Annotated in this window: 199 protein-coding genes, 1 tRNA gene and 2 rRNA genes (2 of these 202 running past the window's edge); 95 read left to right on the top strand and 107 right to left on the bottom strand. The window is 45.4% G+C overall.

What is annotated here, in order from left to right; translation table 11 throughout:
• A protein-coding gene (locus tag NFI80_RS19800; protein ID WP_235161081.1) for a KdsC family phosphatase crosses the window boundary here: on the top strand, positions 1–186 show its final stretch. The gene continues 336 nt to the left of window position 1, outside the view; 186 of the gene's 522 nt are visible here — the last part of the coding sequence; its start codon lies beyond the left edge, outside the window; the stop codon is at positions 184–186.
• A 30-nt stretch (positions 187–216) separates the two neighbouring features.
• A complete protein-coding gene (locus tag NFI80_RS19795) occupies positions 217–1332 on the top strand; it encodes an acyltransferase family protein (RefSeq protein WP_235161080.1) in 1116 nt (371 codons plus the stop codon).
• Positions 1333–1334: 2 nt separating this feature from the next.
• On the opposite strand, the gene NFI80_RS19790 is transcribed toward NFI80_RS19795, so the two are convergent.
• Positions 1335–2087, bottom strand: coding sequence for a polysaccharide deacetylase family protein (locus NFI80_RS19790; RefSeq protein WP_235161079.1), 753 nt, complete (start codon positions 2085–2087; stop codon positions 1335–1337).
• Between the two features lie 117 nt (positions 2088–2204).
• Between NFI80_RS19790 and NFI80_RS19785 the strand changes: the two genes are divergently transcribed.
• A complete protein-coding gene (locus tag NFI80_RS19785; protein ID WP_235161078.1) occupies positions 2205–3428 on the top strand; it encodes a metallophosphoesterase family protein in 1224 nt (407 codons plus the stop codon).
• A 1-nt stretch (position 3429) separates the two neighbouring features.
• On the opposite strand, the gene NFI80_RS19780 is transcribed toward NFI80_RS19785, so the two are convergent.
• From NFI80_RS19780 to NFI80_RS19750, 7 genes are all read right to left on the bottom strand, one after another.
• Entirely contained in the window at positions 3430–4068 is a 639-nt protein-coding gene (locus NFI80_RS19780) for a nucleotidyl transferase AbiEii/AbiGii toxin family protein (RefSeq protein ID WP_235161077.1), read from the bottom strand.
• Positions 4058–4318, bottom strand: a complete 261-nt coding sequence (locus NFI80_RS19775; RefSeq protein ID WP_235161076.1) for a DUF6922 domain-containing protein — start codon at positions 4316–4318, stop codon at positions 4058–4060. Before NFI80_RS19775 ends, NFI80_RS19780 begins: the two co-directional genes overlap by 11 nt.
• A 128-nt stretch (positions 4319–4446) precedes the next feature.
• Positions 4447–4830 carry a TraR/DksA family transcriptional regulator gene (locus tag NFI80_RS19770; protein WP_026631728.1) on the bottom strand — a complete coding sequence of 128 codons (384 nt, stop codon included), beginning with the start codon at positions 4828–4830 and terminating at the stop codon, positions 4447–4449.
• A 34-nt stretch (positions 4831–4864) separates the two neighbouring features.
• On the bottom strand, positions 4865–5845 hold the full coding sequence (locus tag NFI80_RS19765; RefSeq protein WP_026631727.1) for a pyruvate dehydrogenase complex E1 component subunit beta: 981 nt from the start codon (positions 5843–5845) through the stop codon (positions 4865–4867).
• A gap of 172 nt (positions 5846–6017) precedes the next feature.
• Positions 6018–6893, bottom strand: coding sequence for a transglutaminase family protein (locus NFI80_RS19760; RefSeq protein ID WP_235161075.1), 876 nt, complete (start codon positions 6891–6893; stop codon positions 6018–6020).
• The gene (locus NFI80_RS19755; RefSeq protein ID WP_235165945.1) at positions 6883–9438 is read right to left on the bottom strand and encodes a circularly permuted type 2 ATP-grasp protein; all 2556 of its coding nucleotides are present in this window, start codon (positions 9436–9438) and stop codon (positions 6883–6885) included. The genes NFI80_RS19760 and NFI80_RS19755 overlap by 11 nt, the downstream gene beginning before the upstream one ends.
• A gap of 30 nt (positions 9439–9468) precedes the next feature.
• Positions 9469–12894 (bottom strand): transglutaminase family protein, encoded by a 3426-nt coding sequence (locus NFI80_RS19750; RefSeq protein WP_235165944.1) that lies wholly within the window; start codon positions 12892–12894, stop codon positions 9469–9471.
• Between the two features lie 313 nt (positions 12895–13207).
• Here NFI80_RS19750 and proC point away from each other — a divergent pair, with 313 nt between their 5' ends.
• Together proC and NFI80_RS19740 are read left to right on the top strand one after the other, a co-directional pair.
• Positions 13208–14011, top strand: coding sequence for a pyrroline-5-carboxylate reductase (gene proC, locus NFI80_RS19745; RefSeq protein ID WP_235165943.1), 804 nt, complete (start codon positions 13208–13210; stop codon positions 14009–14011).
• 69 nt (positions 14012–14080) lie between these two features.
• On the top strand, positions 14081–14989 hold the full coding sequence (locus NFI80_RS19740) for a DUF1338 domain-containing protein (RefSeq protein WP_235165942.1): 909 nt from the start codon (positions 14081–14083) through the stop codon (positions 14987–14989).
• A 1-nt stretch (position 14990) separates the two neighbouring features.
• On the opposite strand, the gene NFI80_RS19735 is transcribed toward NFI80_RS19740, so the two are convergent.
• The 3 genes from NFI80_RS19735 to NFI80_RS19725 are packed head-to-tail and all read right to left on the bottom strand — an operon-like array spanning position 14991 to position 17444.
• A complete protein-coding gene (locus NFI80_RS19735; RefSeq protein WP_235165941.1) occupies positions 14991–15275 on the bottom strand; it encodes a type II toxin-antitoxin system RelE/ParE family toxin in 285 nt (94 codons plus the stop codon).
• Positions 15259–15498, bottom strand: coding sequence for a hypothetical protein (locus tag NFI80_RS19730; protein ID WP_235165939.1), 240 nt, complete (start codon positions 15496–15498; stop codon positions 15259–15261). The genes NFI80_RS19735 and NFI80_RS19730 overlap by 17 nt, the downstream gene beginning before the upstream one ends.
• Before the next feature lie 50 nt (positions 15499–15548).
• Positions 15549–17444, bottom strand: coding sequence for an SGNH/GDSL hydrolase family protein (locus tag NFI80_RS19725; RefSeq protein WP_254414157.1), 1896 nt, complete (start codon positions 17442–17444; stop codon positions 15549–15551).
• Between the two features lie 138 nt (positions 17445–17582).
• Here NFI80_RS19725 and NFI80_RS19720 point away from each other — a divergent pair, with 138 nt between their 5' ends.
• Complete coding sequence (locus NFI80_RS19720; RefSeq protein WP_233799044.1) at positions 17583–17873, top strand: hypothetical protein; 291 nt, start codon at positions 17583–17585, stop codon at positions 17871–17873.
• 43 nt (positions 17874–17916) lie between these two features.
• Here the strand turns inward: NFI80_RS19720 and NFI80_RS19715 are convergent, their stop codons facing one another.
• The 4 genes from NFI80_RS19715 to NFI80_RS19700 all read right to left on the bottom strand — a co-directional run bounded on the left by NFI80_RS19715 (position 17917) and on the right by NFI80_RS19700 (position 22354).
• On the bottom strand, positions 17917–18795 hold the full coding sequence (locus tag NFI80_RS19715; RefSeq protein ID WP_026632832.1) for an NAD(P)-dependent oxidoreductase: 879 nt from the start codon (positions 18793–18795) through the stop codon (positions 17917–17919).
• A 21-nt stretch (positions 18796–18816) separates the two neighbouring features.
• On the bottom strand, positions 18817–20430 hold the full coding sequence (locus NFI80_RS19710; RefSeq protein WP_235166240.1) for an acyl-CoA carboxylase subunit beta: 1614 nt from the start codon (positions 20428–20430) through the stop codon (positions 18817–18819).
• Between the two features lie 122 nt (positions 20431–20552).
• Positions 20553–21518, bottom strand: coding sequence for an MlaD family protein (locus NFI80_RS19705; RefSeq protein ID WP_235165935.1), 966 nt, complete (start codon positions 21516–21518; stop codon positions 20553–20555).
• Positions 21519–21559: 41 nt separating this feature from the next.
• On the bottom strand, positions 21560–22354 hold the full coding sequence (locus NFI80_RS19700; RefSeq protein ID WP_026632835.1) for an N-acetylmuramoyl-L-alanine amidase family protein: 795 nt from the start codon (positions 22352–22354) through the stop codon (positions 21560–21562).
• 117 nt (positions 22355–22471) lie between these two features.
• On the opposite strand from NFI80_RS19700, the gene NFI80_RS19695 reads away from it, so the two are divergent.
• Positions 22472–25330, top strand: coding sequence for a putative LPS assembly protein LptD (locus NFI80_RS19695; protein ID WP_235165933.1), 2859 nt, complete (start codon positions 22472–22474; stop codon positions 25328–25330).
• Positions 25331–25438: 108 nt separating this feature from the next.
• Here the strand turns inward: NFI80_RS19695 and NFI80_RS19690 are convergent, their stop codons facing one another.
• A complete protein-coding gene (locus tag NFI80_RS19690; protein WP_026632059.1) occupies positions 25439–25834 on the bottom strand; it encodes a DUF1573 domain-containing protein in 396 nt (131 codons plus the stop codon).
• A gap of 209 nt (positions 25835–26043) precedes the next feature.
• Here NFI80_RS19690 and NFI80_RS19685 point away from each other — a divergent pair, with 209 nt between their 5' ends.
• The 4 genes from NFI80_RS19685 (at position 26044) to NFI80_RS19670 (ending at position 30877) form a co-directional block, all read left to right on the top strand.
• Complete coding sequence (locus NFI80_RS19685) at positions 26044–28452, top strand: alpha-ketoacid dehydrogenase subunit alpha/beta (protein WP_235165931.1); 2409 nt, start codon at positions 26044–26046, stop codon at positions 28450–28452.
• 25 nt (positions 28453–28477) lie between these two features.
• Positions 28478–29056, top strand: coding sequence for a sugar transferase (locus NFI80_RS19680; protein WP_235166239.1), 579 nt, complete (start codon positions 28478–28480; stop codon positions 29054–29056).
• A 98-nt stretch (positions 29057–29154) separates the two neighbouring features.
• A complete protein-coding gene (locus NFI80_RS19675; RefSeq protein ID WP_235165930.1) occupies positions 29155–29823 on the top strand; it encodes an acetyltransferase in 669 nt (222 codons plus the stop codon).
• A complete protein-coding gene (locus NFI80_RS19670) occupies positions 29750–30877 on the top strand; it encodes a DegT/DnrJ/EryC1/StrS family aminotransferase (protein WP_235165928.1) in 1128 nt (375 codons plus the stop codon). The genes NFI80_RS19675 and NFI80_RS19670 overlap by 74 nt, the downstream gene beginning before the upstream one ends.
• A gap of 65 nt (positions 30878–30942) precedes the next feature.
• Here NFI80_RS19670 and NFI80_RS19665 read toward each other — a convergent pair whose 3' ends face one another.
• The 4 genes from NFI80_RS19665 to NFI80_RS19650 all read right to left on the bottom strand — a co-directional run bounded on the left by NFI80_RS19665 (position 30943) and on the right by NFI80_RS19650 (position 33433).
• Entirely contained in the window at positions 30943–31809 is an 867-nt protein-coding gene (locus NFI80_RS19665) for an FKBP-type peptidyl-prolyl cis-trans isomerase (protein ID WP_235165925.1), read from the bottom strand.
• A 77-nt stretch (positions 31810–31886) separates the two neighbouring features.
• Positions 31887–32549, bottom strand: coding sequence for an endonuclease III (nth, locus tag NFI80_RS19660; RefSeq protein ID WP_233799052.1), 663 nt, complete (start codon positions 32547–32549; stop codon positions 31887–31889).
• A gap of 61 nt (positions 32550–32610) precedes the next feature.
• On the bottom strand, positions 32611–32859 hold the full coding sequence (locus NFI80_RS19655) for a hypothetical protein (RefSeq protein ID WP_233799053.1): 249 nt from the start codon (positions 32857–32859) through the stop codon (positions 32611–32613).
• Complete coding sequence (locus NFI80_RS19650; protein WP_026632052.1) at positions 32834–33433, bottom strand: RNA polymerase sigma factor; 600 nt, start codon at positions 33431–33433, stop codon at positions 32834–32836. Before NFI80_RS19650 ends, NFI80_RS19655 begins: the two co-directional genes overlap by 26 nt.
• A gap of 381 nt (positions 33434–33814) precedes the next feature.
• Here NFI80_RS19650 and NFI80_RS19645 point away from each other — a divergent pair, with 381 nt between their 5' ends.
• The gene (locus NFI80_RS19645) at positions 33815–34510 is read left to right on the top strand and encodes a YjjG family noncanonical pyrimidine nucleotidase (protein WP_235165923.1); all 696 of its coding nucleotides are present in this window, start codon (positions 33815–33817) and stop codon (positions 34508–34510) included.
• Here NFI80_RS19645 and NFI80_RS19640 read toward each other — a convergent pair.
• The 4 genes from NFI80_RS19640 to NFI80_RS19625 are packed head-to-tail and all read right to left on the bottom strand — an operon-like array spanning position 34507 to position 37688.
• Positions 34507–35397: a trypsin-like peptidase domain-containing protein gene (locus NFI80_RS19640; RefSeq protein ID WP_233799055.1), complete on the bottom strand. Its 891-nt coding sequence runs from the start codon at positions 35395–35397 to the stop codon at positions 34507–34509. The two genes, NFI80_RS19645 and NFI80_RS19640, sit on opposite strands and share 4 nt — an antisense overlap.
• Positions 35398–35419: 22 nt before the next feature.
• A complete protein-coding gene (locus tag NFI80_RS19635; protein ID WP_235165922.1) occupies positions 35420–35959 on the bottom strand; it encodes a DUF2911 domain-containing protein in 540 nt (179 codons plus the stop codon).
• A gap of 4 nt (positions 35960–35963) precedes the next feature.
• Positions 35964–36665: a type IX secretion system protein PorG gene (porG, locus tag NFI80_RS19630; protein WP_235165921.1), complete on the bottom strand. Its 702-nt coding sequence runs from the start codon at positions 36663–36665 to the stop codon at positions 35964–35966.
• Positions 36666–36677: 12 nt separating this feature from the next.
• Complete coding sequence (locus tag NFI80_RS19625; RefSeq protein WP_233799058.1) at positions 36678–37688, bottom strand: hypothetical protein; 1011 nt, start codon at positions 37686–37688, stop codon at positions 36678–36680.
• Positions 37689–37852: 164 nt separating this feature from the next.
• Here NFI80_RS19625 and NFI80_RS19620 point away from each other — a divergent pair, with 164 nt between their 5' ends.
• The 3 genes from NFI80_RS19620 to NFI80_RS19610 are packed head-to-tail and all read left to right on the top strand — an operon-like array spanning position 37853 to position 40234.
• On the top strand, positions 37853–38479 hold the full coding sequence (locus tag NFI80_RS19620) for an ABC transporter ATP-binding protein (RefSeq protein ID WP_235165920.1): 627 nt from the start codon (positions 37853–37855) through the stop codon (positions 38477–38479).
• Between the two features lie 27 nt (positions 38480–38506).
• Positions 38507–39724 (top strand): ABC transporter permease, encoded by a 1218-nt coding sequence (locus NFI80_RS19615; protein WP_235165918.1) that lies wholly within the window; start codon positions 38507–38509, stop codon positions 39722–39724.
• A 57-nt stretch (positions 39725–39781) separates the two neighbouring features.
• Positions 39782–40234: a DUF3299 domain-containing protein gene (locus NFI80_RS19610; RefSeq protein WP_235165916.1), complete on the top strand. Its 453-nt coding sequence runs from the start codon at positions 39782–39784 to the stop codon at positions 40232–40234.
• Here NFI80_RS19610 and NFI80_RS19605 read toward each other — a convergent pair whose 3' ends face one another.
• Positions 40235–41320, bottom strand: coding sequence for a complex I subunit 1/NuoH family protein (locus tag NFI80_RS19605; RefSeq protein WP_233799209.1), 1086 nt, complete (start codon positions 41318–41320; stop codon positions 40235–40237).
• Positions 41321–41367: 47 nt separating this feature from the next.
• A complete protein-coding gene (locus NFI80_RS19600) occupies positions 41368–42378 on the bottom strand; it encodes a gliding motility protein GldB-related protein (RefSeq protein ID WP_235165915.1) in 1011 nt (336 codons plus the stop codon).
• A gap of 155 nt (positions 42379–42533) precedes the next feature.
• Between NFI80_RS19600 and NFI80_RS19595 the strand changes: the two genes are divergently transcribed.
• Positions 42534–43271 (top strand): Rossmann-fold NAD(P)-binding domain-containing protein, encoded by a 738-nt coding sequence (locus tag NFI80_RS19595; RefSeq protein ID WP_235165914.1) that lies wholly within the window; start codon positions 42534–42536, stop codon positions 43269–43271.
• Between the two features lie 52 nt (positions 43272–43323).
• On the opposite strand, the gene NFI80_RS19590 is transcribed toward NFI80_RS19595, so the two are convergent.
• From NFI80_RS19590 to NFI80_RS19580, 3 genes are all read right to left on the bottom strand, one after another.
• A complete protein-coding gene (locus tag NFI80_RS19590) occupies positions 43324–44478 on the bottom strand; it encodes a peroxiredoxin family protein (RefSeq protein ID WP_235165913.1) in 1155 nt (384 codons plus the stop codon).
• A 33-nt stretch (positions 44479–44511) separates the two neighbouring features.
• Positions 44512–46005, bottom strand: a complete 1494-nt coding sequence (gene gatB / locus NFI80_RS19585) for an Asp-tRNA(Asn)/Glu-tRNA(Gln) amidotransferase subunit GatB (RefSeq protein ID WP_235165912.1) — start codon at positions 46003–46005, stop codon at positions 44512–44514.
• Between the two features lie 87 nt (positions 46006–46092).
• Positions 46093–46686, bottom strand: a complete 594-nt coding sequence (locus NFI80_RS19580; RefSeq protein WP_235165911.1) for a c-type cytochrome — start codon at positions 46684–46686, stop codon at positions 46093–46095.
• 274 nt (positions 46687–46960) lie between these two features.
• Between NFI80_RS19580 and rpmG the strand changes: the two genes are divergently transcribed.
• The 5 genes from rpmG (at position 46961) to NFI80_RS19555 (ending at position 50420) form a co-directional block, all read left to right on the top strand.
• On the top strand, positions 46961–47143 hold the full coding sequence (gene rpmG, locus NFI80_RS19575; protein WP_026632037.1) for a 50S ribosomal protein L33: 183 nt from the start codon (positions 46961–46963) through the stop codon (positions 47141–47143).
• A gap of 28 nt (positions 47144–47171) precedes the next feature.
• Positions 47172–47324 (top strand): DUF4295 domain-containing protein, encoded by a 153-nt coding sequence (locus NFI80_RS19570; RefSeq protein WP_015813059.1) that lies wholly within the window; start codon positions 47172–47174, stop codon positions 47322–47324.
• Between the two features lie 153 nt (positions 47325–47477).
• Positions 47478–48440 (top strand): signal recognition particle-docking protein FtsY, encoded by a 963-nt coding sequence (gene ftsY, locus NFI80_RS19565; RefSeq protein WP_235161038.1) that lies wholly within the window; start codon positions 47478–47480, stop codon positions 48438–48440.
• Positions 48441–48562: 122 nt separating this feature from the next.
• Positions 48563–49873: a 30S ribosomal protein S12 methylthiotransferase RimO gene (gene rimO, locus NFI80_RS19560; protein WP_235165910.1), complete on the top strand. Its 1311-nt coding sequence runs from the start codon at positions 48563–48565 to the stop codon at positions 49871–49873.
• A 70-nt stretch (positions 49874–49943) separates the two neighbouring features.
• On the top strand, positions 49944–50420 hold the full coding sequence (locus NFI80_RS19555) for a DUF4293 domain-containing protein (protein ID WP_235165908.1): 477 nt from the start codon (positions 49944–49946) through the stop codon (positions 50418–50420).
• A 186-nt stretch (positions 50421–50606) separates the two neighbouring features.
• Here NFI80_RS19555 and NFI80_RS19550 read toward each other — a convergent pair whose 3' ends face one another.
• Positions 50607–51581 (bottom strand): KpsF/GutQ family sugar-phosphate isomerase, encoded by a 975-nt coding sequence (locus tag NFI80_RS19550; RefSeq protein ID WP_235165907.1) that lies wholly within the window; start codon positions 51579–51581, stop codon positions 50607–50609.
• A gap of 92 nt (positions 51582–51673) precedes the next feature.
• On the opposite strand from NFI80_RS19550, the gene recQ reads away from it, so the two are divergent.
• The 5 genes from recQ to lhgD all read left to right on the top strand — a co-directional run bounded on the left by recQ (position 51674) and on the right by lhgD (position 58939).
• Complete coding sequence (recQ, locus tag NFI80_RS19545; protein WP_233799073.1) at positions 51674–53887, top strand: DNA helicase RecQ; 2214 nt, start codon at positions 51674–51676, stop codon at positions 53885–53887.
• Positions 53888–53937: 50 nt separating this feature from the next.
• Positions 53938–55227, top strand: a complete 1290-nt coding sequence (gene purD, locus NFI80_RS19540) for a phosphoribosylamine--glycine ligase (RefSeq protein WP_235161030.1) — start codon at positions 53938–53940, stop codon at positions 55225–55227.
• 116 nt (positions 55228–55343) lie between these two features.
• Positions 55344–56438: a PSP1 domain-containing protein gene (locus NFI80_RS19535; RefSeq protein WP_235161028.1), complete on the top strand. Its 1095-nt coding sequence runs from the start codon at positions 55344–55346 to the stop codon at positions 56436–56438.
• A 73-nt stretch (positions 56439–56511) separates the two neighbouring features.
• Positions 56512–57705, top strand: coding sequence for an anhydro-N-acetylmuramic acid kinase (locus NFI80_RS19530; RefSeq protein ID WP_235165906.1), 1194 nt, complete (start codon positions 56512–56514; stop codon positions 57703–57705).
• A 34-nt stretch (positions 57706–57739) separates the two neighbouring features.
• Positions 57740–58939, top strand: coding sequence for an L-2-hydroxyglutarate dehydrogenase (gene lhgD, locus NFI80_RS19525; RefSeq protein ID WP_235165905.1), 1200 nt, complete (start codon positions 57740–57742; stop codon positions 58937–58939).
• 80 nt (positions 58940–59019) lie between these two features.
• Here lhgD and NFI80_RS19520 read toward each other — a convergent pair whose 3' ends face one another.
• From NFI80_RS19520 to NFI80_RS19465, 12 genes are all read right to left on the bottom strand, one after another.
• Entirely contained in the window at positions 59020–60480 is a 1461-nt protein-coding gene (locus NFI80_RS19520) for an amino acid permease (RefSeq protein ID WP_235165903.1), read from the bottom strand.
• Between the two features lie 126 nt (positions 60481–60606).
• A complete protein-coding gene (secDF, locus tag NFI80_RS19515; protein WP_235165901.1) occupies positions 60607–63582 on the bottom strand; it encodes a protein translocase subunit SecDF in 2976 nt (991 codons plus the stop codon).
• Between the two features lie 178 nt (positions 63583–63760).
• Entirely contained in the window at positions 63761–64150 is a 390-nt protein-coding gene (locus tag NFI80_RS19510) for a hypothetical protein (protein ID WP_233799080.1), read from the bottom strand.
• A 101-nt stretch (positions 64151–64251) separates the two neighbouring features.
• On the bottom strand, positions 64252–65370 hold the full coding sequence (locus NFI80_RS19505; protein ID WP_235165899.1) for a DmpA family aminopeptidase: 1119 nt from the start codon (positions 65368–65370) through the stop codon (positions 64252–64254).
• A gap of 82 nt (positions 65371–65452) precedes the next feature.
• Positions 65453–66391 carry a DUF4249 domain-containing protein gene (locus tag NFI80_RS19500; protein ID WP_235165898.1) on the bottom strand — a complete coding sequence of 313 codons (939 nt, stop codon included), beginning with the start codon at positions 66389–66391 and terminating at the stop codon, positions 65453–65455.
• Between the two features lie 38 nt (positions 66392–66429).
• Positions 66430–68796: a TonB-dependent receptor gene (locus tag NFI80_RS19495; protein ID WP_235165896.1), complete on the bottom strand. Its 2367-nt coding sequence runs from the start codon at positions 68794–68796 to the stop codon at positions 66430–66432.
• A 221-nt stretch (positions 68797–69017) separates the two neighbouring features.
• Positions 69018–69509, bottom strand: coding sequence for a 2-amino-4-hydroxy-6-hydroxymethyldihydropteridine diphosphokinase (folK, locus tag NFI80_RS19490; protein ID WP_235165890.1), 492 nt, complete (start codon positions 69507–69509; stop codon positions 69018–69020).
• A gap of 88 nt (positions 69510–69597) precedes the next feature.
• Positions 69598–69837: a 50S ribosomal protein L28 gene (rpmB, locus tag NFI80_RS19485; RefSeq protein WP_026632020.1), complete on the bottom strand. Its 240-nt coding sequence runs from the start codon at positions 69835–69837 to the stop codon at positions 69598–69600.
• A 93-nt stretch (positions 69838–69930) separates the two neighbouring features.
• On the bottom strand, positions 69931–70617 hold the full coding sequence (locus NFI80_RS19480; RefSeq protein ID WP_233799085.1) for a response regulator transcription factor: 687 nt from the start codon (positions 70615–70617) through the stop codon (positions 69931–69933).
• Between the two features lie 6 nt (positions 70618–70623).
• Complete coding sequence (locus NFI80_RS19475; RefSeq protein WP_026632018.1) at positions 70624–71868, bottom strand: sensor histidine kinase; 1245 nt, start codon at positions 71866–71868, stop codon at positions 70624–70626.
• 41 nt (positions 71869–71909) lie between these two features.
• A complete protein-coding gene (locus tag NFI80_RS19470; protein ID WP_235165888.1) occupies positions 71910–72755 on the bottom strand; it encodes an N-acetylglucosamine kinase in 846 nt (281 codons plus the stop codon).
• A 54-nt stretch (positions 72756–72809) separates the two neighbouring features.
• Entirely contained in the window at positions 72810–73040 is a 231-nt protein-coding gene (locus tag NFI80_RS19465) for a cytochrome b5 domain-containing protein (RefSeq protein WP_233799087.1), read from the bottom strand.
• A gap of 212 nt (positions 73041–73252) precedes the next feature.
• On the opposite strand from NFI80_RS19465, the gene NFI80_RS19460 reads away from it, so the two are divergent.
• From NFI80_RS19460 to NFI80_RS19450, 3 genes are all read left to right on the top strand, one after another.
• Positions 73253–73633 (top strand): lipocalin family protein, encoded by a 381-nt coding sequence (locus NFI80_RS19460; RefSeq protein WP_254414156.1) that lies wholly within the window; start codon positions 73253–73255, stop codon positions 73631–73633.
• Positions 73634–73735: 102 nt separating this feature from the next.
• Entirely contained in the window at positions 73736–74755 is a 1020-nt protein-coding gene (gene thiL, locus NFI80_RS19455) for a thiamine-phosphate kinase (protein ID WP_235165886.1), read from the top strand.
• Between the two features lie 127 nt (positions 74756–74882).
• Positions 74883–75743 (top strand): hypothetical protein, encoded by an 861-nt coding sequence (locus NFI80_RS19450; protein WP_235165885.1) that lies wholly within the window; start codon positions 74883–74885, stop codon positions 75741–75743.
• 55 nt (positions 75744–75798) lie between these two features.
• Here NFI80_RS19450 and NFI80_RS19445 read toward each other — a convergent pair whose 3' ends face one another.
• Positions 75799–76629 carry an aminotransferase class IV gene (locus tag NFI80_RS19445; protein ID WP_235165884.1) on the bottom strand — a complete coding sequence of 277 codons (831 nt, stop codon included), beginning with the start codon at positions 76627–76629 and terminating at the stop codon, positions 75799–75801.
• Between the two features lie 139 nt (positions 76630–76768).
• Here NFI80_RS19445 and NFI80_RS19440 point away from each other — a divergent pair, with 139 nt between their 5' ends.
• Positions 76769–77740 (top strand): polyprenyl synthetase family protein, encoded by a 972-nt coding sequence (locus NFI80_RS19440; RefSeq protein WP_374759698.1) that lies wholly within the window; start codon positions 76769–76771, stop codon positions 77738–77740.
• Positions 77741–77767: 27 nt separating this feature from the next.
• A complete protein-coding gene (locus NFI80_RS19435; protein WP_026632010.1) occupies positions 77768–78388 on the top strand; it encodes a rhomboid family intramembrane serine protease in 621 nt (206 codons plus the stop codon).
• On the opposite strand, the gene NFI80_RS19430 is transcribed toward NFI80_RS19435, so the two are convergent.
• Positions 78380–79039, bottom strand: a complete 660-nt coding sequence (locus tag NFI80_RS19430; protein ID WP_026632009.1) for a phosphatidylserine decarboxylase family protein — start codon at positions 79037–79039, stop codon at positions 78380–78382. The two genes, NFI80_RS19435 and NFI80_RS19430, sit on opposite strands and share 9 nt — an antisense overlap.
• A 134-nt stretch (positions 79040–79173) precedes the next feature.
• Entirely contained in the window at positions 79174–82521 is a 3348-nt protein-coding gene (gene secA, locus NFI80_RS19425; protein WP_235165881.1) for a preprotein translocase subunit SecA, read from the bottom strand.
• 295 nt (positions 82522–82816) lie between these two features.
• On the opposite strand from secA, the gene NFI80_RS19420 reads away from it, so the two are divergent.
• From NFI80_RS19420 to bshC, 7 genes are all read left to right on the top strand, one after another.
• Positions 82817–83050: a PspC domain-containing protein gene (locus NFI80_RS19420; RefSeq protein WP_235165879.1), complete on the top strand. Its 234-nt coding sequence runs from the start codon at positions 82817–82819 to the stop codon at positions 83048–83050.
• Between the two features lie 161 nt (positions 83051–83211).
• Positions 83212–84390: an acetyl-CoA C-acyltransferase gene (locus tag NFI80_RS19415; protein ID WP_235165878.1), complete on the top strand. Its 1179-nt coding sequence runs from the start codon at positions 83212–83214 to the stop codon at positions 84388–84390.
• A gap of 102 nt (positions 84391–84492) precedes the next feature.
• A complete protein-coding gene (locus NFI80_RS19410; protein ID WP_235165876.1) occupies positions 84493–85509 on the top strand; it encodes a glycosyltransferase family 2 protein in 1017 nt (338 codons plus the stop codon).
• Entirely contained in the window at positions 85496–86611 is a 1116-nt protein-coding gene (locus NFI80_RS19405) for a glycosyltransferase (protein WP_235165875.1), read from the top strand. Before NFI80_RS19410 ends, NFI80_RS19405 begins: the two co-directional genes overlap by 14 nt.
• Before the next feature lies 1 nt (position 86612).
• On the top strand, positions 86613–89504 hold the full coding sequence (locus tag NFI80_RS19400; protein ID WP_235165874.1) for a putative Ig domain-containing protein: 2892 nt from the start codon (positions 86613–86615) through the stop codon (positions 89502–89504).
• 144 nt (positions 89505–89648) lie between these two features.
• Entirely contained in the window at positions 89649–91463 is a 1815-nt protein-coding gene (locus NFI80_RS19395; protein WP_235165872.1) for an acyl-CoA dehydrogenase FadE, read from the top strand.
• Positions 91464–91725: 262 nt separating this feature from the next.
• A complete protein-coding gene (gene bshC / locus NFI80_RS19390; protein WP_235165869.1) occupies positions 91726–93279 on the top strand; it encodes a bacillithiol biosynthesis cysteine-adding enzyme BshC in 1554 nt (517 codons plus the stop codon).
• A 14-nt stretch (positions 93280–93293) separates the two neighbouring features.
• Here bshC and NFI80_RS19385 read toward each other — a convergent pair whose 3' ends face one another.
• The 3 genes from NFI80_RS19385 to NFI80_RS19375 all read right to left on the bottom strand — a co-directional run bounded on the left by NFI80_RS19385 (position 93294) and on the right by NFI80_RS19375 (position 95577).
• Positions 93294–94352: a hypothetical protein gene (locus NFI80_RS19385; RefSeq protein ID WP_233799101.1), complete on the bottom strand. Its 1059-nt coding sequence runs from the start codon at positions 94350–94352 to the stop codon at positions 93294–93296.
• Positions 94312–94920, bottom strand: a complete 609-nt coding sequence (locus NFI80_RS19380) for a hypothetical protein (RefSeq protein WP_235160997.1) — start codon at positions 94918–94920, stop codon at positions 94312–94314. Before NFI80_RS19380 ends, NFI80_RS19385 begins: the two co-directional genes overlap by 41 nt.
• A gap of 93 nt (positions 94921–95013) precedes the next feature.
• The gene (locus NFI80_RS19375; protein WP_233799103.1) at positions 95014–95577 is read right to left on the bottom strand and encodes an RNA polymerase sigma factor; all 564 of its coding nucleotides are present in this window, start codon (positions 95575–95577) and stop codon (positions 95014–95016) included.
• Between the two features lie 204 nt (positions 95578–95781).
• On the opposite strand from NFI80_RS19375, the gene NFI80_RS19370 reads away from it, so the two are divergent.
• Together NFI80_RS19370 and NFI80_RS19365 are read left to right on the top strand one after the other, a co-directional pair.
• Complete coding sequence (locus NFI80_RS19370) at positions 95782–97005, top strand: 4-hydroxy-3-methylbut-2-enyl diphosphate reductase (protein ID WP_233799104.1); 1224 nt, start codon at positions 95782–95784, stop codon at positions 97003–97005.
• A 150-nt stretch (positions 97006–97155) separates the two neighbouring features.
• Positions 97156–102615, top strand: a complete 5460-nt coding sequence (locus NFI80_RS19365; protein ID WP_235165867.1) for an alpha-2-macroglobulin family protein — start codon at positions 97156–97158, stop codon at positions 102613–102615.
• Here NFI80_RS19365 and NFI80_RS19360 read toward each other — a convergent pair whose 3' ends face one another.
• Positions 102616–103356, bottom strand: a complete 741-nt coding sequence (locus NFI80_RS19360; protein ID WP_235160994.1) for an MIP/aquaporin family protein — start codon at positions 103354–103356, stop codon at positions 102616–102618. It abuts the gene before it with no gap.
• A gap of 151 nt (positions 103357–103507) precedes the next feature.
• Between NFI80_RS19360 and purB the strand changes: the two genes are divergently transcribed.
• Positions 103508–104863: an adenylosuccinate lyase gene (purB, locus tag NFI80_RS19355; RefSeq protein WP_026631994.1), complete on the top strand. Its 1356-nt coding sequence runs from the start codon at positions 103508–103510 to the stop codon at positions 104861–104863.
• A 158-nt stretch (positions 104864–105021) separates the two neighbouring features.
• Here purB and NFI80_RS19350 read toward each other — a convergent pair whose 3' ends face one another.
• On the bottom strand, positions 105022–107571 hold the full coding sequence (locus tag NFI80_RS19350; protein WP_235160993.1) for an adenosylcobalamin-dependent ribonucleoside-diphosphate reductase: 2550 nt from the start codon (positions 107569–107571) through the stop codon (positions 105022–105024).
• A gap of 528 nt (positions 107572–108099) precedes the next feature.
• Here NFI80_RS19350 and NFI80_RS19345 point away from each other — a divergent pair.
• The 8 genes from NFI80_RS19345 to NFI80_RS19310 all read left to right on the top strand — a co-directional run bounded on the left by NFI80_RS19345 (position 108100) and on the right by NFI80_RS19310 (position 116100).
• On the top strand, positions 108100–109368 hold the full coding sequence (locus NFI80_RS19345; protein WP_255703598.1) for a cation:dicarboxylate symporter family transporter: 1269 nt from the start codon (positions 108100–108102) through the stop codon (positions 109366–109368).
• A 37-nt stretch (positions 109369–109405) separates the two neighbouring features.
• Complete coding sequence (locus NFI80_RS19340; protein WP_235165865.1) at positions 109406–109669, top strand: KilA-N domain-containing protein; 264 nt, start codon at positions 109406–109408, stop codon at positions 109667–109669.
• Complete coding sequence (locus NFI80_RS19335; RefSeq protein ID WP_235165864.1) at positions 109666–110079, top strand: hypothetical protein; 414 nt, start codon at positions 109666–109668, stop codon at positions 110077–110079. The genes NFI80_RS19340 and NFI80_RS19335 overlap by 4 nt, the downstream gene beginning before the upstream one ends.
• Before the next feature lie 32 nt (positions 110080–110111).
• Positions 110112–111842, top strand: coding sequence for a M3 family oligoendopeptidase (locus NFI80_RS19330; protein WP_235165859.1), 1731 nt, complete (start codon positions 110112–110114; stop codon positions 111840–111842).
• Between the two features lie 76 nt (positions 111843–111918).
• On the top strand, positions 111919–112170 hold the full coding sequence (locus tag NFI80_RS19325; RefSeq protein ID WP_233799109.1) for a hypothetical protein: 252 nt from the start codon (positions 111919–111921) through the stop codon (positions 112168–112170).
• A 240-nt stretch (positions 112171–112410) separates the two neighbouring features.
• The gene (locus NFI80_RS19320; protein WP_026631988.1) at positions 112411–113484 is read left to right on the top strand and encodes an NAD-dependent epimerase/dehydratase family protein; all 1074 of its coding nucleotides are present in this window, start codon (positions 112411–112413) and stop codon (positions 113482–113484) included.
• A 55-nt stretch (positions 113485–113539) separates the two neighbouring features.
• Positions 113540–114487, top strand: coding sequence for a glycosyltransferase (locus tag NFI80_RS19315; RefSeq protein WP_235165857.1), 948 nt, complete (start codon positions 113540–113542; stop codon positions 114485–114487).
• A 5-nt stretch (positions 114488–114492) separates the two neighbouring features.
• Positions 114493–116100, top strand: coding sequence for a hypothetical protein (locus tag NFI80_RS19310; RefSeq protein WP_235165855.1), 1608 nt, complete (start codon positions 114493–114495; stop codon positions 116098–116100).
• Here NFI80_RS19310 and NFI80_RS19305 read toward each other — a convergent pair.
• From NFI80_RS19305 to NFI80_RS19290, 4 genes are all read right to left on the bottom strand, one after another.
• Positions 116095–116544, bottom strand: coding sequence for an RrF2 family transcriptional regulator (locus NFI80_RS19305; protein WP_233799112.1), 450 nt, complete (start codon positions 116542–116544; stop codon positions 116095–116097). The two genes, NFI80_RS19310 and NFI80_RS19305, sit on opposite strands and share 6 nt — an antisense overlap.
• A 181-nt stretch (positions 116545–116725) precedes the next feature.
• Positions 116726–119131, bottom strand: a complete 2406-nt coding sequence (locus NFI80_RS19300) for a 3-hydroxyacyl-CoA dehydrogenase/enoyl-CoA hydratase family protein (RefSeq protein ID WP_235165854.1) — start codon at positions 119129–119131, stop codon at positions 116726–116728.
• 16 nt (positions 119132–119147) lie between these two features.
• The gene (locus NFI80_RS19295; protein ID WP_026631983.1) at positions 119148–119612 is read right to left on the bottom strand and encodes a MarR family winged helix-turn-helix transcriptional regulator; all 465 of its coding nucleotides are present in this window, start codon (positions 119610–119612) and stop codon (positions 119148–119150) included.
• Positions 119613–119760: 148 nt separating this feature from the next.
• Positions 119761–121008, bottom strand: coding sequence for a peroxiredoxin family protein (locus NFI80_RS19290; protein ID WP_235165852.1), 1248 nt, complete (start codon positions 121006–121008; stop codon positions 119761–119763).
• A 139-nt stretch (positions 121009–121147) separates the two neighbouring features.
• Here NFI80_RS19290 and rsmH point away from each other — a divergent pair, with 139 nt between their 5' ends.
• The 5 genes from rsmH to mraY all read left to right on the top strand — a co-directional run bounded on the left by rsmH (position 121148) and on the right by mraY (position 127502).
• Entirely contained in the window at positions 121148–122065 is a 918-nt protein-coding gene (gene rsmH, locus NFI80_RS19285; RefSeq protein WP_235160982.1) for a 16S rRNA (cytosine(1402)-N(4))-methyltransferase RsmH, read from the top strand.
• 21 nt (positions 122066–122086) lie between these two features.
• Entirely contained in the window at positions 122087–122512 is a 426-nt protein-coding gene (locus NFI80_RS19280; RefSeq protein WP_026631980.1) for an FtsL-like putative cell division protein, read from the top strand.
• A gap of 60 nt (positions 122513–122572) precedes the next feature.
• Positions 122573–124717: a PASTA domain-containing penicillin-binding protein gene (locus NFI80_RS19275; protein WP_233799117.1), complete on the top strand. Its 2145-nt coding sequence runs from the start codon at positions 122573–122575 to the stop codon at positions 124715–124717.
• 7 nt (positions 124718–124724) lie between these two features.
• Complete coding sequence (locus NFI80_RS19270) at positions 124725–126203, top strand: UDP-N-acetylmuramoyl-L-alanyl-D-glutamate--2,6-diaminopimelate ligase (RefSeq protein WP_235165851.1); 1479 nt, start codon at positions 124725–124727, stop codon at positions 126201–126203.
• Between the two features lie 84 nt (positions 126204–126287).
• On the top strand, positions 126288–127502 hold the full coding sequence (mraY, locus tag NFI80_RS19265; RefSeq protein ID WP_026631977.1) for a phospho-N-acetylmuramoyl-pentapeptide-transferase: 1215 nt from the start codon (positions 126288–126290) through the stop codon (positions 127500–127502).
• A gap of 179 nt (positions 127503–127681) precedes the next feature.
• Here mraY and NFI80_RS19260 read toward each other — a convergent pair whose 3' ends face one another.
• Positions 127682–128257 carry a DUF4136 domain-containing protein gene (locus NFI80_RS19260; RefSeq protein WP_026631976.1) on the bottom strand — a complete coding sequence of 192 codons (576 nt, stop codon included), beginning with the start codon at positions 128255–128257 and terminating at the stop codon, positions 127682–127684.
• Between the two features lie 90 nt (positions 128258–128347).
• A complete protein-coding gene (aroB, locus tag NFI80_RS19255) occupies positions 128348–129382 on the bottom strand; it encodes a 3-dehydroquinate synthase (protein WP_235165850.1) in 1035 nt (344 codons plus the stop codon).
• Positions 129383–129677: 295 nt separating this feature from the next.
• Between aroB and NFI80_RS19250 the strand changes: the two genes are divergently transcribed.
• Entirely contained in the window at positions 129678–130733 is a 1056-nt protein-coding gene (locus tag NFI80_RS19250; protein WP_235165848.1) for a VOC family protein, read from the top strand.
• Between the two features lie 42 nt (positions 130734–130775).
• Here the strand turns inward: NFI80_RS19250 and NFI80_RS19245 are convergent, their stop codons facing one another.
• Positions 130776–131777 carry a 1-acyl-sn-glycerol-3-phosphate acyltransferase gene (locus NFI80_RS19245; protein ID WP_235165846.1) on the bottom strand — a complete coding sequence of 334 codons (1002 nt, stop codon included), beginning with the start codon at positions 131775–131777 and terminating at the stop codon, positions 130776–130778.
• A 122-nt stretch (positions 131778–131899) separates the two neighbouring features.
• Here NFI80_RS19245 and NFI80_RS19240 point away from each other — a divergent pair, with 122 nt between their 5' ends.
• The 4 genes from NFI80_RS19240 to NFI80_RS19225 all read left to right on the top strand — a co-directional run bounded on the left by NFI80_RS19240 (position 131900) and on the right by NFI80_RS19225 (position 136220).
• Positions 131900–132940 carry an aminoglycoside phosphotransferase/kinase family protein gene (locus NFI80_RS19240; RefSeq protein ID WP_233799122.1) on the top strand — a complete coding sequence of 347 codons (1041 nt, stop codon included), beginning with the start codon at positions 131900–131902 and terminating at the stop codon, positions 132938–132940.
• Positions 132941–132986: 46 nt separating this feature from the next.
• Entirely contained in the window at positions 132987–133835 is an 849-nt protein-coding gene (locus tag NFI80_RS19235; RefSeq protein WP_233799123.1) for a TIGR01459 family HAD-type hydrolase, read from the top strand.
• 93 nt (positions 133836–133928) lie between these two features.
• Positions 133929–135470: a YifB family Mg chelatase-like AAA ATPase gene (locus tag NFI80_RS19230; RefSeq protein WP_235165845.1), complete on the top strand. Its 1542-nt coding sequence runs from the start codon at positions 133929–133931 to the stop codon at positions 135468–135470.
• A gap of 60 nt (positions 135471–135530) precedes the next feature.
• Positions 135531–136220, top strand: coding sequence for a Uma2 family endonuclease (locus NFI80_RS19225; protein ID WP_233799125.1), 690 nt, complete (start codon positions 135531–135533; stop codon positions 136218–136220).
• On the opposite strand, the gene NFI80_RS19220 is transcribed toward NFI80_RS19225, so the two are convergent.
• The 3 genes from NFI80_RS19220 to NFI80_RS19210 form a co-directional block, all read right to left on the bottom strand.
• Complete coding sequence (locus NFI80_RS19220; protein WP_374759695.1) at positions 136184–136999, bottom strand: hypothetical protein; 816 nt, start codon at positions 136997–136999, stop codon at positions 136184–136186. The two genes, NFI80_RS19225 and NFI80_RS19220, sit on opposite strands and share 37 nt — an antisense overlap.
• 144 nt (positions 137000–137143) lie before the next feature.
• On the bottom strand, positions 137144–137965 hold the full coding sequence (locus tag NFI80_RS19215; protein WP_026631967.1) for an enoyl-ACP reductase FabI: 822 nt from the start codon (positions 137963–137965) through the stop codon (positions 137144–137146).
• Positions 137966–138079: 114 nt separating this feature from the next.
• Positions 138080–139099: an alpha/beta hydrolase gene (locus tag NFI80_RS19210; protein ID WP_233799126.1), complete on the bottom strand. Its 1020-nt coding sequence runs from the start codon at positions 139097–139099 to the stop codon at positions 138080–138082.
• A 63-nt stretch (positions 139100–139162) separates the two neighbouring features.
• Here NFI80_RS19210 and NFI80_RS19205 point away from each other — a divergent pair, with 63 nt between their 5' ends.
• The 5 genes from NFI80_RS19205 to NFI80_RS19185 all read left to right on the top strand — a co-directional run bounded on the left by NFI80_RS19205 (position 139163) and on the right by NFI80_RS19185 (position 143243).
• Positions 139163–139849: a response regulator transcription factor gene (locus NFI80_RS19205; RefSeq protein WP_233799127.1), complete on the top strand. Its 687-nt coding sequence runs from the start codon at positions 139163–139165 to the stop codon at positions 139847–139849.
• A gap of 138 nt (positions 139850–139987) precedes the next feature.
• On the top strand, positions 139988–140971 hold the full coding sequence (gene hemB / locus NFI80_RS19200) for a porphobilinogen synthase (RefSeq protein ID WP_235165844.1): 984 nt from the start codon (positions 139988–139990) through the stop codon (positions 140969–140971).
• Between the two features lie 57 nt (positions 140972–141028).
• Positions 141029–141265, top strand: a complete 237-nt coding sequence (locus tag NFI80_RS19195) for a hypothetical protein (RefSeq protein ID WP_235165842.1) — start codon at positions 141029–141031, stop codon at positions 141263–141265.
• Positions 141266–141268: 3 nt separating this feature from the next.
• The gene (locus tag NFI80_RS19190; protein WP_235165840.1) at positions 141269–141676 is read left to right on the top strand and encodes a type II toxin-antitoxin system VapC family toxin; all 408 of its coding nucleotides are present in this window, start codon (positions 141269–141271) and stop codon (positions 141674–141676) included.
• Positions 141677–141713: 37 nt separating this feature from the next.
• Positions 141714–143243 (top strand): M28 family peptidase, encoded by a 1530-nt coding sequence (locus tag NFI80_RS19185; RefSeq protein WP_235165839.1) that lies wholly within the window; start codon positions 141714–141716, stop codon positions 143241–143243.
• 107 nt (positions 143244–143350) lie between these two features.
• Here NFI80_RS19185 and NFI80_RS19180 read toward each other — a convergent pair whose 3' ends face one another.
• From NFI80_RS19180 to NFI80_RS19160, 5 genes are all read right to left on the bottom strand, one after another.
• On the bottom strand, positions 143351–144088 hold the full coding sequence (locus tag NFI80_RS19180; RefSeq protein WP_235165838.1) for a hypothetical protein: 738 nt from the start codon (positions 144086–144088) through the stop codon (positions 143351–143353).
• Positions 144089–144118: 30 nt separating this feature from the next.
• Positions 144119–146299, bottom strand: coding sequence for a S9 family peptidase (locus NFI80_RS19175; protein ID WP_235165837.1), 2181 nt, complete (start codon positions 146297–146299; stop codon positions 144119–144121).
• Positions 146300–146376: 77 nt separating this feature from the next.
• Positions 146377–146535: a type II toxin-antitoxin system antitoxin gene (locus NFI80_RS19170; RefSeq protein WP_157486768.1), complete on the bottom strand. Its 159-nt coding sequence runs from the start codon at positions 146533–146535 to the stop codon at positions 146377–146379.
• A gap of 1 nt (position 146536) precedes the next feature.
• Positions 146537–147400, bottom strand: a complete 864-nt coding sequence (locus NFI80_RS19165; protein WP_235165835.1) for an SPFH domain-containing protein — start codon at positions 147398–147400, stop codon at positions 146537–146539.
• A 132-nt stretch (positions 147401–147532) separates the two neighbouring features.
• Complete coding sequence (locus NFI80_RS19160) at positions 147533–148984, bottom strand: energy transducer TonB (RefSeq protein WP_235165833.1); 1452 nt, start codon at positions 148982–148984, stop codon at positions 147533–147535.
• A 177-nt stretch (positions 148985–149161) separates the two neighbouring features.
• Between NFI80_RS19160 and NFI80_RS19155 the strand changes: the two genes are divergently transcribed.
• Both NFI80_RS19155 and NFI80_RS19150 read left to right on the top strand, forming a co-directional pair.
• Positions 149162–150034: a UDP-2,3-diacylglucosamine diphosphatase gene (locus NFI80_RS19155; RefSeq protein ID WP_235165832.1), complete on the top strand. Its 873-nt coding sequence runs from the start codon at positions 149162–149164 to the stop codon at positions 150032–150034.
• Complete coding sequence (locus tag NFI80_RS19150; RefSeq protein ID WP_235165831.1) at positions 150031–151143, top strand: glycosyltransferase family protein; 1113 nt, start codon at positions 150031–150033, stop codon at positions 151141–151143. The genes NFI80_RS19155 and NFI80_RS19150 overlap by 4 nt, the downstream gene beginning before the upstream one ends.
• Here the strand turns inward: NFI80_RS19150 and NFI80_RS19145 are convergent.
• The 5 genes from NFI80_RS19145 to NFI80_RS19125 form a co-directional block, all read right to left on the bottom strand.
• On the bottom strand, positions 151140–151727 hold the full coding sequence (locus NFI80_RS19145) for a hypothetical protein (protein ID WP_235160958.1): 588 nt from the start codon (positions 151725–151727) through the stop codon (positions 151140–151142). The two genes, NFI80_RS19150 and NFI80_RS19145, sit on opposite strands and share 4 nt — an antisense overlap.
• Positions 151728–151751: 24 nt before the next feature.
• Positions 151752–152909, bottom strand: a complete 1158-nt coding sequence (locus tag NFI80_RS19140) for an LVIVD repeat-containing protein (RefSeq protein WP_235165830.1) — start codon at positions 152907–152909, stop codon at positions 151752–151754.
• 325 nt (positions 152910–153234) lie between these two features.
• A complete protein-coding gene (locus NFI80_RS19135; RefSeq protein ID WP_235165829.1) occupies positions 153235–154470 on the bottom strand; it encodes a serpin family protein in 1236 nt (411 codons plus the stop codon).
• 78 nt (positions 154471–154548) lie between these two features.
• On the bottom strand, positions 154549–156108 hold the full coding sequence (locus tag NFI80_RS19130) for a hypothetical protein (protein ID WP_235165828.1): 1560 nt from the start codon (positions 156106–156108) through the stop codon (positions 154549–154551).
• Positions 156077–156646, bottom strand: a complete 570-nt coding sequence (locus NFI80_RS19125; RefSeq protein ID WP_235160954.1) for an RNA polymerase sigma factor — start codon at positions 156644–156646, stop codon at positions 156077–156079. The genes NFI80_RS19130 and NFI80_RS19125 overlap by 32 nt, the downstream gene beginning before the upstream one ends.
• A gap of 283 nt (positions 156647–156929) precedes the next feature.
• Here NFI80_RS19125 and NFI80_RS19120 point away from each other — a divergent pair, with 283 nt between their 5' ends.
• Positions 156930–157226, top strand: a complete 297-nt coding sequence (locus tag NFI80_RS19120; RefSeq protein WP_026631951.1) for a muconolactone Delta-isomerase family protein — start codon at positions 156930–156932, stop codon at positions 157224–157226.
• A gap of 64 nt (positions 157227–157290) precedes the next feature.
• Here NFI80_RS19120 and msrC read toward each other — a convergent pair whose 3' ends face one another.
• Entirely contained in the window at positions 157291–157776 is a 486-nt protein-coding gene (gene msrC, locus NFI80_RS19115; RefSeq protein WP_235160953.1) for a free L-methionine (R)-S-oxide reductase MsrC, read from the bottom strand.
• 139 nt (positions 157777–157915) lie between these two features.
• On the opposite strand from msrC, the gene purU reads away from it, so the two are divergent.
• The gene (gene purU, locus NFI80_RS19110) at positions 157916–158725 is read left to right on the top strand and encodes a formyltetrahydrofolate deformylase (protein WP_233799212.1); all 810 of its coding nucleotides are present in this window, start codon (positions 157916–157918) and stop codon (positions 158723–158725) included.
• 138 nt (positions 158726–158863) lie between these two features.
• Here purU and NFI80_RS19105 read toward each other — a convergent pair whose 3' ends face one another.
• From NFI80_RS19105 to ilvD, 13 genes are all read right to left on the bottom strand, one after another.
• Positions 158864–160021 carry a 2-isopropylmalate synthase gene (locus NFI80_RS19105; RefSeq protein WP_235165827.1) on the bottom strand — a complete coding sequence of 386 codons (1158 nt, stop codon included), beginning with the start codon at positions 160019–160021 and terminating at the stop codon, positions 158864–158866.
• A 263-nt stretch (positions 160022–160284) separates the two neighbouring features.
• Positions 160285–161355 (bottom strand): 3-isopropylmalate dehydrogenase, encoded by a 1071-nt coding sequence (leuB, locus tag NFI80_RS19100; RefSeq protein ID WP_233799143.1) that lies wholly within the window; start codon positions 161353–161355, stop codon positions 160285–160287.
• A gap of 89 nt (positions 161356–161444) precedes the next feature.
• Positions 161445–163016 carry a hydroxymethylglutaryl-CoA lyase-like TIM-barrel protein gene (locus NFI80_RS19095; protein WP_235165826.1) on the bottom strand — a complete coding sequence of 524 codons (1572 nt, stop codon included), beginning with the start codon at positions 163014–163016 and terminating at the stop codon, positions 161445–161447.
• Positions 163017–163033: 17 nt separating this feature from the next.
• Positions 163034–163630 (bottom strand): 3-isopropylmalate dehydratase small subunit, encoded by a 597-nt coding sequence (leuD, locus tag NFI80_RS19090; protein ID WP_233799147.1) that lies wholly within the window; start codon positions 163628–163630, stop codon positions 163034–163036.
• 18 nt (positions 163631–163648) lie between these two features.
• The gene (leuC, locus tag NFI80_RS19085) at positions 163649–165052 is read right to left on the bottom strand and encodes a 3-isopropylmalate dehydratase large subunit (RefSeq protein ID WP_235160949.1); all 1404 of its coding nucleotides are present in this window, start codon (positions 165050–165052) and stop codon (positions 163649–163651) included.
• A 199-nt stretch (positions 165053–165251) separates the two neighbouring features.
• The gene (locus tag NFI80_RS19080) at positions 165252–165593 is read right to left on the bottom strand and encodes a HepT-like ribonuclease domain-containing protein (RefSeq protein WP_235165824.1); all 342 of its coding nucleotides are present in this window, start codon (positions 165591–165593) and stop codon (positions 165252–165254) included.
• On the bottom strand, positions 165586–165873 hold the full coding sequence (locus tag NFI80_RS19075) for a nucleotidyltransferase family protein (RefSeq protein ID WP_235160947.1): 288 nt from the start codon (positions 165871–165873) through the stop codon (positions 165586–165588). Before NFI80_RS19075 ends, NFI80_RS19080 begins: the two co-directional genes overlap by 8 nt.
• A gap of 51 nt (positions 165874–165924) precedes the next feature.
• On the bottom strand, positions 165925–166773 hold the full coding sequence (locus tag NFI80_RS19070; RefSeq protein ID WP_235165822.1) for an AraC family transcriptional regulator: 849 nt from the start codon (positions 166771–166773) through the stop codon (positions 165925–165927).
• Between the two features lie 2 nt (positions 166774–166775).
• On the bottom strand, positions 166776–168032 hold the full coding sequence (gene ilvA / locus NFI80_RS19065; RefSeq protein ID WP_235165820.1) for a threonine ammonia-lyase: 1257 nt from the start codon (positions 168030–168032) through the stop codon (positions 166776–166778).
• A 99-nt stretch (positions 168033–168131) separates the two neighbouring features.
• Complete coding sequence (gene ilvC, locus NFI80_RS19060; protein WP_026631941.1) at positions 168132–169178, bottom strand: ketol-acid reductoisomerase; 1047 nt, start codon at positions 169176–169178, stop codon at positions 168132–168134.
• Positions 169179–169239: 61 nt separating this feature from the next.
• Complete coding sequence (gene ilvN, locus NFI80_RS19055; RefSeq protein WP_026631940.1) at positions 169240–169773, bottom strand: acetolactate synthase small subunit; 534 nt, start codon at positions 169771–169773, stop codon at positions 169240–169242.
• 18 nt (positions 169774–169791) lie between these two features.
• Positions 169792–171552 carry a biosynthetic-type acetolactate synthase large subunit gene (ilvB, locus tag NFI80_RS19050; protein ID WP_235165819.1) on the bottom strand — a complete coding sequence of 587 codons (1761 nt, stop codon included), beginning with the start codon at positions 171550–171552 and terminating at the stop codon, positions 169792–169794.
• A gap of 39 nt (positions 171553–171591) precedes the next feature.
• Complete coding sequence (ilvD, locus tag NFI80_RS19045) at positions 171592–173277, bottom strand: dihydroxy-acid dehydratase (RefSeq protein ID WP_233799155.1); 1686 nt, start codon at positions 173275–173277, stop codon at positions 171592–171594.
• A gap of 321 nt (positions 173278–173598) precedes the next feature.
• Between ilvD and murQ the strand changes: the two genes are divergently transcribed.
• On the top strand, positions 173599–174402 hold the full coding sequence (gene murQ / locus NFI80_RS19040; RefSeq protein WP_235165818.1) for an N-acetylmuramic acid 6-phosphate etherase: 804 nt from the start codon (positions 173599–173601) through the stop codon (positions 174400–174402).
• A 3-nt stretch (positions 174403–174405) separates the two neighbouring features.
• Here the strand turns inward: murQ and NFI80_RS19035 are convergent, their stop codons facing one another.
• The 3 genes from NFI80_RS19035 to NFI80_RS19025 all read right to left on the bottom strand — a co-directional run bounded on the left by NFI80_RS19035 (position 174406) and on the right by NFI80_RS19025 (position 177351).
• A complete protein-coding gene (locus tag NFI80_RS19035) occupies positions 174406–175416 on the bottom strand; it encodes a zinc-binding dehydrogenase (protein WP_235165817.1) in 1011 nt (336 codons plus the stop codon).
• A gap of 12 nt (positions 175417–175428) precedes the next feature.
• Complete coding sequence (locus NFI80_RS19030) at positions 175429–176220, bottom strand: NIPSNAP family protein (protein WP_374759694.1); 792 nt, start codon at positions 176218–176220, stop codon at positions 175429–175431.
• Positions 176221–176319: 99 nt separating this feature from the next.
• A complete protein-coding gene (locus NFI80_RS19025; protein WP_026631933.1) occupies positions 176320–177351 on the bottom strand; it encodes a PorP/SprF family type IX secretion system membrane protein in 1032 nt (343 codons plus the stop codon).
• 335 nt (positions 177352–177686) lie between these two features.
• Between NFI80_RS19025 and NFI80_RS19020 the strand changes: the two genes are divergently transcribed.
• The 3 genes from NFI80_RS19020 (at position 177687) to NFI80_RS19010 (ending at position 182037) form a co-directional block, all read left to right on the top strand.
• Positions 177687–180449, top strand: a complete 2763-nt coding sequence (locus NFI80_RS19020) for a PKD domain-containing protein (protein ID WP_235165815.1) — start codon at positions 177687–177689, stop codon at positions 180447–180449.
• A gap of 53 nt (positions 180450–180502) precedes the next feature.
• The gene (gene ruvB / locus NFI80_RS19015; RefSeq protein WP_235165813.1) at positions 180503–181528 is read left to right on the top strand and encodes a Holliday junction branch migration DNA helicase RuvB; all 1026 of its coding nucleotides are present in this window, start codon (positions 180503–180505) and stop codon (positions 181526–181528) included.
• 83 nt (positions 181529–181611) lie between these two features.
• On the top strand, positions 181612–182037 hold the full coding sequence (locus NFI80_RS19010) for a (deoxy)nucleoside triphosphate pyrophosphohydrolase (protein WP_235165812.1): 426 nt from the start codon (positions 181612–181614) through the stop codon (positions 182035–182037).
• Here the strand turns inward: NFI80_RS19010 and NFI80_RS19005 are convergent.
• Positions 182020–183381 carry a dihydroorotase gene (locus tag NFI80_RS19005; protein WP_235165810.1) on the bottom strand — a complete coding sequence of 454 codons (1362 nt, stop codon included), beginning with the start codon at positions 183379–183381 and terminating at the stop codon, positions 182020–182022. The genes NFI80_RS19010 and NFI80_RS19005 overlap by 18 nt on opposite strands.
• Before the next feature lie 48 nt (positions 183382–183429).
• On the opposite strand from NFI80_RS19005, the gene NFI80_RS19000 reads away from it, so the two are divergent.
• Positions 183430–184122, top strand: a complete 693-nt coding sequence (locus NFI80_RS19000; RefSeq protein ID WP_235165807.1) for a ComF family protein — start codon at positions 183430–183432, stop codon at positions 184120–184122.
• Between the two features lie 53 nt (positions 184123–184175).
• Here NFI80_RS19000 and NFI80_RS18995 read toward each other — a convergent pair whose 3' ends face one another.
• Entirely contained in the window at positions 184176–185447 is a 1272-nt protein-coding gene (locus NFI80_RS18995; protein ID WP_026631927.1) for an SUMF1/EgtB/PvdO family nonheme iron enzyme, read from the bottom strand.
• Positions 185448–185552: 105 nt separating this feature from the next.
• Positions 185553–188906, bottom strand: a complete 3354-nt coding sequence (mfd, locus tag NFI80_RS18990; RefSeq protein WP_235165805.1) for a transcription-repair coupling factor — start codon at positions 188904–188906, stop codon at positions 185553–185555.
• Between the two features lie 282 nt (positions 188907–189188).
• Here mfd and pnuC point away from each other — a divergent pair, with 282 nt between their 5' ends.
• Positions 189189–189806, top strand: coding sequence for a nicotinamide riboside transporter PnuC (pnuC, locus tag NFI80_RS18985; protein WP_235165804.1), 618 nt, complete (start codon positions 189189–189191; stop codon positions 189804–189806).
• Between the two features lie 10 nt (positions 189807–189816).
• Here pnuC and NFI80_RS18980 read toward each other — a convergent pair whose 3' ends face one another.
• From NFI80_RS18980 to NFI80_RS18970, 3 genes are all read right to left on the bottom strand, one after another.
• Entirely contained in the window at positions 189817–190263 is a 447-nt protein-coding gene (locus tag NFI80_RS18980; protein ID WP_235165803.1) for a barstar family protein, read from the bottom strand.
• Between the two features lie 64 nt (positions 190264–190327).
• Positions 190328–190648, bottom strand: coding sequence for an L-rhamnose mutarotase (gene rhaM / locus NFI80_RS18975; protein ID WP_235165802.1), 321 nt, complete (start codon positions 190646–190648; stop codon positions 190328–190330).
• 78 nt (positions 190649–190726) lie between these two features.
• Positions 190727–191545 (bottom strand): phytanoyl-CoA dioxygenase family protein, encoded by an 819-nt coding sequence (locus NFI80_RS18970; RefSeq protein WP_235165799.1) that lies wholly within the window; start codon positions 191543–191545, stop codon positions 190727–190729.
• 136 nt (positions 191546–191681) lie between these two features.
• Between NFI80_RS18970 and NFI80_RS18965 the strand changes: the two genes are divergently transcribed.
• Entirely contained in the window at positions 191682–192551 is an 870-nt protein-coding gene (locus tag NFI80_RS18965) for an AraC family transcriptional regulator (RefSeq protein ID WP_051350289.1), read from the top strand.
• Between the two features lie 19 nt (positions 192552–192570).
• Here NFI80_RS18965 and NFI80_RS18960 read toward each other — a convergent pair whose 3' ends face one another.
• Genes NFI80_RS18960 through NFI80_RS18950 form a run of 3 tightly spaced genes read right to left on the bottom strand, consistent with a single transcriptional unit; the run spans position 192571 to position 193469 of the window.
• The gene (locus NFI80_RS18960; protein WP_235165798.1) at positions 192571–192930 is read right to left on the bottom strand and encodes a YraN family protein; all 360 of its coding nucleotides are present in this window, start codon (positions 192928–192930) and stop codon (positions 192571–192573) included.
• A gap of 16 nt (positions 192931–192946) precedes the next feature.
• Complete coding sequence (locus NFI80_RS18955; RefSeq protein WP_235165797.1) at positions 192947–193273, bottom strand: type II toxin-antitoxin system RelE/ParE family toxin; 327 nt, start codon at positions 193271–193273, stop codon at positions 192947–192949.
• The gene (locus NFI80_RS18950) at positions 193263–193469 is read right to left on the bottom strand and encodes a hypothetical protein (RefSeq protein WP_235165796.1); all 207 of its coding nucleotides are present in this window, start codon (positions 193467–193469) and stop codon (positions 193263–193265) included. Before NFI80_RS18950 ends, NFI80_RS18955 begins: the two co-directional genes overlap by 11 nt.
• 166 nt (positions 193470–193635) lie before the next feature.
• Here NFI80_RS18950 and lipB point away from each other — a divergent pair, with 166 nt between their 5' ends.
• The 10 genes from lipB to NFI80_RS18900 all read left to right on the top strand — a co-directional run bounded on the left by lipB (position 193636) and on the right by NFI80_RS18900 (position 205665).
• Positions 193636–194349, top strand: a complete 714-nt coding sequence (gene lipB, locus NFI80_RS18945; RefSeq protein ID WP_235165794.1) for a lipoyl(octanoyl) transferase LipB — start codon at positions 193636–193638, stop codon at positions 194347–194349.
• Positions 194350–194360: 11 nt separating this feature from the next.
• The gene (locus NFI80_RS18940; RefSeq protein WP_233799173.1) at positions 194361–194774 is read left to right on the top strand and encodes a hypothetical protein; all 414 of its coding nucleotides are present in this window, start codon (positions 194361–194363) and stop codon (positions 194772–194774) included.
• Positions 194775–194800: 26 nt separating this feature from the next.
• Positions 194801–195535 (top strand): 3'-5' exonuclease, encoded by a 735-nt coding sequence (locus tag NFI80_RS18935; protein ID WP_235165793.1) that lies wholly within the window; start codon positions 194801–194803, stop codon positions 195533–195535.
• 56 nt (positions 195536–195591) lie between these two features.
• Positions 195592–197973: a ribonuclease R gene (rnr, locus tag NFI80_RS18930; protein ID WP_235165792.1), complete on the top strand. Its 2382-nt coding sequence runs from the start codon at positions 195592–195594 to the stop codon at positions 197971–197973.
• 156 nt (positions 197974–198129) lie between these two features.
• A complete protein-coding gene (locus tag NFI80_RS18925) occupies positions 198130–199020 on the top strand; it encodes a 3-keto-disaccharide hydrolase (protein ID WP_235165791.1) in 891 nt (296 codons plus the stop codon).
• 84 nt (positions 199021–199104) lie between these two features.
• Positions 199105–200112 carry a phytanoyl-CoA dioxygenase family protein gene (locus tag NFI80_RS18920; RefSeq protein WP_235165790.1) on the top strand — a complete coding sequence of 336 codons (1008 nt, stop codon included), beginning with the start codon at positions 199105–199107 and terminating at the stop codon, positions 200110–200112.
• 109 nt (positions 200113–200221) lie between these two features.
• A complete protein-coding gene (gene gldG, locus NFI80_RS18915) occupies positions 200222–201874 on the top strand; it encodes a gliding motility-associated ABC transporter substrate-binding protein GldG (protein WP_235165789.1) in 1653 nt (550 codons plus the stop codon).
• A gap of 108 nt (positions 201875–201982) precedes the next feature.
• Positions 201983–203107 carry a DNA polymerase III subunit beta gene (gene dnaN, locus NFI80_RS18910; RefSeq protein WP_233799181.1) on the top strand — a complete coding sequence of 375 codons (1125 nt, stop codon included), beginning with the start codon at positions 201983–201985 and terminating at the stop codon, positions 203105–203107.
• Between the two features lie 252 nt (positions 203108–203359).
• A complete protein-coding gene (locus tag NFI80_RS18905; RefSeq protein WP_235165787.1) occupies positions 203360–203734 on the top strand; it encodes a BlaI/MecI/CopY family transcriptional regulator in 375 nt (124 codons plus the stop codon).
• A 2-nt stretch (positions 203735–203736) separates the two neighbouring features.
• Complete coding sequence (locus tag NFI80_RS18900) at positions 203737–205665, top strand: M56 family metallopeptidase (RefSeq protein WP_235165786.1); 1929 nt, start codon at positions 203737–203739, stop codon at positions 205663–205665.
• Between the two features lie 65 nt (positions 205666–205730).
• Here the strand turns inward: NFI80_RS18900 and NFI80_RS18895 are convergent, their stop codons facing one another.
• The 6 genes from NFI80_RS18895 to NFI80_RS18870 all read right to left on the bottom strand — a co-directional run bounded on the left by NFI80_RS18895 (position 205731) and on the right by NFI80_RS18870 (position 211366).
• Positions 205731–206798, bottom strand: coding sequence for a ferredoxin--NADP reductase (locus tag NFI80_RS18895; RefSeq protein ID WP_235165785.1), 1068 nt, complete (start codon positions 206796–206798; stop codon positions 205731–205733).
• A 96-nt stretch (positions 206799–206894) separates the two neighbouring features.
• Complete coding sequence (locus NFI80_RS18890; protein ID WP_235165783.1) at positions 206895–208124, bottom strand: pyridoxal phosphate-dependent aminotransferase; 1230 nt, start codon at positions 208122–208124, stop codon at positions 206895–206897.
• 132 nt (positions 208125–208256) lie between these two features.
• Positions 208257–208463, bottom strand: coding sequence for a type II toxin-antitoxin system Phd/YefM family antitoxin (locus NFI80_RS18885; protein ID WP_235165781.1), 207 nt, complete (start codon positions 208461–208463; stop codon positions 208257–208259).
• Positions 208460–208720: a type II toxin-antitoxin system RelE family toxin gene (locus tag NFI80_RS18880; RefSeq protein ID WP_235165779.1), complete on the bottom strand. Its 261-nt coding sequence runs from the start codon at positions 208718–208720 to the stop codon at positions 208460–208462. The genes NFI80_RS18885 and NFI80_RS18880 overlap by 4 nt, the downstream gene beginning before the upstream one ends.
• 78 nt (positions 208721–208798) lie before the next feature.
• Positions 208799–210040, bottom strand: coding sequence for a BamA/TamA family outer membrane protein (locus NFI80_RS18875; protein ID WP_235165778.1), 1242 nt, complete (start codon positions 210038–210040; stop codon positions 208799–208801).
• A 114-nt stretch (positions 210041–210154) separates the two neighbouring features.
• Positions 210155–211366, bottom strand: coding sequence for an NADP-dependent isocitrate dehydrogenase (locus NFI80_RS18870; RefSeq protein ID WP_026631906.1), 1212 nt, complete (start codon positions 211364–211366; stop codon positions 210155–210157).
• A 156-nt stretch (positions 211367–211522) separates the two neighbouring features.
• Here NFI80_RS18870 and NFI80_RS18865 point away from each other — a divergent pair, with 156 nt between their 5' ends.
• Together NFI80_RS18865 and NFI80_RS18860 are read left to right on the top strand one after the other, a co-directional pair.
• Positions 211523–212104, top strand: a complete 582-nt coding sequence (locus NFI80_RS18865) for a 5-formyltetrahydrofolate cyclo-ligase (RefSeq protein ID WP_235165776.1) — start codon at positions 211523–211525, stop codon at positions 212102–212104.
• A gap of 150 nt (positions 212105–212254) precedes the next feature.
• On the top strand, positions 212255–213265 hold the full coding sequence (locus tag NFI80_RS18860; RefSeq protein WP_233799189.1) for an aspartate-semialdehyde dehydrogenase: 1011 nt from the start codon (positions 212255–212257) through the stop codon (positions 213263–213265).
• 137 nt (positions 213266–213402) lie between these two features.
• On the opposite strand, the gene NFI80_RS18855 is transcribed toward NFI80_RS18860, so the two are convergent.
• Together NFI80_RS18855 and NFI80_RS18850 are read right to left on the bottom strand one after the other, a co-directional pair.
• Positions 213403–214620: an NADH-quinone oxidoreductase subunit D gene (locus NFI80_RS18855; protein WP_235165775.1), complete on the bottom strand. Its 1218-nt coding sequence runs from the start codon at positions 214618–214620 to the stop codon at positions 213403–213405.
• A gap of 3 nt (positions 214621–214623) precedes the next feature.
• Positions 214624–216141, bottom strand: coding sequence for a glycoside hydrolase family 10-like protein (locus NFI80_RS18850; protein WP_235165774.1), 1518 nt, complete (start codon positions 216139–216141; stop codon positions 214624–214626).
• A gap of 380 nt (positions 216142–216521) precedes the next feature.
• Here NFI80_RS18850 and NFI80_RS18845 point away from each other — a divergent pair, with 380 nt between their 5' ends.
• From NFI80_RS18845 to NFI80_RS18825, 5 genes are all read left to right on the top strand, one after another.
• Positions 216522–218336, top strand: a complete 1815-nt coding sequence (locus NFI80_RS18845) for a glycosyltransferase family protein (protein ID WP_235165773.1) — start codon at positions 216522–216524, stop codon at positions 218334–218336.
• A 99-nt stretch (positions 218337–218435) separates the two neighbouring features.
• On the top strand, positions 218436–219266 hold the full coding sequence (gene prmA / locus NFI80_RS18840; RefSeq protein WP_235165771.1) for a 50S ribosomal protein L11 methyltransferase: 831 nt from the start codon (positions 218436–218438) through the stop codon (positions 219264–219266).
• A 10-nt stretch (positions 219267–219276) separates the two neighbouring features.
• Positions 219277–223959: a hypothetical protein gene (locus NFI80_RS18835; RefSeq protein ID WP_235165769.1), complete on the top strand. Its 4683-nt coding sequence runs from the start codon at positions 219277–219279 to the stop codon at positions 223957–223959.
• Positions 223960–224112: 153 nt separating this feature from the next.
• Positions 224113–224769: a glycerol-3-phosphate 1-O-acyltransferase PlsY gene (gene plsY, locus NFI80_RS18830; RefSeq protein WP_026631898.1), complete on the top strand. Its 657-nt coding sequence runs from the start codon at positions 224113–224115 to the stop codon at positions 224767–224769.
• A 104-nt stretch (positions 224770–224873) separates the two neighbouring features.
• Complete coding sequence (locus tag NFI80_RS18825; protein WP_235165767.1) at positions 224874–226244, top strand: dipeptidase; 1371 nt, start codon at positions 224874–224876, stop codon at positions 226242–226244.
• 67 nt (positions 226245–226311) lie between these two features.
• Here NFI80_RS18825 and NFI80_RS18820 read toward each other — a convergent pair whose 3' ends face one another.
• Complete coding sequence (locus NFI80_RS18820; RefSeq protein ID WP_235165765.1) at positions 226312–227538, bottom strand: tetratricopeptide repeat protein; 1227 nt, start codon at positions 227536–227538, stop codon at positions 226312–226314.
• 174 nt (positions 227539–227712) lie between these two features.
• Here NFI80_RS18820 and hpt point away from each other — a divergent pair, with 174 nt between their 5' ends.
• The 3 genes from hpt (at position 227713) to NFI80_RS18805 (ending at position 229812) form a co-directional block, all read left to right on the top strand.
• Positions 227713–228240, top strand: a complete 528-nt coding sequence (hpt, locus tag NFI80_RS18815; RefSeq protein WP_235165763.1) for a hypoxanthine phosphoribosyltransferase — start codon at positions 227713–227715, stop codon at positions 228238–228240.
• Between the two features lie 14 nt (positions 228241–228254).
• Positions 228255–229655: an MBL fold metallo-hydrolase RNA specificity domain-containing protein gene (locus NFI80_RS18810; protein ID WP_235165761.1), complete on the top strand. Its 1401-nt coding sequence runs from the start codon at positions 228255–228257 to the stop codon at positions 229653–229655.
• 73 nt (positions 229656–229728) lie between these two features.
• Positions 229729–229812, top strand: a tRNA-Leu gene (locus NFI80_RS18805).
• A 210-nt stretch (positions 229813–230022) separates the two neighbouring features.
• Here NFI80_RS18805 and rrf read toward each other — a convergent pair.
• Both rrf and NFI80_RS18795 read right to left on the bottom strand, forming a co-directional pair.
• Positions 230023–230134 (bottom strand): 5S ribosomal RNA (gene rrf / locus NFI80_RS18800).
• Between the two features lie 177 nt (positions 230135–230311).
• Positions 230312–230686 (bottom strand): 23S ribosomal RNA (locus tag NFI80_RS18795) (it continues 2447 nt past the right edge of the window).

Here is a 230686-nt window from a genome sequence, read left to right as displayed (position 1 = left end):
GACGATCTGCCCGATTATGAAGTGATGCGGACCAATGTGCTGAGCGCCTGCCCGGCAGATTCGGTGGACGAAATCCTCGCATTATCCGACTATATATCTCCTAAAAACGGCGGTCACGGCGCAGTACGCGACCTGATCGAACAAGTAATGAAGGCTCAGGGCAAATGGATGGCTTGGTTTCAATAATCTTCAAAAGCAGAAATCAGGCTTAACTAAGTGGAAAAAAAGCGTTACTTCCCAAATCTCAACGGAATCCGGTGCATTGCGGCCCTTTTGGTTGTTTTTCACCATTTGGAGCAGGCCAAACATGCTTTGGGAATTGCCAATATTTACGAGCTTCCCATTATTCAGCACGCTGGCAGGCTTGGCGTTGGCCTTTTCTTCGTGCTTAGCGGCTTTTTGATCACTTATTTATTATTGGAAGAACGCGGGCGTTTTGGTGATGTGGATACTAAAAAGTTCTACTTGCGACGGGTCTTTCGGATCTGGCCCATTTACTTCCTCATTATAGGCCTCTCTTTTTTCGTTTTCCCGCACATTGAGTTGCTAAGCTTTCCCGGGACCGACGAGAAAATCACGATTCACGCCGCCGAGCGGTTAACATTGCTGCTTTTGGTTTTGCCCAATTTCGCTTTCGTGCTGTATGACTTGCCTTACTGGTGCGCTCAAACGTGGTCCATTGGTGTCGAGGAGCAGTTCTACTATCTGTGGCCCTGGCTGATCAAATATCCAAAAAAGCGCATTCCGATCATTCTCCTTTTCCTGGGCATTACGGCAGCAATCCTGTTCATTGGCTTGCATTATGTGAATGTTGATGAAGAAACGAAAAGCACAATGATCTCAACTTTTCTGGGCCAATTCCGGATCCAGACGATGGCTTTGGGTGGGTTATGCGCCTGGCTGGTTTACAAGCAAAAAACAAACGTCCTGCAAGTGGTTTTCAGAAAAGATCTTCAAATTGTCGTCTATACGCTGCTGATCGCCCTTTTCCTTTCCGGAATCCATTTTTACGGCTTTCTTGAAGTTTACGCCCTTTTCTTTGCCTTTTTTATTCTGAATGTTTCCTGTAATCCAAACACGATAGTCAGTCTGAACAATGGTGTGATGAATCATTTGGGTAAAATCTCTTATGGACTTTACTTATATCACGTAGCTGTGATTGTGTTCATTATCAATGTTTTGAACAAATATCTACCCGATTGGACCGGCACATCTTACCACATTGGCCTGTATGTGTTGACTTTCTTAGGATCGGTTGCAGTGGCGTCGCTTTCTTACTCTTACTTTGAAAAACCGTTGTTAGCCTACAAAGACAAGCGCTTCGGGAGATAATCTCAATTCCTATCAGGCAATTCCGACATGGTGTAGAATTTCAAATTTTGTCTGGCTGCTTCCTTTAATATTTTTTCGAGAAATGGCACATGAAAGCCGTATTCGCCATTTTGCGGCTTTCCATATAAAGGCTCGTGTCCGAATAACATTAAAGCCGTGTTATCATTTTTCGCTTTTTCCAGCGCTTCTTGCATTTCCGGGTCGGTTAATCCGGAGTCTTCGTCGATTAGCAGCGCATCCACAATGCGTTCATTATCAAAATTATAGTAAATCCAGGGCATCAGTCGTGGCGCCAGGGCATACATTTGAAAACCCATAATTTTTCTTCTGGATATGGCCACGTCGCGCAAGATCTTAAAGCCGCTGGCTAGCAACACAGAGTCAACCCGGGCGTTATGGTTCCCTCCGGGATGCGCATAGGAAGTGGGCTTAAAGCCTGCTTCGGCCATATGTGCAAGGCCGGGTGCCAGTTCAATATTTTTATAACTATCCGGCCCTGTGGCAATCAATTCTGTTGATTTACCATGAATTGTGCCGTGAAAACCGATCTCATGACCGTCGGCCTGCAATATTTTTAGTTTAGAAATTTCGTCGGCTGTCAGGCTGTCGGGACAGGTTATGAAAAAGGTGACTTTCGCATTGTATTTCCGGAACATCGGCCGCAATGCAAACCACTCGTTGATAAAATGATCGTCGAAAGAGATTGCTATCCCCGCCTTTTCATGCGTTTCAGCATCCCGCCGACAATGCGTCATGCTGATTCCGACACAGAGAAAAATGCATTTTAGGAAGCAATGACGCAGGAATGTTGCAGTTGAATATTTCAATTCTTACCGGATGAAATGTTATTTTCGCTAAATTAATCACACAAAATGAAAATCCTCCACACCGCCGACTGGCACATTGGTAAAAAGCTCGACAATTATTCCAGGCTCGAAGAACAACGGCTCGTGCTGGCAGAAATTTGTGAGATCGCCGAAGCCGAGCAGGTCGATGCAGTTGTCGTAGCAGGAGATTTGTTTGATAATTTCAATCCTTCTTCGGAAGCCACAGAGCTATTATACAGCACATTACACCGCCTCTCCGCCAACGGGAGCCGCGCTGTGATCGCCATTGCAGGCAACCACGATTCCCCGGAACGCATTCAGGTTCCGGACGCATTGGCGAAAGTTTGCGGGATCATTTTTGTTGGTTTTCCAAACACCGAAATCTCGCAATTCTGCACGCAGGCGAAGGTTGACATTCTTCGGACTGCGAAAGGATTTGTTGAAATTGAGCTTCCTAATGCCAGTTTCCCGTTAAGAATTCTGCACACACCTTATGCGAACGAGCAGCGTTTGAAGACTTTTTTGGGTGTAGAAGATTCAGAAGAAGCGCTTCGCGTCCATTTGCAACAGCATTGGCAGGAACTAGCAGACAAGTATCTGGATGATGCGGGCTTCAATTTACTGATTACCCATTTGTTCGTCATGAAAAAAGGCGAGCCGGTGCCCGAAGAGCCTGAGGAAGAGCGCCCTATCCTGCACATTGGTGGCGCACAAGCCATTTATACCGAAAATTTCCCGGACAAAATACATTACATTGCCCTCGGACATTTGCACCGTTACCAGGTTATTGATAAAACACCAGCGCCAGCCATTTATTCCAGCAGCCCGCTCGCTTACAGCTTTTCGGAAGCGAACCAAACCAAATATGTGGTCCTGATAGAAGCAGAAGCCGGAAAGCTCGTTTCCTACCGCGCGATCGAGCTCACCAAAGGCAAAAAACTACGCAGAAGAAGCTTTAACGACATTGACAAAGCCATCGAATGGCTCGGCGAGCACAGTGAAGACCTCATTGAACTTACCATCGTTTCCAACAATTACCTGGAAGCCACCGACAAAAAACGCCTGAACGAAGCCCATCCCGGCATCATCCAGATCATCCCCCAAATCAAAAAGAGCGAACTCGCAACCACCACTTCCGAAATCGACCTTTCCCTAAGCATGGAAAAGCTCTTCCAGGAATACTTCAAAACCAAAAACAAAGGCCAGGAACCCTCCGATGGATTAATGGCGGTTTTTAGGGAGGTTTTAGGGACTGAGGAGGAAAACTGATTTATTGGAAAAGCTTGTTTCCTGAGATAATAGCCTGCTCTATGCGTTGCTGAATCTTCGAAATTGGCAGCTTAACCTTCATTTTAGGTGGATCCATTTCGGGATCTATATCATAGAAATAGGATAACGATTTCAATGCAATTAACGGGTTCATGTGTGGATACTTTGTTTCAAAAAATGAAATAATTTCATTCAGCGAAAAGTGTTCGAGCAGAAAGTAAATGTCCACAAAGTCTTTCAGTCGCTTGCCGGAATTTATAATGGCATTCACTTTCATAGCTGCGATATCTTCCAAACCTAACAAAGTAATTCCTTCTTCTATTTGGGGCTGTTTTATCAATGTATAATCATGGCGAATGAAATCTGTCTTGATGTTATCGATAAAGGTGAAAAGATTATTTGTACTCTTTTGATAGGCAACTTCTACTTTGAAGGATTCGCGTAGCAACTCGATTAACTCACTTGTTTCAAATGTTACATTCGTAAACAGGTCGATATCGATGGAATTTCGGTGTCCGATTTGTAATGCGAGGGAAGTGCCTCCAACCAGATAAAAGTTTTTCAACTCAGGAATAGCCTGGATTCGCTGAATCAGCTTAAACGTATCCGGATGAATTACGAAAGGGTCTTTATACAACATTCACAAAGTCAGAGTTAATGAATAATCTGGAAAAGCGCTTGTCCTTTTCATCTATTTGAGATGACCATTCAATCGTCTCCAAAATTTGACTTTTGGAATAGAACCTGATCATTTCCCGCCAGTTGTCCAGATTCCCCCGTTCTAAAACCCGCTCAATTACAATTTTATACGATTTTTTAAAATCGAAACTATCGTAATCAAATTCCCAAAGGAGCCTTGATGGAATATTTGGTTTGTTAGTGTTCTGCATATTGTTTGAAGGCAATAAGTAAATTTACATTAATTCAAATAACTGGCAATTCTCCCGCTTCATAAACAAAAAAGCGACAAGCCATCCGCAGATCACTTGTCGCTCACGATAAATTTCAGAAGCCTGAATTAGCTCGCTCTTCTCAGCTTTGCTTCGATGGTTTGCTGGGTATGAGGAACGATTCTTAATCTTTCCTTAGGAATCAGCTTGCCGGTGTCAATGCAGATGCCGTAGGTGCCGTTTTTGATGCGGACCAGGGCGTTTTCAAGCTGGATCGAGTATTTCTGTAATCTGGCAGCCAACTGGCTCAGGTTCTCACGTTCGCTGGCGTCGGCGCCGTCTTCTACAAGCTTGGCCGAACCAGCAGTGATTTCCGTACCACTGTCGTTCTTCTTACTTAAACCTCCCTTGATATAATTAAGCTCACTCATTGTCGCTTCGAGTTTTCCGCGAATGAGTTCTTCAAATTCCCTCAACTCTTCCTCCGAATATCTTGTGCGTTCTTCTTGCATAACGAGAAATGGCTTTGTCTTTTTCTTTAACTTCTTATTTGTAAAGCACCGACTTTACTGCTTCCACCACACGCTTAACGCTAGGCAGGATTTCTTCGATCAATGTTGGTGCGTATGGAAGCGGCACATCGCGGTTGGTTACGCGGATCACCGGTGCATCCATATAATCAAATGCATGACGCTGAATGTGATAAGTAATTTCTGTTGAGATAGATGCAAGCGGCCAGGCCTCTTCCACAACCACACAGCGGTTTGTTTTCTTAACAGATTCAATAACCGCAGGATAATCGATAGGACGAACAGTTCTCAAATCAACCACTTCTACGTCAATGCCTTCTTTTTCCAATTGCAAAACGGCTGGCATCACAACGCGGGGGATCATTTTACCAAAAGAAACAATGGTAACATCCTTGCCCTGACGTTTCACATCTGCTTTACCCAGCGGGATCAGGTATTCTTCCTCCGGAACCTGCATTTTATCACCGTACATTACTTCCGATTCCATGAAGATTACCGGGTTGTTGTCGCGGATAGACGATTTCAAAAGTCCTTTCGCATCATATGGGTTCGAAGGAACTACTACTTTCAGACCGGGCGTGTTAGCAAACCAGTTTTCAAAGTTCTGCGAGTGCTGCGCTCCCAATTGTCCTGCGTTACCGGTTGGTCCGCGGAAAACGATCGGGCAGCCATACTGGCCGGCAGACATGGAAAGAATTTTCGCTGCGCTGTTGATGATCTGGTCGATCGCAACAAGAGAGAAGTTGAAAGTCATAAATTCAACGATCGGGCGAAGTCCGTTTCCGGCAGCTCCTACTGCGATCCCGGCAAAGCCAAGCTCAGCAATAGGCGTATCGATCACGCGCTCGGGACCGAATTCGTCCAACATTCCCTGACTTGCTTTATAGGCGCCGTTGTATTCTGCAACTTCCTCTCCCATTAAAAAAATACTCTTGTCAAGGCGCATCTCTTCCGACATGGCGTCGCGAATGGCATCTCTGAATGCTAATTCTTTCATTCGTAATTTTATAATTATTTAATTCTTAGAAGAAACCATTGCCAATCCATGCGAAGTGCAGGATTTTAAACTGCTTGGTTACATTAAAAGACGTTTTGTATACTTATTTCAAAATGATGTGTAAAATTAGAGAAATGAGGCCAATTCTCAAATTCTTTATATTAACTATTCTTCACACGGGAATTACATCCACTTCCACTTTCAGCGTGTGTTTTCCATAACTGAAAATGATGCCCTTCAATGGTGGCACGTCGCTGTAATCGCGGCCCCAGGCAGTGACAATGTGCCGTTCACCGGGAACAATGTTATTGGTCGGGTCAAAATCGCACCAGCCGAAGTCGGGAATGTACACCGAGATCCAGGCATGCGACGCATCCGAGCCTTGTAATTTCTGCTTTCCGGGCGGCGGCAGCGTTTCCAGATAGCCGCTCACATAGCGTGCAGCAAAGCCGAAACTCCGGATGCAGGCAATGGCCAGATGCGAAAAATCCTGGCAAACACCCTTTTTAGCTGCAATAACATCCTTAATAGGCGTATGCACGGTTGTAAAATCCGGAACAAAATCGAATTCATGGAAAATCTTGGCGCAAAGCGCTTCCACACAAGCATATAGCGGCATTCCTTCCTGAAAACAATCTTTTGCAAAATTCCGCACCTCCTGATCCCATTTGATCATAGGGCTCGGCAGCATGTATTCCAGCAGCGAAATTTTCAGCGCCCGGTCGCCCAGAAGTTGCTGACGGGCTGCTTCGCAGGAGATTTCGGAGGGCAAAAACAAAGACCCGGTTTCCTCGGTAAGCCGCTCCACCATGGCTGTTGTGAGTACGGTAAGCGTTTTGTGCGGGGAATGCAGGGAGAAATAATGGGTTGTATTTCCGTAAAAATCCTTCCGGTCGATGATCTGCGAAGGTTCGGGGGAAATTTGAATGTCGAAATTCTGGCACAGCTGATTCGGCAGCGAGCGCGGCGCGAGGCACACCAGACTATGATAATTATTGACCGCCTCCGCGTATTTATATTCCGTTTTGTGAATCAGCTTATATTTCATCCGTATCGTAATCCATCGGATCGTAAAATGAATGATGCATAAAAGTGTGGCTGAAATACATGTTGGTCAGGTTCACCGAAACGGAGCTGATGAGCTTGGATACTTCCGAAAGGAGGTTGAACAATTCCCGTCTTTCCAATCCCACATTGCATTTGCTCAAATCGCTCACATCCGCCAGCTTGACCAATGTGGCCGCCTTCAAAACGAATTTCTGCGCCTCATTAAGCCTTTCGCTCCGGGTTGTTACGGGCAGCTTGCTAATGTTGTTTTTCAGCTCATCGAGCATATAAACCAGCGAGTAAGGCAATGTTTTTTCCAACAAAACCATATCCAGCATCGCTTCCACGCTCAAATGCGACTTATAGATCTGCCGGTAATTTACCAGCAAATGATGGTTGATCAATGTCGCCTCGATCAGCTCATTTTCAACGCCAGGCGTGTTTTTTACACCAAAATTAGATTGGATAACACTGATCCGCGACAGGATGCGCTCGATCAGCTTGCCCGTTTCGAGGAGCAAAAAGCTGTTGTCGCGCGGCATACTTTCTGCTATCACGCCCAAAAACGTGAACATATTATTGAACAATCCATCAAGAGTCTTCTGAATGTTATTGTTATGCATCGACGACGCATTGCGGATCTCATGATAACCATTATCGATCAAATCCACGATCCGCCAGATCTCCTGGTCCCACTGGTCCCGCACCGCTGCAACAGCATTCAGAAATGCACCGATATTGGCCGCAATGGTGCCTGGACGGCTGGTGTTGGAAATCAGGTCAATGATCTCAGTGTAAGGATCTGACATTAAATCCTCCTCTTCCAGAAAACCCGGATAAGTGGAAGACAAATGTGTGAGTGATTGCAACAGGATCTTAATGTGCTCCTGCTTCGCTGAGCCGCCGAAATTCCTGTCCAGGTTAAGCACATTGATCGTAATGTTCATAAACTTGATAACGGCCATCGTCCGCTCGCAATAACGCCCTATCCAGAACAGATTTTCCGCGCTGCGGCTGGGGAGCGAGACGTGCTTGTTAACCGAGATCGGTGAAGTCAAAACGATCTTTTCCTGAATGTCTTCCGTTTTGTCCGACACAATCCAGGTGTCCTTCGACAACCCGCCATATTGATTTGAAATCACAAAACGGTCCTTAACCGGTGAGCTCCGCGTCAGTCCGCCTTGCATGACGTGATAACCACTTTCATCGGCTACCATAAATGCCCTTAATGCAGCATAACGCGGCTCAATGTTGCCATTGATGAGGGACGGCGTTGTGGACAAGCTCACTTCCTGTTGTGCAATGAACTCGTGCGGCCGCTGAATGATCATTTTTTTCAGCTCTTCCTTTTCAGCAAAAGTCATCAGCCTCCCGTAAATTGACCTGAATTTCGTTTTGCGATTTGCTTTCTTAATGATCAGCTCATCCATGTGTTCCAGCACGTAATTGAGCTCTTTCACATGCCCGCACCACCAGGTGGCCACGGAGGGCATAATCAGTTTTTCACCTAAAAAATAATTGGAAATATTGCCCATAAAGGCATGAAATGCATGATTTTCCAAAACACTCGTCCCCGGCGGGTTCAAAACCTGCACATTACCAAGCCTGATGGCCTGCAATAATCCGGGAACGCCCAAACGGGAATCTTCGCGCAGTTCAAGCGGATCACACCAGTCGTCGTCGATACGGCGGATGATCACGTCCACTTTTTGCAAACCATCAATGGATTTCAACCAAACGCAGCCATTACGAACCAGCAGATCGTCGCCCTGCGCGAGTGTATAGCCCAGGTAGGAAGCCAGATAAGCGTGCTCGAAATAGGCTTCGTTATTTGGTCCCGGCGTGAGATAAACAATGTTCGGCGCGTCTTTTCTTTTATCCGATAATTTTAAAACTGTGTTTTGCAGACTGTTAAAAAAAGGCGACAGCTTGCTAACATACATTCCCTCAGCCAATTCGGGAAGCAGCTTGCTCATTACCACACGGTTTTCCAATGTATAACCCGACCCGGACGGAGCCTGCGTGCGGTTGTCCACAATCCACATCTGCCCATCGGGCCCGCGCGACATATCGGCCGCGTACATGGTCAGCTGATTATTGCCCGGCACTTTTATGTCAATGCACGGGCGGAAAAAGCCGGTGTTGTCAAAAACGAGTTCTGCCGGGATAATGCCGTCTTTCACCAGGTTTCTGGGTCCGTAAAGGTCTTTCAGGATCAGATCCATCAGGATTGCGCGCTGCTGCAAGCCTTTTGCAATGCCGTTCCATTCTTTTTGTTCAATTAAAAAAGGGATAGGGTCCAGCTGCCAGGGACGGTTAAGGCCGTCGGGCGTGCCGTATACATTATAAGTCACCCCGTTTTCCCGGAGCTTGCTGATGATTTCTTGGTTCCGGATTTTCAGTTCATCCATGCCCAGCCTTTCCAGCTGAGAAAATAGCGCTTTCCAGTACGGCTTTACCTTCCCGTTCAAATCCAGCACTTCGTCATAAGATGTGAGTCCGTTTTGATAGGATTGTAAAAGATCCACAGGAGCCTCGGTAAGCATAATGTAGTAAGTAGGGTTTGTACTAAAAATCTATTTTGATTTCCAGTATTTACGTAAATCCAGCGTATTCGGATACTCCGGATTAATTAATTCGATCGGCGTGTCGCTCTTCATCTCTTTCTTCGTCTCAGCAATAAAACGTGACACCGCACCCGTCGATTTTTCCAGAATAGGCACTTCCTGCTTGGCAGATGGCGTATGCCCAAAACCCTGAAACAAGCTTATTTTACGTGATTCTGCTTCAAAACTGTTCACCGGATAAGTATCAAAAGCACGGCCTCCCGGATGTGAAACAAAGTAAGTACAACCGCCCAATATACGGTTATTCCAGGTATCCACAATGTCAAAAACGAGCGGCGCATCGGCCCCGATCGTCGGGTGCAATGCCGATGGCGGGTTCCAGGCTTTGTATCGAATTCCCGAAACAAACTCACCCTTAATCCCCGAACTGCGCAGCGGAACGCGGCAGCCATTGCAAACCAGAATGTGCCTTCCTTCTACAAATCCGCTCACTTTCACCTGCAAGCGTTCCAGCGAAGAGTCCACAAAACGGGCAGTGCCGCTGTTGGACAATTCTTCTCCCAAAACATGCCAGGGCTCGATGCCCAGTCGCAGATCGAGCTGAATGTTGTCCACTGTAATGCCGCCATAATGCGGAAAACGGAACTCAAAGAATGGGTCAAACCAGGAAATATCGAAGTTATAGCCCGCATCTTTCAAATCCTTTACCACATCCACCATATCCAGGTAAGCAAAATGCGGCAGCAGGAAACGGTCGTGAAGTTCCGTTCCCCAACGGATGAGCTTGTGCTTATAAGGGTTTTTCCAAAACTTCGCAATCAACGCCCTTACAAGCAATGTTTGGACGAGATTCATATGCTTGTGCGGCGGCATATCGAACGCGCGGAATTCCAGAATCCCGAGTTGTCCCGTTGCGGAATCAGGTGAATAAAGCTTATCCATGCAGAATTCCGAACGGTGCGTATTGCCCGTAATGTCCACCAGCAAGTTCCTGAAAACGCGGTCAACCATCCAGAATGGCACTTCTTCTCCTTCGGGAATTTGTTCAAATGCAATTTCAACTTCATAAAGCTTCTCGTCCCGGCCTTCGTCAATGCGCGGCGCCTGGCTTGTAGGGCCAATGAATGGTCCTGCAAAAAGGTAACTTAATGCAGGGTGATGCTGCCAGTAAGTCAGCAAGCTCCTCAGCAGATCGGGCCGGCGCAGAATGGGGCTGTCGGCAGGTTTTGCACCGCCAATGGTCACGTGGTTACCGCCGCCGGTTCCGGTGTGGCGTCCGTCAACCATAAATTTATCTGTGCCTAATCTTGAAAAGAAGGCCTCTTCATACAGCGCACTCACATTATCAACGAGTTCCTGCCAGTTTTTGGCCGGGTGAATGTTCACTTCTATCACCCCGGGGTCAGGCGTAACAATTAGTTTTTGAACCCGTGCATCGGTTGGCGCAGCATAACCTTCGATCCGGACGGGCATTTTCAGCTTTTCCGCCGTGGCTTCTATGGACGCCATCAAGTCCAGATAATGTTCGAGATAATCCGTCGGAGGCAGATATACATAAATGATTCCCTCCCGTTCCTCAACGCAAAGCGCCGTTTTGATAATCGGAAGCTCAAAAAGAAGCTTATCTTCCGCCTCTTTTTCGGTTAATGGTTTCTTATCATCCCCCTCCTCTTCAAAAATCGCATTCACAGGCAGCTCATAAGGAGGCGCCACCGACCCATAACGCGACTCTACAACCGGCTTGAAATCGATCAGCGGCGGCAAATCTTCAAACGGACTGCGTTCCACCGGCTGCTCGCGATGCGCTTTGGCAACTTCGGGCAAGGATTTCAGCGGCAAACGGAAACCGATCGCCGAATTTCCGGGCACAAGGAAACAATGGTTGCGCTTAAATTGCCAGGCTGAGCTCGACCAATGCTGTCCTTTTTCATTCCATTTAATAGGTAAAACAAAGCCAGCTGGGTTATTAAGGCCCTTTTCGAGCAATTTTGCCAGTGTTCTTCTTTCAATAGAGTCTTTGAGGTTTACTTTCAAAGGATCCACATTCACCGGCAATTTCCCCTCTTCCATCGCCCAGTAAATCGGGTCCTCGTAAGCTGGCGTAATGTTGTTGGTGTCTAAACCAAGATATTTTGTAAGTTCGGTTGTGAAGATTTCAGCTTCGCGGAATGTGTATTTGGTCTGGCCCTCTTTGGTGACAAGATCATCATTGCGCCACATCGGAACGCCGTCATTGCGCCAGTAAAGCGCATATTGCCATCTTGGAAAAGGCTCGCCGGGATACCATTTGCCCTGACCAAAATGCAGCAATCCGCCATGCGCGAAGCGTTTTTTAAGCCTTAATGAAAGGTCATAGGCCAGTTGTCTTTTCAATGGTCCGTCCGCAGCCGTGTTCCATTCCGGCGATTCGAAATCGTCGATCGAAATGAATGTTGGCTCGCCGCCCATCGTCAGGCGCACGTCACCTTCCTGCAAATCCTTTTCTACATCGTGACCCACCTGCATCACCGCTGCCCATTGTTCCTCTGTATAAGGCTTGGTAACTCGCGGATCTTCGTGGATCCGGAAAACTTTATTATCAAATTCAAAAGTCACTTCACAAATGTCCGTCGCACCCGAAACCGGCGCAGCACTCGCATAATCGGGCGTGCAGCAAAGCGGAATGTGGCCTTCGCTGGCGAACAGTCCGGAAGTAGGGTCGAGGCCAATCCAGCCAGCACCCGGCACATAAGCCTCCGTCCACGCGTGCAGATCCGTAAAATCCTCTTCCGGGCCACTCGGACCGTCCAATGACTTAATGTCCGAAGTCAGCTGCACCAGATAACCCGAAACAAAACGAGACGCAATGCCCAAATGTCTCAGAATCTGGACCAGTAACCACGCCGAATCCCGGCAGGAACCGCTTTTAATGTTCAATGTTTCTTCGCAAGTCTGGACGCCCACTTCCATGCGAATGTTATAATGTATCGCATTGTAAATCTGCTGATTAAGGTGCACCAGAAAATCCACGATCTTGATATCACGGTTCACTTTCGCCTTCTCAACCCATTCCATCAGCGCCGGACTCGCCTCTCTCGGTTCGAGATAAGGGCCAAGTTCCTTTTTTAATGTCGGTTCATAGGCAAAAGGATACATTTCCGCGTATTCTTCCACAAAAAAATCGAACGGATTGATCACCTGCATTTTAGCGATCACTTCCACTTCCACGCTTAATTCAGTCGTTTTTTCAGGAAAAACAACCCGCGCCTGATAATTGCCGAAGGGATCCTGCTGCCAGTTGATAAAATGATTTTCGGGGGTAATTTTTAATGAATAACCTTCAATGGCTGTCCGGGAATGCGGTGCGGGGCGAAGTCGGAAAATGTGCGGTGAAAGGGAAACGCTCCGGTCAAACTGGTATTTGGTTTTATGAGAAATAGCAACTTTTATAGCCATAATTGAAGTATTGCAATAGTGTTAGGTTAATTCGGCTCGCGAGAATGTATGTGCTTGTAAAAAAATGTATTATATCAATTTTTCAAAATATTAAGCAGGATAAAAATACATATGCAGAATATTATATTTCCTCCACTCTGTATTTCAAAATTCCTGATTTAAGCGCTGCAATAACGGCATATGTTTTCTAACATGCCTCACGCGGGATTCATTCCGCCGGAAATTTTCGCTATTTGTTTTTCCAAAGCCGATAATTGTATAAAAGTTACGTAATTCGCTCAAAACCTTTTAATACAAATACATTATCCTTCAAATGAAAATTGCAATCATCGGCTGCGGCAATATGGGAATGGCCTTCGCCCGCGCGTTCCTGAAATTTGATCTGGTAAAAAAGGAAGATTTTCTCCTGGTAGAGAAAAGTGAAGACCGCATGGAAAGCCTCAACAGCTTCCAGCCAGGCGTCATTACCGGCATTATTGGTCCGCAGATCGGTGAATATGATCTTATTATTTTATCTGTTAAACCGCAGGATTTCACTTCCGTTTCCGCGTCCCTGCGCGATGTGGTGAAGCCCAATCAGGTTGTGCTTTCTATTATGGCCGGTGTAACCATTGAAATTATACAAAATGCGCTCGACCATAAAGCAGTAATCCGCGCTATGCCCAACACGCCTGCCATGCTTGGAATGGGCATTACAGCCTATTCTGCGTCGCCGGAAGTAGACATTAATCAACTAAGGAAAATCGAAAACCTGATCAATGCGACGGGGCGTTCGGTGTTTTTGGAAGATGAAGACCAATTGAATGCGGTTACGGCATTAAGCGGCAGCGGACCAGCTTATTTCTTCTACGTGGTTAAAGCCATGATTGAAGCAGGCAAGCAAATGGGCTTTGAGGAGTCTGTGGCTGCATTATTGGTAAAACAAACCATGCTGGGATCGTTTCACCTGATCAACACCGCAGATAAATCGCTGGACGAGCTGATCAAAGCCGTCGCCTCCAAAGGCGGCACCACAGAAGCAGCATTGAGGCAATTCGAAGCCGGAAAACTGGACGAGACCTTGAAGAATGGCATCATAGCAGCACAATTAAGGTCAACCGAACTATCGAAAGGCTGATTACAAAGCGCATCTTCTTGATAATTACTTCATAGTCTGCACGTTAACATAACATTAAGACATAACACTATGAGCGCAACACACAGACTTGAAACATTGGACATCGTACTAAACGGCCTGATGCGCCGCTACAAAGAGCGCGTTCCTGACGTGGGTGTAATCCTGAATGCAATGGTGGCCGATGGCGTTGTCCTCAGCGCAGACAACATTGAAAATGACCACATTGCATTCCGCACGATGGGCGTCGCCAACCTCGGGGTGCAATCATTTGAAAAGATTTTCCTGCATTATGGTTACGAAAAGCGCGATCATTATTTTTTCGAAGGGAAAAAGCTCGATGCATGGTGGTACAGCCCGCCCAGAGAAACTGATCCACGTATTTTTGTGAGTGAACTGCGGGTGAATGACCTGTCCGACGAAAGCCAGCGCATTATAAGAAGTTACACCGATGAAGTTACCGCTGATCCTGTTGACGCATTGGATCTGGACAATGGCGCAGAAGTCGACGCGTTTCTGCATCAGCCTTTGTGGCGCACGCCGACGGTGGCAGATTACAATTCCCTTTTGCGGGAAAGCGAATATGCTGCGTGGGTGATCTACAACCGATATTATCTCAACCACTTCACGATCAGCGTGCATAACCTGCCGGAAGGTTACAACACCGTGGCAGCATTCAATGAGTTTCTGGAAAAGAATGGCATTCGCTTAAACACTTCGGGAGGAAAAATAAAGATCAGCCCAGACGGCGGCCTGCTACAAAGTGCCACCATTGCGGAAATGATCAACGCGAAATTCGCCAACAACGAACACCTGGAAATTTCCGGCTCCTACGTAGAATTCGCTGAAAGAAAAATCCTCCCTCAATTCCAAAACATCCCCCCAGCCGAAATCACCAGAAGACACCGCCGAGACGGCTTCGAAGCCGCCAACGCCGACAAAATTTTCGAAAGCACGTACACAACGCAGACTGGTAAGTGAGCTAAGCGTTGTCTCTCTTTGTATTACGGATGGTTAGCACCTTAACAAGTTCATCCGTAGCCTGATAGTAAATGATTGTATGTTTGTTCAAAACGCATTCCCGTACACCAGCTTTTGTGATGGAAGCTCTAAACATGAGTGGCATTTCACTGATCAATTTAAGCTGATCGGTCAGCCTGATCAGGAAATCAATTTTTGCCTTTTCAGAGAAGTTTTCGGCTAGATAAGTTGAAATATCTTCTATATCCGCCCTCGCCCGATCAGATAACCTAACGTTCAATGCCATGCGAAGACTTCATATACTCAAAGAAATCAGCATCGCGACCAGCAGAAAAGTCGGCTATTCCCTCATTGATTGCAGATTTAGTCTGATCATCAACATTATGCCAAAAATCCTCCTGTGATTGCGCCTCCCGGGAAAGCAAAATCAGATAAGCCTGCAAAACAGTAGAATCCTCAATGCTATCAATCAGCGCATGGAGGCTGGTTTTAAGATCATTCTTGCTCATAGTTTGTGTTTTATCTTACCAATTTACGGAATATCCTCTATTTAAAACCATCATTCATTCACTAAAAAATAAACAATCCGGCAAGCATTTCCTGTGTTTTTTTCATTCTTATCCCCAGCGATGGTGAGGTGGACGTTGTGTTTGCCGCTTTTTAGTTCGTCGTTTAGCATGAGATACCAGGGCAGGTGGAGTTGGTAGCTCCATGGGGTGAAGGTTTCGAGGGTTTTGGGCGGGTTGTTGTCGATGGTGTAGGTGATTTTTCCGGCGTCGGGGCCGGAGATGATGGCTATCCCAATGCCGCGGCCTTTAAATTCAAAGTCGAGGGAGGCGTTGGGTTGTTCGCCTACGAGCATCGGGACATTCACGAAGCCGGGGCGGGTGGGCGTTTTGTCTGCGGGTTTCCAGTCGGGGACGAGCGTGAATCCTTTCAGGTTTTTGGCTTCTGCGACTTCGTGGTAACTTCCTTTTTCGTAGGAAAATTTGTCGAGAGGCGCGGGCAGTTTGATGGCGTTTGTCGCGGCGCTGCTGTCGGTCTTGATTAGTTGTTTGATGGTTTGGAAATACACTTCCTGGCCATAAGGCGAAGGATGGAGGTCTTTGAAATCGTATTTCCACGAAAATTCCCCTGCGGTGATCCGGTCGTAGACTTCCCTGGCGAGATTAATGTAAGCTGTGCCGTAATGTTTAGCAATGCGCTCATGAACAGCCACTTCTATGGGCTCCTTCCCTTTTTCATATTCCGCATTCTTTGTAGGCTCAGCGAAGGCCATTAATACAACATTAGCATTCGGATTTACAGCATATAAATGCCTTAAAATCCCTTCCAAGCCTCTTACCTGCGCTTTTTCGCTGAAACCATTGCCCCGGTCATTCACGGCCGATTCCAGGAAAAGCAAATCGGGCGTGCCTTTTGCCAGCACGTCGCGCTCGAAGCGGAACGCGTGCGGCGTGCTCCCGAGTGACGGAATACCTGCCGCTATGAAAGTAAAGTCGGTGTCCGGAAAATGTTCTTGAAGATATTGAGCCGTTTTATCGCGCCAGCCAGGGTTATGCGTGATGGAACCGCCCAGAAATGCAACCGTGCCCTTTTTCTCTTTTCTGAATTTTTCAAACGCATTTCCCAAACCCCTATTCACCTGAATATAAGGCTTATGTGACAATGGCTTTTGCACGGGAAGGCTGTGCTGCTCAATAAAATTGGCAAAAAACTCGGGATGCTCGATGGGAAAATGATGCCCTTCCATTTCCTGCTCGCCGCGTGTCATCGGATAAACGCTGATCGGGCCACCGAGCTGCATGTAGCTTTTGACCAATAAATCACTGTTTTCCTCCGCCGGCACATGCTTGTCCTTTAATCCGATAACATGAATTATAGGCACTTTGAAAGCCGCCAAACCTGCCAGATCATTCAAAGGAATGTCCGTAAACTTCGTAGCTTCCTCTTCCGAAAGGTTGAACAGTTTCAGCCATGCAGCCCAATCCTTTTCCGATCCCGGCCCTTTCCCCTTTCCTCCCGGCCAGCTTTTAGGATCGCAAACGGGCGCTTCGGCATAAATGCAGCTTACTTTGTCAGGATTTCGCTTGGCCCAGCCGTACACATACAAGCCTCCCCGGCTTACGCCTTCGAGTGCGACTTTGGGTGCAAACTGGTTTTGGTTTACCAAATAATCATAAAAAGCATCCCAAACCTGCATGGCTTTGGGATGGGCAAACATGTCGTTGGTGTTGATATAAGCAATGTGAAAGCCACGAGAAAGCAGTATACTATCCATCTCCGTGTGCCAGGTGGGGAAATGTGCGCGCCACACCCAGGGGTTGCCGGCCGCGGCCTTCTGCGGTTTCACATACCAGGCATTCCTGTTTTCAAAAGTGAATTCCACCTTCACAAATCCCTTCCAGGATGATGTCTTTTCATTGGACTGAGCCTGAATAACCGGCCCAGACATCACAAAAAGCACGAGAGTTATAAACGCTAATTTTCTCCTAATCATGGCAAACAAAGGAAAATGAAGACCGGATTTACCGGTGAATTTTCCGTATTGGTATGATATTTTAAGTGTTACAGCAAACTATAAACAAGACTTATGGATAAGATCGAGAAATATAAGACTATGGAGAAAGTCCTTCGTGAAATCGAGGATTTGAAAAACAGTGAGACTGCAGTGATCAAAAAAATAGGTCAGATAGAGACGGAGAACATGAATTTAAATGTTCAGGGTTTGGATAAAACACTAAATGAAATCTACGACGGTATTTATAAAAACCTTGAACTTGTAGAAGGTCTTCATACTTCTTTCACAGAAACGGTTTCTGACTTCAAAGAGAAGAATAATATAAGTGATGAGATGTTACTTGAATTTAGCGAGAATAATTAATTCGTTGCTAATCAATAAAAAAGGCTGCACATGCAGCCTTTTTTTATGCCCCGGCGTCATCGGACGCACCTTGCGCCAGCGCGCTCCAATCCAGATTATCCCGCTTTTTGGCTAATGCAGAAATAAAACGGTTACGGATCAGATCCGCCATCGGCATAGGCACATGCACGTCCGAGGCGGTTTGTAATGTCAGGTTAATGTCTTTCAGGCCCAAAGCCAGCTTGAATGCAACCGGTTCGTAAACATTGTTGGCCACGAATTTCCCGTAATTCTGAAAAATCGGCGCAGCAAACAATGTTTGGGTTAGCATTTCGTAGATGCTTTGACGGGAAATCCCGTTTTTCTCAGCCATCGTAAATGCTTCGCCCATCATTTCCAAACTCGCCGCGATCATGAAATTTCCGGCCAGTTTTACCACATTCGCAGCGCCGGGATCTTCTCCAAAATCATAAATGCCTTTTACGAATCCCTGCAAAATAGGCTTCGCAATTTCCTTCGCTGCGGCTTTGCCGGAAATGGCAATGTTGCCTACTCCTGCTACTACTGCTTCCGGCCTGGCAAAAATGGGCGCGGCAATGTAAGTGGCTTCGTACCAGTCGTGTATCTGGCTCATTTGGCGAGAAGTTTCGGGCGATATGGTGCTCATGGAAATGTGAATACCGCCTTTTCCCAACTTTTCGACCAGTTCCATGTTGAAAATTTCCTCGACGACTGAATCATCTGCAAGCACCGAAATCACGATCCCGCCCGTTTCAACGGCGTCGATCGCATTTTCGGCGACTTTCGCCCCTAATGTGACCAATGGATCCGCTTTTGAAGCAGTTCTGTTCCAAACGGTTAGCTCGTAGCCGGCCTTAATGAGACTTTCTGCAATGGGTGTTCCCAGGTTACCCAAACCTATAAATGCTATTTTCTGAGACATAATAATGGACGTTTTTTAAAATTAAACCTGCATCACACCCACATTAAAAGGTTTCTCGATGGGAGCCTGATCTGCGGCTGCAATGCCTATGGAGATAATTTTCCGGGTTTCCACCGGATCAATGATGCCGTCGACCCATAACCGTGCCGCGGCGTAATAAGGAGATAATTCCTGGTTGTAGCGATCTGTGATTTCGTCGAGCAATGCTTTTTCGGCTTCGGGCGTAATGGTTTCGCCTTTTGCTTTTAATGTTGCTGTTTGCACTTGCAGCAGCGTTTTGGCTGCGGTTGCGCCGCTCATCACCGCCATTTGAGCCGTGGGCCATGCGAAGATCAGCCGCGGATCATAGGCCTTTCCGCACATGGCATAATTGCCTGCGCCATAAGAATTCCCTACGATGAATGTGAATTTCGGAACCACAGAATTGGCGACGGCATTTACCATTTTAGCGCCGTCCTTAATGATCCCACCCTGCTCGGCACGGCTTCCAACCATGAAGCCGGTTACGTCGTGGAAGAAGATGAGCGGGATTTTTTTCTGGTTACAATTCATGATAAACCGCGCTGCCTTATCAGCCGATTCACCATAAATCACGCCGCCCATCTGCATTTCGCCTTTACCTGATTTCACCATTTTGCGCTGATTCGCCACGATTCCCACAGCCCAGCCATCCACGCGGGTATAAGCACAGATCAATGTTTTGCCGTAATCGGGCTTGTATTCGGCGAGTTCCGAGTCGTCCACAATGCATTCCAAAATATGGCGCATGTCGTAGGGTTTGAGCCGGTCGGTGGGAAGCAATGTGTAAATTTCTTCTGGATTGCGTTTGGGTTGCATCGTTGGTTTTTTGTCAAAACCTGCGGAAGCGGGCCTTCCTATTTTGTCAATGTGGCGCTTAATAGCGTCCAGACAGGATTTATCATCGGGAAACTTGTTGTCGGTGACGCCGGAAATTTCGCAATGCATGGATGCGCCGCCCAATGATTCGGAATCCACATCTTCGCCTATGGAGGATTTGACCAGATAAGGACCCGCCAGATAAACGGAACCTGTGCCTTCGACAATGAATGCTTCGTCGGACATGATCGGTAGATAAGCCCCGCCGGCCACGCAACTGCCCATAATAGCCGAAATCTGGACAATTCCCATCGCTGACATTTGCGCATTATTCCTGAAAATCCTTCCAAAGTGCTCCTTATCGGCAAAAACCTCGGCTTGCATAGGCAGATAAACGCCCGCGCTATCCACAAGATAAATGACCGGCAGGCGGTTTTCCATCGCAATTTCCTGCGCACGAAGATTCTTTTTGGCTGCAATAGGAAACCATGCGCCTGCTTTTACCGTGGCATCATTGGCCACGATCATACATTGTTTTCCCGAAACATAACCAATTCCAGCAACCACGCCACCGGATGGGCAACCGCCTTCATCGGCATACATGCCATCCGCAGTGAATGCACCGATTTCCAGAAAATAAGAATCCGTATCTACCAGGTAAGCAATGCGTTCGCGCGCTGTGAGCTTGCCTTTTTTATGCTGGGCCTCGATTTTCTTCTGACCGCCGCCGAGTTTTACCTGCTCGAATTTTTCTTGAAGAACCTGGATCAAATGGGGAAGACTTTCTTGACTGGTCATATTGATGAAGTAATGTAATGCGCCGCTGGCCGGAAGGTCAGGTTTATTTTCAAAAATAAAAAGTCGTTTACCCGTAAGCAAACGACTTTAATTTTATTTGAAAATGCCTGAAACTGAAATGTCTATTTGATGACCGTGGTTGTATCGAGCGGGGATTCGGACGGGCCTTTGTCTTTTTTACCAAAAACGGAAATGTTAATGTAACGCTTCGGATGTTCGCGGAGGTTGGTCAACAGTTTGTTGAGGCTTACCATCGTGCGGTCAATGTTATTGTAAAGCGTTTCGTCCTTAATGAGCTTTCCGGCAGTGCCTTTGCCCGATTCCACGCTTGCCAGCAAGGTATGCAGTTCACCAATGGTCTTATTTGCATTCTGCACCGTTTCGCCCAGCCGCAAAGCATTAAGCGAGTCTGCTAATGTGCCTGTTTTGGCCAAAAGCGGCTTCAATTCCTTTTCTGTTTCGACGAGGGAAGTGGAAAGTTTGTTCAGATTGGAGGTCAGGGCGACCAGATTAGCGCGGTTTTCATTCAGTAACCCCTGCAAGTTCGTCCCGGTCTGGTTGTAGTTCTTCAAAACCTGGTTCAAGATCAAACCGGTTTCTTTAAATCCCATTACCACTACATCCAGGTTCTTAATGAGCGAATCGGCGTGGTTTACGAGCGGTAATGCCTGCTGCTGCAAAACGGCAGAAATGCCCGCTTCCTTTCGCGAAACTAATGTATCACCATCCTGCAAAGCCGGGCCGGTTCCCATGGCGAGATTAACGACTTTTCCACCCAGTAACCCGCCATCCGCGAGGATTGCGGCCGTTCCCGCAGGAATAACAATACTTTTCTGCACATCGATGCTTACCAGCAACCGGTTCTTTTGATTTTGCAATAACCTGATTTCCTGCACACGGCCCACATTCAAACCATTCAGCAGCACCGGATTGGAGGCTGTCAGACCGTCAATGTTGTCGTAAACCACGTAGTACTGATGTGTTCTGGAAAAAACGTCGGAGCCTTTTAGGATGTGAAAGCCGAAATATAACATGACAATGGCGAAAACGGCCATTATCCCAACTTTTGCTTCTCTTGATATTTTCATGGGCTAATGTATTGAACTCGAAATATAAGATATCGCCGTATTTACCGGTCCATATCTTTCTTGTATGCCATAAACGCCTGATGAATGGATTCCGCCACTTCTTTCTGGCCTTCTTCTGAACCCAGATATTCCTCTTCATCCGGCGTGGATAAAAAGCCTGTTTCGATTAAAACACTGGGCATAGCGCATCTCCATAACACCAAAAACCCGGCTTGTTTTACACCGCGGCTGTCGCGATCGGACACAGATTGAAATTTCTTTTCAATCAGATCTGCCAGGCGAAGGCTGCTGGAAATAAATGCACTCTGGTAGTTGGCGAGCATGATGTGCGCCAATGGTGAGTTTGGATCGAAGCCCTTGTATTTTTGCTTATAGTTCGTTTCCTGCAAGATAACCGAGTTTTCGCGCTTCGCAACGTCCAGGTTTCCTTGTGTTTTGTGTAAACCCATCACGAATGTTTCCGTTCCTCTCACGGACCGGGAGCTCGGTGTTGCATTGCAATGGACCGAGATAAAAAGGTCGGCATTGTTGCGGTTTGCAAAAGCAGAGCGCTCCCCTAATTCAATAAAAACGTCAGTTGATCTGGTATATAGTACTTTTACTTCCGGAGTTTCTTCTTTGATCTTTCGCCCGAGTTCAAGTGCAACTGCCAGTGCTACGTCTTTTTCTTTGGTAACACGTCCGCGCGTCCCGGGATCTTTACCGCCATGGCCTGCGTCGATGACCACCGTTTTTACTTTGCTGGATCTGGCAGGTGCGGCATCATCTTGAATTACAAAAGCGAGGCTTACAAAAAGGACACTTACTACAATTACTAATTTAAGAACTTTTAACATTATTTTTTAATTAGGGCGTTACTCGTTAGAGGTTTCTCTGCTAATTTTGAAATTCGTTATGCAAAAATACGCTATTTGTTAGAACTGAAAAGAAAGGCGATTATTATATCGTCAGTAGTGGCAGCGTTTCTTATATTCAGCACAGTCGCCTGTGTACAGCAACGCACTAAGAGAACCGGGAAAAATCAGGGTAAGCCGAACGTCACAACTTCTGCCAAACAGACAGCGGACTCTCTCCTTGCTGTAAAAAAACAAGCTGGCATCGACACAACCGGTGCCGGGAAGAATGCTGCGTCCGTCAATGGTGCAATTGCAGGGGGCGATACTTCCCTCACTAACAAAGGATTAGCAGATTCCACCGCGGTAGATTCTTTATCAAATCAGGACGATCTCCAAAACACGGTTAAATATACGTCAGAGGATTCGACGATCACGGATGCGGTTTTAAAGCAGGTCCATTTGTATGGAAATGCAGAAGTGACTTACGGGACCATTAACCTGAAAGCCAGTTATATACGGCTTAACTGGATCACCAATGAAGTTTACGCCGTTGGAACCCCCGATCCTGCCGACTCTACCTCAAAGAAAACGATCGGCGATCCCATATTTCAGGATGGGCCTGAGACTTACAATACCAAAGAGATCCGGTATAATTTCAAAACAAAAAAGGCCTTGATTCAGGGCATTGTAACGCAGGAAGGGGATGGGAACATTCGTGGTGAAAAGGTAAAAAAGGATGCGGAAGGCAATTTTTACATTCGCCATTCCATGTATACGACCTGTAATCTGACACATCCGCATTACTACATCAATGCGCCGAAGATAAAAATGGTGAATAAAAAACAGGTTATTTCCGGGCCATTCAACCTGGTAATCAGCGATGTTCCGTTGCCTATTGCGCTTCCTTTCGGGTTTTTCCCTTTTCCAAAAAAGAAAGAAAACGGAACTTCCGGGATCCTTTTCCCTACGTATGGTGAGGAGCCTAATGGACGTGGGTTCTACCTGCGGGAAGGTGGCTACTACTTTGCAATCAGTGAATACATCAATGCATCCGTAACCGGGCAGATTTACTCAACCGGAAGCTGGGGTTTGGGCGTGGCTTCTACGTATTCAAGGCGGTACCAGTACAATGGTAATTTCGCATTGCGGTTCAATAAAAATAAGTCCAGTGACGAGGTGGACAGGGATCTTGGCCGCGGACAAACCAATGATTTCAGCATTATCTGGTCGCATGCGCCGAGGCCGCGCGGGAATTCGCAGTTTTCTGCAAATGTGAATGTGAGCAGCAACAGTTACAACCAGTTACAGGAATTTGAAACCAATAAATACATTTCCAATGTCGCGAGTTCGTCCGTTCAGTATAACCGTACGTTCGGGCAGTTCATGCGCGCTGCGGCGAGTTTGCGGGTAAACCAGAATTTCGGGCAAATTGATCCGGCTGACGGAAGAAAGAAAAATGGTAAGACCAACGTTTCGACCGATTTCAGCTTTGGCGTAAACCAGATTGCGCCTTTCGCATTAAAAGGCGGGCGGGGACGCTGGTATGAAAGCTTCCGTCTTGGACTCGATTTCAGTGGTAACTACGCATTGACCAACTCGCTGACTGCGATAGATACTTCTTCATCAAGCCTGGGCTTCTCGATCATTAACAACGTTGATCCGACACGCGCTAACAAAACCAAAGTAGTTGAATTTAATCTTAATAATCTTCCCCAAATGTTGAAGGATGCGCAGTTCACGGGCCGTTACAGCCTGCCGATTTCGCTTCCTAACTTCAAAGTTTTGCGATTCGTGAATGTTACGCCGAGCCTTTCCCTGCAAGGTGAAGTTTTTACCAAACAATACGCTTATTCAGTTGAGAAAAACCAGGTCCGCATTGATACATTAAGGCAGGCCGGAACGGAATATTCTTACAACTTCGGTGCGGGTGTCAATACGCGTTTTTACGGAACATTCTTCGTTAAAGGCAAGCGTCTGGAAGCAATCCGCCACACTGTTATCCCTTCATTATCATTCACTTACACGCCGGATTTCACGGGTGATGCTTTTGGTTTTTATCAAAAAGTAAACATTAAAAACCGCGGCCTGGACCGGGAATACTCATTATCCAGGTTCAGGGGTGTGGGAACGGGTGTGAGCAACGGGCAGGCTTCGAGTGTCGTTTCTTTTAGTTTGAACAACTCATTTGAAATGAAACTCAAAACAAAAAGCGACACGGCTGCGCAACAGTTTGAAAAAGTGTCGTTGCTGGACAACCTGAGTTTGGGGGGAAATTATAACCTGCTGGCCGATTCGCTGAACCTGTCCAACATTACGGTGAACGCCAATGCAAGAATTGGTAAGAACCTGAACTTGAACTTTAATATGAACCTGGATCCTTACGCATATGAGGCGAATCCACGGGTGTTGAGCAATCAGGTGGGAACGAGGGTGAATAAATATGCTGTTACGCAAGGTCAGGGATTGGCGAACCTGCAAAACCTGGGCTTTACGTTGGGAACCAGTTTTGCACCGAAAAGCTCTGACAAGACAAAACCTGTGGTGCCACCAGCGAACGGAAACCCGACCGTTACTGAGGAGCAGCGTGAGTTTATCGCCCAAAACCCGGAACTCTATGTAGATTTCAATATTCCCTGGAATGTGTCGCTGAACTATAACTTCGGCCTCACCAAACCCGGACTTTCCAGAGCACAACTCATTCAGGCTGTTCAGGTTACGGGGGACCTCAGTTTGTCCAAAAACTTCAAGGTCAGTGTTAATACGGGCTTCGACTTCACTGCATTTGAGCCTACTATTACGTCCTTAACCCTTTACCGCGACCTGCATTGCTGGGATATGAGTTTCAGCTGGACGCCGTTTGCGGGAAGTGCTTCGCGTGTAAGCAATTACAACTTCACATTGAAAGTAAAATCCAGCATTCTGCAGGATTTGAAAGTGACCCGCCGCCGTTCGTTCTACGACAGGTCTGCTTACTAGCATGAGGGGTTAACATTCAGCTCAGGCCACTAACACAACATTCATTTAAAGCACAAAAAAATGGCAGCCCTCCCCGGACTGCCATTTTAATTAAATAACCGTTAAGGGTTATTTTGAAGATTTTGCTGCTGCTTTCGGAACAACTTCACCATTCAGGTATAATGTAATCGAACCTCCTTCGGTGTTGCTGAAAACAGTTACAGGCTTATTAAACGGACCTGCTGCGGCTGCGTTGAATGTAGCTTTTACAGAACCTGTTTTACCTGGAAGCACGGGGTCTTTTGACCAAACCGGCGTTGTACATCCGCAAGATACGGTTACGTTAGAAAGTACAACCGGATCGGAACCTGTGTTAGTAAATACAAACTCGTGTGTTACAGGCGTTCCTTGTGGCACTTTACCAAATTTGTGCGTTTCTTCCTTGAATTTCAACACACCTTTTTGCGCAAAACTAACGGTGGACAAGCCTACCAATAAAACCAGCGCGGAAAAAAATACTTTCATGATACTAACTATACATTTAGTGGTGAAAAAAGTAACTAGCAAACAAGATTAAGTTATAAAACTTAAATTTAATAATCATTAACCAATATTAACAATGCGGCCGAAAGTTATACGCGCTGCTGCGGTCTTTATTATTTTCCTGCATAATTTTGGCTTGCATTCAAAAAAACGTAATTTAACTACGGATTAATTCCAAGTAAATTTTGCTTATGCTTCAAAATGATAGTTTGACCGGTTCCAGTGTGTTGAGTAAGGAAAGTATCACCAAAGACTATCGCCTTGCGTGCGAAAGTCGTCAGGTGAGTTTGCTGGGAAGGAAGGACACAATGGGTGGACGTTCGAAATTTGGCATTTTTGGAGATGGTAAGGAAGTAGCTCAGATCGCATTATCGAGGGCATTTCAGCTGGGTGATTTTCGCTCGGGATACTACCGCGACCAGACCATTGAGGCGGCGCTTGGCAACATTACATGGCAACAGTTTTTCGCACAAATGTACGCCCACGCCGATCTCGAACATGAGCCTAGCACAGGCGGGAGGTCCATGAACGGCCATTTTTCTACGCGGTGGCTGGACGAAGAAGGCCAGTGGCTGGACCAGACAAAACTCTATAATTCAGTTTGCGATATTTCTTCTACGGCAGGCCAGATTCCACGCGCCGTGGGGCTTGCATACGCTTCAAAATTATTCAGGAACAATAAAGACCTGCACGATCTGACCAACTTTACACGTCAGGGAAATGAAATTGTTTTCGCAACGATCGGTGACGCTTCCACTTCTCAGGGCATGTTCCTGGAAGCAATGAATGCGGCTGGTGTTTTGCAAATTCCATTGCTGACTTCGGTTTGGGATGATGGTTATGGCATCTCAGTTCCTGTTGAATATCAAACTACAAAGTCCAGCATTTCCAAAGCGCTGGCAGGTTTGCAGCGGAATGAGGAAGAGCCGGGATTAGAAATATTTACAGTAAAAGGCTGGGATTATCCGGCCATTATCGAGACATACCAGCGGGCCGCAGCGCTCTGCAGGGCAGAGCAGGTTCCTGTTTTAGTCCATGTTACCGAGCTCACCCAACCACAGGGACATTCCACTTCGGGCTCTCACGAGAGATACAAATCCAAGCAGCGCCTGAAATGGGAAAATGACCAGGACTGCAATGTGATATTCAGGAACTGGATCCTCCAAAATGGTTATGCAACGGACGAGGAACTGGAACAGATAGAAATTGAGGCCAAGGAAACTGCTCATAGCGCCCGTAACCAGGCCTGGCAGGCTTACCGCAAGGAACTGGATAAAGAATATCTCGAAACGATCCAGCTCCTGCAGGATGCCATGCGTTCAAGCGCACATGCCAATGAGCTGAGTAATATAGTCCTGGAACTCTCCAAAACGTATTTGCCGGTAAGAAGGGATATGGTTTCCAGCATTCGAAAAGCATTGCGGTTGCTCGGCAGAGAAGATAATCCGTCGAAAGATGCGCTCAAAGCCTCCCTTCAAAATAGCCTGAAAGACAATGCACAGCGTTTCAGCACCCATCTTTACAGCGATTCTGCCGACTCGCCGTTAAATGTCCCCCCGGTAAAACCCGAATTTTCAGAAGAAAGCCCGACCGTTGATGGCCGTGAGGTCATTCGTTCTTATTTCAATGCGCTTTTCGAAAGAGATCCGCGCGTGGTAACATTGGGTGAAGACGTTGGTTTTATTGGAGATGTAAACCAGGGGTTAGCCGGCTTGCAGGAAAAATTCGGTGAATTAAGGATTACTGACACGGGAATCCGGGAAACAACGATCGTGGGCCAGGGAATTGGCATGGCCATGCGCGGATTGAGGCCGATTGTCGAAATTCAATACTTTGACTACATCTATTACGCGCTAGCAACGCTCACAGACGATCTGGCAACGTTGCGTTACCGAACAGCTGGCGGTCAAAAAGCACCGTTGATCGTTCGTACGCGCGGGCACAGGCTCGAAGGGATCTGGCACTCGGGCTCGCCGATGGGCACCATGCTGAGCAGCCTCCGCGGAATTCATGTTATTGTGCCAAGAAATTTTGTGCAGGCGGCTGGATTTTATAATACATTAATCAAAGGCGACGATCCGGCGCTGATCGTTGAACCGCTGAATTCTTACCGCCAAAAAGAAATTCTTCCAGATAATATAGGCGAAATCTGCGTCCCATTGGGCGAACCTGAAATAATTCGTGAAGGAAATGACATTACCATTGTGACCTATGGCTCAATGTGCCGTATAGTAATGGAAGCCGCTGCTCAATTGCAAAAATCAGGCATTGAAGCAGAGGTTATTGATGTGCAGACTTTGTTGCCTTTTGACATTCACAGCAGCATTGCGGAATCGGTCAAAAAAACCAACAGGGTTATTTTCGCTGACGAAGATTTGCCGGGAAGCGCTTCTGCTTATATGATGCAGCAAGTAGTTGAGAAGCAAAATGTTTATCGCTGGCTGGATTCTGCACCCATAACCGTTTCGGCGAAAGATCACCGTCCTCCATATGGATCGGATGGGGATTATTTCTCTAAACCAAATGCAGATGACATCTTTGAAGCAGCTTATCGGATCATGCAGGAAGCCAACCCGGAACATTACCCGGAGCTTTTCTAACGCGTTTAATGCTGCCTACCTCAAAATAGGAAAAAGACTCTTAGATATATTTTTAGCGGCGACCGGACTAATCATCCTGTCGCCGCTTTTTTTTATAATATCCTTTGTCCTTTGGTTTGAAACCAAAGGCAATGTGTTTTTTTGTCAGTTGAGGCCTGGCTTGTATGGGAAGATTTTCACTATATACAAATTCCGGACATTAACCGACGTTCAAAGCACTTTATATCAGCCAAATGCTCCGCCGTCTATCTCACGATTCGGCAAATTTCTTCGCAGATCTTCATTAGACGAAATCCCCCAACTCTGGAATGTTTTAAAAGGGGATATGAGCCTGGTAGGCCCGAGACCATTACTCCCGGAATATCTTGAAATCTACAACGCTGAGCAATGCAGGCGTCACGACGTTTTGCCCGGCTTAACCGGCTGGGCGCAGGTGAACGGGCGCACTGCGATCAGTTGGGAAAAGAAATTTGAACTCGATGTCTGGTATGTTGAGAACCGTTCCTTCTTGCTGGATATGAAGATTTTGTATTTGACCTGCTCAACAATTTTCAAAAATCAAACAGAACACTCATCAGCACCATTTAAAACATTCAAAGGCTAAAATTTCAACATTCAAACATTCACTCATTCACTCATTCACCCATTCACTCATTCACTCATTCACCCATTCACTCATTTACTCATTCACTTCTAACAACTATGCTCATCTACGGCGCCGGCGGCCACGCCAAAATTATCATCAGCCTGTTGCGGGATGCAGGATTTGAGATCCATGCGATCTTCGACGATGATCCGGTCGGGAAAACTTGTGCAGGATTTTCTGTTTCAAATTATGATCCTGGGTTGCAATCTGCTCAGCCTTTAATTCTTGCGATTGGCAATAATATGATCCGAAAGAAACTGGCCGCTGAGGTAAGTCACGGTTTTGCCAATGCATTTCATCCTTCATCCCTCATTGCGCCTGATGTTCAGTTTGGTTACGGCAATGCAGTACTGCATCGCACTGTAATTCAAACAGATACAATTATCAGGAATCATTGCATTGTCAACACCGGCGCATTGATCGAACATGAATGCCGGATTTCGGACTTCGTTCACATTGGGCCCGGGGCGGTGCTTTGTGGTAATGTTACGATTGGTGAATGCACCTCGATTGGCGCCGGAAGCGTGGTGGTTCCCAATGTTATTATTGGTAAAAATTGCCTGATCGGCGCAGGAAGCGTTGTTACGAGAAACATTCCCGATGGAGCCATTGCCCGCGGAAATCCTGCCCGAATCATTAAACAAACACACTATGGAAAAGAGAATATGGCTGTCTCCGCCACATATGGGCGGGACGGAAATGAGTTACATTCAACAGGCATTTGACACAAACTGGATCGCACCGGTCGGAGCGAATGTGGATGCTTTTGAGAAGCAGATTGAGGAGTTTATGGGTTGCGGACATGTGGCAGCACTGTCATCGGGGACCGCGGCGTTACATCTTGCATTGGTTTTGCTTGGCGTCACGAGAGGGGATTTCGTCATATGTCAGTCCCTTACATTCGCAGCCAGTGCTAACCCGATATTCTACCAGGGCGCAACGCCTGTTTTTGTTGACAGTGAACCACTTACCTGGAATATTTGTCCGGATGCTTTGGAAAGTGCTATCAAGCATTGTGTCAGAAAAGGCAAAAAACCCAAAGCCATCATTATTGTGCATTTATATGGCATGCCTGCGCGTATGGATGAGATTATAACATTATGCCATCACCACGACATTCCATTGATCGAAGACGCCGCGGAAGCACTTGGCTCTGCATACAAAGGGCAAAAGGCTGGCTCATTATGCAAATTTGGCATTTTCTCTTTCAACGGAAACAAGATCCTTACGACATCGGGTGGCGGGGCACTGTGGTCGGCCGATCAGACGGCTATTCAAAAAGCTAAGTTTTTGGCAACGCAAGCCAGAGATCCTGCACCGCATTATGCGCATTCGGTAACCGGTTACAATTACAGTTTGAGCAACATTTGCGCAGGAATAGGGAGAGGACAAATGCAGGTTCTGGAAGATCGAATTGCCCAAAGACGCGCGAATTACACATTTTATCAACAAACATTCAGCACATTAGCCAGATTACAATTTCAGAATGAACCTCCTGAATGCTTTTCCAATCGCTGGTTAACCGCATTGACATTGGATTTCCAACAAACAGGAATCTCTCCGCAAACAATAATAGCAGCACTGGAATGCAAGAACATTGAATCCCGGCATCTATGGAAACCGATGCATATGCAGCCTTTGTTTAAGGACGCGCCTTATTTTGGGGGCACCATTGCCGGTGACTTATTCCGATCCGGCATTTGCCTACCCTCCGGTTCCAGCCTGGCGGAGGATGATTTGCAGCGCGTTACCCAAGTTATTACCAACCTTTTTGCATAAAAAAATGTCCGCGAACGATGCCGCGGACATTACCTTTTACACTGATATTGAGATGCTTACGAATTCTAATCTGCTAAAACTTCTATTTCGAATTGCAACGGTGCGTAAGGCAAAATTTTGTCGCCCCTACCGGTTTTCCCATATCCTAGTGCCGATGGGAAAATAATGATTGCTTTTTCTTTTTTGCGTAGTTTACGCAACGCACGGTCGAACCCTGCAATAGTGCCGCCTGATGAAGTTATAAATGAGCTGGTGCCTTCATCAAACTTGACGTCGTCCAGAAGCTTACCTACATATTTAACTTTGACCGCTTCTCCGGCTTTAATCGTATCGCCGGTTACTTGGTTTGATCTGATAATAACCAGGTTATCAGATGTCCGCTCAAAATTTTTGTAATTCTTTTTGGCAATGAATTCATCAATCTGCTGCACTTCAGAGCGTGTCTGAATAAATTCAACTTCCAGACGGATCGGCGAATAAGCCGGAATGTTCACTTTATCCACATTTCCGGAAGCCAGATAAAAAGGCAAGAAGAATGTTGCTTTTTCGCCCGTCTTCATCAAAAATATCCCTCTCTCAATGCCACCCCAGAAAAGGTAACCTTCAACCGGGAAGGTAAAAGTTGTCTTGCTGTCCACAGTTGACGACACCACTTTGGTCCCGTCGAGCAGATAACCTGTGTATTTGATGGTTGCAGCATCTCCTCTGTTCGCAAGCTGGCCGTTCGGGTTCGCAACGCGGGTGATGTAATAAAGGCCGGAGCTGTCTCTGATTGCTTTTGATCCCAGACTGTCTGTTTTGAGATAGTTCTCGATCGCGGTCTCGTTTTCCTTCACTTTTGCCGTGTCATCCGGACCATCCGAATCCATACAACCCGACAAACCGATAAGCAGCGCAAATACGATGACCAATGATAAATTAATTCGCTTCATTTCTTTTCCTTCTTCTTTAAAATTAATGGGGACTGATACTATTAACACAGATGCTAGTAACCTTGAAATGGTTGTAATCAGGATTGAAAAAGGGAAACTTTTACATTCTTTTCGTAAAATTTACAACACGGCCTCAAGGGGCACTCCATGCATTTTGGGGTTCTGGCGAGGCAAATGTAGCGCCCGTGCAGAATGAGCCAGTGATGCGCCTTATGAACGAGATCTTTGGGAATATATTTTAAAAGTTCTTTTTCAACCGCAAGTGGCGTGGTAGCCGTAAGCGGCACCAGTCCAATGCGTCGTGAAACGCGAAAAACATGGGTGTCGACAGCCATAGCAGGCTGATTGAAGATAACGGATGCGATCACATTTGCAGTTTTCCGTCCGACGCCGGGCAGCTTCTGCAAGTCATCTATGGAAGCGGGCACCTCGGAATTGAATTGCTCGACGAGCATTCTTCCCATGCCCACTAAATGTTTGGCTTTGTTGTTGGGATAAGAAATGGAGCGGATGTAAGTAAAAACCTCCTCCACATTAGAGGCCGCCAGTGCAACCGGATCGGGGAACCGCTCGAAAAGCGCAGGCGTAACCATGTTCACACGCTTATCCGTGCATTGCGCGGAAAGGGCTACGGCAACAAGCAACTCATAAGGACTTCCGTAATGCAGCTCTGTCTCAGGTTCTGGGAAGTTATTGGTAAAATAATCAAGGAAGAACTTGAATCGGTCTTTTCTAAGCATAGGAAAATCCTGCCTGCAAATTAATACAGGCGGTTACAAATTAAATAAAAAGACCCACCTCTTAAAAAGAAAGAGCGGTGGGTCTTTTCGGTAAAAATTGTTGGGAGTATTTGAAAACTTTCGCAACCGACGAATCCGAAGGGGTCCGAACGATTTTATCCATCTGGCTCTGAATGTCGAGCGAGTCCAGATAAAAGCTCATCAAATCATTGTCAAGCGCTAGGGCCTCAACAATCAGGTCGTTTTCAGTCTCTGTTGTTTCGGCATATAAATACCTTACAACGTCATCGTAGGTAAAAGTTTTTGTCATACTGTGGGGCACGTTGGTTGAATTGCTTACGCAAGTTTATCAACGCGTAACGCATCCTGCCCAATGCCGTATTAATACTCACTCCTGTTGCATCGGCAATTTCCTGAAAACTCATGTCCTCATAGTGGCGCATGATCAAGACTTGCTTCTGAACATCAGGTAACCGCTGGATCATCTCCCGCAGTTGCTCATGTGTTTCCTGACGAATCTGGATTGACTCTACGGAATCCTCCGAAAAATCCAGCGTATTGAAAACACTGCTTCCATCTTCAAATACTACATTGGGGTAGCGTTTATCGCGTCTGAAATAATCAATGGCGAGGTTGTGTGCGATACGTATAATCCATGGCAGGAACTTGCCTTCATCATTATATCTACCACCTTTTATCGTGTCAACGGCCTTGATAAATGTATCCTGTAATAAATCCTCGGCTACATACTGGTCCTTGACAATCAGATAAATAGTGGTGTATATTCTTGATTTATGGCGCTGAACAAGCTTTTCAAATGCCTTTTCATTACCGCGGATATACAATGTTACCAACTCACTGTCGCTAACTTGGACTTTCTCCATTTTTACTATTCGATTTAGTTAACGTAGAGCGGTTCGTCGATATTGTTTCTCCTTTCTGTTTAGTGAAATATTGAACTGTCTTTTCTGTATTTTGAATTATACATATCAAAGAAATGGATTTGAAAAAGAATTTGCAAATCTTTAGGTTTCTTTTTTTTGTAAAATAAATTTCATTAACAACTGTTAACAACAAACCCCTCTTTTGAAGAATATACGTGTACTGGCTGTACGCTGTGTTCCTATTGCAATAATTAATAGAACTTATCAAATGACATACGACCCGGTTATGCCGTTTGGATCACTTCTTATTTTTTATTTATGAATTTTGGTGAATAAAAATTAAATTTCACTTTTCTAATAAAATTTGAATTTTTACCAGATATGAAATACCGGCATCTTTTCTTCGATCTGGACCATACACTTTGGGATTTTGACAGAAATTCTTCCGAATCGCTGGAAGAAATTTTTCACACATTGACCCTGATTCAGTACGGAGTATCGTCTTTGGACTCGTTTATCCAGTCTTTTTTGAAAATAAATACCGCATTGTGGGATGCATTTGATCGCGGAACGGTGCACCATACCTATATACGTGAAAACAGGTTCAAGATGGTGTTTGAAGAACTCGGCGCCAACTTGCCTCCTAATCACACAGAAATCGGCGAGGCCTATCTTCGAACATTGCCGGATAAGAAGCATTTGCTGGAAGGCGCGCTCGATCTGCTCAACTATGCGAACTCGGCTGGCTATTCCATGCACATCATTACGAATGGTTTTAACGAAATCCAGGCGAGGAAGATCGCCAGCTCGGAAATAGGCCACTTTTTTGAGAACATCATTACGTTTGACACGGCAAACGCCAAAAAGCCGGATCCTAAAATTTTCGCTTACGCATTGGAAACGGCCAGGGCGGTGCCCTCGGAGAGCATTATGATCGGGGATAACTGGGTGGCCGACATTATGGGTGCGAAGCAATTTGGAATGGACACGGTTTATTACAATCCCGCCGGACTCCAGTTTGATGAGAGCCCTACATACGATATCAGGCGCCTGGAAGAATTAATGCTGATCCTTTAAACTTCCTCTTCATAGAATGTGACGTTTTTCTCGCGCAGGAATTGCTTGATCACGTCCACATGCACGCATTGGCCCACATTCAGGAAAGGATAATTAGAAACCCTTTTCCTTTGTCCTTCCGTTGTCACTTCCCTATTCACCTGGTCAAATCCCAAATGCAGGTGGCGCGTGGAGCTTTGCATGCCGTAAATGATCCCATTTGTGTCAAAAAGCGGCCCGCCACTCTGTCCTCTTAATCCTGGTGTGCTCATTTCAATGCCCACAACACCATTGCTTTCACCAATATGGCGCGTAATAATGCCGTCGATCGGGAAACTCGGCGTGTTGATGCGGCCTGCTTTGAGCCACTCAATGTCACCTGTGTTTTTGTTGTATTGATAATTGGTAAATTCGGGAAACGGATAGCCTAAGCGGCAGAGATATCGTCCTTGCTTTACAAGTCTGGAATCTTTTAAAAAGCGCGCATAACCCTGATATTGCTTGCTGTCATAATCCCGGAACTGAATGATCGCCAGATCCTGAGTCGGGTGCAGGTGAATGGCCAGGCCTTTGTAAGCCGTAACGCAGTTGATAAAATTAAAAAGTATCCGGATCGGATTATCGTTGCTGATCCTGTATTTGGTTTCCAGAAAAGCGCGCTGTGTTTCCAGCCCGGGATCTTTCTCAAATTTTCTGAGCTCACCCTTAAATTTGAGGTAATTCTCATAAATGGAGCTGGCATACAAGATCTGCTGCGCTACGTGCCTACAGGTAATCGCAAAGCCATTTTCATTCACAAAAAACAATGTAGCAGTGCCCGGCACAATGTCACTGCCGGTGTAATAACGCAATATAAAATGAATGGGACGGGTGTACTGATCTACTTTTTCAATAGCTTCAACAAACATAAGGAGCGTGCAGACGAGCGGTTTACTTGGTGATAGGAACCAATGCTTCTGTCTGGTCCCAGCTTAAAATCATGTTGACGCCGCCCGGTATATCTTCGAAGTAAATATTAAACAATTCCTGAACTGTCGGCCTGATCCTGATAGGCACTTCCACGCGCATCACATCTTTGCCATCATTATATTCCGTGCCCCACTGGCCGGTCTCCGAGTTAAGGATAATTTTCCAGGTGCTCTGCCCAGGGACCGAGTAAAGCGAATAAGTGCCCGCTTTCACCGGCTTGCCGCCGATAGACAGGCCCTCGCCGAGTTCAATGAGTGTGGCTTCATTAGCGCCGGTGCGCCAGACTTTCCCGTAGGGCGCAAGTGCCTTATCTTGTTCCCTGCCAAAAAGCAGTCTTCCTTTCTTGCCTGGCTTACTATAAGTGACTTTTACACTTACACCATTGTTCGTCGTTTCTGCAACTGCTTCCGGGCTGAAAGATTTGGTATACTTTCTCATTCCAAAAAATCCAGCTAAAACAACAACAAGCACGCCGGCAACGATAAGGAGAATTTTTTTCATAGGATCAAGGGCAAACGATTTTATAAAAAGTGTACGTAACTGCAAGTCGTAAATAGTAGTAATTATCCTTCAAAGACGGATCGCCTTGCTGAAATTTATCAGTCCCTATCGGATCCCCTCCTAAGTTATCAAGATAATCCGAATAAGTTTTTCTGGCTCCGTATTCGATGCCAATGTTCCAGGGACGCCGGATCTGATATTTGATCCCAACCCCATAAGGAAGCACAAACGAGCTGGTTTTGTAACCCACGCCTTGCGGATCAGGATTGAATTTGGTATACCCGATTCCTCCAAAAACATATGGACTCCAGTTCACAGCAAAACGCCGCTCCTGAAAATTGAGAAAGTTATATTCCGCAACGGCGCTTCCTTCAAAAATGCGCGATGTGAATGAAAAATTACGCGCTTGCTGAAAAGGATCCTTGCTATGCTTGTCCTCCGCGCCGATAATGCCGCCCATCAGTTCCGCCCGCAGAGACAATGCCTGGGAAGGATTATACCGAAAAAAAACGCTTCCGGCGGGTTTAAAAAAACGAAGCCTAACCGAAGGTGCAATGTCTCCCTTGTAATTCAATGCGCCTAACCCCGCTCCTATCTCGATTTTTTGCGCCATAACCGCATTCCCGGAGGCCACAAAAAAATAAATACCTGCCGCCAGATTAAGCAGCAAGTATTTTGCATTTATAAATTTTAAAGAAGACTTCAATGGATGCCTTAGTTATTTTAATGGAGGACATTTGATCTGCGATGGCAACATATAGTTGATATGGATCATACCAAAAAGATAGTTGTCCGTGTAAGTTGGGCTGTTTCCCCGGTCTGTGCCCGGCGCTCCAAAGCCCGTGGTCGGCAATGCTGCCAAGGGATCATTGGTATCCAGCATGTAGTTAACAACAAGGAATTTTTTCAAAGCCTCCGTGCGGTCAGCTCCTTTTCTTGCAGCATAACGCTCTGTTGTCCTGTTACTTAGTGCAAGTGCAGTCGGATTGTCCGCAAACAATGCCGGATCCGCATATTTTCCGTGCGCATCATCTAAGTAATCTGTAAATGTCTTACGGAAACCCAGTTCTGCTGAAATATCAAACTTAGAGTTGATCTTATAGCGAACTCCAATTCCTAAAGGAATTGCAAATTGAACCAGCGAGTAAGGTTTATCATAACCTTCATTTCCCTGACCCTCAGTTCCCAATGGCTGTAATTTAACCCAATCGCCATCCAGCGAATCAAGTGCTTTCGGGTTGTGAGCCGTAAGCGCTATCCCGGCAAACAGATACGCGCCAAACTGCGGTCTTCTGTCGTAGCTTCTGTTATCAGGTGTCAGTTTGAAAATACCCTGCACAGAGAATTCTTTCAGATCATTTCTGAAATGCAGGTTTCGGGCGTAAAAAATGTTGGATTCCTGCTTCTCGCTACGATTCATAATGTAATCGTCACCCGCGATACGCGCATAAATAAAGCTTGCTCTTGCACCCAAACGGGGCGTAAAATGGCGTGTGTAATTCCCGCCAATGCTCCAACGCATCATTTTAAATGTGGAAGCAAGTGGCCTTCTGTAAGGTGCGAAATCTCCAAAATAGCTAGAAGTCCCGAGCCCAAATCCGGCTGTTGAATACGGAACAAAAATGCCCCTGCTCTGCGCCTGGACATCCTGATTCATAAACAAAAGCCCACAAGTCAAGATAAACACCAATGCCCCGGACACTTTCTTTAATTCAGATTTTCTACGCATTTGTGAGATCAATTTTTTGCAAAAATAGAACAGTTGTTGGTTTTATTCAGGGTATATCACCATTTCAACGTATTTCCGAATGATTTATTTGTAACACGAAAATTTTTTAATGTTGCCAAAAATAAAACTTCATTATCATTGCAAATGGAAAAACAGCCTTTGCAATGATTTCAAGCACCAATCTTCACTTTTCTTACTCAGCCCAAAAGCAGTTCAGCTTCCCGGACATTCACTGCAAAGACAAGGAAACACTGCTGATATTGGGCCAGTCGGGCAAGGGAAAAACGACATTGCTGCACTTGCTGGCGTTGCTGCTGAAACCTGAATCGGGACAAATCCTGATCGCAGAAAAGCCGGTAACAGCCCTTTCCCCGGAAGAAGTAACGAAGGTAAGGGCGAAAAATATCGGGATCATTTATCAGAAACCCCATTTTGTCAGCTCGCTTTCGGTTCTGGAAAATATACTGCTTTCCAACTATCTGGCAGATCAGAAAGAAAACACACAAAAAGCCCGTATGCTGGCGGAAAAACTGGGGTTTGCGGAACATTTGAACAAAAAAACCAATCAACTCAGCCAGGGCGAGCAGCAGCGTGTAAGCATTGCCCGCGCACTCATGAACGAGCCAAATGTCATTCTCGCCGACGAACCTACGTCCAGCCTGGACGATAACAATACCCAAAAAGTAATCACATTATTAAAGGAACAATCCGCCTCCATAGGCGCAAGCCTGGTTGTGGTCACGCACGACCAGCGGTTGAAAGATGCGTTTTCCAACCAGGTCCACCTTTAATAGTGCCATTATCCTAATCCTGAACAGATGAATGTTGTCAAAATAAGTCTGGCCAACCTGAAAGAGAAAAAGCTGAACAGTTTTTTAAGTGCGCTTTTGCTTACGCTGGGAATTGGTATGATATCACTGCTTTTGCTGCTCAACAAACAACTGGACGAGCAGTTTCGCCGGAACATTCGCGGCATTGATATGGTGGTGGGAGCCAAAGGCAGCCCGTTGCAACTGATCCTGTCCAGCATTTACCAGATCGACGCGCCTACGGGCAATGTGCCGCTGGCCGAAGTGGATGCATTGCGTAAAAACCCTTTTGTTAAAACCGTAATTCCGCTTTCCATGGGCGACAGTTATCAGGGGTTCAGGATCGTGGGCACGACGCCAAAGTATATCGAGCATTTTCAGGCAAAACTGGCCAAGGGGCAGATTTATAATGCTTCGATGGAGGTTGCAATCGGCAGTAAGGTGGCGGCAATGTCACAGTTGAAAATCGGTGATACATTCGCCAGCTCGCATGGGCTCGATGGTGCGGGCGAGGCGCATAATGACAAGAAATACAAGGTTACAGGTATTTTCGAAACCACTGGCTCCGTTGTCGACCAGCTTATACTGACCAGATTATCAAGCGTTTGGGACGTTCATGCGCATGGAGAAGAAGGCGCTGCCAAACATGAGGAGCATGAAGAGCACGACGAAGCCGAAGCAGGCAGGCAAGTTACCAGCGCACTGATCCAATTCCGGAATCCAATGGGATTAATGACCCTTCCGCGGCAGATCAACGAAAACACATCCATGCAGGCCGCATTACCCAGCATTGAAATAAACCGGCTTTTCTCGCTGCTGGGCGTGGGCATTGAAACACTCCGCGCATTGGCACTTATCATTATCAGCATTGCGGGGATCAGCGTTTTTATTTCGCTTTACAATTCACTGAAAGAACGAAAATACGAGATGGCGCTCATGCTTTCTATGGGCGCAACGCGTACAAGGCTATTCCTGATGCTATTGCTGGAAGGCTTAATGCTGGCCGTAATCGGCTATTTTTCAGGGATTATTCTGAGCCGCGTTGGGCTTTGGCTGTTTTCGAGAGCCGCAGAGCAGGATTTTCATTATTCGTTGCGGAAATTCACGATTCTGCCCGAAGAAATTTACCTGTTTTTTGCAGCCTTGCTGATCGGCTTCCTGGCCTCAGCACTTCCCTCGCTGGGCATTTACCGGTTGAATATCTCCCGCACACTGGCAGAGGAATGATATTCTGCGTAAATTTGTTTACTTAGCTAAATCCTAACCAAGACAAAATAAGGCGCAATGAAATCTGTAAGAATCATCATATTACTTTTTTGCTTTACCTCTTTATTCGCATTTACGCCGGCTGTTAACCCGGTTAAGGTGACGTGGGAAACGTTGCGTGATGTGACTTTCAAAAAGAAGTGGTACGCCGAAGAATCCATTTATATGCTTCATCCTACGTTCGGGCCGAGTGTTCAGAAGTTGAAAAATCAGCAGGTTACCATTACGGGATACATCCTGCCTGTGGATCTGGATGCTAATTTATATGTGCTTTCCGCATTTCCTTTCAGTGCTTGCTTCTTCTGCGGAGGCGCGGGCCCTGAGACGGTTATGACTTTGAATTTCAAGAAAAAAGATGGCCGCAAGTTCAAAACGGATGAACGTCTGACCTTCGTAGGAACATTAAAGCTGAATGCAGACGATATTTATCAGATGAATTACATCCTGGACGGCGCTGAAATCACTGAGTAATCAGATCCCGATCAGCCGCCAGACGCCGGAAATGAAGAAAAGCACGAGTCCAACCGGCGTTAAGACTTTCCATCCCAGATACATAAGCTGATCTACACGCAGTCGCGGAAGCGTCCAGCGTGCCCACATTTGAATTAAAATTCCGAAAATCGCTTTCCCCAGCAGCCAGAATATACCCGTAATGTAACCAAACCAGGTTCCGGGTTCTCCACTGGTCCAGTCGGCCAGCTTCAACGGGCCAATGTTGGGGAAAGGCGTATTCCAGCTTCCCAAGAACAAAATAGCGCCTAACAGGCAAACCAGCAGCATCATTCCATACTCCGAAAGCATGAAAAGTGCCCAGCGCATGCCTGAGTATTCGGTGTGAAATCCGGCAACCAGCTCCGATTCACCTTCCGGCAAGTCAAAAGGTGCGCGGTTACATTCTGCCAATGAGGCTATAAAGAAGACAATGTATGCCAATAGTAAAAAGGGGTTCCGGACAATGTTCCAGGACAAAAAGCCACCTACATTCGTCACATCAATGCCCAGGTCTTTTATGCCAAATAAATAAACAGGCTCATTGGAATAAATGCCTTGCTGAAAACTGATAATCTGTAAATCCAAAGTCTGCGAAAGCATTACCACGCACAAAATGGATAATCCCAGTGGGATTTCATAGGAAATGATCTGCGCCACAGCACGCATGGCACCGAACAGCGCAAACTTGTTATTAGAACCCCATCCGGCCATTAAAAGCCCTATAACGTCCACGGAAACAATGGTCAGCAAGAAAAACACGCCGACCGATGCCCCTGAGCCGGCCAGGTCAGGCGCCAGCGGAACGACTGCAAAACCAGCAAAAACGGAAACAAAAATGACAAATGGGGCGAGAAGAAAAAGACGCCTGTCCGCGGCTTTTGGAACGATATCCTCCTTTTGAAGGAGTTTGAGCAAATCGGCGAAAAGTTGAAGCAAGCCCCATTTACCTACCTCCATCGGACCCATCCTATCCTGAATAAATGCAGAAACCTTGCGCTCCAGATAGACGCCGATAACCACAAAACCAGGCACAAGAAGAAGAAAAATGATGAGTGTAAACGGTATCAACGGCGTTTCGGGATCTTAGTGACTGCCAAAAGTAAACAAAAAACTTACTCTACTTCGTCTGGTTCGCCGTTATATCCCGATTCCTGCAAAATCTGTGCAGCGTTTTCCATTCCCATCAATTCGGAAAGGGTTATGCTCGGATTTTCGGCCCGGAAACGGTTTACGATCCGCCAGCCCACCCAACGCGCAATGGCGCCCGGCACCTTTTGCCCGATTTCGGTTGTGAATGGACGTTCTTCAATGAACTTCTTTTTTTTCATCTCCGCAGACTCATACAGCAATTTTCCAGCAATAAAATAAGCCCATATCTGCTGCTGGCTCGCATCCGTTCTGCGCAAATTGTCGGCCGAATATCCGATGACCAGGCTATCCGCGGCAGCCGGCATGATCTGTTTTACAAATGCATAACCCTTGCCATAACCGATCATATCCGCGAGCAATGTCTTGTCGGTAGGATCAATTTTGTTGAAACGGTTGGATTCGAAAAAGACGATAGAAGGAACAATGTATTCTTTCTGGTATCTGCGCAGCTGATAATCAAATACATCCGGACGATACATGGCGTTTGGCCCGCCGAAATAATCCAACCCGATAATAATCAGGGAATCGGTTATATATAGGTCTGTTCCTGTGAAGCCTGTTACCAAAAACTGCACTTTGGGTGCTTGGAAGGCAGGATAATGATATTTTATTTGCTTAAATGCTTCCGCCAGCGGGTCAAGAATGTTGTGTTTACGGTCGCCTATGAGGCTATCGAGCTGGCTGCGAAATGCTTGAAAATCAGGGTTTTGTGAAATATTGAATAAATGCGTTGCCAGCTGTCGGGGATCCATTTGTGAACTCGCAAAATATTCCTTTGCCAGATATGGACGCGCGTCGAGAAAATTTTCCACATCTTTAACCGATTTGCAGGCAAAAAGTGCCTGATCCAGATTTTCGGACTGAACATTGACAACGGCCTCACTCGTGTCGGATTCGAGGCGCTTATCTTTATTACAGGAAATAAAAGAAACAGAAATCAGGAAGCAAAAGAGAGCAAATCTCGATAGGAACATAGCCTTAATATCAAATGACGGATAACGATTCAAAATTAGAAAAAAAACAAATAAGCATTCTGGGATGCGGGTGGTTAGGTTTTCCATTAGCTCAACGCTTACTAAGCCTGCATAGTACGTGGGAAATCAGTGGCAGCACCACTACAATGCCAAAAATGAACGCATTCGTGCAAAAAGGAATCTCGGCCCATTTGATTCCGATGAATCCTGACTTCATATCCAAAGAGGGTCTGGATACATTTTTCGACGTTGATACGCTTCTGATCTCGTTACCGCCGCGCCTGACGAAGAATGAACCAGGATTTTATGTAAAACAGATCGAAGCAGTCATTCAGGAGATTAATCAGTCGAGAATCCGCGACATTATTTTCATTAGCTCAACGGGCATTTATCCCGAGCTGAACCGGATTGTAGTTGAAAATGATGTAAAAACACCTGAGGAATCGGAATCTCCGGAAATGGTTGCGGCGGAAAATCTGTTAACTGCCTTACGTCCCGACCGTAATGTTACCATTCTCAGGCTAGGCGGCTTACTAGGCTATAACCGCATTCCAGGGAAATATGTGCAGGGTAAAAAAGATATGACAACCGGCTCAATTCCTGTCAATTACATACATAGGGATGATGCTGTGGGAATTATAACGACCATTCTTGAATCCGGCATCGTGAATGAAACATTCAACATTGTATCGCCGATCCACACAACGCGCCGTGAAGTTTATGAAACGTCCTGCGCACAATTCGACTGGGAAGCACCCACATTTATCGAGCCAATCGAAAAGCCCGATTTCAAGGTTATATCAGGTGAAAAATTGAATCAGCATTATAAATACGACTTCAAATTTCCCGATCCGTTACAGTTTTATTATAGTCTGGAAGATGTTGGCGCATAAAAAAAATCCGCAAGACAGATCTTGCGGATTTTTAACTACATCTAATCTATTATTATTGAGCGCCCAGCAATTCAGTAAGCTTGCTTTCCAATGCTGGCCCGCGTAAGTTCTTGGCAATGATTTTCCCGTCTCTATCAATCAGGAATGTGGCTGGAATGGCATTCACGCCATAAGTTTGCGCAACGCCGGAATTCCATTTTTTTAATTCCGATCCATGCAGCCATTTCAGCTTATCGCGCTCAATGGCCGTTTTCCAGGCTTTTTCGTTATCATCCAGTGAAACGCCGTAAATGTCGAATCCTTTGTCCTTGAACTTGTCATACATGCGCACAACATTCGGATTTTCCATCCGGCAAGGTCCGCACCAGGATGCCCAGAAGTCGATTAAGACAAACTTTCCGCGCAGTGAGGACAATGCAACCGGCTTTCCGTCAGGGCTATTCAATGTAAAATCAGGCGCTTGCTGTCCGACTGAAACGCCCGCAATTCTTTTTATCTGACCAATAAAACCTTTCGCTAATGTCGGTGTCGGCGTTACTTTTTCGTAGTCGTCGGCCAGCTTTTTAAGCATTTCAAGATCATTATCCGGACTTAAAAAATTGTTCGCCGTAAAAAGGGCGACTAATGATGTGCCCATTTCAGGAAGCAATTTCTTAATTACATCCAGCCTTTCTTTGTCCGCGCCAGCAAATGCCTGTTGCACTTCCTGGATTTTCTTAGCGTCTTTTTTCTCCTCAGCCTTCGCATATTCTTCGTTCCAGCCCGTCACTTTGGCCGCGAAAGACCGCATAAGCTTGTCTATCTGACCATAATATTCCATGTTTTTGGATCCGGAAATATCTGCGTTGCCACCATTTCCCTTTTCGTCCCTTGCAGTTCCGTCGGCAACAACATTGAATGTCTCACCACCTTCCACCAGCAAAATCACCTTCTGACGATCCGCAATGTTCAATGAAAAGAAACTTCCGCGATCATTCTCAACTCCTTTAATAGCAAATGTCCCGTCGGCCGCAAGCTGTGTAGAATCCAGCTTGATTGATGATCCGCCCGCAGTGGTTCGCAGCAATTTTACTTTCTCTCCTTTCGCACCATTCTTCACTTTACCGTTAACCGAGAAATCCTTGGGTGCAAGTTGCTGTGCCTGAGATTGAAGGCTCAAAAAAGCTAGACTAAATATGAAAATACTTTGCTTGACTATTCCTTTCATAACCTTCTGTATTGTTTTTGTTAGGCTTGGCTATCAGAGTTTTGCGTTGAGCAACTGGCTTACCAGCTTAGGATCAGCGGTGTTATTTGATTTTTTCATGACTTCTCCCACAAAAAGACCCAGTAACCCCTTTTTTCCTTTTCGATAAGCTGCAACCTTATCCGGCATTGCGTCAATAACCTCATTTACCAACGTTTCAAGCTCGTTTGTATTGCTGTTCTGAATCCAGTTATTTGACGACGCGATCTCTTTCGGATCACGCTGCGGCTCAGCCAGAAGCACCGGAAATATCTTTTGCGTCGCCACCGAATTACTCACCACATCCGCCTCACTCAGGTCGATTAATGCAGCCAGACTTTCGGGACTGATCGGGAAACGGTCGATGTTGCCTTCGTGATCATTCAAATACGATTTCACAGGTCCCATCAACCAGTTCGAAGCAGCTTTATAGGCGTTTGTTTTTGCACAAACTGCTACGAAGTAAGCAGCAATTTCGCGCGTATCCGTGAGCACAGCCGCATCGTAAGCCGGAATTCCATATTGATGCGTAAATTTCTCACGCAGCTCGTGCGGCAATGCGGGCATATCGGCTTTAATGCTTTCAAGCCATTCATCAGAAACAACAACCGGACTGAGGTCAGGATCAGGGAAATAGCGATAATCGTTCATCGTTTCCTTCACGCGCATGCCGTAAGTCTGCCCGCTTTCCACGTCGAACATCCGCGTTTCCTGCTGGATCGCCTGCTCATTTTCGAGCATAGCAACTTGTCTCTTTTCTTCAAAACTAATGGCCCGCATCATGTTACGGATCGAGTTCATGTTCTTGATCTCCACTTTCGTGCCGAGTTTTTCAGCTCCCTTTTTCCTGAGGGAAACATTGACATCGCAGCGCAGCGAGCCTTCTTCCATATTGCCATCGCTAATGTGCAGATAGCGCACAAGCCGGCGTATTTCGGTAACAAATGCTCCTGTTTCTTCCGCAGACCGCAAATCGGGCTCGGAAACCATTTCAACCAAAGGCGTCCCGGCGCGGTTGTAATCCAGCAATGTTTCGGTAACACTGCCATCATGCACCGATTTTCCGGCGTCCTCTTCCAAATGTATGTGATGGAAGCGGATCACTTTTTCGGTCATTTTTCCTTCCGCGTTTTTTGTGGAAATCGTCACACCGCCATTTTCGCAGATCGGTTTCTTGTCCTGAGAGATCTGGTAACCTTTCGGCAGATCAGGATAAAAGTAATTTTTGCGGTCAAAAATCGTCCTTTTACTGATAGAACAGCCACAAGCCAGTCCTAAACGGACCGCATATTCAACTGCTTTCTTATTGATTTTGGGCAATGTCCCTGGTAATGCAATCGTAAGCGGGCCAATGTTTGTATTAGGATCAGCCCCAAAAAGGTTTCTGTCCTGCGCAAAAAGTTTGGATTCCGTCAGGAGCTGACAATGCACTTCGAGTCCGATTACAGTTTCATACCGGGCCAGAAGTTCATCCGTGATGTCAGCCGGTTGCAGTGCGTTTTGAGTCATATTATAATAAAATGCGTTCGCAAAGATACGAATACGGGCCGTCCATAGCATGAACGGCCCGTATTTTCTAATATTGATAACCCTATTTTACAAAGAGTTGATCCAGTTGGCAATCACAACGATATCACCTTTTGGAACGTGTGCCATAGGCGCCATCGGCGGGTAACCAGGCCAGTGTTCCGGTTTTGGACTGTGAACCAGTTCTACAATTTGATCAGATGTATATTTTTTCTTGGCAACATCCGCATAAGCCGGCCCGATCACTTTGTCATAAGGCTGGTGGCAGGCAAGACAAGCATGTTTGTTAAGCAATGCCGAAACGTCTGCCGGAACAGGCTTGCGTTTCGCAGGTGCCGCAGTTGGAGCTGCCGCTGCATCCGGATTAGTAGCAGCCGCTGCTACACCTCCCTGACCAATTGCCGCGTCGCCAGAACCAGCATTTGCTGAATCCCCGGCTGCCGGTGCCGCTGCTCCTTGTCCGGAAGCTGCCGCCGCAGGCGCTGGGGCAGGCTGATTTCTTCTTTCATTCTGCAAAGCTACAAGCGCCGTCTCCTCTCTGGATTTGCTGCCAGATCCGTAATAATGATCATATTTATCTTTGTCTTCCTGTGAAGAGCAACCAATGAAGAATGAAACCGCCAGAGCTATAAGCGCTAATGGGGTACTTTTTTTAAGAGTCATTGTTTTTAAATTAAGAATTTCCGCCAGATTAAGGATTTGCAAACTAACTGCACACGAAGAAAGTAAGTTTGCATTAGATTTCCTTCAAATTTAATGCAGAAATTGAAACGAGGCAGATTATAAGCACAACTTATTTATTTGTACACCAAGACCTTAATGAAGACCGAGCGGAATAAAATTTTTCAAAAAATATACTAAATTTATTAGAGAGCATTGTGAATAAAAGTAAATGTTCTTACTTTTGCAGTCCTATTTGTAAAAACGATGTAAAGCAATGGCTAAGAAAGGTAATAGAGTACAGGTTATATTGGAATGCACAGAACAAAAAGATAGTGGTGTTCCTGGAATGTCACGTTATGTGACTACAAAGAATCGGAAAAATACGCCTGGCCGTATGGAATTGAAAAAATTCAATTCATTCCTGAGACGCTATACAGTCCACAAGGAAATTAAATAAGTTTTTTAACTTTAAAAGATATACAGACATGGCAAAGAAAGTAGTTGCTACCCTGAAAAAAGAAGGCGGTAAAGCATTCGCCAAGGTTATTAAGGCTGTAAAATCTCCAAAAACAGGAGCTTATACCTTTAAAGAAGAAATCGTTCCTTTGGACGGTGTTCAAGGCGCCCTAAAGAACTAGACTGACATTGATTGCAATCGTCCCACTTAGCGAACCGAGCCGCCGGGCGGTCGATGTGCGATATCAAGTTTACAAAAAGTCCCTTTTGGGACTTTTTTTGTTTTATTTTTGAGCACACTTACACAAATACAGAACTTACCCCAATCACACCATATGAGCTTATTTGGTTTTTTTTCAAAAGAGAAAAAAGAAACATTGGACAAAGGCCTGGAAAAAACCAAAGACAGTTTCTTTGGTAAACTATCCCGCGCCATTGTTGGTAAAACCACAATTGACGAAGATGTTCTGGACGAGCTGGAAGACATCCTGGTAAGTTCGGATGTAGGCGTTGAGACCACTGTAAAAGTCATTAAGCGGATTGAGGAGCGGGTTGCAAGAGACAAATATGCCACCACGGCCGAACTGGACGGCATTCTGCGTGAAGAAATTGCAGCATTATTGACAGAAAATAAATCCGTAGACTTTCACGACAGCTTCGAAACAAAGCATCTGCCCAAGCCTTATGTCATTATGGTTGTTGGTGTGAATGGTGTGGGAAAAACGACAACAATCGGAAAGCTTGCGCATCAGTTTCACCAACATGGTCATAAAGTGGTACTTGGCGCCGCCGATACATTTCGCGCTGCGGCAGTAGAACAGCTCAAACTCTGGGGAAAACGTGTTGACGTTCCGGTTATTGACCACGGCATGAACACCGATCCTTCCGCAGTGGCATATGACGCATTGAAAAAAGGAATGGAAACAGGCGCCGACGTAATCATTATCGACACGGCCGGACGTTTACATACAAAAGTGAACCTCATGAACGAGCTTTCAAAGATCAAGCGCGTCATGCAAAAGATCATCCCCGATTCACCTCACGAAGTTCTGCTCGTTCTTGACGGCAGCACAGGCCAGAATGCTGTAATCCAAGCCAGGGAATTCACCAAAGTCACAGAAATCACCGCCTTAGCCATCACAAAACTGGACGGAACAGCCAAAGGCGGCGTCGTAATCGGCATTTCCGACGAGTTCAAAATCCCCGTCAAATACATAGGAGTAGGAGAAAAAATGGACGACCTGCAAGTTTTCGACCGGGCAGAGTTTGTGGATTCTTTGTTTAAGAAGATTGGCTAAGCGATCTAATTTTTACCGAACTTTGCACCCCGTTTCGCCGTTCATTATCAGTCACTTTCAAGTGACGTCTGCATTTTTATTATCACTTAAAGCTAAAAGCCTGGCGCTGATAGCTAACTCTAATGAAAACCAAAGGAATAGTTAAGAATAAAGTCAATATTATAACGCTGGGTTGTTCTAAAAACCTGGTGGATTCAGAGGTGCTTTATACGCAGCTCAAAGGAAACGGATTCGCCGTTGATCATGAGTCGAAAAAGGATGATTCCCAGATTGTTGTGATTAACACCTGTGGATTTATCGATAATGCTAAGGAGGAATCCATCAACACAATCCTGCGCTATGCCGATGCAAAAGCTGCTGGAATGGTGGATAAAGTTTATGTTACGGGCTGTTTATCACACAGATACAAAGATGAGCTTTCTGTGGAAATCCCAACAGTAGACGCCTGGTTCGGGACCAATGAGCTGCCACGTTTGCTCAAAACGCTGAAAGCTGATTACAAGCATGAACTGGTCGGTGAGCGTTTGCTAACCACGCCTACACATTACGCCTACCTGAAAATCGCCGAGGGTTGCGATCGCCCTTGCAGCTTCTGTGCAATTCCCATTATGCGTGGCGGTCACGTTTCCCGCTCAATTGAAGAGCTTGTTAAGGAAGCAAAATCACTGGCTAAACGTGGCACGAAAGAACTGATCCTCATTGCCCAGGACCTGACTTACTACGGTCTTGATATTTATAAAAAAAGAAACCTTTCCGACCTGCTGGCTCAACTTTCCGATGTGGAAGGCATTGAGTGGATCAGGTTGCAATATGCTTATCCGGCCGGATTTCCGATGGACATTCTGGATATCATGAATGAGCGCAGCAACATTTGTAAATATCTTGATATGCCGCTCCAAACAGGCTCGACAGAGATTTTGAAATCCATGCGTCGCGGGATAACCAGAGAAAAAACGGAAGCGTTGATCGAAACGATCCGTACCAAAGTGCCTGACATCACATTAAGGACCACATTGATCGTAGGCCATCCGGGGGAAACAGAAGCGCTATTTGACGAAACCTACGATTTTGTTGAAAAAATGCGTTTCGACCGTTTGGGAGCATTTCAATATTCCCACGAAGACAATACACATTCCTACACGCTGCCCGACGACATTCCTGCCGAAATCAAACAGGAACGTGCGGATGCCATTATGGAGCTGCAACAAGGCATTTCGTACGAACTGAACCAGAAAAAAATCGGCAATACTTACAAAGTGCTTTTCGATCGCAAAGAAGGCGGGCATTTTATTGGCCGCACGGAATTCGACTCGCCTGAGGTTGATAATGAAGTACTTGTGCCAGCCAGTCAGTATGTTCGGTTAGGGGATTTTGCCAATGTTAACATTACATCCGCGGAGGAATTTGATCTTTACGGGACGGTTATTTCCTGATAACGCTTTCCCACTCATTTGTCTTTATTACATTTGCGGCTTATTCGAGAAAAGCTCAATTTAAAAAAATATGTTACAAAGAATTCAGACCGTTTTTTTAGCCCTTACCGTAATCGGAATGGGTATATTTCTTGCGTTTCCAATCTGGTCAAAAGTTTCGATAGCTGGTGAGGAAAGAGCAGATTTAACTGCAATCAAACTGACACACCAGATCAGCGCCGTGCAGTCTAACATTACACCCGTTTATTACCTCATCATTCTGGCTATTCTGGTTGCCGGAGTCGCAGCTTATGCCATATTGCAATATAAAAACAGGGTTCTACAATCCGCCCTTTGCGCAGTAAACTCCATTTTGATGACCGTCATCATGGGGTTGATAATCTATTTCACCTTTTACAAAACCGCAAAGCTCTTCGATCCAAACCTTCCTGGAAACTACGAAATCGGGTTTTATGGGCTGGTAGGATCCATGCTGGCCAATGTTTTCGCGAATCGTTTCATTAGAAAGGACGAGCGGGAAGTGCAGCAGTCGAAGCGGTTTAGGTAGTGTACATCTGCCTTGTCAGCCCGGGAGCATCACGCTTGTCAGCCTGAGCGGACCGGGCCGCCGGGCGGTCGAAGGCGCGTTACCAACGAGTAGCGCGCCCTGTCAGCCTGAGCGGAGACGAAGGCACGCCACCAAGCCAGTAGCGCGCCTTCGTCTCCGCTCAGGCTGACAGGGCATTTAGCGAGCCTACACCAACCCCTCCCGCAACAAATCATGCAGATGCACGAAGCCTAGAATTGCGTCGTCTTCCACAACCACGACTTGCGTGATGCTGCGGGTTTGCATTAACTCCAGCGCCTTTACTGCGTATTCGTCAGGGGAAACTGAAATGGGCGATTTGCTCATGATATCCCGCGCTTTCAGATGCAGAATGTTGCCACCGTCGTGCTGCTCCAACATTCGCCGCAAATCTCCGTCCGTGATAATCCCGGCCATTTTGCCGTTGGCGTTGTTGACTGCCGTTGCGCCAAGCCTTTTAGAAGTCATTTCCAGTATAATTTCCTGCAAGCCAGCATTTTCCGAAACCATTGGCAGTGCATTATGCGGATAGATGTCGCAGATTTTCAGGTAAAGCCTTTTACCCAATGCACCGCCCGGATGAAATTTGGCAAAATCATCATGTGTAAAACCTCTGGCTTCCAGTAAACAAATCGCCAGCGCGTCTCCCAAAGCCATTGTCACCGAAGTGCTGGTTGTAGGCGCAAGATTCAGGGGATCAGCCTCTTCGGGGGCGTAGGCGTGCAGGATGTGATCCGCGTTTTTGGCCAGGTAGGATTCTTTGTTGCTTACCATTGCGATCATGGTTACGCCGGTGCGTTTCAAAAGGGGGATAAGCACCTTGATTTCGGCGGTGTCGCCACTCCGGGAGATGACGATGACCACATCATTGTCCTGGATCATTCCCAGGTCACCATGAATAGCGTCCGCCGCGTGCATGAAGAGCGCGGGCGTTCCGGTGGAGTTTAAAGTAGCAACTATTTTTTGCCCCACAATAGCGCTTTTGCCTACTCCTGACACAACCACGCGACCTCCGCAGTTGATAATGGCATATACGCAGTTTTCAAATTTTTCATCAATCAATCCGATCAGATTATGCAATGCTTCCGCCTCTTGCCGTAATACTTCTTTTGCTATTGACTGAATATTTTTTATTAATTTCAAATCTGAAACACAGTTTTATTGGGAACCAATGGGATTTTTAATTTCAAAAGCAAAGATATAGAAGTTTGGGATAACCATTTTGTTAACAGAGTATGGTAAATAATGTTGATGCCGTCGTTTTAGACACGTTAAAAGAAAGACTAAAAGAAATTTTTGGGTACAGTCAATTCCGGGGTGAGCAAGAAGTTATCATTCAAAACATCCTGCTTGGTAAGAATACTTTTGTAATCATGCCAACCGGAGCTGGAAAATCGCTTTGCTATCAATTGCCTGCTCTTGTCAGCGATGGTCTCACCATCGTTATATCGCCGCTTATTGCACTAATGAAGAATCAGGTCGACCAGTTGACTGCTTTTGGCGTTAATGCACAGTTTCTCAACTCTACGCTTACCAAATCTGAAATTACGCGGGTAAAAAGTGATGCACTGGATGGAAGCCTTAAACTGCTATACATTGCTCCTGAGTCACTTACGAAAGAAGATAACCTGGATTTCCTTAAAAAAGTAAAGATATCGTTTGTTGCCATTGATGAGGCACATTGTATTTCCGAATGGGGACACGATTTCCGGCCGGAATACCGCCGTATTTACGGGATTATTGAAAACATTGGCAACCTTCCCATTATTGCGCTTACGGCCACTGCAACTCCAAAAGTGCAGCAGGACATTCGTAAAAATCTCCAAATGGAGGAGGCGGAAACATTCAAATCTTCATTTAACCGGAAAAATCTTTACTACGAAATCCGTCCGAAAAAGGATGTTAAAAAACAGCTGATCCGCTACGTCCGCAACAATAAAGGCAAATCAGGAATCGTGTATTGCCTGAGCAGAAAGACGGTGGAGGAAGTGGCTGAACTGCTTCGCGTTAACGACGTTCGTGCATTACCGTATCATGCCGGATTGGACAGCAACACGCGCATGGCCAACCAGGATGCGTTTCTGAATGAAGAGGCGGACGTGATCGTGGCAACCATCGCATTCGGAATGGGAATTGACAAGCCGGATGTTCGTTTTGTGATACATTATGACGTTCCCAAGTCACTGGAAGGTTATTACCAGGAAACCGGCCGCGCAGGACGCGATGGCCTGGAAGGAAATTGCCTGATGTTTTACAGCTATGAAGACATTCAAAAGCTTGAAAAATTCAATAAGGATAAAACCGTCACAGAAAGGGATAATGCACGCCATTTGCTGAACGAAATGGTGGCATATTCCACCTTGGGCGTTTGCCGCAGAAGGCAGCTTCTGAGCTATTTTGGTGAATATCTTGAAAAAGATTGCGGATTCTGTGATAACTGCATCAAGTCAACGGAGAAGACAAAGGTTCAGGACGGTGTAATTCTCGTTCTGAGAGCCGTTCAGCTGACTGAGCAGCGATTCGACTGTGAGCACATTGCGGACGTCCTGACGGCTACTGAAAACCAATATGTTAAAAGCTACGAGCACGATCAGCTTGATGTGTATGGCAAGGGGCTAGAAATCAGCGAATCGAGAGAATACTGGATCTCGACCATTCGTCAGCTTGTAATTTTTAATTATCTCGAAAAAGACGTTGAAAATTATGGGGTGATCAAACTGGGTGAAAAAGGTGCAAATTACCTGAACGATCCCTATCCGGTTACGCTTCATAAAGACCATAATTTTGATGAGGAGGAAATAAAACCGGAGGATGATGACAAGGATGCGGCTGCCGGAGGCGGAAGTGCGCATGCTTATGATGAAGCACTTCTGGGAATGCTGAAAGCGCTCCGGAAAAAGGTTGCTAAGGAGAAAAATCTGCCTCCTTACGTTATTTTCCAGGATCCGTCGCTGGAAGAAATGGCAACGACTTATCCGACTACCCAGCAGGAAATGGCGCAGATCAATGGCGTCGGGATGGGTAAGGTGCAAAAATTCGGCCGTCAGTTCCTGGACCTGATCACCCGGTATGTTGAAGAAAATGAGATTGAGACTGCGAAAGATGTCGTTATTAAGTCGACTGTCAATAAATCTAAAATCAAAATATTCATAATCCAGCAAGTCGACCGCAAGGTAAGCCTGGATGAAATCGCAGAAGTTAAAGACCTGGCCCTCGCAGATGTTATCGAAGAAGTTGAACATATCTGCTACTCCGGAACAAAGCTGAATCTTGATTACTATATCAATCAGGTGATTGACCGGGAAAGACAGCAGGATATATATGACTATTTCATGACTGCTGAAACGGACAATATAGCCGCAGCATTGGGAGAATTTGCCAATGACGAGATCAGCGAAGAGGAATTACGGCTTATGCGAATCAAGTTTTTGTCGGAGCTGGCGAATTAACGGGCTGGAAGAACTTGTTGTCAGTGTTTTAGTGAAACAATTAACCATTTATGAATATACTAATATTGGGATCAGGCGGAAGAGAACATGCCTTTGCCTGGAAAATAGCCCAAAGCCCTCTTTGTGACAGTTTATATGTAGCGCCCGGCAACGCGGGAACTGCGGGTGTTGCAACCAACCTCTCTATATCTTACAATGATTTTGATGCCATCGCCAATGCGGTGTTGGAAAACAATGTTGAACTGGTGATCGTAGGTCCGGAAGAACCACTGGTCAACGGCATTGTCGATTATTTTGAATCCAGGGCAGATCTTTCAAAAATAAAAATCATAGGCCCGAATAAAGCGGGTGCGCAATTGGAGGGAAGCAAGGATTTCTCCAAACAATTCATGCAGAAATACGGCATTCCAACGGCTTCTTCCGCAACATTCACCGTTGATACATTGGAACAAGGCCTGGAATATCTCGAAGCCCATCCACTTCCGATTGTTTTAAAAGCCGACGGACTCGCTGCCGGCAAAGGCGTTATCATCGCAGAAAAGCATTCAGAAGCGGAAACGGCATTCAGGGAAATGCTTCTGGACCGTAAATTCGGCGATGCGGGTAACAAGGTTGTGATAGAACAATTTTTGAAAGGGATAGAATTATCCGTATTTGTCCTTTCAGATGGAGAGCATTATAAAATATTGCCGGAAGCGAAGGATTACAAACGCATCGGCGAAAACGATACAGGTCTTAATACAGGCGGAATGGGCGCTGTATCGCCAGTTGCTTTTGCAGATGCGAATTTTTTGAAAAAAGTAGATGAAAAAGTCGTTAAACCTACATTGCATGGTTTGAAAAGTGAAGGCATTAAATACGTTGGCTTCATTTTTATCGGCTTAATGAACATAAAAGGGGAGCCTTTTGTGATCGAATACAATGTGAGAATGGGTGATCCGGAAACGGAGGTTGTGATCCCACGGATCCAGTCGGATTTTGCTATGCTCATGGCCTCAACGGCGAAAGGGACTTTGAACGATTTTGAATTACAAATCTCCCCGCAGGTGGCCGTGACGACCGTGGTTGTGTCAGGAGGTTATCCAGGAGATTATGAAAAAGGAAAGGTAATTTCCGGCAGCCAAAAAGTAGAAGATGTGTTTTTATACCACGCGGGCACTACTTTCAATGGAAACACCGAAGTTGTGACAAATGGAGGAAGGGTGATGGCGCTTACAGGCCTTGCCAATTCCCTTGAAAATGCGGTTCACAAATCGCAGCGCGCGGCCCAGGCTGTGCAGTTTGAGGGCAAATATTTCCGTCATGACATCGGTGTGGATTTAATACGTTATAACGATTGATGATATGAGTAACTATGGGATGTGGATCATGTTCATCCGGCGGATGCGGTTCTAATGGATCGGCAGTCTCAGGATGTGGAAGTAATGGAACCTGTGGAACAGGTGGTTGCAATAAAATGAACGTTTTTGACTGGCTTAGTCACATGGATGTGCCTGTCAGCCAGCGTTTTGATGTTGTAGAAGTTAAATTCAAAGGAGGAAGGAAAGAGTATTTCAGAAATATAAATCAGCTGGAATTCATCACGGGCGACTATGTGGTCTGTGAAATGGCTTCCGGACAGCATATCGGTACGGTTTCTTTGCAGGGCGAGCTGGTAAGGCTTCAAATGAAGCGCAAAAACGTGGTCATCAATGATGATATGCACGTTATTTACCGCGTTGCCACTGAAAAAGACCTCGATAAGCATACACAGGCCATGGCTCGTGAAATGCCGACGTTGTATCGGACGCGTGAAATCATCCGCGAGATGAAGCTCAATATGAAGCTTTCGGATGTAGAATTTCAATCGGATAACACCAAGACGACATTCTATTATTCCTCCGAAGAACGTGTCGATTTCCGTGAGCTGATCAAATCTTTGGCTTCGGAATTCAAGGTAAGAATTGAAATGCGGCAGATCAGCCTGCGCCAGGAAGCGAGCCGTTTGGGCGGTTTGGGCTCTTGCGGGCGCGAATTGTGCTGCTCGACCTGGCTTACGGATTTTAAAAATATATCAACAGCCGCAGCGCGTTATCAAAATCTGTCATTGAATCCTGCAAAATTATCAGGACAATGCGGCCGCTTGAAATGCTGCCTGAATTACGAGCTGGAAACCTACATTGATGCTTTGCGGGACATTCCGACAGTGGATGTGCCTTTGAAGACCAAAAAAGGAGTTGCTGTCTTGCAAAAGACCGACATTTTCAAGAAGATCATGTGGTTTGGCTTCGATAAAGACACGAACTGGTATCCGGTGGCGATCAGTAAGGTGCTGGAAATCATGGAGCTGAACAAAAAGGATATCATTCCGGAATCACTGGAAATCCTGACGCCACAGGTTGAAAGAACTGCGGTGGACCGGGCGCCCGGAAAGATCAACAGCGATCTTGAAAACCTGGATAAAAAGTACAGCGAGGAGCAAAAGAAGAAGAAAAAGAAAAAAAGTCGGTCGGGCAAGAATAAGAACAATGCCAACAAACCGCAGGCTTCTTCTCCACAGAAAACCGATTAAATCCGGCAGATTAATAACTGAAAGGAAGTCAGGACTTGCAAGAGTTTGACTTCCTTTTTTTACAAAACGGCCTATGAGAGCACATATTGAGAAACTCTACGAGATCTCGGGCAAAAAGTCCCGCAGGATCATTGGGTTAATGTCCGGAACTTCACTGGATGGGCTGGATGTGGCTGTTTGTAACATTAAAGGAAGCGGGACAAAAACGGAACTGGAACTGGAATTTTTCACAACCGTACCTTACACCGAGGAATTTCGCAATGAAATCCTGCAAATTTTTGCAAAAAGACAGATCGATTTTCAGCAGCTCTGTCTCCTGAACCCGTTCATAGGCACGACGCACGCCAAGATGATCCTGGATTGCCTTAATAGCTGGGACCTTGACATTGAGCACATTGACCTGATCGCCAGTCACGGCCAAACGGTTTTTCACGCTCCCAAAAAACAGCATAAGCTTCCCGGTTTCCCGAATGCCACATTGCAGATCGGCGACGGTGACCACATTGCAGCGAAGACGGGCGTGATTACATTAAGTGATTTTCGCCAAAAACACATTGCCGCAGGCGGCGAAGGAGCGCCTCTGGCTGTATATGGGGATCATTTTCTTTTTTCCAAAGAAGGTGAAAACCGCATTCTGCTAAATATGGGCGGCATTGCCAACTTTACATTCCTGCCGGGTTCATTAGACACAACCAAAATATTCACGACCGATACGGGTCCCGGAAACACACTTCTGGACGCCTATACCAAGCGATTTTACCACAAACCATACGATGAAAACGGCACCATTGCAGCGAGCGGCAAAGTAAATGAAACATTGCTGGCAGCATTAAAGTCCTATCCATTTTTCAAAGCGCCTTTCCCCAAAACAACCGGCCCCGAAGTTTTCAATTTCGATTACGTAGAATCCGCCATTCAGCAATCTAAACTGATCTCTGTGTCCCGACAGGACATTATCGCAACATTGACGCAGCTTAGCGCAGAAACTATTTCTGACGCAATCCGAAGCGTAATGGAGGAGGATGAGACTTACACCATTTACGCAAGTGGCGGCGGCGCGCATAACCCGGTTTTAATGTCGGGGATTTCACACGCATTGAACCGTCCTGTGTTGAAAATTGATAAGCTGGGCATTTCTGGCGATGCTAAGGAGGCGGTTTTGTTCGCTGTTTTGGCAAATGAAGCGGTAGCCGGCCAACAAATGCATCTTGGGGAAAAAGAAGGGGTGCCTGGCGTGTCCATGGGGAAAATTTCGTTTCCAGGCTGATCAGCCGCTTTTTATTTTAGTAATTAAACAACCCATGTACGACATTACCATCATAGGCGGAGGCATTGTAGGGCTCGCCACAGCATTACGACTGAAAGAGCAGTGGCCGTCGCTTAAAATTCTTCTTCTCGAAAAAGAAAACGAAGTTGCCAAGCACCAAACCGGGCACAACAGCGGCGTAATCCACTCCGGGTTATATTACAAACCAGGCAGCCTCAAAGCCACCAACTGCATCCGGGGTTATCAAATGCTGATTGATTTTTGCGACCGGGAAGGCGTACATTATGACTTATGCGGCAAAATTGTGGTTGCAACGAGCGAAGACCAAAGGCCGTTGCTAAGGAATTTGTTTGAAAGGGGAAATCAGAATGGCTTGACAGAAAACAGGATGATCTCACAAGGAGAAATCCGGGAAATCGAGCCGCATGTGGTTGGACTGGAAGGCATTTGGGTTCCATATACTGGCATTATCGATTACAAAGCAGTTTCGGAAAAGTATGCCGAATGTTTCCAAAAAATAGGCGGAGAGATCCGTTTTGGGGAAAAAGCTATTGATATTAAAGACCGGACCACCCATTCTGAGGTTGTTTCTGCAACGGGCAAAGTTTTTCAAACAAAACTGATCGTCAACTGCGCCGGGCTTTATTCTGATAAAGTTGCTCAATTAACACAACCTGAGGACATTAAGGTGCGGATCATCCCTTTCCGGGGTGAATATTATAAAATAAAACCAGAGAAGCAGCATTTGGTCAAAAACCTGATCTATCCTGTCCCAGATCCTAACTTCCCATTTCTGGGCGTCCATTTCACGCGCATGATCGAAGGCGGCGTGGAAGCGGGGCCTAATGCGGTTTTCGCGTTTCGTCGTGAAGGTTATAATAAGCTCGATGTCAATGTTCCGGAATTAATGGAAAGTCTGGCTTGGCCGGGTTTCAGGAAAGTGGCGATGAAATATTGGAAAACAGGCATGGGTGAGTATTACCGTTCTTTTTCCAAAGCTGCATTTACCAAAGCATTACAAGGGCTTATTCCAGAGATCCAAAGCAATGACCTTATTCCAGGCGGTGCGGGCGTTCGTGCGCAGGCTTGTGACTATGATGGCGGGCTGCTGGATGATTTCTCCATCATTGAAAACAAGAACGCGATTAATGTCTGCAATGCACCTTCTCCGGCTGCAACATCCTCCCTATCCATCGGGCAAACAGTTTCTGAACGCGTACTGGCGAGAATTTAACGTCTTTAAACTATATAAAAAAGACCCTGCCTCCAATGTGAAAGCAGGGTCTTTTTGTATAAAAACAAATCAGATTACACTTAAATGTTACCTTCTCTGCCTATTTTACTGTTTTTCTTTCCGTAACCGAAATATACCGCAAGACCCAGTGCCAGCCAGACCGCAAGACGATACCAGCTTTCAACAGGAAGCGAATACATCAGGTAAAGGCATACGACAATACCCATAATCGGCACAAAAGGGACCAATGGAGTCTTGAATGAACGTTTCAGATCAGGTCTCTTCACACGTAGCATCCACACGCCCACACATACGAGGCAGAATGCAAACAATGTTCCGATACTCACCATGTGGCCTAAGTCACTTACCGGCACCAGACCCGCGAAAATGCTTACAAAGCCCATAAAGAAAAGGTTTGTTTTCCAGGGCGTAGCGAATTTTGAATGTACGTCACTGAAAAATCTTGGCAAAAGTCCGTCTTTACTCATTGAATAGAACACGCGGCTTTGCCCCAATAACATAACCAGCATTACAGATGTGTAACCAGCCAGAATAGCAATGATCAAAGCCGTTTGTAGCGAATCGTAACCTGTTTTGGCAAAGGCTGTGGCGGCTGGTTTTGCATCATTTGCGAACTCCGTATACTTTACCAAACCCGTCATAACGTGCGCAAACAGCACATAAAGGATCGTACAAACAACAAGCGATCCAAGAATCCCGATCGGCATTCCTTTTTGCGGATTCTTTGCTTCCTGCGCTGCCGTTGAAACGGCGTCAAAACCAATAAATGCGAAGAAAACGACCGCAGCACCGGTGGCAATCCCCGTCCAGCCGAAGTTCTCATAGTTTCCTGTATTCTCAGGAATGTAAGGCACATAATTTTGTGGGTCAATGTGGCTCCATCCCAATGCGATGAAAACAAGCACTACTGCCACTTTCAATACAACAAGCATATTGTTCAAAAACGCAGAACCTTCTGTTCCTCTTATTAAAAGCAATGAAAGCATGCAGACAATGAATATGGCCGGCAAATTTACGATTCCGTTGTCTATGATGGTGCCGTCGCTCAGTTTAACGACTTCAAAAGGAGAGCAAACGAGCTGTGTAGGAAGGTGAATGTCAAATTTGCTTAGAAATTCGAGCAGGTAACGTGACCAGCTTACCGAAACGGTTGCCGCTCCCAATGCATATTCCAAAACAAGGTCCCAGCCGATAATCCAGGCAACAAATTCGCCCATAGTAGCATAGGAATAGGTATAAGCACTTCCCGCAATGGGTATCATCGATGCAAACTCTGCGTAGCAAAGTCCGGCAAATCCGCAACCCACGGCTGCAAGTATGAATGAAATGGTAACTGCCGGTCCTGAATGTTCGGCAGCGGCAATTCCTGTTAATGAAAAGAGCCCGGCACCGATAATGGCACCAATGCCAAGGGCTACCAAACTGGTTGAACTAAGTGATCGCTTTAACTGGTTCGCTTCTCCGGTTGATTCTTGTAACAATTTTTCAATAGGCTTTTTTGCCCAGAGCTGATTTGCCATATAATGCGTTTGTTGTAGTTATATTAACATCTGTTAAAACTAAAAAGAAAATTTTCCATATGAGTATATAGACAAAATAAAAAGGGGAAAGTAATGAACCTAACCCCTTTTTATTCTATAAAATCCTTATGCTTTAATCTTTTTGCTTCCCGCAGGCGCAACCGGCTCTGCAACCGTTAACGCTGGCTCTTTTCTTTTTTCGCGTTGCAGCAAGTCAACTACGATAGGCGCCGCTACGAACAGAGAAGAATATGTTCCGACGATTACACCAAGAAGCATACAGAATGTAAATCCACGAATTACTGCTCCTCCGAAGATCATTAGCACGATCAAAACAAGGATTACCGAGATACCCGTTACGGCCGTACGGCTCAATGTACTGTTCAATGCATTGTTGATAACCGTAGGCAGGCTTTGGTTATGTGCTTTGTCGTCTTTCAGGTAATCACGGATACGGTCATAAATTACAACCGTGTCATTCATAGAATAACCAATCATGGTCAGGATCGCACCGATGAACGCTTGGTCAATGTCAAGCGACCATGGCAACCAACCGTTAAACAGCGAGAAGATCGCCAGGATAATGATCACGTCATGCGCAAGAGACACAACAGCACCATAACTGAACGCAACCCTTTTGAAACGGATTAATATGTATACAAAGTTGGCAGCAAGCGCAAGCAAAATAGCGTACATAGCAGACCACAATGTATCATTCGCCATTGTAGGCCCTACCTTGTTAGAACTTACGATCTTAGCAGGATTGTTCGGAATTTTCTTGACACCGGCCAGAATTTTTGCCTCTGCCTTTTGATCTGCGTCGGTTGACGTTTCCTCGATCAGATAAGCTGTTGTGATTTTCACCTGATCCTGTCCACCGAATGTTTTCACTTCCGTAGTCGAGCCCAGGTCTTCATCCATAATGCTTCTCAGCTTGTCCGCATCAACGGATTCCTGGAAACGAACAACATAAGAACGTCCGCCTTTGAAATCAATACCCAGTCCAAATCCCTTGAAAATGAATGAACCAACCCCGATCGCAATGATAATTCCGGAGATAATGTAGAAACGACGGCGTTGTGAAACGAAATCGAAATCGTTGTCTTTGAACCAGTTTTTTGTCAAACCGGAATAGAAGTGGAAAGTTTTACCGTTTTTGATCTGCTGTTCCAGGAACAAACGTGTAATGAATATCGCGCAGAACAATGAGGTTAACAAACCAAGCACAAGCGTTGTAGCAAATCCAAGTACAAGTCCCGTTCCGAATGTGTACAGGATAATACCCGTCAGCAAGGTTGTAACGTTGGAGTCAATAATAGCACTTAGTGAATTTTTGAAACCATCGCGAACGGCTTGTGCAAAAGGTTTTCCTTCTTCCAGCTCAACCTTAATACCCTCATAAATAAGCACGTTTGCATCCACGGCCATACCAATGGAAAGTACGATACCCGCGATACCTGAAAGCGTCAAAACCGCTCCCAAAGAAGCCATAACGCCCAACAGGAAGAACAAGTTGATCAGCAATGCAATATCAGCGATCCAGCCGGCGCGGCTGTAATAAGCCACCATGAACACCAAAACGATAAGCAAACCAACCGCAGAAGAAATAAGTCCGTCATTGATCGCCTCAGCTCCCAGTGAAGATCCTACAACCGCTTCCTCTACAATGTGCGTCGGAGCTGGTAATTTACCCGCTTTCAATACGTTAGACATATCTTTTGTCTCTTCCACTGTAAAGCTTCCCGTAATGCTTGAGTTACCATTAGGAATCTCGCCTTGAACAGTCGGAGCTGTGTAAACCAGGTTATCAATGATGATAGCAACCGGGCGGCCTACGCTGCGCGCGGTTAATGTTCTCCATTTACGTGCGCCTTCGCCATTCATACGCATGGTTACTTCCGGGCGGCCACGCTCATCGTAGTCGTGCGTTGCATCTACGATCACGTCACCTTCCATAGCAGCCTGGCCATTTGCTTTTTTGATAAAATACAATGGCAGGATCAGCTGGTTGTTAACGCCTTCGGTTCCTTTACGATCCCACATAAATACGAGGTCGGCCGGGAACAATGATTTCACTTCCGGACGGTTCAAAATCTCATTTGCACGGGCTGTGTCTTTCAGGAAAACACCTAGTCCTTGCGGCATTGGAACGAACAAGTTAGTCAATGCAGCACTTTGTGCAGCCATTGCAGAGGAATCGGTTGCAGTAGAATCAGCTGATTTCTGAGCCAATTGTGCAGCAAGACCGCCGTCTGTTTTCTTAGTAGTGTCTGTTGCAGCAGATGCAGCAGCGGCAGGTTTGCCTGATGCTTTTTTAATTTCTTCCTGCTTAGCCAGATATTTTCCCAAACCGTCCAATCCGGAAGCCAGTTCGTTGGTCAGGTAAACCTCAGAGAATTCAAGTTTTGCAGCGCCAGAAAGTAAGCGACGCACACGCTCAGGGTTATCAACGCCTGGAAGCTCAACCAAAATACGGTTCTGGCCTGGCAAACGCTGAATGTTCGGGTTTGTTACCCCGAACTTGTCAATACGGGCCTGTGTGATCTGGAAGGCACGGTCAATAGAATTATTGACCTCAGTATTCAGCATTTTGATCACATCGCCATCCGATGAGCTACTGCTGATCTTGCCTCTGTTTGAGCTGGTTGAGAAAAGGGCAGCCAGACTTGAATTCGGCGCTGCTTCTTTGTATGCGGCTGCAAAACGGTTAATGAATTGGCTATTGCTGGCTGATTTGTCTTCGGCTGCTTTTTTCAAAGCTGTCTGAAATGCAGCGCCGCGAGCGTTTCCACCAGCCATTCCTTTCAAAATGTCGGCAGGAGCCACTTCCATCACCACGTGCATACCACCTTGAAGGTCAAGCCCAAGGTTCAGTTCACGCTCCATTACTTCCTGCAAAGTATGTCCGATATACACATCCTCGCGCCATAGCGAATCAATGTAGCGTTGTTTTTTTGACAGGTCCACCTCACCTTTCGCATCAGTCGCGTAAGCCACAGATTTGGCCTTAATGTTGCGTGACACGAATGTAAATGAGAGATAATAGACGCTAATCAGGGCGATCACGATGGTGAGCCCGATAATTCCGTTCTTATTAGTCATTATTATGTATTGGAAAAAATTGAAATGATATTCCTGAAATGTGAAGAAGATAGAACTGTAATGTTCATCTCAGTGAGCTGATAAAACACATTTAAACGACCGTTAAGCCCGTAAAGTGTTTTAAATCAATGTAAAAAAACAGATAAGCTAGCCACGAATGTCTGCCCTGAATGCAGCGTCAGGGAGCGTTGGTGACTATAAACCGACCGAAGATCCGGTGGAAATAGGAAAATAGAAATACGGATTCCTTAAGAACAACGGGAACAACCGATTCGCTGGCTACAAAATGCCAGATAGGTTGCGGTAAAAAGTAGAAGTAATGGGAAAAATCAAATGATAATGCAGGCGTAATAACCGCATCCAGGGATAATGCACTAATTTTTGCCTGGTTTTGCTCCGGCGATTGGGAAGATTGTTTTGCAAGATCCTTACCAATCTCTTTGGCGTGCGCAACATGCTTCTGAACCGAATCCGATTGATCGGACCATGAACGCATTCCTGCAACCATCAAAAGCATGATGGCCAGCATGAAGCTCATTGTCTGATTAATAACTCTTTGCGCTTTCACTTAGAATCCGGTTCTCTTATTAAACCGCAAATTTTAATCTAAAAAATTACAAACGCAAACTATTTTTTCAAACAACCCGCTCCCGACCGACCGGCGCCTCATTATTTCAATCTGCCGTACTTCTTCATGATTTCGAGAAGCTGCTCTTTGGGAAGTTCCTCAACCTTGTGTCCCTGGGTTCCTTCCATGGTTTGCGCCATCACGAGAGAATTGATAATGGCTTCTTCAGTTGACTCAATAACAGCCAGGAAGAGCGGGCTGACGGCATCGTTATGAAGATAAGTTGTGCCATAAGTACGTTCGGGCATTTCATGGAGCATGCGATTGGCGGTTGAAAATGCGATCACATAATCACCGCTGCCATTGGAAGCGATCCCGCCCGTTTGTGCCAGGCCCATAATTGCTCTTTTGGCGAGCCTTTTCAAATTCCTAGCGTCCAGCGGCGCGTCCGTGGCCACCACGATCATACAAGAGCCGTCGGAGGTTTTATCGAGCGATTCTTTGAAGGCAAATTTCCCAAGCTCCTCTCCCACCGGGACGCCATTGACTTTCAGGACACCGCCGAAATTCGTTTGCACCAAAACACCAACCGTGTAGCCACCAAGGTTGACAGGAAGCTTCCGGGATGCGGTTCCGATTCCACCTTTGAAATTAAAACAAACCGTCCCTGTCCCGGCGCCCACATTTCCTTCTGCAACCGGGCCATTCTGCGCTTGCGCCAATGCATTGAGTACATGCTCCTTGCGCACGTGACGCCCCCGAATGTCGTTCAGAAAACCATCATTGGTTTCTCCGACAACCGGATTCAAGGACCTGACATTCTCATTTCCAGGCTGTCCCAACGTCCAGTCAATGATGGCGTCGGAGACTGTGGGAACACTTAATGTATTAGTAAGTAAAATAGGCGTTTCAATGGTGCCCAGTTCCTCTACTTGTGAATAACCTGTCAGTTTGCCGAAGCCGTTGCCGATATAGATTGCTGCCGGCACTTTTGCCTGAAAGATATTCCCATCATGCGGGATGATCGCCGTTACACCCGTACGCACATCTGCGCCCTCCCGCAATGTCACCTGCCCCACTTTTACACCCGCAACATCTGTAATTGCATTGAGCGCACCGGTTGGCAATACGCCGATCCGGATGCCCAGTTCCCTGGCTCTTTTTTGGGCAAGGATTGGCATTGAAAAAAGGAGGAGGAGGATCAGGATATTCCGTTTCATACTATTGTTTATAAAAATGAAATATAACAAAAATCCACTGGCAAAACGTGTTTACCAGTGGATCAGCAGTGTTTTAAAGAAATTAATCCTCGTCAGGACGCGCCTTTTCGGGATCAATAATCGTTTCTTTCCGGCTTACTGCGGAAGCGCCGAACAAACCAAGCGCCCTGGGGCCTTTTGGATCGGAATTCACAACATTGGATTTTATGTTCGAGATTGGGACAGCGAAAAGTCCTCCGTTTGCAGCCTGCTCGCGGATTTGTTTTAGGTATTCAAAGGTTTCGTTTGTGATGCTGTGCAATTCGACACCAACGGATGCCCCGGCCGAGTAAAGAGAGTCTGTTGTAATGGATTCGCGGATGGGAAGGATGAAAATCAGCCCGTCAGAAGGAGCACCCGATCCGAACGCAGCATCATAGGCAATGGAAATGGTCACTGCTTTCTCAACTTTCGGTTTTCCGTTGATGAGCGGCTTTATCCAATAAGTGTCTCCTTCGCCTACGAAGTCACGTGCGTAAAACTGAGCAACATATCCTTCTTTTGGCCCCTTATCAGGCTCGAATGGTAATTTTTCTTTACGATAAACGATGGAATCGACTTGTGGAACGCGTTTCAGTTCGCTGGATGCCGTGTAAGTGGCAGCCTCATTGACGATCTTCAAATTGTAAGTTCTTCCTACATGCCCAAGTGTGTCTGCATTGGTCTTTCCCCAAACATACTGACCATTTCCAGCCACATCTTCAAACTGATAGATCTTTCCCTTATCATCGGTAACCGTCACTGTTGCACCTAAAACTGGCTTTGCCGGACCATTATTGAAATAGCTGGCCGACCAGGAAAGTTTGATCGTCTGCGGGCCGGCCTCATTGGTGATCCAGCCGTCCACAACGAGCTGTTCCGGTCCCGTCTTTGTGTCAAGGTCTATTACATCCTCGCAGCCCGTGAGCACCACGAACATGGCAAAAAACAATGACAGCAGCCCGTAGTGCCTGATATTTGAAATTTTATTGAATTGTCTCATGGCTATGATTTTCATCAATGTGATGGATTTGATCTCTTTTAAAACTTGAAATTATAAGTAATAGCAGGAATGAAATTGCCAATAACCGAATAGCGGACCGCTTCCGTTTTAAGCGGCGTATCTTCATTGGCACGGGTATAAACTGAGAACGGATTCCGACGGTTGTATACGTTATATACTGAGAATACGAACTCGCCCTGCCCTGTTTTGAACAGTTTCTTTTTTGTTTTTAACGTAGCTGCCAGATCCAGGCGGTGGTAGGCCGGGATTCGGTTGTTGTTTCTCGCACCGTCATAATTATTCCCGATCGGCCAGCCGCCCCACTCGTAACGGTTCGTAGGGAATGTTGCCGGTGTGCCTGATGTAATGGTAAAGTTGGCCGAAAGCGACAGCCTTTTGCTCATTTCATAGATCGCAACGGAAGTGAAGTTATGCGGTTTGTCAAATCGTGCAGGGAACCAGTCGTTGTTGTTGATCGTCTCCACCATTCTTTCTGTCCTTGATAAGGTGTAGCTGATCCAGCCTGTAAGCTTTCCTTTGTTCTTTTTTAAGTAAAATTCGGCACCATATGCACGGCCTTTTCCGAAAAGCAGGTCGCCTGCTACGAACTCATTCAGCAGCAACTCTGAGCCAGGAACGTAATCGATCTGGTTATAAAGTTTTTTGTAATACACCTCAACCGATGCTTCATACATATTGTTATTGAAATTCTGGAACCAGCCTAATGCAACCTGATCCGCTTTTTCCGGCGCAATGTTGACGGAGCTCAGCGTCCAGACATCCAGCGGGGAACTTGCGGCTGTGTTCGACAGCAAATGCAGATATTGCGCAGTGCGGTTATAGCTGGCTTTGAGGGAAGCATTGGACGTCAACCCAATGTTCAGAGATGCCCGTGGCTCCCAGTTTCCGTAACTTTTGATCACGTCTCCCTTTTTATAGGTTTTGCCGGGAAACATGGGAAACTTGCGCTGTCCTTTATCCACTTCCAGATAATCATACTCCGTGCCCGGTCCTAAGCTTCTGAAATAAGAATAACGCACGCCATATTGAAGTGAAATCTTATCCCCTAACTTCTGCTCGTTACCTATATATAATGCAGATTCGTCGGCATAACGCGGATCTAAGCTAATGTCTGTGTTTTCACCTTCCGAAACGGCAATGGCTTTCCCCGGGCGTGTATCATAGTAAATATACTGTCCGCCGAATGTCAGCTGGTTGTTGGGCGTGATATAGAATGTAAAATCCGGCTTAATGCTTGTGCTGATGATCTTTGATTTCCAGTCAAACTTGTCTTTCGCGTCCGGCTTGTTCTGGTTCTGGCCCAGGTTGTAATCGTAGTTGCTGTAATAACCGGTCAGGTTCATGAACAATTTGTTGGAAAAAATGTGGTTCCAGCGAGCCGTAGCCGTTGCATTGCCCCATCCGAAACCAAAATCACCTCCACCGAAAACATCTTTCCCGAAATAACCCGACGCAAAGAATGTGTCCTTATCACCTATTTGATAATTCACTTTGGCCGTCAGATCGTAGAAGTAGAACTTGGAATCTTTTAGGTCTGAATTCAAAAATGGTTTTGCCAAAACATCAATGTAAGAACGGCGACCGGCTACAATGAATGAGCCTTTCCCTTTTGCAAAAGGCTGTTCATAAGTCAATCTGGAAAAAATAGTCCCGATCCCGCCATTGATTTCCCGTTTTTTGGCATTACCCTCCTTCATTCTAACATCCAGAATGGAAGAAATACGGCCGCCATAAAGCGAAGGAATTCCCCCTTTGATCAACTTTACGTCCTTAACCGCATCGGGATTGAAAACCGAAAAGAAGCCGAACAAATGGGATGAGTTATAAACCGGCGCCTCGTCCAGCAGCACGAGGTTCTGGGAAATATCGCCGCCCCGGACATTAAACCCGGAAGCGCCTTCGCCTACGGAAGTAACCCCAGGCAATAACTGAATGCTGCGGATCAGATCCACCTCGCCTAATAATGCGGGCATTTTGCGGATCGTTTTCATTTCCACCTTGTTCACAGACATTTCAATGCTCTTCACATTCTCGTCTTCCTTTTGTGTCGAGATTGTGACTTCTTGCAAATCGGTGCTTTCGTCGGACATTTCAATGCTGACCGTCTTGTCTGCATCCAAAGTGACCTGCTTTTCCGATTTCTGGTAACCGATATAGGTGAACACAAGCGTGTAATTTCCCTCGGGCAATGTCAGCGAATAAAACCCGTATGGATTGGTCACCACACCAGTTTCGGCTTCCCGAACGTAGACAGAAACCCCGATAAGGCCTTCACCATTTGACTGGTCTTTAACATAACCGCTAACCGTGTGCCGGTTCTGCGCAAACGCGCTGACACAAAAAAAGAGCGAGAAAATGAATGGAACGAGTAATTTGTTTTTCATGGGCTTTAATTTCATTATTGAACTTTTCCTATTCTGATGACAACCTTAAAGACGTATACCCTCTTTAAATTCTTTAAAAGTTTTTCTGAACCTAATTCCAGGAGCCTACAAAGCACGTGTTAATCAACTTAATATGATAGAAAAAAGTGATGAACTCGTCTAAAAAGGGAATAAATGGCCAAAACCTAAAAATCAGAGACCTAACAAGAAATAGTATTTTTTCACGAAATTTTTGATACAACCCCGTTGTCTGTACACATTTGCAATAATTCGAGTGACGTTTTTTTCAGAAGCGGGTTTATATAGTCAGGCGCAATTTCGACCAGTGGGATCAGGTTGAAGAGGCGGTCTTGAAGGCGGGGATGAGGTAATGTGAGGCGGGCGCTGTTGAGCAGCAATGCTTTGTAATACAGCAGGTCAATGTCAATCACACGGGCTCCCCAGCGCTCGTAACGAACGCGGCCAAGCTCGTGCTCAATGTCGAGGATGATCCTCAAAACTTCCTCCGGAGCCAAGGCGGTTTCCACGCGGATCACCTGGTTCAGGAACGCGGGCTGATCGGCCAGGCCCCAGGGCTCTGTTTCATAAACCGAAGACTCGCTGGATAATGTGCCGACCCTGTTTGCGATTTGTTCCCTCGCCAATGCAAGCACTGCCTGCCTGTCGCCCAGATTTGAGCCTAGCGAAAGAAAAATGCTGTTAGCGGAAGCCATGCCTGCGATCGTTATCAGGGGTGTGCACGATGCATGAAAAAAGGACTTCCCGGATAGGAGAAGTCCTTTTTAAAACTCGTAAATATTTTTAGAACGTAAGCGTTCCTTTGTCGTATGCTTTTTGAATCGTTGCTTCGATACCATTCTTGTTGATAGTACGAAGTGCAGATGTTGCTACTTTCAACGTAACCCATTCTCCTGTCGAAGGAAGGAAGAAACGTTTCTTTTGCAAATTCGGGAAGAATTTACGCTTTGTTTTATTGTTAGCGTGAGAAACGTTATTTCCAACGCGAGTTCTTTTACCTGTAATTTGACAAACCTTAGCCATAACCTTACTTTTTTTCCAAATGAGGGTGCAAAGATGCGCAATTAATTTTTCGTGACCAAACTCTGATAAAAGAAATTTTCAAAAAATACCGCATTACCACCTCATCCTGAACCCTACGCCATGAATATTATCGATTTTAATGTCGGGATCGGCCGATAAATATTTCCTTAGCCTTGAAATAAACACATCCAGGCTCCGGCCCATAAAATAATCGTCATCACCCCAAATTGCTTTCAGCAGCTCATCCCTGCGAATGACCTGATCGGGTCTTTCGGCGAGATATTTCAGCACTTCTGCTTCCCGGAATGTCAGGTTCTGGCTGCTTCCGTTGATAGCCAATGTCAGTTTTTGAAAGTCAAATGTGTATTTGCCGACCTTGCTGGAATCTGCTTTGGTTGCCAGGGGCTGCTCCGATTTGCTGCGTCTGAGGAAAACGTCAATACGCAATTTGAGCTCTTCAATGCTGAATGGCTTGGTGATATAGTCATCCGCGCCGAGTTTGAGGCCTTTGATCTTGTCTTCCTGCAAAGCCCGTGCTGTCAGGAACAGAATGGGCACCTGGCTGTCCGAATTCCGGATCTTTTCGGCCAATGTGAAGCCGTCCATTTTCGGCAACATAATGTCCAGCACGCAGATATCAAAATGGTCTTTACCGAAATATTCCAATGCTTTCACACCGTCCGGCGCATGAACGACCTCATAATCATACTCTTCCAGATTATCCTTCGTCGCAAATGCCAGGTTTGGATCGTCTTCTACGTATAAAATTCGCTTTTTCATTTAGGCTTATTTCTGAGGAATTGATATTTTAAATGTGCTTCCCTTTCCCAGTTCACTTTCCAGGTCCAGTTTCCAGTTATGCGACCGGACGATCTGTTTTACGTAACTGAGGCCGATGCCAAACCCTTTCGCATTATGCACATCGCCATAAGGAACGCGGAAAAACTGGTTGAAAATTTTCTTGCGATATTCCGGTGCAATCCCGATGCCATGGTCCTGAACAGCTATAAACAGACATTTGCCCTTATTATAGGTTTCAATCCTTACGTCCGGAGTGTCATTGGAATATTTTAATGCATTGTCAATCAGGTTGTTGATCATACATCTGAAATGGAATGGGTCCGCTTCGATCAATGTGTTCTCAGCTTTGTTCAGAAAGGTTATTTTGTTTTCAAAAGGCAGCAAAACTGATTCGATAATGTCTTCCGCGCGCATCACTTCCTTTTGTAATGTCAAAGCATTACGCTCGGCTTTGGCCATTGAAAGCACCATTTCAACCTGTCCCTGCAATCGCAAAATCTCGTCCTGCACGATCTGAACATATCTCTGATGTCGTTTTGGCTGGTTTACAATGTTATCCGAGTTTAGAACATCTGCCGCAATGCGAATCGTTGAAATGGGCGTTTGCAGCTCATGCGTCATATTATTGACAAAATCCCGCTGCACTTCCGACAATTGTTTTTGTCTTAAAATCACAAAAAGCGCATAAGCAAAAAACGAGACCGCCACCAAAACCAGCACAGAAGACCAGATTGCGCCATTAATGGTGCCGGCAAAATAACTGTCCTGCTCAGGAAAACGAACACCGAAATAATAGGGATATTTATCTGTTTTGATCCAATTCGAAGTCGGCGTGGGGATTTTATCATTGTTTTTGGTGCTCAGTGACATGCCATAGCGCATCCGGTTGGTCGTACAATCATAAATCCCGACTTCAAAATCGGTGATCAGGTTATTTTTTTGAAAACTGTCTTTGATAAAATTTTCGAGGAGTTCCGGCTGCGTGGTCGCGTTGGTATTTACGAGAAAATATTGCGGCGACAGCTGCTCCACGGGGTTGACGCTTTGCATAACGCCATTCACCTTCGCAAGCTTGGTCGCCACGTCCTGCAATGCGACGTGCGCATTTTGGTTAAATTCCCTGTGCCTGAGATCCAGCGCCTGCTTCACCCAATAGATCTGCGTAATCACCACACCAATGATGAGCAAGGCAGAAAAAACGGTGAGTGACTGAATGGTTCGTCGTGACATGGCGCAGGATTAACGTTCGATGCTTTTTTTATTGTAGCAGATCAGGAATAATACTGCAAAAGTCCTTCCAGCGGCGAGCGCAGAATGCGTCCGGGTTTTAGTCCTTTTTTTTCCAAAACATTTTTTAAAATATCCTGATAATAAAAGGCAATAGAACCGGTGAAATGGACCGGGACCATTGTTGCTTCGCTATGCTTGCAAATGTATTTTTCAGCAAAAAGCGTGAAAGCGTTTTCGATCATATTCTGCAAGAATAAATGCTCCCTATGCGCTGCAATGAATGTTGAAAACGATGCAAAATAGCGGTTAGGATAGGGTTTTTTGTAAGCATTATCCAAAACCGAAAGTCGGTTCAGGTCCGGAAATTGAGTTGTAAAATGCGCATGCAAATCGGTAGGCAGCTCATTTTGCAGGAAATGAACAACCAATGTTTTTCCCAGATAGGAACCACTTCCCTCATCGCCGAGCCAGAAACCCAGCGAGCCAATGGAACGAACAATGTTGGTGCCATCATAATATGCATTGTTTGCACCCGTCCCTAAAATACACGCCAAACCCGGCTCATGCCCACACAAGCCACGCGCCGCGCCCAGCATATCGGACGCAACTTCAATGATGTCAGCAGAAGAAACACATTTGCTTAATGCATCAAAAACGGGCTTACTTGTCTTTTGATCGGCACAGCCAGCTCCGAAAAAGTATATTTTATCGATCGTCCCGATCAGATTAGGAACGACTTCCCTTTCAAGAACCGGAATAATTTCCTCCGCAGTCTGATAAAATGGATTGATGCCGGCGGACTGAAACGAATGTTCCCCTTCCGGACCTTTTATGACCCAGTCGGTTTTCGTAGATCCGCTATCCGCTATTAAATAGGTTTGCTGCATAAATGTGTCTGGCGTTCAGCTGTAATGATAATGTCGTCTGGATGGGCTGGCTTTTCAGGACTGTAATTTTCCGATGGCATTGAAGCGCTTAAAAACCTTTTCCGAATGTGGCGCGTCGCCCAGTTCCTTGGTAAGATCCTGGCCTGCCCAATGCTCATAATGATGCCCGTTTCGCCAGAGTCGCGATGCGGTTACATCATAGATTATGCCTTTGTATGCGCACCAGATTTCCTCCTTATCCTGCCCGTTTCTGAGCGCAAGCTGCGCTTTTGTATATTCTTTCATTACTGCCGTTTAGCCTGCAATTTAGTGATTACGGATTTTCGGTTAGAAATTAAAAATGATCTTGGATGAATATTTTGATAATAAGACTAAAATGTAAGAACTTGGCGTTCTGTTTAGGAAATTCAAGAAAACGAAATATGAAAAAAAGTTACTCTTTAATTTGGTGTACAATACTGGCACTGACCCTGATTGCAACCGGATGTAAGAAAAAAGTGAAACCCGTATCAGAGCGTATTGCCAAAGCCTGGACGGCTGAATCTGTGAAGCACGGGCCGACGGTTGTCTACACCAGAGGAGGCTCAACCAATGCGGTCCCGGCTTATTCGGCTTTCAGACTGACATTAAATGACGCATCAGGCACGAAAACGGTTTCCTATACGGAGTTCGACGGCAGCACATTCAGCGGAACCTGGGAATTGGACGGCGATTCTAAGCTGATCCTTAGAGAGTTAACGCCTCAGCCAACCGGAAGCGGCGGAACCGTTGAATTCACAATTACATCCCTGGACGACGCCAGATTGATTCTGACCAGATTGAAATCCAGCCCTAAAACCGGCGGAACGATCAACGAATACACATTAAGCAATCCATAATCCTCTCCATTAGCATATTACAATGCTTTTGAGATAGTCTATAATATCACGAAGCCATTTCCCACAGGAAGTGGCTTCGCTTTTTTTAGCTAATTTTGCACCATGGAAACAAGAACGGAAATAAGCAGCCTGGGGGAATTCGGGCTTATAAAAAGAATAAACAGCGGAATAAAAACAACATTACCGGATACGATAAGGGGAATTGGCGACGATGCAGCGGTGATTGATACGGGTGAGGAATTTGGCTTGCTATCAACGGATATGCTGCTGGAAGGCGTGCATTTCGACCTTACCTTTTTCCCTTTGAAACATTTGGGTTACAAAGCCATCTCGGTGAATGTGTCGGACATTGCGGCGATGAACGGCATTCCGAGGCAAGTCACTGTGAATCTGGCATTAAGCAACCGGTTTTCATTGGAAGCGATTGATGAATTATATGCCGGCATGAAAGCGGCTTGTGTGGATTTTAATGTAGACCTGGTTGGCGGCGACACTTCGTCTTCAAGATCGGGGCTTTTGATTTCCGTAAGTGTTTTTGGGAAGGTTAAAAAGGATAAAATTACTTACAGAAACACGGCAAAAGCCAATGATCTGCTGTGTGTTACGGGCGATCTGGGCGGCGCTTACCTGGGTTTGCAATTGCTGGAAAGGGAAAAACAGGTTTTCCTTGCCAATCCTGATATGCAGCCGGAACTGGAAGGAAAAGATTATGTAATCCAGCGCCAGCTTCGGCCGGAAGCACGTATGGACGTCATATACGAGCTTGCAGAAGCAGGTGTGCTGCCCACTTCCATGATCGATGTGTCGGATGGATTGGCTTCTGATTTGCTGCATTTGTGTGCCCAATCGGGCGTAGGTGCGGTGGTTTTTGAAGAAAGAATTCCAATTGACGAGCAAACTTACCTGGCTGCCTCAGAACTGAACATTGGCCCGATCACGGCGGCCATGAACGGTGGTGAGGACTATGAACTGCTTTTTACGGTTTCACAGGCATCTTATGATTTGATTAAAAACAATCCTAAAATCAGCTTTATAGGCTACATGACGGGAGATAAGGAAGAAATAGTGCTCCATACCAAAGGAGACGGCCGGGTGCCGATCACGGCGCAGGGTTGGAGCTGAAAAACGATTCGCATTCACTTAGAAAAGCATAGCCATTGGTTATGCTTTTTTTGTTGCGCAACCTTCGGATGGCTTTGCTCGTATTCACGACAATCCAATTCATCTCTAACAATAAAAAATTGAACCCATGAAATTATTTCAATTCACCCGCATGCTTTTTCTCCTGGGCCTGATCATGTCCATTGCCATATCCTGCTCGGATGACGACCCGGAAACAGATCCTACGCCTGTCGCCAATGACATTCAGCTCAAAGACAATGCCACATTAGGAAGGATTTTGACCGATAAGGACGGCAAAACGCTCTATTTCTTTTCCAAAGACGCTAACGGAAATTCCAATTGCTCAGGCAACTGCGAGTCGAACTGGCCTGTTTTCGCTGTAAGCGATCTCTCTAAGCTTAAAATTGATGGCGACCTTACGGCCGGTGATTTTGCCAACATTACCCGTGCTGACGGCAAACCTCAAACCACTTATAAAGGATGGCCGCTGTATTATTTCGCAAATGATGCAGCTGCCGGTGAAACGAAAGGTGAGAATGTAGGTGGAATCTGGTTTGTCGCCAAGACGGATTACACGATTATGCTGGCCAATGCGCAGCTTGTGGGGAACGATGGAAAATCCTACAAACCTGATTTGACGGAAGGAACTGGAGAAACGCAGTTTTTTGTAGACGGCATGGGCAGAACATTGTATGCATTCGCCCGCGATTCGTCTGGCATTAACAACTGGACAACCAATGATCCGCAGAAAGATGGAACATGGCCGATTTACGAAGTGAGCGAAGTAAAAGGACTTCCTTCCAATCTCGACAAAACAACGTTCGCGACCATTGATGTTTTTGGCAAAAAACAACTTACCTATAAAGGCTGGCCGCTATACTATTTTGGGCCGGATGAGATGAAAAGAGGCATGACCAAGGGCGTAAGCGTTCCAAGACCTGGCGTATGGCCGATCGTAAACAAGGATTCACCAAATGCACCTAAATAAATTTTAGCTTATTACGAGAATCGGAAAGTGGCAGCCAACCGGCTCGCCACTTTTTTTATTTGCCCCAACTGGCGACCAGCTTTTCAAACAACTGCTGCAAGAAAAGCGTCCGTTTTCCGGCCTCACCATTGCCCACCGGCAAGTCGCCGATCTGCACCACGGGCATCACCCACTTGGTAGTGCTGGTCGTAAACACCTCGTCAGCCATAATGACCTCTTTATACATTACCGGCCGCACCTCCACTTTAAAATGAGGCTTGGCAAGCTCCATAACCACTTTTCGGGTAATGCCTTTGAGAATGTTGCGGTCCGAAGTAATAAGCTTATCTCCCTGAAAAATGAAGATGTTGCTTCGCGTCAGCTCGCTAATCTCCCCTTCTTTGTGGAAAAGCAAATCGGCTGCTTGCTGGCGTCGCAGTTCGTCGGCCATCAGCACCATATGCACGTAATTCGTCGTTTTCACTTCCGGCAGATCACGTACATAGTCATAAGGCAAGACTTTAATCCCTTTCAAACGGCCTGCTGGATTGTCCTGGGGCAAAGCCTCAGTCCGGATCAGAAAATTAGGCTCAACAACATTAACGCTGTCCGGTGCATAGCCGCCGGTTAATACAAAACGGAAAGCAACTTCTTGTTCACCTGACATAGCATGCAGATCGGCCAGCACTTTTGCGGTTTCCTGCTGCGTTACGGGCAATGTCAGTTTCAGCAAACGCGCCGAATTTTCAAACCGCTGCCAGTAATCATCCCAGCGGAACGGCACGCCATTATAAGTCCTGAAATAGTCAAAAAGGCCAAAACCGCGGAGTAAGCCAAGGTCATGGGTCTTGAAAACCGGGCTGTCAATAGGAAGGATTTCTCCGTTGAAATATTGGTGAAAAGGCATGCGGGGTGAATTAATATATGATGGGCGGAATCTCAAAGTTATTAATTTTCCCTACTTTGCATACATATCTGATCAAATCACGACGTTACTATTTTACCCGTCAGGTTTATCTGAACGGACTTTTTTTACCCTGCGAATGATTAAACCCGAACAATTACTGCAGACGCTGCAAATTGAGTTTGAAAAACAATCCTACGGCGCTCATCCCGCTGAGCTTTATGAGCCGATCCGCTACATTATGTCGCTCGGCGGCAAGCGTTTCCGCCCTTTGCTGACATTACTTGCCGCTTCAATATATTCTGATCAATGGGATAATGCTGTGAAACCGGCTATGGCCGTGGAGGTTTTTCACAATTTCACATTGATGCACGATGACATTATGGACCAGGCGCCGCTACGAAGGGGAAAGCCGACGGTTCACGAAAAATGGAATGCGAACACGGCGATTTTGTCCGGGGATGTGATGTTAATAAAGGCCTATGATCTGCTGCTGGACATTCCTGCCGAAAAGCTGCGCCGTGTTTTGGAAAGATTCAATAAAACGGCTGCCGAAGTTTGTGAAGGGCAACAGCTGGATATGAATTTTGAAACCCGCTGGGACGTTACCGAAGAAGAATATCTGGGCATGATCCGCCTGAAAACTTCGGTTTTGCTCGGTTTTGCATTGGAACTTGGCGGGATTATCGGCGGTGCTGATGAAGAATCCATTCAGTTGCTTTATTCAGCAGGGGAAAATATGGGGATTGGTTTTCAATTAAAAGACGATCTCCTGGATGTTTATGGCGATCCCGATAAATTTGGAAAGCAGGTAGGCGGTGATATTATTTCAAACAAAAAGACATTCCTGCTGATTGAAGCATTGTCCAAAGCGGATCAGGAATCAAAAGCCGAACTGGATAAATGGATCGGTCTGGCCGATTTCGATAAGCAGGAAAAAGTGGCGGGCGTTACAGCCATTTACGAAAAGCTGGGCATCCGTGCATTCACGGAACAAAAAATCCAGGAGTATTTTTCCAAAGGGCTTTCCAGCCTGCACGCACTTAAAATTGATGAAGCAAGAAAGCAACCATTGCTGCAATTTGCCGAGCAACTGGTTGAGCGCGAAAAGTAACAGTTATTCAAACATTCAACACCGAACATGTCCATAACCCTCATACTCGTCATTATTACATCCGGAATCAGCTATTATGCATTAAACAATTACAGTTTAATGGACAAACTGATCCTTAATCCTTATAAAGTCACGCAGCGCAACGAATATTACCGTTTCGTAACATCCGGTTTTGTTCATGCGGATTTTGGGCATTTGATCTTTAATATGCTCAGTTTGTGGTTTGTAGGAGAAGGAATTGAAAGGCTTTTTGCTATGCTCTTTGGGCCGAGCGGCACCATTTATTTCCTGTTCCTTTACATTGTCGGCATCATTGTTTCAGACATTCCGACATTCCTGAAACACCGGAATAATTCCAAATACAATTCGCTGGGTGCGTCCGGCGGTGTTTCAGCCGTGCTTTTTGCCGCAATCCTTTATTCGCCTTTGATGCAGGTTTGTTTGTATTTCTTTATCTGTATGCCCGGATTTATCTTTGGATTGCTCTTTTTGGGATATTCATTTTACGAATCCAAGCGCGGAACGAGTTATGTGAACCACAGCGCGCACATGGTCGGCGCGATCTTCGGATTTGTGTTTATGGCCGTAGTTTATCCCAGCGCGGTTCCCGGATTTTTACAGCAGATTTTGAGCTGGCGTTTATTTTAATTCCGCCAGCACGGTTACGCTTCCCACAGTTTTATCTTGCAGATTAACCTTTACTTCCGCATCCAGCGGCAGGTAAATGTCCACGCGTGAGCCAAATTTGATAAAGCCCATTTCCGTGCTCTGCTCCACCTGGTCGCCTTCCTTCACATACCAGCGTATACGACGCGCTGCCGCACCTGCAATCTGGCGGAAAAGGATTTCGATGCCTTCAATGGTCTTGATAACAACGGTTGTGCGCTCGTTATCTGTGCTGGATTTTGGGTGCCACGCAACAAGATATAATCCGGGATGATATTTAAAATACTGGATGACCCCGCTGATCGGGTTCCAGTTGATATGCACATTAAGTGGAGACATGAAAATGCTGATTTGTCTCCTTGGACCTTTAAAATACTCACTCTCAACCACTTCTTCAATTACCACAACTTTTCCATCGCAGGGCGCGACGATTTGTCTGTCACTTTTATACACCACACGCTTTGGAACGCGGAAAAACTGAACTACGAGAAAGAATACGATCACACTGCCAATCAACACCAATCTTGGAATCCAATAACCGTCAGGCAGCAGATAATATATGCCTAAGTTTATCAGTATCAATATAATGGCTGTAATGGCCATGATGGTGTAACCTTCTTTGTGCAGTCTCATGCAGGGTTATGTTTCGTTAATGACTTGCTGTAAAATACAAATATCGTATAAATACTGATTTCCTTTCCATCAAAAGCCCTGCCAATCCATTCAGAAGGGCAGGGCTTTACAATTTATTAATGCTTTATGAATGATTATTCGATCACAACGCAATCTCCGTTCTTCACTTCCTGCTCCACTTTTTTGAATTTCACATCACGCAAAATCCGGCCATCGCGATACTGGACAGATACTTTCTGGTTCCGGTCAGCGATTTTAATGGTGCGAACAGGCTGTGCCTTTGTGGTTGACTCCATATTACGGGCGTACTCGTTCGGGCCGCCGTCCATGTCCAGGTCAAAATCCTCCTCACGGTTGGTATGCAACTCAGGCGCTGGCGCAGGGCGACGCACGGTTTGCTGCACCGCAGTAGCCGGAACCGCCTCTTCCTGAGGAATATCCGCCTTCATCAGGAAGGAGATCATATCAAAGTTAACCTTGCTCAGGAAGCGTTTGAAAAGCTCAACCGACTCAAATTTGTAAATCAACAAAGGATCCTTTTGCTCAAACACCGCATTCTGAACGGATTGTTTCAAATCATCCATCTCACGCAAATGCTCTTTCCACTCCTGGTCGATCAGTGATAGCACAATGGCTTTCTCCATTTCAGTCGTGATTTCCCTTCCCTCGTTTTCGATAGCCTTTTTCAAGCCCACTACAACGCCCGTCTGACGGATTCCGTCGCTGAACGGGATCATAATTTCAGAGATCGTCGCACCGCGTTCTGCGTAAATAGAGCTCAAAACTGGTAATGCTTTCGTTGCTATCGAGGCATTCTTTTCTTGATATTGCTTCTCAGCTGCTTCATAAAGCTTTTGTGAACGGTCCGCAGGCCTCATTGAACCATATTCCGACTCGCCGTAAGGAAGTTCCATTCCTAATGTTGTGATCACAGCCAGTTCAAGTTCTGCATAAGAAGTTGCAGAGCCCACCAACTCGTCACATACATCATATAATGTATTCGCAATGTCAACGGCCAGACGTTCTCCAAACAATGCATTGCGGCGACGTGTATAAATGGCGTCACGCTGATAGTTCATCACGTCATCATATTCCAAAAGACGCTTCCGCATACCAAAGTTGTTTTCCTCAACCTTTTTCTGCGCGCGTTCGATGGATTTGGTAATCATTCCGCTCTGGATCACTTCGCCTTCTTCCAACCCCATCCGGTCCATCACCTTCGCCATCCGGTCGGAACCGAAGAGACGCATGAGGTTATCTTCCAGCGAGACAAAGAATTGAGAAGAACCCGGGTCACCCTGGCGACCGGAACGACCACGCAACTGCCTGTCTACACGACGGCTTTCGTGACGTTCTGTACCAATGATCGCAAGTCCGCCCGCTTTTTTCGATTCCGGTGTAAGCTTAATGTCCGTTCCACGACCAGCCATGTTGGTTGCAATCGTTACAGTTCCCGGCTTACCGGCTTCTGTCACCACTTCCGCTTCACGCTGATGTTGCTTGGCATTCAAAACCTGGTGCTGGATTTTTCTTAATGTAAGCATCCGGCTGATGATCTCAGAGTTTTCAACCGAAGTTGTACCTACTAAGACTGGCCGCCCGGCTTCCACAAGCTCTACAATTTCATCCGTTACCGCATTGTATTTTTCACGAACCGAACGATACACTTTATCTTCATGGTCTTTCCGAACCGCATTAACATTGGTAGGAATCGAAACCACATCCAGTTTGTAGATTTCCCAGAATTCACCTGCTTCCGTTTCCGCCGTTCCGGTCATACCGGCCAGCTTGTGATACATCCGGAAGTAATTTTGAAGGGTAACTGTCGCGTAAGTCTGAGTCGCATCTTCAACGCGCACATTCTCTTTTGCTTCAATCGCCTGGTGCAAACCGTCGGAATAACGACGGCCATCCATGATACGGCCAGTCTGCTCATCGACGATCTTAACCTTTCCGTCCATGATCACGTATTCCACGTCTTTTTCGAAAAGCGTAAATGCTTTCAAAAGCTGGTTAACTGTGTGGATACGTGCTGTTTTTACAGAATAATCGCGGATTAATGCTTCTTTCCTGATAATGCGTTCCTGCTCATTCAATGATGCGTCTTTTTCAATTGCATCCAGATCAACCGCAATGTCGGGCAGAATAAAGAAGTTGGTCTCTTCCGACTCACCTGTCAGGAAGTCAATTCCTTTTTCTGTTAGTTCAATGCTGTTATGACGCTCGTCAATTGTGAAATAAAGCGGTTCATCCGCTTGTGGCATCAGCTTTTGGTTTTCAGCAAGATAAATCGATTCCGATTCCTGCATGAGCGCCTTAATGCCTGATTCACTCAGATATTTAATCAACGGCTTGTATTTCGGCATTCCGCGATGTGCACGGAACAAGGATAATGCTCCTTCTTTTTTATCGCCGGCTGCAATTTTCTTTCTGGCGTCGGTAAGGAAATCCATCGCCAGCTTTTTCTGTGCTTCAACGATCCGCGAAACGCGTGGTTTCAATTCCAGATATTCCTGTTCATCACCTCTTGGCACTGGGCCGCTGATGATCAATGGCGTACGCGCATCATCGATCAAAACGGAGTCAACCTCATCGACCATCGCGAAATGGTGCTTGCGCTGAACGAGTTCTTCGGGCGTACGTGACATGTTGTCACGCAGATAGTCAAAACCGAACTCGTTATTCGTTCCGTAAGTCAATGAGGCTTTATATGCATTTCTGCGGGCAATGGTGTTGGGCTGGTGGCGGTCAATGCAATCGACGCTCATGCCGTGAAATTCAAAAAGAGGTGCATTCCATTCCGCATCACGTTTTGCCAGGTAATCGTTAACGGTTACAATGTGAACGCCGTTTCCTGCCAATGCATTAAGGAATGCGGGAAGCGTTGCAACAAGCGTTTTCCCTTCCCCTGTCGCCATTTCAGAGATTTTCCCCTGGTGCAAAACCACACCACCGATCAGCTGCACATCATAATGCAGCATGTTCCATTTAATAGGCTGTCCAATTACATCCCAGGTTGTATTCCAGTAAGCTTTGTCACCTTCAATGGTAACGTGTGACTTTTTGGTTGCCACTTCCCTGTCGAAGAAAGAAGCCGTCACTTCCAGCTTTTCATTTTCCTTGAAGCGGCGCGCCGTTTCTTTTACAATGGCAAAGGCCTTTGGCAAAATATCCAGAAGGATCTTTTCAAGTTCTTTATTCCGATCCAGATCAAGCGCATCAATTTTCTTGAAAATCGCTTCTTTGCTATCGACATTAGGCTCATCAGCAGCTTGTTGTCTTAAAGCAGCAATCTGATCATCAATGGATTTCAGGTTGTCGGCAATATGTTGTTTCAGACCTTCGGATTTTGCCCGCAGGTCATCATTGGTTAAAGAAGCCAGGAGTGCGTATTCGGCATTGACTTTATCAACGTAGGGAGTCAATTCTTTTAAATCCCGTTCTGATTTTGTGCCGAACAGCTTTGAAAATATTTTAAACATGATTTTAGTATATGTTTTTAACCGATCATTTACAGAAAAATAATTGAGCCTGCCCGTTAATCGTGCCAGATTGTCAGCAAAGCTATCATTTTCAAACTCAAAGGTAATTCATTGCAAATAGTATTGTATATGAATCAGAAGAATCCTAATGTAACTCTAATGTTTTTTTACCGTTTGCTCAAACCAATAAGGCACCCATACTCAGGCAAGAGAACCGTTTGTACCAATTATTTTCAACTACTATGTAATACACAGTACCTTTGAATCATCAAAGAAAAAATAAACAACCACAGCCATGAACAACAACAGATTATTTCGCAATACAAGCAGCAAAATCATAGGTGGTGTAGCATCCGGAATCGCGGACTATTTGGATATAGATGTAACGATCGTCCGTGTACTTTTCGTTTTGGGCGTTTTCATTCCGGTAACATTTCCTATCATCCTGTTTTACATTATCCTTTGGATCGTGATGCCGGACGGCGCTAAAAGGCCCAAAACGCACGAAGAACATCGGATTTATTTTTAAAATATCAAAGGTTCCATCAGTAAGACTTGGTAATTGCAAACCACCGGAAAACAAATTCCGGTGGTTTGTTGTTTTATGATTAATTGCTATTTTTACCAATGGTATGCAGGCATACTATTCTCCAATGCCTGTGTTACGCTCCAAACTAAAATCAGACATATATGAATGCATACATAGTTGCCGGTTACCGTAGCGCCGTCGGAAAAGCTTCCCGGGGAGGCTTCCGTTTTACCCGTCCCGACGACCTGGGAGCAACTGTCATTAAATATCTGCTTGGAAAAATCCCTAACCTCGATCCTGCCCGCGTAGACGATGTGATTGTTGGCAATGCGGTGCCAGAAGCGGAGCAGGGCATGCAAATGGGTCGTTATGTGGCTTTGCTCGCATTACCAAAAAACGTTTCTGGCATTACGATCAACCGTTATTGCGGCAGCGGCGTGGAAGCCATTGCCATGGCGTCAGCGAAAATTCATGCCGGAATGGCCGATTGTATCATTGCGGGCGGAACAGAATCCATGTCACTCGTTCCTACAATGGGATGGAAAACAGCATTGAACTATGAAATTGCGCATACCAACCCGGATTATTATTTAAGCATGGGCCTGACCGCCGAGCAGGTTGCAAAAGATTACAACATTAGCCGCGAGAAGCAGGATGAATTCGCTTTCAGCTCACACCAGAAAGCATTGAGAGCGCAGAAAGAGGGCTGGTTTGCGGATGGAATTGTGCCTGTAACTGTTACAGAAACTTATTTTGACGCGGCTTCGGGCAAAAAGAAAACGAAAGAAATTGTTGTAAAACAGGATGAAGGGCCACGAGCGGATACAACATTAGAAGCACTCAATAAACTCAAACCCGTTTTTGCAGCAGGAGGAACCGTAACCGCAGGAAATTCATCCCAAACTTCCGACGGAGCAGCATTTGTAATGGTCATGTCAGAGAAAATGGTGGAGGAGCTGAATTTGAAGCCCATTGCTAAAATGCTTTCCTATGCAACTGCCGGCGTGGACCCGCGCGTAATGGGCATCGGACCGGTGGCTGCTATCCCTATTGCATTGAAACAGGCGGGATTGAAACTGAACGACATTGAACAAATAGAACTGAATGAGGCATTTGCAGCACAATCGCTGGCAGTGATCCAGGAACTGGACATTAATCCGGAAATTGTGAATCCCAATGGTGGTGCCATCGCTTTGGGACATGCGTTGGGATCGACAGGCGCGCGGCTTTCTGTGCAGTTATTTAATGAAATGGAACGCAGAAATCAAAAATACGGCATGGTAACAGCCTGTGTTGGCGGCGGGCAGGGCGTCGCGGGAATTTTTGAAAGGTTAAATTAAACCGTTCGGTAATTGCATAACTTATTTTACGGTCTCCGTTGAAGAATGAACCATCTTCGGCGGAGATTCTTTATTTTTGCCCCAAAACATACACACCTCTGCATGGATGTATCCATTATCATTATCAATTATCGGACGCCTCAGCTCATAATCAATTGTTTAGACTCTATTCATAAGTTTACTTCAGGCATTTCTTTTGAGATTATTGTTGTTGATAATGATCCGGAAAACGGTGGTGGCGAATTAGTAAGAAGGGCATATCCGGAGATTACATGGATTAACGCGCCTTCTAACGACGGTTTTGGGATTGCTAATAACAGGGGAATGGCCGTAGCAAGAGGAAAATATTTCCTGCTGCTGAATGCGGATACATTAATTACCGATAATGTCATTCACCGCTGCTACGAACGCCTGAATGTGCGAACCGACATTATCGCATGCGGCGCACTACAATATTACGCCGACGGCACGCCAATGCCTTTTTACCAAAGTTTTAACGACTTCCGCCGCACATTTTTCATCCTTCCGATCAGTAATACCGTAGATAGGGTTGTGAAAAAGCTTTATCCCGATCCCCAACATGCCGATCCTGACCAGTATGACTGGCTTGTGGGCGCTTTCATTTTTCTTCGCAGGGAAGGATTTGAGAAAACAGGCGGGTTCAGTGATGATTTCTTTATGTATGGCGAAGATGTGGAATGGTCGGGGCGGCTTGGGAAGCTGGGGAAGCTTTGCTATTTCAAAGACTGCAAGTTCATTCACCTGGAAAACAACAATCCTTTCCGGCGGACAAATATTTCCTGGATCAACCGTTTCAGCACGCAAATGCAGATTTCCAACTTCCTTTGGGTGAGAAAACAATACGGAATGTTCCAGTATTTGCTGCTCATTGCGCATTACATTTTCATGATCCCCGTTATTTACGGCTGGAAAATGGCTTTTAATCTAAAAAAAGACGGAAACCCATTCACAGAACTACGCACGCAGCATATATATGTGCGCAAGACACGGGTAATCCTGAAATATTTCTGGCGAACACTCCTATTGAAAAAAGGGCTCTATAAGATAAAGCCCGAAGAAAATATTGATCTGCTAACAGCTGTACATGAACAACGTTAAGAAAAAGATCCTCTTCTTTACTCCTTATGCAACGCGGACAGGGTCGGAAATGATGCTGCTTTATATCGTGAACAAAATTGACCGAAGCCGCTTTGATATCGGCATTGTCAGTTTTGCAAATGGTGAATTATTGAAAGAGTTCCCCTCGGACATTCCCGTTTTTATAGCGCCTAAAACTTTCAATATGGTGGAAAAGATCTCTTTTCACCTCGGGATTCATCCTACATTAAAATATCTCAGAAAACTGGCAAAGGATTTCAAGGCTGATTTTTGGTATGTAAATACAACGATGATGCCCGAAACGATTGTGGTTGCCAAGGAATTTTCCATTCCGGTGATCACACATTTTCATGAAATGCCGTTGACATACACCTATTTAAGTTCACCGGATTTCAAAAGCATTATCGATTATTCAAGCCTGCTTATCGGCTGCTCGCAAACAACCTGTGAGCCGATCAGAGATGCCGGCGGAAAAAATGTGGAGCTGCTTTATTCCTTTATCGATCACACGCTCGTAAAAAAAGACGAAAAGCGCACCGCCGAGTTGAAACGTGCATTAGGCATTCCGGCCGATGATTTTGTATGGATCCTGTCAGGAATGACCTCGGAAAGAAAAGGTTTTGATATGTTACCCGATCTTGCACAAGAACTTAACGATCCGCGCGTTCACCTGATATGGGTGGGAGCAAGCATTGATGACGGGCTCGTTTACTACACAGAACAACGTTGCAGGAATTCGAAATCGGCGACGAAAATTCACCTTGTCGGAAAGCAGAAAGAAGATTATTATAATTACCTTAACATGGGAAATGGGTTTTTACTCACGTCCCGGCAGGACCCGTTTCCTTTGGTGATGATTGAAGCTGCGCTGCTCGGTAAGCCTATTGTTTCATTCCCTTCTGGTGGTGTTTCGGAATTTGTAAAAGAGGGCATGGGCATTGTTACTCAGGATATTAGTATCAAACAAATGGTAAAAGGAATCCGCTCGGTAATGAGTGGGGAAACGGCAACCAGCAGTGAAAAAAGCATTGAAGTAGCCAGTCAGTTCAACGTGGACAATGGTTATAGAAACTGGATCGAATTAATAGATAAAAATTATTAGCATGCACCATTCTACGTACGGGTCTAAATTGCTCACGAAGCTATTCTTTGTGGTTTTGGCTTGGACTATCTCTTTTCAAACGCTCTATGCCCAGACCAGTCCCGGAACGACCGAGGCGGACAACCAGCGCTATCTGGCACTGATGCTACTTAATGTGTTGGATAAAGACGAAAAGGGCCCTGAGCTGGATCTGATCAGATCGGCACATGCGTACGGATTGAATGCGGTTTATCTTACCATTCCCTGGGATAAGATCTATTATACCTCACCGACAGACAAGCCGCTTTGGGACAAATTCGACCAGCAAATCAAAACAGCCACGGATTTGGGAATGAAAGTGGCGCTGCGCATTCACCTGGGCAGGCATAGCACGCGGATCAAGGGCTTTTGGGAACCTTCAGACAGCCATATGAGCTCCACGGGCAAGCCGGTGATCAGTGGATATCAGGATACTTCATTTGGATTTGATAATGATGCGATCTCGGCAAAAGCACAAGCATTTGTCAAGGAAACGGTTACGCGATATAAATATCTTCAGACCAACAAACAGCTGTTATTCGTTTCCATAACCACCACCGGAACGCAGGAAGGCGAATATCCGGGCAGTCTGATCGAAAATGGCAAGGAAAGCCCTGCGGTGTACGATTATTCCAGGTCCATGATAACCGGGTTCAGGGAGTTTTTGATATCACATTATAAAAAACTCCAGCGCCTCAATTATTTATGGGGGATCAATCACAAGAATTTCGAGGAGGTGTTACCGCCTGCAACGCCCTGGGAACCGTCGGAATCCTTCCGTCAGCGTGCTGGTAAGGACTGGTACATTTACCGTCACCTTGTCCTGAAGCGTTTTACAGAGCAAATGATTACGGCTGTTAAGTCGGTTGATCCGAACGTCAAATTTGTATCTGACTATGGCTCTGTTTTTGACAGAATTTCCAGTGTACGGGGAACGTTGGGTTTCAGGAGTTTAAATGAAAAATCTAATGGTATCAAAATCAATGATGACCTTGCCACGCACGATCACAGATGGTCCGTTGATATTATTAAAAGCACAGCTCCTGCCAACTTTATAATTGCTAATGAGCTGTTTATCAACACTGTATTTGATAACAATGCTCATTTAAGACAGATCAACGAGAATTTCGCTCACGGCGCAAATGTGGTTGCCGTTGTCGCATCCGTACAGAGCACCATGTCAAGGGCCGAGCCTTTCCTGCGGCAGGCTGCTCAGACCTGGCTTAGCCAGCCAATGAAACCCATTGTTTATACCGATTCCGTGAGTTACAGGCTTTCGGCAGCTGTGGAAAAAAGCGGGCCGATGAACGTTGTTTACGACGAATGGAGAAAACGTGCTTACGCCGATCCGAATAACCCAAAACCGGTTTATATTGGTCTGAATGAAGACATTCTTGCTCCTGAATATTGGGACGATGCATCTAATTACCCACCGTATGTGTTCAAGCCGGTGCCGATGCAGATCATTGCGGTTAACAAAGATTTCGCTTACAAGCTGCCTATTGATACTTTTTCTGATGTCGACGGAACGGTTGTGAGAATGGAGGTCGGCACTTTGCCATCCTGGCTGAAATTTGAAAACGGTCAGCTGAGAGGACGGCCAGCAACGCTTGGGGATTACCGCATTCAGGTAAAAGGAATTGATGATGAAGGCGGTGTCACGGAAGCATTTCTGACTGTTCGTGTGGACACGCGTGAAAATGCCAATAAGCCACCAACGGTAGATGCCAGTTTTTCAAATCAGACTATTGCTGTAAACGAGCCATTTTCACTGCCCATCAACGATGGCGCATTTGAGGATGCAGATGGTGAAGTGACCAAAATAGAAGCAAGCGAGCTTCCAGGCTGGCTTAAATTTTCAAATGGTGTCCTGACCGGAACGCCGCCTAGCTTGGGTGAATTTCGCATTAGTTTGAAAGCATATGACGATCTGAATGCGTTTGTGGAAACCTATTTCACGATTAAAGTCGTCGAAAAACAGTTCCTTAATGCGCCGCCTTATGCAGCTGGTTCATTACCGGTCAAGTATGGCCAGTTAAACATGCCGTTTAACTACATTTTACCCACAGAAATCTTTGGTGATCCCGACGGGTATATTTCTTCCATAACATTACAAAACCGCCCATCCTGGCTCAACTTCGCACTCAATACATTTTCCGGAACGCCAACAGTTGAGGGAGAATACAGGCTCATTATCAGGGCTTACGATAATGCAGGAGCATATGTGGAAGTGCCGTTTATACTGATCGTTGAAATCCCCAAGTTCCGTTTCGAACTGGTGCAAGGCGGAAGCAAAGTGGATCAGCGTGTCATCAGGAAACTCACGGGCGATGACGTCCTCGCGCACAGCGATTTGCCATCCTCCCTGAATATCTATGCACACGGAAATTTTGACTACGACAAAGTTGATTTCAGTTTAACAGGTCCGTATAACAGGAAATCACAAACGAAAAATTTTCCGTTTGCACTTTATGAAAATGCCAGCGGATTTGCACCTTATATCGGCCGGTACACCCTCACGGTCACTGCAACGAAAGAGGATTCGGCGATTGTCACAAACTCGATCCAGTTCAGCATTTCCTACGGCGATTCTATCAACATTACAAAAGACCTGGAAGACTGGCGTTTTTTCCCGAATCCGGTGGAAAGCGTTTTTAATGTGAAGCTCCCGGCCGGTTTGGACGCTAATGACATTTCCTACGAGCTGATTACAGTTTCAGGGAAAAAGATTGATTTTCCAAAGGAATTTGTCACTGTTTCCGATGACCTGGCCAACATTGATCTTTCCAGATTATACATTTCTTCGGGCATTTATGTCGTCCGTCTGCACAGCAACGGCACGGTCTTAAAACAGTTTAAAATCTTCAAAAAGTAAGGCTTTAAATCACCATTTTTCTCCTTTGGTTTTTGCGAAAGGTATGCTTGCATAATACTGCGAATGATTTATATTTGCAATACAAGAAGTAGTATGCAAGCATACCTTAATTCAAGCCTTAACCATCAATAAAAGTTAAAAAATATGGCCGTTGCAGAAGCGAATAAGACGTCTATTAAGGGAGGTGAATTTTTGATTAAAGAAACCTTATCGTCCCAAATTTTTATTCCTGAGGAGTTTACGGAAGAGCAGCGTATGATTGCAGACACTTGCAGGGAGTTTCTTGGCAAGGAAATATGGCCCATCCTGGACGAAATTGATCATGCAAAAAGTCCCGAGCTGATTTCAGGATTGATGGACAAAGCCGGTGAGCTGGGCTTGCTGGGAACGGCCGTTCCGGAGGAATATGGCGGTTTTGGCATGAACTTCAACACTTCCATGCTCGTTGCGGAGGCCACCGGCGCAGGGAATTCATTCTCCGTCGCACTTTCGGCGCACACGGGCATCGGCACATTGCCGATCCTTTACTACGGAAATGAAGCACAAAAAAGCAAATATCTTCCCAAGCTCGCGACGGGTGAATGGAAAGCAGCATATTGTTTAACAGAGCCGGATTCGGGCTCGGATGCCAACTCTGGTAAAACCAAAGCGATACTCACTTCCGACGGTCAACATTATGCCATTACCGGCCAGAAAATGTGGATTACCAATGGCGGTTTTGCAGATGTGTTTATTGTGTTTGCCAAAATTGAAGAAAACGGACAAACTGATAAGAACCTGAGCGCCTTCATCATTGAAAAGTCATCCGGCGGCATTACAATGAATGCACCGGAACATAAAATGGGGATTAAGGGCTCGGATACGCGGCAGATCTTCTTCAATGATTGCCTGGTTCCCGTCGAAAACATGCTTTCAGAACGCGGAAACGGCTTTAAGATCGCAGTTAACATTCTTAATATCGGGCGGATCAAATTGGCTGCGGCAGCATTAGGCGGTGCCAAAAGAGTAACGCAACAGGCCATTGCATATGCCAATGAAAGGAAACAATTTGGCACGGCTATCTCCCAATTTGGTGCGATAAAGCATAAGCTGGCGGAAATGGCTACGCAAATGTTTGCCTCCGAATCAGCTTCTTACCGCGTTGGGCAAAACATTGATGACCTGATTTCCACCTTTCAGGAAAAAGGGATGTCAGACGCGGAATCTAAACTGAAAGCACTGGAAGAATTAGCCATTGAATGTGCCATTATGAAAGTACATGGCTCAGAAGTGCTTGATTTTGTGGTGGATGAAGGCGTTCAAATCTACGGCGGCATGGGCTTTTCCGCAGATGCGCCTATGGACCGGGCTTACCGCGACAGCCGTATTAACCGGATTTTTGAGGGAACCAATGAGATCAACAGGCTCCTCGTCGTGGATATGCTCCTGAAACGCGCCATGAAAGGCCAGATCGATCTGATGGGGCCCGCGATGGCGGTTGGAAAAGAAATTATGTCCATTCCTGATTTCAGCATGAGCGAAGACGAAACGCTCTTTGCAACTGAGAAAAAAGTCATTCAAAATCTTAAAAAAGCAGCCTTAATGGTGGCGGGTGCGGCCGTTCAGAAATTCATGATGAAACTTTCCGAAGAGCAGGAAATTATCATGAACCTGGCCGACATGGTGATTGAAATTTATGCTGCTGAATCGGTGCTGTTACGGGTTGAAAAACGGATTGAGTTGCTTGGAGTTGATGCCAATAAGCTGCACCAGGATATGGCTATCATTTACTTGCACCGCGCTGTTGAGAAGGTAAACAATGCCGGAAGAGCTGCCATCACAAGCTTTGCAGAAAGCGATGAGCTGCGGGTGATGCTGATGGGATTGAAACGGTTTACGAAAATTGAACCGGTTAACCTCAAAGATGCGCGCCGCAGCGTTGCTGATGAACTGATTGCCAAGAATGATTATGTTTTTTGAAACAATATTTTGGGCGGAGAGCCGGGTTTAAAGCTCGATTACAATGCCTGCACAACTAAAAACCAAATGAATCATGGAAAGCCGGACCTTTGTAAGGTCTGGCTTTTTTGTTGTGATGAAAGGTTTTTTATTCTACCCCAAAATGCGCAAATTTGGGAAACCAATATCCTTTGTTTTCACGTTAGGTTAATGGTTGTTTGAATAAAATATCGCTAAATAATTTACGTTGGATTCTCTATTAGTTACTGAAAAACCACCTTTCATGACCCTGCATTCCCTGGATCTTCGTACAACGGGCCAATTTCCTGCATTACTCCTTGATTATCTCGATCAAAAACCTGCATTGGAATCGTTTTACAGTATTTATCCGACTTTGGAGAATGCAAAAGAGGCCATCATTAGCAAGCAGAATTTTGATATTGAAAAGCGTAAAACGCTGGTTGATGTTTTAGAAAAACAATACACAGGACTTCCTTATCTGCCCGATTTTTCGATCCTTTTAAAGGAAAATACATTCACTGTCACAACAGGTCACCAGCTCAATATTTTCACCGGCCCGCTTTACATTATTTATAAAATCGTAACGACGGTAAAGCTTGCGAGAGCACTAAAGGAGGCTTATCCCGAATACAATTTCGTGCCCATTTACTGGATGGCCACGGAAGATCATGATTTTGAAGAAATTGCGACTTTTCATCTGTTTGGACAAACGCATAAGTGGACCGGCGAGCACAAGGGAGCTGTGGGCCGCCTGAATCCGAAGGAGCTGGAAAGCATTTTAAAGCAATTGCCGGATAAGCCCATGTTGTTTGCAAAAGCTTATCTCGAAAACACCACACTGGCCGATGCAGTGCGATGTTATATGCACGAATTGTTTGGAAAACAGGGCCTGATCACGCTTGACGCAGATCACGCAGATTTAAAACGGCACTTCCTGCCCATTATTAAGGAAGAACTCACCGACTCAGTTTCCGAAAAACTGGTCACAGAAACCACCGGCAAACTCAATGCACTGGGTTATCACACGCCGCTTCACGCACGAGAAATCAATCTTTTTTACCTGGCCGACGGACTTCGCGAGCGCATTACGCGTGACGGCGACAATTTCCAGGTTTTGAATACAGACATTACATTCACCAAGTCGGAAATCCTCGATCTGGCTTCTAAAAATCCCGAATTTTTCAGTCCGAATGTGGTTCTGAGACCATTATACGAAGAGGTAATCTTACCAAATCTTGCGTATATCGGCGGGCCGTCAGAAGTGCCTTACTGGATGCAGTTAAAAGGAGTTTTTGAGCATTTCAATGTACCCTTTCCCATGTTAATGCCGCGTAACTTTGCATTGTATATCAATCATTTGCAAGGGAAAAAGGTCGAGAAATTGAAGATCAATTACAAGGATCTTTTTCTGGATGAAGTTGCGTTAAGGAAGACATTTGTTGAGCGGAATACACAGCATATTTTAAGTCTGGAAGATCAGAAAAATGCGTTTAATGAGATTTTTGAGGCGATTTTAAATAAAGCAACCGCAGTGGACCAAACCATGCACGGAGCTGTCAAAGCCGAGCAAACGCGGTTACTGAATTCGCTGAAACATCTGGAAAAGCGCATTATTAAAGCCGAAGAGCGCAACCACGAGTCTGAGATTACGCAATTGATCAGCCTAAAAAACAAGCTGTTCCCGAACGGAATCGCCCAGGAACGCTATGATAATCTGCTGAATTTCTACATCAATGATCCGCAATTTATCGAAAAGCTGTTCGATCTTTTCGATCCGCTGGATTTCAGATACAATGTGTTAGTTGAAGATAAATGACTGGCTTACACACATTAATCTTTCAATTTCACATCACCAAATCGTGATACGACGGTTATCCGCGTTCCTGATCCGGTTCCTACTTTTCCTTGATATTGCTTTTGTTTATAAGCTTTATCATCCTTCGCCGGCTGCATGGAAAAATTCACATTGGAGGACGGATAACTGAAATTCCCATAAGTAACCGTCACATTGAACTGGTTTGCATCTGCCGGCAAGATAATCGACGAGTAAGATGCCTGAATGTCAATGTTTTCCGCTGAATTGGTAAGCTGATCAATCTTGAAATTACCTGAGTAGTTCAGCTTAATTTTTCCTGAGCCGCGCATGGTTCCGATTTTCGCGCCTGAATAATCAATGTCGGCATCCAGATTTGTCACATCACCAATGTTCAGCTCGCCGAACTTGTTGGTAATGAACACTTTTTTAGCCATATCCAGTTTCAGGTTTGAGTATTGGAATTCCAGCTTTCCGCCGTCCATTTTCCCAATTTTAGCGCTGCCATAACGCACATCGATCACGTTTTCAGCATTATCCAGAATGTTGGCTACGAAATGCCCATAGCGTGAATCCACCGTCAGCGGCGCGTGAAAGGAAGGAATGTCTGTGTCGCCAAACTTGTTGCGCACAATCAGCGCATTTTCTTTTGGCATATATACCGTGTAATCGATCTGAATGAAGTTCTTGTCACCTTTTTTGTTGTTCCAGCCATTATTTCCAAACTGGCTCCTGTCAATATGTGTCGTCAGGTTGATCTGGTTCTTGATCCGTTTTTCGTCGATTCTAACAGCCCCGAGATATTCCGAAGCGCGGCCGTCCGTAGGCGCATTCGCCGTTACAATGATCTCAACCTTAATCTCTTCCTTATTCCAAAGATTGATTTTGACCTGCCCAAACTGATTATCAACGACAAGCTGGTCATTATTTTTAACATCAAAAACCTTTACAATATTCCTTCGTTTTTCAATGAGCCCGTTCTGTTCCGGATCCGGGCTTACTGCCAGCAACAGCTGCGGCAGCATGAAAAACATGCTAAATAACAGGCGCGCTGTCGACTTCTTTATCGTCTCCATTTTTTACTTTATTAATGCGTTGCAAAATTTCTAATTGTTGGTTGAGCAGGTCAACCTGCCATTGTAAGTTCTGGACCATCGCTTCCAGTAATGCTTCCTGGTTGGGAGCATTCGATAAGTTGGAGCGCAGATTTTTATAACTCACTTCCAGACTTTCCAGATCCGCAGAGAAATCTTTATACACCTCCGGATTATTCCGCGCGAGTTTGATGATCTCCTCTCTTTTCTGGTCTATTGCAACATTGTAAGCATTGAATTCCTTGGCATAGGTAGGGACTTTGAGCGCCACTTTCGGGTCGCGGGTTATGCCGTATTCATTATTGAGGTAAACTAAAAAACCAATTCCAAGCGCCAGGAACACACCGGCCGCTATGCGCCAGTCAAAATAAGGGCTGCTCAGTCGCCTAATTTTTTTTTTGGATTGCTCCGGCACAATCGGAATCTCGTTATGTAATTTGCTATCGATCTGGCTCCATAAAGAATCTTGCGGTAAGAAAGTATCAAATCCATCCCTGTTATCTCGCACAAACCGCTCCAATCGATCTTTTTTATCAGAAGAATTTTTCATAGGTTAATCAACTTGTCATGTGTAAATAATGTTCTCAAATCCTTATTAGTTTAGATGGAACTCAAACGATTAAGTTTAAAATTATTGCTGCAACTATTTCGAAAGCATTTCTGTGAGTTTTCTTTTAGCTCTCATATATTGCGTCCTTGACGTCGTTTCGCTGATCCCCAGCACCTCTCCTATTTCCTCGTGATCGTATCCTTCAAATAAGTAAAGGCTCAAGACCACTCTGTAACCATCCGGCAGCTTCTGCACCGTGTTGCGCACGCGCTCCACTTCCAGGTTCGTCTCATGCTCATCCATCCCGAAATAACTTTCATTCCGGTCGATGTTCTCCGCCGTTTCCTGCCATTCTTCAATTTCCACCCATTTCACTTTCCGGCTCCGCATGTGGTTAATCGCCTTATTGACAACGATCTGCTTCAACCAGGCGCCGAATGTCGACTGCTGCCGAAACTGGTGCAGGTTGGTAAATGCATCCACGAATGCTTCCTGTAAAGCGTCCTCTGCCTCCCCCAAATGATTCAATATCCGCATGCAGATGTTGAACATGGCTTTCGAATACAACTTATAAAGCTCGTATTGCGCTTTGCGCTCACCGAGTTTACAACGTTCCACCAGTTCGACGTGCCGGTCAGGGTAAAAATGTGTTTTCAAGCAGAATGGCTAATATATATTTGAACGTTCTGTATCAAGGACAGCAGATGCGCCTGCATGTTGCATCAACGGGAAAAAAATTTTCCGTAAACGTCGTTCGAACAATGTTTGATGAACCGTTGTTCTTAAAAAAGGATCGTATATGTTTGATTTTTGGTCATAATATACCCTAATTTGTTTACTGCAATCTACCAAATTTAGTCAATGAAAACGTTCAACATTCCTGATTTTTACCGGAGCAGGATCATTACGCCGATTAAGGAATTCCGCCGTAAAAATGACAAGCTGAAACGTGACTATGCACCTACATTGCTGGATTTCGGCCCGGTCCAATTTCTGATTGCGCGGCATTTTGGATTTTGCTACGGGGTTGAAAACGCCATTGACATTGCTTATAAGGCCATTGCTGAAAACCCGGATAAACGCATTTTCCTGCTCAGTGAAATGATCCATAACCCGGACGTAAACCGCGATCTGGTGGACCGGGGCGTGCGTTTTATCATGGATACCAAAGGAAATCCGCTCATTCCCTGGGAGGAACTGAATGCAGATGACATTGTGATCGTCCCCGCTTTCGGCACAACCGTCGAAAACCAGCAAAAACTGACCGAACTGGGCATTAACGCCTACGTTTATGATACAACCTGCCCGTTTGTAGAAAAAGTCTGGAACCGCGCTGCGCAGATCGGAGAGAAAAATTACACGATCATTGTCCACGGCAAGCCAAATCACGAAGAAACCCGCGCCACATTCTCGCATAGCAAGGAAAACGCGCCGACCGTTGTGGTTGAAAACATGGCGCAGGCCGAACGTCTTGCCGAATACATGAAAGGCACATTGCCAGCAGAGCAGTTTTTTCAGGATTTTAAAGGTCAGTATTCCAATGGCTTTGATCCGGAAAAAGATTTGCAGCGCATCGGCGTCGTGAACCAGACTACAATGCTGGCATCTGATACACAAGGCATTGCTGACTTTTTGAAAAATGTAATGATCAAACATTACAGCCTCCGTCCCGAACAAGTGGAAGATCGTTTTGCCAACACGCGCGACACATTATGCTATGCTACGAATGACAACCAGGACGCGACTTACGCCTTGCTCACGCATGAGGCTGATCTGGTGATCGTTGCCGGTGGTTATAACAGCTCCAACACGACACATTTGGTCGAGCTTTGCGAGCAGAAATTCCCGACTTATTTTATTGAGTCAGTTAATAAAATTTTGGATAAACAGCTGATCCGCCATTTCAACCTGCATTCCAAAGAGGAAATGGTGACAGAAAACTATCTCCCGCAACATACGCCTGCCCGCATTATGCTTACGTGCGGTGCTTCCTGCCCGGATGCAGTCGTAGAAGGTATTTTGATGCGCTTACTTTCATTTTTCGAGGGCTCGAAAGACATTAATGAAGTGATGCAGCAATTTTAAATCGAACCGGAAAAACATTTAACTCACCGTTCGCTCAATTAAGTAGGCTAACCGGTTTTGCTGAAATTATATTCGTAGGATGGCTCAAAACGGCCGTCCTTTTTTCGTTTCTTACGTGTGTTCTCACTTACGTTTACTCCCTTCGTGATTATGAAAAAGACTTCTGCTTTTGCGATCTTTTTATCCCTTTTTATTCCAATCCTTTTTAACAGTTGCTCTTCTCTTAATGAAATTCGCGTCGCCGGGACCAACTTTACCGATGAGATCAGCCAGTCCCAAAATCTGATTTTTACATTCAACAAAGACATTGTCGCCGAAAGCGAGCTCAATGATTGGGATTCCACACAATATGTACAATTCGAACCGGCGGTGCGCGGCAAATTCAAATGGTCTGCGCCTAATGAGCTAGTTTTCTCGCCTGTCGCGGGATTTGGAGCCGCTACAAAATATACGGCCAAACTCACCGATCAGCTGACGGAGAAGATTGATAAAGACAAAAAATTATCCGTTTCAAAAGAGCCGTTCGACTTCCATACGCCTTATCTTCAATTGGTTGAAACAGAAAGCTGGTGGGCCCTTTCGCAGGAAAGCGGCAAGCAGGAAGCCAGATTAAGGTTGATTTTCAATTATCCGGTAAGCAGCCAGAATGTCGCTGAAAAACTGAAAGTATCGCTCGCGGATAAGTCTTTGGATTATAAAATATTGCCAGTTACGAACGAACATTCTGTCACGCTCGCCATCAGCAACGCTGGTAAGACAGACAACAACCCCATTCCTGTTAACATCGCCATTGAAAAAGGCCTGAAAGTCCAGAACACTTCTTATATAAGCCAGGAAGCCATCAGCAAAAGCGCCAGCTTGCCTTCACCGCTTCATCTTGAAATTGTGAACATTAAAACCGGTTTTGAAAACAATTCCGGATACGCCCGCATTATTACGACCCAGGAACTGGACAAAGAAAGCATTGCAAATGGCTTCAAGCTAAGCCCGGAAATTCAGGTGCAAACGGAACCGACAGAAAACGGCTTCATCATACGCGGTGAATTTAACGAGACAGAAACTTATAATTTACTGATTAATAAGACACTGAAAGGTGTTTTGGGCGCATTTCTGGAAGACGAAACATCCAAGGATCTGTTTTTCGGGAAAATGCCTGCATCTATTGCTTTTGCCAACAAAAAAGCACTTTATATGACGCCTAAGGGCTCCAAAAACCTGGGCGTTCAGATCGTGAACATTCCCAAAGTGCAGGTGAAAGTTTCCAAATTATACGCCAATAACATCCTGAGTTACGTCCGTAACAACCGCTGGAACGAATACGGCTATTCGGGCGACGAATGGGTGGAAACCGGCGCCTTTAATTACAGCGACGACCGGGATAATGAGCTGAGTGACATCATTGTTGACAAAACCGTTGAAACGGAAAACCTGCCGAAAAGCAAAGGAATTTCAGCATTGAATGTGGCCCTGCCCGAAGATAATCAGCGCAAAGGCGTCTATCTGGTTTCGGTCAATTCAAAAGATGAAGCCTATCTGGGTGCAACAAAGCTTGTTTCCATTTCCGACATTGGCTTGATCGCGAAACAAGGCAAAGACGAAATGTGGATTTTTGCCAATTCCATTAAAACAAATGAGCCGCTCGGCGATATAGAAATCACGCTCATCAGTTCAAATAATCAGACTGTGCATACCGCAAACACCAACGGCGACGGCATTTTGCACATTGAAAAACTCAGCGAAAAAGCGCCGGGATTCAAAATTGCCATGTTAACAGCGACTTTCAAGGAAGATTTTAACTATCTGATCTTAAAGGATACGCAAGTGGAAACCTCGCGATTTGAAGTGGAAGGTTTGCGGGATAATGCCTCTGGTTTACAAGCCTTTATTTACGGACAAAGAGACATTTACCGCCCGGGTGAAACCATGCATTTCAACACGGTTATCCGCACAAAAAAATGGGATAGCGCCAAAGAAATTCCCCTCAAACTACGCATGCTGACGCCTAATGGGCGTGAATATCGCACCTGGCGTAAAAATACAAATGCTCAGGGCGCCGTAGCAATTGAAGTGCCTGTTGATGCGGCCGGGCTTACCGGAACATATGTGCTGGAAGTTTACAATGGTAACGACATTCTGCTTGCCTCGCATGCTGTTAGCGTGGAAGAGTTCATGCCGGACCGGATCAAAGTGGATTTGAGCGGCGCAGCAAAGGAATATGTATCCGGAAACAATGTATCATTGACCGCAACTGCAACCAACTTATTTGGGCCACCAGCCAGCAACCGCACGTATCAGATGGACGCGCAGTTTAAAAGAAAAGGCTTTTCCTCGGCTGCTTTCCCCGAATTTGTATTCGACATTCCAGGCGAAACAGCGTTTGAAAAACAGAGCCGCCAGGGTGTTACCAATGAGCAGGGACAAGCCACCGAAAGTTTCCCGATAGCCGCCGGCCTGAAAGATATTGGCGTGCTGGAAGGAAAAATATTCGTGACCGTTTTTGACGAAAATGGTCGCCCGGTCAATCGTTTACAGCGGTTTGATGTTTTCACGCAGCCAACATTCTATGGAATCCGCCTTCCGGACGCCTATGTAGGAACCAATGCCCCGGTTCCTGTTGAAATAGTCGGTGTAAATAATAAAGGTGTTTTGAAAAAAAGCGCTGCCAGGATCGAGATCGTTCGCCTTGAATATCAAACCGTTGTAGAAAAAAGATATGATGTGCTGCAATACACTTCCCGGAAAAGTGAAAAGACGGTCTATGCTACAACATTAGACCTCAAAAACGGAAAAGGAAGCATTCAATATGTTCCCACGATCTCGGGAGAATATGAGGTTCGGGTGCGTCGCCCAGGCGCAGAACATTATACACTCGCTCATTTCTATGCATACGGCTACGGTTACACGCAATATTCTTCATTTGAAGTAAGTAATGAAGGCCGCGTGCTGATGGAAACAGATAAGCACAATTATAAGGTTGGAGAGTCGGCTAAAGTTTTGTTCAAAACACCTTTTGACGGAACGCTGCTGGTTACAGTCGAACGCAATAATGTACTCGAACAGCATATTTTAAAAACGGAGAAAAAGGCTGCGGAATTGACATTCAAGCTGAAAGAAGAGCATTTACCCAATGTTTTTATCACCGCCACATTAATCCGCCCGTTCGACACCACGGACATGCCCCTCACCGTAGCGCACGGATTCACTCCTATCTTGGTCGAAGACCCGGACCGAAAACTGCCTGTTGCTATAACGGCCATTGAAAAATCGAGATCCAAGACAAAACAACAAATCACGATCAAAACCGCACCGAATGCGCAGGTAACGCTGTCCGTTGTAGATGAAGGCATTTTGCAGATCAAAAACTCCAAAACGCCCGACATTCACGGCCATTTTTACCAGAAATGTGCTCTGGAAGTGACCACGCACGATTTATATGCGCAGCTATTTCCTGAACTGACTATAAGCGGCTCTTCGAGCTTTGGTGGTGATGGTTATGATCTGGAAAGAAGGATCAATCCTTTGAGCAATGGCCGGACAGAACTGGTTTCATTTTGGAGCGGCATACTAACCGCAAATAGCAGCGGTGAAGTCAATTTCGACGTCGATCTGCCACAATTCAGCGGCGATCTTAGGATTATGGCCGTGGCTTATAAAGACAACGCCTTTGGTTCGGCAACGAAAAACATGAAAGTCGCCGATCCTGTGGTGATCAGCGCAGGTTTACCCAGATTTTTAAGTCCCGGCGATGAATTAACCTTGCCTGTCAACATTAGTAACACAGAAAGCAAAGCGGCAAATGCCACCGTTTCTGTTCAACTAAATGGCCCACTGACATCAGGAGCGATTCCTTTGACTCAAAAAATGACCATCCTGCCCGGAAAAGAAGCACGTGCTATCTTCTCGGTGAAAGCGCTGCAATCGATCGGGCTGGCGAACATTACGGTAAAGGTTGCCGCATTTGGCGAGACTTTTACCAATCAAACCAACATTACGGTCCGGCCCGCGTCGCCGCTTCTGAAATCGAGTAATTCAGGGCAGATTGCAGCCGGGAAATCAGGATTGATCAATCTTGCCTCCACCTTCATTCCTTCTACCAGCAGAAGTCAGATCGTTTTGAGCCGGTCGCCATTGGTGCAGGGTGGCGGAAAAGCGCTTTCAACATTGCTCGGTTATCCTTATGGCTGCCTGGAACAGACCGTTTCCAAAGCATTTCCTCAGATTTATTTTGCTGATCTCACCAAAGCAATGGCCGCGCCGGTCTACACAGTGAAAAGTGGCGCGAGCGATTTCAATCCCATGACCAATGTGCAACAGGCGATCCGCAAAGTGGAGTCGCTGCAACTATTTAATGGCGGAATGACGATGTGGCCGGGTTCGACGCAGGAAGACTGGTGGGCAACCGCATATGCAGCCCATTTCCTCGAAGAAGCTCGGCGCGCAGGCTTTGAAATCAATACGAAAACACTCAGCCGTGCATTAGATTACCTTAAAACGCAAACAGGAAACACGGCAAACAAAGAAGTCATAACCGCAAGCACCGGAAATAGCTTGAATTATGGAAGCGAGCCATCGTCCGGATCCCAATCCAGGAAAACGGTGGCGCGTAGAGAAGCCGTTTATTCGCTTTATGTCCTGGCGCTGAACAGTCAGCCTAACCGGGCTTCCATGAATTATTACAAGCAAAACCCACATTTGCTGACATTGGATTCCAAATATTTGCTTGCAGCCGCATTTCAGCTGGCAGGTGATACCAGAAGTTTTAATGCGCTATTGCCCAAAAAGTATGTCCCTGAAAACGGCACACAAGGCTTTGACAACAGCTATTCTTCGCCATTGCGGAACATGTCATTGGTTTTGAACACACTTATAGAGTCTGATCCAGATAATATGCAAATCCCTGTTTTGGCCCGCCAGCTATCCAAAACAGTTCAATCGGCCGCATATCTGAATACACAGGAAGCAGCATTCTCTGTTCTGGCATTAGGAAAACTGGCTAAAAAGACCGCAGGATCAACGGTTACTGCGACCGTTTCAGCCAATGGAAAGAATGTGGGAACACTTACGGGCAAAGAGCTTAAAATCGCAAAAGGAATTGACAACCAGAAGGTTTCGATCCAAACGCAGGGCTCAGGCGATTTGTATTGGTTTTCACAATCTGAGGGCATGTCCGCAACAGGCACATACGCGGAGGAAGATCAGGGGTTAAGCATTCGCAGGCAGTTCCTTACCCGTGACGGCGCACCTGCTAATACATTCAAACAGAATGATCTGGTCATCGTAAAGCTAACATTAACCAGCACAAACGGCCTGCCGATTGATAACATTGTAATAACTGATATGTTACCATCCGGCTTTGAAATCGAAAACCCAAGGATTACGGAGCCGCGGGACATGCCATGGATCAAAAATGCTTCAAGCCCTGAATATCTGGACATTCGCGACGACCGCATTCACTTTTTCACCACTGCCAATAATACGGCCAAGACATTCTATTACCAGGTTCGCATTGTTTCCAAAGGCACATTTACCGTAGGACCAGCTGCCGCTGACGCGATGTATCAGGGCGAATATCGCAGCTATTCGGGTGGTGGAAAAATTAAGGTTGAGTAATTAAAAATAAAAGAAACGAAGAATCAAACCACCGGCGATGGCTCCAAAAACGGGGCCGGCGACCGGAACCCAGCCATAAGACCAATCGGAACTGCCTTTATTAGGAATGGGCAGAATGGCATGCGCAATCCTTGGTCCCAGATCCCTTACCGGATTAATGGCATAACCTGTGGTGCCGCCTAGCGACAAACCAATGCTCCAAACCAGCATTCCCACTAAATAAGGCGCAAAACCCGAAGGGATTCCACCTTTTTCAGGATCCGAAGTGCCGGCATAACCAATGGCCACAATGCCCACGATTAGAATGACAGTCGCAATAAATTCACTTAGAAAGTTAGCACCAGACGACCGGATAGCCGGACCCGTGGCAAAACAGGCAAGTTTAGAACCCTGATCCTCAGTGGCTTTCCAGTGTGGCAAATATTGAAGCCAAACCAGCACCGCACCCAAAAACGCGCCGATCAATTGCGCCGGTATGTAACTTGCAAGCAAGCTGTAATCCTGACGCAAGAACGCAAATCCAATGGTAACGGCGGGATTCAAATGGGCCGCCGCGCTGCCAAAAGCATTGGCCGTAAAAACCCCAATCATTACTGCAAATCCCCAGCCTGCGGTAATCACAATCCAACCCGCATTTTCTCCCTTGGTTTGTTTGAGAACGACATTGGCGACGACCCCGTTACCTAATAAAATAAGGACCATTGTTCCGATTAATTCTCCAAGAAAGGGTGAAGGCTGCATGAGTTACAAATAAGGTTGGATCGGCGAATATGCGAATTGTTTCATAATTTCTGACATCAATACCAAAAAGAATATTTCCTGCATTTTTTACCAATTTTCGACGCCGTTTTCTACTAACTTTGCCTGATAATCAATTTTTGTATTGAAAATCATGTCATTAAACCAACTTACGGCTATCTCTCCTGTCGACGGCCGTTATTACAAGCAAGTATCCGAGCTTTCTGCTTATTTCTCCGAATATGCCCTAATTTATTACAGAGTTTATGTGGAGATCGAATACTTTATCGCTCTTTGTGAAATTCCATTGCCACAGTTAGCGGAGTTTGACAAGAAACATTATGCTTCCCTGCGCAAGATTTATGAGGATTTTAGTGAGGATGATGCGCTGCATATCAAAGACATAGAAAAAGTTACCAACCACGACGTTAAGGCCGTTGAATATTTTATAAAGGAACAATTCGAGAAACTCGGCATCGAGTCATGCCAGGAATTTATCCACTTCGGGCTTACATCGCAGGATATCAACAACACAGCCATACCGCTTTCCCTTAAAGACGCGCTCGAACGTCAGATCAAGCCATTGTTCCGTCAGGTCCTTTTTGTATTGAAAAGAATGTCGATCGAGTGGAAGAATGTGCCTATGCTGGCATTCACGCACGGGCAACCGGCCTCCCCTACACGCGTAGGAAAGGAGTTTCTGGTTTTTGTGGAAAGGCTGGAACGTCAGCTGGAAATGCTGGACAAAATTCCGCATTCGGCCAAATTCGGCGGAGCCACTGGAAACTTCAACGCACATCACGTGGCTTATCCGAAACAGGATTGGATGGCTTTTGCCAACCACTTTGTAGAAGGTTTGGGATTAAAAAGAAGCCGCCACACCACCCAAATCGAACATTACGATAACCTCGCCGCCACATTCGACTGCCTGAAGAGACTGAACACAATCCTGACCGACTTGAACCGGGATATGTGGACGTACATTTCAATGGGTTATTTCAAACAAAAAATCAAAGCAGGCGAAGTAGGATCCTCTGCCATGCCACATAAGGTTAACCCGATCGATTTCGAAAATTCAGAAGGAAACCTGGGATTAGCAACCGCATTATTTGAGCATTTCGCTGCAAAATTGCCCGTTTCCCGCCTGCAACGCGATCTTACGGATTCAACTGTCTTGAGAAATATTGGCGTGCCGTTGGCGCATTTGGCCATCGCATTGAACTCGTTGATGAAAGGCTTAGGCAAAGTTGAGCTGAACGGAGAAATCCTGAAAGCCGAACTGGAAGACAACTGGGCAGTAGTTTCGGAAGCGATCCAAACCATCCTGCGCCGCGAAAGCTATCCAAAACCTTACGAGGCATTGAAAGAGCTAACCAGAACAAATGAAAAAATCACCCACGATTCTATTTCCCGCTTTATTGAAACATTGGATGTTTCTGAGAAGATCAGGGAAGAGTTAAGGGCATTATCGCCGTTTAATTATCTGGGTGTTGTAGAGGACACGCATTAAAGTTCAATTACCTGTCAGCCTGAGCGGAGACGAAGGCGCGTTACCCAGGAGTAGCGCGCCTTCGTCTCCGCTCAGGCTGACAAAGCGTTAACCCGCTCAGGCTGACAAAGCGTTAACCCGCTCTGGCTGACGGGACGTTTAACTTAATCATTAACCCATCACCCACACTTCGAAGACCCGCAATCCTTGCAAGTCAAGCAGCCTTCCTGATACAGCAAATTCGTAGAATTACAATTCTGGCATTTCTGCTTTTTTGCTTCCGTTCCGTCCGGAATGTATTGTTTCAATGCACGTGCAACGCCGTTTTTCCAGGTGTTGATGGATTCGTCCAATTGCAGGCTGCTGATCAGGTCTACGACTTTTTCGATCTGCATTCCATGACGTAATGTGCTGGAAATCAATTTCGCATAATTCCAGTATTCGGGATTGAATTTATACGAGAGCCCTTCAATCGTAGTTTTATACCCACGCGTATTTTTATATTGAAAATCGTAACGCGAACTGCCGTCTGCTTCGCGATTCTTAATAATTACGCCTTCATTAACCCATCTTGGCAAAAGGATCCCATCTTCATCATCGGCAAGACCGGTGAAAATTTCATAAGGCTGGTTATCGATCAAACCTACAAATGCAATCCATTTGTCTTTTTTGTTTTGGAAGCGGACAACATCAGCTTCCAGAATTTGTGGCCTGGTCGTTGGGAAAGGCACATTACCGGCAACAGTTTCCTCCTTTTTCTCCGTATTGGCAATCAAAACGCCGGATCTTGAACCGTCGCGATAAACTGTAACTCCTTTGCAGCCAGCCTTCCAGGCTTCCATATAACATTCGCCTACCAGCTCTTCGGTCACGTCATTAGGCATGTTAATGGTTACACTGATAGAATGGTCCACCCATTTCTGGATAGCGCCCTGCATTTTTACCTTTTTCAAATAATCCACATCATTGGACGTGGCTTTGTAGTAAGGCGATTTTTTAACAAGATCATCCAGCTCTTTCTGCGCGTAATTTTTGCTGATATCATGGCCATTGATCTCCATCCATTCCTTGAAACGATGGTGGAAAACGACATATTCTTCCCAGGAATCGCCTACCTCATCCACAAAGTCCACACGAACGTCCTTATCGCCCGGATTCACTTTTCTTCTTCTCTTATAAACGGGCAGGAAAACCGGCTCGATGCCCGACGTCGTCTGAGACATTAAACTCGTTGTTCCCGTTGGCGCAATGGTAAGCATAGCGATGTTACGACGGCCATATTCCAGCATTTCGTAATAAAGCTGCGCATCAGCTTCTTTCAGCCTTAGGATGAATGGATTATTTTTTTCTCTTTCTGAATCAAAAATAGAAAAGGCGCCTCTTTCTTTGGCTGTCTTTACAGACCCACGGTAGGCTTCAAGTGCAACGGTTTTATGTATTTCGACTGCAAATTCGGTTCCTTCGTCACTTCCGTAACGCAGGCCCAGCGCGGCAAGCATATCGCCCTCTGCGGTGATGCCGATTCCTGTTCTTCTGCCTTCTCTTGCTTTGGTTTGAATGTTCAGCCAAAGGTTGCGCTCCACTCTTTTAACCTCTTCGTCTTCCGGATCCTCATCGATCTTGTGAAGAATTGCATCCACCTTTTCCAGTTCGAGGTCGATAATGTCGTCCATCATGCGCTGCGCGGCTGCAACATGTTTTTTGAACAAATCCCAATTGAATGATGCCTCGCTCGTAAAAGGTTTGTCCACATAAGAGAACAAATTAATCGCCAGCAGGCGGCAGGAATCGTAAGGACATAATGGAATTTCGCCGCAAGGATTGGTAGAAACCGTTTCATAACCCAAATCAGCATAGCAATCGGGCACAGATTCGCGAATGATCGTATCCCAGAACAAAATCCCGGGCTCGGCCGATTGCCAGGCATTATGCACAATTTTTTTCCACAAAGCCGTCGCATCAATGTCCTTAATGTGCGTTGGCGTTGTGCTTTTGATCGGATATTGTTGCTTGTAAGTTTCGCCGGATTCGACAGCGCGCATAAATTCATCGTCAATGCGGACCGAAACATTGGCGCCGGTTACTTTGCCCTGCTCCAATTTTGCATTAATGAAATCCTCAGAATCCGGATGCCTGATTGCCACCGACAGCATTAATGCCCCTCTGCGACCGTCCTGAGCCACTTCTCTCGTCGAATTCGAGAAGCGTTCCATAAAGGGCACAATGCCCGTGGAGGTAAGCGCAGAATTTTTAACAGGCGATCCTTTCGGACGAATGTGCGACAAGTCATGGCCAACACCGCCGCGCCTTTTCATCAACTGAACCTGCTCCTGATCAATCTTCATAATGCCGCCGTAAGAATCCGACGCACCATTGTTACCAATCACAAAACAGTTTGACAAGGATGCAATCTGATAAGGATTGCCAATGCCCGTCATCGGACTTCCCTGCGGAATAATGTATTTGAAATCTTTGATCAGATCAAAAACCTCGTCTTCACTTAATGGATTCGGGTAAATGGCCTCTATCCTTGCAATTTCCTTCGCAATGCGTCGGTGCATGTCGTCGGGCGTGGCTTCGTATATGGCGCCGTATGAATCTTTGAGCGCATACTTATTAACCCAAACGCGCGCCGCCAGATCGTCTCCTTTAAAGTATTGAAGCGAAGCCTGGTACGCCTCTTCTGTCGTATAGGTCTGTTGTGTTTGTGTGGTTTTGGTAGATTCCATATCGCTTATATATCAAGAACATTGAAGAAAAATCAAGTATTAAAAGTAACTCTTTTCTCGCTTGCATCTTCAAAATTTGTTCACTTTATTAACTTAATGTTAAACAAATGTTTACAAACTTTTTTCGTAACATTTTGAAAATGAGTAATCTGGTCTAGCTTCGTTAAGAAAAAGTTCGCAAATTTTATTTTCACATCTTTTTTTACAAGAAAATATTTACAAAAAAAACCGGCTTCAATGGAAGCCGGAAATTTAGAATTACCATGGCGAAATTTTGTCTTAACTCCTAACTACTGCTTAAAGCCGGCTAACAGATCTTTCAACTTAGTTTTTTCTGGTGATTTCAAAGCGGAGGCGTTTCCGTCTTTTAGTACTCAATTATATAAAGCAAATATAGAATTATAATTTAGACCAAATATAAATAATTAAGAAAAAATTACTTTTCCATTCTTGAAACAATTCCTCGGACTTTTATTATTGTATCTTGAAAACTTGCACAAACCGCCCCGATCCTAGACCCCTATCCTATTGAAAAAGTTAGTCACTAATCTTACCTTCTGGGTTCTCACCGCCATAACGGCCGGTGCCTTAATGGGACATTATTTTCCGGAGCAGGCCGTGCAAATGGAGATTCTCGGAAAGGGATTTATTTCCATTGTCAAAGTATTTATCAACCCCATCATTTTCCTGACCATTACATTGGGGATCATTGGAATGGGTGATTTGAAAAAAGTTGGGAAAGTAGGTGCTAAGGCGCTGATTTACTTCGAAGTGGTAACAACGCTGGCGCTGATCGTGGGTGTTGTGGTGGCCAATGTGATCCGGCCCGGAGATGGCGTCGTAACCAGCAGTTTGCAGAAAGGCGACGCGTCTGCTTATACCAGTAAAGTGCAGGATTTCAGTTGGTTGCAATTTTTTCTGGATAATGTTACGCTTCAAGTCCTGTTGTTCTCATTGGTTTTGGGAACTGTTTTAAGTAAATATTCGGGTAAAGAAAAAGTCACAGAATGGCTTACTTTTTTGTCCAAATACGTTTTCCGCGCCCTGCACCTGGTGATGATTTTCGCCCCCATCGGCGCTTTCGGCGGAATGGCTTATACTATCGGAAAATATGGCATTGATACATTATTGCCGCTTGCCAAGCTCATGGGAACCGTTTACGCCACGATGGCCGTCTTTATCTTTGGCGTTCTGGGGCTGGTGATGCGAACTTACAAGATCAGTCTCTGGTCTTATTTGAAATACATTCGGGAAGAATTGCTGATTGTGCTCGGCACGTCTTCCTCGGAAGCCGGTTTGCCTTCATTAATGGTCAAATTAGAAAGAATGGGCTGTTCCAAACCAGTTGTAGGGCTGGTCGTTCCGGCAGGTTATTCCTTCAATCTCGACGGAACAACGATTTATCTTTCCATGGCGACGATCTTCCTCGCCCAGGTTTTCGATGTGCATCTCACATTTGGGCAAATCTTGTCATTGATCGGCATCCTGATGGTCACCTCCAAAGGCGCTGCGGGCGTCACGGGAAGCGGCTTCGTGGTGCTAGCGTCCACATTAACCGCCATTAAAGTGATTCCTGTCGAAGGCCTGGCGCTGCTCCTGGGTGTCGACCGCTTCATGTCCGAAGCCCGCGCCATCACGAATTTCATCGGAAACGGCGTCGCCACAATCTGGCTCGCCAACAACGAAAAAGAATTCGACCGCAGCAAAATGGAATACGCCTTCGCGAATGTTAACGAAACAGAAAACGTTATTACCGATAATTTGACCGATACAACGCAGCGGAAGGATTCGGTTTAAGGCAAAAAATTCACAAACACTTTAAACACACTTATACATGTCAAAAAGCACCAAACTGGTTGTCCAAAACATTGAAATCGGACTAGTAAGTATTAATTCTGAGGACTATATATGTTTAACAGATATGGTAAAAGCTAAGGACGGAGACTTCTTTGTCAGCGACTGGCTCAGAAACGTTAATACACTTGAATATCTTCATGCCTGGGAAGGAATGTACAATCCAAATTTTAATTCTGGCGAATTCGCTTCAATTAGAAGCCAGTCAGGCATTAACTCCTTTAAAATTAGTGTCAAAGAATGAGAGTCCTTTGTAAGGCAAATTATAAAATCCATACGGATGCGATCAAAAACTACATTATCCCGCAGGCAGGTTACACAAAAGCGAAGGAATGGCTGCTTTATGCCGATGAAGCTGATTTGTTGAACATTGCTATGTGGGGATGTACTGCACGTGACTGGAAACAAGCCAATCCTCAGCGAGTCTTACAAGGCGAAAATATCAGGAATATGGCCAGCATAAATGACTTGACCATCTTGTCGAATATAGAAAGTTTAAATTCGATTTTGATCGTCCAACGGCTTTCAAAGGTAGAGAGACTCCGATTTCTTGCCAATACAGTTGAACAGCAACGGAAATCGCTGGAAGGAATTGATCTCATTAAGGGCATCAAAAAACTAAATGATAGCACATCCTTAAATGCCAAAAATTAACTTTGAAAATTCAGTAACAAGCTTTTTACAAAATGACAACGGATAATATTGAGATACTAACCCGGGGACAAAGGGGTTTTATAGGAGAAGAATTTGATTTGAAAAAATGGGAGGATGTCGAGCCTTTTTTCGAGAATCTGAAAAACAGGGAAATCAATTCTGCGGAGGATTTGCAGCAATGGTTTCTGGACCGCAGTGAAATAGAGTCCTATTTATCGGAAAACTTTGCATGGCGTTACATCAGGCAGACCTGCGACACGGCTAACACAAGCCTGATTAATGCATTGCAGTTTTTCATCACCGAAATTCAACCCAAACTGGCAGAGTATGGAAATGCTTTGGACAAAAAAGTGGTCGACAGCCCTTATCTGGGAGAATTAACAGAGCCTGGATTTGAAATTACAGTTCGTGGCATGAAAAAGGCCATCGAAATTTTCCGCGATGAGAACATTCCGCTGATCACCGAGATGCAGACCGAAGAGCGCCGTTACGGAGCTATTGCCGGCGCTATGACGGTGACCTTGGACGGTGAAGAAATGACTTTGCAAAAGGCAGCCGACCGTCTTCAATCCACAGACCGGAACATTCGCGAAGAAGCCTGGCGCGCCATCAACGGCAGACGCTATGACGACCACGAACAGCTGGACGAGCTGCTGGGTAAGCTGGTAACATTGCGTGATCAGGTTGGTAAAAATGCGGGTTTTGCTAATTATCGCGATTATATGTTCGCTGCCATGGGCCGGTTTGATTATACGCCGGAGGATTGCTTCAATTTCCACGGGTCGGTGAAAAAAGCTGTCGTTCCTATGCTCGATGAAATGGCGGCCAATAGAAAAGAAGCCCTGAAAGTAGATGCGCTTCGTCCGTGGGATACAAAAGTGGATCCGCAGGGACTGGCACCATTGAAACCGTTCGCAACAGGTGAGGAATTGCTGAATAAAACGATCCGCTGCTTTTCCAGGCTGGACCCGTTTCTGGGCAATTGCCTGACCACGATGAAGAACATGAAACATCTTGATCTGGAATCCAGGAAAGGAAAAGCGCCGGGTGGCTACAATTATCCGCTGGACGAGATTGGCGTTCCGTTTATTTTCATGAATGCGACTTCCAATTTGCGCGATATGGTAACATTGCTGCACGAAGGCGGCCATGCGGTGCATTCGCTGGTGACGCGGAATTTAAAGCTCAATTCATTCAAACATACGCCTTCCGAAGTGGCTGAGCTGGCTTCTATGTCGATGGAGCTGATCACGATGGATTACTGGGATGAGTTTTTCGAAAATGAAAACGATTTGAAACGAGCGAAAATCCAGCATTTGGAGTCCATCCTGGAAACCCTCCCGTGGGTGGCGACGGTGGATAAATTCCAGCATTGGATGTACGAAAATCCGCAACATTCGGCTGCTGAACGTACAGATGCCTGGGTTCGCATTTATGAAGAATTTACGGATCACGTGATGGATTGGAGCGGTCTTGAGATTTATAAAAAATACCTTTGGCAGCGTCAGCTACACATTTATGAGGTGCCTTTCTATTATATCGAATACGGCATTGCTCAGTTGGGAGCGATCGGCGTTTGGAAAAATTACCGGCAGGATGCTGCAAAAGGCCTCAAAGGTTATCTGGATGCGTTGAAGCTGGGTTATACGGCAACAATCGGTGAGATATATGAAGCTGCCGGCATTCCATTCGACTTCTCGGAGCAGCATATCACTGATCTGATGCAATTTGTCCGCAACGAACTGGCCGAACTAAAAAAGTAACATTTCGTCCGGGCTGATTTGGTGGTTATGAAAATGACGGTTATTTTTGCCCATATTACTATGAACGATCAAAGAAATGAAATTCTATAAAATTGTTGCATTTGTTGCTTGTCTTGCGTTGCTTTCATCATGTGACTATCAGAAATACAATCACATTGAGCAAAAAGACCTGAATACTGGTAACGAATTGGTTTACGGCGTAAGCCCGGACTCATTGCCACGTCAGATGTCGTTGAAATATGAGGCTAAGCCAGAACTGGAAACGCGTGTAAACGATATCCGTGCTAAATTGTACAGCGGCACAACGAGTGCATTGGTTAAACAATAGTATATTTCTACCTATATAAGAAGATATCCTCATACAACTGGGGATATCTTTTTTTTGAAATCCTGTTTATAACATATTGAACAATTTCAATATAGGTTGCCGCATATAATCCTCCTGAAACCGTTCCATTGAATAACTGAGTTGTGACAATTGAACATTTTTAATTTACTTTACGTATTCGTGGCAGAAAAATACTTGTATTAATTACAAAAGGACAGGCAATTAAAAATACAAAAAAACATGAATATAGCATTGGTAACCGGCTCAGCCGGTCTGATTGGAAGTGAATCGGTTGCGTTTTTAGCGGATAAATTTGATCTGGTAATCGGTGTTGATAATAATTTAAGAGAATACTTTTTCGGCGCAGACGGAAATACAGAATGGAACCGCAACAGGATCCAGGACCAGTTTAATAACTACAAGCATTACGCTGCTGATATTCGTGAAGTTAGCCAGCTGGAACCCATATTTAAGGAATACGGAAACGACATTAAGCTGATCATTCACGCGGCCGCACAGCCAAGTCACGACTGGGCAGCGAAAGAACCGTTTACAGATTTCGGCGTAAATGCGGTCGGAACGCTTAATATGCTGGAAATGACACGCTTGCATACACCAGAAGCTGTGTTTATTTTTACTTCTACTAATAAAGTTTATGGCGATAACCCCAATTATCTGCCATTGATCGAGCTGGAAACACGTTGGGAAATCGATCAAAACCATCCTTATTTCGAGAACGGGATTGACGAACAACACAGCATCGACCATACAAAACATTCAGTCTTTGGTGCGTCGAAAGTAGCTGCCGACATTATGGTTCAGGAATATGGCCGTTATTTTGGTATGAAAACGGCGGTTTTCCGCGGCGGTTGTCTTACCGGCCCAAACCACTCCGGCGCTCAGTTGCACGGGTTCCTCGCTTACCTGATGAAATGTGCTATTACCGGCAACCACTACACGATCTTTGGTTATAAAGGAAAGCAGGTTCGCGACAACATTCACAGCCATGACCTTGTGAACATGTTCTGGCATTTTTATCAGAACCCACGTCCGGGCGAAGTGTATAATGCAGGTGGCGGTCGTTTTGCAAACTGCTCTATGCTGGAAGCCATTGCATTGTGCGAGCAAATTACCGGAAACAAGCTATCCTATTCATACTCAGACACAAACAGGATCGGTGACCATATCTGGTATGTAAGTGATCTTTCTAAATTCAAGTCGCATTATCCAGGCTGGAACTGGGAGTATGGCCTGACTGAGACACTTACCCAAATTCACGACGGTATTTCTTCAAGACTAGCAAAAACCGTTTAAAACTCTTCCGAAGCCTCCGAACTTAACCTTTCGGAGGCTTTCAAATTCCTCCCCCATGCCAGAAAATTTTGTCATTATCATTCCTCAATTCAACGACTGGGAGGCGCTGAACCTGCTTATACAAAAGATTAACGCGGATTTGAACGCGTCGATCCTAAGAAACACCACGCTATTTATCGTTGACGACTGCTCCTCTAAAGAAAGAACACAGCCATTTGTGCATTTCGGAGGTAAAGAGATCAAAGTCCTGCGCTTATACCGCAATCTTGGACACCAGAAAGCAATTGCCATTGGCCTTTCTTACGTAGCCGAGCACATTGCTGCGGATAAGGTTATCGTGATGGACGCGGATGGCGAAGATGCCCCAAGCGACATCAACTTGCTGGCTGAGAGGTCATTACAAGAGCCGGGCAAGATCATTTTTGCGGAACGTAACAAGCGCACAGAGAATTTTCTATTCAGATCCTTCTATGTGATCTATAAAATGCTTTTCAAGTTACTGACCGGAAAAGTAATCACATTTGGTAATTTCAGCCTTGTGCCGCAAAACCGGTTGCAAAATCTCGTTCGGGTTTCGGAGATCTGGAACAATTATCCGGGCGGCATTATCCGGTCAAGAATCCCTTACGATTCCGTGTTGACCAACCGTGCTAAAAGGCTGGCAGGAGAAAGTAAAATGAACTTCGTTTCGCTGGTTTTACATGGTTTAAGCGCCATTTCTGTGCTGGTGGACACCACAGCAGTCCGCATTCTGATATTCTCGATTTTCATGTCGGGCATCGCGATTGCTTTTATCATCTTCATCATTTTTCTGAAACTCATTGGCAATGCAACGCCTGGCTGGGCATCCACATTAGGGAGCACGCTTATGATCCTGATGTTGCAATCCTTCCTAATTTCGCTATTTTTGGTGTTTATGGTATTGCAATACCGTTCTCAACAGCATTTTATTCCAGCGGTTCATTACCGCGATTTCGTTGAGAAAGTGGACACTTTCAGCTAGACCGCATGCTCACTTTTGACAATTCCCCGCCTGTATATTGGTTCATCGGATACGTGCTGGCGGCGTTTGTGGTCTTTTTGGGTTTTTATAAATCCATTTCAACCAAAATTTACCTCATATCAGCTATTATTCTGCTGATTTTCATGCGTTTACCAGTTATCGTTTTCAACCGGGAGCTCAATCCTGATGAAAGCCAGATGCTGAGCCACGCGATTACTTTATTCAAAGACCCCATTTACTGGCGCTCGGTGGACGGCACCACAATCGGTCCGCTTGACAATTATTTGCTGGTTATCCCAAGGTTACTGGGCTTCGAGATCAACTACACATCCGGCCGGATAATGGGCCTCATTTGTGCGGCGGGTGCGCTGGTAATGCTGTTCTATGCTCTTAAAAACTGGTTTGGAGCGTCTGTTGCCCGTAAAATCTCCCTGGTTCCGCTGCTGTTTCTGGCTTTTACACAGGAGATTGACTTCGTCCATTATTCCAGCGAACAGCTTCCCGTTCTCTTGCTTTCTGTTTGTGTCTGGTTACTTTCAAGAGCGACGCAAGGCCTTGGAAATGAAAAGATTAACTTATATTTCCTTGGACTAGCCGCAGGTGCCGTCCCTTTTGCCAAGCTGCAAGCCGTTCCACAGGCACTGGTTCTTGCTGCGGCTGGTTTATGGGTTGGTTACCAATGTTTTAAAACAAAAAAGGAGTTTAAGCCGGTTCTGTTTCTCTTGCTAGGAGGTCTTACATTTCCTATCCTGACACTCATTTGTACATTGATTTTCAATGTCTTTTCTGACCTGATCTTCTTCTATATTTTAGGAAATGTGATTTACGCGGGCGGAAAAGGATTTCTCGACATCCCAAGCCAGTTCATTACAATTTTCAGATTAAGCGCTGATTTCCAAATATTTACATTAGCATTGATCTTGCCGATATGCATTGCATTTTACCAGATATTTCGTAGACCGAGTATTGGCAAGATGAAGCCCATTATTCCTGTGTCCATTCTATTGCTCCTGTTTTCAAGCATTTACGCGGTTACCAAGTCAGGTAATGATTTTATACATTATCTCAATTTCTGCATTATCCCCTGCACATTGCTGGCGGGTTATGGTTTATCTAAAATTGAAAAATGGTCGGTTGCCTTCCCTGTTATCGTTTTGCTCTGGTTTGCTTCCAATGACGCGTATCACTATGTTAAGGAGCGCCGGCTGAACGCTTTTAACTCTGTCAATGCAAGAACACTGGCGCAAAGTCCTGTTGTAATTGCTTTAAAAAAATATAGCAAACCCGACGATTACATGGCCGTATGGGGTTGGCAATGTGCTTATTATGTAGAAGCCCAATTGTTACAGGCCACCGCAGAAAACCATTCCGAGCGGTCTATTTTCCTTCATCCGATGCAGGATAAATACAAGAGCCGCTATATGGCTGACATGGAACGAACAAGGCCTGCTATTGTCCTGGATGCGGTGGGGAAAAACAGCATGTGGGTGCAAAACAAAAAAGCACAAGGAATTGAGAGTTACCCTGCGCTTTTGGAATATGTTAAAGCTAATTACAAACTGATCGGTGACTTTGACGACACGCGCTTATATGTGCGCAACGACCGCCTATAATTGTGTCAAAACGTCTGTTGGCTGTGCGTTTTCAGCTTGAAGCAAGTCGTTTAATGTAGTTTGGTCCAATACGGCGAGGTTAGCGTCGCGCCATCTTTCCAGCACGGAGCGCAGGCTGCATGTTTCTTCATCCTTACAATCGTCGCAACGCCCGTAAAAGAACATCGAAACACAAAGTGCCGGCGCGATCGGACCGTCGATGATCCGCAATACTTTTGAAAAATTGACCTCACCTGGTGGAATGCGCAGCAAATAGCCACCTCCTTTTCCCTTTTGACTTTGTAAAACTCCGTTGTTACGCAAGTCAAGTAGTATCGCCTCCAAAAATTTCTTTGGAATCTTCTCTTTTTCAGCAATGTAGGAAATCAAGACCGGCCCTTTCCCGTATTGTTCTGCTAAAACTTTTAAGGCTTTAAGCGCGTATTTTGCTTTTTTAGAAATCATTTTTGCTCAAATGTACTTTTAGTCAATTTAGCATACAGGGCGAATCTTTTTCATCCCGGATTAACAGATGATCAGTTCTAAATATCGAACATTTCACCAAATATCCTGCTAAATGCAGAACATTAATTGGTTAAACAATAATTCCCTTGAAAATTTACGAAGAAATTGCAGTGTCTAAGTGCTAGTTTCTAGGCGGTTTCCCGCCGTTCAGCAAGCCTTGCATTCTTTCAAGCGTCTTCTTTTCTCCGCAAAGAGAAAGGAATGCTTCTCTTTCCAAATCGAGTAAATATTGTTCGGTAACGTTCTGCGCATAACTCAAATCTCCACCGTTGATCACATAAGCCAGTTTGTTGGCAATTTTAGCGTCGTGATCTGAAATATAATTGGCCAGTCGCATCTGCGCAATGCCCGCCATAAAGAGCGCAATCCCGGTTTTACCCTGGACTTTAATGTCATTTCGCTGCTTCGGCTGCGTATAACCGTTATCCGCCAGATCCATGGCTGCTTGCTTCGCCTCCACAATAAGTCTTGAACGATTCAATACGATCTGATCTTTATCCTGTAAATAATTCATCTCACGCGCTTCCTGTGCCGAGGTCGACACTTTCGCTTGCGCAATGTTCATGAATGCAGTTTGAAGAATGTTCAATTCCGTATCGCCTGCGTGATACATATCCGAGCATCGAAGCGCCATTTCCTTCGTTCCGCCACCTGCGGGAATGATCCCGACGCCAAACTCCACTAGTCCGATGTAAGTTTCAGCATGCGCCACAACTTTGTCGGCATGTAAATTCAGCTCACAGCCACCGCCTAATGCCAGCGAATGTGGTGCGGTTACGACTGGAATCGAAGAATAACGCGCGCGCATCATGGTCTGCTGGAACTGTGCAATCACCATATTGATCTCATCGAATTCCTGCTCGATGGCAAACATAAACAGCATAGCCAGGTTCGCACCAGCAGAGAACGCCTCCGAAGATTCATTTCCAATCACTAATCCACGAAAGTCCTTTTCTGCCAAACTAATGCCTTTATTAATTCCTTCGATCACCTCAGAACCCATCGTGTTCATTTTTGACTTGAATTCCAGATTCAGGATTCCGTCGCCAATGTCATACAGATTCGCCCCGGCGTTTTTCCAGACAATGTTGTTTGAAAGATTGCTCAGAAGAATAAAGCTCTCCTGTCCAGGGATTTTCTTATAGGTTTTTGAAACAATATCATAGTAAGAACGCTTACCATTTTCAACCTTATAAAAAGATTCGTTTCCGGCTGCGATCATTTCGTAAACCCATTCCGCAGGTTTCATATCCAGGCTTTCCATGATCGAAAGCATGTTTTTCACACCAATGGCATCCCAGGTTTCAAATGGCCCATATTGCCAGCCAAATCCTGCGGCAATGGCCTGATCGATCCGGAAAATTTCATCCGAGATCTCTGGAATCCGCAAGGATGCGTATCGGAAAATGTCAGCGAAGGTCTTTCTGTAAAATTCACCAGCCTTGTCCCTGCCGCCAACCAGCACGCCAAAACGTTTGGAAACGTCGCTAATGGCCTTGGTTCCTTCCAATGTTTCAAACTTAACTTTTTCAGAAGGCTTATATTCTAATGTATTGAAATCCAGTGCAAGAATGACAGATTTGCCTTTTTCATCCTTTATTTTTTTATAAAAACCCTGTCCCGTTTTATCGCCTAACCATTTATTATCATACAATTTCTGCATGACCTCAGGCACCACAAATGCGTCCCTCGATTCATCTTTCCCCTCTCCGGAAGCATACAAATTGTTCGCGACATGAACGGTTGTATCCAATCCTACAACGTCCGAAAGACGATATGTCCCTGACTTGGGCCGTCCTACAACAGGCCCGGTAAGCTTGTCGACTTCATCCACGCTCAAACCGATTTCGGCAGCGACCCGGATGGTTTGGATTAATGCATAAATTCCCAGCCTGTTAGCAATGAAACCAGGCGTATCTTTTGCTAAAACAGTGGTTTTGCCCAGAAAAAGATCTCCGTAATGCATCAGAAAATCAACAATTTCCTGATCGGTTTCTGAGGTTGGGATTATTTCCAGTAATCGTAAATATCTGGGTGGATTAAAAAAGTGCGTTCCGCAGAAATGCTTGCGGAAGTCTTCGCTGCGGCCTTCCGCCATCAAATGGATCGGGATTCCGGACGTGTTGGAAGTTACGAGCGTCCCCGGCTTGCGCAGGGCATCCACTTTTTCGAAAATGCTTTTCTTAATATCGAGCCGTTCCACAACGACTTCCATCACCCAATCGTAATTTTTTATATCGGCCAGGTTATCCTCAAAGTTTCCTGTTTTAATGCGTGAAGCAAAAGCCGGGCTGTAAAGTGGCGCCGGGGACGATTTTATAGCCTGCTGCAAGGCATCATTCACGATCCGGTTACGGAATGCCGGGTGTTCGCTGGTCATTCCTCTGGCCTTTTCAGCGTCATTAAGCTCCTTAGGGACGATGTCAAGCAACAACACTTCCACACCAATATTGGCAAAGTGGCAAGCAATGCGCGATCCCATAATGCCCGAGCCCAAAACGGCTACTTTACGAATTGAACGATTCATTATTTAAAGGTTTGGTTTAAAGCTCTTCTTCTATTTCGCCGGCTTTGAGTTTTTGATTCTCCTCTTCTACCAGTTTGTTGATATCTTTAATTACATCGAAAAAAACGACCAGCTTATCCAGCGGAATCTTGTCCCTGATCATTGTATTGAATGAAATAACGCCTTCCCGCGCCAGTTCCCGTTTTTCTTTTCCTAAATCAGTCAGCACAATCCGCACAAACCGCTTGTCCTGCTCGCTGACCTCGCGCTTGATGAGTCCGCGTTCTTCCAGGTTTTTGAGCATCCGCACGAGGCTTCGGGGTTCCATGCCGAGCAACGGGGCTATTTTGGTTGCCGGCGTTCCGTTTTCAATGTCAATGTTGAGCAAAACATAGCCTACGGCCATAGTTGTATCAAAACGTGCGGCGTAGGCATTGTACATTCTGGAAATCGAATGCCATGCCCATTTTATCTGGAAATCAATTGTTTTTTCCTTACGCATCCTTAAAAATTCTGAGTAGTGTCAGGAGTGCCCCTTCTCACAAATGTAAGAAATCAGCCCACTATTATGCAAGCATACTAATTTTAGTTTAAATAAAAAACGCATCGCCCGGAGCCGGACAATGCGTTCTTCAAAACCCTGTTAAAATCTATTTTTCAGCAATCAGCTTATCCATTAGGCCATTGAAATCGGTTACAAATTCATCGAAATAAGCGCCTGTTCCCTGGCCTGAAAAACCTGTATGGATCTCCCGGACTTTTCCTTTTCTGTCTATAAAAATGGTGGTGGGGTAAGACATTACCTTATTCAACATGGGCAACGCTTTTGCAGTCGCTTCGTCGGTGTTGGTTCCGGCCAAGAGGATCGGGTAATCGATTCCCATGCGCTCGATCATGCGTTTGATCTTTGGGTTCGAAACTTTCGGATCGTCCGATCTTTCGAATGACAAGCCGATAACTTCCACACCGCGCTCTTTATTCTTTTTGTACCAGGGCGCTATGAAATTGGTTTCATCCATACAATTCGGGCACCATGAGCCCATGATCTGAATGATCACAACCTTGTCTTTAAATCTTGGATCTTTTAGAGAAACCGGCTTACCGTCTGAATCAGGGAATGTAAAATCAACCGTTTCGAAACCCGGCTTTAAGTAGGTAAGACTTGCCGCATCGGGCAATTTCGCTTTATCATTAGGCTTGGCAGTAAAGCTCCGCAAGCTCTTCACGCCCGACCACATCGAACCTTTCAGCGAGCCGTCGCTTTGAATAGCCGCTTTGAAAAGCTTGGCATTGGAACCATCAAATGTGGATAAAAACAAACTATCGCCGTGCACATTGCCCGTGAGAAAGCGGTAATCGCCCGTTGTGGTCAATATAGAGCCTTTTACGTCCGTTCCATTTTGTGAAAAAGTCCCTACCGACTGCGTTGTGTCACCCGTGGCTTCCGTAATGAATGTTGCGTCCCACTTCCCGGCAACGGTTTTGGTGCTTTTTGCTTCGCCGGGTTTGAAAAACTTATAATCCTTACCAAACTCTGCCTCAAATGGGATTGAGCCGGCCACTTTGCCTTTTGCATACCGGTAGTAAGTGCCTTTCAGCTTTTCTCCTTCTGCCTTGGCGATGATTTTCATGTCAAAAAGCTCCATCGGGATCACCAGCGAATCGTTCTGGAAGAACGCGGTGTCCATTTTGAGTCTTTCTGTGTCATTGATTACAACAACGGAATAAGTTTTCCCATCCGGGTTTTTGGATACATCCATAATAAACGGGATCCGGTTTGCCTCCCGGCTCAGCGTTGCGCGCCAGGTGCCGGTTTTCAGGTCGGTTTGCGCAGAAGAATTGCAACTTATCAATGCAAATAAAATCAGGACAGTAGCAATCTGATCGAATAGTCTCATATACAGGGAATTGTTATTAAATTAACCAAATGCTGCCGAAATTAAATCCTTTGCCGACAGCGATTCGTACGCTTGAAAATTGCTAAGTTTGTAACTGCCTCCTGGCAAGAATAAGTTCCTATTACGTTGCTTTTAACAAATGGATTTACAAAGTACATATCACGAGCCTGTCATGTTGTCCGAATGCCTGGAAGGGCTTAACATTCAACCGGAAGGTGTTTACGTGGATGTGACTTTTGGCGGCGGCGGCCATTCCCGAGCCATTCTGGAAAAATTAACAACGGGCAGGCTGCTCGTTTTCGATCAGGATCCTGATGCTGCTGCCAATGCTGCCGAATTTAAGGACGACAAGCGATTTACATTCATAGCGGCGAATTTCAGGCATTTGAAGCGTTACCTGAAACTGCATAAGGCCGAAAAAGTGGACGGAATCCTGGCCGATCTGGGCGTTTCTTCACACCAGATCAATACGCCTGAACGCGGTTTTTCCACGAGGTTTGATGCCGACCTGGATATGCGTATGAACCCTAACATTGAAAAAACAGCGCGGGAAGTGATCAATTCCAGGTCCAGCGCGGAATTGCAGCGGATTCTGGGCATGTATGGAGAGGTTACCAATGCCCGTACAGCCGCCGAAGCGATATTTACATCAAGACACAGCACGCCAATTGACACGATTGCGGAATTGAAAGGGATTTTACTCAAATATGCCCCTAAGCATCGTGAAAACAAGTATTTCGCTCAGGTGTTCCAGGCATTAAGGATCGAAGTCAACGATGAGCTGGCGGTTTTGGAAGAGTTTCTGACGCAGGTTCCGGAAGTGCTTAACCCTGGCGGACGACTGGTCGTCATGTCTTACCATTCGCTGGAAGATCGTTTGGTCAAAAATTTCATTTTAAAAGGAAAATTTGACGGAGAATTAGAAAAGGACTTCTACGGAAATGCGATTAGGCCCCTCAGCAGCGTTACCAGAAAGCCGGTGGAAGCAACTCCCGAGGAAGTTGCGCGAAATCCGCGGGCAAGGAGCGCAAAGCTCAGGATCGCAGAAAAAATATAATTTTTAATCCCCACTTGAGAGATGTCGGAAAATAAGAGAAGACCTAAGCCCATTCCGCCTAAGCCTCCAAAACCAGCGAAGCGCAAGCGGGAATATCATTTATTCAACTGGCTGAACAAGTTTTTACCGCTGGACAAAGTTTTCGGTGAAAAAGCGCCAGGTAAGGAAGAGCGGCTTCCGGTTAAATACTTCTACTATTTCGGCTGGATCGTCATCCTGCTCGTGGCTTACGAACGCATTGGTTTTCAATCGGAACAATATGTGCGGAATAGCATTAAGCTTAAAAAAGAAGTGGATGATCTCCGCGCTGAGTACACGTCCATTCATGCCGAATACATGAAAAGCGGATTGCAGTCTGTGATCATTGAAAAAGTAAAATCCGAAGGTCTCGAAGAAAACCTTACCCCTCCCAAAAAGATCATTATCAAGTCGGAAGAAGACGATTAGTCGATGCTGACAAATAAAAAATACTCAATCTTTATAAGCTTAATTTTCTTCTGAAAAGTAATGAAGAACGACGTTGAAAGCGGTCAGAATAATAAGAAAGCGCTGATTGCCCGTGCCAGAACTGTGGGATGGCTTTTGTTTTTACTGGCCATAGCGGTTTTTGGTAAACTGATCCGCGTGCAGTATTATGACGAATTCAAAGGCAAGACCTGGGCAGAATATTCGGCAAAAAACGACCTGAAGATCGACACCATTCCGGCCATGCGCGGAAACATTTATTCTGTGGACGACCGCCTGCTGGCCACATCGCTGCCTTACTACTATGTGGGTTTGGATACGAAAGTGGCTGATTCGGCATATTTCAGAAATAACATTGATGAGCTGTCGTCTCTACTCGCCAAAAGTTTCGGAGAACATACTGCGGCTGGTTATAAAAACAAGATCATGCGTTACCGCGTGAGTAAAAGCAAACGCTATTTAAGGCTTAAATCTCGTCAGATCAGCCATTTGGATCGGGAGAAAATCAAGAAATGGCCATTTTTTGTAAAAAACAGAAAAGGCGGCGGAGGCAAGTTTGAAACGATTTACAGACGCTATAAGCCTTTCAGCCCCATGGCTGACCGGACCATCGGCGGGATCGATCCCAAAAGCGGACGTGGATACATTGGCCTCGAAGCCAGTTTTGACAAAAACCTGGAAGGAAAAGCGGGTATAGGATGGGTTGAAATGGTGGAAGGCGGCATGAAAATTCCTGTAGGCGATGCATTAAATGTGCAGCCGGAAGCTGGAAGGGACATTTATACCACGCTGGATATGAATTTTCAGGACCGGGCGGAAATTGCTTTGCGCAGAAAACTCATTGAAAGTAAAGCCAATTACGGCTGCGTGATCATTATGGAGGTGGCAACAGGCGAGATCCGGGCAATGGCCAATCTTACCAAACGCGGCGAAGGCAAATACGAAGAGGTTTTCAATTACGCGGTTGCGGGTGGCGCCGATCCTGGCTCAACATTCAAGTTGCCGACGATGATGGCGCTTTTGGAAGAAACAAAAATGAACCCCGACCAAATTACGGTGAATACAGGCGCAGGCTCGGTTCGCTTCCGCGGGACTTCTATCAATGATTCCAAAAGGGGCGGTCACGGTGTTTTAACGGCAACGCAGGTTTTCGAAAAGTCGTCAAACATTGGCGTGCATATGCTCATGCAGCGCTATTTTTTCTCAAAACCGGATACTTACCTGTCCTATTTGAAGAAATTCCACCTGACAACGCCTACGGGAATACATATGAAGGGTGAGAAGCCGCCTTACATCAAAGACCGCACATCCAAGCAGTGGAGCGCTTATTCCCTGACATTCATGTCTTACGGCTACGAAATGTCCATGACTCCTTTGCAAACGCTGGCGCTTTATAATGCTGTTGCGAACGATGGTTACTGGGTCAGGCCAATGATCGTGCGTGAGATCAGGAATGCCGAAGGTGTGGAAGATAAAATTCCACCGTATGTTGAAGATAAGCCGATCGCTTCGCCTGAAACGATCAAAAAAGTAAAGACAATGCTGGAAGGCGTTGTAAAAGCAGGCTCTGCCAAAAATATCAGTTCGGAACTTTACCAGATCGCCGGAAAAACGGGAACGGCACAGAAGCTGATCAATGGCATTTATACTCCCGGAAAATATTACACGTCATTTGCAGGCTATTTCCCTGCTGATAAGCCCAAATACAGCGCTATTGTGATCATTGATACGCCTCAGGGCTCGGGAGCCAACTATACATTATACGCAGGAAGTGTTGCTGCGCCGGTTTTCAAAGAAGTTGCCGACCGGATTTACGCCTACGATGTTAGCATTCAAAAACCGATCAAAGACACATTGCCTGAAACGTCGAAAGACGTGAAATGGGCGGGAAGATCAGCAGATCTGAACATTATCAGCAAAGAACTCAAACTGACACCCGTTCCGGAAGGCAGCGAATATGCCGCTGCATCGCTTCTGAAAAAGGGAAAAACCAATTGGCAGTCACGCAATATGAGTTCAAGGGATGTGCCTGATTTACAGGGTATGGCCATGCGTGATGCGTTGTATATTTTGGAAAATAAAGGATTCAATGTCACATTTAAAGGTTCGGGCAAAGTGGTGGAGCAATCCCTGCCACCCGGAACCAGCGCTGCCGGCAACAAAACGATCCTATTAACATTACAGTAATTCCTTCATGGAGAGCACCCCAGAAAAAATTTTAAGCGATATCCTGATCGGCGTGGCCGGCGCAAATGTTACCGGCTCTGATATAGTAATAATTAAAAGCATCATTCTGGATTCCCGAAGGGTTATGCCCGGAAGCCTGTTCGTAGCGCTCAGGGGAACGCAAACGGATGGCCATCAGTACATTGGGACTGCAACGGAGCTTGGAGCGACTGCTATTCTTTGTGAAGAACTTCCTGAAAAAATAAGTGACAATGTTACTTACATTCAGGTTCCGGATTCGGCGGAAGCGATGGGGCTTATTGCCGCTGCATTTTATAACCATCCTTCTCAAAAGATCACATTAGTAGGCGTAACCGGCACAAATGGTAAAACATCTGTCGCTACATTTCTCTTCCAGCTTTTCCGTGCACTCGGCTATCGCTGCGGCCTGATTTCGACGGTCCAGAACCAGATAGAGGATGAAGTTATCCCATCTACACACACGACCCCCGATGCTGTTGCGCTGAACCATTTGCTTGCTCAAATGCAGAAAAACAAATGCAGCCACGTTTTTATGGAGGTAAGCTCTCATGCTGTTGCACAACACAGAATTACCGGTTTGCACTTCGCAGGAGGTATTTTCACCAACATCACCCACGATCACCTCGATTTCCACAAGACATTCGATAATTATATCAAAGCAAAAAAAGGGTTCTTCGACCAACTTCCTAAAACTGCCTTTGCGCTCGTGAATGTCGACGATCGCCGCGGCGCGGTTATGGTCCAGAACACAAAAGCCAAAGTCGAAACATATTCTTTACAGACGCTTGCCAGTTTTAAAGGAAAAATTATTTCTGATACGCTGGCGGGCATGCATATGGAGGTTAATAATCAGGAAGTTTGGTTCCGGGTTATTGGCCGGTTTAATGCTTATAACTTGCTTTCCGTTTATGGAGCAGCGGTTCTTTTGGGTGAAAAACCAGAGTCGGTGCTGACCGAACTTTCGAACCTGAAAAGCCCTCCCGGACGTTTTGAGCAATTCCATTCTGCGGATAACATTGTGGGGATCGTCGATTATGCGCATACGCCGGATGCTTTGGAAAATGTGCTGGAAACCATCAATCATTTGCGGAGCGGCAATGAGAAAGTGATCACGGTTGTAGGCTGTGGCGGGAACCGGGATGCAGAAAAAAGGCCTAAAATGGCTGCTATTGCTTGTAAACTGAGCAACCGGGTCATCTTGACATCGGATAATCCACGCTACGAAGAGCCTATGGATATTCTGGAACAGATGAGAAAGGGAGTTCCGCCACTGGACTACAAAAAAACATCGGTTATTGAGGATCGTTACGAGGCAATTAACAGGGCTTTTGAAGAGGCGAATCCGGAAGACATTATTTTAATTGCCGGGAAAGGCCATGAAAATTATCAGGAAATCAAGGGTGTTAAGCATCATTTTGATGATAAGGAAGTTTTGCTGGAAGCTTTTGCCAAACGTTATTCCTGATATTGGCACCAAAAATCACAATTGCCTTTTTGCGTAGTCTTTGAAAAGAACCAACTTTGCAAAGTCATCCCCAATACATTATTCATGCTCTATTACTTATTCGATTATCTCGACAAGCACTTCAATATCCCCGGAGCGGGTGTTTTCCAATATATTTCATTCAGGGCGCTGGGAGCCACGGTTCTATCCCTTTTCATCGCCGCCACTTACGGAAAAACCATTATTAACTTCCTGAGAAAGAAGCAAATGGGCGAGACGATCCGGGATTTGGGATTAGCCGGGCAGATGGAAAAAGCAGGAACGCCGACCATGGGCGGGTTCATTATTTTGGCTTCACTGCTCATTCCCGTGCTGCTGTTCGCAAAACTGACTAACGTCTACATTGTCCTCCTCATTATTACTGCGCTGTGGACAGGAATGATCGGGTTTGTGGACGATTATTTGAAAAAATTCAAAAACAACAAAGACGGCTTGCATGGGCGGTTCAAGATTGTAGGGCAGGTTGGTTTGGGCGTCATTGTAGGCCTTACGCTTTCTTTTAATGACAATGTGAGGATCAGAATTTACGAACAACCATTGCTGAGCTCTAATTTGGGCGAAATCCAGCGTTACCGCGACATTATTCACCCGACAGTAACGACAATCCCATTTATCAAGAACAACGAATTTGACTATAAAGCCCTACTATTCGGCTGGTTACCAGAAGAATACACCTGGGTTATTTACACAATCATCGCTATTTTCATCATCACCGCCGTTTCCAACGGAGCCAACATTACCGACGGAATCGATGGTCTAGCCGCAGGTGTTTCAGGGATCATTGCGCTTACGCTCGGCGTTCTGGCCTATTTGTCCGGAAATACGAAATTTTCGCAATATCTGAACATCATGTATATCCCGAATTCGGGAGAGCTGGTGATCTTTTGCGCCGCATTTATAGGCGCCTGCGTCGGGTTTCTCTGGTATAATGCTTATCCTGCCCAGGTTTTCATGGGCGACACCGGAAGCTTGATGTTGGGGGGAGTAATTGCTGTCATAGCATTAGCCATCCGCAAAGAATGGCTTATCCCATTCATGTGCGGAATTTTCATTGCCGAAAACCTGTCCGTAATCGTCCAAGTCAGCTATTTCAAATGGACCAAACGTAAATACGGCGAAGGCCGAAGGGTGCTATTAATGTCTCCCTTGCACCACCATTACCAGAAAAAAGGCATCCACGAATCGAAAATTGTAACCCGGTTCTGGATTGTCGGGATTATTCTGGCGATTTTGACGCTGGCGACTTTGAAGTTAAGGTAAGCTATTGATGCCCTGTCAGCCTGAGCGGACCGGGCCGCCGGGCGGTCGAAGGCGCGTTACCCAGGATTAGCGCGCCTTCTCTGTCACACTGAGCGGAGTCGAAGTGCAGGTACATCGTGCAAGCACTTCGACTCCGCTCAGTGTGACAGGGTATGTAACGCTCAGTGTGACAATGTAGGTTACCGCCCTACTGCCTCGCTATATCTCCTCGGATCATATCCCTTTGCAAAGAGCGGGTATTGGTCGAAGATCCTTCTTACCACGCTTCTGTAATGGTTATTGGAAGTTTCTACGCCTTTGAAAATTCCGGACGCGTAGCCTCTCCATACAACCTGGTCACTCTCGGCGTCGATCAGGGAAACGATCAATGTTCCTTTATCCAATGCGTATTTAATCGGCTCATAACGGAAGCCGTCATTTTCTGTGTCGACCCAGTTTTTGATTACCGGTTGCATATAGCCCTGGTAACGCAGGTTGTCGTAGAAAATCCCGTAGTTAACAAGTAATGTTGGTTTTTCAGCCGTTAGCTTGTAGCCGCGCACCTGCATCTGGCGGCGGATGGCTTCGTAGATCTCTGTGCAGAGATTGTTGGTGTCGCGTTCACATTCCAGGAAAGTATAGGAAGAATAATCCTTGAAGTTGGTCTCGTAGCTGTAATCATGCTCCACAAAAACTTTCCGACCACTGGAACAGCCCGCTATAATGATGACTAGGAGTAAAGCGGCATAAGTAAAAATTGACCTTAGCATAAGCATTTAATTTGTCAGGTTTATGAAAATATGTATCAAGCATGTATTTATACAAATCCATCAAAACCAACAGCTTATGCCAGATATTTTTAAAAACTATCCCAAATAATAAGCTATTGATTTACGCATTTCAGAAGCAGACACCACTATATCAAATGCACATTGCCCTGCTCCTTTTAGCAATGAAAACCGCACTTCTTTTCCTTTATTTTTCTTGTCCTGACGGGTCAGGTTTATGATCTCTTCGATATCCTCCTGCTTTATGTCCACTTTGCCATAAGTAGCAAAAAGAAACTCTTCAATATTTGTAAGCGTCTGCTGGTCAATCATTTTTCGGGAGAAGGAAAGATAACTTTCCATGATCATCCCCACTGCAATCGCTTCCCCGTGATACAACCTCTGGTTCGCAGGTTTATTTAGAAAATAAGTCTCTACGGCATGCCCGAGCGTGTGTCCGAAATTCAATATTTTGCGCAAACCTTTCTCCGTAGGATCCTGATCTACAACCGATTGCTTGATCTTTACAGAATGTGCGATCAGATCTGTCCAGTTTTGTTCTTCAAAATCCTTTGACCTGATCTCTTCCCATTTCGCTGCATCTGCAATCAGGCAATGCTTGATAATTTCTGCAAACCCGGACCTGATTTCCCTTTCCGGTAAGGTTTTTAAAAAAACAGGGTCTATCAACACTTTTCGAGGCAGCGTAAAAACACCTAAGTGATTTTTAAAACCTTGAAAATCAACACCTAATTTACCTCCAACACTTGCATCAACCTGCGAAAGCAAAGTCGTCGGCACCTGTATAAAATCTATTCCACGCTTATAAACTGCCGCACAAAAACCGCCCATATCACCAATCACTCCGCCGCCCACATTGATCACCAGAGCATGCCTGTCCAAAGATTCTTTTGTCATCGCATCCCATATTCTCTCACAGGTCGACAACAATTTATTCGATTCTCCGCTGGGCACACTTACAATGCTATGCGCTGGTAAAATCGCCTTAAAATATGGGTAACAATGCTTTTTTGTATTGTTATCCGCAATTACAAAAACCTTGGAATACTCAGACGAACTCAAAAATTCACTTAAACTTTCACTAATTGGGGCAATGACTACGGAATCGTTCATTCTACTATTTTGTGAGACAGCGCTCGTAACACATACGACGAATGCACCATAATGGATGCGTTGATATCCAGGTTTTTAGAAATAATATTCTGGAAATCTCATTTAAAGATATGAATTATTATGTTTATCAAATATGCAATGAGGTTCTGTATCCCAAGAAAATTTTTCCACACTCCACATTTTCACCTCAATTGCGCTTACAGCTGCCTGGTTTGCGTTTTATTTTGTAAAATTGTCGTCCGCTTAACCCCGGAATTGAAATATTAAGCCTTTAACTAATCATAATTTTTAACGAATGAGTACTCCGCTGATTTCAGGGATTCAACAGGTAGGAATTGGTGTTCAGAATGTGCCAGACGCATGGAAATGGTATCGTAAGATGCTTGGTTTTGATGTGCCCGTGTTTGATGAAAAGGCCGAGGCGCCGCTGATGACACCTTATACGCGTGGAGAAGTGCATCAAAGACATGCCGTTTTGGCTATTAACCTGGCTGGTGGAGGCGGACTGGAAATCTGGTCATTTACGAGCAGAAAGTCGCAGCCCGCGAATTTCAAGATTGAAATCGGAGATCTCGGCATCAATGCCATTCGTTTTAAGGCGCCCGATGTTAAAAAAGCACACGAATGGTTAAAAAGCCAATCCAAAGAGACTGTAGGCCCATTGGTTTCGCTGCCGGAAGGACAGGGATTCTGGGCCAATGATCCTTATGGAAATACATTTCAAATTACAAGCGACGAAACGTGGTTTCAAAAAACCGAAAAACCGGTTGGCGGCGTTTCAGGCGTTGTTGTGGGCGTTTCTGACATGGATCAATCGCTCGTTTTTTATAAAAATTTACTTCAACCGCTGGAAGTCGTTTATGATGAAACGGGTGTTTTTGAAGACATTCCAGCATCGGTTAAAGGACAGCGTTTCAGAAGGGTGTTATTAAGAAAAAAGTTTACGCCGCATGGTGCATTCAGCCGTTTGCTGGGTAACGTTCAGATTGAACTTGTGCAGGCGCTGGACCGTACGCCTAATAAAATCTTCGAAAACCGGTTCTGGGGAGACTGCGGATTTATCCATTTGTGCTTTGATACAATTGACATGGATACATTAAAATCCAAACTGCAGTCACAAGGATATCCATTCACCATCGACAGCGAAAGATCATTCGGTATGGAATCGGCTGCGGGTCGCTTCGCCTACCTGGAAGATCCGGACGGCACATTGATCGAGCTGGTGGAAACGCATAAATTGCCCATTTTGAAGAAAATAGGCTGGTTCCTGGACATTCAGAAGAGAAAGCATCAAAAACCTTTACCCGATTGGATGCTGAAATTGATGGGTTTGAGCCGGGTGAAGGATTGACCGACAAGCCATAGACTTTCCAGGTTTATAAACTTGGAAAGTCTAGTATCTTGCTGCAAACCAGGCTAGTATAGGCAGTATGAAGAACAATGCCAGCCCCATAGCCCAGCCAAAAATCAACCCGGCGATCAGCGACAGTAAAACAACGATCGTGGGATATAAATACATTAGCAAGCCAAACAGGACCGAGTCATAAAACACAGACCTGGCGGTTAGCTTGGCAGTTTTTCTTTCAAAAAAATGATATAAAGGGCGATGAATTGCGCGCCCGAACCAGCCGATGGCTTTCTGAATCGCATTACCACCAGGTGGAAGCGGACAATCGCCAAATAGTGCATTTAATCGCTGTGTACGTTCCGCTTTTGAAATGTCAGCAGGGATACTCCATACTTCGGCACTCATTTTCCGTTCTAGAATCTCATTGAATTCGCGTAACCATCTTTCGTATTCTTGCGGGTCCGTTTTGATGTCATGAATCAAAATAGCCTCTCCGAAGCGAAGAGAGACTCTTTTTCCTGGACCACGAAAGTGTTCGTAGTTGACGCCTGTTGGCACAACACCCATATTTTTAAGCGGATCATCGCCATACCAGGTTTGATAAGCCATTCTCGCTGTGCCTTTTCCCAACGGACGCAAATTCCATTCGTTCACACAAACGCCCTCCGAAAAAATAATCACTGCTCCGCCGCCTTTCATGGCATCATAACCTTCCTTGACGGTAATATCATGATTCTTGACATATTGACGACCTTCCGACCCTCTGAAAACCGGGATAAGCTTGATTTGCCGGAGCCAGAACGCTGCCGCTTTTTTCTTGAAAACATCGCCACGGGTAAGCGTGAAAATAGGCTGTGTCATGATTGAGCCAATTACGACAGCGTCAAAAAACGAGCCTGAATGATTGGAAGCTAGCAGCACTGGTCCTTTGTGCAGCTTCTCGAAGCCTTTTACACAAAGCTTTTTTAAATAAATCGGCAATGCTAGTCGAACCAGGAAACGGGAGAAGTAGAAGAACAAAATGTATATGGTAAAATTGACCTGCAAAATTATTCAAAGTTTCGATATATGCCTCGTGTCCGCTCCCCCGAAGTTGCTAACTTTGAAATTGAATTGAGCTCTTAAAGAGCATAGCATCAACATTTTGCAATGCCCAAATAATAGAATAAATGCGTTTAAAAGATTATCCTGAAATTATCCGGAAGGCCTGGGCAGGGTTTGATAATTCGATTGGAGTTAAGTTTGTTGAAGATATAAGTGCCAAAGTGTCAACGAATCACGTCTTTCGTGTGACGCTTGATAACGACGATATTGTTGTTGCCAAACTGTCCTATTTTGGCAAATATGAGCATTTCAAAGAAGACCACAGGATCATTCAGGCGCTTGCCAATAATTTGCTCTACCCTTTTGAGAATGTGCTTGCCAGGTCGCTGGTAAAAAACAACCAGGTTTATACTTATCGCTATCAGGAAGATTTTGTAGATACATGGGTCGTTTTTTATAATCCGATCCGGGCGATGAACCGGCTGCCGAAACGACTTAATGATGAACAAATCAAGAAGTTAGGAAACGAGACAGCAAAATTTCATCTTGCTTGCCTGCGGGCGGGAAAATCCATTCCAAAGTCTTCCAAGAACCTGCGCACGGACATTCAGCATTTGCTGGAAATTCTGGACACAGACACCGGGCAGTATGAGCATCGCGGCTACATCCAGCTGTTACGAAAGCAATGCGATATTTTCATGAAAAATATCCAGCGCCTGAATGTCAGCTCATTTGATAAAATGCCCGTTTTTGTCGACTGGAATATTGGCAATTTTTCAGTTACCGATGATTTGAAACTATATTCCCGGTGGGATTACGACTGGTTCCGCGTTTCGTCCAGGATCATGGACTTTTACTTTTTCGCGAGGGTCTGTTCCAATGTAGGCGACCGGACGGTTTTTAGCTATCTGCTGGGGCCATTGATGGAGGACCGTTTTATGATTTTTTTGAAAGAATACCATCAGGTTTACCCACTGACGGTGAATGAAGTACGGTTTATGAAAGAAGCCTACCGGTTTTTCATTCTGAATTATGTGATTAAATATGGTAAATATTTCTTCCACAGGTCCTATTGCACGAAATTACAAAAGGAAGCATACGAACTTTATTTCCCTTCCATCGAAGGTTTTGACGAAGACAAGATCCTGAGAGCGCTTAATTTATAACCCGATTTCCGCTCGCATTTTATTCACTCCTAAGACACCACCCATAATGATCCTTGACAATTTTAAGTCTGTAATCTCAAAATATGAAGTAATTTTCTTTGATGCTTTTGGTGTTCTTAAAACCTATAATGGCCTTATCCCGGGCATTGAGAACACATTTGCCTATCTTCGCGAAACGGGTAAGGACTTTTATGTAGTTACCAACGATGCATCGCGGAGCCCTGAACAGCTGGCAGAATCCTATGTTAAGCTGGGCATCGACGACGTTACGCCCGACCGTATCATTTCTTCGGGAATGTTGGCGAGAGAATATCTTGAATTAAAGGTGAGAAAAGGCGTGGTTGCCTATCTGGGAACGGATAACTCTGCACACTACATTGGCTCCACTGATCTTAAAACGCTGTCAATCAGAGAGCTGGATCTTAATGCAGTTCATGATGTTAATGCATTGGTTTTTCTGGACGATGAAGGTTTCGACTGGAATACGGATTTGACCAAAACATTAAATTTGCTTCGAAAACGCAACATTCCTGTGATTGTAGCCAACACGGACAAGACTTACCCTGCTTCAAAAAGCCGCTTATCTATTGCTGTTGGGGCGTTGGCGAAAATGATTGAAGACACCATTGGCCGGCAATTCATCCGCTTCGGAAAGCCTGATCCTCAGATGTTTATTTTTGCTTACCAGCACATTAAGAACTATCCTAATGTCAATAAGCAGAACATTCTGATGGTGGGCGATACATTGCACACAGATATTTTGGGTGGTAATAAATTTGGTTTAGACACTGCCCTGGTGCTCACTGGCAATACGCAAGCGGAAGACGCAGAGGTCCGTATAAGGGCCACCGGAATTATCCCAACATACATTTGCGTTTCGGCTGTCGTTGAGTAACAAGTGGTTAGCAGTTTTTGGCAAGCATTATTGGATTAATGATTTCTTTTTCCGATTTCCTGCTATTTTTGCCAAAAACTAAACTACACACACATGCTTGCCAAAACTTACGGAAGTGCCGTTTACGGCGTGGATGCGACGATCACTACGATCGAAGTAAATGTGGCCCAGGGGATGGGCTTTTATATGGTCGGGCTGGCCGATAGTTCTGTAAAAGAAAGCCAGCAGCGCGTTGAAGCCTCGCTCAAATATTATGGCTACAAAATGCCGCGGCAAAAATTGGTGGTTAATCTCGCCCCGGCCGACATCCGCAAAGAAGGCTCTGCCTATGACCTGCCCATTGCGCTCTGCATTCTCCAATCCTCGGAACAGCTAAATTGCCGGCACAATCTCGAAGACTACATTATTCTTGGAGAACTTTCACTGGATGGCATTTTAAGACCCATCAAAGGTGTCTTGCCGATTGCCATAGAAGCACGCAAGCAAGGCTATAAAGGGTTTATCCTACCGGCCGAAAATGCGCATGAAGCTGCAATTGTAAACAATGTTGACGTCATTCCTGTGGAAACCCTCGCGGACGCCATTGCTTTTTTTGAAGGCAAATCCGATGTTCAGCCCATCGTTGTGGACACGCGTGATTTATTTTTCACATCGCAGAATGAGTACGATGCTGATTTTGAGCACGTTCAAGGACAAGAGAACATTAAGCGGGCGCTTGAAATTACCGCCGCTGGCGGCCACAATGCAATTATGATCGGCCCGCCGGGAGCCGGGAAGACAATGTTAGCGAAGCGTATCCCGAGCATTCTGCCGCCACTGAGCTTGCCCGAAGCTTTGGAAACAACAAAAATCCACTCCGTTGCCGGTAAGCTTGGAAAAAGCGCTACACTCGTTTCCAGGCGGCCTTTCCGGGCACCACACCATTCTATCAGCGATGTGGCGCTGGTTGGCGGCGGGAGCTTTCCGCAGCCAGGAGAAATATCACTGTCTCATAATGGCGTACTATTCCTGGATGAGCTGCCCGAATTCAAACGTTCGGTGCTGGAAGTGATGCGGCAACCATTGGAAGAACGGAAAGTAACGATTTCGAGAGCCAAAATGACGGTTGAGTTTCCAGCCAATTTCATGCTTATCGCCAGCATGAACCCTTGCCCCTGCGGCTACTACAATCACCCTGAAAAGCAATGTGTTTGCGGAACGGGCGTTGTTCAGAAATATCTCAACAAAATCAGCGGCCCGCTCCTGGACCGCATTGATCTACACGTAGAGGTTACCCCCGTTTCCTTTGATCAGATTGCCTCCACGCGCAAATCCGAGAGCAGCGAGCAGATCCGCGCCCGCGTGATCAAAGCCCGCGAAATGCAGACGGAACGGTTCAGGAATAATAAGGAAATTTATTCCAATGCCATGATGTCGCCTGAAATGGTCAAGGAAATATGCATTATCTCCGACCCCGGAAAAGCCCTCCTTCGCACCGCCATGGAACGCCTAGGCCTCTCCGCCCGCGCCTACGACCGCATCCTAAAAGTCTCCCGCACCATTGCCGACCTCGCCGGCAGCGCTGACATTCAAGTGCAGCATCTTGCTGAGGCGATTCAGTATAGGAGTCTGGATCGGGAGAATTGGGCTGGGTAAGAGCTAAAAACTACTTTTATATACATTTTTGAATTTGAAAACACACTAATAAGAAAGGATATGAGAAGCACTATTATTTCTGAAATCTTAGACCGGCCTGATGCTTACCTTATTATCGAAGAAATAAAATCTGCATTAGACCGAGAGAAAGAAAACCGGCTAAAATTTTATGACGCCATCGCCGAAAACGACAACGTTGAATTTATCAATGGCGAAATTGTTGTTCAGTCAAATGTAACAATGCGACACAATCAAGTGACGGGATTGCTACTCTGTCTTCTCAATATATATGTAGATAAGTCGGAACTCGGTTTTGTCGGATCTCAAAGGTTAATGATCTCGTTAACCCGCAATGACTATCTGCCGGGCATTTGCTTTTTTCGCCAAAAAAAGTCGGCTCAATTCACCGATGATCAACTGTATTTCCCAGAGCCTGACCTTGTCATAAAAGTACTTTCCGACTCCACAGAAGCCATTGATCGCGGCTTGAAGTTTCAGGACTATCAAGCGCACGGAATTGGGGAATACTGGATAATTGATCCAGAACATGAAACATTAGAGCAGTATCAGTTATTAGGAAAGGAATATCAGCTAATTCTAAAATCTGCACAAGGTGATGTGAGAAGCTTCGCAATTGAAGGCTTTCAAATTCCTATCAGAGCCATTTTTGACAATAAAGAATATTTGACAGTACTTCAAAACATATTAGGTTCTCAAAGTTCCTCTACACTTACCCCGCCCAGTTCCTGAAATAACGTTTGCCAGTAATGTGTGACGTGGGGGTTGTTTTCTTTGCTTGATGCGGTGGCTTCGAAAGGTGAGACTATTGTTACCTGCGGTGAGCCGATGGTGTATTTTTCCAATTGTTTCACGTCCTCTTTCGCATCCTGCTCGGCTTCGGAGTCGGATTTTGGGGGTTTGATGTGGAAATCGCGGCGGTCGGCGCCTTTTACGCTTTCTACCATGTCGCTGAAATAGTAGACTTTTACTTCCGAACCGCTTTCGCCTGCTTTGGCAATGACGGGCAAACTCGCCCAAATGTCGGTCGATTGGTTAGAAGCACCTGTATTTTGCTGATTAAGCTTGGCCAGCAATTGTCTCAGATAGATTCCCTTTTCTTTTTGCAACGAAAGCTGAAATGCGGTTTCAATGCCTTCGCGGTCTGTGGCATTAACGCCTTCTACATTATCTTTTTCACTTCTTACAGTAAGCGATAATGCGCGGGCTTTGGATGTGTTTTCGTGTATAAAATAGACTTCCAGCTTATCACCCTTGTTCTTCATGTTATTTTCAATGATATCGGTCAGCGCCTGGCGATATTTATCGTTAACATAGGCCTTGTCCACATGTACACTTTGCGTTTTGTCTAAAAAGACCAATGTGTACATCGGCGCATCCGGAGCGGCTGGTTTTTCTTGTTCTTTATCACCTCCGCAGGAGCCCAGCGAAAGCATTATTACCGATAGCAGCAGCAGCTTCCACTGTGCATTGAAAGTCTTCCAAACAGGCATAGTCACCTTTAAATCCATAGGGTTAAATTGTTGAGCGAAACTAACTGGTTCACAAATATTACACAACGCGAAACGGACGATCGGCTGCATTATTTTATATAAAAACAGAAACCCCTCAAAACGTGTGCCTTGAAGGGTTTCTGCAATGTATTTTGTGAAATGTTATTTATGCTGATTCTGGATCATTGTAACCAGCTCTTCTGAGATCCCGGTTGACGAATAACCACCGTCGTGATAGAGATTTTGCATTGTCACAAATTTCGTCAGATCGGAGAACAGTGTGATTGCATAATTCGCGCAATCGTCGGCCGTTGCGTTTCCTAATGGACTCATTTTCTCAGCAAAGTCATAAAATGCATCAAAACCTTCGATTCCTGAACCAGCTTTTGTTTTGGTAGGTGACTGGGAAATGGTGTTTACACGAACATTCTTCGCTTTTCCGTAACGGTAGCCATAGCTGCGTGCAATGCTTTCCAACATCGCTTTGGCCTCCGCCATATCACTATAAAAAGAATACGTGCGCTGTGCTGCAATGTAGGATAACGCTACAACCGATCCCCACTCATTGATCGCGTCCAGCTTTTCGCCAACCTGTAAAAATTTATGTAGGGAAATTGCAGAAATATCAATGCCTTTTTGCATCCATTCGTAGTTCAGGTCTCCATAGGATTTTCCTTTACGAACATTGACAGACATTCCTATCGAATGCAGGACGAAATCGATTTTTCCGCCCAGAATTTCCATGGACTGTGTATAAAGATTTTCGATATCCTCAACAGAAGTGGCATCGGCGGGAATAATCTGTGCGTCGCATTGTTTGGCCAGATCATTGATTGCGCCCATTCGCATGGCAATCGGCGCGTTGGTCAATGTGAATGTGGCTCCTTCCTCTTTCGCTTTCAGTGCGACTTTCCAGGCGATGGAATTTTCATCCAATGCACCTGAGATAATTCCTCTTTTTCCTTTTAATAAACCGTAAGCCATGTTTTCCTTTTATAATTGATTAATTAGGATAGTCCGTTTAAGGCGGCAAAGTAAAGCATTTTTGGTTTCCTAAACCAGATCCTTTGCCCGATCCGGTTTTCGAAAGCCATTAAATCAAGGCTGTAAAACGCTATTTTCTACTGGTTTAAGGTGCAGCTTTTGCTGAAAAAACTGGTCTGTGGCGTCATACACGCTTTTCAGATCCTTCGAGCGCAACCGGGATGCAATTACGTGGTCGCCGCTCTCGGGAAATGCTTTCAAAACTTTCTGATTATCGGGCGTGCCCAGCTCCGGGAACATTTTTTCAATGGCTTTTACCGAAACCACCTGATCCTGCTCCTCTTCGTTTTTGTAATAATAACCCACAAAAATTGGCATCTTGATTTTCTCAAAAACCTCCGGCCGGGAAATAGCGTCCATCATTTGCTGTAATGTAATGAGGCCATTGGTATGATAGCCCTGCAACCAAAATTGCGCACGCTCTGGAATGCTGTCCCGTGACTTGCTGTATTCGCCGATGGCTTTATGCAAAATCTGCTTGCCCCAGGGACGCGTAATGAGCTTTAATGTTGAGTTTTTGACCTCAATACAAGGCGAGTAAAGCACGACGCCTTTGATTTCAGGATGGGTGGCCGCGAGATAAGTGGTTAGCAAGCCTCCCGCAGATGTCCCGATCATGATCACGCTGTCTCCCAGCACTTTACCAATCGCCAATGCGCGTTTTGCCCCTTCCAGGAAATTTTCAGGCGTAAGATCCTTCAATGCGTTCGTATCCGCAATGCCGGCGTCGTGCATACGCGCCACGTATAGGTTCGCGCCGTATTTTTTGGCTAAATCCTTATGAATAGGATCACCCTCCGCCCAGCTGGCGCCAAAGCCGTGAATGTAGACAACGCTATAAGGTGTTTTCTGCTTTTTGGACGAATCGGCCCAGATAATGCGGGCTTCATTATCGGGTTTAATGTTGGGTGTGGCTTTTTCGGTTTGGTTAATTTCTTGTTCCAATGCGGTCAAATTACTGGTTACCGCAGGCAAAACGGGCGTGAGTTCCGCCTCCGGCACTTTCGGTCCGACGAGGTAAACGATGCCCAGGACCGCGATGATTCCAACAATCCAAAGTAGGAATTTTAACATTTTTTATGAGTTAAGAAGGTTTATCAATATTATCTTGCAAACATAATTTAATTATCCTTCCCCATGCCGAATCTTTTACTCGTCGAGGACGATGCCAACCTGGGATCTTTGCTTCAGGAATATTTGATAGATAAAGGCTTTCCTACCGATTTAGCTACTGATGGGCAAAAAGGCTGGCAATCATTTGTAGACAAATCCTACGACCTCTGCATTTTCGATGTGATGATGCCTAAAAAAGATGGGTTTTCTCTTGCTAAGGAAGTGAGAATGACCGGTCGTGACGTGCCCATTATCTTTTTAACGGCAAAGTCCATGAAAGAGGACACCATGCAGGGTTTTCGGGTGGGCGCAGATGATTATGTAACAAAACCGTTTGATAGGGAAGAGTTATTGTTACGCATTGAAGCCATTTTGCGCCGCTATAAAAAACAGCCCGACGCTCCGGAAGAAGCGAAGACATTTCAGGTGGGTCAATACACATTTGATTATGACCATCAGCAGCTTTCTGCAAATGATAAATCGGTGCGATTGACTAGTAAGGAGTCGGAATTGTTAAAATTGTTTTGCCAAAATCTCAATCAGCCGATCAGCCGCAGTTTTGCTTTGAAAACGATCTGGGGTGATGATTCCTATTTCAATGCGCGGAGCATGGATGTTTACATTACCAAATTGCGAAAATATCTCCGTGAGGACACTTCTATCCAAATCATGAACCTGCACGGCGAGGGTTTCAAGTTGATGGTGGGCTGATTCAGGCCTCTAATTTTGGGTAAAGAATTTCAAAAAACGTTTTCGCCGGAAACTCTAACATTTTCCGGATGGTTCTTTACCTAGTCACATAGTAAAAATGCCGACAGCCGACCGCTGATCGCCGCAAGCCAATCAATCATGATCAATATAACCCGTCGTCCGCGACGCAATAGAAAATCTTCTGCCATCAGGGATCTGGTTCAGGAAACGACGCTTCAGGTTTCTGATTTTATTTATCCAATGTTCGTTCAGGAAGGCACAAACCTCAAAATTGAGGTGAAATCCATGCCCGGCATCCACCGTTATTCGCTGGATAATTTGCTGGAAGAACTGAAAGAAGTGACAGACCTGGGCATCCGCGCCATTGACCTTTTCCCTAATTATCCCGAAAGCAAAAAAGATCGTTTTGCCTCTGAAAGTCATCAGGAGCACACATTTTATCTCAAAGCGATCACCGCTGTCAAGGAGAAATTTCCCGAACTCGTCATCATGACGGACGTTGCCATGGACCCATACAGCTCTGATGGTCACGACGGTTTGGTTGAAAACGGTAAGATCCTGAATGACGCCACATTGGAAATCCTGGGCAACATGTCACTCGCGCAAGCCAAAGCAGGCGCCGACATTCTGGGACCGAGCGATATGATGGACGGGCGCGTTGGATACATTCGTAAACATCTTGACGATCATGGCTTTACGGACGTAAGCATTATGTCCTACTCAGCCAAATACGCCAGCGCATTCTACGGACCTTTCCGCGATGCATTGGAATCCGCACCAAAATTCGGGGATAAAAAAACCTACCAAATGAACCCGGCCAACAAGCGCGAAGCATTGCTCGAAGCGCAGCTGGACTTCGAAGAAGGCGCTGATATGCTGATGGTTAAGCCCGCATTATCCTATCTCGACATTATCCGCCAACTGGACGAAAACTTCGACATCCCCATCGCCGCCTACAACGTCTCAGGCGAATACGCCATGATAAAAGCCGCCGCAGCAAACGGCTGGCTCGACGGCGACCGCGCCATGATGGAAGTCCTCACCAGCATCCGCCGAGCCGGCGCAAAATGCATATTAACATACTTCGCGAAGGAAGCGGCGGTGATTTTAAATGGTCGTTAGCAGCCATTTCTATTTATTACGGAAAATGCTATATTTGTTAGAACAAGAAATACAGCTATGCAGCACACCATTCAAATCAACACATCTCAGCTCGATGCCAAGTTTTTGACATCTATTAAGTCTATTTTTGGTAAGCGGGACGTGAAAATAATTGTTGAAGACATTGAGACAAGTCACTCTGAATCAAAGCATGCGGAGGTAAAAAGATTTCTCGATCACAGAAAAAATCGTCCTTCCGAAGTGATTTCGGATCAGAAGGATTTCAATGAAGTGATCAGCGATATCAATTTATAGTTAATGCAATATTTTGACTCCGATGTGATCTTTAATTATGCTGTAATTCAAGATCCCCTAAAACACGAACAAGCTAACAAACTGATAATGAGCGCAATTGCGGAGGATCAGTTTGTTATTTCTACGCTTGTCATTCAGGAAGTTGGTTATGGATTGGCAAGGTTTGATTTGAAAAGCGATGTAATTAAGTATGAGCTTGATTATTTGCTTTCTCTGAATGTAACAAGCATTCATAAGCAGCATTTGCCGAGAGCTTTGCAACTGTCTGAGTCAATTGGTTTCAAACACATTAATGATTGTCTCCATGCAGCGGTTGCGGAAAGCTTGAATTGCGACGTGTTTTATACTTATAACAAGTCAGATTTTCGTCGTATTCAGAAAATGAGTCCCTTAGACATTATCATATTGTAACTCAAAAATTTTCAAAGTTAAAGCACCTAGTTTCTCCATGAAATTTAATAAAAACTTCCTCCTGTTTATTTGCTGTCTGCCTTTATTGAACCATTCAGCCTACGCTCAAAAGAAAACCAACTCCCTTCCCGAATTCCAGATAAAAAAGGCCGATACCGAAGCGCATATGCGGTTTTTGGCGGCGGATGAATTGTTGGGGCGCAGGACTGGGGAACAGGGGAACCTCGTGGCGGCGCGGTACATTGCGGAGCAGTTCAGGAAGCTGGGCGTGGTGCCGGTTCCGGGAAATGGGACAAATAATTCGACTTATTTCCAGAATGTCCCTTTTGAGAAAATGGGCGCTAATGGAAATGGGGAGATCATTGCGGATGCGGAGGTGATGAAAAGTGGCGTGGACTGGATCCTGATGAATGGCGATGAGATGACTGTTAAGGCGCCCATCGTTTATGCGAGTTTTGGTTTGGTTAATGCCGTTAAAAATCAGGACGATTATAAAGATCTGGATGTGAAAGGTAAGATTGTGCTGGTGGAAAGCGGCACAGCAGAGACGCAGACGCCGCGTGAAATTATCAACACTTCCAATGAAAAGCGTAAAACGGCGATGGATAAAGGCGCCATTGCGGTGATTGAATTGTTCAATGCACCTATCCCCTGGAATGTAGTAACCAAAAACTTTTCTGGTGAGAAATTGTCGTTGATCGAGGGAACAGGAGCTGAAAAATCTATTCCGCACGTTTGGATCAATGGTAAAGAAGCCAAATATGCACGGGCATTGCGGGCCGCGAAAGAGGTTGAGTTCAAAACCTCCGGTCGGAAATCACAGACTGTTAATAGCTACAATGTCGTAGGTTACATTGCAGGGACAGATCCAAAACTGAAAGAAGAATATGTGTTATTAAGTGCTCACTATGACCACATTGGCATAGGAAAGCAAGGTGGACAACCTTACACAGCGGAGGACAGCATTTTCAATGGAGCGCGGGACAATGCTTTTGGAACCGTTGCTTTACTCACTGCTGCCGAGGCACTTGCCAAAAATCCGCCGAAGCGCTCAGTGCTGATTGTCGCATTGACAGGCGAGGAAATTGGCTTGCTGGGAAGCAAATATTACGCTTCTCATCCGCTAATGCCTTTGAACAAATGTATTTTTAACATTAACTCGGACGGCGCAGGTTACAATGACACAACCATTGTTTCTGTAATGGGCTTAGACCGGACCGGAGCGCGGGCGGAGATCGAGGCGGCTTGCAAAGCATTCGGCCTGGGCATTTTTGCCGATCCTTCGCCGGAACAAGGCCTATTCGACCGTTCGGATAATGTGAACTTTGCAAAAGAAGGAATCCCTGCACCCACATTCACGCCTGGTTTTAAAGAATTCAATGGTGATATCATGAAAAACTATCACCAGGTTTCTGATAATCCTGAGACGATTGATTTTAATTATTTACTGAAATTCAGCCAGGCTTATGCTTATGCAACTCGCTTAATTGCTGATCGGAAAGTGGCTCCGCAGTGGAGTGCAGGCGATAAGTACGAAGCGGCTGCTAAGAAGTTGTATGGGAAGTAGTTAGGTTAGCATCCCTGTCAGCCTGAGCGGAGTCGAAGGCAGGTCACTCCTTGGGTGACGTGCCTTCGACTCCGCTCAGGCTGACAGACAGAGGAACAGTGTCAAGCCTACTTCTTATTATAAAAATCAAACACGTTTTTCAAATCAAGGTCACTCTTTAGGGTGGCCTTGTTTTCTTTTATGTAAGCTTCAACTTCCTTTTCTTTATCTGCCATCAGCGCCAAAACAGCCTTCTTGCCAGCATTAAACTTCTCTGGCTTGCTGTTTGCAATCACATAATAATCACTATCCAGCCGCACAATCGTGTTTTTCTGGCCGGTTCCGAAGCCTGGGTTGTAGTTGGGTTTTGTGATTTTGGGTTTGTAATGTTTTATCAAGGTTAGTTTGCCGGAGCTGAGGACTTCGCAAACGCCTTGGAGACCCGTATCGGGAGTTAGAGATTTGATGCTGACGAAGCGTTGTGACGTCCCGCTATTTTTGGTTTCAAAACTCTTTATATAGCTGGATTTAATGACCCGGACGTCATTCTTTTTGGCTAGCACCTCCAACTCATCGTTCAGGACATTATAGCGAATGGTGATGCCCGCCAGACTGTCTGATTCCATGCCTCCGAACTGGGTCATAGGTGCATTGAGCTTAACGGATCCTTCGTGCCATAATGAATCAATGTAGAAGTCGCCGATCACATTGGAGGATTCGGTCGGGGATGACCAAAAAACACCGGATCTATCCGTATTAAGGCCTTTTCCGGTTGCTACGCCTACTTTTGTTCCTTCGCTCAGTTGTGCTTTTACAGCGCCGACGGAACATGTCAGCGCTGCTAGTATGCTTAGAAAATATTTCATCTGGTCAAACTTTTGGCTTGCAGTTCAACATTATCTTGCTCCCGGAGGGCAATTCTTTTTAAGATAATCCGTGAATAAGCTTCTCAAATGCTTTGATGTCCCTTCGCCTTCTGAAATGCCATGCGAGCGGTTAGGGTAAGGCATGAATTGGAATACTTTATCATGCTTAATGAGCTCGTTGACAAGCATTTCAGCATTTTGATAATGCACGTTATCATCTCCTGTTCCATGAATGTAAAGCAGGTTTCCTCTCAGATTTTTGGCATGCGTAATCGGCGATCCTTTGACAAAATCTTCGCGGTTCTCCTGAGGAACGCCCATGTAACGCTCCTGATAAATGTTGTCGTAAGTCAGCTGATTGGCCACAGCGGCCACGGCAATGCCGGTTTTGAAATGCTGCGGATATTGGAACAACAAATTCAATGTGGACGAGCCGCCACCGCTCCATCCATGTACGGCAACGCGGCTGGTGTCGATGAACGCATATTGCTTGAACATGGTCGTTGCGGCGCCGTCGATATCCTTAATGTTGATTGTTCCGATGTTTTTATAAATCGCTTTCCGCCAGGCAGCTCCTTTTGGCGACGGCGTTCCGCGGTTGTCAACAGAAGCATAAATGTAACCATCATCGGCCATGCTTCCTGAATAAAGGCGGTTGCGGCCCGTTCCATAAACGTCTTTCACGGTGCTTCCAGCTGGCTCACCATAAACCATAAACACGATCGGATATTTTTTAGCCGGGTCAAAGTTGGTTGGTTTCACCATCCAGGCGTCTATTTCAACTCCTTCCGCGGTTTTTACCTTGAAAAACTCAATGTTTAACTTCGCAGCATTGATCTTGTCGGTGGATTGTGCAATGGAGTTTGCCGGGTCGATTGAAACGTGCTTTGGCAAAGATATCCACTCCTGTAACGGGGCGGTTTTGGCATTGGAAAACTGATGTCTGGCAAATTTTCCACCCGGAGAAATCTCATAACTATGTGTTCCCGACTGATTGGCAGGCGTTATGCGCTCCGCTTTCCCTTTTCCGTCCAGTGAAATTTTATACAAATATGTCTGCGTAGCATTATCAGGCGATGCGGTGAAGTAGTAGACATTGTTTTTCTCATCAATGCGCACCGGATTGATCATATCGAAGTTTCCGATGGTGATCAAAGTCTCTTTTTTCCCATCACGGCTTACGCGGTAGGTGTGGCGCCAGCCATCTTTTTCACTAACCCAGAGGAACTCCTTGCCATTGTTAATCCAATCCCAGCCCATCGGGTCATTTTCCCAACGGCTTTTAATGTCAATCCAGGCGGCGTCTTTCTCTGTGTAAAATGGTTTTGCACTTCCGTCGGTTGTATTAATGTATAACAGTGTGCTTTCGTTTTGTTTGCGGTTTAATTGCTGGATCACCAGCTCATTCGGCATGCCCGACCACTCCATTCGAGGCACATAAGTGTTTTGCGGATCGCCCGGAATGTTCATCCATTTGGTTTGCGCGCTTGCAATGTCTACAACGCCAATTTTATAAGGAGAAGGCGTTTCACCCACTTTCGGATATTCCACAGGAACATTAAATGAGTAGATAGAATCTGTGGTGTTGATCATCAGGAAGTTGCGGATCTTGCGCGCGTCCAGTTGCCAGTAAGCGATGGATTTGCTGTCGCCGCTCCACCGGAAACCATCGCGGCAATCGAATTCCTCTTCGTAAGCCCAGTCAAATGTTCCGTTAATGACGCGGTCGGTGCCGTCGGTGGTAAGTTGTTTTATTTCACCGCTTTGAATGTCTTCCGCATAGACATTATGCTTGCTTACATAACCTGCTTTTTTCCCATCCGGGGAGAATTTTGCGAACATTAAGGAGGATGCCGGCAATCCTTTGCCGAGCTGTTTCAATGTTTTACCAGCAACATCAAAAACCCAATAATCCCCACGCGTCTGATAACGCCATACGCGCTTTGAATTGGTGTATATCAACACTTTATCACCCGACTGGCTCATGGTGTAACTCCTGATTTCCATTGGAGACCCATCTGCTTTTTTAAGTACATCCTGTGCTACGATCACTTTTTCTTGTCGGGACGGCAATGTAGTTTCTACAATTCCCTGCTCGGTAACATCACGATAGCCGGTTCCGTCGGGGAGCCATTGAAATGTATCCGGAATTTGGGCTTGAATTTGAAAAGTAAGCAGTATTAAGATTAATGTGCTGACAAAGTGCTTCATCTGAAAATTTTGGTAAATAGATAGTAGGACAACTAAGTTACACAAACTTAATATATTTGGTCAGAACGATCCGATTTTTACTCTTTTGCCTTGGAGCGCTTCTGTTTTTTCAACGCCTCGCTCAGCAAAAATTCGATCTGACCATTCAAACTACGAAAATCCTGCTGTGCCCAAGCTTCGAGTTCTTTGAGCATATCAGGATTTACGCGTAAAACAAATGCTTTTTTTTCTGCCATATTAAGGATACAAAGTGCCCGCGTTGAGGATCGGGGTTGCCGCTTTTTCACCGCAAAGTACAACAAGCAAATTGCTTACCATAGCCGCTTTCCGCTCTTCATCGAGCTGGACAATCCCTTTTTCGGAAAGCATGGCCAAAGCCATATCCACCATTCCTACCGCTCCGTTCACAATCTGCCTGCGTGCTGCCACAACGGCCGACGCTTGCTGGCGCTGTAACATGGCCCCTGCAATTTCCGGGGCATAAGCAAGGTGACTAATGCGTGATTCCAGGACATCAATGCCCGCGCGGCTCAAACGTTCGGTCAGCTCGGCTTCCAGCATTTCATTGATTTTTCCGCTTCCGTCCCTTAATGTCACTTCCTGGATTTGCAGGTCTTCATCTTCCATTGTGTCATACGCATACACTCCTGCGAGATGCCTTACCGCTGCTTCCGACTGGATTTCAACATATTTTACATAATCGTCCACCTCAAAAGATGCCTTTGCAGTGTCACCCACGCGCCATACCACCACGGCGGCGATTTCGATCGGATTACCAAGCTTGTCGTTTACCTTTAATTTCTGACCATTGAGGTTTCTGGCACGCAGGCTGATTTTTTTCCTCCGAAACAGTGGGTTAACCCAGCGCAAGCCGCTTTGTTTCATGGTGCCCATATAGTCTCCGAAAAAGGTGGTCACAACGGCTTCATTGGGATTAATGACCGTGAGGCCAATCAGGATAACAAACCCTATTCCGAAAACCAGGCCACCGCCAAGCACAGAGCCGGCTGCTGCAACCAAACCAACGCCACCAAACATTAAAAGCAGGCCGAGCCCAAAGAGCGCATAGCCTGAGGACGATCGTAATTCTTTCTCATTCATGATCATATTTATGATAGTAAAGTGATATCACAATATTATCAAATCCAGATCACATTCAACTATTTTTTGGTACAAAAAAATTCCAAAGCTTTTGACCGGCTTTGGAATTGGATAAGTGGCAGATCTCCTGATTCAGTTCATTTGAAAATTGATGGGCAAATTGTATTTTACTCTCACCACTTTTCCGCGCATCATGCCCGGCTCCCACATTCCGCTCATCTTTTTCACCACGCGCAATGCTTCATCGTCAAGCCCGAACCCGATGCCGTTTTCAACCTTATAGTCGCACATGCTGCCGTCTTCACAAACCACGAACGAAAGATAAACGCGACCCGTAATGCGTCTTTGCGCTGCATCCATGGGATATTGGATGTTTTCGGCTAAAAATTTATAAAACTTGTTGAGTCCTCCCTTAAACTGCGGCTGAACGATTGCATTGTCGTAAGTCCGTTTCGCTCCATCCTCATAAGCGGTGCCTTGCTGCAGCTTTCCTTTGTCATCATATGTTTCCTCATAATGCAGGGTCCCGTCTGCCCATTTCCCATGCCATTTCCCGCTCTTCCGGCCCTTTGAAACAGCGCCTTCCTCGGTGAGTAATTTAGATGCGCTGATCCTGGTTACAGACTTCCAGTAACCGTCGCCGTCCTTTACAATCTGTGTTCCATCCCTGTTCCAGGCATTAAAAAACATTCGCTCCTGATATTCATTGTTTTTCACGGCCGGCATTTCTGTAACCGTTTGGATCTGCCCATTGTCATACCACGACAAATGCAGGGTCGCACTATCAGAAACCACCGTAATGTCCCTAACTACACCATTAAGGTCATATTTTTTGATCAATGATGCTTTATTGCCAACACCATATTCTGTATAGGCGAGCAACTTCCCGTTCATTTGAAATGTGGCTTCCGATGAGTGGCTTGCCTCGTTATCGTCCCTGGCAATCACCTGATAGGCCTTCACAGAGTCGACAGCGTCATTCAAGAGATTCGTATGATACCAGATCTCTTTCTTTTTAAAGGGAACCCGGGCTACTTCTTTCCATTTCGAACCTTTTAATTGTTCATAAATAACATCACTGCTGATGTAACCTTGCTCATTAACAGGCATTATGCTCCTGTATTCATACTTTTTAGGATCTTTGGCAATTCTGTAACGGTCATCGAAATAGTTAACGATCGCGAATTTAGTGCTGTCGAAGCTGGTATTTGGGGGTGTTTTAAAAGCAATGGGATAAATCATAGACTGCCGCACTTTCTCACCATTCAAAGTTGCCGGTTTCCAGGCTTTATACAGGCTCATAATGCGGATCGCTTCTTTATTCGTCAGCGAATCCAGCCCTTTTGAAATTTCGAGCTGGGACATGCTGCCATCGGGTTCGACGATGCCTTTAACATAAACCCGGCCATTGACTCCCTTCACTCCGCTTAAAAATGGAATCCGAACATTGGAAGCAATAAACTGGCTCAGATACGACACTCCGCCGGTTGGCTCCGCGCCCTTTTCAACTTCGTGGGGAAGGTAGATTTTTTGCCCGTAAACAGATACACTGAACAGGCAGAATAAGAGAAGAAGTCGGTTCATAGATTGTAAAAATATTCAATCAAATATAAAAAAAGTATTCTTTTGAATTTCATATGTAACCGCAAATAACCCCTAAATACTTCTACAAGCCGGTTTTAAGAGTTTGCAACCAAATTCTTAACCATCTGATAACCTGCCAGTAACATCCAGGTAATGTTAAATGAGAATATTTGTAATATGGGAGATACAACTCACTTCAGAACAATCATCATTTCTGACTTACACCTCGGAGCAGGTGGTTCGAAGGCGGAAGAGGTTACTAATTTTTTGAAAAGCTATTCCTGCAAAAAGCTTATCCTGAACGGCGACATCATTGATGCCTGGCAACTGAAAAAATATGGGGTCTGGAAACGGAAGCATACCATGTTTTTCAAGCGGGTTCTGAAGATGATCGAGGAAAACAAGACCAAGGTGATTTACATCCGCGGAAATCATGACGATTTCCTGGATCAGATCATCCCTCTGAGGCTTGGAAAGCACTTCCAGATCCGGAAAGATTACATTCTCACCTCAGGTTCTCAACGATATTACATTACACACGGCGACGTTTTTGACTCTATTACAACACACCTGAAATGGCTCGCTTACCTGGGCGATATGGGTTATACATTTCTTTTATGGGTAAACAAGCTCTATAACCGATATCGCGAATGGCGTGGGTTATCGTATTATTCACTCTCGCAGCGCATTAAGCAGTCTGTAAAGATGGCGGTGAACTACATGACCGATTTTGAAGAGAAGCTTACTGAGCTGGCGCGTTCCAGAAATTGCGATGGCGTGATCTGCGGGCACATTCATCACCCGGCAATTCGCGAAATCGATGGCATTATGTACATGAATTCCGGCGACTGGGTCGAAACATTAAGCGCATTGGTTGAAGATTTTGAAGGAAACTGGAGCCTGCTGTATTATGATCAGCATACAGTTCAGGAGAAAAGTTTTTCCAAAAAATCGGCGAATAAAACGATCATTGAAAACTTCCCCGCAAGCATGGATAAGCAGGTTGCATTTTCAAGTTTGCTTCCGGGGAAAAACCAGCGGTTCCTATGAAAATCCTTTTCTTGGTTCAGGGAGAAGGTCGTGGACATTTGACACAAGCCATTTCAATGAGCCAAATTCTGCGCCATGCCGGACATAAAGTTGCAGCGGCCATGGTTGGCGTATCGCCCGGACGCGTTATTCCGGCGTTTTTTGAGGAACAGGTTGCTGCACCGGTTTTTCATTTCTCTGCACCTAACATTGTTTATAACAGCCAGGCTGAGGGGATTAATTTAAAGGCCACTGTTTACAACTTGCTTAAAAATCACAGCGCCTATTTAGCCGGGCTGCGCCTGATCCACAACACAATTCAGGACATTAAGCCAGATCTGATCATTAGTTTTTACGAGACGTTCAGTGGCTTGTATAATGTGCTGTATCGGTCCAAAATTCCGATGGTATGCGTCGCGCATCAGTATTTGCTACTCCATCCGAAATTCATTTTTCCTAAAAACAGCAAGGTTAATCAGCTGATTATCAATTTCAATTCAAAACTTACGTCCTGGCTTGCGGTTAAGCGCCTGGCGTTGTCGTTCCGGGAGATCGAATCGAGGAATGACCTGAAAATAACCGTTGTGCCACCATTATTACGCAAGGAAGTGGTTCAGATGCAGACAATTAAGGAGAATTTCTTCCTGGTTTACATGACACATCACAGCCTTAGCAAGCAAATTATCCAATGGCACCTGTCGCATCCTGAGGTGAAATTGCATTGCTTTTGGGATAATGCGGAGGTTTCCGATGAATTTGTTTATGACGAAACATTAACTTTTCATCGCATTAACAGCAAAAAATACCTCCAAATGCTGGCAAGCTGCACTGCGCTGGTGACGACGGCGGGTTTTGAATCGGTTTGCGAGGCGATGTATCTGGGCAAGCCGGTAATGATGGTTCCCGTTCCCAATCATTTTGAACAGGAGTGTAATGCCATGGACGGCGTCATTTCCGGTGCCGGCGTCACTTCGCGATCGTTTGACCTCTCTGTTATCCTCGACTATTTACCTAAACACCTGGACCAGGCGCAGAAATTCCGCGCCTGGTATCACCGTGGTGAAGCGATGTTTTTGAGAGAAATTGAGTCTTTCGACATAAAAAGTAAAGCAACTGCTGCACAGGTCTAGAAACTGATTCCCAACCTGAGCGCTAGTCGGTTGTAAACTCGGTCTTCCCAGCGTTCCAGCTGATTCCATTGAGGGACTTTGGTAATATGCGCTTCCTGCCGTTTATAGCTCATTGTGAATGTAACTGCCGTGCCGCCCGGCTTGCCCATGCGAAGGCCCAGGCCGGGATTCAACATGAGCCCGCCGGTGGTTCCGAAACCATCGGAGTCATCCTGAAACCATGCAAAGCCGTAACCAGCATCAGCCGTTGCGAATAGCTTTACGTCGCCTTGGTTCGTCAGATCATATCTGACTCCTGCTGAAATAGGATTCAGCAGCGCTGTTTTATACCAATCTATCCCCACAGTCACACCGGCAGCCAGGCGCTTACTTAGCATGACTCCGTTGAATGTCTGTAAGGTCAGATTTAACCTGTTGTCCACCTGGCTCTGGCCATTGTTGCCTTGAAAGTCATATTTTACCCTGCCAAACAGGCCACCGAATTCGGTATGGTTCGTGTATTTCAGCGGAATGTGGTTCTGCGCATGCAAACTGCTCGCCATGAGCAAGGAGCTTGCCATAATTAGAAATGCTAACTTTTTCATCGGGATCGTTTTGAAGAGGAATGCTTAGATCGCTTTGCCGACCGGAATTTTACTAAGCAGCCGCAGATCCTTCGGATTGCTGGAATCGTATTGGTAAAATCCGTCTTTTCCAATGAGCAGTAGTGTTTTTCCCAATGAGATCACATCAAAGGCATCCATATCCTTGAAGTGGGCAAGCAGATTTTTGTCGATCTTGAATTTATCTTTTACATCAAAAACTTTAAGCCCATGCTCGCCTTCGCAAAGGAACAATGTGGGCGAGTCAATGCTTAAACCGTGCGGATTTTCCATTTGATAGCTTTTGATAAGCTGTGGCGAGGAAGGATTGCTTACATCTACGAGGTCCAGCTGATTCTGCGATCCCTGGCAAAATGTTCCGGTCCTGATCGTTACATAGGCAATGTTGTCCTGCACCACCACCGGATCGCACGCGCGGCCGTGCTGGAATGTAGAGAGTTGTTTTGGCTCGGCCGGATTGCTGTTGTCAAAAATGAACATTCCGGTGTTGGAGCCGATGAAAAGCTTGTTATCGTGCGGGAAAATGGTCTCAATCCCCCACCCGAAGTTTATGGTTGAGAAATCTTTTGGTTTCGAGGGAATAGCAACATCAAAAAGATGCAGGCTGTTTTGCGTTACCGTGTATAGGAAGTTCTGATGCAGTGCAAACCGCGCCATGGAGCCTGCTTTTCCACTGCTTCCGCCGGAACTGGGCGCCGATGACGATGATCCGGAAAACGACGACTGAGCAAAGGAGTCATTCATCCATCCGCCCCACCAGCCCGGATTTACACCTTCCTCGCAATTTACAGTCACCGTTTCAGTTACAAAATCTACATTCTGATCGTTGATAGCGCCTGTTGTTTCGTTCAATGTCCAGGTGCCGCCATCGAAAAGGCCGTTTTTGAAGACATTCTTAATCCGTTGCATTTCTTTTGGATTCGAAGGATCGCTGATGTCAATCGCGAGGAGATCCGAAAAGCTGTCGGCATACAGAATGTTGTCACGAACAGCCATATCACCGTTTCCAGGTATACGGATGAAGGTTATAAATTCGGGGTGCGATTTGTCTTTGTTATTAATGATGTGAATGCCTGATTTGATCTCATTTACAAAAAGATAATCGCCCTTAATGTACATTTTACCTGGCCGTTCCAGCGCTCTGGGTGATTCGTTCTTAACCATGGTTCGCAGCTCCAGAAGAGAGTGTGTAACATTGGTGAAGCGCCTGGTAATACGCGTTTCCTTGCATTGGTCGTTGCATGACCAGCACATTGCAGCAAGAAATAATAACAAGAGTAAAGGATTAGGTTTCATAGCAGTTAGATTATAGAGGCCAGTAATAATTATATTTAAACTTGACTTATTGCATGACACGGTGATTTTGTAAATGGTTGTAATACAAAACAAAATCGTCCGAAAGCAAGGCCTCCGGACGATAACGCACCCCGAAAATGCCAGGACTACCGGCATTTTTTATCTTAAATATCTTAATAGCTGAAAGGCCCTGCTATTTGCTTTCCGGGTTCTTGATCCTGCCCATGAAAAGTATCGTATTCGATGTATTTTCGCTGATGAGCAATGCAAACGGACGATCACAAAGCACCTGTTGGTTGGGGCCAACGGATGTCATGCCCACTCCGATCGAAGTCACTGCCGCAGCTTCTGTTCCTTTTTCATCAATGCCTAAGTAGGCGTCTTGCTTCACGAAATCCACAAACAGGTTCGCTTTCGGATTTATTTTGCCCAGTTCGGCCTGGGTAGTAAATGCTTTTTGAATACCCATTTCTTTCAAAGTTTCTTTCAGCTGAGCCGAATATTCCAATGTAAATCTGGGTAAGCCTACTTCAATGTTTGCTTCCGGCATTCCTCCGCGAATCCGGTCCCAGTCGCTTGCATTGAAGCTTGTGAGCATGTTATCCACCGTATTTTGCCCTTTCGGAACGAGTAATGTCATATTGTACTGCCCATTTCCATACGGAAGCTGGACCGCCGAATAGGTTTCGGTGCTGGTTGTTTTAAATTTTGATTTGGTAAACATCATTTTAACTGGTTTACCGCTCCCGTTTTCTAGCTTAAATGTTTCTTCTCTGGTATTCTTGGCGTCAAACTGATATTTCCAGTCTCCTTTGAAATACAATGCGTTCAGCAGGAACATGACGTGCTCAGGCTTGATCTCATCTATTACTTTTTTGATCTTACCATTCGTTTTATCACTTGCCCATTGGTTAATCTTGTCTTTCGCTGCATTATCGAACGGAAGACCGGTTGCCTCTGCATTAAAGGAATTTTTCAAAACAGATTGAAAGTCGGGCTGCACACTGAAACCGCTTTTATACCAAAGGGAATTTGCGAGGCCAAGGCTCACTTTCGAATCTGCGATGGGCAGATCGTTCAGCAGCGTTTTGTAAGCATTGTTAAGATCTGAGAGCGAAACGCCTTCCATTTGCAGGCTTTTCAGTATTTCGTCGGCCGTTTCCTTCTCGGCTCCATTGAGCAGCATGCCCAATGCCATATGCAGGCTCAGCGGTGATACGAACAGGTTTTTGTCCGAGGCCTCTGTCTCCTGCAAGGTGTGAAGGAATTGAAATGAAAATTCATTTGTCCCTGCTGAAATGCGGGATGGAACCTGAACCGGATAAATCGGGTCCGGCAAATTATCCGGACCCGGATTGTCGTTGGTACAACTGATGATCGTACCTGCAATGATTCCTGGGATTAATAATGTTTTAAGAATCTTGTTCATGGCTAATAGTTTGTTTTTAATCTACATTATCCTAGAAACTCAAAATCAAAAAATGGTTGGAACTGATTTGGATTTATTTCAAAAAGAATAGCGCATTCCCCATGAAACGCCGTACAGATACGGCCGGGAATCCAGGCTCTGCGTAGACCGGAAACCTGATGTTACCGATTTCTGGTAAGATCCTGTCAGGTTTGCATTCCAGCGCGGGGAAAGCCTGTAATTAAATCGCAGGCCGGTTGTGGCTGCCCAGTTCATGCTTCTGTAAATTTCGTCGCTGGCCTTGGTGGTGATAATTTCACCTGATGCGGACTCCAACTCATTGCTGAGGAAGAAATTAGCCATCATACCGCCTAAGATAGAAGCATTAAATTTTTTCTCGGGATAAAGCGTAAACCCGGCCTGAACGGGCAGCTGCAGATATTGATAGTTGTTGCTTACTGTTTTGGCTACATCAATATAGAGTGCGCCGTTGTTGACAAAATCAGCAGTTTTATCACCATTTACCCCTGCATAACCAGAAGCCAGGCCCGCATAAGCGTTTTCCAGAACATTCGCAGACTTGTTGCTGAATGCATTCAAAACATAGCCGCCACCTTCATAAGTCGAATTTCCTTTCAGATAACTCACACCCATTTCCAGGGACCAATGCTTGGAAATTTTCATCCCACCTTGTGTTTGTACGGCATAGGAAGCACCTGCTTCGCTCGTTCCGGAAACTGCTCTACGCATGGATAATGATTGCCCTGAAAAGCCCACAGGGGCTTCCTTTACAGTAAGGTTAGGATTGAAAGACGCTGGCATAAGGCTGAGCCCAGCGTAATATTCGGTGTGTTTTGCCGGCGCCAGAGGCTCTTCCTTGATAACGTCAGGCTGGAAAAACACATAGCGCTTCTGCATGTGAATGTCCAGGTCGCTGTAAGGCGTTGTCGGCAATAATGCGAGCGCCATTGTGGATTCGGCCTCAGTATTCGCAACATTTGCCGGAGCATTAGCGACCTCTGCCACACCATTAGCAAGGCCTGCATTGTTATCTATGACCGAAGCCGCAGGGGTTTTAGTGTGCGTAAAAGCTGGTTTTTCGGATGACGTCGAAGCGGCGCTTTCTGGCGATCTTTCTAATGCTAATGTCTGATTTTCAATGCTGATGGCAGGCTTACGAATAACCGTTGAGCTTCCCTCCTTGCTTTTCACAACAGCCAGTTGCTCTTGACCAGCATCTGCACTTGTTTCAGTTTGTTGACTCTTCTCAGTTGGAGCGCTTGTTTCAGCTAGTGAATTTGCCTCGGCGTCTGCGCTTTTTTCAGCCTCTCCTATTTCAGCTTCCGGCGTCTGGTTGTCAGTTATTACACCCTCTTTTGCATTTTGTTTGACAGCAATTTCAGTATTGATCTTATTTCCGTTCATTTTTGAATTGGAATACCAAATCCCACCACCCACCAGCAACAGTGCTACAATGGAGGCTGCTGCATACCATAGCTTCGATGACTGCCACCAAAGCGGCAGTATCATTCCTTTATCCTGCTGATCGAGACGCGCTTCTATGCCCTCCCAAACTGATTGAGGAGGAGCCTCGGAGGCTTCTTTCAAAGCCTTTCGCCACTGATCTTCAAAGTTGTTTATCTCGGACGGATCCATCATTAAATCTTTTTTCTTTGTTCAATTTTTGTTGAAGGAGCCCTCTCGCCCGCGCATATTGCGACTTTGAGGTTCCTTCTGATATGCCCAGCTTTTGGGCTATTTCATTGTGCTGATAACCTTCAATGGCATAAAGGTTAAATATGGTCTGGCATCCGGTTGGCAACTCTTTTATAACTTCCAAAAGTTGTTTCAACTGAAAATCCCCCAATGTTACTTCCCTATCAGCAATACCATTATGGTGTAAATCAATGTCATCCAGGTCTTTCAGATATTTCTGCTGCCTCAGATGGTTTAATGCTGTGTTCACTACAACAGAACGGAGCCAATACTCCAACGGGCTATCGTTTCTGAAAGAATCTATATTTTCATAAATCTTAATGAACGCATCCTGTAAAACATCCTCCGCATCGGTCCGGTTTTTAGTGTAACGCAGGCATATAGCAAACAGCTTGCCCCCGAAGACATCATAAAGTTGTCTTTGGGCAGACCGGTTGCGCTGCTTGCAGCCTTGCACTAATTCCTGTTCGTTAAAGGTCATCCGAAGTTTAGGGGTGCTTCGTTCGGTTTATTGTTATAAAAATCAGCACCGCTATCCCAAAGATAGATGAATACTGCTTCATGGCTAACGCATTGCACAATTCTGATCAGGGCAATTCGTATTAGGTTTGACACGATGCACATTGAAATGGTTGGAAAAAGTAAAAAAGGTTTTTTGATAATGTTTGCTACATTACATGCCGGAACTAATCATTGATACATATCCTTTTATTACAAGTGAAGTAAACGCTAAGGTATTTCTGTACACCTAACTTCTATCACCTATGAGCCAATACATGGTTGAAATTCAACTTCCGGCTGTTATGTCGGAAGATTTTACAGCGAAAATACCTGCTCAAAGAAAAAAGATTAATGAAATGATGGAGCAGGGACGGCTGATGTCCTATGCCCTTTCGGAAGATTACTCCAGACTTTGGTGCGTGGTAAGAGCAGATAGCGAGTTTGAGGTAATGTCACTTGTGTCTGAATTCCCGCTGATTGATTATATGGATCCAAAAATTTCCAAACTCATGTTCAACAATGTGGTTGCACTGAGGTTGCCGATGTTTTCTTTGAACTAGGCCGAAGACCATACAAAAAGCCCTGTTACGAGACCGTAGCAGGGCTTTTTGCTTTTTAACTCAATTATAGTTTTCGCTCAATAAGTCTCATGATCTTGCCCAATTCTTCGGCATCGACTTCACTGAAATCATTTAATTCATCACTATCCACATCCAGCACCATGGCCACAGTTCCATTCCGGTGAAAAACGGGTAAAACGATTTCTGATTTGGAAGCGGAATTGCAGGCAATGTGGCCCGGGAATTCTTCAACGTCGGGCACTATCAATGTTTTTTTCTGGGAGTAACTGGCTCCGCAGACACCTTTGTCGAATGCAATGCGCGTGCAGGCGATCGGCCCCTGAAATGGCCCGAGCACTAATTGGCCTTCTTTTACGATATAAAATCCAACCCAAAAGAAGCCGAATGCTTCCTTCAATGCCGCGGCAACATTGGCCAGATTGGCGATGAGGTCACTTTCTGTTGTTACTAATGCTTCGATTTGTGGAAACAGGGCTCTGTAAACCGTCGCTCTGTCTGTGCTTGTGGGGACTATTAGTTCTTCTGCCATATTGGTAAATATCTTTGTCAATTATTGAAACAGGCCTGGAAGTCGATTAGTTACCGCAACCTTTGGAAAAGAAACGGGTTAAATACTAATTTTAAGTCCATTTAGTTTAAAACGAATGATCCAAAGACATATCCTATTAATGGACGGCCCCGATCACAAGGGCTTGATTTACCAGGTTACCCGCATCCTTTTTGCTCATAATCAGAACATTATCCGCAACGATGAATATGTAAGCCCATCCAAATATTTCTTTATGCGGACGGAGTTTGAGGGCGAGACGGACATTGATAAGTTAATGGACGTTCTGAAATCTGATTTACCAGCCGGCCTGAACCTTCGCATTAATCCTAAAAAGAAAAAGGACATTGTGCTCATGGTGACTAAGGAGCACCATTGCTTAGGCGAACTTTTGATCAGATACGCATTTGACGAGCTGGATGCCACAATTCTGGCCGTGATCAGCAATTACAACACATTACAGCCGCTCGTAAGCAAATTCGGCATTCCTTTTCACTTCATTTCCCACGAAAACCGCACGCGGGAAGAGCATGAAGAAGCTATTTTGAGAACACTGGACATTTACCGTCCGGAATATCTGGTTTTGGCCAAATACATGCGCGTCATCACGCCAAATTTTGTCAATCAATTCCCGGACAAGATCATTAACATTCACCATTCCTTCCTTCCTGCGTTCATCGGCGCGAATCCTTACCGACAGGCTTACGAGCGCGGCGTCAAAATTATCGGTGCCACGGCGCACTTTGTAAACAACGATCTGGACGAAGGACCTATCATTGCGCAAGACGTAAAGTCAGTGGATCACCGGCAAACTGCGTCGGATATGGCTACACTGGGAAGGGATACGGAAAAGGGCGTTTTGTCGAAGGCGTTGAAGCTGGTTTTCAATGATCGCGTGTTTATTCACGGCAACCGAACCATTATCCTGTAACAAGAAAAAAGCCCTTAGTCAGAATCACCGAGGGCTTTTTGCAATCTGATGGATGTTATTGAATATGTAATGTTACAAATAATTCTTTAAAACATCAAATTCAGATTCAATGGGTTATGCTTTTTAATGATTTTCTAATTATTCCACTGGGATCGCTGTTCTGGCCAAATCTACCAGATCTGCGTCGTTCACTTCCTTCTTCAAATCGGCTACTTCGAGGAATCTTGTATATAATTCGTCCAATGCTGGCTTGTCCAACCTAAATCCAAGTAATTCTAGGCGGTGCTTCAAAGCATGTCTACCACTACGGGCCGTCAAAACAATGTCCGACTTATCCACGCCCACATCCTGCGGGTTCATGATTTCGTAAGTCAACTGGTGTTTTAAGAAACCATCCTGGTGAATTCCGGATGAATGTGCAAATGCATTCCGTCCCACAATCGCCTTATTTGCCTGAACCGGCATGCGCATCATTTTCGAAACCAGCTGGCTCGTTGGATAAATGAATTGCGTGTTAACTCCCGTTTCCAAACCAAGTTCTTTGTGGACTGTCAAAGCCATCACAACTTCTTCCAAAGACGTATTTCCAGCTCTTTCACCAATTCCATTGATCGTAACCTCAACCTGGCGCGCTCCCTGGCTTATGCCCGCGATAGAATTCGCAGTCGCCAATCCCAAATCATTGTGGCAGTGAATGGAAATAACCGCTTTATGAATGTTCGAAACGTTCTCGAAGATGTATTTGATTTTGGACCCATACTCGTCCGGAAGGCAATATCCGGTTGTGTCCGGAATGTTTACCACTGTTGCGCCAGCACCAATCACTGCTTCAACCAATTGCGCAAGGAAAACGAGATCCGCACGTCCTGCATCTTCGCAATAAAACTCCACGTCCTCAACCTTGCTTTTTGCGTATTTCGTGGCCGTAATCGCTCTTTCGAGGATCTTTTCCCGTGTTGTATTGAATTTGTGCTGAATGTGAATGTCCGAAGAACCGATGCCCGTGTGAATGCGTCCGCGACGTGCGTATTGCAATGCATTGGCAGCCGCATCAATGTCGCCCGGCACCGCCCGCGAAAGCGCGCAAATGATAGGCTCGCGCACTGCTTTGGATATTTCAACAACAGAATTAAAATCGCCAGGGCTTGAAACCGGAAAGCCGGCCTCAATAATGTCTACACCGAGTTTTTCGAGCTGCTTGGCTACAACAACCTTTTCTTCTGTCGTTAATTGGCTGCCTGGAACCTGCTCGCCGTCTCGCAAAGTTGTGTCGAAGATCTGGACTCGATTACTCATTGGTGGGTATCAAAATTTTAATGGATACGAATTTAATAAATTTCAAACAATATAAAACCCTTTCCGGATTAGAGAAAGGGTTTCAAACGAATCAAAACATAACCTTTCCCGTATTTACGGTATCAGCAAATTCAGGAGATTAAGGTTCAATTCGAGTGCGTTCATGATATCAGGTTGCGAAATTTCGCTAACAACATTTTGTTCTGCAAATAAAACATAAGTTTTCCTTCAAACAAATATTATTTGGTAAAACTTCTATTAAATCAGATTCTCTTCAAAAGCTCAGCACCAGCCGATTGCGTGTTCAATAGCAAGTGCGCAGGCGTCGAAGCATCCGAAATGTCTTTTGTACGGAAACCATCTTTCAAAAGTTTATCAACCGCCGCAATAATCGCATCCGATTCTTCTTTCAAGCCAAATGAAATGTCCAGCAACAATGCAGCAGAAAGAACAGAAGCTAACGGATTAGCAATGCCTTTTCCAGTAATGTCATGCGCTGAACCGTGGATCGGCTCGTAGACGCCCGTGCTATCGCCCACAGAAGCAGACGCCAACATGCCCATAGAGCCTGCAATCTGGCTTGCTTCATCCGTCAGAATGTCTCCGAACAAATTAGCCGTTACCACAACGTCGAAGCGTCTTGGATCTTTGATCAGCAACATTGCCGCTGAATCCACAAACTGGTGTTCAACCGTAACATCCGGATACTCAGGAGCAAGCGCCTGGATCACTTCTCTCCACAAACGGCTTGTTTCCAAAACGTTGGCTTTATCCACTGACATCAATCTTTTGCCACGCGTACGAGCAGCTTCAAATGCCTTGCGGCCAATGCGTTCTACTTCGTATCTGCTGTATTCCGCAATGTCGTAAGCAGTGTTGTTATCGTTTTTACGACCTTTTTCACCAAAATAAATATCCCCCGTAAGCTCACGGAAGAAAAGAATATCCGAACCTTTCAGAATTTCAGGCTTAATCGAAGACGCACTCAAAAGCTCATCAAACAACTTGATAGGGCGCAAATTGGCATACAAACCAAGCTCCTTACGCATTTTCAGCAAGCCTTGCTCCGGACGAACTTTGGCAGTTGGGTCATTGTCATATTTCGGATGGCCTACGGCGCCGAATAGGATTGCATCCGAGTTACGCATTTTTTCAAGCGTTTCATCTGGAAGCGGGTTACCAGTCGCTTCAATCGCAACGTGGCCCATTAATGCTTCGTCATAGCTGAACTCGTGACCGAATTTCTCAGCAATTTTCACCAAAACACTTTTCCCAACTTCTGTAACTTCTTGTCCGATTCCATCCCCCGGAACGATTAGAATATTTTTCTTCATTAATTGTTTGAATTGATAATCAATTATTTAATCATTTTCATTCTCGCCAAAAGCGGCGGTAAATCTCATATTTGATCTATAACAAAGCTTCAAATCGCGCTAACCAGCGGGATTTCGCCGATCAGTTCCGGGTTTGCGGGAATGCCGATTAGGTTTAGCATTTTTTGCGTGGCCATGATGGCTGAGACGGTTTGGTCAGAGTCTAATCCTCTGGTTTTTACGTCCTTGCCGTTGATTTCCCAGGTAATGATCGTTTCGCAAAGAGCGTCGGTTTTGCCGCCAGGCGGGATGCGCACTGCATAATCCGTCAGCATGGGCAGACTGATTCCTTTACGGCAATATATTTTCTTCAACGCATTCATAAAGGCATCATACTGACCGTCGCCCTGCGCATTTTCCTCGAAAATCTCGTCTTCAAACCTGATTTGCAGTGTGGCAGAAGGCTTTAAATTTTTAGAATGCGTGAGCACGTAATTGACGATAACAACCTTCTCCTCAATGGCATTACTAGCCAGAATATCAGAAATGATATAGGGCAGATCCTCAGGCGTCACCGCTTCTTTGCGATCGCCGAGTTCAATAATCCGCTGCGTGACTTTTTTTAGATCCGAGTCAGAAAGGGAGATTCCCAGATCCCTCAGATTATTCTCAATATTAGCTTTTCCGGAAGTTTTACCCAAAGCATAAAGCCGCTGACGACCGAAACGCTCTGGCATTAACTTACTGAAATACAGATTGTTCTTTTTATCGCCATCCGCGTGAATGCCAGCTGTTTGGGTAAAGACACTTTCACCAACGATTGGCTTATTAGATGGGATCCGGACACCAGAAAATGTCTCAACCAGCTTGCTAACCGTGTATAATGAGCGCTCGTTGACAGAGGTTTTAAATTCCGGCATGAGGTCATTGATGACTGCAATTGTGCTCGCCAGCGGCGCATTACCCGTTCTTTCACCCATGCCATTCACCGTCAAATGCAGCCCATGCGCACCTGCACGCAATGCTTCCATGACATTCGCGACGCTCAGGTCATAGTCGTTATGCGCGTGGAACTCGAAATGGCTGTCAGGATAACGGTCAACGATCGACTTGACAAAAGTATAGGATTCCGAAGGCGTTAGAATGCCCAGTGTATCAGGTAGCAAAATCCGTTTTACCGGCTGAGTCACCAGGAAATCAAGCGATTGGAAAACATATTCGGGTGAATCCCGCATGCCGTTGCTCCAATCTTCGAGATAGACGTTGCAATCGATACCTTGGTTTTCAGCCAATTCAATCACCTTACGAATGTCTTCAAAATGTTCGGCAGGTGACTTTTTAAGCTGATGTTTTAAATGATTCAGCGAACCTTTGGTCAAAAGATTCATTACACGCGCACCCGATTCCAGCATCCAGTTAATGGAAGCGTCGCCGTCTACAAAAGTTAAAACCTCAATTTTATCCAGAAAACCATTGGCCCTTGCCCATTCAGTGATTTTCCGGACAGCCTGAAATTCCCCTTCCGAAACCCGGGCCGAAGCAATTTCAATGCGGTCCACTTTCACTTCCTGCAACAGGATTTGCGCAATGGTCAACTTTTCTGATGCGGAAAACGACACGCCGCTGGTCTGCTCACCGTCGCGGAGTGTCGTGTCCATTATTTCAATATAGCGGCTGTTCATAAGTGCGGCGGCCGGCTTTAATAGATTCTTTCTGCTTCAAACTCCTTGATCTCGCCTTTCATAGCTTGCAGATAATCAATATCGTCGAAGCCATTCATCATGTTATGTTTTTTATAACCATTGATGTCGAAAGATTCAGATTCGCCGGAGCCTACGATCGTGATCGTCTGCGCATCAAGGTTCACCTCGAATTCCGCATTCGGATCGGCCTCAATGGCCTGGAATATTTTATCCAGAAATTCAGGACTAACCTGAACCGGCAAAATGCCGATATTCAATGAGTTACCTTTAAAAATATCCGCAAAAAAACTGGAAACCACGCAACGGAAACCATAATCATAGATCGCCCAGGCAGCATGCTCCCGGCTCGATCCGCTTCCGAAATTGTGACCGCCTACCAGGATTTTTCCTTTGTAAATCGGATTGTTTAATACAAAATCCGTCTTCGGCGTATCATCGCCATTGTAGCGCCAGTCACGGAAAAGGTTGTCACCGAATCCTTCGCGCTTGGTTGCTTTCAGAAAACGCGCAGGGATAATCTGGTCTGTATCAACGTTTTCTATCGGCAAAGGAACTGCCGTGCTTTTTAAAACTGTGAATTTATCGTAAGCCATGTTAATGTCGGGTTTGAATTAAAGAAGATCACGTGGGTCTGTAACAACGCCGGTCACTGCCGCAGCCGCAGCCACCAACGGACTAGCCAGAAGCGTTCTCGCGCCCGGGCCTTGGCGACCTTCGAAATTGCGGTTTGACGTGCTGACAGCATATTTTCCGGCTGGAATTTTGTCATCATTCATCGCCAGACAAGCTGAGCATCCTGGCTGACGAAGCTCAAATCCGGCTTCCGTAAGAATGTCCAAAATCCCTTCTTCTTTAATCTGCGCCTCCACAATGTGTGAACCTGGAACAACCCAAGCCGTCACATTATCAGCCTTTTTGCGACCTTTTACAATCGAAGCAAATGCACGGAAATCTTCAATGCGGCCATTGGTGCAGCTTCCGATGAAAACATAGTCTATTTTCTTGCCCAGCATAGATTCATTTTCATGGAAACCCATGTAAGCCAATGACTTATCGTATGTAGACTTTCCGCCTTCGACTTGTTCCGAAGTAGGGATATTCCTGGATATTCCCTGACCCATTCCCGGATTCGTTCCGTAAGTGATCATCGGTTCGATGTCCGCTGCATCGAAAGTATATTCTTTGTCAAAAACAGCGCCTTCGTCTGTTTTCAATGTCTTCCAGTAAGCAAGCGCCTCGTCCCACTTCTCTCCTTTTGGAGCCTGGTCGCGACCATCAATGTATGCAAATGTGGTTTCGTCCGGCGCGATCATGCCACCGCGTGCGCCCATTTCAATGCTCATGTTACAAACCGTCATACGGCCCTCCATGCTCATATTTCTGAAAACGTCACCCGCATATTCAACAAAATAACCCGTTGCGCCGGCTGTTGTCAGTTTGGAAATAACATAAAGCGTCACGTCTTTCGGCGTTACTCCCTTTCCCAATGTTCCGTTGACATTGACACGCATTTTCTTAGGCTTAGGCTGCATGATGCATTGCGAAGAAAGCACCATTTCCACCTCAGAAGTGCCTATGCCAAAGGCAATTGCGCCAAAAGCACCGTGTGTAGATGTATGTGAATCCCCGCAAACGATCGTCATGCCGGGAAGTGTAATTCCATTTTCTGGGCCTACTACGTGCACAATTCCGTTCCTGGCATGGCCAAGGCCCCAGTGTGAAATTCCGTACTTTAATGAGTTGGTTTCCAGCGCTTTCAATTGATTCGCAGAAAGCGCATCCTGAACTGGAAGGTGTTGATTGATTGTCGGCGTGTTGTGGTCGGCAGTCGCGAATGTTCTTTCAGGATACATTACACCAATATTTCTGCTTTCCAGACCCAGGAATGCAACCGGACTGGTTACTTCGTGGATGAAATGACGGTCGATAAAGAACACATCCGGACCATCTTCAATTTTGCGTACAACGTGTGCGTCCCACACCTTGTCGAAAAGGGTACTTGCTTGATTACTCATTTTTTTATTATTAAAATTTCGCCTCTTCAAGACTGACTTCTAAGAAATTGCGATCCAAACCGCCCTTTTCCCAAAAGGAGAACTGAGATTACAAATTACCACAAATTCAACCGAATAACGATAACGTTAAAGGTTCAAAAAATAGTGATTTTAGTTTTCAAGAGAAGTTTGAGCGGAAATTGTTATTGGCAGTGTCGACTTAGCGCCCGGCGGTCAAATTAAGCAGCGCATCTTTTAAAGGAGGCAAATGGATTTCTATGATGCGCCAGACGATTTCATAATCAATTCCGGCATAATCGTGCACCAAAATATGTCTTGATCTAATGATCCGCATCCATTCAATTTCCGGATATTGCTCACGAATGTCTTTTGGAACGCGATTAGCAGCCTCACCCAAGATTTGAATGTTCCTAATCACCGCATCCCGCGTTTTCCGATCTGCCAGGAAATCATCGAAGCCCATTCCCAATGTATATTCCAGAACCGTTTCAACGGAATCCAGCATATCCAGAAATAATATGGAAGGTGCCCGCTCAGACATAAATTAAGCTTTTTTCAATAAAAGGCAATAATGGGGCTTTCAAACCTTTTTTACTCACGAGGTCAACCTTCGTTTGAAGAATATCTTCCAGTTCAATAGCAAGATCGATGAATTCAAAACCGACAGGAGCCGAGAATTCGACAAGAATGTCTACATCACTGCTTTCATTGGCGTCATTTCGGGCATAGGAGCCGAAAAGTGCCATTGATTTTAAAGGATATTTGTTGAAAAAATAGCCTTTCGATTTGTTCAATTTATCTAATACGGTCTGTGTAGTCATGGTAAGCACATTATAACAATGAAGCTAGGCTTTTCAAAACACAATCCCAAATTACGCCTGCTTCTTCGGCGTCCTACCGAACTTCTCCTTATAAGTCTTTATAAAATGGGAAACGCTTTCGTAGCCGATCTCTGTGCTGATTTCCGAAACATTTTTAGTGCTGTTCCTAAGCAGAAAATCGGCGTAATCGATCCTTTTGTTTTTAAGCCAAAGCGCTGGGGAGGTGTTGAATTCGTCTTGGAAATCTCTTTTGAATGCGGACAAGCTGCGTCCGGAGAGGCGTGCTAGTTCGTTTAGTGTGAGTGGTTTGAGATAATAACTGTTCATCAGAAACGACAAATCGGCTTTTTCTCCTTTGTACAGGCTGTAAAGAATGGCGCGGAGTTGTTTTGAATTGTCCAATTCCAGCAAATGCAACAGTAATTCCTGAAATTTTAGTCTGAGAAAATGATTTTTCAATTCAGTACGTGATCGGAAATAAGGGAAAACCGATTGGATGAACTTCTCAAAATTCTCGTCTGACTTTAAAAGCAAAATCGGGTTTTCCAGCACTGCCATTGCTTTGGAAGGATTAAAAAGCTCAGGATGCAGGCTGACAAATTCCTTTAAAAGCTTTTCATCAAAAAAGAAAACCAAACTCTTATAAGCCTCATTAATCGACTCGGACATCAGGTAGAAACCACGCTGAACAAACAGAATGTCGCCTTTCTCAACACGCACTTCCTGCGTAGGGCTTGTAAATTTCTTCTCTCCCTCCAAAACCACAATCACCGCATGTTCTTCAAAAAACACATCATATTTAGAAGGATATACTTCGTTGCGATAGGCAACAAAAGTCATATCCTGAATCTTTAAAGATTCAAATTCCTGGGAGCTGATATCGGAAGGGACGCGGAGCATTTTTAAACCATAAATTGAAACAGATCCGGCTGGTCATTCAAATATTCATAAACCACCCGATTAGCATCCATTCTTTCGATTAATGGTGCAAAGTCTTCACGGTTTTTTAGCTCGATGCCGACTAATGCGGGGCCTTGCTCACGGTTGGTTTTCTTGACATATTCGAATCTTGCAATGTCGTCGTTTGGTCCGAGGACATTTAGAAATTCGCGGAATGCGCCGGAGCGTTGAGGGAAACGGATGATGAAGTAATGTTTTAAGCCTTCGTAGAGCAACGAGCGCTCTTTGATTTCTTCGGTTCTGGTAATGTCATTATTGCCTCCACTGATCAATGCGACGACATTCTTGCCTTTTATTTCTTCTTTTATTAAATCCAATGCTGCAACCGTGAGCGCACCTGCGGGCTCTGCAACGATGGCTTCTTCGTTATAAAGCTGCAAAATGGATGAGCAAACTTTGCCTTCCGGAACGAGGATCACTTTATCCAGACTTTTACTGCAAATTTCAAATGTGATCTCCCCAGCCCTGCGAACCGCCGCACCGTCAACAAATTTATCAATGTGCTCCAAAGTAACGACGTGCCCCTCCTGCATGGATTGATACATGGTTGGTGAACCTTCGGGTTCTACGCCTATCAGCTTTGTTTTGGGCGAAAGTTGTTTGAAAACGGTTGAAATACCCGAAGCCAAACCACCGCCACCAATCGCCATCAGCAAATAGTCAATCTTAAAATCAGCGTCTTTGAAAATTTCCAAACCCACAGTTCCCTGGCCTTCAATTACTTGCAAATCATCAAATGGATGCACAAAGACGGCATTATTCAAGGTTTGATATTCTTTGGAGGCATAATAGGCATCGTCATAAGTATCGCCTACCAAGTGAATCTCGATCCATTCCTGACCAAACAGTCTAACTTGTTTTACTTTCTGTGCTGGCGTGGTTGTAGGCATGAAAATCGCTCCTTTAACCTGCATTTTCTTGCATGCGTATGCTACGCCTTGTGCATGGTTGCCTGCGCTCGCACACACGACCCCGCCCGCAAGTGCCTCTGCGGACATGCTTGCCATTTTGTTATACGCGCCCCGAATTTTGTAGGAACGCACTGTTTGCAGATCTTCCCTTTTCAGGTAAATATTAGCCTGATATTGCTCTGAAAGATGTGCATTATAAAAGATTGGCGTGTGGTTAATGATGCCTCGAAGCCTTTCAGCGGCGAGGAAAATGTTGTCTAATGTCGGAGCGGAGTGAGCTGTATCCATTGCTGTTAATGAAAAAAGCCTTGCATGCTGCAAAGCTTCAAATTTCTCTATATTCTCAATTGCCGTTGGCTTAAGCCAACGGCAAAGAAAAAAATCTGATTAATTATTCTCTGGGCGCAGGCTGCGAACAGTTTTGCCGGCTCTCCACATTTCTGATTCACGAAGCTCAGCCAGTTCTTCTTCCAATTTCACACGGTAATCCGATTGCGAGTTACGTGTAATAGAGATATTTGCTTGCTCGCCGCTTTTTACGGAGTTGTAAAGTTGCTCGAAAACAGGCTTAGTAGCGTCACGGAATGGTTTCCACCAATCCAATGCACCGCGTTGTGCTGTTGTAGAGCAGTTTGCGTACATCCAGTCCATGCCGTTTTCAGCAACCAATGGCATCAATGATTGCGTCAATTCTTCAACTGTTTCGTTGAATGCTTCTGATGGAGAGTGTCCGTTTGAGCGAAGCACTTCGTATTGTGCTGCGAAAATTCCCTGGATAGCGCCCATTAATGTTCCACGCTCGCCTGTAAGGTCAGACGTAACTTCACGGTAGAAATCAGTTTCGAACAAATATCCTGAACCAACACCAATTCCCATTGCGATGCATTTCTCACGCGCTTTGCCAGTTGCATCCTGGAATATTGCAAAAGAAGAGTTCAAGCCTTTTCCTTCCACGAACAAGCGGCGAAGTGAAGTTCCTGATCCTTTTGGAGCAACCAAATACACGTCTACATCCGCAGGAGGAATAATTCCAGTTTGATCTTTGTAAGTTACACCGAAACCATGTGAGAAATACAACGATTTTCCGGCAGTAAGGTTAGCCTTAACAGTTGGCCATAATTCAATTTGAGCGGCGTCAGAAAGCAGGTAACAAATGATTGTTCCTTTTGCCAATGCTTCTTCCAATTCGAAAAGTGTTTCGCCAGGAACCCATCCGTCAGCAACGGCTTTGTCCCACGACTTACCTCCTTTGCGCTGTCCAACGATCACATTGAATCCGTTGTCACGCATGTTCAAGCTTTGGCCTGGGCCTTGTACGCCGTAACCAATTACAGCTATGGTTTCATTAGAAAGTACTTCACGTGCCTTTTCAAGAGGAAATTCTTCACGGGTTACTACTTCTTCTTCGACCCCGCCGAAATTTAATTTTGCCATTGATTATTGATTGGATTATTGATTACTCGATTTAAAAACAATATTAGGTAAAGTTGACCGGTTACTGATAATACTCCCACTCAGCCTCAGGAAGGTAATCCACAAGCGTCTGAGGCGATTTACTCACTGCAACACGTCCTGATCTTACAAATTCAAGGATTTCGTGTGGTTTGATATAGTCAAAGAATTCAAAAATTTCTTCTTCCGTGCCCGTCTTCTGAATGATCACATAAGTCAAATGCCAGTAAACGACCCAGGCTTTATAAGTCTTGTTAATGGTCTCAATGTCAAGTGGTTTTGCACCAATTGGCGTTGAGATTTTAAACAATGCGATCTCATTGTAAGCAATATCATCATTGAGATAACCAAAAACAGCCAGCACTTCAATCACCTTACGGATCTGGCGGACGAGCTTTTCAACTGCGTCGCGGGACTCATGGCGAATGACGATGGTAAACCTTGAAATACCCTTACGCTCCGTCTCAGAAACCGTAAGACTATCGATATTAATGCGTCTGCGTGTCAGAATGGTGGTAATCTTGTTCAGAATACCAATCGTATTTTCTGTAAAAACACAAATGGTGTATGTTGTCATGATCAATTAATGTCTATTTTATTCCAATCTGATATCTGCCACGCAAGCTCCGGTTGGAACCATTGGGAACACATTTTCTTCTTTTTCTACCAACACTTCCAACAAATAAGGCTTATCGGAAGCCAGCATTTTATCCAGCGAATCATTCAAATTCTCCCTCGCGCCGCACGTGTGTCCGTCGATGCCAAAACCTTTTGCTATGGTGATGAAATCCGGGTTTTGAAGTTCCACAAATGAATAGCGTTTCTGGTGGAAGAGCTGTTGCCACTGGCGCACCATTCCAAGGAAGTTGTTATTCAAAATGATGATCTTAACCGGCAAACCGCTCTGTGCGATGGTTCCCAATTCCTGGATCGTCATTTGGAAACAACCGTCGCCAATAATCGCAACAACCTCACGATCAGGCGCTCCTACTTTTGCACCAAATGAGGCAGGCAATGCAAAACCCATTGTCCCTAGTCCACCGGAAGTAATAAAAGAGTTCGCTTTTTTGAACTGATAATAACGCGCAGTCATCATCTGGTGCTGGCCAACGTCGGCTACAATCACTGCTTCGCCTTTTGTTTTATCTGAAAGCGTGCGGATCACTTCAGCCATTTTGATCTTTTCCGTTGTCGGAGCAAGTTCTGGCTGCGTAATTTTCTGATCCTCAATTGCATCGTATCTTTTAAATTCCTCGCGCCATGCTTCGTGATTATTTTCTTTAACCAATGGAAGCAACATTTCAAGCGCCCGTTTGGCATCACCTACAACCGGTGCGTCCGCTTTCACGATCTTGTCAATTTCCGCAGGGTCAATTTCAATGTGAACGACCTTCGCCTGCTTCGCATAGCGGCTCAAATCACCCGTAACGCGGTCATCGAAGCGCATTCCGACTGCAATAATGACGTCGCATTGGTTGGTCAACACATTAGTTCCGTAATTTCCATGCATTCCAAGCCAGCCTACATAATTAGGATGGTCGCATGAAACGGAAGAAAGTCCGAGTAATGTCGAAGCCGCTGGAATGTCTGTTTTTTCAATGAATTGGATCAATTCCGCTTCTGCATTCGCAATCTGTACACCATGTCCGAAGAACAGGAATGGGCGTTTTGCATTGTTAATCAGTTTGGCAGCCGCTGCAACCTGCTCTTCTTTCGGAGACAAGCGTGGGTGATAGCTAACCAGTTTTTCACATTTTTTGTGAACAAATGGCCGCGTCATCAATTTCTGCTGCGCATCCTTTGTAATGTCGATCAGGACAGGTCCCGGACGACCGGATTTTGCTATATAAAATGCTTTTGCAATGATCTCAGGAACTTCATCCGCATTGGTAATCTGGTAATTCCATTTCGTGATTGGAATGGTAACGCCCATTACATCAGTTTCCTGGAATGCATCCGTTCCCAGCAAATGAGAAGCCACCTGACCAACAATGCAAACCATTGGTGTTGAGTCGATTATCGCATCAGCAATCCCGGTTACAAGATTCGTTGCTCCCGGGCCGGAAGTTACGAGGCACACGCCCACCTCACCCGTAATGCGCGCGAAACCCTCCGCTGCATGCGCCGCACCTTGCTCATGACGCACCAGAATGTGGTTAACCTGATCCTGATAATCATAAATCGCGTCATACACCGGCATGATCGCCCCACCCGGATAACCGAAAATGGTCTCAACCCCTTCCGCGATCAGCGACTGGATCACCGCATGTGAACCATTGATCAACTCCGGCTTAGCAATCGAAGCCACCGGCTCGATCACCTGCATTGTTTGTGTTTGATTTTCATTAAATCCCATGACTCCTCTATTTATTTAGTCGGATGAATTTTATGCTTATTACGCTTCGTCCGTTACGCAGCCTTCGGCGGCGGATTTTACGGTTCTGATGTATCTTCCTAACATTCCTTTTGTAAACTTCGGAGCGGGCTGTACCCAAGCCGCTTTGCGGGCTGCCATTTCTTCGTCCGAAATGTGCAAGGTTAGCTGACGTGTGTTGGCGTCGATGGAAATGCGGTCGCCGTCTTTTACCAGGGCGATCGGGCCTCCGTCGAATGCTTCGGGTGTAATGTGACCCACTACGAATCCGTGCGTTCCGCCTGAAAAACGGCCGTCAGTAATCAATGCAATCTTGTCTCCTAGCCCTGCCCCCATTACAGCAGAAGTTGGTTTCAACATTTCCGACATGCCTGGCCCGCCTTTTGGACCAGCATTACGGATTACAACCACGTGTCCTTCTTTAATTTCTCCTTTTGAAAGCATGGTAATGATCTCCGATTCGTGCTCGCAAACTTTTGCTTCGCCGTCAAAAGTCATCCCTTCCTTTCCCGTAATTTTCGCAACCGCGCCCGTTGGCGTCAGGTTACCATACATGATCTGAATGTGACCGCTTGATTTGATGGCTTGCTCCAAAGGAAAAACCATTTTCTGTGTGTCAAAATTAAGATCAGGAGCTTCTGCAAGGTTTTCCGCAACTGTTTTACCCGTTACTGTAATGCAATCTCCGTGGATTAAACCTTTGGAATACAAATATTTTGTGATCGCGGGAACCCCACCGATTTCCAAAATATCTTCCATATAATATTTACCGCTAGGCTTCAAATCCGCGATAAATGGTGTGCGATCTGAAATTGCCTGAATGTCATCCAATGTTAGCCAAAGTCCTGCTGAACGTGCGATGGCTAAGAAGTGCAATGCTGCATTTGTAGAACCGCCGAGCGCCATAACAACGGTTAATGCGTTTTCAAGGGACTTTTTGGTGATGATTTCTTTTGGTGTAATGTTCAGCTCCAAAAGCTTTTTCATCGCCGCGCCGATTTTCTTGCATTCTTCCTGCTTGCCTTCGTGCGTTGCCGGGTAAGAACTGCTGAATGGCAGGCTCATTCCCATCGCTTCAATCGAAGCCGCCATGGTGTTCGCCGTGTACATGCCACCGCAAGCGCCCTGACCAGGAATTGAATTTTGAATAACGCCTTTGAAATCTTCATCTGAAATGTTGTTGGCAAACTTCTTTCCAAGCGCTTCAAATGCAGAAACGATATCCAGTTTTTGTCCTTTATAATGTCCTGAACGGATTGTTCCGCCATAAACCATTATCGCAGGGCGATCGATACGCGCCATCGCCATTACGGCTCCCGGCATATTTTTATCACAACCCACAACCGCAATCACGCCGTCGTACCACTGTGCGGAAACCACTGTTTCAATCGAATCCGCAATAATGTCGCGACTTGGCAGCGAGTAACGCATTCCGTCATTTCCGTTCGTCATTCCATCAGAAACGCCGATTGTGTTGAAGATCAAACCCACCATTTCATTGGCCGTTACGCCTTGTTTCACATACACAGAAAGTCCGTTCAAGTGCATATTACAAGGATTTCCTTCATATCCTGTGCTCGCAATCCCGATCTGTGGTTTTGCAAAATCTTCTTCTTTTAACCCGATGCCGTAAAGCATTGCCTGTGCGGCTGGATTAGTAACTTCTTGTGTGAGGGTTTTAGAAAATCTGTTAAGTTCTGTTGCCATGGTGAATATGTTGTAAATAAAAACACCTCATTCAGTGCGGTGAGTGAGGTGCCAGGTTTTATGCAAATCGTCCTCACTCACGCTAACGCGTGACTAGAAATAGAACTGGGACGATTAAAATGATTTTCATTAGCGTAACTATCAGGTCTAGCGAAATTTCGCTGATTTTTTATTTGTGATACAAATTAGAAGGGTATCTTTCTATTTTCCAAACATTCGCACGATTTTTTGAAGATATTCTGAGATAAATACCAAATTAATGTTTGGTCAAGGATGGTTTCAGGAAAATATTTAATTTTGACCATCGCAAAATCCATAACTATGCTAACCACCGAATCGTCGTCCAAATACCAGGATCTGGAAAAAATGAGCGTTCAGGATATTTTGTTTTCTATTAACAAGGAAGATAAAACGGTCCCGAATGCAGTTGAAAAAGCCATCCCGCAAATTGAAGCGCTGGTGTCGCAAATTGTGCCGCGCATGCAGCGGGGCGGACGGTTATTTTACATTGGCGCAGGCACAAGCGGCCGTTTAGGCGTTGTAGATGCGTCGGAATGCCCACCTACATTCGGCGTTCCGTTTGATCTGGTGGTGGGAATCATTGCGGGAGGCGATAAGGCAATCCGTAAAGCGGTTGAAAATGCCGAAGATGACTGGAACCAGGCATGGCTGGATCTGGCACCTTATCAATTGAATGAAAATGACACATTAATAGGCATAGCTGCATCGGGACGAACGCCTTATGTGATTGGTGGATTGAACGAAGCGCAAAAAGCGGGTTTGCTGACAGGTTGTGTTGTTTGTAATGATGGCTCACAGGTTGCCAAAGCAGCGGAATTTCCGGTGGAAGTGGTTGTAGGCCCTGAATTTTTGACGGGAAGCACGCGTATGAAATCTGGGACCGCTCAGAAATTGGTTTTAAACATGATCTCAACGGCTGTAATGATCCGCTTAGGCAAAGTGAAAGGCAATAAAATGATCGATATGCAGCTTACCAATGAAAAACTGGTGAATCGCGCGCAGCAAATGATCATTGACGAGTTGAATGTCGATGCCGCAGAAGCTGAGAAGTTGTTGAATCAATACGGAAGTGTTCGCGGGGCGATTGAATCTGTGCAAAAATAAATGCTAGATTTTTAAGACAATTTTCCCAAACTGCTGACCGGAATCCATCAAGCGTAATGCCTTTTCGGCTTGGTCTAATGGGAAGACGGTGTCAATGATAGGGATAATCTCTTTTTCTTCCACAAACCGGATCATGTCATTGAATTCGGATTCGGTTCCGATAGTTGTGCCAAGAATGTTGAGTTGTTTGAAAAAAACTTTGGCCGGAACAATGTCGGTAATGTTGCCGGTTCCGCCGCCATAGAAGCAGATTCTGGCGCCGGGAGCGGCAATGTCAATTAATTTCGCAAATCCGGCACCGCCTGCGCTGTCAATAATAACATTGAAATAGCCCAGCTTCGGACCTCTTGCTTTCACTAACAGATCTCTGAACCAGGTTGGATTTTTATAATTAATCCCGCCTTTGGCACCCAATTCAATCGCTTTTTGAATTTTTTGATCTGAACCGGAAGTAACCCAAACTTCCGCTCCTGCCGCAATGGCGAACTGAATGACAAAAAGTGCAACGCCTCCGCCCGCACCCGTCACTAAAACTTTATCGCCCGACTGAAAATTCGCACGTGTATGCAGCGCACGCCACGCCGTCAATGCGCCAAGCGGCAATGTTGCGGCTTGCTCAAAAGAAAGATAAGCTGGCTTTTTGAACAGATAACGGGCTTCTACTTTGACAAATTCAGCAAAAGTCCCGTTATCCGGCAAACCTAATATTTTATGATCCGCTCCGTAAAAAGCCGGATTATCACCCCAATTATGCGATGGATTAATAAGCACTTCCTTACCGATCCATGCCGGATCAACCCCTTCTCCCACTTCACTTACAATGCCAGCGCCATCGGAACCGGGGATGATGGGCGTCGTGATTTTAGGATAAAGTCCTTTTTGGATCCAGACGTCGCGGTGATTTAATGAAGCTGCTTTTAATTGAACTATCACCTCGCCCGAACCGGCCTGTGGTTTTTCAACCTCTTCTATAACCAAAGGCTCGTGAAGATTTTTAATGACAGCAGCTTTCATTCATTCGAGGTTTTAAATGTCAGAGTAATCCGTTGGCGTCAGGAAAAAGCTTGTGTTCTTCGAAACGTTGTTTTGATACTCAGGATTTACTTTTAGCTTATTCCACTCCGCATCAGATCCAAATGCTTTCCAATGTTCGTCACGGGAAGCTTTGTTGTCGAATGTGGTCATGTACATCAAATTCGGCTGGTGACTTCCGGCAATAACTTCTGCGTAGAAAACCGCATTAAAACCAAGTCGCTCAAAAAGAGGGACTTCGCCGCCGTCATTGAACATTTTTACTTTGTTCTGATAAATTTTTTCTGTGTGACCTTCGTAGCTGCGCAGTTCATAAACACGGTCTGCTTTTGGGCCGGTTAATCCTGGTTTTTTGTGCATGGGCATTCCTGTAAATGCTTGAAGCAAAATTGTTTCGTAACGAGCGTAAGGTGCATTTTTATACTCAGCATCAATGTAATCCTTTCCGGCCGACGCGTAGGCTGCATCTTTTGCAAGCGTTTTAGGCAGTTCAAGCAATTGTTCCAGCGATTTCAATGGCGTGAAAACGTAGATTAGTTTCCCAGCGGCAGCTGTATCAGAAGCAACGGGCTTGAAAACTCCTACATTTTTGATGCCGGCGCGGTGCATGGCAGGAATGTAAGCGTCTTTGAGATAATTTTCAACACGCGTTCCTTGTTCAGCGTTTTTGAGTTGATAAATTCTGATCTCGTAAAATTCTCTTTTGGGAGGAGCAGCTGCAATGCTTAATACGGCTGCGAACAAAAATACTGCGGTAAAAAGACCGCTCTTCAAGTAACTTATCATCGTTTTGGTAAAGGTAATAGGTGGATCATTGTAGGAAAAAGTCTACTTAAATGCTTTCTACCGCTATACGCCACGAAAATAATTTACCAACAACCTATTTTAGAACTTCGGACAAGAAAGCTGCCGTTTGCTGCTCTTACTCCTTCTGGGTTTAGACTCAATAGGATCAAACACATAGGAAAGCGAAATCTCATGCGCACCACCACTGCTGGCGCCTAATGTAGAAATGGTTAAGTCGTAGCTATAACCGATTGAAAACTTGTCCTGTCTGTAACCCGCCAAAAACACCAGCGATTCGTGGTTATTGATGTTCTGCTCGTATTTTTTGAAAGGTATTCCCCGATACCAAACCCCCAAAACCAACGGCTCAATGGTTGCGTAAAGTCCTGCGTCAAACTGATCATATTTGCCTTGCTTTTTGTACATAATGGCAGGCGAAATCGTTTTTTCCTTATCAATTTCATCCCCAAGGAATGTATAACCAGCAAAAGGAATTCTTAACCCGGCCTGGAAACTGGTTTTCATAGGTAACCTGGCTTCGGTTAGTGAAGAAAATGCCTGGTTAGGACGGTTCAAATGATGCGCCGAAATCCCCGCCCAATACCAATCTGAATACAACATTAACCCAGACCCAAAATCAGCGTAATTTACATTAGGACCGCCTAATGCGAAGGGATCATCCGAAGGGCGGCCCGTAAGTCCGCCATTATCATATTGATCACCAAATGTCAGTCCGAAATAATCCAGTTTCCGGGAAACAAACCCGCCCTGAATTCCTAATCTTAATGAAGTAACATCATTCAACTGGATCTGATAGGAATATTGAAGCGCAATGTCGGTTGATTTTAAATTACCCAAACCCTGGCTGTCCATCGTTACCAAAACGCCCAACCCGCTGTTGTAATTAGGCAGAAAAACATCTGCACCAAAGGAGGTGGTCACGAAATTCGCTGAAAGTGAAGGCCATTGATTCCTGTAATTGATCGTCGCACGCGGCGCGAGCGCACCACCCGCCAAAGCAGGGTTCAGATATAACGGATTGGCATAAAATTGAGAAAACTGCGGGTCCTGGCTCCAACCTTTCAGGCAAAGCAGTGTCAGTACAAAAAGGAGAAGTAAACGCTTTGTCATAAATATTTCTTATTGCCGCAAGTTCAAAAGCGGGAGGAAAACAGGCTCAAAAAAAATACAAAATTAAATTCACAAAATATCATCAAATTGCGTATTAATATTCAAATTAGAGTGGTTTTTACGACATTACCGCACAAAATTTTAACATTTTATTTTCGTTAGTAGTGTCAGGTAATCCGAATATTAATTGTGGTGGCGTGGGGTGTTTGAACTAGTAACGAAACATGGGGCGATTTTATAATAAGTACCAACAAATATTTTATTTAACATTCTTTCTGCTCCTGCTGACCACAGTGTGTGCTAACGCACAAGATTTTGTGGTTCAAGGGCAATGCATGCAGAATCCCGATTGCGAAGCCGACTCGACTACATTCAGTGATACGCTCCGCACGGCCATTGCGTGGCAATGGACTTTTGGCGAAGGCGGCGCAACAGACACCCGTCGCATTGCGCAACATTCCTACTTAGCCCCTGGCTCTTACACAGTTACATTGTTAAGAACATTGAGAGGCGGCGCGCAGCAAACGGTTTCAAAAGTCGTACAGATCGGTGAATTGCCGCCTGCTTTTCAGCAATGGAAAACAGATACAACGATTTGTCCGGGCGATACATTAATCCTGGATCCTTATCCCAACGGCGCGCCCGATGGCGCCCGATATGTCTGGTATCCCAAAGGCGACACGACGCAAACTTTAAATGTCGATAGTTCAGGCTGTTACTCGGTGGAAGTGATCTTGCCCAATGGTTGTAAAATTCAGGATCGGATCAATGTCAAGATCTGTATGGAGCCGTCCAACCAGGAAGGTGCAAAATGGTTTTTTGGTGGAAATGCAGGCCTTGATTTTTCCAATAACCCACCCACCCCGATCACCGATGGAAAGCTCAATACACCCGAAGGAACCTCATCCATAGCCAATTCCAAAGGCCAGTTACTCTTTTATTCTGACGGAATAACGGTCTGGAACAAGAATGGCGACCCGATGCCCTGTTTCGAACAGCCCAATTGTCCGCCGCTGAAAGGAAGCCCGAATTCCACCCAATCCGTCCTCATTGTGCCGCAGCCTACTTGTAAAGGTTGTGAATATTTGTTCAATGTATTTACAACTTCCGATATCAATGGCGAAAAGCTGCTTACGAAAAGCGTTGTGGATATGCGCCGGAACAATGGCCTGGGCGCGATTATTGAAACCAATACATTATTGCAGGAGCCTACGACCGAACGTATAGTGTCGGCCCGTAATGACCGCGACAGCACTTACTGGGTTATTTCCCACGATTACGGCACGAATAAGTTCCGCATTTTCCACGCCACAACCGGCGGATTGGTAGAAAGCAGCGCGCCTGAGTTAGGCATGAAGCATGACAGCCTCGGAAAAGCCGAAGGTTATATGAAATTTTCTTCCCCAGACAGTGCCACCGGACAGCGCCGACTGGCGGTGATCATTCCAGGCCCACCAAAAAATTATGTTGAATTGTTCAGTTTCAATGATTCAACAGGCACATTAACCTATGATAAAACGGTGGATCTGGGAGCCGCGCCGCCCACAGCTTATGGGATCGAATTTTCGCCCAGCGGGGAGAAAATGTACATTTCATTTTCGGGTGAAAACGGCACCAGTTCTTATTTAAAACAATACGATCTCACATTGCCCGACAGTTTGCTGACAGAAACTGCCATAACCATTGATAGCTCTGCCAACCGAAAGTTCGGCGCATTGCAATTTGGTCCCGATGGCAGGATTTACATGGCGATTGAAGGCAGTGAATATCTGGCGGTTATTGGTGAACCCGAGGGGAACTCGCTTACTGGGGTGGAATATGAGCGCGATGGCGTGAGTTTAGGCGGCAAAAAAAGTCAGTTAGGTTTGCCGAATATGGTGCAGGATTTCACGCAGGAATCATCAGGTCCCGGTTTTGAGGCAAATGGTTTTTGTACGAATGAGCCCACAACGTTCGAGGCCAGCCCTATTTGCGATCCGATCGAAGACACTTATCAGTGGGATTTCCTTGGAGACGGCAGCTTTACAGCACCTTCGAAAGAACAAAAAGCAACTTACACCTATACAAAGCCAGGCACATACATGGTCCGCATGCGTGCGACCAATAAATGTAAAGACACAACAATTGTTCAGGAAGTCGTGATTTTCGAAACGCCTCCACCGATTAATCTGGGTGCTGATAAAGATACTTGCGGTGCATTTGTTCCTTTGGATATGGGCGTTCAGGCTGAGGTTTATGCCTGGATCAACCGCGGAAGGGTTGTAGGACGTGGAAAAACTTATAATGCAACTGCGACAGGCCGTTACATTGCCGTTGCATTCAATGGTCCGCAAGGCGAATGTTTCTCTGCCGACACCATTGAAATCACCTTGCGCCGCCCGCCGGCTGTGAGCATCGGGCCAGACACAACATTATGCCGCGACAGTTCCATTGTCCTAACCGTGCCAAGCGAAAGATGGATTGAGTTCAACTGGAGCACCGGCGAAGACACCAGGGACATTACAGTGGCTCAGCCAGGTTCTTATTTTGTGATCGTAAAAGACCGCAATGATTGCTATAACTCAGACACCATTCAGGTTGGCGAGCGTCCTTCACCGATTTTGAATCTCTTACCTGAATACGCGATATGCATTCCGGATGGACAGTCTGTTATTCTGGATGCAAACGGACAAGGCGTCCAATCCTATGAATGGCCGCATTCCGGCGACACCACGCGGACGGTGACTGTGGGCGCAGAAGGGACTTACACGGTGATCGCCGTCAATAAAGAGGGTTGTGTAGCAAGTCAATCGACCGAAGTTGTGGATCGCTGCGAGCCTCGGTTCTTCATTCCGGATGCATTTACGCCAGACGGCGAAGGGCATAATGAGATCCTGGAAATTTTTGGGGCTTATTATACCAATTTCTCCATTCGCATATATAACCGCTGGGGTGAAGTAATTTATGCTTCTACCAACATTGAAGACCGTTGGGATGGAACGTATAAAGGCCAAAAAGTGCAGCCAGGCGCCTATCCTTATGTGATCTCCTACGAGGCGCTTTACTATCCCGAGCGCGCCCCTAATGTGAAGCGGGGATCGGTAATGATCATCCGGTAAGCTTCTTTTTGCAGATTAAAACGAGTATTTTTTTGTTTATTTAGCCGACTATTATGCGTCAGGATTATTTGTCCGGAGATAAAGAAAATCTTTCCAATACTGAAAAAGAAGTTGAGCGCGCATTGCGACCGCTTACTTTTGACGACTTTACAGGTCAGGACAAAATTCTGGAAAACCTTAAAATCTTCGTTCAGGCAGCGCGCCAGCGTGGCGATGCGCTGGATCATGTATTGCTTCATGGGCCTCCGGGACTTGGGAAAACAACATTATCCAACATTGTAGCCAATGAATTAGGCGCTGGAATCAAGATCACTTCCGGGCCCGTTCTTGACAAACCAAGTGACCTTGCCGGCTTGCTGACGAATTTGCAGGAGCATGACGTTTTATTCATCGACGAAATCCACCGCTTAAATCCCATCGTCGAAGAATATCTGTATTCGGCAATGGAAGATTATAAAATCGACATTATGCTCGATAGCGGGCCCAATGCACGCAGCATTCAAATAGGATTAAACCCTTTTACATTAATAGGAGCAACAACACGCGCCGGAATGCTTACTTCTCCTCTTAGGGCGAGATTTGGCATTAATGCACGTCTTGAATATTATGATGCGGAATTGTTATCCACGATTTTAAAGCGTTCCGCAGCTATTTTGGGAACGCCGCTGGAAGAAGATGCCGCCTACGAAATTGCTCGTAGAAGCCGCGGAACGCCTCGTATTGCAAACAATCTATTGCGACGAACACGTGATTTTGCACAAGTAAAGGGAAATGGAAAGGTTACCGTTCAAATTGCTGAAATGGCATTGCTGGCGCTGGATGTAGATCAGAATGGCCTTGATGAAATGGATAACCGCATTTTGTCTACCATTATCAACAAATTCAAAGGCGGACCGGTTGGAATTTCCACCATTGCAACGGCTTGCGGCGAGGAAGCGGAAACGATTGAGGAAGTGTACGAGCCATTCCTGATCAAAGAGGGATATATGAAACGGACTTCGCGCGGACGTGAGGTTACGGAGAAGGCTTACAAGCATTTAGGCATCCTACCGACCTATCGTTCAGGAGAATTATTCTGATCAAATACTCCGCGAAGTTTTAAGAATTAATCGCGAATTAACATTGAAATTTGTATTTTTGCGGTAAATTACTAACCGCCTCTATGATTGAAGTACTGGTTTCCGAAAAATTGGTTGTGAGAGTGCCCTGTGCTGTGATTGAACATAATGGAAAAGTACTGGCTGGACAACGTAGCGCTGCATTATCTTTCCCCTTGCAATGGGAATTCCCCGGCGGCAAGCAAGAGAAAGGTGAAACGGACGAACAGACACTCGCCCGCGAAATCATCGAAGAGCTTAATGTTGAAATTGAAATAATTGACCGGCTGCCCGAAACTTCCAAAGATCAGGGCTGGCGCGAAATTATCCTCGTTCCCTTCGTTTGCAAACTCAAAACACTCGACATTACATTAACCGAGCACGAACAGATCCTGTGGCTTACGCCAGGGCAATTGCCCACACTGGATTGGACCGAAGCCGACCTGAATGTGATCGAAAACTATTATGGCTATTTAGCGGCTAAAAAGTAGCCGTTGCCCCTTCTGATTTTCATTGAATTTCCCGTTCTCAAAAACCAGATTTCCTGACACAAATGTATGGGTTACACTGGATTGAAAATTAACTCCCTCGAACGGCGACCAGCCGCATTTTGAATAGATATTACCCGGCTCCACCGTCGTTTGCGCATTCAAATCCACTAAGATCAGATCTGCCCAGTAACCTTCACGTATATAACCGCGTTTGCTGATTTGGAATAAGTCGGCAACAGCGTGGCTCATTTTCTCAGCAATTCTTTCAATCGATATTTTGCCGGATTTGTGTAGTTCCAACATTACATTCAATGTGTGTTGCACCAAAGGCAAGCCCGAAGGCGCCTGCCAGTAACCTTGTGCTTTTTCTTCAATGGTGTGAGGCGCATGGTCCGTTGCGATCACGTCGATGCGGTTGTCCAGCACGGCTTGCAGAATTGCCTCTTTATGGTGCGGCGCTTTGATTGCCGGGTTGCATTTAATTTTGTTTCCAAGCGTATGATAATCTTCGGCATCAAACCACAAATGATGGACGCAAGCTTCGGCAGTCACTAATTTCGGCGTTCCGTCGCTCAACAAAATCTGACCGTTTTTCCTGATTCCCGGTTCAAAAAGCACAACCTCATCACCCGTCGAAATGTGCAGGATATGCAGCTTTGTGCCGTGCTTATGCGCAAGTCCGCTCGCGAATGTGGACGATTTCAGGCACGCTTCCTCGTTTCTTATCAATGCGTGAATGTTGTAAGGCACATTCTCGCCGTATTTTTCTTTAAAATGCTCCATTCGCTGCCGCACGGTTGGCTCGTCTTCGCAATGTGTGGCGATGATGCAGGGGGCGTTTGCAAATATTTTTTCCAAAACCTCTGGCGCATCCACAAGCATATTGCCCGTTGACGAGCCCATAAAAATCTTGATCCCGCAAACTTCGGCCGGATTTGTCTTCATCACTTCCTCATAATTGTCATTGGAAGCGCCCATGAAAAAGGAATAATTGGCCAGTGAAGTGTCCGCGCCGATCTTGTATTTATCTGCCAGAAGCGCCTGCGTGAGCGTGTTAGGAACCGTATTCGGCATTTCCATGAACGATGTCACGCCGCCTGCAACGGCTGCTCTGGATTCAGTGTAAATGTTTGCTTTGTAGGTCAGCCCAGGCTCGCGGAAATGCACTTGGTCGTCGATTACTCCCGGCATCAGATACTGCCCTTTTGCATCAATGACCCGATCCGCCGCAATGTGCTGTAAATCTTTTCCGATCCTTTGAATGTGACCATTTTCAATAATTACGTCAAACTCATGGATCTCATTCTCATTGACAACTTGGGCATTTACGATCAGCGTGGTCATTCGGGGGTGAATTTTGATGTGATGCAAAGTTATTTAAAACAACCAAAAATGAATCTGAAAAATTTTTTAAGTGATTTCACCGACCTTATTTTCCCAAGATGTTGTGAAGCCTGCGACAGCTCGCTCGTCGGTAACGAAGCCACCATCTGCACTTCCTGCATGATTTCCCTGCCCAGGATTCATCTCCACGGCCTGCATCAGGATGTTATTCGTTACAAGTTTGTAAATGTTCCCGAAGTGGCTCTGACGCACTCTTTTTTGCTTTTTACCAAAAAAGGAAAAGTGCAACGCCTGCTGCATGCATTGAAATACAAAGGAAATCAGGATGTGGGGTTGCTGCTGGGATTTATGTTTGGGCAGGAAATGATGACAGCAGGAATGCTTTCCGAAGCCGAAATGATCATTAGCGTGCCTTTACATGCTAACAAAAAGAAATCAAGAGGTTATAATCAAAGCGATTTGCTGGCAGAAGGTTTTGCTAACGCAACCGGCATTCCGTGGTCAGCAATGATTCTGGAACGAACAAAACACACCGCCACGCAAACGGGCAAAAGCAAAACAGAACGAAGGGAGAATGTAAAAGGGGTTTTTGCCGTGAAAGATCACATTGATTACAAAAACGTAATTATTATCGACGATGTGCTCACTACGGGCGCGACGCTTGAAGAATGCGTGCAGACATTGAAACTCGTAGGTTGCGAATCATTCACAATCCTCACCATTGCATTGGCAGAGCATTAAAAAAGGCGTTGCCCGATGAGCAACGCCTTCCATATATCCTTTTAAATCTAATCCTATTCTTTACGACTTCCAGTTGCGATCATTGCGCAACGGAAACCTACCATTGCAGTCGCTGAATCCTGATCCATGTAGCGACGTGTTCCTGGTGATAACCAGTATGCAACGTCCGACCAGGAACCACCTTTGTAAACTCTCAAATTATCGTTAACCAGGGAGTTGCTGTTTTTGTTATCGTAATTTTTAGCCTCATCCTGATATCCATCGCGACGGAAAGAGTTCAAATCATTTACATCGCTGTTTGAAAGCGGACGATAAACGTCATAAACCCATTCGCTTACGTTTCCAGCCATGTCATAAAGACCATTGTCGTTGGCAGGATACGAGCGAATTTCTTGTGTAATGATCGCTCCGTCATTGGATTTACCTGCGATACCCGCGTAGTCACCAGGACCACGTTTGAAGTTGGCAAGCATTGTTCCCTGCTTACGGCCGCGTGGCTGACGCATTGTGGAACCGTCCCATGGATAAATACGCTGGTTGGATTGATTTTCATCAGAATATTGTGTTCCAATCATCGCAATTGCAGCATATTCAAATTCTGCTTCTGTTGGAAGACGGTAAGGAGGCATTACGTAACCACTTTCAATTCTAAGCTGTGGTGCCGGTGCATCCGTCGCTGCAACTGCCGCGTCTGCCGCTGCTGCATCTTTTTTCTTCTTGCCAAAAGAGAAGCCTTTTTTCTTCTTAGGACCCGCTGCTGCTTGTCCGGCTGTGTTGTTAGCCTGACTTACTGCCGCCGTTCTCCAAGCGCAATAATCATTCGCCTGAACCCACGACACACCCACAACCGGATACAGGCGGAAGCCTGGGTGACGCAAATACATGGTCACATATGAATCGTTGAATGATAATTCATTGTACCAAACATTGGTATCAGGTAATGCTTTACTGTAAAATTCCTCAGATGAATCTCTTTGAACTGCGTTTAGATATTCAAGATAATGGACATTTGCCACCTCTGTCTGGTCCATGTAAAAGGATTGGATACTGACAGTACGCTTTGGATTGTCCCGTCTTCCCATCACTTCCTCTTCCAAAGAACCCATTGTAAACCGGCCGCCTTCGATATAAACAAGGTCGGGGCCTGCTGGCAATGCTTTGTACTGTTTAACCTCGAACCCGTCTTTGCCATTGTAAGCCAAACCCGTTTTAGAGCTCGTTTTACCAGGTTTAAGACTGGTTGGTCGTTTCTTTTTACTACAGGCAGTAGCCGCTAATAACACAATCAGAATCAACGCGATCGACCGGATACCCATCTTATGCATGCAAATCATTGCTTTAAAGTGACTTAAGTGTTTGGTATTTTTATAGTATGCGAAATCGCAAATGTAAGAAATGAAAAGAAATTATTTTTAAAAATCAATTATTGGTCATCGTGACCCGGTCATCTCCATCAGAACCTTTCTGGCTTGCTCAATGCTTTTAATGTCTTCACAAATAAGCATTAACTTGCCTTTCTGGTCTTTTAAAGCAATTTTTCTTGGGTGTTGTTTAATGTAATCAATCACCTGCCCGAACTTCGGAGACTGAAAGAATTCGTCGTTCTGCGAAGTAACGAAGTAGCCTTTCAATGTATTGCTTTTCAAAGTTAATTTTTCAAAATGCAAAAGCTCTGCTTCCCAGCGCAAACGAACGGTTTTCAACAGATCTTCCACTTCGCCAGGAACCGGGCCAAACCGGTCGAGGATCTCTTTCTCGAATTTGGCAAGCTCCTCTTCCGTCGAAATGTTGTCGAGGCGGGTATATAACGACAATCTTTCTGAAATATTTTTGACATAATCATCAGGAATCAGTGTCGCGAAATCGGTTTCGATCTGGCAATCCGGAACCAACTTGGATGGCAGGCCTAAGGCATTGGAAAACAGATCTTTAAACTCATTATTCTTCAATTCTGAAACAGCTTCATCCAACATTTTGTGATATAGCTCATAGCCCAGATCATTCACAAAACCGCTCTGCTCCGCACCCAGCAAGTTCCCTGCGCCGCGAATGTCCAAATCACGCATAGCCACTTTAAATCCATCGCCGAGTTCAGAAAACTCTTCTAATGTCTGCAAACGCTTCCGCGAATCGCTCGCTAATGTGGAAACAGAAGGGGTTAGCAAATAACAGAAAGCTTTTCTATTGGAACGTCCTACACGCCCGCGCATCTGGTGCAGATCCGATAAACCGAACATATGCGCCGAATTGATAATGATCGTGTTGGCATTCGCAATGTCAATTCCAGACTCGATAATGTTGGTCGAAACAAGCACGTCATATTCACCTTCAATGAAATTGACCATTACTTTTTCCAGCTTATCACCGTCCATTTGCCCGTGTGCGATGCCTATGCGCACATCGGGAACGAGGCGCAAAACAATGTTAGCAATGGATTCAATGTCATTCACACGGTTATGGACGAAGAAAACCTGTCCGCCACGCTGCACTTCAAAGCTGATGGCATCGCGGATAAATTCTTCACTGAATGTATGCACTTCCGTCGTAACCGGCTGACGGTTAGGTGGTGGCGTAGCGATAACAGAAAGGTCGCGTGCGCCCATAAGCGAGAAATGCAATGTTCTCGGGATCGGCGTCGCCGTTAGTGTCAGCACGTCCACATTCACCCGCATTTCCTTTAATCTGTCTTTGGCCTTAACCCCAAATTTTTGCTCCTCATCGACAATTAAGAGCCCCAAATCCTTGAATTTCACATCCTTATTCAGAATGCGGTGCGTGCCTATTAATATGTCAATCTTGCCTTCTTCGGCTTGTTTCAGCGTTTCCTTGATCTCTTTGGGAGATTTGAAACGGTTGATATAACCTACTTTTGCAGGAAAATCGCCTAATCGCTCACTGAATGTCTTGAAATGCTGCATCGCCAAAATGGTCGTCGGCACCAGCACAGCAACCTGCTTACTGTCGCAAACGGCCTTAAAAGCCGCGCGGATCGCGATTTCGGTTTTACCAAAACCCACGTCCCCGCAAACCAGCCGGTCCATCGGATGCGCTTTTTCCATATCTTCTTTTACATTGGCTGTCGCCGTAGCCTGGTCGGGCGTATCTTCGTATAAAAAGGACGATTCCAGCTCGGCTTGCATATAATTGTCGGGCGAGAACGGAAAACCCGGTGCCTGGCGCCGCTTGGCATAAAGCGCAATGAGCTCGTGCGCAATGTCTTTGAGCTGCTTCTTGACCTTCGATTTTTTGGCTTCCCATTCACCAGAACCCAACTTGCTCATGGCGGGCGGTGTGCCTTCCTTACCCGTATATTTTGCGATCTTGTGCAGGTTATGCACACTCACATAAAGCAAATCATTGTCTCTGTAAATCAGCCGGATCGCCTCCTGTTCCTTGCCATTTACGTCCTTCCGCTCCATGCCTGCGAAGCGGCCGATTCCATAATCCACATGGGTTACAAAGTCGCCCGGATGCAGCGATTTAAGCTCTTTGAGCGTGATCGCCTTTGATTTGCTGAATTTTTCTTTAAGTCTGTACTTATGAAAACGGGCAAAAATCTGGTGATCGGTGTAGCAAACCACCTTTAAGTTATCATCCACAAATCCTTCCCGCAGAGAAATGTGCATTGGTCGGAATTTTACAAATGGATCCAGGTCTTCAAAAATCCTCTCAAGCCGGTCGAGCTGCTTGGGTTGCTCGGCAACGATAATGTTGACATAACCTTTCGATTGGTTTTCCGAAAGATCGTCGAGCAGTCTTTTGAAATCCTTATTAAATGAAGGCTGCGGTTTGGAAGAATACGGAAGCTTGTTTTCCGTTTTGAAATAACCTTTTTTACCAAATTCAACGGTTTTGAACTTCTTAACCTGGTTCAGAAATCCCCTGCGCGTTTCGAAAAGGTCCTGCGGATTGGAAACGATCTGAATGCCCCCTCCGGTCACTTCCTGCAAGGCGTTTTCCGCTTTCTCAAAACAACTTTCAATGATTTCCAATGTCAGCTCGGCATCCTTAAACCAGAGAACCGTCTCCGGCGCAAAGAAATTTAGGAACGATTCCCGCGTTTCCTGTGACAATTTCTGCTGAATGTCCGGAACAATGTTGATCTGCTTCGCACTCTCGATCGAAAGCTGTGTATCCGGGTCAAAAGAACGGATGCTTTCCACCTCATCGCCAAACAATTCGATACGGAACGGATGCTCATTAGCAAATGAAAACACGTCCAAAATCCCTCCACGCACAGAAAACTGACCTGCTTCAAACACAAAATCCGTAATCTCGAAGCCATAACTGGTCAGAAACTCTGTCAAAAATGACGGATCAAGCTTCTCGCCCACTTTCACCGAAAATGTGTTGGCTTTCAGCGACCGCTTATTGATCACTTTTTCAAACAATGCTTCCGGATAAGTGACGATTTGGGTGGGCAATGATTTGCTGCCGCTCAGCTTGTTCAGGATTTCGCCTCGCATGAGAACATTGGCATTATCCACTTCCTCGTAATGATAAGGGCGTTTATAGGAGGTCGGGTAGAACAAAACTTCCGTTTTGCCGATCAGATTCTGCAAGTCATTCTGAAAATAAGCAGCCTCTTCCCTGTCGCTCAAAATGTAAACGGCCGGGCTCTTCTTTTTTTCCTGGATAGACGCGGCCACAACCGCATCCAGGCTCCCAACCAATCCTTTGATCTGTACATGTGCCGCTTCGGGATCTTTTGAGGCAATTTGCGTACTCAGGATATCGAGATAACTGTCTCCTTTGTAGAGTGTTAGTAAGTCTTTAACTTCCAATTATGTATCGTAAATAAAGCGGTGTTCGCTAAGTGAATGTAAATGCAAAAAGCCGTTTCAGGATTTTCCCTGACCGGCATTTTAAATAACAACGGTTTTATACAAAATGTTTGCCACAAAATGTTTGCCACAAACAGCATATCTCAAATGTCTGCCACTTTGCCTGTCGCGCTATCTTTATCACAAAAATAGCTGGAAACACAGAACACGGCAAATTACAAAATTGTTAATCGCCCCGGAGCTGATATATTTAGCCGAATAATCATTGAAAGCACTGAAAATATGACCGATTGGCTCAATCAAACCATTTCTCTGGCGGGCATTGCCACCACCTGGCTTGAAATACTGGGCTTTATTACCGGCGCAATCTGTGTTTATTTAAATACACAACAGAATGTCTGGGGGTGGTTTTTCGGGATTGTCAATGCGGTGCTGTACGCCATTGTTTTCTGGCAGGTCCGGCTTTATGCGGATATGGGCTTACAAGGTTACTTTTTCGTAACGAGCATTTACGGCTGGTGGATGTGGAAATTTGGCGGAAAAAATCACGACGGGATCAGTGTATCGCGAACGCCAGCCCGGATGTATCCCATTTTCGGATTGATTTTCATTGCAGTAACAGCCTTGTGGGGATTTTTACTAGGCAAATTCACAAATGCCAGCCTGACTTACGCTGACTCCGCATTAACCGTCGCTAGCCTGATCGGGCAGTGGATGATGGCGCGTAAATATCTGGAAAACTGGATCTTATGGATCATTGCAGACGCTTGCTACGTGGCCATGTACTTTTACAAAGACCTGTATCTGACAGCCATATTATATGCCGTTTTTCTTGCGCTCGCGGTTGGCGGTTATGTACAGTGGAGAAAGGACATTACTAAAATTCCTGCAATCAACTAAAAAATCCCGGTCAGCTTAAAACCCAATAAGGAATTTCCTGTTCTTCGAGCAGTGTCCGGATGCGTTCTGAATCGTGAAAAATGATTTGTAGTTCCTTTTTGGGCGTCCCTTCTTCTTCCTCATCCATCCATTTCCAATCCTCCGCAGTCGCGTCAAGAATGTCGATTACGGACAGCAATTTCTCTTCTGATTTCTCTTTTGCGAGCCAGTCTGCCGAATTTTCAATGTATATGATGACTTTTTGCTCCTTGATCCATTCCAGATCATTCAGCATTTCGTCCAGCGCATCCAGATTTTTCCCGTCATATTCGGGGAAATGCATGGCTGTTGAAATTTCCTGGTAAAAATCTTTGAATGAAGTGGCTTTGCTGCCATCGACTTGCGCGATGAATGCGCCCAGAAACAAGGTCCGGACATCCGATTGCTCCCTGGTGATCAGGAAGTGTGTGTTCTTCATATTTTCGGCGGATTACAGAGCTGCAAGTTAGAAAAAATAAAATTGCAACACCGTAAATCAGCTGTCAAAGTCGGAAAACCTCCGGGCAGGAAACTGTTTGCGGCGAATTGTCTGCATTAACCTCCATTAAATCTGCCATGTAATCCCACCACTTTTTCATGATCGGCAATGATGCCAAACCTGCGGTCTGATCATTGCTTCCCAATTTTTGGAATGCAAAAAGGGCTAATGTAACCTCGTCCAGAAAGATGTAATATTCCTTAATGCCCGCGTCTTTAAGCAGTTGCACCAGCTCAGGCCAGATCTCATCGTGGCGTTTTTTATATTCTACCTCATTACCCGGCTTCAATTGCATGCGGAATGCTGAAATTTTGTCCTGCTCCATTAAGGCGATTTTGGTTAAACCCTAAATCTGTTTAAGCCAGGTGCCAACACCTTTCTAATGCCGTGCTGACGGATTTTTTTAAAGGATCAATGGATTCAGTGGAGAATTAAGGGCTTCGCCAGCAGACTGGCCGCACATCCAGCGCTGCCGGTCGGCTTCCTGGTGTTTATTTTTAGGTTCCGTCACTTTTGCACCGTCGGCTATGAAAATAATGGTCATTACTTCACGCATCGTATCAGCCGATTTGTTTCCCGGAGCGGAATGCAATGTCCAGCCGTAATGCCAGGTCGCATCGCCCGCTTTCATGGTTTGTGCACGCGCAATTTTGAAACCCTTATCCTGAATAAATTTTTCAAGCATAGCCTCCGATTCATCGGAAATGGGCACATTCTCAACAAAACCGGCCCGGTGCGACCCCGAAGCAAATGTAAGCATGCCCATATCGACGTCTATATCAATCAGCGGCATCCACATGGTAATGGTGTTCTTGGTATCGACAGGCCAGTAATATTGGTCCTGGTGCCAGGGGGTGAAGCCACCGCCAGGCTCCTTATAAAGAGCCTGGTCGTGGTAAATTCTGACGTTCTCTACTCCCAAAAGGTCCGCGGCAATTTTTCCAAAGCGTTTGGCCAATGCATAATTCTTCACGTTTTCGTCTACTTCCCACAAATTTGTAATCTGTAAAAAAGCTTTTCCATACGTGTCCCTGTCTTCCAGCTTTCGCTTTTCGGTGTTGAACTTTGTGGCAGCATCGTTTATAACGTCCCTGTAACGAGACACTTCCACTTCATTCAGCACGCCAGGGATGAGCACATGACCATTTTCTCTGAATGCATTGATTTCAGTTTCAGAGATTGCCTTAAAATCAGCCAGATCGGGAGCAGTTCTGGTCGTCATAAATTTTTAAGAGTTTAGGAATAATCAATTTCAAATTTCGCTTCTTTTGTTGTTGGTGGCTAGGCTAATAATGGATATTTTGTGGCTAATATTATCTAGTTTTACCTCAACAAATCTACTACGATTAAGATAGTCAATGATAAAGGCCCTATTTGAGACGATTAATTCCGGATCGGATGCGTCGTTTCTGGTTAACTCATTCAATCTCGAAAAGTTTAACGTCCCCTATCATTTTCATCCCGAATTTGAACTTACATTGATCCTGAAAGGGAAAGGGAAGCGCTATGTAGGCAAGCAAATGGCCGATTTTGACGCCGGAGATCTTGTATTATTGGGCTCGGATCTGCCGCATTCCTGGAAATCGGAAAGCATTTCAACGCCTGGCTTTCACGCCAAGTCTATCGTAGCGCAGTTTGACAAAAGTTTCCTGGGGACCGACTTCTTTGACAGACCGGAACTGTCTAATATTCGCAACCTGCTAAAAATCAGCGCACACGGCATTCATTTCACGGGACAAACTGCCAAGGAAATAGGCGCCAGAATGAGCGTTTTGGCGCAGGAAGAAAATGCTTTGAAAAAAATGCTGCTGTTACTGGACATTCTAGAAGATCTGGCCGATTCCAAAGAATTTGTCCTGCTGGACCAGGACGGTGTTGTCGCCACTCAGATCAATAGTAATAAGGATCGCATTAATGCGGCGCTGGGCTACATTATCGATAATTTCCGGAATGATATTGTGCTGAATGAGGTGTCAGCAGTTGTTAATATGTCGCCCAATGCTTTTTGTAAATATTTCAAAAGGGTTACCAACAAAACTTTTCTGGATACAGTGATTGATTACCGCATTAATTTCGCCGTGCAACAGTTGCTGTCAACAGACCGGCCGGTTTCGGAAATCTCGTTTGACAGCGGTTTCGGCGACGTCTCCCATTTTTATAAACTCTTCAAAAGGCGCATGAAAATGAGCCCGCTTAATTATAGAAAAAGTTTTCAGAAGGGGCTTTAAGCTGGTTATTTACACGAGCTCATTTGCAAAAAGCATCCTCAATGTGATAAATGTCAGACTTCCCGTCTGGTTGGATGAGGATGGAAACAATGTCGAAGCGGATGTCGAACATCCAGTCTTTTTCGAAAATGTAATGTTCGGCTGCACGCATGATCAGGCGGGCTTTGGTCACGTTTACAAATTCTTCGGGCAAGCCGAAACCTGTGTTGCTGCGCGTTTTGACTTCGACGAAGATTAGCATCTTGTCTTTTGTAACAATGAGGTCGATTTCGGAATATCGGTTGCGATGGTTTTTCTCAACAATCTCAAACCCCTTCTGCGCCAAAAACGCCGCTGCCTGATCTTCACCCCAGTTTCCGAGGTCATTATGTGCTGCCATATTTATAATGTGTGGTTTAAAGGGTTTCTTTCAACAATTCTTTCAACTCCTTGTCGGGCATACTTTCACGGTCGCTTTTATCAAAAATAGCGATGAGAAACACCGTGGTTTCAGAAACCTGATAATAAGTAATAACCCTGCCGCCACCGGATTTTCCCTTTCCTTTGGACGCAATGGATAATCGGATCTTAAAGCAGCTTCGGCCTAGTGAGGTTCCTTGAGTAGGGTTGAGTTTGAGCGATTGGATGAGTTCGAAAAACTCTGATTTTAACGATGGATATTTCTTTGCAAGCCTTTTAAGTTCCGATTCGAATTTGGGAATGGTCTTTACCTTAAAGCTCATTAAAAAGGTCTTCTGCATCCCTGGCAGGCAGCTTGCCGGCTTTTACCAGATTCAGTTGCTCCACAGCTTCCTTCATGTCTTCTATCACATTACTTTGAAAAGGAGACAACGGCTTGGTTTTAACAAACGGAAGTCTTTGCAATAAACTCATTACAAAGGTGGCTTTCTCATCCTTAATGTCAAGCAGGACTTTCATATTGCTGAATTTGAGCCGTAATGGATTTGTTTCGAACATTTCTAATGCAAATTAGTGTTATTATAATAAAGAAGAAAACGTGCGCTTTAACCGCCTTTCTTCATTTAGACGTGGAAGGGTTTCCGAAGTCACGAAATCTTCTGAATTTTTTTTGAAAATTTTTTAAATGAATACCCTCATCAACAAACATGTTCATTTCCAGGATCTGGGACTGATTGATTATCAGGAGGCTTGGGATTATCAGGAGAAAATCTTTGCGGAGACGATCTCTGTGAAGACGGCGAACCGGAATCTCGGTACGGACGAGCAGCTTTTAACTCCCAACTATTTGCTTTTTTGCCAGCATCCGCACGTTTATACGCTTGGGAAAAGTGGAAAAGCGGATCATTTGCTTCTTGGTGAGAATGATCTTTTGGAAAAACAGGCAAAATATTACAAAATTAACCGCGGCGGCGACATTACTTATCATGGTCCCGGCCAGATCGTTGGTTACCCGATTTTTGATCTGGATAACTTTTTTACAGACATCCACCTCTATATGAGGACCCTGGAAGAGGCTATTATCCTCACATTGGCTGATTATGGGCTAATCGCCGGTAGGATTAATGGTTTGACGGGCGTTTGGTTTGATTTTGAAGAACAGAAAAATCCTAGAAAAATCTGTGCATTAGGGGTGAAATCTAGCCGGTGGGTTACGATGCATGGTTTTGCTTTGAATGTGAATACGGATCTTTCTTATTTTGGCAACATTGTGCCGTGCGGCATTCAGGATAAGGCAGTTACTTCCATGGCAGCGGAATTGGGCAGGGACTTGGATATGCAGGAAGTTTCAGATAAATTAAAAAATCATTTAGCAGGACTGTTCCAAATGGAGCTGTAAGTAGAGAATTAATGAAAAAAGACATCATATTTCACCCCGTTCAGGGCATACAGGTTGCAATTGTAAGGAGTATCAATGAAGCGCAGGCAGAAGAATGGAACGTGATCGTGATCAACCGGAATGCGCAGCCGATCACAAACGTTTTTGTTACGTCAAAAGGTTACGGCAGCGGTGAATCAGGTACAAATGCGGACCAGCGCACTTCCACACTCAGGCATTTCTTTCCCTTGATAAATGCAGGCGAACATGCTGTTGTTGAGCCTATTATGCCCGATGTTTTTCATCTTAACAACGAATTTTGGGTGAGCTATTTCATTGGAAATCAGATATACGATAAAAAGTTTATCTTCGTGCCCGACAGCATTATTGAAGATAACCTGATCCAGATCAGCCCGCTTGGTCTGGAGGGAGTAGTGCACGAGTAGCGGGGATTTTATACCAAACACACATTATGACTGATGAATTTAGAAAGCGTGCCAAGAACTTCTTGTTACTTGACATTGAAACGGTCTCTGCCTTCGCATCCTATGACCAGCTCCCCGAACGGATGCAGAAGCTTTGGGACAAAAAAACCCTGAGTTTCAGGAAAGGCGACGAAACGCTCTCCAATGCGGAATATTTCTATGATCGCGGCGCGATTTACTCGGAATTCGGAAAAATTGTATGCATTGCATTCGGTGCATTTTACTGGAATGATCACGATGAAATTTCGTTTAAAGTCAGCAGCTTTTCCGGAGATAATGAGGTAGATGTTCTTTTGCAGTTTAAAGCGTTAATAGAGAAATATCCACCCGAACAACTCATTTTGTGCGCACATAACGGTAAGGAATTCGACTTCCCCTTCCTGTGCCGCCGAATGCTGATCCATTGCATTGAAATTCCAAAAGCTTTACAGATTTCAGGTAAAAAACCATGGGAAATCCTGCATCAGGACACGATGGACCTTTGGAAATTTGGTGATTATAAAAGTTACACTTCCCTGGACTTGCTTGCAGCCGTTTTCGATATTCCCGGCAGTAAAAATGAAATGAGCGGCGACCAGGTAACGCGGGTTTATTGGGAAGAAAAAGATCTGGCCAAAATTTGTCGATATTGCAGGGAAGATGTTGTCGTTCTGGCACAGCTTTATCTGAGATTACACTGTTTCAAAGCCGTCCCGCCCGAGAATATTATCCGGATAGAATGAGTGGACGGAGCCAGCAATCCGCTTTTACATATGTGAAGGCATTACATTAAGAATAAATGAGAGATAAAAAGATAAAAGATAAACAAGGCAATGATAAGAAAGAGGCCAAAGCGCCTCATCATATCGTTTCCTACATCGATAATTTGAAGGCTGATATTGCGGCTTTCTTCGATCTGAACAGTGACCAGACGTTCCGGCCGTTTGATATCCACGACCATTTTGGCGTTCAGGATAAGAAGATCAGAGCGCTTATTAATGAAATCATACATGAGCTGGAAGAGTCCGGAAGGCTTGTGCACCAAAACGGCGGTTACACAGCCGGGCCGAATAAAGAAGTTAAAAAAGGGCTGACCGGCCGCGTAGACCGTGTTAACAAGTCGTTTGCGTTTGTGATCATTGAGGGCCGTGAAGACGACATTTACATTGAATCCGAAATGCTGAACGGCGCCTGGGATGGCGACATTGTGACGGTTCAGCCACTGACAAAAAACAGTCGGAATTCAAGATCCGGCCGCAATGATTCGGGCAAAACCCGTGTGGAAGGTCGCGTTGCGGAGATTGTGGAACGATCGGGCACCGATATTGTCGGGGTGATAGAAATTACGTCCCGCTATGCTGTCGTCCAACCGGATAACAAAAAGCTTTTTGACCCTATTTACATTGAACCGGAAGAGGTTAAGGACGCGGAGAATGGTGATAAGGTGATTGTAAAAGTTACCCAATGGCCTACGCGCAGAAGCCAGGCGGAGGGCGAGATCGTTGAAGTTCTTGGAAAAGCCGGTAATAATGATGTCGAAATGCATGCCATTCTTGCTGAGTTCGGACTTCCCTATCATTTTCCGGAAACAGTTGAAGCGGAAGCCCAGCGAATTCCGGATAAGATTTCAAAAAAGGACATTGCAAAACGGAAAGATATCCGTGACGTGCTGACGTTTACAATCGACCCGGTTGATGCGAAAGATTTTGACGATGCACTTTCTGTGCGTTATCTGGATGAAGGTAATGTTGAAGTCGGCGTGCACATTGCGGACGTTTCGCATTATGTACTGCCTGGAACCGAGTTGGAAAAAGAAGCTTACCGCCGTGCTACATCGGTTTATCTGGTGGACCGGACTGTTCCGATGCTTCCTGAAAAACTGTCCAATAATCTTTGCTCACTTCGCCCTAACGAGGATAAGTTATCGTTCTCAGCGATTTTTGAAATAAGTCCGAAAGGAAAAGTGCTCAAAGAATGGTTTGGCAGGACAGTCATACATTCGGACAGGCGATTTTCCTATGAAGAAGCGCAAGCCGTTTTGGATTCGGGAGAGGGAGATTATCCGCGCGAGCTGAACACATTGAATACGCTGGCCAAAATTCTGAGAAAAGAGCGGTTCAAAATCGGCGCCATTAATTTCGAGACAACGGAAGTTCGGTTCAAGCTGGACGAGCAAGGAAAACCCCTGGGCATTTATACCAAAGAACGCCACGATTCCAACAAGCTGATTGAAGAATTCATGCTTCTTGCCAACAAAAGGGTGGCGGAATATGTGTTTTCACTTTCAAAAGGCGAGAATAAAAATACAATGGTGTACCGGGTCCATGAAGCACCGGACACCGACCGTTTGCAGACTTTCGCCAATTTCGTTGGTAAACTGGGCTATAAACTCGAAGTGGAGGAGGAAAATAAAATCGCCAAATCCATGAACAGCATGCTTTCGAAAGTAGAAGGCAAACCGGAGCAAAACCTGATCGAATCCCTGGCGGTGCGAACCATGGCAAAGGCAAGGTATAGTATTGATGATCTGGGCCATTTCGGACTGGCTTTCCAACGCTATTCCCATTTTACGTCGCCCATTCGTCGTTACCCGGACGTGATGGCGCACAGGCTGTTGCAACATTATCTGGATGGTGGCAATTCTGTGCCTAGTGAAAGCTATGAAGAGGCGTCCAAGCATTCGTCTGAAAGAGAAAGGCTCGCTGCGGAGGCCGAAAGGGCTTCGATCAAATACAAGCAGGTTGAGTACATGAGTATGATGGACAAAGACCGCGAGTTTGACGGGATCATTACCGGCGTAACTGAATTCGGGATTTTCGTCGAAATAACGGAGACCGCTTCCGAAGGCCTGATCCGTATGACAGACCTTGGAGATGACTACTACGAGTTGGATAAGGAAAATTACCGGCTTCTGGGTCAGCGGACCAAGAAGATCTATACGTTTGGCGACAAGGTGAAGGTGAAAGTCAAAGATACAAACCTTGCCAGGAGAAGCATGGATCTGTATCTGGCTGGAACGATCCCATCGCCAGCTAGAAATAACAATGGCTCGGGTGATCGGGACAGGCGGCCCAGGGAGTCGCGCGAGTCGCGTTCTTCCGGAAAAAGCGGACGTTCATCAACTTCATCTTCCCGCTCCTCTTCCGCACCGAAGCCGAAAGAGCGCCGCAAGCGGCGATAGTTAGGCGGGTAAGCTTGCCATTGGTTAATTTCGCCAGAGGTAAGTTAGAATATAAGCGATTGGTGCTTTGATGTTTTGCCACGGATACACGAATTTTCACTAATCGTTATTCGTGAACATTCGTGCATCCGTGGCAACAAAAAAATCAAAAATCCAATGCTCAAAAACCTAGCACTCCTATCTTTTCTATTCCTATCTATCAGCTTAAAAGCCCAAAAAGCCGCTGACAAGGAAGAATGGCAATCATTGTTCAATGGCAAAGACCTGACGGGCTGGGACATTAAGATTGCGGGGCATAAGGTGAATGATAATTACAAAAACACCTTCATTGTTGAGGACAACATGATCCGGGTGAACTATAAGGAATACGAAAAGTTTACGACCGAATACGGGCATATGTATTACAACAAGCCCTTTTCTCATTATAAGATCCGGCTCCAATATCGCTTTACCGGCAATCAGGTGCCCGGCGGGGCTTCCTGGAATGTGAGAAACAGCGGTATAATGCTTCATTCGCAGTCTGCTGCGAGCTTAGGTCTCGATCAGGACTTCCCTATTTCTCTGGAAATGCAATATTTGGGTGGGTTAAATGCAGGTGAACGCACAACGGGCAACCTTTGTACACCCGGGACCATTGTGGAGATCAATGGCAAAGTGGATGAGGCGCATTGCATCAATTCCAGCTCAAAAACTTACAATGGAGACCAGTGGGTAACTGCCGAGGCGATTGTATTGGGCGACTCGATCGTTTACCATATGATCGAAGGCGACACTGTCCTGGTCTTTACAAATCCAAAAATTGGTGGTGGTTATGTTGGTAAAAATCATACATTTAAAGATGGGAAAGTAGGCAGCGAAGCGGAATGGGTGCGCAAAGACAATACGCCGCTTGGAAGCGGTTACATCGCACTTCAGGCCGAAAGCCATCCCATTGATTTCAGGAACATTCAATTGCTCAATTTAAAGGGTTGTATGGATCCGAAAGCGTCTAATTATAAGTCTTATTATCAGTACGCGGACAACAGAAGTTGCACGTTTAATAAGTAGCAGCCAGCGGTGACGCATTTGCTCCGTCACGCCAAGTAGTTTTGATTATATTTGGTAACATCATTTTCTTTAACCCATTACAACATGAGCATTGTTCAGCGCGTCATTCGCAAGGCCGAATCTCTTAAAGACCATTATTTCCCTTTAAAAGAATTTGACTCTTCTACGCTCCCCTGGATTGACAAGCCTGGTGCCAACATTGCCGACTTCCTGGCAAAACATCCACCTCGTTACAAAGTGCCTTATAACATGGCAGAAAAGCTCGAAAACTGGGAACAAAAAGGTTACGCCGTTCTCGAGAATGTTATCTCGGAAGAAATGATCGATAAATTCTGGGGCGATTTCCAGGAGCTGGTACAGAATCCTGACAAATATGACCTCTCTGTCCGCATAGATCTGGATGAGTTTAAACCAAATCAGGAACGGAACATAAAGGAATTCCCAAAAGAAGCATTGCTGGGTAAATATGTGAAGATCAATGATTTTCACAACTCTTCGGTGGCGGGAAAAAAACTGATGACGCATCCTGCCATTGTTTCATTCCTGGAAGCAATTTTTAATCAAAAAGTGGTGGTCATGCAGAGCCTCGTCTTTATGTATGGAAGCCAGCAGCCCACGCATCAGGATTTTCCCTGGGTAACGGCCAAAATTCCAAGCCACCTGGCAGCCGCGTGGATCGCTTTGGAAGACATTAAAATCGATTCAGGCCCGCTTTATTACTACATTGGCTCACATAAAATGCCAAAATTTGACTTCGGAAGCGGTATTTTGTTCAAAAAAGATTCAACCAAATCACCGCTCGAATTTGCTCAGTATCTCGACAAAACCTGTGCAGAGCATCAGTATCCGAAGGAAACATTGCTCATTAAGAAAGGTGATGTGCTGATCTGGCACGCAGCGCTCGCGCACGGAGGTTCAATGATCACCAATCCGGAACAAACCAGAAAATCGTTCGTTTGCCATTATTCAACCGAACAGGCATTGCCTTACCACAGAAATTTTGTAACCCAGGAGCCTGTTAAGCAGGAGTTCAATGGCGTTTACATCTATAACAACCCTGTTTTCCCCCAATCCGAGGATGTATTGAAATAATTAATAACCAATTCATTTTTGGTTTTTTATATTTTTGCAAAAAATGGACGTTTATACTGGACACAGCATCGTCCATTTTTTGTTTTATATCATTTGCCAATCTCCCTGAATGAAAAACACAACACTCCGGTTAGTCTTGATTATAGGTTTGCTCGCCGGGGTAAACTGGTTGGCTTCACAATTCTTCTTTCGATGGGATCTTACGGAGGATAAGCGTTATAGCATTTCGGAGGCTACAAAACAGCTTTTAAGTGATCTGGACAAAGATATTATTGTTAATGTTTACCTAAATGGCGATCTGCCCGCCGGTTTTGAAAGGCTGGAAAGTGCGACGCGTGAAACATTGGAGGAATTTAAAACCTACGCAAACGGCCATCTGATCATCAATTATTCGGATCCATCCGAGGCATCCAGTGAAGAGCAAAGGCAAAAGCAATATTTGAATCTTGTAGACCGGGGTTTAACCCCAACCAATGTCTTTGCAAACGAAGATGGCAAACGAACGGAAAAGATCATTTTTCCGGGAGTAATCGTTCAGGCGGATACGATGTCTGTCCCGGTGCAGCTCCTGAAAGGAAACAGATCCAGCTCCCCGGAAGAACAGCTTAACCAGTCCTATGAGGGTGTAGAATTTGAAATTGCATCCGCTATCCGGCTTTTAGGCAGCCAGGAACATAAAAAAGTCGGGCTGGTGGTAAGTCATACCAAAATCTCCCCTGCCCGATTGAGCGACCTGATAGCGACCATTCAGCAGAGCTACGATGTGTTTCTGGACATGAACAATCCCGAATCCTATGAGGGACTCGATGCATTACTTGTGCTGAAACCCGACAGCGCATTTTCGGATGATGAAAAATTTAAGCTTGACCAATACATTATGGGAGGCGGGAAAGCGCTTTTCTTTGTTGATGGGGCGCGTGTCGACAGCGTTAGTCTGGATGGGAATTATGCGCAGCCACAGGATTTGAATCTGAATGACCTGTTCTTTAAATGGGGCGCTCGTGTGAATACAAACCTTGTGAAAGACTTAAATTGTGCCGAAATTCTGCTGAATGTCGGCAATATGGGCGACAAGCCGGAGATCAGGCCTATGCCCTGGCGTTTTTTCCCCTTGCTGAATAACTTTGGCACACATACGATCACGAGGAACCTCAATGCAGTTTATACAAGATTTTTGAGCTCGATTGACACGGTTGGCGGCGTTCCTGAAATCAATAAAACACCATTACTAATGACTTCCGGCTACACGCAGGTCGTAAATGCACCCGCATTGGTAGGTTACAACGAAGCGCGTAAGGATCCGGATCCGGCGACTTATAATAATGGGACAAAACTGGCGGGTGTCCTTTTGGAAGGGTCATTCACATCTCTGTTTGCCAACAGAATTTTACCCGGCGACCCACGCGCTGCAAAATTTAAATCAAAGGGAAATCCGGCGAAAGTGATCATTTGCTCAGACGGTGATTTGATTGTAAATGATTATGATTATAAAAGGAATGCTCCGCTTCCGCTCGGTTACGACCGCGTGACGAAACAAACATTCGGAAACAAGGACTTCGTGATGCATGCGCTTGATTACATGACGGACGCAAACGGATTGATCAAAGCACGCAACAAACAGATCGACATTCGGGCATTGGACAAAATCCAGATCCAGGAAAATAAGAAATTCTGGCAGGCACTCAATTTACTCTTGCCTATTGCGCTAATCGGGATTTTTGGAGCGTTGCGCTACTATCTTCGTGTGCGAAAATTCACCTGATAAGGGCTGCTTCATCGGTAATTTTTTATACTTTTGTTCACTACAAGACAGATTTTTTCAAACCTGTCTTTCTATAAATTTATCATCTAAACACTTACGTCACGAATTATGAAGTTTGTCGTTTCGTCATCAGTTCTACTCAAACAGCTATCTGCTATAAACGGTGTCGTTTCAACGAACCCAATTGTGCCTATTCTTGAGAACTTCCTTTTATCGCTGGAAGGCAATACATTAACCGTGACGGCTTCTGACCTGCAAACGGTGATGATCACTGAAATCGAGGTTGAATCTTCTGAAAAAGGAGCCATTGCGATCCCTGCTAAATTGTTGCTGGATACGCTTCGCGGATTGCCTGAGCAGCCGATCACATTGCAAGTGAATAGTGAAACATTCGGAACAGAGATCATCTCTGACAATGGTCGCTACAAGCTCTCAGGCGAAAATCCAATCGATTTCCCTAAGACACCGGCTGTTAATCGCGGCCAATCCGTTGACTTTTCTTCGTCTGCATTAGGTGCGGCCATAGCGAATACATTGTTCGCCACCAGCACAGACGATCTTCGGCCTGCTATGACCGGGGTTTTCGTTCAAATGGGGACAGAAAACGCAACATTCGTGGCAACGGACGGTCACCGCCTGGTAAGATATCGCCGGACGGATATCAAATCTGATGTAGATACATCGATGATCATTCAGCGGAAAGCATTGAATTTGTTGAAGTCTTGCTTGCCATCCGAAGATTTGCCGGTTAAAGCTGAATTCACTTCCAGCAATGCCTTTTTCAGCTTTGGAAATATCCGCATGATCTGCCGCCTGATTGACGAGCGTTTCCCGGATTATGAGAATGCGATTCCAACGAACAATCAAAATACGCTTACCATCAACAGGATGGAAATCCTTAGTTCGCTAAGACGTATTTCCATCTATTCCAACAGAACAACGCATCAGGTTCGCTTGAAAATGTCATTGAACGACCTCGTAATTTCAGCTGAGGACCTTGATTATTCCAACGAAGCAAATGAGCGCTTAATGTGCGAATATAATGGCGATGACATGGAAATTGGCTTCAATGCTAAGTTCCTCATCGAGGTTTTAGGTAACCTTTCCAGCAAGACAATTACATTCGAATTATCTGCTCCAAATCGCGCTGGTTTGATCATTCCAGTGGACCAGGAGGAGAATGAAGATATCTTAATGCTGGTGATGCCAGTAATGTTAAACACTTACGTTTAGCAGTTTACCCCAACCCCTTGAAGGGGCTTACAGATGTTATTTAAGTAAAACAAGTCCCTTTAGGGATTTAGGGTTTTACCCCTTAAAGAAAATCCAGCTACGCTCAGCTGGATTTTCTTGCTTTATCTCGTTACCAATCAACTCTTTAACTTATTTTAACAATTAACTACGAAAAAAATCGTAGCTAGGGCTTGCATGTACGATTTTTTTCGTAGACATTTGATACGAAGATTATCGTATAACATTTCTGTCATGTACATCAAGCCAACCGATTCCGAACTAAAAATTTTAAATTACCTCTGGCAAGCAGGCCCCAGCACCGTGCGTGCAGTTCATGATGCCTTGTCTGTGACCAAAGATGTGGGTTACACAACTACATTAAAGCTTATGCAGATCATGCATGACAAAGGACTTTTGTATCGCACCGAACAGGGTCGCTCGCACATTTATGTTGCGTTGCTGGGGAAAGAGGAGACACAGCAAAACTTGCTGGGCAAATTGGTGGAAACTGCATTTCAGGGCTCAGCCGCACAGATGGTTATGCAAGCACTGGGAAACCATTCCACCTCCAAAGAAGAACTAGATGAAATACGTGCGTTATTAAACAATCTTGAAAACAATCGTTAGCCATGAAAATAATCCAAAACCTTCTTTCTGACCAAGCCGTCACTTCCTTTGGATGGACTTTGATTCATTCCCTCTGGCAAGGCACATTAATCGCTGTTATCGCCATAGCTGGCTTCTATCTGCTTCGCCGCAAATCTGCCAATCTGAAATACGTTTTTGGCGTCGGATTTTTGGCCGCTCAGGTTTTCGTATCCGGACTCACATTCATTTATTATTATTTTAAAGGAACGTCAGCGGCAATAGTCGACGCAGGCCTAGGCGCTAAATCCAATGAAATGATCCATTTGGCCAGTTCCACAATGAACCGTGCGATGGATACACAACTTCCACTTTCGTTTAAGATTCAGATTTGGCTATCGGCCCATTTAAACGAACTGGTTGTATGCTGGCTTATTGGCGCTGCTTTTCTGCTCTTGCGTTTTGCAGGCGGATGGATCTTTACGGAAAGATTGCGCACAAAAGCCAACATTGTCATGGATAAAGAATGGCGTGCCCGATTTGGCGTGATGATTGCTAAAATGAACATTACGCAATCGGTTGAATTCCGGGAGTCCGCCAAAATTGTAACGCCTATGGTCATTGGAGCCCTTAGCCCGGTCGTGTTGATTCCGATCGGTTTGCTTTCCGGGTTTTCGACTTCGCAAGTGGAGGCGATTTTGGCACACGAACTGGCGCATATCCGTCGCAATGATTATTTGATCAACATGCTGCAATCTTTTGTGGAAGTTGTTTTCTTTTTCCATCCTGCCATATGGTGGCTATCGGACCGGATCCGGGCGGAACGTGAACATTGCTGTGACGACATTGCACTGAGCGTTTGCGGGGACAAAATGTCACTAGCGCACGCATTGGTAAAAGTGGCCGAATGGCAGCACACGCCTGGTTTTGCGATGGCCTTTGCTTCTAAAAAACCATTGCTTCTACAACGGATTCAGCGCGTTATGGGCATAAGCCCGAAGCCTGCGACACTTGGTAATTTCCCCATCATATTTTTTGCATTAAGTTTGGCCATTGGTGTTTCCGTTTATGCTGTCGCCCAAAAAAGTGACAAGCAAAAAGTGGCAAAAAAGATCACAAAACCGGTCACCAAAAAGCACAAGCAACACACTTATAAAGTTAAGGAGGGTAATGTTTACCAAATTGCTGCTAACGAACCGATTGACATTCACGTAGATGATGTTGCGGAAATAAGCATCCCAGATTTTGACATCCCTTCAATTGAAATTCCCGAGTTTGAAATCCCTGAAATTGACTTCGCCGGTATGGCAGACGTTCCCTTTATGAACGACTCGACGCAGAAAAAGATGAACGAGATCCATCGCAAGCTGCAAGCATTGCAGGCAGAAATGGAGCCATATAATCAGCGTATTGAGGAGCTTAATCTCGAAATGGAAAAATACCGGTTCGAGGTGGAGCGTGTGGAAAGGAATATGGAGAAGCTCGATTGGAAAAAAGAAGGCGCTATGGAGCTGCGCGAAGATCTGATGGAAAAAAGATCCTCGCTTCTGGAAAAATCCCGTTCCAATGATGCCAAGATTAACGAACAGGAATTGGAAAAGCAACTGGCTGATTTCGAACAACAGATCAAAGCACAAGAGCAAATTATTTCCGAGCTGAATGCACAAATCGCTTCTACGAGAAAAGAAACATTAAAAGCGGAAGAGCCGATCCGAAATCTTGAAAAAGAAATGGAAGGCCTTCGTGAAAAGATGGAATCGATCGGTGAGAAAATGGGCGTTGAATCACTTGGTCTTGCGCGCTTCGAAGCCAGATCCGTCCCGCGAGCAAAGGTTGCACGTGTTCCTCGACCCGCAAAGGCCACTTCTATCCGGAGCGGACAAGCGCCACCTCCACCGCCCGCGCCTGCAAAGGCAAAAGCACCGAAAGCTCCTGCTCCGCCCGCGGCACCAGCAGCACCAGCGGAAAAATAATTAGACAAAATGCAGAAAAGCCGGTTACAACAATGTGTAGCCGGCTTTTTTGTAATATTTCAAATTTACTCTACTTCAATAATCACGTCATCACTCATGGGATGACTTACGCAAGTGAGAATAAATCCTTCATTCAATTCTGCCTCTGAAAGTGCATCCTCTTCGTCCAAATGCACTTTTCCGGAAGTACATCTGCCCAAGCAAGCCGTGCACATGCCCGCCTGACACGAGTAAGGCAGGTCAATGTCCATACTCAATGCCGCTTCGAGCACTGTTTCATGCGGTTTTACAGGCAATTTGTATTCCGCGCCTTCATAGAATAATGTGATTTCGCGCGTTTTCAATGTATCGTCTTCATCTTCCAAAGTCACTTCGCCGGGTTGTGCAGCCGTGGCGGTCATGAAGCTTTCTTTCCGGATTTTGTTTTCCGGAACAGCCAAAATCGCCAATGCCCGATGCGCTTCCTCCATCATATCTTCTGGCCCGCAAAGAAAGAATTCGGCTTCGGCCTTATTCAATGTAGGCAGCTTTTCAACGATTTTGAGTAAATGACTTTTATTCAAACGCCCCTTCTCCCCTTCCCAACTTTCCGACGGCTGACTTAATGTATGCACCACTTTCAAACGCTCGCCATATTTGGCCTGTAATGCATCGAGCTTGTCCTTAAAAATAATGCTTTCCTCATTCCGGCTGCCGTAAATCAGGAAAACTTCACTTTCCGGCTCGACCATCAACACAGATTTGAGTATAGAAAATAATGGTGTCACACCGCTTCCGGCTCCTATAAACACAACCTGCCGAGTCTGGTCGTCACTTTGTTTGGGAAAAAATGCGCCCATCGGCTCCATTACTTCCAATGTATCGCCGACTTTAATCGTATCCAAAAGCAGATTAGAAGCATAACCACCGGGCACCCTTTTGATCGTGATGGCCAGGGAAACATCCGTATAAGGCGAGCTCGACATGGAATAGGAACGCCGGATTTTCTTATCATCAACCGGCAAAAGCAATGTCAAAAACTGCCCCGGTCTGTAAGCCACCACTTCATTCAGCGGATGCCAGAAATGCAGTGTTGAAGCCTCTTCAGTCTCCTTTTCTATTTCTTTAACCTTCAAAAAATAATACTTACTCATTATTCAAATGTTGCGATGAACGGCCGATCCCCTTGGTCCGGGAATACAAAAGCCTCACAGGTAACACCCATGAGGCTTTTATGATTTCAATTTATGTTATTTTAAAGTCGCTACGGCATCTTTAATGCGTTGCACCGCTTCTACAAGCGCTTCGTCAGCAGCCGCAGTTGAGATACGAATGCAATCCGGCGCACCAAATCCCGAACCTGCCACGGTCGACACGTAGGAGTTGTTAAGCAGCCAGTTAGAAAAATCGTCCGAGTTGTTGATCGTTGTCGTTCCGTCCGATTTTCCAAAATAGTAACTCACATCCGGGAATGCGTAAAACGCACCCTGCGGCATATTTACCTTAAATCCAGGAATTTCTCTCAGCAAACCAACAACTAAGTCGCGACGACGTGCATAAGCTTTTGTCATTTCAATTGAAGGCTCCATCGGACCATTGAAAGCAGCTGTTGCCGCTTTTTGAGCGATAGAATTGGTTCCCGAAGTAACCTGGCCCTGCAATTTTTCAACACCATCCGCGATCCATTTGGCAGCAGCCGTAAAGCCGATCCTCCATCCGGTCATGGCGTAACCTTTTGCCACACCATTCACCGTAATCACGCGTTCTTTCAAAGCAGGAATTGATCCCATGCTGAAATGTCCTTCGTCCGTGAAGTTGATATATTCGTAGATTTCGTCAGCCAGAACGTAAACGTCTTCGTGTTTTTCAATCACAGCTGCGATCTCTCTCAATTCTTTTTCTGAGTAAACTGCGCCGGTTGGATTGTTTGGCGAAGCATACATTACAACTCTAGTGCGTGGTGTAATCGCCGCTTCCAATTGTGCCGCCGTTACCTTGAAATCATTGTCAAAAGCACCATCGATAATCACCGATTTGCCCTCAGCCAATTTTACCATTTCCGAATAACTTACCCAGTAAGGCGCAAAAATTACAACCTCATCGCCTGGGTTGATCAAAACCTGGATCACATTAGCTAAAGAATGCTTCGCACCCGTAGAAACCACGATATTTTCAGGTTTCCAATCTATATTATTGTCGCGCTTTAACTTATCAGCAATGGCCTTTCGCAGATCAGGATAACCTGCAACGGGAGAATAACCATGAAAACCATCATCAATGGCCTTCTTAGCAGCCTCGCAAATGTGAGCGGGCGTCTTAAAATCGGGCTCTCCAACGCTCAGACTGATTACTTTGTGACCTTGTGCGGCCAATTCACGTGCCATTTTCGTCATCGCAAGCGTCGAAGATTCTTCGAGTGCGTTGATCCGGTCGGCCAATAACCGGGGTGCAACCTGGGTTTGCTCTGCTACTGCGGACATTGCAACAAATAATTTAGTTAAAGAAGGTACTGCGATCTGTATGAACAAATTGCCCGCAAAGGTACGTGTTTTTTAGAAGTTGTTTTGTGTAATGCAAAGAAAGATTTGTGAGAAGTAGCGGTGGGAATCAAATTAAATACCCAGCTCCGCCTTCACATCATTCAGTGAATGCCAGAATTTATTTTCCGACTTTACCTTTATTGCTCTTAGATAATCGGCGAGGTCTTCTATGCTGTCAAAATCAGCCAGCTCCTTTACCAAAGATTCGTATTTGTCAATCGGCAGGACTGCGAATTTTGGTTTGCCGGATTCTTCGATTATTTGTGCATGTAGGTTCATTCGTAAATATGTTTTCGGTGGCCTAAATCGATGACCTCGATAATTCTGAAAGCATCTTCTTTGTCAAAAAGCACACGATAGTCGCCTATTCTCAAACGAAAAACGGCTATTGGATGGCTATGAAGTCTTTTTACATTTCGGGTGGCATCCGGATTGATCGATAGCTCTTCCAGCTTTTCCAAGATTTTTGAGGCGTCGCTTTTCGGGATTGCCTTCAAGCTTTTGAGGGCATTGCTGGTAAAAATCAGTTTGTACATTGGAGTATAGTGTGCCTAGCTAAAATTAAGCATCGAATTCCAATTAGACAAACGAATGAGTGAATCAAAAAATTTAGATTAAAACACTTCACCCAAATTCACAAACAACCCCCGCGACCCTTTCATGCCGAACCCATAGTCAATCGCCACGTTAGCCCTTGATTTTTTGTTGACTTTGATTCTAAGTCCTACGCCGCCGCCGGGGGCGATTTTTGTGAAATTGTTGGCGGGCCAGTTGGAGACACTTTGAGCGTTGCCGAAGACTACGGCTCCCAGCAGGCCATTGCGCGTGAGGGACATGCGATATTCTGTTTCGAAATAGAGTAGCTTCGGACTTCGGAACCGGCCCTGTATGTAGCCGCGCCCCATGGCTGTGGCCGGGTCCCAGCCGGTGCTGGGGAGATCGAGGTAGGGAGCTTTTCCGCTTACTACTAGCCAGTTATAGTTCCAGAAAGCCAGTGTGTTTCTGCTGCCTTGCGGGAGGTTGAAGTATTTTCGGATATCTACAACCACTGAATTCCAGTTGCTGGTGCTGTTCAGCTTTTCCAGGCTGGATCGATATTGAATACTGGTGTAAAAGCCTTTTTCGGGATTGATGGAATTGGTGCGGTTATCATAGACCAAGGTGGCAACCGGGCCTGATGAAATGGATTTTGGCGTCAAGCCGTATTTAGTGACGTCGGCATTGGTGTCTTCCAACAGGATGTTCCAGCGGTAATCGTAGAAAAATCCGAGACCTGCATAGAATGATTCTGTGACCTTTTTCAAAACTGTTTGATGCAGCCTGATGTGCCTGTAATCAATCTGTGAGGCGTCTTTAATTTCACTGTTCGGGCCGAGTCCGTAAGTGTCCTGCGGATATTTGAAATAACGCCAGTCGGTGAGAATGTTCAGGTCGTTGTCCCGCGTCCAGATACTGGCTTGCAGCGGAATGGTGATTTGCTTGTATTGGGTGTAAATGAAATTAGCGGTAATACTCGATAAGCGCGTTTTATGCGGATCGCTGGAATAGAACGCGGAATTGACATTCATGGAACCGATCAGGCCCGAAGTTAATGTGTAGCCGAATGCAGGGACGATCGAGAACAAAACTTTTCCCGTTTTTAAAACCGTATCCACCTTAACCGAGTCCTGGCGATGCTTTTTCCGCAATCCTTTCAGCACATCAATAATGTCCTTTTGCAGAACGATTTTTTCAACAGAGTCGGCCTTAGCGACGGGCTGGTCGTCAGGAATTTGCATAGGCCGGCCATACATTTCCACACCTGTGAGCGACAGACAGAACAATAGCAGCCATATGCGTAGAGAATTGCGTTTCAATTTATTTATGGGGGTAACATTTATATTAAAACAATACATACCAAAATGATACCCAAGCAAAAAGCCACCGATTCGCAAGGAATCAGTGGCTTTTTGTAAACAACTATAAGTGAATTAGGCCAATGCTGCTTTCAGATTTTCATCGATTGCATCAAGGAATTCTTCTGTATAAAGATAATGCTCGCCGTGTTTCACGTCATTTCCGTGAATGTTTACAGCAAGGTCTTTCGTCATTTTACCGCTTTCAACCGTTTCGATACACACTTTTTCAAGGGCAAGGCTGAAATCGATCAATGGCTGGTTGTCGTCAAGCTTTCCACGGAATGCCAAACCACGCGTCCATGCAAAAATCGATGCGATTGGATTTGTCGAAGTCGGTTTTCCTTTCTGGTGCTCGCGGTAGTGACGTGTTACCGTTCCGTGCGCTGCTTCTGCTTCCATTGTTTTGCCATCCGGTGTTACCAACACAGAAGTCATCAAACCAAGTGAACCAAAACCTTGCGCAACTGTATCTGACTGAACATCACCATCATAGTTTTTACAAGCCCAAACAAAGTTACCTTCCCATTTCAATGCAGAAGCCACCATGTCGTCGATCAGACGGTGCTCATAATGCACTTTTCCTGCATAATCGCTTTCGTAAACTTCCTGGAAAATATCCTTGAAGCGACCGTCGTATTTTTTAAGGATTGTATTTTTTGTAGAAAGGTAAAGTGGCCATCCTTTGTCCAATGCAACATTAAAACAAGCATAAGCAAATCCACGGATCGACTCGTCAATGTTGTACATTCCCATCGCAACGCCCGGCCCTTTGAACTGATACACTTCGTGCTCGATCACATTGCCATCTTCGCCTTCAAACTTAATGGTAAGCTTTCCTTTTCCAGGAACAACAAAATCCGTTGCTTTATATTGATCTCCAAACGCGTGACGACCGACGATAATCGGTGCAGACCAGTTTGTTACCAAACGAGGCACATTGCTCATTACGATCGGCTCGCGGAAAACCGTTCCATCCAGGATGTTACGGATTGTTCCGTTCGGCGACTTCCACATTTGCTTCAAATTGAACTCCTTAACGCGGTCTTCGTCAGGTGTAATCGTTGCGCATTTGATACCAACACCATATTCTTTAATCGCATTAGCGGCATCTATGGTCACCTGGTCATTGGTTTCGTCGCGGTATTCCACGCCCAAATCGTAATATTTGATATCCAGATCCAGATATGGTAGAATAAGTTTTTCCTTAATAAATTTCCAGATAATTCTGGTCATTTCGTCTCCGTCAAGCTCCACTACGGGATTTGCAACTTTAATTTTGCTCATGTCTTGTTTATAAACTATGGTTAAAGAATTTAAAATGCGAGCGTGAAAGTACAAACAATAGCGTAAAAAGGCGAAAAAAGGAGAACATTGTTAGGCGGTTAACTTTGAATGCATTCCGCTAAATTTCGATATTGCCAGGTGCAAAAAAACCAACAAATGATGGACAAAGCCGCGTTGCGTAAAGATTTCCTTTCCAAAAGAATGTCGCTGACGGAAGATGACATTTTGGTCAAAAATAATCTGATCTGCCAGAATCTGTTTGCAGCACTTACATTACAAGGACCGGAAACGATTCATCTTTTTTTGCCCCAAATCATTAAAAATGAGATTAATACCTGGCAGATAGTCAATCAATTACAAGCTTCATTTTCTCAAATCCGGATCGTTGCGCCTTACGTCATTCCGGGCACCAAGGAAATGGAACATTATCTTTTGGATAAAAACACAAAGCTGATCACAAATCCATGGGGCATTCCGGAGCCGGATCCTGCGACTTCCATACGCGTCAATGCTGAGGAAATTGATCGGGTTTACATTCCGCTGCTGGCTTTCGACGAGCGGGGTTACCGGGTGGGTTATGGCGGCGGTTATTATGACCGTTTTCTGGCTAAATGTCGTCCTGACATTGTTAAAACAGGCCTTTCCTTTTTTGAGCCGGTTTCTAAAATCGATGACATTGATCCTTACGACATGCCGATGAATGCCAGCATAACGCCTGAAAAAATCTGGACTTGGTAACTGATTTTCGTTTTCGTGGCTGAAATTCAGCGCATAAAATGTAAAAATCCACATTCATTCTAAATTTCCTCGTAAATTTGCGGCACTTTTCAATTGCTCAGGCAGCTGAAAGGGATCAAATTTCTATCCACTTTTTATCTTAATGCTAGAATGAAAATCGCAGTAGTAGGCGCTACCGGTTTGGTAGGCGGCGAAATCCTCAAAGTGCTCGAAGAGCGTAATTTCCCGGTGACGGAATTATTAGCCGTTGCATCAGAAAGATCTGTTGGTAAGGAAGTTACATTCAAGGGTAAACAGATAAAGGTGATCGGATTTGAGGACGCGATTGCAGCCAAACCTGAAATAGCGATATTTTCGGCTGGTGGCAGCACGTCATTAGAGCTTGCACCAAGATTCGCAGAGGCGGGAATTACAGTTATCGATAATTCCTCAGCATGGAGAATGGACCCGACCAAAAAACTGGTTGTTCCTGAAATCAATGCAGGCGAATTGACCAAAGAAGACAAAATTATTGCAAACCCAAACTGCTCAACCATTCAAATGGTGGTGGTTTTGAATCCTTTGCACCAAAAATATAAGATCAAACGCGTGGTGGTTTCTACTTACCAGTCTGTAACGGGAACGGGTAAGGCGGCCGTTGATCAGCTTTTCTCGGAGCGCGCCGGCGATCACAGCCGCGGAAAAGTATATCCGCACCAGATCGACCTGAATGTATTGCCGCATATCGACGTGTTTTTGGATAACGGCTATACAAAGGAAGAAATGAAAATGACCAACGAAACGAAGAAAATCATGGGCGACGACAGCATTGCAGTAACTGCAACAACGGTTCGTATCCCAACGATCGGTGGTCACTCTGAGGCGGTTAACATTGAATTTGAAAATGAATTTGATCTGGATGAAGTGCGTCAGATCCTGAGCGAGGCGGAAGGCGTGATTTTGCAGGATGATCCTAAAAACGCGCTTTATCCAATGCCATTAACAGCACACGGCAAGGACGAAACATTCGTAGGCCGCATCCGCCGCGACGAATCTCAGCCTAAAACATTGAACCTGTGGATTGTAGCAGATAACCTTCGCAAAGGAGCAGCGACTAACACGGTTCAGATTGCGGAGTTTTTAGCCAAGCATGATTTGGTAGGCGTTGCGCAGGCTGTTTAAGTTTAGAACAAAATAAGAGAGAAAGAAAGGAGCTGCTGAAAGGCGGCTTCTTTTTTGCCCCTAAATCCCCTAAAGGGGACTTTGCAGTTTACTAGTAAGAAGCAAGCCCCTTTAGGGGTTTGGGGCCAAGCACCATGTTATCGATCCACTTCTCCCATTACCACGTCAATAGACCCGATCACGGCCACCAGGTCCGCTAGTAACGACCCTTTTGTAATTTCTCCGATCACAGAAAGGTTGTGAAAACAGCATGACCTGGCCCTGCAACGAAACGGAACGTCGGAACGGCCGTCGGAACGGAAAAAGAAGCCTAGCTCGCCTTTCGGACTTTCGCCACGGACGTAGAAATCCATTGCCTTGGGGCGGATTTTCTTGGGAACGACGGCCTGCGGATCGAAATCGCGGGTTCGCTTGTAGTCTCCCGTAAGTTGTTCGAGGCTTTGCTCTATTAACTTCACTGATTCCCAGCATTCTATCACACGCACCCACGTCCGGTCCCAGCAATCACCGGTTGTGCCCATGGCGCCTGTGCCGATGGGTATCTCAAAATCCAGCTCGGGATAAACGGAATAGCCGTCTACTTTTCTCAAATCGTAACGCAATCCGGAACCGCGGAGCATTGGGCCCGTGCAGCCGTAATTAATGGCAACCGGCAAGGGCAATACGCCCACATTTGCTGTGCGCTGGATGAAAATTTTGTTATCAACCACAAGCTGCTGCAACTCCGTCAGCTTGGGTTTCAGATATTTTACAAATTCAAGGCAGCGTTCTTCAAAACCCACAGGCAAATCGTAAAACAAGCCTCCGATCCAAATGTAATTATAAAGCATTCTCGCGCCGCAGGTCCATTCGAGCAAGCGGAGGATCTGCTCGCGGTCGCGCATCATCCACAAGAAAGGCGTATAAGCGCCAATGTCCATGGCATAAGTGCCCAGCGCGACGAAATGGGAAGCCAGCCGGTTGAGCTCTGCAACCACTACGCGGATGTATTCAATGCGTTTTGGAATATCATTTTCAATGCCGAGCATTCTTTCCACGCCCATCACATAAGCATGTTCAGAATTCATTGACGCCACATAATCCAAGCGATCCACATAAGGAATAACCTGGTTAAATGGCAGTGATTCTGCGTGCTTTTCGAAGCACCGGTGCAGGTAACCCAAATGTGGGACTACATCTACGATTATTTCCCCGTCCGTAACCACTTCCAAACGTAAGACACCGTGAGTACTAGGATGTTGCGGACCCATATTCAACACCATTTCTTCTTTACGAAGCATTTCGGAGTTGTATTTTGTTGGGCCTGAAACCGATAAATACTCAGGTTTATACTCGTATTGAATTGTATTACTCATATGCTAAAATCTCACAAGCTTCTGATCATGGACTTCCACTTTTAACGGCCCGATCGGGCGTCCTTCGTTATGCAACCGGTCCACTGCCGTAACATAGTATATGTATCTTTTTCCTGCCTCGGCAGTCATGTCTACATATTTTTCACCCTCATAACACATGCCTATGATGCGTCGCGGGTCATGCGCCGTGGCCTTTTCTTCGGGGCCAAAGCGGTAAATGACATAGTACCAAGCCAAATCCCCGTCTGATGCGGGCTCAGGGCGTTCCCAGGTTAGTTCGAGTCCTTTGGACAGCAATGTTGCTTTTAAACTTCTTGGAGACAATGGGGCAATGCGGTCTTTCCAGGGCATTGTAGGAACCAGCGAGGGGTAACGGAAAAAATCCTGGCGGAGTGAATCAACAAAGCCAAGACTGTTCCCTTTCAGCGAACGCGAACTGAAAAAAATCGCCCCATCCGTCTCGCTTTCCCGCAAGTACCGGACCTGATTAGGGATTTCCAATGGATTAGACCAATGTTTATCTCTATCCCTATAACCTACGCGGTAAGCGCCCATTCCTATATATAAATGTCTTTCGTATGAATTTTCGGTCCACCAATCAACCAGGTTCTTGTATGGAACACGTGAAAATCCAGACGAGAAATAAACCTGCGGTGCAATGTAATCGATCCACCCTTCCTTGATCCAGCGCCTGCTATCGGCAAAAAGGTCGTCATAGGAAGCCAATGCACCAAAAGTTTTGGAACCTTCCGCATCACGGTCTTTATTTCTCCAAACCCCGAAAGGACTGATCCCGAATTTAAGTTTCGGCTTAACCGCTGCCAGGCCGTCATGAATTTGTTTTACCAATAAGTCAATGTTGTGTCTTCTCCAATCCGCCTTATTGGCAAATCCTGCGCCGTACTTTTGGTATGTTGCCTCATCCTGGATAACCTGACCGGGAGCCGCATAGGGATAGAAATAATCATCAAAGTGAATGCCATCGACATCATAATTTTTGGCCACATTCACTGTCATATCCGTGATAAACTGCCTTACCTCCGGAATGCCGAAATTGAATAGCTTGTATCCATCATAACTGAGGATCCATTCGGGATGTATTTTGCTGACATTATCGGCCGAAACGCTGGTGGAAGACTTATGCACCAAGCGGTTTAAATTTAGCCACGCATGAAATTCAAGGCCGCGCTTATGCGCCTCTGTAACCATATAATCCAACGGGTCCCACATCGGGTAAGGCTGCCTCCCCTGCCGGCCGGTAAGCCATTCCGACCAGGGTTCAGGACTTTTGGCATAAAATGCATCACCCGCCGCGCGCACTTGCACGAAAACGGCATTCATTCCCACTCTTTTATGAAAATCAAGAAGAGTGGAAAACTCCTGTTGCTGTTGCTCTGGTATAAGATTTTTGCTGCTTGGCCAGTCTATATTATCAACAGTAGCGATCCATACTGCCCTGAATTCCCTTTTTGGAGGCAAAATTTCTTCAGTATCGGTAGTTTGGGCAATACAACTTTCCATTATAAACAGAAGCAATGTAAAGGAAAGCGCAACTATTTTAATTTTTTTCACTATCTAACCAATGCAAAATGTTAATCCAATCAAAGTAACGTAATTTGGAACAAAGTTAGCCGAGAACCGTCTTAAATTCATGTCATGACGGTTTCATTTGGCTTGATTCAAAGTAAGATTGCTATAAGGCGTATTCTTGACTTTGTTATATTTCTGGCGTCCAGGCGCAGATTCGACTTTGTTTAAGGACAAAGAAACAAACCATAGATTGTTGTAATTGTGAATAATTTTTCTGCATATTTATTGTGTAATTACAAGGATTTTTGTGACATAAAGAAAACAACAAGCTTTGCAAATGCAGCTAGTAACGTTTAAACCTACATCCCGTATTGGAACCATTTGTCAAAACCACTAAGAAAAACGTCCTGTTTGAAGTTGCATGGGAGGTTTGTAACCAAGTTGGAGGAATTTATACTGTAATACGGACCAAGGTCCCTGCAATGGTAGAAAGGTGGGAAGACAACTACTTCTTGCTAGGCCCATATTTTGAGAAAAAAGCGTCATCCGAATTTGAAATAATCAGTGATCTGGAGGATTCTCCGGCAGGCCGCGTTGTGAAGCGTATGCGCGACATGGGTTACAATGTATTTTATGGCTATTGGCTCGTAACGGGCAAGCCGCGCGTCATTCTGTTTGATCTGGACAGCATCATGCATGAGCTGGACACCATCAAATTCAACCTTTGGGAACGCAGCAGGATTCCAACCATTAATGTGGAACACCTGGTGAATCAAACCCTTTGTTTTGGAGAATTCGTTAGGCTTTTTCTGAAAGAATATGCCGAAGAGAATGCAAAACGCGAGGAAATTTTTGCGCAGTTCCATGAGTGGATGGCCAGCAGCGGATTGCCTGACCTGAAAAGGGATAATGTTAAGATAGCAACCACTTTTACGACCCATGCCACTATGCTGGGCCGTTATCTTGCGCAGAATGTCAGCGGGTTTTACAGCAAGCTGCCCTTTTTCGATTGGGAACAGGAAGCGAAAAATTACGGGATCCTGGCGCAATGTTCGGTTGAACGGCAGGCAGCATTAAGTGCCCATGTATTAACAACGGTAAGTGATGTTACTGCCCGTGAATGCGAAGTTTTCCTGGACCGCATGCCCGATCTGGTGACACCTAATGGACTGAATGTGCAGCGTTTCCAGGCAGTTCATGAATTTCAAAACCTGCATTTAAAGCATAAAGAACGTATTCACGAGTTTGTTCTGGGACATTTCTTCCCGAGCTATTCATTTGATTTAGATAAAACACTTTACTTCTTCACTTCGGGCCGTTACGAATACAGTAACAAGGGTTATGACCTTACCTTGGAAGCATTGGCCCGGCTGAACTGGAAGATGGTCCAGGCGAATATGGATATGACGGTTGTCATGTTTATTGTGACCAAACAGCCTTACTATTCTGTGAATCCGGATGTGCTGCAATCGAGGGCGGTGTTAAATGAGTTGCAGGAAACTTGTACAGCCATCGAGAAAGAAGTAGGAGAAAAGCTTTTCCTGGCAGCAGCTTCTGGCGCTGACCATAAAATGCCGGATCTGAATAATTTCGTAGATGAATATTGGAGATTAAGGCTCAGAAGAACGATTCAAACTTGGAAAACGGATAAGTTACCTGCCTTTGTAACGCACGATCTGAAAGAGGAAGATGGCATTACTGAGTTTTGCAAGACAGCAAATCTTGTCAACAATGAGCGGGATAGGGTTAAAATCGTTTATCACCCTGATTTCATTTCCTCAACAAACCCACTTTTCGGACTTGATTACGGGCAATTTGTTCGTGGCTGTCACTTAGGCGTGTTCCCAAGTTATTATGAACCATGGGGTTATACACCATTGGAATGTGTAGTTAGAGGTGTTCCGACCGTAACAAGTGATCTTTCCGGTTTCGGGGATTACATTATGCAAATCATGCGGGATTACGAAAACCGCGGCATTTACGTCATCAACCGAAAGTCCCAGACATTCACCCAAGCCGCCGACCAGCTCGCCGACATTCTCTTCAAATTCGTAAGAATGCAACGCCGCGACCGCATCATGCAAAGAAACCGCGTAGAAAACATCTCAGATGTATTCGACTGGATGAACCTGCGGTCTTATTATGACACCGCGCATGATCTTGCAGCGAAGCGGAGAAAGCCTTGATCAGATAAAGAATTAAATGAAGCCCATTTCAAATGTTAAATTTGAGTGGGCTTTTTTTGTGAGTAAGTTTACCCATAAACAATATACAATCGGAATAGAATGAACTACATCGAAGTTGACCTTAAAATTGACGCGGATTTTGTTGAAATATTGATGGCGGAGTTGGGGGAGGTGGGATTTGAGTCTTTTGTGGAGACGGAGGAGGGGCTTTTGGCTTATATTCAGGAAAATGATTTTGATGCGCAAAACTTGCAGGATCTTACTGCCAAATACCTGGAATTAACGACAATAGCGGCCACGTGGAAATCGTTAGAAAGAAGAAATTGGAATGAGGAGTGGGAAAAAAGCTACGAGCCAATAGAAGTTGGTGACCAGATCCGGGTGAGGGCCACCTTTCACGAGCCGGACCCTGCATTTAAATATGATTTGCTGATCCAACCGAAAATGTCTTTTGGCACCGGACATCACGAAACCACGTGGCTCGTCATGAACGAGCAGCTGAGTTTGCCGCACCAGGGAATATCGGTCATGGATGTGGGTTGCGGAACAGGGATCCTGTCCATTCTGGCTGCAAAATTAGGCGCAGCGCAGTTGTTGGGGTTTGATATCGACGAATGGGCTGTTGAGAATACAAAAGAGAATTTTTTAATGAATAATCTGGCTGCCGAGGCCGGGGTTTTCCAGGGAACAATCACAGAAGTGCCGGAAGGACAAATGTTTGGCGGGATATTGGCCAACATTAACCGGAACATTCTATTAAGCGAAATCCCTGCTTACGTAAAACATTTACAGCCCGGCGGCTGGCTGGTTACCAGCGGATTTTATGAAACGGATCAGGCTGATATTGAGCAATGTGCATTGGAAAACGGTTTGACAAAAATCAATTCCAACACGCGCAATCAATGGGCCTGTGTTGTATTTAAAAGTTGAAACAAAACCAATGAGGATACTTCGTACTGCTTTACTTTTCTGCATTCTGGCATTAGCGGGTCAAACTGCGTCTGCGCAAAACCTGAAACTTTCGGATGATCCGGGACAGTTTATGGTGCAATTGCGCAAGCTCATGGACGGCAGCCGCAACCCGCAATACATCCGCTCCGCCGCGCAGCTAGACAGCGTGTGGATGTCGGCGCTGAATACTTCCCAGCAGACGAAGTTTATCAACATTGTCAAAACACAGATTTCCAAAGGGCAAAAAGCCGGGCCGGTTATGTTCCTGCTGATCCGGAATACGCATGCATTTGCCAGACAATCGCCCGAAAACCTGGAAGGGTTTCTGGATCTGGCAACCAGCTCGGGGCAGCAATATGATGGTAAAACATTGCAGAAAGTGCTGGAAACGGTCAGGACGGTAAATGAAACCAAGAAGCTTTACGCGGCTAATTACAATTCGCTTTACCTTTTAGAAGGAAGTTATAAATATCGTTTCGACACCACGAATGCGGTTGCAGCCAACGTCGAGGCCAATGTGGCTGCTGCCAATGACAGCTGGGACACGCCTGTTGACTCCAACTTTGTAATCACACCCAAATCCAATCCCCTGCCCGTTATTTCGGGAGCACTGCTCGATTTGCAGAATGCAACGTTCGCCATGGTTACTGCTGGCGATTCGGTTGTTTTCGGTCCGGCAAACGGCAGCGTTTCTTTGAAAGATGGGATTTTTGTAGGTAAAAATGGCAAGTTCAACTGGCAGGCAGGCGGTGATTCATCGATTTACGCCGATCTGGACAGTTATTCCTTCAACATTACGCAACCCAAACTGGTCGCGGAAAATGTAACATTGCACAGTGATTCACAACTGGCTGCGCCTATCAAAGGAACATTAGAATATCGTGGTGTTAAGAAAATAAAAGGCCAGCCTGCTGCCTATCCGCGTTTTGTATCCAACGGCATCGACGCCCGCTTGAAGGAAACGCGTAAAAACATTGACTACAAAGGCGGTTTCGCGCTGATCGGGACGGAAATGTACAGCTCTTCCCTCAGCGATCTTCCCTCGACGATTAAGGTAAAATACAAAGATAAGCTCGCTTTCACAGCACAAAGCAAGAAGTTCATGCTCAAAGATTCGGTCATAGCAGCCTCCTTTGCAACTTATTCCATGCCGCTTGGCAGCGATTCCCTCTTTCATCCGGGCGTGACATTCAAATACAATGATGACGAAGGGTTGGTAAAACTGGGCCGCGTGGAACGGACAGATTATGCGCCGCTTCCATATAAAGACACTTATCACAAAATGAATATCTGGTCGCAGGCGATGCGGTGGCGGTTTCCGAATGATAAGGTAGAATTCTTTCGCATTAACGGCAAGCAAGTTGCGCCTGTGAAGCTGGAATCGCTGGATTATTTCAAAAAGGAGCGTTTCAAGGACATTAGCAAGGAATATGGCTTCCAGCCGCTGATTATGGCGGCGAATTATACACAGACTGAGAAAAAACAAGCTTTCCTATCCGACGATCTGGCCAGGAAATTCAAGCAGAAGCCGGAAATCATGCGCAACACATTGCAGCGGCTGACACTTGAAGAATATTTCGTTTACAATAAGGCAACGGACGAATTTGCATTAAGCAAAAAAGGAATTCTGTTTGTGCTGGCGAACCTGGATAAGGCTGATTATGACAACTTCCAGGTCACTTCTCAATTTACGGCCAATGACGAAACGGCGAACGCTACGATTTACCTGCCCGACACCATGTTAACCGTTATGGGCGTTTCGCGTTTTGTTGTGAGTGATTCTTTAAAAATTTATGCGGTTCCGCAGGACAAAAAACTGATCATTGGCAAAAACAGGAATTTCACATTAAATGGTCAAATGGTTGCCTCCAATTACCAGTTCAGAGGGCAGAACATTAAGTTCGACTACAACCAGTTTTTTGTAAATGTGGCGCCTTCGGACTCCATTACATTCACGCCGCGTGACAAATTTGCGAAGGGCCAGAAAGGCGAAGTAGGCGGTCACGTGAAATATGAAAAGGGTGGAACATTCTATTTGAGTGATCCAAAAAACAAATCAGGACTGCAAAAAGGCGTCAAAAAGTCGCCTCGACTGGTGGTTGAGGATGGAATGATGGTTTATTTCGATCAGCCTGAGCGGGGAACTGTCGTTTACCCGAGAGAAGTCAATTTCAAGATCCCAAAGATCGATATGGGTGGTCTGGATGAGCGTGACGTGATTTTTGAGGGAACATTCAATGCAAACGGCATTATCCCAAACATTCAAACGGTCCTGAAAAGCATGCCCGACAACTCGCTTGGCTTCGAATATAAGCCGCCGGTGACGGACATGAAATTATATGACGGAAAAGCGCTGGCCAGGTTTACGGACACGCTGACAATGGACAACAAGGGTCTGCATTCCAAAGCAATTTTGAAATACATGTCGGCCTCGATGACAGCCAAAAATGTTCTGCTAACCGCCGATTCATTAATGGCCTCCGGTGAAGTAGCCAGCATTAAGGAAGCGACCATTGGCAAAGGCTATTTCCCTGCCGTTCAGTTGAAGGATTATGCATTGAAATGGTATCCCAATGCAGACAGCATGTTTATCAACACCCAGGGTAAATCCTTCTCATTTTATAATGGAACTACGAGCCTGGAAGGCGGGCTGCTGTTGCGCTCGACGGGTTTGTATGGAAACGGAAAGCTGAAAAGGGCCGATTCTGAGCTGTCTTCGCCCGACATTAAATTTAATAAAGACGGCTATCTGGCTAATCGCTCTGAATTTGCAATTAATAGTGTTGATCAAAAATCAACAAAGAAGCTGCTTACGGGGAAGAATGTGAATATTGATTTCAATTTCAAAACCGGCATCGCCAACTTCCTGACCGACGAAACGGGCTTCGGCACTGATTCCTCAGGGATGGAAATTCCAACGGCTTCATACAAAACACTGATCGGCAGCGCGAAGTGGGATATGGCTAAGAAAACAATCCTGATGAAAGGATTTGGCGAAACCTCTTCGTACACATCGATGGACCCGGATCAGGAAGGGCTGACATTCAATGGTTCTGAGGCCATTTATGACGTTGAAAAAGTAACTTTGAACATTAAGGGCGTTCCTTTTATTCAAACTGCGGATGTGAAGATCATCCCGGACGGTGGGTTGGTAAGCGTGGATAGCAAAGGGAAAATTGCTCCTTTGAAGAAAGCACGCATTGAAATTGATACATTAAACACCTCGCACAGAATGCGCGACGCGGACATCCGCATCGATTCCCGCAACCATTTCGAAGGATCTGCCACATATCAATACATTACGGCCCGGAAAGACACATTCAATATCAAGATGCAGAATTTTGAGTTGAGGGAAATCGGCGCGGCGGAAGAAGGAAAGAAAAAACGTGCTGATAACCAGGCTCCCGCTGCTGTCAAATACTACACAACTGCGCGTGCAGACATTAAGGAAACGGAAAACCTGCTTTTATCGCCCCGCATTCAATATAAGGGAGGCATTAACTTGATCGCGTACGAGCCGTCGTTGCAACTGGACGGGTTTGTAAAGCCTGTTATTAAATTCAGAAAGGATTTTCAGAGCTCGTGGATTGTCTACAAAGATGCGCCCGGCGAGACTGTGGGTATCAAAATTGACAAAGACCTGAAAAACGAGCATGACATTCCACTTTCGGTAGGCTTGCATTATAATGAAGCAAAAGGCATGTATATGTCGTTCCTTTCGCCCAAGGATTCGGATGGCGATGAGGACATTTACTCTGCTCAGGGTGCCTTGAATTATGATGAGGATGAAAAAGCATTCAAAGTAATGCCGCCTCCGGGCGCCGATGGGCTTATTGATGAAGCCAATGCATTGCGTTTTGATGATAAAACCGGCCTGGCAACATTCTCCGGCCCTTTGAAACTGACCGGCGCGACCTGGCTGCAAGCCGTAGGAACGGGTGAAGCACAGGTAGATAGCGCCCGGTTCTCGTTCAATACAATGCTGTTAATGAAACTCCCGGCACTGGAACCGATCTCGCAACCCTTAGCTGCCAAAATCGTCGAAGTTAACCTGGAAGAGCAAAACAGCACGGCCGCTGATGATGATGCGGAGCAACTGAATAATAAGCTTTCCGCATTAATAGGCCCGAAAGCAACAGATGCTTATGCCAAACTCACTGCGGCAGGTTACAAGCCGCTTTTTGAGGCCTCCCCGGCGCTGGACGTGCCTATGCTTTTGTCCAATGTGAACTTGAACTGGTCCGCTTCACATGGGGCATATTATTCGCAGGGGCCGATTGGCGTGGCGAATTTGGGTAGAAACAACATTAATGCGCAAATGGAAGGGGTCCTGGAAATCAGGCGGTCTGTGGATGGGGATGAATTTAGTTTGTATTTGCAGGCGTCTCCGGATGTGTGGTATTATTTTGACTATAAACTTGGCGAGTTAGGGGTGGTTTCGTCACAGGTTGACTTCAATGATCAGATTACAGCGAAGTCAAAAAATGTGAAATCGAAGGATATGTCGCTGGTGTCGATCGGGTCTGAGGAGAAGGATACATTTGTAAACCGCTTCGATGATTTTTACCAGCCAGCGATCAAGAAAGCCAAGTTAGCGGCTAAAACAGCGAAGAAGAAAGTGGTTCCGGCAGAGGTTAAAAAGAAGAAGGTGGAACCTACCGAAGGATTTTGATGTCTTTGTAGAAGTGGCAATAGTTAATGCTACAAATTGAAAAAATGCTTGTATAATGTTAGTTTTGTATCCTTTTTGCTTGTAAAATCCCCTCGCTATCGTATTTTTGGACAAAACATTTCAACGTTTAAAATTTTCTGCGAATAGTACAATATGAGTATTGCCTTATTAATAACTACGATTATCGCTGCCTATTTGTTGGGATCAATCCCGAGTTCAGTTTGGTACGGAATAGGATATTTTGGAATTGATGTAAGAAAACATGGCAGCGGAAATGCCGGCGCGACAAACACTTTCCGGATTTTGGGAAAACGCGCAGGGACGGTTGTAATGCTGATTGATGTATTGAAAGGTTGGACAGCAACATGCCTCGCTTCGATGCTGTTTTATATGAATGCGATCGGCGAAACCGAGCTTTTGATGTACAAGATCATTTTTGGGATCATCGCTATCATCGGTCATATTTTCCCGGTTTTTGTAAAATTTAAAGGCGGTAAGGGAATTGCTACATTGCTTGGTATGGTGCTCGCTATTCAGCCGGAACTTGCTTCTGTTTGCATCGCGATTTTCATTCTGACATTACTGGCTTCTCAATATGTTTCGTTAAGCTCTATTCTGGCGACGCTTGCGTTTCCGGTGCTTTCCTGGCTGGGCGTTTTTGGCCATCCAGAGCCGTTGCTGATCGTTTTTGGATTTACAATGTTTGTGCTGGTTGTTTTTACACACAAAAAGAACATTGTAAGGCTTATGAATGGCAATGAAAACAGGGTAAGTCTTTTTGCAAAATCAAAAGCGAACAACGGTCGCTAACAGATATAATTTCAAAAAACAGCCTCTAAGGATCGACCTTAGGGGCTATTTTTTTATCTTGCCCGGCCGTTCAGCGGCACATTAAACCACTAACTTCTGACCTGATGCTTGATTATATTGATAAAAACCGCGACCGATTTTTAAATGAGCTTCTGGATCTGCTGAGGATCCCATCTGTAAGCGCCGATTCCAAATTTAAGCCAGACATGCTTAAAGCAGCCGAATTCGTGCGTGATCGGATTGCAGAGGCTGGCGCGGATCGTGTTGAAATTTACGAGACGGCTGGCCATCCGGTTGTTTACGGCGAAAAGATCATTGATCCAGCGCTTCCTACGGTGCTGATTTACGGACATTATGACGTCCAGCCAGCTGATCCATATGAGCTTTGGAATTCCCCGCCATTTGAGCCGGTGATTAAAAATGAGCGCATTTATGCAAGAGGTTCCTGCGATGATAAGGGCCAGTTTTATATGCACATTAAGGCATTGGAAACCATGCTGGCAACCGATAACCTGACTTGTAATGTAAAAATTATGATCGAAGGTGAAGAAGAAATTGGCTCTTCGAATCTTGGATCATTTGTCAGCGCACATAAGGAAATGCTGAAATGCGACACCATCCTGATTTCCGACACAAGCATTATCGCCAATGATGTGCCTTCCATTGAAACCGGCCTGCGCGGACTGACTTACGTAGAAGTGGAAGTCGTAGGGGCCAACCGTGACTTACATTCGGGCGTTTACGGCGGCGGCGTTGCTAACCCCATCAATGTGCTTTGCGAAATGATTGCGTCGCTTAAAGATGAAAACGGCCACATTACCATTCCGGGCTTTTACGACAATGTGGAAGAGCTCACCACCGAAGAACGGGCAGCATTAAACGCAGCGCCATTTGATCTGGAAGAATACAAAAAGGATCTCCATATCGACGACATTATGGGCGAGGCTGGTTACTCGACCATTGAAAGAACTTCCGTGCGGCCAACATTGGATGTGAACGGAATCTGGGGCGGCTATATCGGCGAAGGTGCGAAAACCGTGCTTCCATCGAAGGCAAATGCAAAAATCTCCATGCGCCTGGTTCCTAACCAAACGGACGATGAAATCCTTGCACTATTTACCAGACATTTCGAATCAATCGCGCCAGCATCTGTAAAAGTAAAGGTCTCTCCACATCACGGCGGCCTGCCTTATGTCACGCCAACCGATTCTGTGGAATATAAGGCTGCTGAAATGGCAATGGAAGAATCTTTTGGCAAGAAACCAATTCCAACCCGCGGCGGTGGAAGCATTCCTATTGTTGCATTATTTGAGCAGGAGCTGGGCTGTAAAAGCATTCTCATGGGCTTTGGACTAGATATTGATGCTTTGCATTCTCCTAACGAGAGTTATGGGCTATTCAATTATTACAAAGGCATCGAAACGATTCCGCTGTTTTTTAAACATTATGCGGAGTTGAAAGCTGTAAAGGCATAAAAAAACCTGGCAAGCTTAGAACTTGCCAGGTTTATCGTAGTTTCTGTAATGACATAGTAATAAGTTCTTAGCGCTTCCTTCGCTGGTCGCGCTTCATCTTTTTAAGATTAGCAATGGCCGCCTTGGCTTCTTTATCCTGACTGGTTTTCTTATCAGCTTTGTCAGCCGCCAGCTTGTAGTAGCGCAGCGCTTCGTCGTAATCTTTTTTAATCTCTGCTATTTTACCCAGTCCAATCAGCGATGAAACGTAGTAACCGGCATTCATTGAGTTGGTTTGAGTGGAATAGTCAATGGCTTTCTGATAATATTTGGACGCCGCGTCATAATTTTTGTGATACGTCATGTTATAATAAGCAAGCACATAAGCAGCATTGCGGCCACTCACGCCTTCATATCCCGGCATTCCGCTGCTTATTTTATCAATAATGTTCTGCGCAGCCTTTTCGGCTTCGGCCATTTTGCCTGTTACAAATGCGGTCCGGCAAAAATAACGCTCGAAATACGGATTGTTGGGATAGGTCTGCCACATGTATTTCGCCATTTCATATGCTTTGCTGTACTCATTCTCCATGCTGTAAATCTGCAAGAGAAAGTAACGGGCTTCCACACGCGTGTAAAATGCATTGTTTCCTACTTTTTCCAATTGCTGTTCACCGAGCTTCTTGTTGCCCTTTGGAAATAGCGACATGATGGGCTTTAAAATCGGATATTCTTTCGGGACCCATTCCGCATAATAATTGTAAAGACCGTCGCCAAAGAGCAATTCCGGCGTCAGATCGCCATTTCCTTTGCATTGTTCAAAGTATTTCAAAGACTTCTTGCCAGCAAAAGCCGCTTTTGTCCAGCTTTCTCTTTCGGCATACAACCGTCCTTTGAATGCATAAGCCGCAGCCAGGAAGAATGCAGGCTCTACTTTATTTTTCTCTTTATCATAAAGGACTTCCGCCAGGTTAATGGTGGAATCCATTTGTGCCAGAAAAGCCTTGTCATGCGATTCATTTTCCGTATTCGGCACGATTTTCCACCATTCGGCAAGTCCCATCAGAAAGTGCGGCATAGGATGCTTTGGATAGCGATATTTCAGCCAGCGGAATTCAGTGTCCGCTTCCGCAAATTTGTAATTATAAAGCATATTAATCGCCTCTGTGGACTCAATCTGAACGCTGGGATTTTTCAGGATCATATCGTAATTCTTGTCCAGTTCGGCCGAAGAATACAATTGAGCAGAGGCAAATTGAATGGAAAATGCAGTTAAGAAACAGTATGTGGCTATATGTTTGACTAGGCTTTTCATATCAGGGGTAAATCTCCCTAATTAACGCGGGAATTTTATTTTACGTTTGCCACAGGCCGGGTTTTTGAAAAAAGAGTTAATATTGATCCTCAGACCGTTCCGCAGTTTCTGACAAACCATTTTTAAGTTATCCATCACCTGTAAGGGTTTTTGGTAAAATCGACACCTCTTAATATGATCAATATTCTTGATAAAAAATTCGTCCCTCTTATTACCACGGAAGCTATCGAAACACGCATTACTGCGCTTGCAAAAGAGATCTCTACGGATTACAAAGGCCGCTGCCCGCTTTTTATTGTTGTACTGAATGGCGCTTTCCTTTTTGCAAGTGAATTGGTTAAAAGAATTCCCCTATCCTGTGAAATTACATTTATTAGGCTGGCCTCTTACTCACAAACGCAATCCAGCGGCTCTGTGCGGGAAATTATAGGTCTAAATGACAGTATTGAGGGCCGGGACATTATCATTATTGAGGACATTGTAGACACGGGATTGACAATGGCGCAATTGCTGCGGCAGATCAATGAACTTTCGCCTGCGTCCGTCGCCATTGCTACATTACTGCATAAACCCGAAGCACTGAAAACACCTGTCGACATCCGTTATACGGGTTTTAACATTGATAATAAATTTGTGGTGGGTTATGGGCTCGATTATGACGGCATGGGCCGCAATCTGGATGCTATTTACGTTTTAGCCTGATTTAAGATTACATTATGAACATACAATTTTTCGGAGCCGCAAGAACCGTAACTGGTAGCAAACACCTGATCACTACTGAAAAAGGGACTAAAATATTACTGGATTGCGGGCTGTTTCAGGGCATCCAGACCGACGAGCTGAATGAGAAATTCGGCTTCAAGTCATCCGAGGTGGATTACCTGATTTTATCTCACGCTCACATTGATCACTCCGGATTGATTCCACGGCTGGTTAAGCAAGGTTTTTCCGGCCCTATTTATTGTACAGCTGCCACGGTAGACCTTTGCAGGGTTATGCTGTTGGATAGCGCGCATATTCAGGAAAAAGATTTGGAGCGGATTAATCGGCGAAGGGAAAAACAAGGCCGCCCGTTGCTGGATGAGCTTTATAACACCGAAGATGCCGTTCATGCACTAAGCTTGTTTAAAAGTGTGCAATATGGCCAGACATTCTATCTGGGAGAAGATAAAGAAGTTGCAGTTGTATTAACGGATGCCGCACATTTGCTGGGCAGCGCCGCGGTTCATATGACCATTCCCGACGCAGGTACACATAAGCAGGTAACCTTCACCGGTGATATTGGACGTCCAGAAGACAGAATTCTCCGTAAACCCGACGTTTTCCCGCAAGCAGATTTTATTATATGCGAATCAACCTACGGCGACCGCCTACACGAGAAGCAGACAGACATGCAGGGCCATCTTTTAGAGATCGTTCATGAGACTTGCGTCGTAAGGAAAGGCAAACTGATCATTCCCGCATTCGCCATAGACCGCACCCAGGAGCTAATATATGCATTAGACCAACTATCGAGCTCAGGAAAATTACCGCAGATCCCGGTCTACATCGACAGTCCCCTGGCAATCCGTGCCACTAAGATTATGAAGGAGCACGACGAATGCTTCAATCCGGAAATTCTGGCTTACATTGAAAAAGACGGCGATGCATTTGCTTTCCCTTATCTGAAATACATTTCTGACGTCAATGAGTCCATTGCGCTAAACGACAGGGACGAACCGTGCATCATCATTTCAGCATCAGGAATGGCCGAAGCAGGGCGGATTAAGCATCATATCAAAAACAACATCGGGGATACCCGGTCAACCATTCTATTGGTTGGCTACGCATCTGGCAATACACTCGCAGGAGCGCTGAAAAGAGGCGACAAGCAGGTGAATATATTTGGTGAGCAATTTGAGGTTAAATGCCAGGTAAAATCCATGGAGTCCTTTTCAGGGCATGGCGATTACAATGAAATGCTTGACTTCCTTTCTTGCCAAACACCCGAGCGGGTTAAGAAAGTGTTTCTGGTTCACGGGGAATATGAAACCCAAATTGCTTTCAAGTTGAAGCTGCAAGCGGCAGGATTTAAAGATATTTTGATTCCAGCTCAGTTCGAGAATATCAAACTATAAAAGTTTCTATTTTTTAGCTGCTTCCAGCTGGTTAAAAAGAAAACATTACTATTTTTGCCAACCAGTTTTTTATGCCGAAGTGGTGAAATTGGTAGACACGCACGTTTCAGAGGCGTGTGGGGGTTGCCCTGTGTGGGTTCGAGTCCCATCTTCGGCACAACATTAGGACCTCAATAAGCTAGGTGATAGCGAGTTGAGGTTTTTTTGTGTCTGACAAAAAGAGTAGGGCTCGTTTGGCCATGTCCTAGTCAACTTCTTAGACCTCAAAGCAAAAAAAGACGATCCTTTTGAGATGGTCTTAGTCACATTTCGGGATTCCCTCAATCACAAAAAAAGACCATCCTTATGAGATGGTCTTTGAGTGGTATTGTGGCGGCTACCTACTTTACCAGGTTTGATCCAAGTATCATCGGCGGTTCTGGGCTTAACTTCTCTGTTCGGGATGGGAAGAGGTGAACACCAGGCCAATAGCCACCAACAAGGTCTTTGTTGGTCTTTCAGTGATATCGGTTATGGCAAGAGGTGAAGCGAATCGTCGCACCGTCCAGGCCAATAGCCACCAACAAGGTCTTTGTTGGCTTTTATCACTCAACAATATCTTTGAGTAATCAATGTCATATTGGAAGTAGAAGAGATCAAAAAGTGTTAAGATGTTAATGTGCAAGCTCTTGGGTAATTAGTACTGCTCAGCTGAATGTATTTCTACACGTACACCTGCAGCCTATCAACGTCGTAGTCTACAACGACCCTTATGTGGAAGATTCATCTTCGGGCTAGTTTCGCACTTAGATGCTTTCAGCGCTTATCTATTCCCCACATAGCTACCCGGCCATGCCACTGGCGTGACAACCGGTTCACCAGCGGTGGGTCCACCTCGGTCCTCTCGTACTAAAGGCAGCCCCCGTCAATCTTCCTACGCCCACCACAGATAGGGACCGAACTGTCTCACGACGTTCTGAACCCAGCTCGCGTGCCACTTTAATCGGCGAACAGCCGAACCCTTGGGACCTTCTCCAGCCCCAGGATGTGAC

The organism is Dyadobacter chenhuakuii, from assembly GCF_023821985.2.
GTDB lineage: Bacteria > Bacteroidota > Bacteroidia > Cytophagales > Spirosomataceae > Dyadobacter > Dyadobacter chenhuakuii.
This window is presented reverse-complemented; position numbering and strand designations above follow the sequence as displayed.

Excerpts from the sequence above, each read along its gene's own strand:
- ilvN (WP_026631940.1), bottom strand. The coding sequence starts at position 169,773 with ATGACAACATACACCATTTGTGTTTTTACAGAAAATACGATTGGTATT.
- NFI80_RS19740 (WP_235165942.1), top strand. The coding sequence starts at position 14,081 with ATGAGCGCAACACACAGACTTGAAACATTGGACATCGTACTAAACGGC.
- NFI80_RS18895 (WP_235165785.1), bottom strand. The coding sequence starts at position 206,798 with ATGAGTAAGTATTATTTTTTGAAGGTTAAAGAAATAGAAAAGGAGACT.
- NFI80_RS19295 (WP_026631983.1), bottom strand. The coding sequence starts at position 119,612 with ATGCGTAAGGAAAAAACAATTGATTTCCAGATAAAATGGGCATGGCAT.
- NFI80_RS19230 (WP_235165845.1), top strand. The coding sequence starts at position 133,929 with ATGCTTGCCAAAACTTACGGAAGTGCCGTTTACGGCGTGGATGCGACG.
- NFI80_RS19790 (WP_235161079.1), bottom strand. The coding sequence starts at position 2,087 with ATGACGCATTGTCGGCGGGATGCTGAAACGCATGAAAAGGCGGGGATA.
- NFI80_RS19730 (WP_235165939.1), bottom strand. The coding sequence starts at position 15,498 with ATGAGCAAGAATGATCTTAAAACCAGCCTCCATGCGCTGATTGATAGC.
- NFI80_RS18900 (WP_235165786.1), top strand. The coding sequence starts at position 203,737 with ATGAAAATAATCCAAAACCTTCTTTCTGACCAAGCCGTCACTTCCTTT.
- bshC (WP_235165869.1), top strand. The coding sequence starts at position 91,726 with ATGACCCTGCATTCCCTGGATCTTCGTACAACGGGCCAATTTCCTGCA.
- NFI80_RS19380 (WP_235160997.1), bottom strand. The coding sequence starts at position 94,920 with ATGAAAAATTCTTCTGATAAAAAAGATCGATTGGAGCGGTTTGTGCGA.
- ftsY (WP_235161038.1), top strand. The coding sequence starts at position 47,478 with ATGAGCTTATTTGGTTTTTTTTCAAAAGAGAAAAAAGAAACATTGGAC.
- NFI80_RS18960 (WP_235165798.1), bottom strand. The coding sequence starts at position 192,930 with ATGGCAGCACATAATGACCTCGGAAACTGGGGTGAAGATCAGGCAGCG.
- NFI80_RS19220 (WP_374759695.1), bottom strand. The coding sequence starts at position 136,999 with ATGGATTTAAAGGTGACTATGCCTGTTTGGAAGACTTTCAATGCACAG.
- NFI80_RS19165 (WP_235165835.1), bottom strand. The coding sequence starts at position 147,400 with ATGAATGAGAAAGAATTACGATCGTCCTCAGGCTATGCGCTCTTTGGG.
- NFI80_RS18850 (WP_235165774.1), bottom strand. The coding sequence starts at position 216,141 with ATGGAAAGTTGTATTGCCCAAACTACCGATACTGAAGAAATTTTGCCT.
- NFI80_RS19005 (WP_235165810.1), bottom strand. The coding sequence starts at position 183,381 with ATGACCACGCTGATCGTAAATGCCCAAGTTGTCAATGAGAATGAGATC.
- NFI80_RS19640 (WP_233799055.1), bottom strand. The coding sequence starts at position 35,397 with ATGTTTGTTGAAGCTATTGAAAAAGTAGATCAGTACACCCGTCCCATT.
- NFI80_RS19760 (WP_235161075.1), bottom strand. The coding sequence starts at position 6,893 with ATGAAATATAAGCTGATTCACAAAACGGAATATAAATACGCGGAGGCG.
- NFI80_RS19320 (WP_026631988.1), top strand. The coding sequence starts at position 112,411 with ATGAATATAGCATTGGTAACCGGCTCAGCCGGTCTGATTGGAAGTGAA.
- NFI80_RS18855 (WP_235165775.1), bottom strand. The coding sequence starts at position 214,620 with ATGAGTAATACAATTCAATACGAGTATAAACCTGAGTATTTATCGGTT.
- lipB (WP_235165794.1), top strand. The coding sequence starts at position 193,636 with ATGAATACCCTCATCAACAAACATGTTCATTTCCAGGATCTGGGACTG.
- purD (WP_235161030.1), top strand. The coding sequence starts at position 53,938 with ATGAATATACTAATATTGGGATCAGGCGGAAGAGAACATGCCTTTGCC.
- NFI80_RS19225 (WP_233799125.1), top strand. The coding sequence starts at position 135,531 with ATGAGAAGCACTATTATTTCTGAAATCTTAGACCGGCCTGATGCTTAC.
- NFI80_RS19275 (WP_233799117.1), top strand. The coding sequence starts at position 122,573 with ATGAAGAACGACGTTGAAAGCGGTCAGAATAATAAGAAAGCGCTGATT.
- NFI80_RS19505 (WP_235165899.1), bottom strand. The coding sequence starts at position 65,370 with ATGAAACGGAATATCCTGATCCTCCTCCTCCTTTTTTCAATGCCAATC.
- NFI80_RS19270 (WP_235165851.1), top strand. The coding sequence starts at position 124,725 with ATGGAGAGCACCCCAGAAAAAATTTTAAGCGATATCCTGATCGGCGTG.
- NFI80_RS19145 (WP_235160958.1), bottom strand. The coding sequence starts at position 151,727 with ATGAAAAAGTTAGCATTTCTAATTATGGCAAGCTCCTTGCTCATGGCG.
- NFI80_RS19400 (WP_235165874.1), top strand. The coding sequence starts at position 86,613 with ATGCACCATTCTACGTACGGGTCTAAATTGCTCACGAAGCTATTCTTT.
- ilvC (WP_026631941.1), bottom strand. The coding sequence starts at position 169,178 with ATGGCAAAATTAAATTTCGGCGGGGTCGAAGAAGAAGTAGTAACCCGT.
- NFI80_RS19185 (WP_235165839.1), top strand. The coding sequence starts at position 141,714 with ATGAAATTTAATAAAAACTTCCTCCTGTTTATTTGCTGTCTGCCTTTA.
- NFI80_RS19020 (WP_235165815.1), top strand. The coding sequence starts at position 177,687 with ATGCAGAATCCCGATTGCGAAGCCGACTCGACTACATTCAGTGATACG.
- NFI80_RS19250 (WP_235165848.1), top strand. The coding sequence starts at position 129,678 with ATGAGTACTCCGCTGATTTCAGGGATTCAACAGGTAGGAATTGGTGTT.
- NFI80_RS18885 (WP_235165781.1), bottom strand. The coding sequence starts at position 208,463 with ATGAACCTACATGCACAAATAATCGAAGAATCCGGCAAACCAAAATTC.
- NFI80_RS19260 (WP_026631976.1), bottom strand. The coding sequence starts at position 128,257 with ATGCTTATGCTAAGGTCAATTTTTACTTATGCCGCTTTACTCCTAGTC.
- NFI80_RS19190 (WP_235165840.1), top strand. The coding sequence starts at position 141,269 with ATGCAATATTTTGACTCCGATGTGATCTTTAATTATGCTGTAATTCAA.
- purB (WP_026631994.1), top strand. The coding sequence starts at position 103,508 with ATGTCATTAAACCAACTTACGGCTATCTCTCCTGTCGACGGCCGTTAT.
- ilvB (WP_235165819.1), bottom strand. The coding sequence starts at position 171,552 with ATGGGATTTAATGAAAATCAAACACAAACAATGCAGGTGATCGAGCCG.
- secA (WP_235165881.1), bottom strand. The coding sequence starts at position 82,521 with ATGTTTAAAATATTTTCAAAGCTGTTCGGCACAAAATCAGAACGGGAT.
- rimO (WP_235165910.1), top strand. The coding sequence starts at position 48,563 with ATGAAAACCAAAGGAATAGTTAAGAATAAAGTCAATATTATAACGCTG.
- lhgD (WP_235165905.1), top strand. The coding sequence starts at position 57,740 with ATGTACGACATTACCATCATAGGCGGAGGCATTGTAGGGCTCGCCACA.
- NFI80_RS19590 (WP_235165913.1), bottom strand. The coding sequence starts at position 44,478 with ATGAAAGGAATAGTCAAGCAAAGTATTTTCATATTTAGTCTAGCTTTT.
- NFI80_RS19025 (WP_026631933.1), bottom strand. The coding sequence starts at position 177,351 with ATGACAAAGCGTTTACTTCTCCTTTTTGTACTGACACTGCTTTGCCTG.
- NFI80_RS19750 (WP_235165944.1), bottom strand. The coding sequence starts at position 12,894 with ATGGCTATAAAAGTTGCTATTTCTCATAAAACCAAATACCAGTTTGAC.
- NFI80_RS18950 (WP_235165796.1), bottom strand. The coding sequence starts at position 193,469 with ATGAAAGTCCTGCTTGACATTAAGGATGAGAAAGCCACCTTTGTAATG.
- NFI80_RS19520 (WP_235165903.1), bottom strand. The coding sequence starts at position 60,480 with ATGGCAAATCAGCTCTGGGCAAAAAAGCCTATTGAAAAATTGTTACAA.
- NFI80_RS19180 (WP_235165838.1), bottom strand. The coding sequence starts at position 144,088 with ATGAAATATTTTCTAAGCATACTAGCAGCGCTGACATGTTCCGTCGGC.
- NFI80_RS19385 (WP_233799101.1), bottom strand. The coding sequence starts at position 94,352 with ATGGAGACGATAAAGAAGTCGACAGCGCGCCTGTTATTTAGCATGTTT.
- murQ (WP_235165818.1), top strand. The coding sequence starts at position 173,599 with ATGCTAACCACCGAATCGTCGTCCAAATACCAGGATCTGGAAAAAATG.
- NFI80_RS19690 (WP_026632059.1), bottom strand. The coding sequence starts at position 25,834 with ATGAAAGTATTTTTTTCCGCGCTGGTTTTATTGGTAGGCTTGTCCACC.
- NFI80_RS19465 (WP_233799087.1), bottom strand. The coding sequence starts at position 73,040 with ATGAAAGAATATACAAAAGCGCAGCTTGCGCTCAGAAACGGGCAGGAT.
- pnuC (WP_235165804.1), top strand. The coding sequence starts at position 189,189 with ATGACCGATTGGCTCAATCAAACCATTTCTCTGGCGGGCATTGCCACC.
- dnaN (WP_233799181.1), top strand. The coding sequence starts at position 201,983 with ATGAAGTTTGTCGTTTCGTCATCAGTTCTACTCAAACAGCTATCTGCT.
- hpt (WP_235165763.1), top strand. The coding sequence starts at position 227,713 with ATGATCAATATTCTTGATAAAAAATTCGTCCCTCTTATTACCACGGAA.
- NFI80_RS19365 (WP_235165867.1), top strand. The coding sequence starts at position 97,156 with ATGAAAAAGACTTCTGCTTTTGCGATCTTTTTATCCCTTTTTATTCCA.
- NFI80_RS19330 (WP_235165859.1), top strand. The coding sequence starts at position 110,112 with ATGACAACGGATAATATTGAGATACTAACCCGGGGACAAAGGGGTTTT.
- NFI80_RS19420 (WP_235165879.1), top strand. The coding sequence starts at position 82,817 with ATGAACAACAACAGATTATTTCGCAATACAAGCAGCAAAATCATAGGT.
- gldG (WP_235165789.1), top strand. The coding sequence starts at position 200,222 with ATGAAAAACACAACACTCCGGTTAGTCTTGATTATAGGTTTGCTCGCC.
- NFI80_RS19080 (WP_235165824.1), bottom strand. The coding sequence starts at position 165,593 with ATGTCTGAGCGGGCACCTTCCATATTATTTCTGGATATGCTGGATTCC.
- mraY (WP_026631977.1), top strand. The coding sequence starts at position 126,288 with ATGCTCTATTACTTATTCGATTATCTCGACAAGCACTTCAATATCCCC.
- NFI80_RS19755 (WP_235165945.1), bottom strand. The coding sequence starts at position 9,438 with ATGCTTACCGAGGCTCCTGTGGATCTTTTACAATCCTATCAAAACGGA.
- NFI80_RS19770 (WP_026631728.1), bottom strand. The coding sequence starts at position 4,830 with ATGCAAGAAGAACGCACAAGATATTCGGAGGAAGAGTTGAGGGAATTT.
- NFI80_RS19325 (WP_233799109.1), top strand. The coding sequence starts at position 111,919 with ATGAAATTCTATAAAATTGTTGCATTTGTTGCTTGTCTTGCGTTGCTT.
- NFI80_RS19315 (WP_235165857.1), top strand. The coding sequence starts at position 113,540 with ATGCCAGAAAATTTTGTCATTATCATTCCTCAATTCAACGACTGGGAG.
- NFI80_RS19410 (WP_235165876.1), top strand. The coding sequence starts at position 84,493 with ATGGATGTATCCATTATCATTATCAATTATCGGACGCCTCAGCTCATA.
- NFI80_RS18870 (WP_026631906.1), bottom strand. The coding sequence starts at position 211,366 with ATGAGCAAAATTAAAGTTGCAAATCCCGTAGTGGAGCTTGACGGAGAC.
- NFI80_RS19775 (WP_235161076.1), bottom strand. The coding sequence starts at position 4,318 with ATGCAGAACACTAACAAACCAAATATTCCATCAAGGCTCCTTTGGGAA.
- NFI80_RS19635 (WP_235165922.1), bottom strand. The coding sequence starts at position 35,959 with ATGAAAAAAATTCTCCTTATCGTTGCCGGCGTGCTTGTTGTTGTTTTA.
- NFI80_RS19450 (WP_235165885.1), top strand. The coding sequence starts at position 74,883 with ATGAAATTATTTCAATTCACCCGCATGCTTTTTCTCCTGGGCCTGATC.
- rpmB (WP_026632020.1), bottom strand. The coding sequence starts at position 69,837 with ATGGCTAAGGTTTGTCAAATTACAGGTAAAAGAACTCGCGTTGGAAAT.
- NFI80_RS19600 (WP_235165915.1), bottom strand. The coding sequence starts at position 42,378 with ATGTTCCTATCGAGATTTGCTCTCTTTTGCTTCCTGATTTCTGTTTCT.
- NFI80_RS19125 (WP_235160954.1), bottom strand. The coding sequence starts at position 156,646 with ATGACCTTTAACGAACAGGAATTAGTGCAAGGCTGCAAGCAGCGCAAC.
- NFI80_RS19650 (WP_026632052.1), bottom strand. The coding sequence starts at position 33,433 with ATGGAGAAAGTCCAAGTTAGCGACAGTGAGTTGGTAACATTGTATATC.
- rsmH (WP_235160982.1), top strand. The coding sequence starts at position 121,148 with ATGGATTTACAAAGTACATATCACGAGCCTGTCATGTTGTCCGAATGC.
- NFI80_RS19205 (WP_233799127.1), top strand. The coding sequence starts at position 139,163 with ATGCCGAATCTTTTACTCGTCGAGGACGATGCCAACCTGGGATCTTTG.
- msrC (WP_235160953.1), bottom strand. The coding sequence starts at position 157,776 with ATGGCAGAAGAACTAATAGTCCCCACAAGCACAGACAGAGCGACGGTT.
- NFI80_RS18835 (WP_235165769.1), top strand. The coding sequence starts at position 219,277 with ATGAGGATACTTCGTACTGCTTTACTTTTCTGCATTCTGGCATTAGCG.
- NFI80_RS19070 (WP_235165822.1), bottom strand. The coding sequence starts at position 166,773 with ATGCTCCGCGTCCCTTCCGATATCAGCTCCCAGGAATTTGAATCTTTA.
- NFI80_RS19280 (WP_026631980.1), top strand. The coding sequence starts at position 122,087 with ATGTCGGAAAATAAGAGAAGACCTAAGCCCATTCCGCCTAAGCCTCCA.
- NFI80_RS19135 (WP_235165829.1), bottom strand. The coding sequence starts at position 154,470 with ATGAACAAGATTCTTAAAACATTATTAATCCCAGGAATCATTGCAGGT.
- NFI80_RS19530 (WP_235165906.1), top strand. The coding sequence starts at position 56,512 with ATGAGAGCACATATTGAGAAACTCTACGAGATCTCGGGCAAAAAGTCC.
- NFI80_RS19475 (WP_026632018.1), bottom strand. The coding sequence starts at position 71,868 with ATGTCACGACGAACCATTCAGTCACTCACCGTTTTTTCTGCCTTGCTC.
- NFI80_RS19735 (WP_235165941.1), bottom strand. The coding sequence starts at position 15,275 with ATGGCATTGAACGTTAGGTTATCTGATCGGGCGAGGGCGGATATAGAA.
- NFI80_RS19310 (WP_235165855.1), top strand. The coding sequence starts at position 114,493 with ATGCTCACTTTTGACAATTCCCCGCCTGTATATTGGTTCATCGGATAC.
- NFI80_RS19340 (WP_235165865.1), top strand. The coding sequence starts at position 109,406 with ATGTCAAAAAGCACCAAACTGGTTGTCCAAAACATTGAAATCGGACTA.
- NFI80_RS19625 (WP_233799058.1), bottom strand. The coding sequence starts at position 37,688 with ATGCGTAGAAAATCTGAATTAAAGAAAGTGTCCGGGGCATTGGTGTTT.
- NFI80_RS19010 (WP_235165812.1), top strand. The coding sequence starts at position 181,612 with ATGATTGAAGTACTGGTTTCCGAAAAATTGGTTGTGAGAGTGCCCTGT.
- NFI80_RS19235 (WP_233799123.1), top strand. The coding sequence starts at position 132,987 with ATGATCCTTGACAATTTTAAGTCTGTAATCTCAAAATATGAAGTAATT.
- NFI80_RS19535 (WP_235161028.1), top strand. The coding sequence starts at position 55,344 with ATGAACGTTTTTGACTGGCTTAGTCACATGGATGTGCCTGTCAGCCAG.
- NFI80_RS19305 (WP_233799112.1), bottom strand. The coding sequence starts at position 116,544 with ATGATTTCTAAAAAAGCAAAATACGCGCTTAAAGCCTTAAAAGTTTTA.
- NFI80_RS18995 (WP_026631927.1), bottom strand. The coding sequence starts at position 185,447 with ATGCATAAGATGGGTATCCGGTCGATCGCGTTGATTCTGATTGTGTTA.
- NFI80_RS19035 (WP_235165817.1), bottom strand. The coding sequence starts at position 175,416 with ATGAAAGCTGCTGTCATTAAAAATCTTCACGAGCCTTTGGTTATAGAA.
- folK (WP_235165890.1), bottom strand. The coding sequence starts at position 69,509 with ATGGCTTCCGCTAACAGCATTTTTCTTTCGCTAGGCTCAAATCTGGGC.
- ruvB (WP_235165813.1), top strand. The coding sequence starts at position 180,503 with ATGCGTCAGGATTATTTGTCCGGAGATAAAGAAAATCTTTCCAATACT.
- NFI80_RS19645 (WP_235165923.1), top strand. The coding sequence starts at position 33,815 with ATGAAATACCGGCATCTTTTCTTCGATCTGGACCATACACTTTGGGAT.
- NFI80_RS19445 (WP_235165884.1), bottom strand. The coding sequence starts at position 76,629 with ATGCCTTTTCACCAATATTTCAACGGAGAAATCCTTCCTATTGACAGC.
- NFI80_RS19675 (WP_235165930.1), top strand. The coding sequence starts at position 29,155 with ATGCTCATCTACGGCGCCGGCGGCCACGCCAAAATTATCATCAGCCTG.
- ilvD (WP_233799155.1), bottom strand. The coding sequence starts at position 173,277 with ATGGCAACAGAACTTAACAGATTTTCTAAAACCCTCACACAAGAAGTT.
- NFI80_RS18965 (WP_051350289.1), top strand. The coding sequence starts at position 191,682 with ATGATAAAGGCCCTATTTGAGACGATTAATTCCGGATCGGATGCGTCG.
- purU (WP_233799212.1), top strand. The coding sequence starts at position 157,916 with ATGGACGGCCCCGATCACAAGGGCTTGATTTACCAGGTTACCCGCATC.
- NFI80_RS19360 (WP_235160994.1), bottom strand. The coding sequence starts at position 103,356 with ATGCAGCCTTCACCCTTTCTTGGAGAATTAATCGGAACAATGGTCCTT.
- NFI80_RS19335 (WP_235165864.1), top strand. The coding sequence starts at position 109,666 with ATGAGAGTCCTTTGTAAGGCAAATTATAAAATCCATACGGATGCGATC.
- nth (WP_233799052.1), bottom strand. The coding sequence starts at position 32,549 with ATGCTTAGAAAAGACCGATTCAAGTTCTTCCTTGATTATTTTACCAAT.
- NFI80_RS19480 (WP_233799085.1), bottom strand. The coding sequence starts at position 70,617 with ATGAAAAAGCGAATTTTATACGTAGAAGACGATCCAAACCTGGCATTT.
- NFI80_RS18925 (WP_235165791.1), top strand. The coding sequence starts at position 198,130 with ATGCTCAAAAACCTAGCACTCCTATCTTTTCTATTCCTATCTATCAGC.
- NFI80_RS19615 (WP_235165918.1), top strand. The coding sequence starts at position 38,507 with ATGAATGTTGTCAAAATAAGTCTGGCCAACCTGAAAGAGAAAAAGCTG.
- NFI80_RS19610 (WP_235165916.1), top strand. The coding sequence starts at position 39,782 with ATGAAATCTGTAAGAATCATCATATTACTTTTTTGCTTTACCTCTTTA.
- NFI80_RS19580 (WP_235165911.1), bottom strand. The coding sequence starts at position 46,686 with ATGACTCTTAAAAAAAGTACCCCATTAGCGCTTATAGCTCTGGCGGTT.
- NFI80_RS18860 (WP_233799189.1), top strand. The coding sequence starts at position 212,255 with ATGAAAATCGCAGTAGTAGGCGCTACCGGTTTGGTAGGCGGCGAAATC.
- NFI80_RS18980 (WP_235165803.1), bottom strand. The coding sequence starts at position 190,263 with ATGAAGAACACACACTTCCTGATCACCAGGGAGCAATCGGATGTCCGG.
- NFI80_RS19290 (WP_235165852.1), bottom strand. The coding sequence starts at position 121,008 with ATGAGACTATTCGATCAGATTGCTACTGTCCTGATTTTATTTGCATTG.
- NFI80_RS18920 (WP_235165790.1), top strand. The coding sequence starts at position 199,105 with ATGAGCATTGTTCAGCGCGTCATTCGCAAGGCCGAATCTCTTAAAGAC.
- NFI80_RS18890 (WP_235165783.1), bottom strand. The coding sequence starts at position 208,124 with ATGTCCGCAGTAGCAGAGCAAACCCAGGTTGCACCCCGGTTATTGGCC.
- NFI80_RS19155 (WP_235165832.1), top strand. The coding sequence starts at position 149,162 with ATGGGAGATACAACTCACTTCAGAACAATCATCATTTCTGACTTACAC.
- NFI80_RS19210 (WP_233799126.1), bottom strand. The coding sequence starts at position 139,099 with ATGTTAAAATTCCTACTTTGGATTGTTGGAATCATCGCGGTCCTGGGC.
- prmA (WP_235165771.1), top strand. The coding sequence starts at position 218,436 with ATGAACTACATCGAAGTTGACCTTAAAATTGACGCGGATTTTGTTGAA.
- gatB (WP_235165912.1), bottom strand. The coding sequence starts at position 46,005 with ATGACTCAAAACGCACTGCAACCGGCTGACATCACGGATGAACTTCTG.
- NFI80_RS19570 (WP_015813059.1), top strand. The coding sequence starts at position 47,172 with ATGGCAAAGAAAGTAGTTGCTACCCTGAAAAAAGAAGGCGGTAAAGCA.
- thiL (WP_235165886.1), top strand. The coding sequence starts at position 73,736 with ATGGAAACAAGAACGGAAATAAGCAGCCTGGGGGAATTCGGGCTTATA.
- rnr (WP_235165792.1), top strand. The coding sequence starts at position 195,592 with ATGAGAGATAAAAAGATAAAAGATAAACAAGGCAATGATAAGAAAGAG.
- NFI80_RS19300 (WP_235165854.1), bottom strand. The coding sequence starts at position 119,131 with ATGAATCGTTCAATTCGTAAAGTAGCCGTTTTGGGCTCGGGCATTATG.
- leuD (WP_233799147.1), bottom strand. The coding sequence starts at position 163,630 with ATGGCTTACGATAAATTCACAGTTTTAAAAAGCACGGCAGTTCCTTTG.
- NFI80_RS18880 (WP_235165779.1), bottom strand. The coding sequence starts at position 208,720 with ATGTACAAACTGATTTTTACCAGCAATGCCCTCAAAAGCTTGAAGGCA.
- NFI80_RS19150 (WP_235165831.1), top strand. The coding sequence starts at position 150,031 with ATGAAAATCCTTTTCTTGGTTCAGGGAGAAGGTCGTGGACATTTGACA.
- NFI80_RS18940 (WP_233799173.1), top strand. The coding sequence starts at position 194,361 with ATGAAAAAAGACATCATATTTCACCCCGTTCAGGGCATACAGGTTGCA.
- NFI80_RS19780 (WP_235161077.1), bottom strand. The coding sequence starts at position 4,068 with ATGTTGTATAAAGACCCTTTCGTAATTCATCCGGATACGTTTAAGCTG.
- NFI80_RS19350 (WP_235160993.1), bottom strand. The coding sequence starts at position 107,571 with ATGGAATCTACCAAAACCACACAAACACAACAGACCTATACGACAGAA.
- NFI80_RS19685 (WP_235165931.1), top strand. The coding sequence starts at position 26,044 with ATGCTTCAAAATGATAGTTTGACCGGTTCCAGTGTGTTGAGTAAGGAA.
- recQ (WP_233799073.1), top strand. The coding sequence starts at position 51,674 with ATGGTAAATAATGTTGATGCCGTCGTTTTAGACACGTTAAAAGAAAGA.
- NFI80_RS19120 (WP_026631951.1), top strand. The coding sequence starts at position 156,930 with ATGAGCCAATACATGGTTGAAATTCAACTTCCGGCTGTTATGTCGGAA.
- NFI80_RS19160 (WP_235165833.1), bottom strand. The coding sequence starts at position 148,984 with ATGAACCGACTTCTTCTCTTATTCTGCCTGTTCAGTGTATCTGTTTAC.
- leuC (WP_235160949.1), bottom strand. The coding sequence starts at position 165,052 with ATGAGTAATCAAGCAAGTACCCTTTTCGACAAGGTGTGGGACGCACAC.
- NFI80_RS18905 (WP_235165787.1), top strand. The coding sequence starts at position 203,360 with ATGTACATCAAGCCAACCGATTCCGAACTAAAAATTTTAAATTACCTC.
- NFI80_RS18935 (WP_235165793.1), top strand. The coding sequence starts at position 194,801 with ATGACTGATGAATTTAGAAAGCGTGCCAAGAACTTCTTGTTACTTGAC.
- NFI80_RS19395 (WP_235165872.1), top strand. The coding sequence starts at position 89,649 with ATGGCCGTTGCAGAAGCGAATAAGACGTCTATTAAGGGAGGTGAATTT.
- NFI80_RS19620 (WP_235165920.1), top strand. The coding sequence starts at position 37,853 with ATGATTTCAAGCACCAATCTTCACTTTTCTTACTCAGCCCAAAAGCAG.
- NFI80_RS19095 (WP_235165826.1), bottom strand. The coding sequence starts at position 163,016 with ATGAACAGCCGCTATATTGAAATAATGGACACGACACTCCGCGACGGT.
- NFI80_RS19075 (WP_235160947.1), bottom strand. The coding sequence starts at position 165,873 with ATGACTACACAGACCGTATTAGATAAATTGAACAAATCGAAAGGCTAT.
- NFI80_RS19705 (WP_235165935.1), bottom strand. The coding sequence starts at position 21,518 with ATGAAAATATCAAGAGAAGCAAAAGTTGGGATAATGGCCGTTTTCGCC.
- NFI80_RS19130 (WP_235165828.1), bottom strand. The coding sequence starts at position 156,108 with ATGATGGATCCGTCCGAGATAAACAACTTTGAAGATCAGTGGCGAAAG.
- NFI80_RS18865 (WP_235165776.1), top strand. The coding sequence starts at position 211,523 with ATGATGGACAAAGCCGCGTTGCGTAAAGATTTCCTTTCCAAAAGAATG.
- NFI80_RS19500 (WP_235165898.1), bottom strand. The coding sequence starts at position 66,391 with ATGAGACAATTCAATAAAATTTCAAATATCAGGCACTACGGGCTGCTG.
- ilvA (WP_235165820.1), bottom strand. The coding sequence starts at position 168,032 with ATGGATACAGCTCACTCCGCTCCGACATTAGACAACATTTTCCTCGCC.
- NFI80_RS19715 (WP_026632832.1), bottom strand. The coding sequence starts at position 18,795 with ATGTCTCAGAAAATAGCATTTATAGGTTTGGGTAACCTGGGAACACCC.
- NFI80_RS19430 (WP_026632009.1), bottom strand. The coding sequence starts at position 79,039 with ATGAGACTGCACAAAGAAGGTTACACCATCATGGCCATTACAGCCATT.
- NFI80_RS19470 (WP_235165888.1), bottom strand. The coding sequence starts at position 72,755 with ATGCAGCAAACCTATTTAATAGCGGATAGCGGATCTACGAAAACCGAC.
- leuB (WP_233799143.1), bottom strand. The coding sequence starts at position 161,355 with ATGAAGAAAAATATTCTAATCGTTCCGGGGGATGGAATCGGACAAGAA.
- NFI80_RS18820 (WP_235165765.1), bottom strand. The coding sequence starts at position 227,538 with ATGAAAAGCCTAGTCAAACATATAGCCACATACTGTTTCTTAACTGCA.
- NFI80_RS19785 (WP_235161078.1), top strand. The coding sequence starts at position 2,205 with ATGAAAATCCTCCACACCGCCGACTGGCACATTGGTAAAAAGCTCGAC.
- rpmG (WP_026632037.1), top strand. The coding sequence starts at position 46,961 with ATGGCTAAGAAAGGTAATAGAGTACAGGTTATATTGGAATGCACAGAA.
- NFI80_RS19405 (WP_235165875.1), top strand. The coding sequence starts at position 85,496 with ATGAACAACGTTAAGAAAAAGATCCTCTTCTTTACTCCTTATGCAACG.
- NFI80_RS19170 (WP_157486768.1), bottom strand. The coding sequence starts at position 146,535 with ATGGCAGAAAAAAAAGCATTTGTTTTACGCGTAAATCCTGATATGCTC.
- NFI80_RS19370 (WP_233799104.1), top strand. The coding sequence starts at position 95,782 with ATGAAAACGTTCAACATTCCTGATTTTTACCGGAGCAGGATCATTACG.
- NFI80_RS18825 (WP_235165767.1), top strand. The coding sequence starts at position 224,874 with ATGCTTGATTATATTGATAAAAACCGCGACCGATTTTTAAATGAGCTT.
- NFI80_RS19030 (WP_374759694.1), bottom strand. The coding sequence starts at position 176,220 with ATGATAAGTTACTTGAAGAGCGGTCTTTTTACCGCAGTATTTTTGTTC.
- NFI80_RS19215 (WP_026631967.1), bottom strand. The coding sequence starts at position 137,965 with ATGGCTTACGGTTTATTAAAAGGAAAAAGAGGAATTATCTCAGGTGCA.
- NFI80_RS19140 (WP_235165830.1), bottom strand. The coding sequence starts at position 152,909 with ATGGTTAAGAACGAATCACCCAGAGCGCTGGAACGGCCAGGTAAAATG.
- proC (WP_235165943.1), top strand. The coding sequence starts at position 13,208 with ATGAAAATTGCAATCATCGGCTGCGGCAATATGGGAATGGCCTTCGCC.
- NFI80_RS19765 (WP_026631727.1), bottom strand. The coding sequence starts at position 5,845 with ATGAAAGAATTAGCATTCAGAGATGCCATTCGCGACGCCATGTCGGAA.
- NFI80_RS18810 (WP_235165761.1), top strand. The coding sequence starts at position 228,255 with ATGAACATACAATTTTTCGGAGCCGCAAGAACCGTAACTGGTAGCAAA.
- NFI80_RS19240 (WP_233799122.1), top strand. The coding sequence starts at position 131,900 with ATGCGTTTAAAAGATTATCCTGAAATTATCCGGAAGGCCTGGGCAGGG.
- NFI80_RS19665 (WP_235165925.1), bottom strand. The coding sequence starts at position 31,809 with ATGAAGCGAATTAATTTATCATTGGTCATCGTATTTGCGCTGCTTATC.
- NFI80_RS19725 (WP_254414157.1), bottom strand. The coding sequence starts at position 17,444 with ATGTCTGGGCCGGTTATTCAGGCTCAGTCCAATGAAAAGACATCATCC.
- plsY (WP_026631898.1), top strand. The coding sequence starts at position 224,113 with ATGAGTATTGCCTTATTAATAACTACGATTATCGCTGCCTATTTGTTG.
- NFI80_RS19000 (WP_235165807.1), top strand. The coding sequence starts at position 183,430 with ATGAATCTGAAAAATTTTTTAAGTGATTTCACCGACCTTATTTTCCCA.
- NFI80_RS19700 (WP_026632835.1), bottom strand. The coding sequence starts at position 22,354 with ATGTTAAAAGTTCTTAAATTAGTAATTGTAGTAAGTGTCCTTTTTGTA.
- secDF (WP_235165901.1), bottom strand. The coding sequence starts at position 63,582 with ATGACTAATAAGAACGGAATTATCGGGCTCACCATCGTGATCGCCCTG.
- NFI80_RS19195 (WP_235165842.1), top strand. The coding sequence starts at position 141,029 with ATGCAGCACACCATTCAAATCAACACATCTCAGCTCGATGCCAAGTTT.
- NFI80_RS19720 (WP_233799044.1), top strand. The coding sequence starts at position 17,583 with ATGGATAAGATCGAGAAATATAAGACTATGGAGAAAGTCCTTCGTGAA.
- NFI80_RS18970 (WP_235165799.1), bottom strand. The coding sequence starts at position 191,545 with ATGACGACCAGAACTGCTCCCGATCTGGCTGATTTTAAGGCAATCTCT.
- NFI80_RS19655 (WP_233799053.1), bottom strand. The coding sequence starts at position 32,859 with ATGACAAAAACTTTTACCTACGATGACGTTGTAAGGTATTTATATGCC.
- hemB (WP_235165844.1), top strand. The coding sequence starts at position 139,988 with ATGATCAATATAACCCGTCGTCCGCGACGCAATAGAAAATCTTCTGCC.
- aroB (WP_235165850.1), bottom strand. The coding sequence starts at position 129,382 with ATGAACGATTCCGTAGTCATTGCCCCAATTAGTGAAAGTTTAAGTGAA.
- rhaM (WP_235165802.1), bottom strand. The coding sequence starts at position 190,648 with ATGGAGCAGGACAAAATTTCAGCATTCCGCATGCAATTGAAGCCGGGT.
- NFI80_RS19435 (WP_026632010.1), top strand. The coding sequence starts at position 77,768 with ATGTCCATAACCCTCATACTCGTCATTATTACATCCGGAATCAGCTAT.
- NFI80_RS18955 (WP_235165797.1), bottom strand. The coding sequence starts at position 193,273 with ATGAGCTTTAAGGTAAAGACCATTCCCAAATTCGAATCGGAACTTAAA.
- NFI80_RS19670 (WP_235165928.1), top strand. The coding sequence starts at position 29,750 with ATGGAAAAGAGAATATGGCTGTCTCCGCCACATATGGGCGGGACGGAA.
- NFI80_RS19105 (WP_235165827.1), bottom strand. The coding sequence starts at position 160,021 with ATGAGTAATCGAGTCCAGATCTTCGACACAACTTTGCGAGACGGCGAG.
- NFI80_RS19415 (WP_235165878.1), top strand. The coding sequence starts at position 83,212 with ATGAATGCATACATAGTTGCCGGTTACCGTAGCGCCGTCGGAAAAGCT.
- NFI80_RS19495 (WP_235165896.1), bottom strand. The coding sequence starts at position 68,796 with ATGAAAAACAAATTACTCGTTCCATTCATTTTCTCGCTCTTTTTTTGT.
- NFI80_RS19175 (WP_235165837.1), bottom strand. The coding sequence starts at position 146,299 with ATGAAGCACTTTGTCAGCACATTAATCTTAATACTGCTTACTTTTCAA.
- NFI80_RS19595 (WP_235165914.1), top strand. The coding sequence starts at position 42,534 with ATGAACGCATTCGTGCAAAAAGGAATCTCGGCCCATTTGATTCCGATG.
- NFI80_RS19710 (WP_235166240.1), bottom strand. The coding sequence starts at position 20,430 with ATGACCAGTCAAGAAAGTCTTCCCCATTTGATCCAGGTTCTTCAAGAA.
- NFI80_RS19555 (WP_235165908.1), top strand. The coding sequence starts at position 49,944 with ATGTTACAAAGAATTCAGACCGTTTTTTTAGCCCTTACCGTAATCGGA.